The organism is Candidatus Mycolicibacterium alkanivorans (assembly GCF_022760805.1).
Lineage (GTDB): Bacteria > Actinomycetota > Actinomycetes > Mycobacteriales > Mycobacteriaceae > Mycobacterium > Mycobacterium alkanivorans.
Genome location: NZ_JAIVFL010000001.1, coordinates 1595614 through 1823672, shown reverse-complemented (window position 1 = coordinate 1823672; position 228059 = coordinate 1595614). Strand labels below are relative to the sequence as shown.

The window sequence follows — 228059 nt, the reverse complement described above, 5'->3', positions numbered from 1 at the left end:
CTGCGTGTTCAACTTCTCCGGCACCGAGCACACCCGCTACCGGCTCGGCCTGCCGCATGCCGGCACCTGGCGGGAGGTGCTCAACAGCGACGCGACGATCTACAACGGCGCAGGGGTGGGCAATTTCGGGGCCGTTGAGGCCACCGACGACCCGTGGCACGGCCGGCCTGCCTCGGCCGTGCTGGTCCTGCCGCCCACCTCGGCGATCTGGCTCGAGCCTGCCTGATTTTCCCTCGCGAGCAGACGCAAACGCCCCCAAAACCTCGGCGTGTCGGGCACCTTTGCGTCTGCTCGGCGGACTAGTACAGCGCGTTGGCCAGGTTGCGCCGGCCCTTGATCACGTCCGGATCGGCGGGGTCGAACAGCTCGAACAGCTCGATCAAACGGGTGCGCACCGCGGAGCGCTCGTCACCGGATATCCTGCGTACCAGGGCAATCAACCGGTCGAAAGCAGCGGTCACATCCTGATTGAGGATTTGGACGTCGGCCGCCGCGAACGCCGCCTCGATGTCATCGGGTTCGGCATCGGCGACGCCAACCGCGTCCGGGCGGTGCGCGGTGGCGCGCTCCAGGAAGGTGATCTGCGTCAGCGCGCCCCTGGCTTCCGCATTGCCGGGGTCGGCGTCGAGGACGGCCCGGTATGCCGCCGAGGCCGCCGCGAAATCGCCGGCCTCGAGATGCTCGCGCGCCTGGGCGAGCGCCGGGTCGACCTGCTCGACGTCGTCGGAATCCGGCCCGCCACCAAGCTTTCCGGCGGTCGCCGCGAGCAGCGAGTCCACCCAGCGCCGCAACTGCTCGGGCGGCTGCGGTCCCTGGAAGCTGGCCAGCGGCTGACCCCCCGCCAGCGCCACGACGGTGGGCACCGCCTCGATGCCGAACATCTGGGCGACCCGGGGCACCACATCGACGTTGACGGTGGCCAGCGACCATTTCCCGCCGTCGGCGGCCGCCAACCCGGCGAGCACGTCGGCCAGCTGGACGCAGACTTCGCTGCGCGGGGACCACAGCAGCACGACGACTGGAACCCGACTGGACCGGAGCAGTGCCTCGGCTTCGAAGTTGGCCTCGGTGATCTCGACACCGCCGGCGGGTGCCGAACCGCCCGCCGAGTCCTGGGCTCGCTGCTTGAGGACGGAGAGGTCGACGGCACCGGCCAACGCCGGCGAGATCGAAGGGCGTGGACGCGTCACGCCCTCAAGTCTGTCACGTCAGCGAGCGTGCCGAATCCACCGGCTCGGCAGAGCCGTCCGGGGCCTTCTGAGACCCGCGCGCGGGGCCCAATTTCGCGCCCCGATCGGCCCATATGAGGAAGATCACACTACCCAGCGGCACGATACTGCCCAGCAACGCCAGCAACCATGTCCCGGCGCTCCACGAGCAGGCGATGCCGGCCAGCACCGCGGTGACCACGAACGCGATGAAGACCAGGCCGTGCGCCATTCCGAAGACCTCGACCCCGATCTCGGTGCGCGGGCTGCCCAGGTACTTGAAGTACATCCCGATCAGCAGCCCGACCCAGCTCACTGCTTCGGCCAATGCCACCACCCGGAACCGTCCAGCGGTGCTGCGGATGTCGAAAGCGCTCGTCATGGCGCCATTGTGCCGGACCGCCGACCCAGCTACTACGTGCCGTAGTCGACTCGGCTAGGCCCGCAGGATCAGAGCGTCGCCCTGGCCGCCCGCGCCGCACAGCGCCGCCACCGCATACCCCGAACCGCGCCGAGCGAGCTCCAGGGCGGCGTGCAGCGTGATGCGCGCGCCGGACATGCCGATCGGGTGGCCCATCGCGATCGCGCCGCCGTTGCGGTTGACCCTTTCCGGGTCCACCCCCAGTTCACGGGTCGAGGCCATCGCCACGGCGGCGAAAGCCTCGTTGATCTCGATGACGTCGAGCTGGTCAGCGGAGATGCCCTCGCGGGCGAGCGCCTTCTTGATGGCGTTCGCCGGCTGCGACTGCAGGGTGGAGTCCGGGCCGGCGACGACGCCGTGGGCGCCGATTTCGCACAGCCACGTCAGGCCCAGTTCCTGGGCTTTGGCCTTGTTCATGACCACGACAGCGCAACCGCTGTCGGAGAGTTGGGACGCCGAGCCAGCGGTGATGGTGCCGTCCTTGCGGAAGGCGGGCTTGAGACCGGACAGCGACTCCGCCGTGGTGTTCGCCCGGATGCCTTCGTCCTCGAGAAACTCGATCGGGTCGCCCTTGCGCTGCGGGATGGCCACCGGGACGACCTCGTCGGCGAAGACGCCGTCCTTCCAGGCCGCGGCGGCCTTCTGGTGCGAGGCCGCGGCGAACTCGTCCTGCTCGGCCCGGGTGAATTTGTCCTCGTCGTTGCGCTGCTCGGTCAGCGCACCCATCGGCTGATCGGTGAAGACGTCGTGCAGGCCGTCGTAGGCGAGGTGGTCGAGCACGGTGACGTCGCCATACTTGTAGCCTTCGCGGCTGTTCATCAGCAGGTGGGGGGCCTTGGTCATCGACTCCTGGCCGCCGGCGACGACGACGTCGAACTCACCGGCCCGGATGAGCTGGTCGGCCAGGGCGATGGAGTCGATGCCGGACAGGCACATCTTGTTGATGGTCAATGCCGGCACGTCCCAGCCGATCCCGGCGGCCACCGCGGACTGGCGGGCGGGCATCTGGCCCGCACCGGCCGTCAGCACCTGACCCATGATCACGTACTCGACGAGCGAGGCCGGAACGCCTGCCTTCTCCAGGGCGCCCTTGATGGCGATCGCGCCCAGATCGCTGCCCGAGAGATCCTTCAGCGAACCCATCAGCTTGCCGATGGGAGTCCGCGCTCCAGCAACAATCACAGATGTCGTCATCACTACCTCCAAGGGTGTTTCGAGCCGCTCCGCTACGGCTATTCACAGATCCACCAGTGTTGGATCCCTTGTCTTAGGTTACCTTTGCGTTATGACTGCTGAGCAAATTGACGCCCCTCCAGTCCTGGCCAGCGCGCTCGTCACGGGTGTCGACCACGTCGGTATCGCCGTGCCGGATCTCGACGTGGCGATCCAGTGGTACCACGAGCATCTCGGCATGATTCTGGTGCACGAGGAGATCAACGAAGACCAGGGCATCCGTGAGGCCATGCTGTCTCTGCGCGGCGCGTCGTCCGACTGCGCCCAGATCCAGCTGATGGCCCCGCTCGACGAGAACTCGACCATCGCCAAGTTCATCGACAAGCGTGGCCCCGGCATCCAGCAGATGGCCTATCGGGTCAGCGACCTCGACGCACTCTCCGAGCAGCTGCGTAGCCAGGGTGTGCGGCTGATCTACGACGCACCGCGCCGCGGTACCGCCAGCTCGCGCATCAACTTCATCCACCCCAAGGACGCCGGCGGCGTGCTGGTGGAGCTCGTCGAGCACGCCGCTCACTAGAGCGCTACGACCACTTCCGGGTCGGACCGCGGTTCGAGCGGTTGGCCCAGCACGGCGAGTGCCAGTGCCGGCGGTCCTCCACACCGGCATCACCGGCCGCCCCCTCGTCGACCCGCCACACCACCACATGGGCTGCGCCGCTGCGGATCTCGTGATCGCATCCCGGGCAGCGGTAGTTCTTGACGGCACGCGCCGCCGCGATCGGACGCACCTCGTAGTCGTAGCCGTCGGTACCCGCTTCGATGCGGCGATGCCCAGGCAGCGGCGGCAGACCGGTCCCCTTCCGGCGTTCCGGTCTGCGGCCTGGCATCAGAACAGCCGGAACTCGTCGCTGTCCATACCGCGCATCTTGTCGTAATCCAATGCGACACAGCGGATTCCGCGGTCGGCGGCCAGGGTGCGCGCCTGCGGCTTGATCTGCTGGGCGGCGAACACGCCGGTGACCGGAGCCAGCAGGCTGTCGCGGTTGAGCAGCTCGAGGTAGCGCGTCAGCTGTTCGACACCGTCGATCTCGCCGCGGCGCTTGATCTCCACGGCCACCGAGCGGCCCTGCTCGTCGCGGGCCAGGATGTCCACCGGCCCGATGGCGGTCATGTACTCGCGGCGCACCAGGGTGTAGCCGTCACCGAGCAGCTCGATGTGCTCGGCCAGCAGCTCCTGCAGATGGGCTTCGACGCCGTCCTTCACCAGACCGGGATCGACGCCGAGTTCGTGGCTGGAGTCGTGCTCGATCGCCTCCAGCGTGATGCGCAGCCGCTCGCCGGCCTTGTTCTCCACCACCCACACCGCATCAGGGCCGTCGTCGGCCTCGTTCTCGGTGAGCCAACAGGGCGGGCTCATCCAGTTCAGCGGCTTGTAGGCACGGTCGTCAGCATGCACGCTGACCGAGCCGTCGGCCTTGACGAGCAGCAGTCGCCGCGCGGAGGGCAGATGAGCGGTGAGCCGGCCGACGTAGTCGACGGTGCACTGGGCTATCACGAGGCGCACTGCACAAGCTTAGGGTCCGCGGGTCCCGACAAATTAGGCTGACGCCACCATGAGTTCCCACCCGAGCGTTGCGCAGCGGTTGGGCCGTGTGCTGGAGCGCGTCACCAGGCAGAGCGGCCGGGTGGCCGGCACACCTGCGTACGGGTCGCTCCTGCTGGGTAAGGTCACCGAGAGCGGGGCCCGTCGGCGGGTGCGGATCCAGACCCTGCTCACGGTGTTCATGCTGACGGTGAACGTCATCGGGGTCGCGGTGGCCACCCTGCTGGTGACGGTGGCCTTCCCGGTGCCCAGCGTGTTCCGTGACGTGCCGCGCTGGCTGACCTTCATCGTGGCGCCCGCTTACGCGGCCGCGGCGCTGGCATTCGGCAGCTGGTGGATAACCCGTCGCACGGTCAACGATCTGCGCTGGGCGATCGAGGGCCGGCCGCCGATGCGTGCTGACCAGCGCAACGCCTTCTTCACACCGTGGCGCGTCGCGATCGCTCAGCTGCTGCTCTGGACGGTGGGCACGACGGTGTTCACCGTCCTCTACGGGGTGTACGACACCGACTTCATCCCCCGACTGGCGTTCGGAGTCGGGTTCTGTGGTGTGCTGGTGGCCACCAGCGCCTACCTGTTCACCGAATTCGCAATGCGGCCGGTTGCTGCCCAGGCACTGGCCGCCGGTCCGCCGCCGCACCGGCTGGCGCCCGGGATCATGGGCCGCACTATGACCGTGTGGATGCTCGGCTCGGGAGTTCCCCTGATCGGCATCGGACTCACGGCGCTGTTCTCGCTGATCCTGCAGAACCTCAGCAAGACCCAGCTTGAGGTCGGCATCCTGATCATCGCGACAGGCAGCCTGATCGCGGGTTTCATCCTGATGTGGATTCTGGCCTGGCTCATCGCGACTCCGGTCCGGGTGGTGCGCGACGCGCTCAAACGCGTGGAGGACGGCGACCTCGACGCCACCCTGGTGGTCTTCGACGGTACCGAACTCGGGGAACTGCAAAGAGGTTTCAACTCGATGGTCGACGGGCTGCGTGAGCGTGAGCGAGTGCGTGACCTGTTCGGCCGCCACGTCGGACGCGAGGTCGCCGCCGCCGCCGAACTGCGGCGACCGACGCTGGGCGGCGAAGAGCGCCATGTCGCAGTGATTTTCGTCGACATCGTCGGCTCCACACAGCTTGTCAGCACCCTGCCGCCCCAGCAGGTCGTCGCGCTTCTCAACCGGTTCTTCGCAGTGGTCGTCGAAGAGGTGAACAACCATCACGGGCTGGTCAACAAGTTCGAGGGCGATGCGACGCTGGCGATCTTCGGCGCTCCGGTGACCCTGGACAAGCCCGAGGACGACGCATTGGCCGCCGCCCGCGCGATCGTGGCGCGACTGGAACGCGAGGTGCCCGAGTGCCCCGCGGGGATCGGCGTGGCGGCCGGCCGGGTGGTCGCCGGGAACATCGGCGCCAACGAACGATTCGAGTACACCGTGATCGGTGAGCCGGTCAACGAGGCGGCGCGGCTTTCGGAGTTGGCAAAGTCCCGCCCCCACCGGGTGCTGGCCTCCGCCGCCGCGGTCAGCGCGGCCGACGACGAGCGCCGCTGCTGGGAGTTGGCCGAGATGGTGACGCTCCGGGGCTATGAACAGCCGACGCGGTTGGCTACTCTGGCTCACCTGAGCTAGCGAATCCGATTGCGCCCAACGATCTTCGGGCCTCGTCGCCCGGGCCGAACGCGACGATTCCGGCGCACGCCAGATCGACGGGCCTGATGCGAGTCGGAACCGGTCCACGATGTCGGTTTTCCGCTAGTGCTGTCGGTGCCGACGTGTAAGGGTCGAGGTATGCACAGCGATTTCGACCGCTGCTACCGGGCCGTCCAGTCCAGGGACTCCCGGTTCGACGGCTGGTTCGTCACCGCGGTGCTGACCACCGGCATCTACTGCCGGCCGAGTTGCCCCGTGCGCCTGCCACTGGCCCGCAATGTGCGCTTCTATCCGAGCGCCGCCGCCGCGCAGCGAGCCGGCTTCCGGGCCTGCAAGCGCTGCCGCCCCGACGCGTCACCCGGTTCTCCGGAATGGAACGTCCGCGGTGATGCGGTGGCCCGGGCGATGCGCCTCATCGGTGACGGTGTCGTCGACCGCGAGGGCGTCCTGGGCCTGGCGGCCCGCGTCGGATACACCACCCGCCAACTCGAGCGCATGCTGCAGGCCGAACTCGGCGCGGGGCCGCTGGCCCTGGCGCGAGCCCAGCGGGTCCAGACGGCGCGGATGCTTACCGAGACCACTGAGCTGCCGTTCAGCGACATCGCCTTCGCCGCTGGGTTCGCGAGTATCAGGCAGTTCAACGACACCATCCGCTCGGCCTGTGACACCACACCCACAGTGTTGCGGCACACGGCTTCTCAACGGCAGTGGCATGACCTCGCACCGGCGGGCCAGACACTGACGGTGCGCCTGACGGTGCGCACGCCGTTCGCCTACGAAGGGGTGTTCGGTCACTTGGCGGCCACTGCTGTGCCGGGGTGCGAAGAGGTTCGCGACGGCGCCTACCGGCGCACGTTGAGTCTGCCGTCGGGGTACGGGATCGTCAGCCTGACGCCGCAGCCCGATCACGTCAGTTGCACGTTGGCGCTGGAGAACGTGCGGGATCTGGCCACGGCGATCGCGCGCTGCCGACGGCTGCTGGACCTCGACGCCGACCCCGAGGCCGTGATCGACGCGCTGAGTTCGGATGGCGGTCTACGGGCAGTGGTGGCCAAGGCACCCGGGCAGCGGATTCCGCGTACCGTCGACGAGCAGGAACTCGCCGTGCGGACGGTACTCGGCCAGCAGGTGTCGACGAAGGCGGCCCGCACCCACGCCAGCCGGCTGGTCAGCGCATACGGCGCCGCCGTCAGCGATCCCGCCGGCGGGTTGACACACACCTTTCCCACCGTGGCCCAGCTCGCCGACATCGAGCCCGACCATCTGGCCGTGCCAGGCGCACGCCGACGCTCGCTGGTAGCGCTCGTCGCCGGCTTGGCCGGCGGCGAAGTGACCCTCGATCCGGGGTGTGATTGGCAACGGGCGCGCGCGCAGCTCCTGGCGGTACCCGGCGTCGGGCCGTGGACCGCCGAGATCGTCGCGATGCGCGGGCTGGGCGACCCGGATGCGTTCCCGGCCACCGATCTGGGTGTACGCATCGCCGCCGAACAGCTGGGCTTGCCTGGTGATCCACGCGCGCTGAGTGCACACAGCGGCCGATGGCGGCCGTGGCGGGCGTATGCAGTCCAGCACCTCTGGACCACCTTGGATCATTCCGTGAACAACTGGCCACCGAAGGAGACGACGAAATGACGACGCTGCGATACCGGATCGTGGACAGCCCCGTGGGTCCGCTGACCCTGGCCGGCGGTGGGTCCGCGGTGATGCACCTGCGAATGGTCGACCAAACCCACGAACCGGACCGATCGGCGTGGCTGACTGCCGACGACAGCGCATTCCCGCAGGCGGTCGAACAATTGGACGCCTATTTCGCCGGCGAACTTACCGAATTCGATATCGAACTCGACCTCGTGGGGACCGAATTCCAGAAGAAAGTCTGGGCCGCCCTGCAAACCATTCGTTATGGCGAAACGCGATCCTATGGGGAAATTGCCGAACAAATAGGATCGCCCGGAGCTTCCCGCGCTGTCGGATTGGCGAATGGACGCAATCCGATCGGCATCATCGTGCCGTGCCATCGAGTAATCGGTTCGACCGGCGGACTGACCGGATATGGCGGCGGAATCGAGCGAAAGCGCATGCTTCTCGCATTGGAGAAAAGCCGGAAGCCGGCAAATCTGACGCTTTTCGATTGACAACGAGAAACGCCCCCCGATTTCTCGGGGGGCGCTTCTGTAATGTGTGTTCGGCGGTGTCCTACTTTTCCACCCGGGTTGGGTAGTATCATCGGCGCTGGCAGGCTTAGCTTCCGGGTTCGGGATGGGTCCGGGCGTTTCCCTGCCGCTGTGGCCGCCGTAACTTTATTCACTCGTTTTTGAGTGTGAGCGTGGTGTTTTGGTGGTGGGGTGTGGTTGTGGTGATTGTGGGGTTGTGTGGTTGCGAGGTTACAACAGTTCCGGGTTTTGTTGGTTGTTGTAAGTTTTCGGCCGGTTAGTGCCAGTTCCCTGACGTATTGCTACGTGTGCAGGTCTGGTCTATCGATCCCGTGGTCTGCGGGGGGCCTTATCCCACTTGGATGGGTGAGAAGCCTGGTCTTGGAGAAGGTTTCCCGCTTAGATGCTTTCAGCGGTTATCCTGTCCGAACGTGGCTATCCAGCGGTGCCCCTGGTGGGACAACTGGTGGACCAGAGGTTCGTCCGTCCCGGTCCTCTCGTACTAGGGACAGGTTTCCTCAAGCTTCTGACGCGCGCGGCGGATAGAGACCGAACTGTCTCACGACGTTCTAAACCCAGCTCGCGTGCCGCTTTAATGGGCGAACAGCCCAACCCTTGGGACCTGCTCCAGCCCCAGGATGCGACGAGCCGACATCGAGGTGCCAAACCATCCCGTCGATATGGACTCTTGGGGAAGATCAGCCTGTTATCCCCGGGGTACCTTTTATCCGTTGAGCGACACCCCTTCCACTCGGGGGTGCCGGATCACTAGTCCCGACTTTCGTCCCTGCTTGACATGTTCGTCTCGCAGTCAAGCTCCCTTGTGCACTTGCACTCAACACCTGATTGCCGTCCAGGTTGAGGGAACCTTTGGGCGCCTCCGTTACATTTTGGGAGGCAACCGCCCCAGTTAAACTACCCACCAGGCACTGTCCCTGGACCGGATATACGGTCCGAAGTTAGAAGTCCAATACGATCAGAGTGGTATTTCAACAACGACTCCACCCACACTGGCGTGTGAGTTTCACAGTCTCCCACCTATCCTACACAAACCGTATCGAACGCCAATACCAAGCTATAGTGAAGGTCCCGGGGTCTTTTCGTCCTGCCGCGCGTAACGAGCATCTTTACTCGTAGTGCAATTTCGCCGAGTCTATGGTTGAGACAGTTGAGAAGTCGTTACGCCATTCGTGCAGGTCGGAACTTACCCGACAAGGAATTTCGCTACCTTAGGATGGTTATAGTTACCACCGCCGTTTACTGGGGCTTAAATTCTCCGCTTCACCCCGAAGGGTTGACGGGTCCTCTTAACCTTCCAGCACCGGGCAGGCGTCAGTCCGTATACCTCGTCTTGCGACTTCGCACGGACCTGTGTTTTTAGTAAACAGTCGCTTCTCACTGGTTTGTGCCACCCCCCACCGCTGCCGGCAGCTAATGCCATGACAGTAGGGGGTCCCCCTTCTCCCGAAGTTACGGGGGTATTTTGCCGAGTTCCTTAACCATAGTTCACTCGTACGCCTCGGTATTCTCTACCTGACCACCTGTGTCGGTTTGGGGTACGGGCCGTGTGTGTGCTCGCTAGAGGCTTTTCTCGGCAGCTGAGGATCACCGAATTCGCCTCACTCGGCTATGCATCACCTCTCACGCACATGACATCCGGATTTACCTCGATGTCGCGCTACCGGCTTGCCCCAGTATTACCACTGACTGGTACGGCTACCTTCCTGCGTCACCCCATCGCTTGACTACTACCCACCCGGGTCCCACGCAGCCAGCAACTGTCTTTCCCCGAAGGGATCGATCAGCCACCTTTTGGGTGGTTAGCAGAATGGATTCGTCAGGGGCGCCCACACACGGGTACGGGAATATCAACCCGTTGTCCATCGACTACGCCTGTCGGCCTCGCCTTAGGTCCCGACTCACCCTGGGCGGACTGGCCTGCCCCAGGAACCCTTGGTCTTTCGGCGGGCAAGGTTCTCACTTGCCTTATCGCTACTCATGCCTGCATTCTCACTCCCACACCCTCCACAGCTGAATCACTTCGCTGCTTCACCGGATGCAGGACGCTCCCCTACCCAGCCAACACGTTGGCTGCCGCGGCTTCGGCGGTGTGCTTGAGCCCCGCTACATTATCGGCGCACAATCACTTGACCAGTGAGCTATTACGCACTCTTTCAAGGGTGGCTGCTTCTAAGCCAACCTCCTGGTTGTCTATGCGACTGCACATCCTTTTCCACTTAGCACACGCTTAGGGGCCTTAGCCGGCGATCTGGGCTGTTTCCCTCTCGACGCACGGAGCTTATCCCCCGCCGTCTCACTGCTGCGCTCTTAGACTCACCGGCATTCGGAGTTTGGCTGACGTCAGTAACCCTGTGGGGCCCATCGGCCATCCAGTAGCTCTACCTCCGGCGAGAAACACGCAACGCTGCACCTAAATGCATTTCGGGGAGAACCAGCTATCACGGAGTTTGATTGGCCTTTCACCCCTACCCACAGCTCATCCCCTCAGTCTTCAACCTAAGTGGGTTCGGGCCTCCACGCGGTCTTACCCGCGCTTCACCCTGGCCATGGGTAGATCACTCCGCTTCGGGTCCAGAACACACCACTACACCACACACAGTTGTGTGGATACGCCCTATTCAGACTCGCTTTCGCTACGGCTACCCCACCCGGGTTAACCTCGCGACATGTCCCTGACTCGCAGGCTCATTCTTCAAAAGGCACGCCATCACCCCACCACAAACGTGGAAGGCTCTGACGGATTGTAGGCACACGGTTTCAGGTACTCTTTCACTCCCCTCCCGGGGTACTTTTCACCATTCCCTCACGGTACTAATCCGCTATCGGTCACTGGGAAGTATTCAGGCTTACCGGGTGGTCCCGGCAGATTCACAGCAGATTTCACGGGCCCGCTGCTACTCGGGAACCCATCACAGCAGAGAACATGTTTTCACCTACGGGGCTCTCACCCACTACGGCAGACCATCCCAGGCCACTTCGGTTAACACATTCTTTTCTCACTGCTGCCCAGACCGGCAGATCTGGGAATGACAGACCCCACAACACCGCACACACAACCCCTGCCGGGTATCACCATGTACACGGTTTAGCCATCCTCCGCTTTCGCTCGCCACTACTCACGGAATCACTTTTGTTTTCTCTTCCTACGGGTACTGAGATGTTTCACTTCCCCGCGTTCCCCCCCGCACCCTATACATTCAGATGCGGGTGACACGACATCACTCGTGCCGGGTTTCCCCATTCGGACATCCTCGGATCAACGCTCGGTTGACAGCTCCCCGAGGCTTATCGCAGCCTCCTACGTCCTTCATCGGCTCCCAGTGCCAAGGCATCCACCATGCGCCCTTAAACACTTACAACACAAAACACCAAAAATGAGATTAGGAAAAATTGCACATCAACACACACCAACCACCACCCACAGCCACACCAACTCCGAAAAGCCGGCACCACCATGCGCGTCTACGTTCGTGCGTGCTCGATGCTCGCAACCACTATCCACAAATCAAACACCACACCCCACCACCAAAAGCGGGGCAACAACAATCCTCTCCACCCGCAGGCGAAGAACAACGGGCTTGTTGTCTCAAAGCCCAATAGTGTGCCCGGCGGCCGGCCCCGAAAGACCACACGTTTGTTGTCGCACCAGAACCTGAAACCCACTACAGGCCAGGCCCATCCAACGAATCGCTCAGCTCACCGAACCCCCACACGATGTGGGCGGGGCATAAGTCTCGTGGTGCTCCTTAGAAAGGAGGTGATCCAGCCGCACCTTCCGGTACGGCTACCTTGTTACGACTTCGTCCCAATCGCCGATCCCACCTTCGACGGCTCCCTCCCTGACGGGTTAGGCCACCGGCTTCGGGTGTTACCGACTTTCATGACGTGACGGGCGGTGTGTACAAGGCCCGGGAACGTATTCACCGCAGCGTTGCTGATCTGCGATTACTAGCGACTCCGACTTCACGGGGTCGAGTTGCAGACCCCGATCCGAACTGAGACCGGCTTTAAAAGGATTCGCTCCACCTCACGGCATCGCAGCCCTTTGTACCGGCCATTGTAGCATGTGTGAAGCCCTGGACATAAGGGGCATGATGACTTGACGTCATCCCCACCTTCCTCCGAGTTGACCCCGGCAGTCTCTCACGAGTCCCCACCATGACGTGCTGGCAACATGAGACAAGGGTTGCGCTCGTTGCGGGACTTAACCCAACATCTCACGACACGAGCTGACGACAGCCATGCACCACCTGCACACAGGCCACAAGGGAACCGACATCTCTGCCGGCGTCCTGTGCATGTCAAACCCAGGTAAGGTTCTTCGCGTTGCATCGAATTAATCCACATGCTCCGCCGCTTGTGCGGGCCCCCGTCAATTTCTTTGAGTTTTAGCCTTGCGGCCGTACTCCCCAGGCGGGGTACTTAATGCGTTAGCTACGGCACGGATCCCAAGGAAGGAAACCCACACCTAGTACCCACCGTTTACGGCGTGGACTACCAGGGTATCTAATCCTGTTCGCTCCCCACGCTTTCGCTCCTCAGCGTCAGTTACTGCCCAGAGACCCGCCTTCGCCACCGGTGTTCCTCCTGATATCTGCGCATTCCACCGCTACACCAGGAATTCCAGTCTCCCCTGCAGTACTCAAGTCTGCCCGTATCGCCCGCACGCCCACAGTTAAGCTGTGAGTTTTCACGAACAACGCGACAAACCACCTACGAGCTCTTTACGCCCAGTAATTCCGGACAACGCTCGCACCCTACGTATTACCGCGGCTGCTGGCACGTAGTTGGCCGGTGCTTCTTCTATAGGTACCGTCAGTCACCCTTCGTCCCTATTGAAAGAGGTTTACAACCCGAAGGCCGTCATCCCTCACGCGGCGTCGCTGCATCAGGCTTGCGCCCATTGTGCAATATTCCCCACTGCTGCCTCCCGTAGGAGTCTGGGCCGTATCTCAGTCCCAGTGTGGCCGGACACCCTCTCAGGCCGGCTACCCGTCGTCGCCTTGGTAGGCCATCACCCCACCAACAAGCTGATAGGCCGCGGGCCCATCCCACACCGCAAAAGCTTTCCCCCACCAGGCCATGCGACCAGCAAGGAATATTCGGTATTAGACCCAGTTTCCCAGGCTTATCCCAAAGTGCAGGGCAGATCACCCACGTGTTACTCACCCGTTCGCCACTCGTGTACCCCGAAGGGCCTTACCGTTCGACTTGCATGTGTTAAGCACGCCGCCAGCGTTCGTCCTGAGCCAGAATCAAACTCTCCAAACAAAAACCCCGGGACACACCCGGCAGAATTCGAATCAGAAAAATCTGACCTAACAAAACGACACCAAAACTGGCATCAAAAACCACACCCCACAACAGGAAGACGGGAAATCCCCCCAGAGGCATGACAAAAAAACAACAAACAAAAACCACCAAACACACTATTGAGTTCTCAAACAACAACACCCGCGAGCAGGCAACCCTGCCAGCTTACTAAATGTCTGGCGCGGTTGTCAACTTGCCGCTCCGATTCCTCCTTGCGGGGGTCCGGCGCGACTGGCCGACCGTTGACTCTACTGTACTCGCTCGATCTCCGCACCCAGGCGCGCCAGGTTCTCCACGAACAGCGGATAGCCCCGGTCGATGTGGAAAACGTCGTGGACCTCAGTCTCTCCGTCCGCGACCAGACCGGCGAGCACCAGGCCGGCGCCTGCCCGGATGTCCGAGCACCACACCGGTGCGCTGGACAGCTGCGGAAGCCCACGAACAACCGCGTGGTGGCCGTCGGTCCGGGCGTCGGCGCCCAAGCGGATCATCTCCTCGACGAACCTGAACCGCGCCTCGAAGACGTTCTCGGTGATCATCGACGTCCCGTCGGCGATCGACGCCAGCGCGATCGCCATCGGCTGCAGATCGGTCGGGAAGCCCGGGAACGGCAACGTCGCCACGTTGCAGGCCTTGGGCCGGTCGTACTGGACGATGCGGAAACCGTCGTCGCTCTGGGTGACCGTAGCTCCGGTGTCGTGCAGCTTGTGCAGGACGAGTTGCAGGTGTGCGGGATCGACACCAGTGATCGAGATGTCACCGCGGGTCATGGCCGCAGCAATGCCCCACGTCGCGGCCACGATGCGGTCTCCGATGACCCGGTGTTCGGTGGGGTGCAGCTTGGGCACGCCGGTGATCGTCAGCGTCGGAGTTCCCGCGCCCCGGATCTGCGCCCCCATCTGGTTGAGCATCTCGCACAGGTCGACGACGTCCGGCTCACGCGCGGCGTTGTGAATGGTCGTCACACCCTCGGCCAGAACCGCGGCCATCAGGATGTTCTCGGTCGCACCGACCGAGGGAAACTCGAGCTGGATCTCAGCACCGCGCAGCTGGTCGGCCGTCGCGACCACGCAACCGTGCTCGATGTTGCACTCCGCACCCAGCAGCCGCAGGCCCGACTGGTGCATGTCCAGCGGTCGCGAGCCGATGGCGTCACCGCCGGGCAGCGCCACCCGGGCGCGCTTGCACCGCCCGACCAGCGGGCCCAGCACGCACACCGACGCGCGGAACTGTCGCACCGCGGCGAAATCGGCCTCGTACTTGGGCTCGTCGGGAGAGGTGATCCGCACGACCGAGCCGTCGAGCTCCACGTTGGCTCCCAGCCCGCGCAGCACCTCGGCCATCAACGGAACATCGAGAATGTCGGGGCAATTGGTGATCGTGGTGGCGCCCTCGGCGAGCAGGCTGGCGGCCATCAGCTTCAGAACACTGTTCTTGGCGCCGCCCACCGCCACCTCGCCGGACAACCGGCTACCACCGGTCACCAAGAAACGCTCGCCCACGGATCTTGAGTTTAGAGGAGGCAGCCCCCTAGCCCGGTCCACTCGGCCGGTACGGTTCAACCATGGGAGTGCACCTGACCCGCATCTATACCCGTACCGGTGACGATGGGACATCCGGGCTGAGTGATTTCTCACGTGTCGAGAAGAGCGATCCACGCCTGATCGCCTACGCCGACTGCGATGAAGCCAACGCCGCACTCGGGGTGGTGGTGGCCGTCGGCCAGCCCGCCGACGACCTGCGCAAGGTCCTGGTGCAGATTCAGAACGACCTGTTCGACGCAGGTGCGGACCTCTCGACTCCGGTCGTGGAGGACCCTGAGCACCCACCGCTGCGGATCACCGCGCCGTACATCGAGCGGCTCGAAGCATGGTGCGACCATTACAACGAGGACCTGCCGGCCCTGAACTCGTTCATCCTGCCGGGCGGCACCGCGCTGTCTGCGCTGCTGCACGTGGCGCGGAGCGTGACGCGGCGCGCCGAACGCTCGGCGTGGATCGCTGTGAAGGCTTACCCGGACACGGTCAGCCCGCTGCCGGCCCGCTATCTCAACCGGCTTTCGGACCTGCTGTTCATCTTGTCCCGGGTGGCCAACCCAGACGGTGATGTGCTCTGGCAGCCCGGCGGCGCCGACGCCGAACGGCCGCCGTCGCAATAGCTTTCAGACGGTTCGGCGCCGCGCCCGCGGCGAGGGCCGCGACTCCACCCACGACAGGAATGCCGTCAGGGTGCCACGGTCCAGCGCCATCTCGTACCCGCGCCGGCGTTCGGCAGACGTGTCGTGCAGTTCGAGCACGACGATCTCCTCGGTCATGATGTCGAACTCGTCGCCACGCGGGGCACGCCGGGAGATGATCTCCAGCCCGCGCCGGCTCAACCGCCGATCTGGCCACCACCGCAGACTCGAGAGCCGATAGAACCGGGCCTCGTCACCGCGATAGCGAATGACTCCGTGGCGCCAACCATGGCCGCCCACCGCGGGGATGTCCCGCAGGATCGCCGCCGTGCCGCCCTGACGCAGTTTCCACCATCGGTAACTGAGCGCCCCGACGGCAAGTAGCAGGACGCTGACCAGCGCGACCATGAAGATCATCGACGCGCTCATCAGGCGATTGGCTAATCGAGTTGGCCGAGGGCCCGCAGCCGGGCACGCCCGCGGGCCGCCGTCTGCGGATCGTCACTGCCTGCGTCGGTCTTGGCCGCATCCGCGTCGATCTCGAATTCGAACTCCGCGGACTCGGCGAGGATCGTCACGCCCGCTTCGGTCACCGACAGATAGCCACCGTCGACCGCGATGCGCAGATCGTCCTCACCCTCGCGCTCGACGCGCACCATCGCGTCGCCCACCAGCTGGGCGACCAGCGGGATGTGCTGCGGCAGGATACCGATTTCGCCAGAGGTGGTGCGGGTGAAGACGAATGTCGCCCTGCCCGACCAGATCTTGCGCTCGACGGCGACGATGTCGACGTCCAATTCGGCCATCTCACATCACCTTTCGCGATTCCGGTGCCGTCATCACAGCTTGGCGCCGAGACTTTCGGCCTTCTTCGCAAGGTCGTCGAGGCCACCGATCAAGAAGAACGCCTGCTCGGGCAGGTGGTCGAAGTCGCCCTTGCAGAGCTTGTCGAACGCCTCGACCGTCTCCTTGAGCGGCACCGTCGAGCCGGGCTGGCCGGTGAACTGCTCGGCGGCCATCATGTTCTGGCTCAGGAAGCGCTCGATGCGGCGGGCACGGTAGACCAACTGCTTGTCCTCCTCGGAGAGTTCGTCGATACCGAGGATGGCGATGATGTCCTGAAGGTCCTTGTAGCGCTGCAGGATTCGGATGACTTCCTGCGCCACGCGGTAGTGATCCTCACCAACCACGCTCGGGTGCAGGATCGTCGAGCTCGACGCCAGCGGGTCCACCGCCGGGAAGATGCCCTTGGAGAACACCGCACGGGACAGCTCGGTGGTGGCGTCGAGGTGCGCGAACGTGGTCGCCGGCGCCGGGTCGGTGTAGTCGTCGGCGGGCACGTACACGGCCTGCATCGACGTGATCGACCGGCCGCGAGTCGAGGTGATGCGCTCCTGCAGCTCGCCCATCTCGTCGGCCAGGGTCGGCTGGTAACCCACCGCCGAGGGCATGCGGCCCAGCAGGGTGGACACCTCGGAGCCGGCCTGGGTGAACCGGAAGATGTTGTCGATGAACAACAGCACGTCCTGCTGCTGCTCGTCGCGGAAGAACTCCGCCATCGTCAGAGCCGACAGCGCCACCCGCATACGGGTGCCCGGCGGCTCGTCCATCTGACCAAACACCAGCGCGGTGTCCTTGAGCACGTTGGCTTCGCGCAGCTCGACCCACAGGTCGTTGCCTTCACGGGTGCGCTCACCCACGCCGGCGAACACCGAGGTGCCACCGAAGTTGCGGGCGATGCGGTTGATCATCTCCTGGATGAGCACCGTCTTGCCCACGCCGGCGCCGCCGAACAGGGCGATCTTGCCACCACGCACGTACGGGGTCAGCAGGTCGACGACCTTGAGGCCGGTCTCCAGCATCTCGGTGCGGGGCTCGAGCTGGTCGAATGGCGGCGGCTTGCGGTGGATCGACCACTTCTCGAAGTCCTTGCCGTAGCCCGGGTCATCGAGGCAGTCGCCGAGCGCGTTGAAGACGTGTCCCTTGACGCCGTCCCCGACGGGCACCGAGATCGAGGCGCCGGTGTCGGTCACCTCGACGCCGCGGACCAGTCCGTCGGTCGGCTGCATGGAGATGCAGCGCACCAGGTTCTCGCCGAGGTGCTGGGCGACCTCGAGGGTCAGCGTCTTGGCCAGCGACTCGAACGCGATCTCGGCGTGCAACGCGTTGAACAGCTCGGGTACCGCGCCCCGGGGGAACTCCACGTCGACCACGGGGCCGGTGATACGTACGACGCGCCCAGCGGTATCGGTGCTGCTCTTCTTCTCAGCGGTGGCAGTCATTGTTCTCTCTTCGCTTCCTGAGCTTTTCTGGTGGGGCCTATTTCGCGTCGGCGAGAGCGTTTGCGCCGCCGACGATTTCGCTGATTTCCTGGGTGATCTGGGCCTGCCGCTCGCGGTTGGCCATCAGGGTGAGGACCTTGATGAGATCGTCGGCGTTGTCGGAGGCCGCCTTCATCGCCCGCCGGCGCGACGCCGACTCCGACGCCCCTGCTTCCAGAAGCGCGGCGAAGATGCGGGTCGCCACGTAGCGCGGCAACAGCGACTCGAACAGTGTGGTGGCATCGGGTTCGAACGAGAACAGGGTGTGCGGCCCGGTGTCCTCCTCGACGTACTCCACCACCATCGGCGCGATCCTGCGCGCTTCTGCCGTCTGGGACAGCATCGACTTGAACTCGGTGAACACGATGTGCAGTTCATCGACCCCGAGGGTGTTGTCCGGGCCCGGATCGTCACCGGAGTCATCGGCACCGGCCAGGAACGCCGCGACCAGGGTCTCGGCGATGTCCTGGGCATTTTCGTAGGTGGGCTGCTCAGAGAAGCCGGTCCACGACTCGGTGATCTTCCAGCTGCGGAAGCTGTAGTAGCTCAGCGCCTTGCGGCCGACCACATAGAGAATCGGCTCCTTGCCCTCCTCCCGCAACAGCGAGAAGAGCTCTTCCGAGCGCCGCAGCACGTTGGCGTTGTAGGCGCCGCACAGGCCACGGTCCGACGACACCACCAGCACGCCGGCCCGCCTGGGGTTCTTGCGTTCGACGAGCAGCGGATGATCAAGCGCCGACTCGGCCGCCAGATTCGTCAGCATGTTCGTGATCTCGGCGGCATAGGGGCGTGCCGCCTCGACCCGGGCCTGGGCCCGGGCGATGCGGGACGTGGCGATCAGCTCCTGGGCCTTGGTGATCTTCTTGATCGACCCGGCTGAGCGGATGCGTCCCCGCAGTTCGCGCAGTGTCGCTGCCATGCGTTGTCAGACCCTCCGGTCTTACTTCTTCTTCGGGGCGGGCTTGCGGACGTGGACGGCTTCCTTCTCCACGTCCTGCTCGTCCATGGCCTCGACGTGGGCGTCGGGAACCACCGAGCTGCCATCGGAGGTGGCGAAGCCCTTCTTGAAGTCGGCCACAAGCTCGGTCAGCTTGTCCTCGGTCTCCTGGGACAGCTTCTTGGAGTCGCGAATCTCGTTGAGGATGCCCTCATTCGAACCCTGCACGTGCTCCAGGAACTCGGCCTCGAAGCGGCCGACGTCAGCGACCGGCACGGAATCGAGGTGGCCCTTGGTGCCGAGGAAGATCGCCACGACCTCCTGCTCGACCGACAGCGGGCTGTACTGAGGCTGCTTGAGCAGCTCGACCAGACGCGCACCGCGCTCCAGCTGGGCCTTCGACGTCTCGTCGAGGTCGGAGGCGAACGCGGCGAAGGCCTCCAACTCGCGGTACTGAGAGAGATCCAGGCGCAGCGAGCCGGCCACTTCCTTCATCGCCTTGATCTGCGCGGCGCCGCCGACGCGGGATACCGACACACCGACGTTGATGGCCGGACGCACGCCCTGGTTGAACAGGTCGGTCTCCAGGAAGCACTGGCCGTCGGTGATCGAGATGACGTTGGTGGGGATGTAGGCCGAGATGTCATTGGCCTTGGTCTCGATGATCGGCAGGCCGGTCATCGAGCCGCCGCCGAGCTCGTCGGAGAGCTTCGCGCAGCGCTCCAACAGCCGCGAGTGCAGGTAGAACACGTCACCCGGGTAGGCCTCACGACCCGGCGGGCGGCGCAGCAGCAGCGAGATCGCGCGGTAGGCCTCGGCCTGCTTGGTCAGATCGTCGAAGACGATGAGGACGTGCTTACCGTCGTACATCCAGTGCTGCGCGATGGCCGAACCGGTGTAGGGCGCAAGCCATTTGAAGCCGGCCGCGTCCGAAGCAGGCGCGGCGACGATAGTGGTGTAGTCCATCGCGCCACCCTCCTCGAGGGCCCGGCGAACGCTGGCGATCGTGGTGCCCTTCTGGCCGATGGCGACGTACACGCAGCGCACCTGCTGCTTGGGATCACCGGTCTCCCAGTTCTTGCGCTGGTTGAGAATGGTGTCGACGCAGACCGCGGTCTTGCCGGTCTTGCGGTCGCCGATGATCAGCTGGCGCTGGCCGCGGCCGATCGGGGTCATGGCGTCGATGGCCTTGATGCCGGTCTGCAGCGGCTCGCTGACGCTCTGGCGCTGCACCACCGAGGGCGCCTGCAGTTCCAGGGCGCGGATCTCCCTCGACTCGATGTCGCCGCGTCCGTCGATCGGCCGGCCGAGCGGGTTGACGACCCGGCCCAGGAACCCGTCGCCGACCGGAACCGAGAGCACCTGGCCGGTGCGCTTGACCTGCTGACCCTGCTCGATCTTCTCGAAGTCACCGAGGATGACCGCGCCGACGCTGTGCTCGTCGAGGTTGAGGGCCACGCCGAGAACACCACCGGCGAACTCGAGCAGTTCCTGGGTCATCACCGAGGGCAGGCCCTCGACGTGGGCGATGCCGTCACCGGCGTCGATGACGGTGCCGATCTCCTCGCGCCCGGTATCCGCCTCGAAGCTAGAGACGTAATCCTGGATGGCGCCCTGGATGTCGTCAGCCGAGATTGTCAACTCTGCCATGGCTTTTCGTCTTCCTGCCTTTGTTGGGTCTTGGGTATTTCAGAGCTAGTCGGGCAGCTTGGTGACTGCTGCGGCCAGCCGTGAGGACAGCGTTCCGTCGATCACCTCGTCGCCGACGGCGACCGAGAGGCCGCCCAGCACGTCGGGATCGATGTTCAGCTGCACCGAAACAGGGTGGTTGTAGATCCGGGCCAGTAACTGGTCGAGCCGGCTGCGCTGGGCGTCGCTCAGATCGGTCGCCGCGTTCACCAGCGCCACGATCTCGCCACGGCGGGCCACGGCGAGCCGGGCCAGCGTCAGCACGGCCTCGTCGGCCCGCTCGCCGCGCAGCAGGTCGACGGTCTGAGCGAGCAGCGCGGTGGCCGTCGCGTTGGCCCCGTTGCTCTCACTCATCACCTTGCGCACCAGATCAACCCGCCCCTGCGCGGGCTTGGAGTAGTCGCCGAGCAGGGCGGTCAACTGTGGCTGCGCATCGAGGATGCGGCTGAATCGGAACAGCTGTTCTTCGGCCTCGTCGGCCTGACCCTCACGTTCGGCACGGGTCAGCAGGCTCAGCCGGGCGATGTGCTCGATGGCGTCGACGAGATCCGACGTCAGCGACCATCGCACCGAAGCCGCGGTGTTCAGCAGCTTCAGCGTGGTGTCACCGACCTTGCCGGCGAGCAGGCGCTGCAGCATCTGCTGCTTGGCCTCGGTCTCGCCGGAGGCCTCCGCCAGGTGTCGAGCCAGGATCGGCTCGTGAACAAGGAGTTTCGCGACTGAAGCCAGCTCGTCGGACAGCGTCGACAGCGCCTCACCGGACAAGCCCCGGGACACCGAGTCGAACTTCGCGACCAAAGCGGCCTGAGCGTCGCGGCTGGCCGAGCGCAGATCCGAGGAAACCTCGGGGGTGAACGCCGCGGGCGCCATCGAGTCCAGCTCGTCGAGAAACCGGTCGACGGTGCCCGACTGGGCCCGCGGATCCGAGACGTGCGCGCGAACCAGGTCCGCGGCGCGCCGCACCGACTCAATACCCAGCTCTCGACGTAACTGGCGGATCATCTGGGCGCGCAGCTGCGAAACCTGCTGTCCACCTTGAACTTTGATCCGCTCGACTTCGATATCGGCCTGAGCGCGAAGCTGCTCGGCGATGCGCTCGGCATCGACGCGAGCCTCTTCGGTGATGTGCTTGGCCTCGGCCTTGGCTTCTTCGACCCGCTGCGCGTGATGCTTGTCGGCGTCGGCGAGCCGCTGGGCGGCCTTCTTGCTCTCGTCCAGCTGGTTGCGCACCGTCTCCTGCTGAGAAGCCATCAGCCGGCGCACCGGCGGCACCACATACCGCCAGATGATCCAGATGACGACTAGGAAGCCGATGAGCTGTCCGATGAAGGTTGACATGCTCCTACCGTCCCGGCGCTGACGCCGACGTAGTGGACACCTCGACTCCGAGGACCCGGCCGGCCAGGTCGGCCGACAGTGTCTCGACCGACGACCTCAGGTCCGCCGCGATCGCGTCGCTCTGCTGCTTGAGCTGCTCGGCAGCCTGTTGCAGCGTCGCGGCCGCATCCTCGTTCGCGCGGCCCCGCAACCCGTCGAGGACCGCTCGACCTTCGGCACGGGCCTCGTCGCGGATGCCCGAGGCCTCCGTGCGGGCCGCGGCCATCTCCTTTTGGTAGTCGGAGTCGGCTGCGGCTTCCTGCGCAACGGCCTTGCGGGTGTCCTCGGTGGTCTTCGCGACCATCGCTTCGCGCTCACCGAGCACCTTCTGGACCGGCGGCACGACGAATTTGCCGATCACGCCGAGCACGATCAAGAAGATGGCCAGCACGAAGAAGAAGGTGCCGTTGGGGATGAGGAAGTTCGACGTGCCGCCGCCTTCCTCAGCCGCCAACAGGGTGGCGCTGTGCTCCCCCATGCCGACTAGGAAGCGCCGGGGGTGGCGAAGACGAACAACGCCATGAACGCCAGGTTGATGAAGTACGCCGCTTCCACCAGACCGACGGTGATGAAGAACGGAGTGAACAGCCGACCCTGGGCCTCGGGCTGCCGGGCGATGCCGGAGATCAGGGCGTTACCGGCGATGCCGTCGCCGATACCGGCGCCGATGGCGCCGCCGCCCAGAATCAGTCCGCCGCCGATCAGGGCGCCGGCAACGATGGTGGGGTCTGCCATTCCTTATCCTCCTTGATTGCTGGTAGGACACCTACCAGGCTGTGGGCGGTTCGGGGGTCGAACACGTCTTTTAGTGGTGCTCCTCATCCAGTTCCATGGACTGGCTGAAGTACAGGATTGTCAGCAGGGCGAAGATGAACGCCTGGATCAGGCCGACGAACAGGTCGAAGGTTTTCCAGATCGCGTTCGGCACCCACATGATGTACGGCGGGAACAGCGCGATGAGCGCGACCATGATGCCGCCCGCGAAGATGTTGCCGAAAAGTCGGAGAGACAGCGAGATCGGTTTGGCCAGCTCCTCGACGAGGTTGATCGGGGCGAGGAATGTGACGTGGCCCTTGAGCAGTTTGATCGGGTGGCCCAGCAGACCGCGTCGCCAGATACCGGCCGCGTGGTAACACAGGAACACGAAGAGCGCGAGCGCGAGAACGAAGTTGATGTCGGCCGCCGGCGGCTTGAGCAACTCTGCGGTCTTGCCGTCGGCGGTGCTGTATTGCACCGGTAGCACCGAGATCCAGTTCGCGATCAAGATGAAGACGAACAGCGTGACCGCCAGTGGCAGCACGAACGGGGCGATCTTCATGCCGATCGCCGACTCGATCTGGCCGCGCATCTGGGTGGTGATGGCCTCCCAGAACAGCTGGACACCGCTGGGCACGCCGGTCGAGGTGACCTTGGCGCGCAGGACGAAGGCCAGCACGATGACGATGACCGCGGCGATGCCGGTGGCCAGGATGGTGTCGACGTTGACCGTCATGCCGAGCCACTGGGCCGTCTCGTGGTGGCCGACCTCGATCGCGCCCTCTGCGAGGATTCGTTCACTCATCGTGCGTTCAGTCCTTCGGTGCTTCGTCTGCGGTGGTTGATGCGGAAGCACCGGGCCCCGCGGCTACCTGTTCACTGTTGTCGCCCGTGCGAATCTTCTTCCACACCGGCAGCGCCGTACTCAAAACGAGCAAAACTTGGAACAACGCAAGGCCGAACAACACGCCAAGGCCGCTCGGCCGGAAAACGAACGCGATGGTCAGGCCGATGACGCTGATGATCAGCAGGCGGGTGGCGGAGTTCAGCGCCATCTTGCGCTTCAGCGGATGGTCCCCGGCGGTGATCGACTCCACCGATCGCTGAACGAGCACCGCGTTGATCAGACCGAGCGCGAGCCCGACACCGAAGAAGGCACCGATCATGACGTGTCCCGCTACCGCGGCCAGCCCCACTGCCAACGCGGTCAACGCGCAGCAGATGGCAAGCAGCCGAACGGGCCGGAAGGCAACCGACGGAAACACCAACGGCGCATCTTGCGCTGGTGTCGTCACAGGTTCACCTCAATCTTGCGTTCTCGAGAGCTGTCCGGGTGATTCGGGGCGTGGCCCGCCGAGCGTATCGAACGGCGTGAGGCACGCTGGAATCACCCAATGGGCAGCTCCCTTTGTCGGTCGTTTTCGGCGCCGATCGGATGTGAGTCCGGTGGGCCGGGGGCCGGCAACCCGCGAGGTTCAGTCAGGTCTCGGCTGGGTTCTGCCAGCACCGTACCACATGGTAGGCGGCCTAAAATACGTCTACTACTCTCCGTCGTAAATCTCGTCGTAGTCGCGGTCTCCGCGACGCAACGACGGGATGAGGGTGACCACCACGGCGACCACGATCGCGGCCAGCATCACCGCGCCGGTGTAGCGCGGATCGAAGAAGATCGTGCTGGCCGCACCGAGTGCGACGATGCCGACCCAGAGGTAGATCAGCAGCACAACCCGGCGATGCGAGTGACCGATCTGCAGCAGCCGGTGGTGCAGGTGCATCTTGTCCGGGCTGAACGGGCTGAGGCCGGCCCTGGTGCGCCGCACGATCGCCAGCAGCATGTCCAGCGCCGGGACGAACATCACCGCGACCACCAGCAGGAACGGCGAGAGCAGCGCGAAGACGTCGCGGGCTCCGTAGGCACTCTGCGAGATCGGGCCCGCCGCCGTGGTCGAGGCGGCAGCGAGCATCAGACCGATCAGCATGGAGCCGGAGTCCCCCATGAAGATCTTGGCCCGGTACCAGTTGTGCGGCAGGAAGCCCAGACAGGCGCCCGCCAGCACCACGGAGATGACCGCCGGCGGGTAGAACAACACGTCGCCGCCATGATCGCGCAGCAGTCCGACGGAGAAGATGCAGATGGCCAGCGCGGTGATCAGCCCGAGCCCGGCAGCCAAGCCGTCGAGCCCGTCGACGAAGTTCATCGCGTTGACGATCGAGACCGTCAGCGCCAGCGTCAGCAGGATCGACGAGACCTGGTCGAGCACGATGGTGCCGGCCCCGCCGATCGGGACGTAGAGCACGCTCCAGGCCACCCCCATGGTGACCAGCACGCTGGCAGCGGTGATCTGCCCGGCGAACTTGGTCAACGCGTCCAGGCCCCACCGGTCGTCGATCAGGCCGACGACCAAGATCAATCCCCCGGCCGCCACCACGGCGGGCATGCCCGAGGAGTAGATGAAACCCCGGGCCAGCGCCGGCAGCTGGGAGGCGAGGAACACTGCGGTCACCACACCGAGGTACATCGCCAGCCCGCCCATGCGGGGGGTCGGGCGGGTGTGGACGTCGCGCTCGCGGGGGTAGGCCAACGCGCCCAGGCGGGTGGCCAGCACCCGCACCCAGCCGGTCGCGAAGTAGGTGATGATTGCGGCGGTCAGGCCGACGAGTGCCAACTCGCGCAGGGGAACTCCGGCACCCCGGTCGGACAGTGCGAGGAGCTCGACTTCAGATCCGCTGACCATTTCAAAAAGACCGTACTTCACCAACCTGTGAGCGCCGGCGCGGTGATCAGGCAGTCAGCGATGCGACGTCGACACCCAACACGTCGGCGATCGCCGCGGCGCTGACCGGTCCTTCGCGCAGCAGACGGGGTGCCGGACCGGTGAGGTCGACGATGGTCGAGGCGGCCTGTTCCTGCGACGGCCCGGCGTCGAGGTAGACCTCGGCCAGGTCGCCGAGCTGGCGATGCGCCTCGGCTGCCGTCGTGGCTGCTGGCCGCCCGGAGATGTTGGCGCTCGAGACGGCCATCGGGCCGACTTCGCGCAGGAGCTCGATGGCCACCGGATGCAGCGGCATCCGCAGCATGACGGTTCCGCGGGCGTCGCCGAGGTCCCACTGCAGCGACGGCGCCTGCTGCACAACAAGGCTCAGCGCACCAGGCCAGAAGGCCCGTATCAGTTCGCGGGCGCTCTGCGGAACCGAGAACACCAGTCCCTCGATGGTGTGCCAGGAGCCGACGAGCACCCCGACCGGCATATCCCGGCCACGGCCCTTGGCCGCGAGCAGACTGGCGACCGCCGCGCTGTCGAAGGCGTCGGCACCGATGCCGTACACGGTGTCGGTGGGCATCACGACCAGCCGGCCGGTTTTGACCGCGCCGGCGGCCGCTGCGATGGCCTCGGGGCGTCGAGCGGTGTCGGCGCAGCCGAACACCTGGGTCACGCTGACTCCTCCGTTCTGCGGGCCGTCACGAAGCGCGGGCGCCCCGCCAGATCGCGGTGCGCCGTGATGGCAGTGAAACGTCCTGTCCGGTCGATCGTTTCGACGGTCTGACGCGACGTGGTGTCATCGTGTTCGATCACCACCAGTCCGCCGGGCTTGAGCCATCCGCCCGCCAGGGCGGCGATCGGTCCGATCACCGCCATCCCGTCGGGGCCGCCGAACAGTGCGTGCGTCGGGTCGTGCTCGGCCACTTCGGGTTCCAGCTCTGCCCCGGCGGGGATGTAGGGCGGGTTGGACACCACGAGGTCGACCGTACCGGCCAGCTCCGCAAGCAGCCCGGGCACGGTGACGTCAGCCTGCATCACCTCCACGGCGGTGCCCTCGCTGTTGCGCCGGGCATACGCCAGTGCCGCGGCATCGTCGTCGACCGCGATGACGCGGGCGTTCGGCCAGCGGTCGGCCAGCGCGACGGCCAGCGCTCCGGAGCCGGTGCACAGGTCGACGATCACCGGATACCCTGTAAGATGTTGGGCCGCAGCCCATTCCAGCAACGCTTCGGTTTCCGGACGCGGGATGAACACCCCGGGACCGACGTGCAGCTCCAGCGGGCCGAAGGCAGCGGTGCCGGTGAGGTGCTGTAGCGGGATGCGCCGTGATCGTGCCGCGACCGCCTCGTCGTAGCGGCGGAAGAAGTCGGCCGCCGGCGGGTCCATGGTGGCCAGCCGCCCGCGTTCACTTCCGGTCAGGTGCGCCGCAAGCAGCTCGGCATCGGTTCGCGCTGAGTCGATCCCGGCCTCGGCAAGTGCAGCGGTGGCCACGTCGATGGCCCGCCGGAGCCGGTGGCGGGTCATGCCTGTTGCAACCGGGTCTGTTTGTCGGCGGCGGCCAGCGCATCGAGCAGCGCATCCATGTCGCCGTCGAGAACCTGGTCGAGGTTGTGCGCCTTGAAGTTGATCCGGTGATCGGCGATCCGATTCTCCGGGAAGTTGTAGGTGCGGATGCGCTCGCTGCGGTCGACGGTACGGATCTGGCTCGCTCGGCCTGCCGAGGCGTCGGCCTGGGCCTGCTCTTCGGCTAGCGCCTGCAGCCGCGCGGCCAGCACCTGCATGGCGCGGGCTTTGTTCTGCAGCTGGGATCGCTCGTTCTGGCAGGTGACGACGATGCCGGTGGGCAGGTGGGTGATACGCACCGCGGAGTCGGTGGTGTTGACGCCCTGACCACCCTTGCCCGACGAGCGGTAGACGTCGATACGCACGTCGGACTCGTCGATCTGGACCTGCTCGACCTCTTCTGGCTCCGGGTACACCAGAACCCCGGCCGCCGAGGTGTGCACCCGGCCCTGCGATTCGGTGACCGGCACGCGTTGCACGCGGTGAACGCCGCCCTCGAACTTCAGCCGCGACCAGACCCCGTCGGCCGAATCACCCTTGCTGCGAATGGACAGCGTGGCGTCCTTGTAGCCGCCGAGATCGGAGGTGGTCTCGTCGAGGACCGTCACGCTCCAGCCGTGGCGCTCGGCGTAGCGGATGTACATCCGGGCCAGGTCGGCGGCGAACAAGGCCGACTCCTCCCCGCCCTCACCGGATTTCACCTCGAGCACGATGTCGTCGGCGTCGTGCGGGTCGCGCGGGGCGAGCAGGTCGGTGAGGTGCTGGTCAAGCTCGGCGACCCGGGCTTCCAGCTCGGGAACCTCGGCGGCGAACGCCGCGTCCTCGGCGGCCAGCTCGCGGGCGGCCTCCAGGTCGCCGCGGGCCGCCTCGAGCTTGCGGTAGGTCGAGACGATCGGCGCCAGTTGCGCGAAGCGCCGCCCGACCCGGCGGGCATTGGCGGCGTCGCCATGCAGTTCGGGATCGGATAGCTGACGCTCGAGGTCGGCGTGTTCGGCCAGCACGGTGTCAATTGCCATCGCGGCCTGCTGAGCCATTCCCCTCCTCTCCTGTCGCCGGTGCCGAAACGCAGACCGACGCCCGGCCTCTCGCTGAAAATCCGCGACAGATCGGGCGTCGGTGAGGCAACTATTTGTCGGCCGACTCGTTCGTCTTGCGCTTGCCGTAGCGCTTCTCGAAGCGGGCCACGCGGCCGCCGCTGTCGAGGATCTTCTGCTTGCCGGTGTAGAAGGGGTGGCACTGCGAGCACACCTCGACCACGATGTGGCCGCCGTCCTTGGTGCTGCGGGTGGTGAAGCTGTTGCCACAGCCGCAGACCACGGTGGTCTCGCCGTAGGCAGGATGAATGCCTGTTTTCATGGTGTCCTCTTCATTCGTAGGTCGCCGGGTCGCCCTCGGGATTCTCCCTGGCTGGCGGGCGTGAACCGGTACCCAGGTGGTCGACGATCCAGTATGCCAGGTTGACCGTCACCTGCCCAAACGCGTCGGCGGTGAGGCCTATTCCGTGACTTGCCTGGTCGTGTAGACCCGGCCGCACGGCTCTCCGGTCCAGAGCTGACCGCCCGGCGGGTTGGCGCCGTGCCCGGTGACACGCTGGACCCCGACGATCACGACGCGGTGCTGCGCTACCTGCGGCGCCTCGTGCTGCCCGGGCTGCGGACCGCCCCGGCGCAGTGACGCTCAGGCGTTGCGGTGCGCCTCGACCTGATCGCTGATGCCGCTGCGACGGCCAGTGAGGAGCATCAAGATGTCGCGGATCGGCGCCTTGATCTCGTAGCCCTGCCCCTGCGCGAAGTCTGCGTCGGTGGCCACCAGCCTGACGCCCTTGACGCGGCCGGCTGGCTTCATCGGAAAAGTCATGTGCCACAGATGATCTGCGCATGCGACGGCAGCAGCCGCCGGCATCGGACGGTCGATGCCCAGCGGGACCGTGATGTCCTGGCCGTGCACCAGGACGTCGGTCAGCGGGTCGACGGGCCTGGTTCCAATGATGCGCTTGCGCGATCCGACCATGCCGCGCAGGGCCGCGACGATCTGCGCCTGTGACCGGGTGTCGCTGCTGGCGAGCCGGCTGATCATCGGGTCGAAGCGGAAGCCGGACCGCAGCGCTTCGACCACGACCCGCAGTGGGCCCATCTGCGAATGGGTCAGGTGGGCGGCGACGTCGCGAACCTTCCAGCCCTCACACAGCGACGGCGCTTCCCACTGCTCGGGTGAAAGGCTCTCCAGCAGGTCGGCCAGGCCGGTGCGCTGTTCGTCGATGATGTGCCAGATCTCGTCGGTGTTCATCGCAGTCCTTTGGTCAGGAAGTCTGACTAAAAATAGTCAGGTTCTCGGACTAAAGTCAACGGATGGCCGACGACGCGCCCAGCACCCCCACCCTGATGTTCATCGCCCATCGCGCCGCCGAGGCACAGGTGAAGGCGATACTGGGGGCCAGCGGAGCCGCAGACATCACGCTCGCGCAGTCGCGGCTGCTACAGCGCCTGGATCCCAACGGAATTCGCATCACCGAGCTGGCCGAGCGGGCCGTGGTGACCAAGCAGACCGCCGGGGCGCTGGTCGACCAACTCGAGAAGTCCGGCTATGTCCGTCGCGTCGCAGATCCCGCCGACGCGCGGGCCCGCCTCGTCGTGCTGACCGCCAATGGGCAGAAGGTGTGCCGTGCCGTGGCGGCGGAGGTCGCCGAGGTGGAGCGGCAGTGGCGGAAACGTCTGGGCGCCAAGCGCTATCGCGAGTTGCGGGCAGCCTTGGTGGAGCTGCGCGCGATCACCGACCCGCTCGGGTAAGCAGGCCTCCCCCGGCCGATTTGGGCGCGAATATCACCGCTGAGCGACGACAACCGCGCCGAAATCGTGAGTTAGTCGACGTCGGCCATGCCCGGCGCGGTCTTGGAGACCTGGACCAGGAACTCGTAGTTGTTCTTGGTCTTGCGCAGCTGGCTCATCAGCAAGTCGATGGCCTGGTGGCTGTCCAGGCCGGACAGCACGCGGCGCAGCTTGTGCACGACCGCGAACTCGTCGGCCGACAGCAGCAACTCGTCCTTGCGGGTGCCCGACGGGTTGACGTCGACGGCCGGGAACACCCGGCGCTCGGCGATCTTGCGGTCGAGCTTGAGCTCGGCGTTGCCGGTGCCCTTGAACTCCTCGAAGATCACCGTGTCACCGGTCGACCCGGTTTCCACCATAGCGGTGGCGATGATGGTCAGCGAGCCGCCGTGCTCGATGTTGCGCGCCGCGCCGAGGAACCGCTTGGGCGGGTAGAGCGCGGTGGAGTCCACACCACCGGACAGGATGCGCCCGGACGCCGGGGAGGCGTTGTTGTAGGCGCGGCCCAGGCGGGTGATCGAGTCGAGCAGCACGACGACGTCCTTGCCCTGCTCCACCAGCCGCTTTGCCCGCTCGATGGCGAGCTCGGCGGCCTGGGTGTGGTCTGACGGCGGCCGGTCGAAGGTCGAGGCGATGACCTCACCCTTGACCGAGCGCTGCATGTCGGTGACCTCTTCGGGCCGTTCGTCGACGAGCACGACCATCAGGTGGCACTCGGGGTTGTTCTTGGTGATCGCGTTGGCGATGTCCTGCATGATCGTGGTCTTGCCGGCCTTCGGCGGGGACACGATCAGGGCGCGCTGGCCCTTGCCGATCGGCATGATCAGGTCGATGACCCGGGTCGTGAGCTTCTCGGGCGTGGTCTCCAGGCGCAGGCGCTGGTTCGGGTACAGCGGCGTCAGCTTGCCGAACTCGGGGCGGTTCTTGGCCGCCTCGACCGGCCCGCCGTTGACGCTGTCGAGGCGCACCAACGGGTTGAACTTCTGCCGCTGGTTGTTCTGCTCGCCGTCCTTGGGCACGCGAACCGCACCGGTCACCGCGTCGCCGCGGCGCAGGCCGTTCTTGCGAACCATGTTCATCGACACGTACACGTCGTTCGGGCCGGCCAGGTAGCCGGAGGTCCGCACGAACGCGTAGTTGTCGAGGACGTCGAGGATGCCAGCCACCGGCTGGACGACGTCGTCCTCGCGCGGCTCGGATTCATTGCCTCCGCCGCCCTCGCCGCCGGTCCGCTCGCCGCGGCGCCTGCGGTCGCGGAAACGCCGGCCGCGCCGGCCTTGGCCACGCTCGCCGTCGTCGTCTTCCCGGTTCTGCTGGCCGCCGCCCTGCCTGTCACCAGCCTGGTCGTTGGACTCGCGGGCCGGCTGGCGGTTCTCGGACTTGTTCTGCGACCCGTCTGCGCCGCCGCGGGCGGCCTTCTGCTGATCAACACCTTCGGCGGGGGCTCCGGCGTCGCGGTTGGCGGCACGGCGCTCACGGCGCGGCGGCTCGGCGCCGTTGGTCTCGGTCTCGACGCGGGTCTCGGCGGCGGGCTGGCTGGCCGCCTCGGCTGCCGGCTGGCTGGCCGCCTCGGCGGCGGGCCCGCCATTGCGGGGGCCAGTGTTGCCACCGTTCTGGCTTTCCCGGATGGCGGCGATGAGCTCGCTCTTGCGCATCCCGGAAGTGCCCTTGACACCAACTTTGCTGGCCAGGGCCCGCAGCTCGGGCAGCACCATCGTCGACAGAGACCCAGTCGCCACGGTCGAGCCAGCGTCCGCACCCTCGGCGGCGCCGCGGGACTCAGCTGGCTGAGCTTCGGGGGCCGGCGGGGTTTGAGCGGTCACGGCGGGCGCATCCGGTTGAGTTGCGCTGCCTCCAGCCGTGATGAGGTCCGTATCAGTCACGGATTTCCTTTCTTCCCTCGTCGATCCATCACGCGAGGGGTTATGGCATTCAGGCGATTCGCTGAATGCGAAGTCTCACCGTCATCTGTGCATCAACGGCGACGGCCGGGATTCGCGGCTACCTGGCGAACCGTCAGTCCACGGGGGAACACGAGAAGAATTGGTGGTCGTCCTAGTCTCGGCGCAGGTGCAGACGCTGCGATTGCCTGGACGGCACCGAGGATAGCCCCCTTTTGCGCCGGAAAGCAAGCAACCTGGAACCTGCGTGTGGCCAACTCAGCCGTGGACCGCGACACCGGAGCTCCAGCGAACCCCTTCGCCGACGCTCATCGCGCTGACGGTGAATCCATTGGCGGTGCCGAATTCGACCGCCTCGGCCGGCAGTGCCGGGCTCGTGCTGAGCGCCAGGACCGACGGGCCGGCGCCGGACAGCACCGCCGGAACTCCACAACGCCGCAGGACCTGGAGATATTCCGCCGAGGCGGGCATTGCGGGCGCTCGCTGGGGCTGATGCAGCATGTCCTCGGTGGCCGCCATCAGCAGATCCGGACGCTCAGTGAGCGCCACGACCAGCAATGCCGCCCGGCTGAGGTTGAAACGGGCGGCCACATGGCTGACCTGCTCGGGCAACAGCACCCGGGTTTCCGCGGTTGAAGACCGCACTTCCGGGATACCCGGGAACAGGTGGATGTCCGGGTGCAGACGCAGCTGCGCGGCGGCGTAGGTCGGCGGGTCGGTGCGGGCATCAGCCCACGACACCACCGCGCCGCCGAGAACAGAGGCTGACGCGTTGTCCGGGTGACCTTCGAACTCTGAGGACAGCTGAATCAGCTGCGCCTCTGAGTGCGGCGCCAAATCCGCTTGCGCCAGAAGACCATTGGCTGCGGCGAGCCCGCCGACGACGGCCGCCGCCGACGAGCCGAGCCCGCGCGAGTGCGGGATGGCGTTGCGGCAGCGCACGAACAATCCCGCAGCGTCGACGCTGGCCGCCTGCAGGCCGCGACGGATGGCGCGGACGACCAGGTGCTCGTGACTGTGGGGCACCTGCCCGGCGCCCTCCCCCTCGACCTCGATTACCAGGCCGTCCTCGACGGTTTCCACCAGAATCTCGTCGTAGAGGCCCAGCGCCACGCCGAGGCTGTCGAAGCCGGGCCCGAGGTTGGCGCTGGAAGCCGCCACAGACGCACCGGCGCTCAGTCCGGCAGGCAGGCTCTGGGTCACCGGCATTCCTCAGCCCAGGCCGAGTTCGGCGACGACGGCCGAGGGGTCGACCGGCACGGGCGTGACAGTCGGCATGCCGCGCAGGGCGGTGTCGGGGTCCTTCAGGCCGTTCCCGGTGACGGTGCACACCACCGTGGACCCCGGCGTGACCCAACCGTCCTCGACCGACTTGAGCAGGCCGGCGATGCTGGCCGCCGAGGCCGGCTCAACGAACACGCCCTCGGCCTGCGCCACCAGGTGGTAGGCGGCCAAGATCTCGTCGTCGGTGGCGGCCAGGAAGCGCCCGCCGGACTCCTGCTGGGCGTTGACGGCTCCGTCCCAGGAAGCCGGCGAACCGATCCGGATCGCGGTGGCGATGGTCTCGGGGTGGCTGACCGGCTTACCGGAGACCAGTGGCGCCGCGCCGGCGGCCTGGGTGCCGAGCATGCGCGGCAGCTTGTCGCTGATCCCGTCGCGGTGGTACTCGGTGTACCCGCGCCAGTAGGCGGTGATGTTGCCGGCGTTGCCGACCGGCAGCGCGTGGATGTCGGGGGCGGTGCCCAGGGCGTCGACAATCTCGAACGCCGCGGTCTTCTGGCCCTCGATGCGCACCGGGTTGACGCTGTTGACCAGCGAGATCGTCGGGTAGTCGGCGGTGAGCTTGCGGGCCAGTTCCAGGCAGTCGTCGAAGTTCCCGTCGACCTGGATGATCCTGGCGCCGTGCATGACCGCCTGGGCGAGCTTGCCCATCGCGATCTTGCCCTGCGGAATCAGCACCGCACAGGTGATTCCGGCGCGCGCGGCGTAGGCGGCCGCCGACGCCGAGGTGTTGCCGGTCGAGGCGCACAACACGGCCTTCTGCCCGCGGGCGACGGCGTCGGTCACGGCCATCGTCATGCCGCGGTCCTTGAAGGAGCCCGTCGGGTTGAGGCCCTCGACCTTCAAATGCACTGTGCAGCCGGTCTTTTCCGACAGCCGCGGGGCGTACACCAGCGGGGTGCCGCCCTCGAGCAGGGTGACCGGTGTCCAATCCGCCGCGACCGGCAGCCGGTCACGGTAGGCCACGATCAGGCCCGGCCAGGGGGTGTGGACCTTGGTTGTGTTCATTCGCTGGTTCCCTCCAAACGCAGCACGCTGTTGACACTCTGCACGACATCGAGCCCGGACAGCGCGGCGACGGTCTCCGACAGCGCGGCGTCGGTGGCCCGGTGGGTCACCACGACGATGCGGGCACCGCAGAGCTGCCCGCCTTCGTCGACGATGCCCTCCTGGCGCACCTCGGCGATGCTGACTTCCCGCTTGCCGAATTCCGCTGCCACAGAGGCCAACACACCGGGCTGGTCCTTGACGGTCATGCTCACGTAGTACCGGGTCGGGATCACCCCCATCGGAGCGATCGGCAGCTGGGCGTACTTCGACTCGCGCGGGCCGCGGCCGCCCTGCACACGGTTGCGCGCGGCCATCACCACGTCACCCATCACCGAAGAGGCGGTCGGCGCACCGCCCGCGCCCTGGCCGTAGAACATCAGCCGCCCGGCTGCCTCGGCTTCGACCACCACGGCGTTGAACGCACCGTTGACCGTCGCCAGCGGGTGGGTCAACGGGACCAGCGCGGGATATACGCGGGCTGAAACCCGTTGCACGCCATCGGGTGTGGTGATTCGTTCGCAGATCGACAGCAGCTTGATGGTGCAGCCCAGCGCCTTGGCGGCCTCGAAGTCGGCCGGGGTGACCTTGGTGATGCCCTCGCGGTAGACGTCGTCGGCCGTGACGGGAGTATGGAAGGCGATCGAAGCCAGAATGGCCGCCTTGGCGGCGGCGTCGTAGCCCTCGACGTCGGCGGTGGGGTCGGCCTCGGCGTAGCCCAGCGCGCTGGCGTCGGCCAGGGCCGAGTCGTAATCGGCGCCGGTCGAAGCCATCTCGGACAGGATGTAGTTGGTGGTGCCGTTGACGATGCCGGCCACGCGCAGCACGGAGTCGCCGGCCAGTGACTGGGTGAGCGGACGGATCACCGGGATCGCACCGGCGACGGCCGCTTCGAAGTAGAGGTCGACGTGCGCGCGTTCGGCAGCCTGCGCCAGTTCGCCGGTGGACTGGGACAGCAGTGCCTTGTTGGCGGTCACCACCGACTTGCCGCGCTCCAAGGCGGTCAGGATCGCCTTGCGGGCCGGCTCGACGGGCCCCATCAGCTCGACGACGATGTCGACGTCCTCACGGGACACCAGCTCTTCGACGTTGTCGGTGAGCATGGCGACCGGCACGCCCCGGTCGTCGGAGACGCGGCGCACCGCCACGCCGCGCAGCTCGAGCGGCGCGCCGATGCGCGCCGCCAGGTCGGCCGCGCTGTCCTCGATGATGCGGACAACCTCGCTACCGACGTTGCCCAGTCCCAATACCGCTATGCCGATCGGCTTCTCGGGTGTACTCATTGGCTACCTCACTTCCAAACTCAGCAGGTCGTCGACGGTCTCCCGGCGCAGGATCAGACGGGCCCGTCCGTCGCGCACGGCCACCACGGCGGGGCGGCCGATCAGGTTGTACCGACTCGACATCGAATAGCAGTACGCGCCGGTGGCGGCCACGGCCAACAGATCTCCGGGGCTTACGTCGTCGGGCACCCAGGCGTCGCGGACCACGATGTCGCCGCTCTCGCAGTGCTTTCCGACGATGCGGGCCAATCTCGGCGGTGCGTCACTGCCCCGCGACACCAGCCGGACCTCGTACTCCGCCCCGTACAGCGAGGTGCGAATGTTGTCGCTCATCCCACCGTCGACGCTGATGTAACGCCGTGAGGCACCCGCGCTGATCGCCACGTCTTTGACGGTGCCCACCTCGTAGAGCGTCACGGTTCCGGGCCCGGCGATGGCACGGCCGGGTTCGACCACCAGTCGCGGAGCGGGCAGGCCCACGGCGGCGGACTCGTTGGCCACAATGGCACCGAGCTTGGCCGCGAGATCCTGCACCGGCGGCGGATCATCCTGGGGCACATAGGAAATACCCAAGCCACCGCCGAGGTCGACGGTGGCGATCTGAGCGGTCTTGTCCACACCGAACTCGGCAACCACATCGCGCAGCAGGCCGATCACCCGGTGGGCGGCCAGTTCGAAACCGTCGACGTCGAAGATCTGCGAGCCGATATGGCTGTGCAGCCCGACCAGGCGCAGATGGTCGGCGGCGAAGACCCGTCGCACCGCGGCCATGGCCGCACCGCTGGCCAGGGACAGACCGAACTTCTGGTCCTCGTGGGCAGTGGCGATGAACTCGTGGGTGTGCGCCTCGACCCCGACGGTGATGCGGATCAGCACGTCCTGCACCACGCCGGCATCGCCGGCGATGGTGTCGAGCCGTTCGATCTCGGTCATCGAGTCCAGCACCACGTGACCCACACCGGCCTTGACCGCCGCGGTCAGTTCGTCGACCGATTTGTTGTTGCCGTGGAACGCGATTCGCTCGGCGGGGAACCCAGCGTTCAGGGCGACTGCCAGCTCGCCGCCGCTGGCGACGTCCAGCGACAAGCCCTCTTCGTCGACCCAGCGAGCGATCTCGCTGCACAGGAACGCCTTGGCGGCGTAGTGCACGTTGCGCCCACCGCCGAATGCCGCGGCGACCTCGCGGCAGCGTCCGCGGAAGTCGTCCTCGTCGATGACGAACAGCGGGGTGCCGTACTGGGCGGCCAGGTCGGTCACCGCCACCCCGGCGATCTCCACCTCACCGTCGGAGCGGCGAATGATGTTGCGCGGCCAGATCTTCGGTGCAAGATCCAGCACGTCGGCAGCGGTCTGCGGGCGCGGCGGGCTGCCGCCGTGATGGATCTCCTCGGCGTGCCGCGGGCCGGCCGGGTGAGCGTTCACATGCGCTCCGGGGCGGACACACCGAGAATGCCCAGCCCGTTGGCGATCACCTGGCGGGTGGCCGCGCACAGCGCGAGCCGGGCACGGTGCAGATCGGAGGGGTCCTCGTCACCCTGGGGCAGCACGCGGCACGAGTCGTAGAACCGGTGGTAGTCGCCGGCCAGGTCCTCCAGGTAACGGCACACCCGGTGCGGTTCACGAAGCGAGGCCGCCGCTTCGAGCACCCGGGAAAACTCACCGAGGTTGCGGATCAGCGTGCCCTCTTTGTCGTGGGTGAGCAGGTCCAGGTGCGCGGTCTCTGGTGCGAGTCCGAGTTCGGCGGCGTTGCGCGCCAGTGCCGAGAGCCGGGCGTGCGCGTATTGCACGTAGTAGACCGGGTTCTCGCTGGACGCCGAGGACCACATCTGAAGGTCGATGTCGATCGGGGTGTCCACCGAGGAGCGGATCAGGGCGTAGCGCGCGGCGTCTACCCCGATGGCCTCGACCAGGTCGTCGAGGGTGATCACGGTACCGGCCCGCTTGCTCATCCGCACCGGCTGGCCGTCGCGGACCAGGTTGACCATCTGACCGATGAGCACCTCGACGGTGTCGGGATCGTCACCGAGTGCGGCGGCGGCCGCCTTCAGCCGGGCGATGTAGCCGTGGTGGTCGGCGCCGAGCATGTAGATGCACAGGTCGAACCCGCGCTGACGCTTATCCAGGTAGTAGGCGAGGTCACCGGCGATGTAGGCGGGCTGGCCGTCGCTCTTGATGACGACGCGGTCCTTGTCGTCACCGAATTCGGTTGTGCGAAGCCAGGTTGCGCCATCCTTGTCGTAGATCGAGCCGGCCTCGCGCAGCTTGGCGATGGCCTGGTCCACCCGCCCGCTGGTGTGCATCGAATCTTCGTGGGTGTAGACGTCGAAGTCGGTGCCGAAGTCGTGCAGAGAGTGCTTGATGTGGGTGAACATCAGGTCCACGCCGATGGAGCGGAAGGTCTCGCGCTGCTCCTCGCCGGTAAGACTCAGCGCATCGGGCGCATTGGCCAGAATCTGGTCGGCGATGTCGTTGATGTAGGCCCCGGCGTAGCCGTCCGCGGGGGCGGGCTGGCCGTTGGCCGCGGCGATCAGCGAGTTGGTGAAGCGGTCGATCTGGGCGCCGTGGTCGTTGAAGTAGTATTCGCGGACCACCTTGGCGCCCTGGGCGGACAGCAGCCGGCCCAGCGCGTCGCCGACGGCGGCCCACCGGGTGCCGCCGATGTGGATGGGTCCTGTGGGGTTGGCCGAGACGAACTCGAGGTTGATGTTCTGGCCGTCGAGCGCGCGTGAGTGGCCGTAGTTCAGGCCGGCCTCGAGTACGTTGCGGACGATGGCGCCCTGCGCGGAGGCCTCGATGCGCAGGTTCACGAATCCCGGGCCTGCGACGTCGGCCGAGGCGATGCCGTCGGCTGCGGCGAGCGCCGCGGCCAGCCAACCGGCCAGTTCGCGGGGGTCGGTGCCGACCTTCTTGCCCAGCTGAAGAGCCAGGTTGGTGGCGTAATCGCCGTGCTCGGGGTTACGCGGGCGCTCGACCGTCACCGTCGCGGGCAGGGCGGCGGGGTCGAGGTCATGCTCGGCCAGCACCGCGGCGGCGGTGTTCTTGAGCAACTCGGCGAGGTCAGCGGGGGTCACGGGGGTCCATCCTATGGTCTGACGTGGTCAGGGCCCGAATCCATATCCCCGGCTTTCGCGGGCGGACTCTTCGATGCGTTAGGCTGTCAACGCCCAACGGCGCAATTGCGTGCGCCCCCGTAGCTCAGGGGATAGAGCGTCTGCCTCCGGAGCAGAAGGTCGCAGGTTCGAATCCTGCCGGGGGCACCATCTGACCAGCACCGCCGAGCGGGCTGCGCTCCGGGAGGACCTCGACGTCGACGGGTCATGATTCGGGCGGGCGATCTGGTTCTGCTCGATCCGGGATCGGCCGACCACGAACCCGCCGCGTTCCCGGACCTGCCGCTGGCATCGGTCTCCTGCCGGCGCCCAGCCGGGCTGACGACGGCTGCGGCGCAGGCATGTACTTCAATTGGGAGACCAACCAGTGCGAGTACTACGACGACGTGACGGTCTCCGTCGATCCGTGTTGCTACGTCGGCCCCGTAGGGCCCGGGCCGATCGGTCCAGGTCCGGTTGGTCCCGGGCCGGTTGGTCCAGGACCCGTGGGCCCCGGTCCGATCGGGCCGTTCGGCCCCGGCCGGCGCTAGAGGTGAACAGGAAGAGCAGGCATGCCTGAACCCACCGACTCCCCCGAGGAGCCCCCCGCCGAACCGGATGCAACTCCCTCCCCGTATCTGCCTGAAGACGAGTCCTTCCCGGAGAGCTTCCGCAAGATCTGGCGCGTGCTGTTGGCCCCTTGGAACCGTCGCTGAGACAGAGCCGCCGACAGCACCCCGAGCGCCGTCAGCGAGTCGGGGTTGGCGAATGCGATGCGTTCACCCCGACACAGCGAGGAGAACGGGCCCACGTCGGCCATCCGGGTCCAGCGCTTCAAGACGTCGGCGTCGAGGTCCGCTCCATCACCGGCAGGGTCATGCCAATCTGCACGCCCGCGATTCTGGCACATCATCGAGTTCGACGTTTTGACGTGCCCCACTCGCAAGGCGGTTAGACGACGGGGTCCTTGCGGGCCCGTACCGGCCCGGCGCTCGGCGGGGGCCGCAGCAGGTTGCCGCGCATGCTGCCGCGGGTGGTGCGCACCGCGACGAGCAGCCACGTACACAGCAGGCCGACGTAGGCGATCACCGCGGCGACCCTGAACGCGGGCAGGTTGGTGTGCACCGCCAGCTGGGTGGTGCCGGTGACGAAGGTGCCGACCGGGAAGGTCCAGGCTCCACCAGGTCAGCGCAAACGGCATGCCGCGGCGCATGGTGCGCACAGTCAAGGCGGTGGCCAGTGCGATCCACAGCACCGCGAAACCCCACACCGGCACGCCGAAGAGCACCGCTAGGGCGTTCATGTTGTCGGCGAGGTCAGGGGCGACGGCCAGTCGTGCGTTGATGGCGAGAAGCCCTGCGGCGGTGATGGATTGGCCGAGCGGGCCGAGAACGATCCACAACGTCGGCACCCGCGCGGTGCCCGAGGTGCCGTAGAGGACGAGCCGGGTCCAGATCATCGAGATGATGATGAGCGCGGCCAGCAGCGACAGCCCGAACATGGCGTAGCAGCCGTAGAACATGCTGGCCCGCCCGTTGCCGGGCGCCATGTGCGGAATGAGCAGTGTGCCGGTGGCCGCGGACACCATCGGCGGCACGATCGGCATCAGCCAGCCGCCGAACGCGGCGTCGGGTTCCACGGTGTGCTGGGTGAACATCAGATACGGGATGCTGACCGCGGTGAACAGGCCACCGATTGTGCCCGCGGTCCACAGCACCCAGTCCAGGTCGACAGCCAGGCGTTGCCCGATGACGTCGCGGCCGACCAGAACCGCGCCGGCCCCGACGGTCAGCAAGGCCATCGGTGCGGCGCCGTAGAAGTGGGCCATCTGCGGGTTGCGGGCGTGACTGCGCGCCACCGTCGGGTGCCGTAACCAGTGGCCGCCCACCACGACGATGAGCACAGCCAGCAGGACCGCCGCGATCACCCACACCACCTGGGTGAAAGCCTGTAGGCCGGGGACGTGCACGGGAAGCGTCGCCCCGGCGGTGGACACGATGCCGGTGCCCATCACCGACGCGAACCAGTTCGGGCCGATATTGCCCAGCATCTCGACTCGGGTCTGCGGCGTCGCCATTTGACTCAACACCCTACGGCCCGGTCGGACTCTCGCAGCGCCGTTCCATACAGTGTGATGAGCCAGGTGTGGTCGACGCCGGCGTTGAACAGTCCGGTGATCACGCCGCGGTTTCCTCGACGGTGCGGTGCGGTGCGGGGGCCAGGACAGGTAGCGCGTCACCTCAGCTCACCCGCCCTGGTGCCCGCGGCGGTTCTCCTGGCTGAGGTAGTCGCGCGCCAGCGCCGCAACATGGTCGGGCAGGGTTCCGCTCGCGACGTCGGCAAGCGTGGTCTCCTCGAGGACCGCCCTCATGCTGGCGCGCAGCGCCCGCCACACATCGGTCAACGCCTTGGTAGGGCCGGTGTAAGGAAGATCGCCCAACCCAATGTCGCGCACGCTGGCCAACGGACCGTCGATGCAGCGCAATACGTCGGCGACGCTGATCTCGGTTGCCGGACGGGCTAGTTCGTAGCCGCCGTCGCGGCCGCGGTGACTGCGCACCAGCCGGTCGGTACGCAGAACGGACAGGATGTCGACCAGGAACTGCGCGGGAATCCCTTGGGACTTGGCGAGATCGTCAGATTTGACCAGTCCACCGTCGACCGCGGCGAGCTGAACCATGGCGCGAACGGCGTACTCTGCCTTCGCCGACATCCGCATTCCGCGAATTCTGCCATCACGTCAGGGCGAATAAGCCCAGCAACTCAGTTGTCGGCTGAGGCATCCGCACCGGTACGCGCCCGCGTTCCAACCACCGTGCGGGCGGCGCGGGCGGAATCGACGACCGCGGTGATCTTGTCCCGCGGCCACCCGGGCCCGGCAGCCGAGCCCGGCGCGGACTGCGCTGCAACGGCCTTCCCGCCGAACCCAGCAAAGTGCCCCTCCCCGGAAGGGAGAGGGGCACCTTGCTCGGAGAGAGTTACTCCGAGGACTTGCCCGCACCGGCCCTGGCGGCACGCTTGCTGCCGCCAGGGCCGGTGTGCTTGCTGCCGGCCTTCGCCGAGCCGTCGGACGAGCTCGGCGAGGATCCGGCATTGCCGTTGTCACCCGGCGCGGCGCTGTTGTCCGAACCGGTTGACGAGGCGTCAGAGGTCGCGGCGTCGTTGGCCTTGACCTCCGGCTTCGCAACGTCAGTCGTGACGTCACTGCCGGCACTGGAGCCATCCCCCGTGGTGGCTGCGGCCGGAGCACTGGATGTCGACACCGAGGCCTTCGCCGGTGCCACTACGCGGTCGCCGGCCGGAACGGGCCGGCGGCCATCGGCTGAGTGATCGGCGTGATGGCGATCGCCGTCGCCCTGAGAAGCGCCGCTCCGGCGGTCAGCTGCGAGCGCATCGAGACGTTCATGGGATCCTCCCCTTGCCGTTTGACGATCCCGTCACCAACAATCTACCTGAGACGAATCTGAGAGAAACCGCGGATTGGACCGGTTTTCTCAGGTTCGAACGCTCTACAGACGGCTTCCTCACAGGAAGCTGAAGGGTTGGACCCTTGCTTCAGGCAAGGATTCCAGCGGCGTCCGGCACCACGACTGCGAACAGATCCGCCAGCGCCGCGAGGCTTGCAGCCAGTCATGAATCCCGCAATGATCAGGTTCTCCGCTTTCAGCGCCTTCAGTCGATCGTCGAGGTCAGTGGCTACGAATGAATTCGGGTAGTTCTTCACCACCACATGCTCGCCATCCCGTGGGGCCACCGATTGCCCGATCGCCCCGCTGTCCCCGCCCACGTCATACAGCGAGCCCGGTCCGTCGTCGTGTTGAACGTGGATGATCGGAATACCGGCCGAGCGGGCGCGATCCAGCAGCACCGCGGCCTGATCGAGCGCGGCCTGCACACCCTCTAGTTCCATGACGCCAGATGTATAGGTGTTCTGGCAGTCGATCAGGATCAGCGTCGAGTCCGACAACGGCGCCGGCTCCAACGCAAGACCGGCCAACGTACGCAGGGTGTTCAGGTCACTCATCGCCGCAACGCTACTGCGTAACGGCCAGCACCGCCTCGGCATACTCCGGCCGGCACACCACCAGGTCAGGCAGTAGTGGATCGGGCCGGTTGTACTGCAGCGGCGAGCCGTCGATCCGCGAGGTGTGCAGCCCGGCGGCCCGCGCCACCGCGACCGGCGCCGCCGAATCCCACTCGTACTGCCCGCCGGCGTGGACGTAGACGTCGGCTCGCCCCTGCACCACCGCGGCCACCTTCGCGCCCGCCGAGCCCATCTCGACCAGCGTCCCGTTCAGTGCGTCACGCACCCGCCGGGCGATCGCCGGCGGTCGGGTGCGCGAAACCACAATGCGCGGCGCCACCGGCGCGGCCGGCGGTGCAGCCACAGTCGGCGTGGCGAAGGTGATGCCCTGTGCGGGCAGCGCCACCGCACCGGCGATCAGCTCGCCGGCCTGCCACAGCGCAACATGCACCGCCCAGTCGTCGCGGTCGAGCTCGGAGAACTCCCGCGTTCCGTCCAGCGGGTCCACGATCCACACCCGTTCACTGCGCAGCCGCACCGGATCGTCGGCGCCCTCCTCGGAGAGCACCGCGTCCTTCGGGCGCTGTTTTGCCAATGCCGCCATCAGGAAGTCGTGGGACCGCTTGTCGCCCACGGCTTTTCGCTCATCCGCGGGAGCCTCGGCCAACTCGGTCCGCACGTCGAGCAGCAGCCGGCCGGCCTCGGTGGCCAGCGCCGCGGCCAGCTCGTGATCGCTCACCGGGGCGCCTCGAGCAGCTCGACCACCTCATCAGCCAGTTCGTCAGGACCGCGTTCGGGCGTCAGCCGCAGATCCGGGTTCTTCGGCCGCTGATAGGGGCTGTCGATCCCGGTGAAGTGCGTGATCTCGCCGGCGCGGGCCTTGGCGTACAGGCCCTTGGGGTCGCGCCGCTCGCAGTCCTCCAGCGGGGTGTCGACGAAGATCTCGAAGAACTCCACCCCCTGGTCGGCGTGCACCTTGCGGGCCAGCTCCCGGTGTTCCTCCAGCGGGCTGATCGCCGGCACCAGGACCGTCAGGCCGGCGTCGGCCATCAGCGTGGCGATGTGGGCGAGCCGGCGCAGGTTCTCGGCGCGGTCGGCCATGGAGAACCCGAGGTCGGCGTTGAGCCTGTGGCGCAGGTTGTCACCGTCGAGAATGTATGCGGGACAACCGTGTTCGAGCAGCTTCTGCTCCACCAGCACCGCCACCGACGACTTGCCCGACCCGGACAGCCCGGTGAACCACAGCGTGCGGCCCTTGGTCAGCCGGTCGTCGGCGCTCACCAACGATTGGTTGCGCACGGTATTGGGCGATGCGCTTCGGGCCGATGCGGGCGCGGCGTCGCGCACCATGCCGGCGGCCACCGTCACATTGGTGTCGGGGTCGATCAGGATGAACGATCCGGTAGCGGAGTTGCGCGCGTACTCGTCGAGCAGCAGCGGCACCTGCGTGCGCAGCGTGATGCGGCCGAGTTCGTTGAGCTTCAACGCCGTTGCGCTCTTGTCGCGATGCAGCGAGTTGACGTCGAGCCGGTAGTCCAGCCCGACGACCCTGGCCCGCGTGGTGCGAGTGGTCTGCTTGATGATGTAGTCGCGGCCGGGCTCCAGCGACGCCTCGTCGGCCATCCAGCACACCGTCGCGTCGAACTCCTGGGTCGCCGTCGGCTGATTCTGCGGACGCGCCAGCATGTCGCCGCGGGAGATGTCGATGTCGTCGGCCAGGCTGATCGAGACCGCCATCGGCGGGAACGCCTCGTTGACCGGCCCGGTCGGACCGTCGATCACGGTGATACGGCTGGTTTTTCCGCTCGGCAGCACCACGACCTCGTCGCCAGGACGCAGCACACCGCTGGCGACGGTGCCGGCATAGCTGCGATGGTCGGCGTGCTCGACGGTCTGCGGGCGGATCACGTACTGAACCGGGAAGCGCACGTCGACAAGGTTGCGGTCACCGGCGATGTAAACGTCCTCGAGGTGGGACAGCAGCGGTGGTCCATCGTACCACGGCGCCCTGTCCGACTCGGTGACGACGTTGTCTCCGTTGAGCGCCGACATCGGAATGGTGGTGACGTCGTGAATGTCCAGCCGGGCAGCGAACGCGTGGAACTCGTCGCGAATCCAGTTGAAGCGCTCCTCATCCCAGCCGATCAGGTCCATCTTGTTGACGGCGAGCACCACATGCTGCACACCGAGCAGCGAAGCCAGGAACGCGTGCCGGCGCGACTGCTCGAGCAGCCCGTGGCGGGCGTCGACGAGCACGATCACCAGCTGAGCGGTCGAGGTACCGGTGACCATATTGCGGGTGTACTGGATATGGCCCGGGGTGTCGGCGATGATGAATTTCCGCTTGGGCGTGGCGAAGTAGCGGTAGGCGACGTCGATGGTGATGCCCTGCTCGCGCTCGGAGCGCAGGCCGTCAGTCACCAACGCCAGATCGGTGTAGTCGTTGCCGCGTTCGCGTGAGGTCCGCTCGACGGCCGCGAGCTGATCTTCCATCACGGCCTTGGAGTCGTAAAGCAGCCGGCCGATCAGAGTGGACTTGCCGTCATCGACGGAACCGGCGGTGGCGATTCTCAGCAGCGATCCGGACGGGAGCAGGGCGGCGACCCGGGAGTTGGATTCAGTCATCAGAAGTAGCCCTCCCGCTTGCGGTCTTCCATACCGGCCTCGGAGATTCGGTCATCAGCGCGGGTGGCGCCGCGTTCGGTCAGCCGCGACACCGCGGTCTCGGCGATGACCTCCTCGACGGTAGCCGCCGTCGATTCCACACACCCGGTGCACGTCACGTCGCCCACGGTCCGGAACCGCACCGCGGTCTCGAAGACCTCTTCCTCGGCGGTGGGCTGCATGAATTCGTGGACAGCCAAGAGCATTCCGTCGCGGCGGAACACCGGCCTGCGGTGCGCGTAGTAGATGACCGGCAGCGGGATGTCCTCGGCGCCGATATAGGCCCAGATGTCGTACTCGGTCCAGTTCGACAGCGGGAACACGCGGATGTGCTCGCCCTTGCGGTGCCGGCCGTTGTAGAGGTTCCACAGCTCGGGGCGCTGCGCCTTGGGGTCCCACTGACCCCATTCGTCGCGGAAGCTGAACACCCGCTCCTTGGCGCGGGCCTTCTCCTCGTCGCGCCGGGCACCACCGAACGCGGCGTCGAACTTGTTCTCCCGGATGGCCCGCAGCAGCGTGACGGTCTGCAGTGGATTGCGTGACGGGCCGTCATCGACCACCCGGCCGGCGTCGATGTCTTCCTGGACGCTGGCGACCACCAGACGCACGCCGTGGCGGGCGACCAGTTCGTCACGGGTGGAGATCACCTCGTCGAAGTTGTGGCCGGTGTCGACGTGCATCACCGGGAACGGCAACCGTCCGGGCGCGAAAGCCTTGATGGCCAGGTACAGCATCACGATCGAGTCCTTGCCGCCGGAGAACAGCAGCACCGGGCGTTCGAACTCTGCAGCGACCTCGCGGATGATGTGGATGGCCTCGGCCTCCAGCGACCTCAGATGGCTCAGCTCGTACTGCCCCGGTTTGGGCCGTTCGACCACCGGACGTGCCATTGTTTTCCTCGCAAAGTTGGTAGGTTTGACCAGAATTACAAAGCTGACCCGGAATTTAGCCAGCGATGGGCGATACGTCAAACGTCAAGGGTTCGGCGCATGCTCCGGCATCGTCGAGTCTGCGCACAGATCGTGACAGCGGCCCCGGATCGCGATCTGGGCGCAAACTCAACGGCCGGGCTGGAGTTAGAGGGTGACCTCGTTCAGCGTGCCCGTCGCGGCCGTTGTCGGCGCAACGCGACGCGCTGTTCACCGCGTCAGCGGCTGCGATCTCCTACCCTGTGCTGCATGCATCCAGCGTCGGTCGGTCGCCTATGACGCGGTTCCTGGCCCGTCGGCTGCTCAACTACCTGGTGCTGCTGGCGCTGGCGTCGTTCCTGACGTTCACCCTGACGTCCCTGACCTTCTCACCGCTGAACAGCCTGTTACAGCGCAACCCACGCCCGCCACAGGCCGTGATCGACGCCAAGGCCGCCGAGTTGGACCTGAACAAGCCCATACCCCTGCGCTACGGCCACTGGGTGGCCGGCGCGGTGCGCGGTGACTTCGGCACCACGGTCAACGGCCAGCCGGTTTCCGACGAACTATGGCGGCGCATCGGCGTCAGCCTGCGACTGCTGTTGATCGGCTCGGTGCTGGGCACGGTGATCGGCGTGGTGGTGGGTGCGTGGGGGGCGATCCGGCAGTACCGGTTGTCGGATCGGGTCATCACCCTGCTGTCGCTGCTGGTGATCAGCACACCGACGTTCGTGATCGCCAACCTCGCGATCCTGGCCGCGCTGCGGGTGAATTCGATTCTCGGTGTTCAGCTTTTCGAATACACCGGCGAGACGTCGCCCGATGCGGTCGGCGGTGCGTGGAACCAGTTCGTCGACCGCATGCAGCACCTGATCCTGCCGACGGTCACCCTGGCGCTGAGCGCGATCGCGGGATACAGCCGCTACCAACGCAATGCGATGCTCGACGTGCTGGGGCAGGATTTCATCCGCACCGCCAGGGCCAAAGGGCTGACCCGTCGGCAGGCCCTGTTCAAGCACGGACTGCGTACCGCGCTGATTCCGATGGCGACGTTGTTCGCCTACGGTGTGGCCGGTCTGGTCACCGGGGCGGTGTTCGTCGAGAAGATCTTCGGCTGGCACGGTATGGGCGAGTGGGTGGTTCAGGGCATCGCCACCCAGGACACCAACATCGTCGCCGCGATCACCGTCTTCACCGGCGCGGTGGTGTTGTTGGCGGGCCTGCTCTCCGATGTCATCTACGCCATCCTCGACCCCCGTGTGCGGGTGACATGACCGACATCGAAGTTGCCCGGCCCGAAGCCCGGCAGGCGTTCGCCAGCCGGCGCACGCTGGTGCTCCGCCGCTTTGCCCGCAACCGCCCGGCGATGGCCTCGCTGGCGATCCTGGCGCTGCTGTTCGTCGGCTGCTACGCGCTGCCGCCACTGCTGCCGTGGTCCTTCACCGAGCTGGACTTCTACGCGCTGCAGGCCCCGCCGAGCACCGAACACTGGTTCGGCACCAACGCGCTCGGACAGGACCTGCTGGCCCAGATCCTGCGCGGCATGCAGAAATCCATGCTCATCGGCGTGTGCGTGGCGGTGATCTCAACGGCCATCGCCGCCACCATCGGGTCGGTCGCCGGGTACTTCGGCGGCTGGCGCGACCGCGCGCTGATGTGGTTCGTCGACCTGCTGTTGGTGGTGCCCAGCTTCATCCTGATCGCGATCATCACACCGCGCACCAAGAACTCCGCCAACATCGCACTGCTGATCGTGCTCTTGGCAGGGTTTAGCTGGATGGTCAGCTCGCGCATGGTGCGCGGCCTGACGATGAGCCTTCGGGAGCGCGAATTCGTCCAAGCCGCAAGATATATGGGCGTGCCGAGCTGGCGGATCATCACCCGCCACATCGTGCCCAACGTCGCCTCGATCCTGATCATCGACACCGCGCTCAACGTCGGGGTCGCGATCCTGGCCGAAACCGGGCTGAGCTTCCTTGGTTTCGGTGTGCAGCCGCCCGATGTCTCGCTGGGCACGCTGATCGCCGACGGCACCAAGTCGGCCACCACCTTCCCCTGGGTGTTTCTGTTCCCGGCCGCGGTGCTGGTCCTGATTCTGGTGTGCGCCAACCTAACCGGTGACGGGCTGCGCGACGCGCTCGACCCGGCCAGCGCGACGCTGCGCCGAGGCCGGAAGAAGCGAAAGTGACCGAGCCGCTGCTGGAGGTCACCGCCCTCGCCGTCAGCTTCCCCACCGACACCGGCGACCTCCGGGCGGTACGTGGCCTGACCTACCACGTCGTCCCCCGCGAGGTGGTGGCGATGGTCGGCGAGTCCGGTTCGGGCAAGTCGGCCGCGGCGATGGCGGTCATCGGACTGCTTCCCGAATACGCCGGGGTGTCCGGCTCGGTGCGACTCGGCGGCCGGGAGCTGCTCGGACTGCCCGACGCGGAGATGTCGAAGATCCGCGGAAGACGGATCGGCACGGTGTTCCAGGACCCGATGTCGGCGCTGACCCCGGTCTACACCGTCGGCGACCAGATCGCCGAGGCCATCCGGGTACACCACCCCGAGGTGTCCAAGCAGGCCGCCCGCGCGCGGGCCGTCGACCTGCTCGACCTGGTCGGCATCGCCCAGCCCGACCGTCGGGCGGGTGCCTTCCCGCACGAGCTGTCCGGCGGTGAGCGCCAGCGCGTCGTCATCGCCATCGCGATCGCCAACGACCCCGACCTGCTGATCTGCGACGAGCCGACCACGGCACTGGACGTCACGGTGCAGGCGCAGATTCTCGAGGTTTTGCAGACCGCGCGGGACGTGACCGGCGCCAGCGTGCTGATCATCACCCACGACCTGGGTGTGGTCGCCGAGTTCGCCGACCGCGCCCTGGTGATGTACGCCGGGCGCGCGGTCGAGGTAGCCGGCGTCGACGAGCTGTATCGGGACCGCCGAATGCCCTACACTGCAGGGCTTTTGGGTTCAGCGCCGCGGCTGGACTCCCCGCAGGGCAGTCGGCTGGTGCCGATTCCGGGTGCACCGCCCTCGCTGGTCAACCTTCCCCCGGGGTGCCCGTTCGCCCCCCGCTGCCCGCTGGGCATCGACGACTGCCGCGTCCAGGAGCCGCCGCTGCTGCCGATGGGTGAGGGCCGCGCCGCGGCCTGTATCCGCACCGAACTGGTGCAGGGACGCACCGCGGCCGAGATCTACGGCGTGTCCACGCAGCCGGTGAGCGCCGAGGACGAGACCGATCCGGAGGTCGTGGTCAGAGTGCGCGAGCTGGTAAGGACGTTCCGGCTCACCAAGGGCGTGGTGTTTCGCCGCACGATCGGCGAGGTCCGCGCGATCGACGGCGTCAGCTTCGACCTGCCGCGCGGCCGCACCCTGGGCATCGTCGGCGAGTCGGGCTCCGGGAAGTCGACCACCCTGCACGAGATCCTCGAACTCACCGCGCCGCAGTCGGGCAGCATCGAGGTGCTCGGCAACGACGTCGCCACTTTGACCCCGGCGCGTCGGCGCGAGCTGCGCCGCGACCTGCAGGTGGTGTTCCAGGACCCCGTGGCCTCGCTTGACCCGCGGCTGCCCGTCTTCGAACTGCTCGCGGAACCGTTGAGCGCCAACGGTTTCGACAAGTCGGCCATCGACACCCGAGTGGCCGACCTGCTGGAGACCGTCGGGCTGGGCCGCGCCGACGCCAGCCGCTACCCCGGTGAGTTCTCCGGCGGCCAGAAGCAGCGCATCGGCATCGCGAGAGCCTTGGCCTTGCAGCCCAAGATTCTGGCCCTCGACGAGCCGGTCTCGGCGCTGGACGTCTCCATCCAGGCCGGCATCATCAACCTACTGCTGGATCTGCAGCGGCAGTTCGACCTGTCCTACCTGTTCGTCTCCCACGACCTGTCGGTGGTCAAACACCTGGCCCACCGGGTGGCGGTGATGTACGGCGGCACGATCGTGGAATACGGCGACGCCGACGAGATCTTCACCAACCCGCGCCACGCGTACACCCAGAAGTTGCTCGCCGCTATTCCGCGGCCGGATCCGACCCGCGGTTAGCATCAGTGCCGTGACCCTCGCGCGAACAGACACACAATCGCACTCAGCAGGCCTCCGGAACGCGATTGTGCGTCTGCTCGCGGCGGGAGCAGCGGTGGTACTGGTGGTGTCGGGATGTTCGAGTACCAAGCGTGAGGTGCCGTCGGCCGGCGGCAATGCCGAGGTGGGCTCCACCAGCGATATCAACCCGCAGGACCCGGCCACCCTGCAGAAGGGCGGCAACCTGCGGCTGGCGCTGTCAGCGTTCCCGTCGAACTTCAACACCCTCAACATCGACGGCAACCAGGCCGACGCCGGCTCGATGCTGCGGGCCACCATGCCGCGCGCATTCGTCATAGCCGCCGACGGCTCGATGAAGGTCAACACCGACTATTTCACCAACGTCGAGCTGACCCGCACCAGCCCGCAGGTGGTGACCTACACCATCAACCCCAAGGCGACGTGGTCCGACGGGGCGCCGATCACCTGGGAGGACATCGCCTCGCAGATCAACGCCACCAGCGGCAAGGACAAGGCGTACGCGATCGCGGCACCCAACGGCAGCGACCGCGTCGGCTCGGTGACTCGCGGCGTCGACGACCGCCAGGCCATCATCACCTTCGCCAAGCCCTACGCCGAATGGCGGGGCATGTTCGCCGGCAACACGATGCTGCTGCCCAAGAGCATGACCTCCAACCCCGAGGTGTTCAACAAAGGTCAGCTAAACGGACCCGGGCCCTCGGCAGGCCCGTTCATGGTCTCCACCCTGGACCGCACAGCGCAGCGCATTGTGTTGACCCGCAACCCCAAGTGGTGGGGCACGCCGCCGCTGCTGGACTCGATCACCTACCTCGTGCTCGACGACGCGGCACGCATCCCGGCGCTACAGAACAGCACCATCGACGCGACGGGGGTGGGATCGCTCGACGAGCTGACCATCGCGCGGCGCACCGCGGGCATCTCGATTCGCCGGGCGCCGGGGCTGAGTTGGTCTCACTTGACGTTCAACGGCGCGCCCGGTTCGATCCTGTCGGACAAGGCGCTGCGGTTGGCCATCGCCAAGGGCATCGACCGCCAAGCCATCGCCGACGTCACCCAGCGCGGCCTGGTCGACAAGCCAGTGCCGCTGAACAACCACATCTTCGTGGCGGGCCAGAAGGGCTATCAGGACAACAGCGCCGTCGTGGCCTACGACCCGGAGAAGGCCAAGGCCGAACTCGACGCGCTGGGCTGGAAGCTCACCGGTCAGTTCCGGGAGAAGGACGGCAAACAGCTGGTGATCCGCGACGTCCTCTATGACGCCCAGACCACCCGCCAGGTCGCGCTCGTCGCGCAGAACAGCCTGGCTCAGATCGGGGTGAAGCTCTCGATCGACGCCAAGCCGGGCAACGGATTCTTCACCAACTACGTCAACGTCGGCGACTTCGACATCGCCCAATTCTCCTGGGTGGGTGACGCTTTCGCGTTGTGCTGCCTCAACCAGATCTACACCACGGGGGCCGAAAGCAACTTCGGCAAGATCTCCAGCCCCGAATTGGACGCCAAGGTCGAGCAGGTCCTCGACGAACTGGACCCGGACAAGGCCCGCGCGCTGGCCAACGAGGCGGACAAGCTCATCTTCGGCGAGGTGTTCAGCCTGCCGCTGTTCCAGTCCCCCGGCAACGTCGCGGTCCGCAGCAACCTGGCGAACTTCGGCCCCACCGGGCTGGGCGACCTGAACTACAGCGCGATCGGCTTCATGAAGTAGCGCGCTGTACCAGGCGCGGGACCGCTTGCGGCAGCGCCGCCTCCAGTCGTGCCGCCGCCGCGATCGCCGACACCAACAGCCGCAGGGCTGTGCAGCAGCCGGCGTCATCACGCCGCGGTCGACGAGCCGACGCACCTTGTGCGCCAAAGTCTTTCGCCTCCGGAAGCTGGCCCATCCGCACCCGGCTCCCACGCCTCGATTCTGCACCGCCCGTCCCGGGAAGGGAATGCGTCACTTCTGCGAACCTCGTTCGGTTCCCCACCGGCCCCGCGGATATGGAAATCCGGCCGGCGAGTCTCAGCTGTGATCTCGACATCACTGCATCTACGAGGGTGCACGGGCGCCGTATATCCACCCCGATGAGTGCGTGGACTGCGGATCCTGCGAGCCGGTGTGCCCGGTGGAGGCGATCTACTACGAAGACGATCTGCCCGCCGACCAACAGCAGCATCTCGGCGACAACGCCGCGTTCTTCTTTGAAGCCCTGCCCGGGCAGGACCACCCGCTGGGGTCGCCGGGGGGTGCGGCCAAAGTGGGCGCAAGCGGAGTCGACACCCCGTTGGTGGCCGGCATGGCACCCCAGGAGCAGTGATGGCCAGCCGACGCCACGACGTGTTGGCGGTGCTGCGGTCGGCGGCCACGCCGCTCAGCATCACCGAGATCGCCGAGCGGTTGACGATTCACCCCAACACCGCGCGTTTCCACCTAGGAGGGCACTGAACAACGGGTGGGTCGGATCTTGGCCGGCGTGGCGGCGGTGGTCCGGGATTTCCCGAAATGCGTTGGTGGGAACTGGGGCCGACGTCACGGTGACTTGGTGGCTGGTGGTGAACTGGGTCGGTCCGGAGGCGCTGGCGGTCAGGTCAGGGCCCAGGCCCCGTCGCGGTGGGTGAGGCCGGCGTTGACCAGGGTGCGCAGGTTGATCGCGGCGGCCCGGTTGCGCAGCCAGGCGTGGTTCTTGGTGACACCGAGGTAGCGCAGCTTGACCCGGCGCCCACGCTGGGTGGCGACCCAGGCGATGATGCGTTCCACGCTGGACCGGGTCGGGTAGTCCCGTTCGAACTCAGGGGTGCGGGCCTGCGCGCGGGCCGCGCGCAGCAGGGCCTGGTGCTCGTGGATGCTCATCGACCGGCCGTCGGCGGCGGTGGTGCATTGGTCGCGCAGCGGGCAACCGGCACACAGCTTGCCGAAGGTGACGCTGCGTTTAGGGCTCATGACCCGGGTGTGCCCGCCCGGGCAGGTGACGGTGCGCGCCTGCTCGTCGATGGTGAAGTCGTCGAGGGTGAACCCGCCGGGCACGGCCGGGCACAGCGGCTTCGGTTTGATCACCGTGTCGTGCCCGCCGTCGCGGTACTTCGCGCGGGCTTCGCCGGTGCCGTACGCGGAGTCGCCGTACACTCGAGCCCCGACCGGCGCCCGTTCTCGGCGGTCCCGGCGGCCACCCCATCGACAACCGCACCAACCCAGGAGGATGAGGAGGAGTCCTCGCCCGTGTGTGCCGGCTTCGGGCCGGATCCGGTTGCGTCGCACCGTCATCGGTGCCGCCCGGTGTGTCGGCGATGGGCGGGGCCGCGTCCGGGCCCGCGTCGTCGGCGCCGGTGCCGTGGTAGCTGTCGCGGGCGATCATCTGCTCTCCGACCACAGCGTCGCTGCCCTCCTCGCCGGCGGCCCTGGTCAGCTCGGTGTCGGTGATCAACCCGGTCTCCGGTTCGGTCGCGACGTGCCCGCGGAATCCGTCCTTACGGTTTGACTTCGACTTGCGGGTGTGCCGGGCCTCGGTGTCCACCGTCGAGATCACCCGGTCGTGGGCGACTTTGCGGGCGATGCGCCACCGCCCGTCGGTGCCGTCGGAGCCGTCGGCGGGTTCCACGTCCTGCCCGGCGACCAACGCCAACAAACCCAACGCGTCCGCCGCGGTCGCCTCCCGCTGCGGCGCGTCCGGTCCGGTCAGCTCGGCCAGCACCGCCAACGCGTCACACACCAGCACCGACACCAGCTCCTGTTTGGCAGCAGGGTCGTCCCAATCGATGTCCGGCTTGCCGGGTTTCGCGTAGTCCAGCTTCGCGACCCGCGCTATCACCGCGGCCGCGCCGGGCACCAGCCGCGCCGCCTTCCGCATCGCCGCCACCAGCTGGGTCACCGTGTCCTGGGTGGCGACCGCGTCGTCGAACACCGTCGAATCCACGCACCGCTTACGCCGCCCGGTCAGTACCCCGGTGTCGGCGATCACCCGCGCGACCGCGTCGAACACCCGGTCCGGGCGATCCGACCTTGCGATCCGCTTGCGCCAGTACACCAGCGTCGACGGATCGAACGAGGTCTGGCTCAACGACCGTCCACACGCCACCTTCCACCGGATGTCGAACCGCAACGCCTCCGCGGTCTGCGGATCGGATAGGTCGTAGAGCTCCTTGAGCACCAGCACCGACCCGACCAGATCCGCCGGCAGCGACGGCCGCCCCGTCGCCGAGGGAACAGGTCGGCGATGAACTCATCCGGAAACAACCCGCCCGGTGCTCAGCCAGAAACGCGAACACGCTCCTCCGGCACCAGCTCCCGACCAGCGCCTGCGCGTCCAACAACTCCGCTCCGACCGCGTAATCCCTTGCACCACAACATCATCACACGACACACCACCCACGGCCGTCAGACACGCCACCCACCGGAGGGGTTATTCAGTGCCCTCCTAGCCTCGATTTTGCGTGCGAATTGGTCGGAGTGCGGTTCGGGGTCGGCTGGGGCTGTTCGGGCGCGGTTTCGGTGGGTGGGTGTGACGGTTTGGCCGGTGTCGCTCGGTGTGGCGGGCTTTCCAGGGCCGGTGGGTCTTTCGGGTCGTGGTGGACGGGTGGCGCGGTGGTCAACCGAAGGCGGTGCGCAGGCGCTGCCATGCGGTGGCGATGGCGTGGGCCCAGCGCCATGTGGCGTCGATGCGCAGGTGGGTGCGTCGGGCGGCGCGGGTGATGCGGGCGGCGACGTGCAGGACGCGGTAGCGGAAGGTGTCGATCTCGCAGCCGGCGATGTCGGGCTGGTCGGCGAAGCCGATGAGTTTGGTCCAGGCCACGAGATCGGTTGCGGTGAGGATGATTTCGAGCCAGGCAGCGTTGGCATCGAAGCCGTGGCAGGGCAGGTTGCGCAGCCCGGTGGTTTTGGCCTCGCGGATGCGGTCCTCGACGCGGGCGTGTTGGCGATGCCGCAGCTCCAGGCCGGCGAGTTGCCCGTCGACGACGCCGTTGGGTGTGTCGGTGATGAAGGCGGTGACCCGCATCCCGTCGGCGTCGGTGAACCGCAGCTGCGCGCCGGGGTGGGGGCGTTCCTGCGCAGGATCAGCCGGGTGCCCTCCCGGGCCAGCTGCTCATCTCGACCAGGCCGGTGGCCTCGGCGACCCAGGCGCCGTCGCGGATCGCGCCGCTGGAGTCGATCGCCGGATACCAGGCCTCGGCGAGGTTGAGGGTGTCGACCCGCGTCGCGCACGCGGGCGTCGACGGCGAACCCGAACGAGAACCCCACCCCTTGCCTGCGGCATTCGGCGGCGAACTTGTGCGTGGCACCGGCGGAATCCGACCGCACCAGGATCTTGTGGGCGGTGGGATCGTGCGGGTCGGGTCGGTAGGCGGCCGGCAGCGATTCCAGCGCCCAGCCCAACACGGTGATGTGATCGGCGGCGGTGTTGCTGCCGGCGTTGCCCGCTCGCAGCAGCCCGGCCAGCGCTTCGCCGCCGGCGACCTCGGGGCGGTCCAGGAACGCCAGCAGCGGGTGGTGACCGTAGGTCTTCTTCCAGGTCGCGGCCGCGTTCTCCTTGTTGTCGGAATGGTCGATGGTGATGGTGGCGTCGAGGTCGATGTGCAGCCACCTGCCAGCGGCCGGCGCAGCCCCGGCAGCCACGCCGCCGCCCGCGCATCGCAGCGCGCCGCCCGGATCGCCGGCAGGTGCGCGGCGTCGATCCGCTCGTCGACCAGCCGCCACATCGTGGTCGTCGAGGCGGCCGGACCGAACACGTGCTCACGGTCCCCGCACAACTGCCCGACCCCGTCGATGCAGGTCGCGCCGTCAGCGACCGCCGCGGCGAGATCGGCGAACACCGCCCCCGGCGGGTAGATCCACGGGCCCCGATAGGTGTCGGCCAACGCCGCGGTGACCCCCGCCGACAGCCCGGACAGATCCGCCAGTTCCCGCAGCATCCCCACCCCGGCGTGAGACACGACGCCATGACCATCCGCGGACACTTTCACTCGGGAAACCGCTGCGCTACTCTTCACCTGCGAAGCGCCTTCCAGCCAGGCTAATGGAACCGTTAAGAAGTCCTATTATTCCTTGCAGGACAGGCACTTTCGCGTATCAACACACTCCACCCGGGGCATTGCGCGAAAAATCGAGGCTAGACGCCCTGCTGAAAACCGGGCAGGTCGACGGTGTCGAGGCCGACCGCGCCAAGCCGGGCCGCCCACCGTTGATGTTCCGGGCGGTGCCGGGCATGGACCCGGCCGGCCCGCGTGACTACCGGATGCTGGCAGGGACCCTCGCCGACGCCATCTCGCGGGGGCGCGACCCAGCGGGACGGGCGTGCGCGAAACATCTCACCGAGCCCGCGAACACGCCGCGCCGAGGCCAGGCCATCGATCGGCTCACCGATCTGCTTACCGACCTGGGATTCGCCCCCGAGAAACACTCAGGCACAACCGATGTGGACAAGATCGGGTTGCGTAACTGTCCGTTCTTGGAGCTGGCCCGCACCCGCCGCGAGATGATATGTCCCGTGCATTTGGGACTGATGCAGGGAGCCCTGGCGGCCTGGGAGGCCCCGATCGCCGTCGATGCGTGATAGCGTCCCATGGTTTGGTGGACTTCGGATCTGGCGTGGTTCACGCGCAGTGATCAACGAGTCATGTTGAACGCTATGCGATTTGGTGTTGTTTGGCAAGTGCTGCTGCGGCCTGTTTCGTGGCGATGACGGCGCGCAGGTCGTCCATGGAGACATCGGAGAGGTAGCGGCGGGTGACCTGCCATTCGTCATGGGCTTCGATGACCACCGCGGTGGCCAGGCGCAGGAACGCCGCCGGGTTGGGGAAGATCTCCACGACGTCGGCCCGACGCTTGATCTCTTTATTTATTTAGTTCGGTACGGCGTGTCGTGGTTGCGGGTGGAGGGTGTAGTTCCATTCGCCGTGGAAGTCATGTCGGGTCAGGATCTGTTTGGTTTCAAGGTCTTTCATTTGTTGGTCGGGGATCTTGACACCGGTGGGATAGGTCGCGCGGTCAAGTTCGGCGTGGACGGTCAGTCCAGTGCTTGTGGTGGTCGCGGCGATGGTTTCGACGATGACTTCGTGACTGGTCAACGGTCTGCCGCGCCAGTTCATCGAGATGTGGCAGAATAAGCGATGTTCGATCTTGTTCCACTTGCTGGTGCCCGGCGGCAGGTGGCAGACGGTGATCGTCAGGCCGGTATCGGCGGCCAGTGTGGCGAGTTCGGTTTTCCACTGTCGGGTGCGATAGCCGTTGGAGCCGCCGCCATCAGCGCTTATCAACAGTCGGGAAGCGTTGGGGTGCAGGCTCTTTCCAGCGTTCTGCCACCATGCTCGGATGGTATTGACCGCGAACGCTGCGGTGTCGTGGTCGGTACCCACCGACACCCACCCGGTATTGGCGCCCACGTCGTACACCCCGTAGGGGTTGACCTTGCCCAGCTCCCGGTCGATGAAGTCATGGACCTTGACCTGCTCGGGATGCCCCGCGGGCTGCCACTCCCGGCCACCGTTTTTGTCGGCCCCGACCAGCTCCTTCTTCTTGGTGTCCACACTGATCACCGGATCCCCCGACGCCAAATGGGCGGTGGCCTGATCGTTGAGGTACGCGAACTGGGCCTCACGGTCGCCATGCTGGCCACCCTCGGCGGTCTTGGCGTTGGCCTGCAGGCTGTAGCCCCGCTCGCGCAGCAACCGGCGCACCACCATATCGCTGACCAGGTGCCCACCCCCGCGCAACGCCGCAGTCAAAGCGCGGATCGACTTCGAGGTCCACCGCAACGGCGACATCGGATCACCCCTGGTCACCGGAACGATCAGCGACTCGAACGCAGCCACCAACTCCCCGTCATGGGATTCGGCCCGCTTGCGGCCACCACCAGGCCGCCGCGACCGGCCCGCGCCAGGGACGATCCCCCCATCAGCCTCCTTGCGGCCCCGGCGCACTGTATCGGCAGCAACACCGGTCGCCTGCGCCACCACCGCCACACCACCAGGCCCCAACTCGGCAGCCTCCGCACCCAGCCACAACCGCCGCTGAAACTCCGACAAATGGGGCCGAACAATCGCATACCGCCGCGCCACCGAGTCGGCCAGATCCGCCATAGCACAACCGTAACGCCCAAACCCCTAAAACGATGTTAATTAATCACATGCCCTAAGCCACCGGGGATCGACGGTGAGCATTAACGGGTGTACGAAGTGTTCACCTTCTTTGCTGATGGCCGATACGAGCCAAGAAAGCTGACCGTGGAGTGCCCGCTCGTCACCTGGAGGGGCGGTCAGCTTTCTTGGCTCGTATCGGCCAGGCTAGCGGTTGTTACCAGCACGTTAACGTTCACTGCTTGCCGATGAGCCGGAGGTGGAGCGGGCGTCGAGCGGCCCGGAACGACGCGCGCGAGCGATTTTATGAAAGTTCGCCAAAAATGGCCGTTGAGGTAATGTTCTTGCGTACAGAAATAGTTTGCCTGCAGTTTGCTTTCCTACGCAAATACTTGGTGCGGTCCAGCCTCGCCGGTGCGAGCCGGCGAATTTTGAACCTGAGCGCAACCTGATAGACCGCCGAGTCTCAGTTGGCGTGCGACGTCTCGGCCGCGGCGCGACGCAGCATAAGAAACCGCTATATGGCTCCTGATCTGCATCGATAGGGCGCGTACCGGGACGTGTTCCGCTACTAAGCCAGGCTGATGGATTCTCAGTCTTTCTTTGAATCGGAAACAGTTGGCTACTTCACAACGCAACTATTTCCAACGAAACTATCGGAATTTGGTCTCCGATGATGTGCGCGGTGCTACGTTGCTACTTGCTTGGTGGTCAAGCACTAGTTGAAGGGAGACTTCCCAAATGTCCAACCGTAGCAACCGAGGTACCGGCGCTCATCGGCGGTCGCGGAACCCGAAACGCCCATTCGTGGCAACGGCGGCGGCAATCGGCGGGGCCGGTGTCGTACTGATCGCTCCGGCCGCGGCTCTGATGAATGCACCCGCAGCGCAGGCTCAGCCGGACCCGCTCAACTTAGTAACCAGCATCTTCGGACCCGCACTCGGCGGGATCCCCGGGCTCGGCGGCGGGAATCCGCTCGCAATCGCGGACCCGTTCCTCAGCGGCATCGGACAGATCGGCGGTGCGATCCCGTTCGTCAACATCTTCATCAGCAACGGCGCCAACGGTACTAACGCCAGCATCAACCCGGTCACGGGCTTCGTCACGCAGGCCACCCCCGGCGGCAATGCCGGCATCCTCTGCTGCAACGGCGGCAACGGCGGCAACGGCGCCAACGGCGTTAACAGTCTTGGCGGGCCCATCGAGGCTACTAGCGGCGCCAACGGCGGCAATGCCGGCTTATTCGGCAACGGCGGCAACGGCGGCGGCGGCGGTGGCGGCCGCGGCGGCCTCAACGGCGTGAACCCCACCGCCGTACCGAACAACGTCTTCGGGGCGAACGGCGCGTTGCCCAACCAGAGCGGCGGCAATGGGGCCCCAGGCACCGGGCAGACCGGTGGCAACGGCAACGCTACTGGTGGTAATGGCGGTGCCGGCGGCAGCGGGACACCACCACCGTTCGTCTCTGCCAACGGCGGCGCCGGCGGCGCCGGCGGTAACGCCCTCGGTGGTGGCGGCAACGGCGGCGCCGGCGGTGCCGGCGCGAACGGGACCAACGTCTTGTTCTCTGACGGCGGCGCCGGCGGCAAGGGCGGCAACGGCGCGGCCTCGACCGCCACCGGCGTCGACGGCGGCAAGGGCGGCAACGGCGGCGCCGGCGGCGCCGGCGGCATCGTCTTCGGCCGGGGCGGCAACGGCGGTAACGCCGGCGGCGGCGGCGGCGGGCGCTGGCGCGGCCGGCGGCAGCGGCGGCGGCGGCGGCAACGGCGGCAGCGCCGTATTCCCCGGCGAAAGTGGCGGCGGCGGCGGCGGCGGCGGCAACGGCGGCACCGGCGCCAACGGCGGCAAGGGCGGTGACGGCGGCAACGGCGGCGCACCCGGCGCAGCGGGCACGTTCGGCCTCCAACCCGGCCAGGCCGGCACCGGCGGCAGGGGCGGTGACGGCGGCACCGGCGGCAAGGGCGGTGACGGCGGCAGCGGCGGCAGCGGTGGCGTCAACGCCCTACTCGGCACCGGCCAAGCCGCAACCGGTAACGGCGGCAAGGGCGGTGACGGCGGCAAGGGCGGTGACGGCGGCAAGGGCGGCACCAGCGGCTCCGGCGTTGCTGGCGTTGCCGGCGGACCTGGCAAAGCCGGCGGTACGGGCGCCGCGGGCCAGACCGGCGCTGCGGGTGGCGCTGGCGGTGCTGGCGGCGCGGGTGGCGCCGGCGGTGTCGGCGGTGCCGGCGGCGGTACCACGTAACCGCTAGCCCAGTGCGGTTGGATCCCGGGGGTGTCGGCGACCCCGACGCCCCCGGGAATCCACGCCCTAGCAAGAGACGGCCTCGGTACGGGGCTGAACTGTGACTTTGTAGAGTGCGGGTGCGGTGGCGGGCTCTGCAAATTCAGCTTCCGCGACGCGCCGGTCGGCGGTCGTGGCAAAGAACTGGTCGACCTCGAGTGTGCAGTCGACAAGAGTTTCGAGGTCGCCGGAAGAGACTCCGAATGTGTTGTTGATCGACCGGATGCCTCGCCAAACCACGACGCGTTGTGCGAGCGGTGCGGCAAGGGATGCGAGATCGTCAGCAACGTTCACAAGGGCGCAGCCGTTGCCGATCAAAGTTGGTTGCGAGTCGAGGCCTGTGGTGGAGGCGGCAGTAGTGGGTTGGCCTTCAGCACCGGCAGAAGGAATTGATGGTCGGTTTCTGTCGCGTCGGGGGTGTCGTACAAGCCGACGCTGTATACGTCTGGAGACTGCACCACGAATGTTAGATGGCAGGCGAGGACCCAGTACTTGACGGGTATGCCCGGTTTGTCGGGCCAATGCCAAGTGCACTCTAAGACGCTGAGGCGTTCACCATCAGGTGACGTGGCGACAATCTACTGGCGCGGATCGTAGTCGCTGCCCCCCGGGTGTAGACGGCGAGGACCAGAGGGACAGTGATTTGTTCGGGGAATCTGTCAACGTAAGTACCGGTCATCGGGAAGCCGTCTGCTCTGACTCCACCTCCGTCTTGCAGGACTACACAGAATGATGCCGCGAACGCGACAACTTGCATGTTTCCCCTGAATCTTGAAAGTCCCAGTCCCGAAGACAACCTTAACCACAGTGCTCTTCGGGGCGCTTGGCATCGGGGATGGTAGCCCACGGGTAGCTGACGGCGGTGGTGTTTTGGATGCGTGTCAGATGACGAGCTGTCGCGCTATCCAAATGGCTCCGGTTGACGCCGCCGCCCACACTGCACCATTTCAGGGCTTTTACCCACTGCTGGTCGGAACCACGACGGCATCGCCTGTGAGTGCAAGCGGAGCCGTAGCCGATCACGGGAGCGCATGCCGCCGGCGCCGATCCGACTCCGGACGGAGTTGAGGGTCGTAATCAGTGTCACCACGTTGTCAGTTGTCACAACTCATCGAAAACTCGCCGCCCCGCACCCTCAGACCATTGTGGACTGTCGTGGACTGGTATGAACGATTCACCAAGGGCCACAAGAGAACTGCGGTCGTGTGACTGGACCGTGGCGGACGGTAGCGGACCCAGCAACCAGACCCCAAGCTGAGAACGCGGGTTCGATTTCCCGTCTCCACCCCGCCGTTTCTACCTCGCCGAGCCGGCCGACGAATCGGAGTCGGTGACGGCGTGAAGGTGGCCATAGCGAATAAGTGTGATCGAAAAACCGAGCCCCCGTTGCGGGTATCTGGCTACTGTTGCCAACGTGAAGTCCGGTCGCGCCGCGGCACTCGCCGTGCTACTGCGGGTCGTCAGCGCCGCCATCTTGCTGATGGCGGCCACCGGCTGTGGTGGTAACGCACCTGCGGTGCAGCAGCAGAATGAGCCCGCCGATGTGCCGATGGGACCGCCCACGGTCATCGCCGAAACTCCGCACGACCCGGCGGCGTTCACCCAGGGCCTTCAATTCGACGGCCCCGCCTTGTACGAGAGCACCGGTCAGGTGGGCCAGTCTCAGTTGCGTGAACTGGACCCGGCGACCGGCGCAGTGCTCCGCGCGGCCCCGCTTCCGCCGGATTTCTTCGGCGAGGGACTCGCCGTCGTCGGAGATCGGATCTGGCAACTCACGTGGAAGAACGGTGTCGCGATCGAGTGGGACAAGGCCAGCTTCACCCCGCTACGCCAGGTTCCCATGAGCGGCGAGGGCTGGGGCCTGTGCTACGACGGGAACCGGTTGGTACGCAGCGACGGTACAGACCGGCTGCGGTTCCACGACCCGACCTCCTTCGCCGAGATCGGATCGGTGCCCGTTACCTATCAAGGGAAGCCCTTTACCGGCCTGAACGAGCTGGAGTGCGTGGACGGTCAGGTGTGGGCGAACGTGTATCCGACTGACCTTATCGTCCGCATTGACCCCGCGGCAGGCAAGGTCACGGCGGTAGTGGACGCCGGCTGGCTGCTCGACGACGCGCGGCGAGCACAGGCCCAACTGCTCAACGGCATTGCGTACGCCGGGGCCAACGAATTCCTGTTGACAGGCAAGTACTGGCCGGCGACCTTCCGCGTCCGGTTCGACGTTGCCGGTGCGAAGTAGTGTCGACGACGAGACCGTGTGGTCAACCGATTACGCAATAGCCGCGACTTCAGGCCGCCCTAGTTAATCACTTCCGCCCACCCCGCCCGGGGCCTCCTACACCGGCAACAGCCACGCGAACACCGCCATGACCCGGCAAGCGCTTACTTGCACAAGTCGGTGATTTGCTTCCTGGTTAGATCGGCTTGAGTCATCCGCTCAGCTTGTTCGGGCTCGGTGTTCACCGCTCCAGCCAACGCGTGTATCCCGACGTCTTGCAGATCGTTCGCGAAGGAGCGAACAGGATCGGCCAGCTCCGGCGGAGTTGCCGCGTCGAGGCGGGACAGCAGATACTGGCCGCCACCGACCAGCGCCAAGCGTGCGTTACCTGCCACTGCCTCCAGCGCCACCGGGTCGGGGCCGAGGTCGAGGTTACTGTTCAACTGCACCGCTTGGGCGACCGTATTGAAGGCGGTGCAAACGCGCGTTTTCGGGTCGCCGGGCAGATTGGCAGTTGCAGACGAGTCAGACGATGCACTCGTCAGGGCCCAAATGGCAAGAGCGACAGCGACCACCGCGATCATCAGGGCCGCTGGCGCAACCCAGCGGGACACACCTTGTGGTGCTATTTGCACCGCCGACCGGGACACCTCTCGTCGTGGCGTCTCCTCGAGAGACGTTACGTCAGACTGGGCTGGAACATCTTCGTTTGAATCCGGCATGAGGCGATGATAACGGCGACCCAGTTGGACATCACCGTGAATGCCGTTATCCGGTTACCTGCGGTACTTCTCGGTAAAGCCGCGCGCCGCAGCGCCGTGTTGCCTATCGTTGGCAGGTGAAGCGCACGGCGACACGCCCGCGCACTTCAGCCACCGTCAGCTGATTGTCGCGAATGGGTGCCCAGCAGAAGCGGTCTCGGTCGCTAGAAGGGATCCGATGAATAATAGATGAATAATATGCGTCACAGACACGTCGATCCGACGCTGTTGCTGCGCGAAGCGATGGCCCGGCGGTTGTATCGCCGATCGGTGGCCACCGGGGAAATCTCGCTGCCCGCCGCTCCGGGCATGATCGACGAGTACGTGAGGATGTGTGACACCCTCTTCGCCGGTCTGGGCACACCGTTCACGGCCGAACAGCTCGGTCATCTCAGGACCGTGTTAGAGGGCCAACTCGCGGAGGCCTACGCGACTTCTCAGCGATCGAACATCGTCATCACGTACAACGCTCCCGTCGGGACGGTCCTGAACTACCACGTCAATACCCACTGGTGGACGGTCGAGGCCGCCTACGAGAACTGGATAAGCACCCGTGAGCCGCCACTGTTCGGTACCGAACCGGATGCGCGCGTGTGGGCGCTGGCGAATGAAGCAGCCGACCCCACGACGCATCGGGTGCTCGACATCGGCGCGGGAACCGGGCGCAATGCGCTGGCCTTGGCACGCCGCGGCCATCCGGTCGACGTGGTGGAGATGACCGCGAAGTTCGCCGACATGATCCGCTCGGACGCCGCACGGGAATCGCTCGACGTGCGCGTCATCCAGCGTGACGTCTTCTCGAGGAGCGATGATCTCCGGCACGATTATCGGCTGATTCTCCTCTCCGAGGTGGTGTCTGATTTCCGGACGACGCAGCAGCTGCGCGGTCTGTTCGAACTCGCCGCCCAGTGCCTGGCGCCCGGCGGTCGCTTGGTGTTCAACGCCTTCTTGCCGCGCGAAGGCTACACACCCGACAACGCCGCCATAGAACTCGGGCAGCAGATGTATACGAAAATCTTCACTCAACACGAGATGTCGAGCGCGGCAGCGCAATTGCCTCTCGAGCTGGTCGCCGACGACTCCGTATACGAGTACGAGAAAGCGCACCTGCCCGACGGCGCCTGGCCGCCCACGAGCTGGTACGCCGAGTGGGTTAGCGGCCTCGACGTGTTCGACGTCGAACGTGAGAACTGCCCGATCGAGATGCGCTGGCTCGTGTACCAGAAGACAGGTTGGCACGCTGGACCAGTGGTCGGTGTGTGAAGTTTGTTGATGGTCGACTTTGTTGAGGAAGTCGTCGGCGGTTTTGGTCCAGATGAAGCCCAAGTGTCAATGGACAGCTGAAACTGCCCGTGGGCGGACATGAGAAGTGCCCGTAGGTGGCCAATAAGAACTGCCCAGTGGCGGACACGAATCTGCCCGTGAGGGGTGTGTCCGCCACCGGTCGGTGAGGCCGTTGTCAGTTCAAGGGTTGGACTCCTTTCCCGTGTAGGGCTTGGGCCTGGCGCACGGAATCGCCGCTGGTTTGGCAGAGGTGCGCGTGGTGCAGCAGCCGGTCGATGGTCGCGGTGGCCAGCGTCTTGGGCATCAGCTCATCGAAGCCACTGGGATGAAGGTTCGATGAGATCGCCACCGATCGGCGTTCATAGGCTGCTTCGACGATGCGGTAGAGCCCCTCGGCGGCGTCGGCACCGACCGGTAAGAGCCCGACGTCGTCGATGACGACGAGCTCGGCGCGCACGATCTTGGCCACCGCCTTGCCCAGGGAGTCATCGGCGCGATGGGCCCGCACCAGCACCCCGATCTGTTCGAGGGTGAACCATGCCACCGGCATTCCGGCCTCGATGGCCTTCTGCCCGAGTGCTTCGAGGAAGAAGGTCTTGCCGGTGCCGGCCGGCCCGCAGACCACCAGATTCTCCCGGTGGCCCACCCATTGCAGGGTCTGCAGCGCCTGCTGGGTGGGCAGCGGGATCGACGACGCGCCCGGGTCCCACACGTCGAAGGTTTTGCCGGTCGGGAAGCCGGCGGCTTTGCGGCGGGCGGCCAGCATGGAGCGGGCCCGTCCGGCGGCTTCCTCGGTCAGCAACGCTGTGATGACCTCGGTGGGATCCCAGCGTTGCGCGCGGGCGGTGGCCAGCACGTCGGCGGCGATCGCCCGGGCGTGCGGCAACCGCAGCCCACGCATCAACGATTCCACCTCGGGTGGCAACTGTGCAGCAGACAGTGCGGCAGGAGTCACGGTGGTCATGCGATACCTTCCTCGGGATCGCCAATGCTGGTGCAGCCGAACAGGTTCCACCCGCTGGTTCCTTGCGCCAGCGACGTGTCCTCACCAGCGCCGCGACGCGTCAGATCCAAGCCTTTGGCCGCGAGGATGGAATCGGGATCGCCGGTGGCGAACCGGCCGTGCACGGCGGCGTGCCCGAGCGCCCAGTCGACGTCGGCGCGGCCGGCCAACGCGGACAGTTCCACGGCGTGGGCCATCTTCTGCCACGATCCGTTCGGTGCCCACGGCGGCGGCTTCTTTGAGCCACACCGCCGCACCCGGCCCCAGCGCCAGGAATGTCTGCTCACCCGCGGTGCGGGCCCGCACACGGTAGTCACCGGGAACCTTGTCGCGGTGCTCGGGGAAATGACTGTCATCGATCGCGGGGCTGCCGGGGGTGGCACGGTGATGCCGGGCCACCTCGATGGGGCCGCCGTCGTCGAGGGCGCAGATCACGACTTCGTCGGTCCCGCCATGATGGCGGATCCACACGGTCTGACCCAATAGTGTTGCCGGAAGCGAGTATTGGCAGTGTTCGAAGGTGACCATCGGGGTGTTGTCGGGAACCCGGCGGGTCACCCCCAACGCGGCGGTGTGGGGCAGCTCGGGGATCGCGTGCAGGGCTGGACGTTCCTGGTGCAGCATCTCGACCGGACGGCGACCCGTGGCGCGGTGCACGCGGGCGTTGATCTCGACGTTGAAGCCCGCACAGGCCGCTTCCACCTCGGCGAAACTGGCGTACTGGGGCAGCAGGTTGGTGTCGGTGGGCACGATGTCGGCCTTGGCGAGCTTGACCGCGTTCTCCACCCCACCTTCAGACGCCGGGTCGGCCGGCGCACAGGTCAACACGCAGATGCCGTAATAGCGGCCGAAGGTGACCGCGGCCCGGTTGCGGACCGGGACCCCGGCGATGTGTCCGGTCGTGACGGTCTTCTCGTTGTCGGTCAGCAGGTAGGTCGGGGCACCACCGACGAGGCGGAAAACGCGGTCCAGGCCGGCAAAAACGCTGGGTGCGGTGCGGTCCCGCAACGCGATCACCACCCGGTAGCGGCTCCACGCCAACCACGCCACCAACAGCACGATCTTACGCCCGGCCACCAGGGGGCCGTCGCCGAAGTCGTACTGCAGCCACAGTCCGGGCTCGGTGATCCAGGGCCGGTGCACCCGTGTATTGCCCAGTCGCCATTGCGATTTGATTTCCGCCACCGCACGCCGGGTGGTGCGGTCAGTGCCGCCATACCCGAGCGCCACCAGCTTGTCGTGGGCTTTGTCGCCGCGGATCTTGCCTTTCGAATCGGCGACCCAGGCCTCCAATAGGTCGCGCCAGTCGTCGATCATGCGGGCCCGCCGCGTCGCCGGAGGCAACCCAGCACTGCGGTCCTCGACCGCTTTCTTCACCGTGTGATGCGAGCACCCGCACAGGTCGGAGGCAGCGCGATACGACCCGGTCAGGTCGTAGGCATTGAGTATTTCCATGAGTTCTCCATCAGACTTCACGTAGGTCTCTCCTGCGGTTTCGATTCGAATTAGGCATCGACATCAAAACCACAGGAGAGGCCGCCACGGCGCTGACGCGCCGCACGGCATCAAACAGGTCCGGGCAGATTCATGTCCGCCAGCGGGCACTTCCGTGTCCGCCAGTGGGCAGTTCTTATTGGCCGCCAACGGGCACTTTCATGTCCGCCTGTGGGCAGTTTTTCACGTCCGCCGACAGATCGCAGCCTGCTCGCCGACCCACCGGGTGGCGGCCAGCTTGCTGCCCGGTTCCAGGGCGCGCTGGGCCACCAGTGCGAACAACACCCGCTCGACCGCACTGCCCTCGACACGCCGGCCGACCGCCACACGGCGCAGTGCTGCGCCGATGCCGAGCCGGTCCCACAACCGGTCCAGCACCCACGCCCCGCCGAAACGCCGCGAATCGAGCACCTCGATCTCGCCGGTGTGCGCGGCGGCGATCGCCTGCTGCGGGTCGAGGAACCGCGAGATCGACGCGACCAACCGGGCCAGCGCATCTCGGTCCACGGCATCGGCGCGACCGAAGCTGTGGATCACCTTCGCCGAGGGCACCCCGGTGACCGGGTGGCGTTCGCTGTGCGCCAGCTGCAGATACGACACCGTCGACCCGTCGCGGTTGCGCCGCTTCGTCTCCCGCAGGTACACACCCGATGTTGTCTGATCGACACGCCGATCTCTATCGCGAAGTCAGGCGCAAAACACCTGGCCTGGAACTGCGGCATCGCCAACACGCCCGCGTCGAGGACCGCATCCGCGAGGCCAAGACCACCGGGCTGCGCAACCTGCCCTGCCACGGCTTCGACGCCAACGCTGCCTGGCTCGAAATCATCCTCACCGCAACCGATCTCGTGGCCTGGACCAAACTCATCGGCTTCGCCGACCAGCCCGACATCGCCGGCTGCGAGATCGACACCTTCCGCTACCGCGTCCTGCACGTCGCCGCCCGCATCACCCGCGCCGCCCGACGCACCCACCTGCGCATCGACGCCACATGGCGCTGGGCCCACGCCATCGCCACCGCATGGCAGCGCCTGCGCACCGCCTTCGGTTGACCACCGCGCCACCCGTCCACCACGACCCGAAAGACCCACCGGCCCTGGAAAGCCCGCCACACCGAGCGACACCGGCCAAACCGTCACACCCACCCACCGAAACCGCGCCCGAACAGCCCCAGCCGACCCCGAACCGCACTCCGACCAATTCGCACGCAAAATCGAGGCTAACCAGTCCCCGACTTTGGCCTTCATGTCGAGCCCCATCATCGGTACGTTCGTCAACACACAGGCGGGGCAATAGGTCACCGTTGCATGGCCGAAAGTCCATGACTGTGCCACCTCGCTGCTTCTCTACCGGATTCGGTCACGTCAGAGGTAAGTTTGTCGCTGCCCGCGTGCCGCTGATTCGTCACCCGGCAGAGATGGCCGCAGCCCCGAACATGGGCGCATTACCGACGCCGACAGGGTAAAAGGACTCTAGAGCCGCGCCAATGCTGGCCGTAGGTTTCGGGCATCTCTACATCGACTCGGCGCGTTGGCGCACATCACAGGAGGACATCATGACCACCGCCCACGACATTATGCACACCGGAGCGACATGTGTCGGCATGCACGAAACCCTCACCGCCGCAGCCCAACACATGCGCGATCTCGGTGTCGGGGCCTTGCCGATCTGCGGCGACGATGACCGGCTGCACGGGATGATCACCGACCGCGACATCGTCATCAAATGCATCGCCGCCGGCCACGACCCGACCACCACGACCGCTGGCGAGCTGGCACAAGGCAGCACCTACCACATCGACGCCGATGCCAGCATCGAAGAAATGCTGAACCTGATGGAAGAACACCAGGTCCGCCGCCTGCCGGTCATTGAGAACCACCGGTTAGTCGGCATCGTCAGCGAGGCCGACATCGCGCGTCATCTCCCCGAACATGCCGTCGGCCAATTCATCAAGGCGATCTGCTCACCCCCAGCAATCACCAGCCACTGACCCGGGTCGATATAGCCCGAGACTGTCAAGTTAACGGTGTAACTGGTTGTCGTAGTGTTACTTTCGGCCTTGGGTCAGTCGTCCAGGGAACGCGATCTCGTACGCGTTGAGGGGTGCCTTCCATCGGTTCATCCAGCGTTGTCGGCCTTTGCCGGTGGGGTCGAGGCTCATGATTGCCAGATAGACGCACTTGAGGGCGGCCTGCTCGGTCGGGAAGTGACCGCGGGCGTTGACCGCCCTGCGGATGCGCGAGTTCAGGCTCTCGATGCTGTTGGTACCCGGTATGAAATGGGGTGGAGGCCCGCGTGGTGTTCTGTCTTGCCTGGTCAGGTGTGCTGGGCGTACGGTGCGACCGTCCGGAACAGGGGGCCTTTCGGGGAACACGTATGGGCAGGCCGTTCTTGCTCGATGGGCTGCGAGCCCGTGTTAGTAGTTGGCCGCCCCTGCGACTTGTCCGACTGCGCTGCGAGCGCGTATCCGTAGGTGTCGTTCCGTCCCAGCGGTTCCCCTCCAAGTGAAATCTAGGGAGAAGGGAGTCGAGGTGACTCGTTATATCGGGGTGGACGTCCATCGCGAGTTCGCGCAGTTGGCCGTCGGAAGACGGGATCGTCCGCGACGAAGGCAAGATCGGGATGACGCCAGAAGCGTTGCGCACGTGGGCGTCTGAATTGCGCCCGGATGATGAGGTGGCGTTGGAAACCACCGGAAACAGCGATGCGATCGCGACTCTGCTCACCCCGCTGGTGGGCCGTGTGGTGGTGTCGAACCCGTCCAAGACGCGGGCGATCGCCGAGGCGAAGGTGAAACCGACAAGGTCGATGCGCGGATCTTGGCGCAGTTGCTGGCGGCGGATTTTCTGCCGCCGGTGTGGCTGCCCGATGATCGGACCCGCAGTCTGCGCCGTCAGGTGATGCGTCGTGCTCACGTGGTGCGTCAACGGACTCGGCTGAAGAATCAGGTGCACGCGATCCTGGCCCGTAACCTCGCACCGACGCCGCCGGTGTCGGATTTGTTCGGCAAGACCGGCCAGCACTGGCTCTCACGTTAGCCGCTACCCGACGATGAACGCGCTAGTGTGCCGGCGTTGTTGCGGCAGTTGGACTTTCACGCCCATGAACTGGCCTTGGTCGACAAGGATCTGGTCGAAGAAGCGCTCACCGACCCGATGGTGGCCCGGTTAATGACCATTCCCGGCGTCGATGCCATCGCCGACATCTCGATCGTGGCCGCGGCCGGGGACTTCTCCCGTACACGCCATCATGACCATCGATCCATTCCCAGTCCCGCGATCATGTTTGACGTTTCGCACCGGTTGCCGCACTACGGTGAGGGACGAATTTCAGCACGTCGGCGAGGCGGGGAGTTACTCCTCGTCCAGCGCCCAGCCAAAGGAGCCGGGCTCGTAAGGCCCCCGGGCGTGCGAATGTCCCTCGTCGGGCACGTCGTCGATGGCGCGGTCGATGAGGGTGTCGGCTGACTGAAATTGGTCCTCCTCATCGCGCTGCATTCCTCCGCCGATCACACCGGGGCTGGCCGAGACTCTGGATCACGATTTATGGGCGGGTTCACGCGAAAGCGGTTGGGGATCCGGCATTCAGCCGTGATCACACGCCCGACAGCTGGCGCTGATCGATTCCATGAGGCCGTACTGCAGATGATGCGCCTGATTTCGGTTGTGGTCGAAGACCGAAGTGCATGACCTTCGATGAGGATGATGAGCCCGACGCCGATCAAGACGATGGGGAGCAGGATGCAGCCCCCGCGGGACAGGGCGCCAGCGACCAGGTGTCGTCTGGCGAAGACGTGGTGCGGCGGGATCACCGAGATCCCCCATCGACGACGGCACATTGTACCTAGCCGTCATGGACCGTGTCTTCGGCGAGCGCTACCCCTGGTGCGCTAGCCAGACGACGCCCAGTGGGGGAAGCGTGATCGAGGCCGAGTACTGCTGGTCGTTCCAGCCGATCGGCTCTGCGGTGAGGTCGCCGACGGTGACGCCGCTGCCGCCGAACTGGGTGCTGTCGGTATTGAGGATCTCCACCCACCGACCCGGGCGAGGGAGCCCGACCCGATGGCCGTGGCGGACCACTGGGGTGAGGTTGGCGATGCACGCCACGACGCCCTGGTCGCTCACCGGGAAGCGGAGGAACGACAGGACGCTATGGTCGGCGTCGTTGGGGTCGATCCAGCAGAACCCCGGCCAGTCGAAGTCCTGCTCCCACAGGGCCGGCTCGTGGCGGTACACCGCGTTGAGTTCTGCGACTAGGCGCTGGACCCCGGCGTGTTCGGGGTAGCCCAGCAGGTGCCAGTCCAGGCTGGCGTGGTGCCGCCATTCGTCGTTCTGGGCGATCTCGGCGCCCATGAACAGCAACTGCCGTCCGGGATGGGCCCACATCCACCCCAGAAGCGCCCGCAGGTTCGCGAACTTCTGCCAGCGGTCCCCGGGCATCTTGGCCAGCAGCGAACCCTTGCCGTGGGCGACCTCGTCGTGGCTCAGCGGCAGGATGAAGTTCTCGTGGAACGCGTACAGCAACGAGAACGTGAGATCGTGGTGATGGAACCGGCGATGGACCGGATCCTTGCTGAAGTACACCAGGGTGTCGTTCATCCACCCCATGTTCCACTTGAACCCGAACCCCAGACCACCCAACGAGGTGGGGCGGGAAACGGCCGGCCAGGACGTCGACTCCTCAGCGACCATCATCACCGACGGGTGGTGCCGGTAGAGCACCTCGTTGACTTCCTGGATGAAGCTGATCGCCTCGAGGTTCTCCCGGCCCCCGAACCGGTTGGTCACCCATTCCCCCTCGCAGCGCGAGTAGTCCAGGTAGAGCATCGAGGCGACCGCGTCCACCCGCAGGCCGTCGATGTGGAACTCCTCGATCCAGTACAAGGCGTTGGCCAGCAGGAAGTTGCGGACCTCGTGGCGGCCGTAGTTGAACACCAGCGTGCCCCAGTCCGGGTGCTCCCCCTGCCGGGGGTCGGCGTGCTCGTAGAGCGCCGTGCCGTCGAACCGGGCCAGGGCCCAGTCGTCCTTGGGGAAGTGGGCCGCCACCCAGTCGACGAGCACCCCGACCCCGGCCTGGTGCAGCCGATCCACCAGGTACCGCAAGTCGTCCGGGCTGCCGAACTGTGCGGCCGGCGCGTAGTACCCGGTCACCTGGTACCCCCAGGAGCCCGAGAACGGATACTGCGCCAGCGGAAGGAACTCCACGTGCGTAAACCCGAGATCGGCCACGTACCCCGGGAGGATCTCGGCGGCCTCCCGATAGGTCAGCGGGCGCCACGACCCGTCGTCGTTGCGGGTCTGCCGCCACGACCCCAGATGGCACTCATAGATCGAGACCGGGGCGCGCATCAGGTCCACGCTGGCACGATCGGCGATCCACTGCGCGTCCTGCCACTCATGCGTGCTGGCGGTGACGATGCTGGCGGTGGCGGGCGGCACCTCCGCAGCAAAGGCGAACGGGTCGGCCCGCAAGCCGAGGTGCCCGCCCTGGCTGACCACCTCGTACTTGTAGCAAGCCCCCGGCCCCACTCCCGGCAGGAAGATCTCCCAAACCCCGGAGCTGCCCAGCACCCGCATCGGGTGAACCCGCCCGTCCCAGCCGTTGAAGTCCCCGACAACACGCACACTTCTGGCGCTCGGAGCCCAGACAGCGAACGAGGTCCCGCGCAACCCTTGATGCACGCGCACAATGGCGCCCAAATGCCGCCACAACCCCTCATGCCGACCCTCGCCCAGCAGGTGCAGATCCATCTCCCCCAGCGTCGGCCAACATCCGTAGGGATCATCAAAGAATGTCGTCGTCCCGTTGCGGTCGGTCGACTCCAGGCGGTAAGCGGGCACGGCATCCGCCTCCAGCACGCCGGCGAACACACCGGCGGCGTGAATGCGGCGCATCTCGATGCGCGCCCCGCCGCTCAGCACCGCCATCCCCGCAGCATCCGGGCGCCAGCCGCGGATCACCACCCGCACCCGCCCGTCGCTGGCCTTCTCCAGGTGCGGGCCCAGGACCTGGTGCGGGTCGGGATGATCACCCGCCAGGAGCCGCTCAAGATCCGCTCGGCAGACCGAACCCCCGAGTTCGACCGGTGCACTCATAACCGTTCCCTCCCCGACCAAGCGCCGTCGATCGCGCGGCCCGTCACGCGGCACATCCACCATCCTGGCGGTCGACGTACAGCGCAGAAGCGACCGGACCAAATCGGACCAATCAACCACCGTGGCGGCGGCCACTCACTCCTTGCTTAGCGTCTGGCCCGCACTTCGAACGACGGCGCGCAAGAACTCGATTCGCGCCGTGACGAGCTCCTCGGTCAAGTCTAGGGCGGCGTCGACGACGGTCTTGCGCCGCGACTGGTCGGCGAGCACGGGAGTCACTGCATCAACGAACTTTCGCACAGCCTCGATCGCTGTCGTCCGACCGGCTTCGACCGATTCGAGCACGTCATCGGACATCTCAGCCCAGCCCGCCACGTTCTTCTGCGGAGTCTCCGTCATGATCACGCTCCTAACTAAACTAATGGCCTAATGACTCTGCTGTTGCCGCTGCTCGCGTACCAAGAACGAACCTGCGAAACTATCTACCCCGACCTCACCGACGCTATTTGCCTTCAACGCCCCCGCACTAGTGGCTAAATGCTCAACGGCAACTGAATTTTGACCCCTCGGCCCAACGTAGGTTCCACGCGGGGTATTCACTCGCCGTCGAGAACCGGCCTGGTCGGCTGTTTCGTCATCGGAGCAGCTCCTCCCCTTCCGCGCGCGTCAACGCATCCCACGCTGGGCGTTAACAATGTCTGTCAACAACTGGTCACGCAGGCTGGTCATGGAGGTCTTCGACTGGATCGGAGGGGCCGTCATGCTTGTCATCGGTTGGACTGATCGTTCTGCTCGTCGCGCTCATGGGCATGCTGGGCAACACGTTGAGCGGCACTCGGTATGGAGTCGGCCGCGTCATTCTGGATGCAGACGAGTGGACCGATCGTGTGCGCCGACATCATGACGATAACGGGGGCCAGCCCCAGGTGCGAGCAACTGCCCGGTGCCGGGTTCGTCGTCAAGGTGACGGTCCGGAGCCGGGTAGATCGGTTGGCGCAGAGCCGATTCCGAGCCCTCGACGCCAACACGAGGTGGCCCCTTCCGCGGTGACGCTGTAGTAGACCACCCTGGTGTCTCGTGTCTGCAGCACCGAGGTGATCGGGACCGCCCTGGTCCGCAAGGCTGCGGGCCTGGGGTATCGGCGGATCGCCACCGCGCTGGGCCGCTCCCCGTCGACCGTGCGCCGATGGCTGCGTCGCACCCACGGCTGAGATCATCTCGACCGGCTGTGCCAGCGCGGCGTGCAGGTGCTGGTCCGGGTCGACCCGGACGCGTTCAACGAGCTGGCCATCACCGGCAACCTGCTGCGTGACGCGCTCACCGTGCTCGCCGCAACGACCTGGTGGACGCGTCGGCGGCTGGGCTTGACCGAGCCGGTGTGGAATCTCGTCGGGCTGTACTCGGGTGGGCGGCTGCTCGCTCCGCCGGGCTGACGCCGTCGCGGGCGCGGACCGCCATGCCCGCCGATTTCGCATGCCCATCGTCGTCCGTCACCATAAACACGACCACTGCCAGTCACTCCGTCACCGTGCACACCACGGCGTCAGCATGCACACCAGCTCCGCGTGTTCGTCCTCACCGAAAGTGACGCCGTCATGCTCATCTTGAACGCCGGGCAACACGTGACCGGATCGGACGGCACGTTGTTCCTTTTCGGGACGTTAGGGGGCGCGCAGTAATAGGGTGGTTTCAGTTGGGCGTGTCGCGGTGTGATCGGCTGTGAGCGTGTAGTTCCAGTCGCCGTGGAACTCGTGACGGTTCAGCCGGGTGGCTTCGAGGGCGGCGATCTGCTTGTCGGTGATCTTGATGCCGCGCTCGTAGGTGGTGGTGTCAAGCACCGCGTTCACGGTCAGCCCGGTGGATGTGGTTGTCGCCCTCAGGGTTTCGATGACTACCTCGTGGGACTCCAGGGGGCGTCCGCGCCAGTTGCGGCTGATCGCGGAGAACAGCCGGTGTTCGATCTTGTTCCATTTGGAGGTGCCGGGCGGCAGGTGGCAGACCGTGATGTCGAGTCCGGCCTCGGTGGCGAAGGCGGCGAGTTCGGTTTTCCACAGCCGCAGCCGGGATCCGTTGGACCCGCCGGAGTCGGCGGTGATCAGCAGCTTGTCCGAGCCGGGATAGCTGATGGCGCCCATCGTGGTCCACCAGCGGCGGATCGATTCCACCGCGAACGCGCCGGTGTCGGCGTCGGTGCCGACGTTGACCCAGCCGGTGTCAGCGGCGATGTCGTAGACCCCGTAGGGGGCCACCTTGCCCTGGGCCTTGTCGGCGAAGTCGTGCACCTGCACCTGCCGGGGTGACCCGGCGGGCTCCCATTCGCGGCCGGCAGCTTTGTAGTTGCCGACGACGGCCGCCACGATATCCGGATGCACCGCAGCGGCCGCAGCGACCAGCTTGATCCCGCCCCGACCCAGCACCTTGGCCTCCGCGCCGAGCAACAATCGCCACGCCCGCTCATCCAGATGCGGGCGGATCAACAACAAACGGGCGGCGACCGGATCGGAGTCCACAGCAGGCAGCGTCACACCACAAGTGTGGACGACACAAAAGCCTAATCAATTACTGCGCTAGCCCATAGTTCAGGGCTTATGGTAAAGGTTCCACGTTTCGCTGCGCGGTTGCGAGCTCTACTTGTCTCGTCAACGCCGAGGCTGTTTGACAGGCGGCTGGAGCTGATTCGCACTGCGGTGTCGTTCGTGGAAACTCGTCACGGCGTGAAATCAAAGAGAGCCGCCCGCCGCTGCGGGCAGGAGCACGATCGAGGCTCCGATGCTGGGGTTGATGACGCAGTTTATGGCACGGGCCATTCATGCACTGGGGTGCCGGTGCGGGCGTTCTCGGCATATCGCCGAGTCATCTCGCGCAGCGCCGCGATGCGCTCCATGCCGTGCTCCTCGAGGTGGCCCACCGCTGCGATCTGCCAGGTAGCGCCGGTACGAGCGCCCCGAACCCTCGCCTCGATGACGCCGAGGTAGCGGTCGCGGTCGTCGGCATCCACCCCCCAGGCGTCGAGCCCGGCCGCGGCGGCCGGCAGTAGGACCTTGCGGGTGAGCTGGTCGACTGGGTGCTCGACGCCCTCCCACCACAGCCGCGCCGCCAGCCCGTCCCGCGCCGCGCGGTGCAGGTTCTGCTCGGCCGCCGCGAACGGTATCTGACTCCACGGGGCAGGCTCGCTGTCGATGATTGCGCGGACCAGTCCGTAGTAGAACGCGGCGTTGGCGACCATGTCGACGACGGTCGGTCCGCTGGGCAGTACCCGGTTCTCGATACGCAACTGCGGGCGCCCGTCCTGGACGTCGTAGACCGGCCGGTTCCACGGCCACACCGTGCCGTTGTGTAGCCGAAGCTCACGCAGGCCTGGAACACAGCCGGCCGCGATGGCGGTATCGGGATCCTCGGCCTCGAGCATCGGAAACAGCGGCGGATACAGCCGCACGATCTCGTCGAAAAGTTCCACGGGGCCGTTGACCCACCGGTCACCGAGCCGGACGCGCATCGGCGCACGGCCCTGGACCTCGCTGCGGCGCCGGGTGTCGAGCAGCTGCTCCAACAGCGGGATGCGGGTTTCCTGCCATGCCTGCCGCGCGAGCAGATACGGCGAGTTTGTGGCGACCGCGACCTGCGCCCCGGCGATCATTTGGGCGGCGTTGTAGTAGGCGGCGAACCTGTCCGGCGGCACCCTCAGATGCAGCTGCAGGCTGGTGGTGGCGGCATTGGGAGCGACCGAGTCGGTGGTGAACTCCACCGGCTCAGACCCGTCGGCGATACGTACCAGAAACGGCCTGCGACGAGCGGCGCGCATACGCTGGGACAGCAGCGTGTAGCGCGGGTTGGTGGAGATCCGCTCGGCGGTCAGCTGCCAGGCGCTGAGGGTGGGTAGCATGCCGACGGTGAGCAGCCGAGCACCGAGGCCCTCGATCCGCGCTCTGCAGCCGTCGAGCACGGCAACAAGGTCGCGTTCGCTGTCGCGGAGCACACGGCCTTGCAGCCGGCGCGGAGCCAAGTTCAGCTCGACATTGAACTTGCCGAGTTCCTGCTGCATATCCGCCCGTCCCAGGCGTGCCAGGACCGCGTCGTTGACCAGGCGCGGCCGGCCCAATGGGTCCACGAGATCGAGCTCCACCTCCATACCGATGGTGTCCTCATGGCCGATGAACCAGCCGCCGTCGACCATGCGCTGCATCGCGGCAACGCATCGCCGAAGCCTGTGCTGCACTTCGCGGTCGAAGCCGACGACGAGGGCGGACGCTTCGATGCGCTCACCCACGGCGCACCTCCTCGCGATGCTGCTCTATGTCGACTCCCGCCACAGCACAGCGTTCCCGCAAGCCACTCGTGCTGCATCCTGACGGGATAGAAGCACAGCCTTTGAGGACCAATGACCTTAGCGGCCGGTGACATCGGGATCTAGTCCTCGAATGTCTGTGAGGATGAACTGCATCGGTCACGCAGACCGGCATTTCCGACAAGTTCGGGCCAAATCGAGGATGAAGAACAGGCACCGCAGAGCCCGTTCACGTATACCAGACTCCACCGGCTGTGACCACGATTCTGCGGCGCATGACACGGTGCGGTCCGGCGGCAAGCTCGCTGGGCATGACTGGGTGTCCGCGGTCACGCAATTCCCCAGGGGTGGCCGTCACGTAATTCCCCATGGCGGGACGCTGCTGGGAGTGAGGGTAGCCGGGTTGGCGACCTGCACCGCATCATGACCAATACCCATATCGGCAGCTACCGCAAGGCTCAGCGGCAGCCTGCCCAGTGTTCGATCGAACAGGTAGGCGACGCGCGGCTAGCGGCCAGTACCCACCATCGCTTCACGCGGCAGTCGTCTGCCGAGGACCAAGCGCTGGAAAGGTGGCCGGACAGCATGATTCGAGACGCCGTGCTGGCCGTGCCCGAAAAGTTCCGGATCGTGGTCTATTACGCCGATGTCGAAGGCCTGCACTACAAAGAAATGGCCAAGATCTGTACGACGTGGGCGCCAACACCGGATGGGTGTCGGTGGGCACCGACCACGACACAGCCGCGTTCGCGGTCAACACCGTTCGCACCTGGTGGCGCGACGCCGGAATGATCCTGCACCCCGACGCAACTCGACTGATGATCAGCGCCGACGGCGGCGGCTCCAACGGGTACCGCACCCGGCAGTGGAAGACCGAGCTGGCCGCCCTCGCCGCCGACACCGGGCTGACGATCACCGTCTGCCACCTGCCGCCGGGCACCAGCAAGTGGAACAAAATCGAGCACCGCCTGTTCTCCCACATCTCGATGAACTGGCGCGGGCGACCTCTGACCAGCCACGAAGTGATCGTGGAAACTATCGCGGCCACCACCACCAGCACCGGGTTGACCGTTCACGCCGAACTCGACCAAGCGACCTATCCCACCGGGGTCACCATCCCCGACTAGCAGATGAAAGCCCTTGAAACCGAGGGCGTTCTGGCTCGCCACAAACTTCCATGGCGAATGGAACCACACACTCCACCCGAAGCCACGACACGCCGAAGCGCCATAGATTATTTCGGGCTCTCCAGCGGCCGCCATGAAGGGCTCAACACCAAGGTCCGGCTTCTCATCCGACGCGCCTATGGCTTCCACAGCGCCGAGGCCGCCCTCGCTCTCGTTCTCCCGGCCTGCGGACCCGTCACTCTCGAACTCCCATACCGCACGGGACATCATCCACATTCATGGCAGTAGGGCGTTATTTCTCTACGGGCCCTAAGTCGATGAATCGAGCATCAGTCAACACCGTTGGGGACTTGGCTGTCGCGGCGGTGACGTCGCCCCGTTCGTGGGTCGGCCCTGTCGCCGGGTATTGCGACCGGGCCAGCCGCCAGCCACACTTGTCCCACCGCTAGTGGTAATACGCTGCACCCGACGGCCAGCGCCGCACCTTCGACGCCGATCGCCCCGATCTGCAGCGCCGTAGCCAGCACGGGGACGGTGAGCGCCGCCACGATCAGCCCCACGCACAGCGCCAGCGCGTACCACACCAGCCGGTTGCGCGTAACGGCGTTGCGCAGCACCCCGCTGCCGCGTCCGCGCATGTCGAACACATGCCACAGCTGGGCCAGTGCGATGGTCAGGAACGACACTGTCGTCGTTGCCGCGGTGTCGAACCCCAGCCAGTATCTGGCAGCGACGAGCGCCAACAGGGCACTGGCGGCGATCACCAGTCCGTAGCCCGCCATCATGCGCCATTGGCCGGCCGAGATGATGGACTCCTGGGGCCGTCGTGGCGGCCGGTCGAGCACGTCGCCTTCGCCTTCCCCGGTTGCCAGGGCGAATGCCGGGAATATGTCGGTGACGAGGTTGAGGAACAAGATCTGCAGCGGCAGCAGTGGAAGCGGCAGGCCGGCGAACACGGCGAGCGCGACCACCAGCACCTCAGCGAAGTTGCAGGAGAGTAGATAGATCGCGAAGCGGCGGATGTTGTCGAAGATGACTCTGCCCTCTCGCGCCGCGGTCACGATTGTCGAGAAGCGGTCGTCGAGCAGCACCATGTCGGCCGCGTCGCGTGCCACTTCGGTGCCTCGCTTGCCCATGGCGACGCCGATGTCGGCTTTGGTCAGGGCCGGCGCGTCATTGACACCGTCGCCGATCATGGCCACGATCTGGCCTTCGCCTTGGAAGAGCTCGATCAGGTCGAGTTTCTGGCGCGGGCTAACCCGCGCGAATACCTGCCTGCGCGCCATCTCGCTGCGCACCGCCTCGGGCGCGTCCTCGAGGCCTGACAGTTCGTCTCCGGTCGTGGCGGTCGCGCCGGGCGCCGCGATGCCGACCTCGCGGGCGATGGCAAGCGCGGTGCTCGGATGGTCTCCTGTGGCCATAACGACGCCGATGCCGGCGCGGCAGAGCGAACTCACCGCGTCGGCGATGTCGGCCCGCGGCGGGTCACGCAGTGCCACCAACCCGACGAATGCGAGCCCACCGCCAACTGGTTGCTGCGGGTCCGCGCATGGGTGAGCGGCGAGCCCGAGCACGCGGAGCCCGTCGGCCGCCAGTTGCTCAGCGACGTCGAGCCACGCCGCCTTGGCGCGGTCGTCGAACGGCCCCGGCGCGATACCGGTGCGATCTGCCAGAGCCAGCACTACTTCGGGCGCTCCCTTGACCGCAGCAAAATACTGGTCGTGATCGCGGTGCGCGGTCGCCATCCATTTGGTGGCGGGGTCGAACGGGTACTCGGCGACCTCGGGGAACAGGGTCAGCTGTTCGCCGCGATACAACCCTGCCAGTGCACCGGCGCGCAGCAGCGCGACTTCCATGGGATCGCCGCTGCCGGAATCGGTCTCGGCGTCGTAGTCGGCGTTTCCACATAACACCCCAACTAGCAGCGCGCGCGTGAGTTCTGCATCGGCGGACGGGTCGATCGGCACACCGGCGGCGAGCACGGTGCGGGTCTGATAGTCGAACCAGAATGCACCGGTGGCGGTGACCACACGCTCGACGGCCATGCGATTCTCGGTCAGTGTGCCGGTCTTGTCGGTGAGCACCACGGTGGTTGAGCCGAGCGTCTCCACCGCCGAGAGGTTCTCGACGAGCGCGTTGTGTCGGGCCATGCGCAGCATGCCGCGGGCGAGCGCGAGCGTGGCCACGATCGGCAGGCCTTCCGGGATCGCTGCCACGGCGAGCGCGATGGCGGTCTCAATCATCAACGGCACCGGGCGGCCGGTGAGCAGCCCCGCCGCGGCGACGACCGACGCCAACCCCATGGTCAGCCAAATGAGCTGGCGGGACAGGCGGGCCAGGTGGTCCTCCAACGGCGAGCTGTCTTCCTGGGCCTCCTCGACCAACTCGGTGATGCGGCCAAGCTCGGTGGACAACCCGGTAGCCACCACAATGCCCTCGCCGCTGCCCCCGATCACATGGGTACCCTTGAACAGCATTGCGGCGCGCTCGTGCAATGCCGCCGCCTGCGGATTCGGCTCCGCGGTCTTCTCGACCGGCACCGACTCACCAGTAAGCGCGGACTCGTCGACACTCAATGCGGCGCCACCCACGCATCGCAGGTCGGCGGACACGACGTCACCGGCCTCTAAGAGCACGACGTCGCCCGGCACCAAGGCGTCGGCGCTGACCACCTCGGACCGGCCGTCCCGGCGTACCCGCGCGTTGCGACCGCCCAGCGTTCGCAACGCCTCCATCGAACGCACCGCCCTGCGCTCGGTGCCGTAGCCGATCGCCGTGTTGATCAACAGTACAACGGCGATCGCCGTCGCCTGCTGCCACTCACCGAACAAGAATGACACCGCCATCGCCGCTGCGAGCAAGGCCACCACGGGGCTCGCGAACTGGCGCACCAGCAGCTTGATGTCCGAGACTGGCCTGCGCGTCGCAAGCAGATTGCGCCCGAACAGCTTCTGACGCCGCTCGACCTCGACCTCGCTGAGGCCAACCGACGGGTCGACAGCCAACTCACCCACAACACCTGCGACCGGCGAGGCGTGCGGATGATGCGGTAACAACTCTGCTGAAACCACCGCGGAGCCCACCGCGTGGAGCCTGGCACGACGGGCGTCGTGCAGCCAAGAGTCGAAGGTCACACATCACACCGAACCTTGGCTCTGCGCGGTCTCGGGCGCGGATATCCCCGCCACCAGCAATGCGTCGACTCCCGCGGACTACGTTGGTGGCGCTTCAGCACAGCGGGCGGTCGTTCGTCGTGGTATTTCAGCTCATTCCGTTTGGGTCGCCCTTGGTGTCGGGCGCTGTCGCAGTGGCCGGGCACGGATCGGGTGCCGGCGACGGAAGGCTTTGCGCGCCTCGACGGCGACCAGGATCGTCGCCGCGACCAGGACTGCCCTTATCCAGGCGGCACCGCTGATGGGTTCGATGCCCAGCACATACTGGAACGGAGGCAGGTGCATCGCGGCGATGTGCAGGCTCAGGGCGCCCAGCGACGCCCAGAGTAGGAACGGGTTGGCCAACGGGTTCAGCGTGAACAGCGACCGGTTCTCGGAGCGGGCGTTGCCCGCCCGGAAGGCTTCGGACAACACCAGAGTTGTCAACGTGACCGATTGAGCGGCGACCAGCGAGCGGTCGCGATCAAATTGCCAGTTGAACATGAACAGTGCGCCGGCGGCCATCACCACACCGACGATGGCGGTGCGTTCCCACATCGTCGCCGAGAGGATGCCCTCGCGCCGGGGCCTGGGTGGTCGTTTGAGGACGTCTCGGCTGCCTGGCTCGAAGGCCAGGGCGAGGTCCTGCACGCCGTTGGTGACCAGGTTGAGCCAGAGGATCTGTGCCGGGGCAAGCAGCATGGGCCAGCGCAGCCACAGCGCTACCAGGATGGCTGCCACTTCGGCGAGCGCCGTGGAAATGAGAAAGAATGTCACCTTGCGGATGTTGGCGAAGGCGATCCGTCCCTCCTCGCTGGCGGCAACGATGCTCACAAGTTGTCGTCGGAGAGCACCATGTCCGATGCCTCACGGGCTACATCGGTGGCGCCCTGGCTCATCGATATACCGACCGACGCCGCCCGCAGCGCCGGGGCATCGCTGTCGCCGTCGCCGGTGACCGCGACGACATGGCCGCGGTCCTGCAGCGCCCGCACGATGCGCAGCTTGTCGTTGGGTGACACCCGGGCATAGACCGACACGTCCTCGACGAGGCGGCGCAGCGCCTCGTCATCGAGATGCGTCAGGTCGGTGCCGGTGAGCACCCGCTCGTGCGGGTCGTTGAGGATGCCGAGCTGGGCGGCGATCGCCCGCGCAGTGATCGAGTGGTCGCCGGTGATCATCGCGACGAGCACACCGGCCTGGTGGCATGCGGTAATAGCCGCGCGCACGCCCGCCCGCGGGGGATCCATCATCGCCTGAACTCCCAGCAGCACCAACTCATCTGGATCTGCCCGCTCGCCGGGTGCGGGTTCGGCACCATCGGCGTGCGCGTGGATGGCATGCGCAGACAGCCGCCGGTAGGCCATGGCAAGGACCCGAAGGCCACGGGCAGCCGGTTCACGGGCCGCGGCATGCGCCGCATCAGCGTCCAGCGGCACCGGGCCGCTGTCGGTGAGCATCGTCGCGCACATCGCGATGGCCTGCTCGGGCGCACCCTTGACAAACACCGCCCGAGCACCGTCGTAGTCGCGGATGGTTGCCGAATACCGCCGGTGCGACTCGAAGGGAGTCTCGACGACGAGCGGATACTCCTCCTGGAGCAACCTCGGTCGGGTCACCGGTTGACGTCGTCCCTTCCGGGGCGTGCACCAGGTCGGCCTCATTGGTCAGCGCGCCCGTGATCAGCGCCAGTCGTAATGAGGGGCTGTCGCCGCGCGAAGGTCATCGGGTGCGCGGTAGAACCGACCTCCTGCACCGTCATCCGGTTCTCGGTCCCATCGCGACCGCAACGCGGAACACGTGACCGGCTGACTCGCCCAACGCCAACCCGGACATGAACGCAATGACGGAAGCGGCCAGCACGGCGATGCCGATCACGCGGGCGAATCTGGCCATTCGGGCTTGCAGCGGCAGCTCGCCAACCGCTTCGGTGCGGATGAGTTCCGCGATCGATCCGAGCTCGGTGTCCTCACCGGTGGCCACCACATATCCGCGTCCCGCCCGTTCGCCACGATCGTGCCGGTGAACGCCGTACCGAAGCGATCGGCGGTGACGGCGTTTTCACTGACCGGAGCGGTGGTCTTGGTGACCGGCAGCGACTCGCCCGTGAGCAGTGACTCGTCAATCGTCAGCGTTCACCGCGGATAGCCGAAGATCGGCTGGCACCCGGCTGCCGGATTCCAGCAGCACGACATCCCCGGGACCAACTCGCGGCTGTCGATGTCCCATTCGTGACCGTCACGCACGACCCTGCAGCGCGGCACGACAAGACGCATGAGCGCCCGGACCGCATCGGCGGCGCGGCGCTCGTGGTAGACGCCGATCACCGCATTCAGCAGCAGCGCTACCGCGATCAGGAGCGTGTCGAGCAGCTCTCGCCCATGACCAGGGTCACCAGACCGGCCACCAACAACACCACGATGAATGTGCTGGAGAACTGTCGGAGGAAGATCACCAACACACTCGGCGGAAGCTCATAGCGCAGCTCGTTGAGACCGTGGTGGAGCCGGTTGACGGCCTCGTCGGCCGAAAGGCCATGCGGCACGTCGATAAGGATTCCTCGACAGCTTCAACGCGCCTGGCGTGCCAGGCTGCAACACCATTGACCCGCGTGAAAGTTGTCTCGTCATCACCGGAACCGCGGGGGTGTTTCGACCATCGACAGCAGTTTAGAGAGACGCACGCAGGGGAAAGGAGCGGAGCTCAAGGGCCACCCGAACTCTGGCCGACAGGACTCGCCGCGACGGTGACCAGTACACCGGAGTAGCGGATGCGGCGTGTGCCGTCGGCAACTTTACCGAGAATCACCACGTCACCGATCCGCAGTGTGTAAGGTCGAACGCACCCCGCAGCATCGCGTTCCTCCCGACACGCCGAGGATTACGGGCCATCCGGGTTGCCACCACGAACGGGAACCCTGCCACAATTGAAGCGACACGTTGCTCACCCATCCAGCGGCGCTAGCGTGGGACTGCTTCCGACTGCATCACGGAGGACAGTTGGCCATAGGTGAAGTCGTTGAGCAAGGTGACGCACGCTGCCCAAGTTGCGGTGCTCAAGCGCACTACATCGTCACCCGAGAAGTTGCCGGCATGGTTCGTGAATTGCGGTGCGCCAACTGTGGTGAATGCTATCGCGACGACGACTCGACGACAGGTCACGTCAACGACGGGTGAACCGAATCGGCGGCGGATGAGGGCAGGCCCTTCGAACCTGCGCAATAATCTCTTTGCGTTTTGCAGTCCCAAGCAGATCGCCTCGCCGTCGGGCACCCGTAGACCTGGGTCGGCGGTGAGGCGACGCCGCAGACCGGTCGGCGCTAGGCCTTAGCCACCGACAGCGCTTCGGCAGCCTGGATGATGCCGGCGGCCAACCAGTCGGCGTTGAGCAGGCCCGAATCGACCGCGACACCGATCCCCAGCTCGCCGGTCCAGCTCAGGGCGCCGACAGCCAGCGGGGCGCCGGGGGCCAGCGGGAGGATGGGCACCACCCGGTCCAGCGTGACGTCGCTGATGAACGTGGGGATCGGTGGACCGGCCATGTTCGACACGATCGCCTGAAGGAACGGTGCGCCATATACGGAGCGTGCGAACCACCGTTGCAGCGGAATCGGCAGGAGTTCGAGCAGGCGCGCCATCACGAATCGCGAAGCCAGCGCGCGGGTAGGGGTGCGCAGCCGCGCACTGCGCCCCCGGATGTCGGCCAACCGGGAGGCTGGGTCCAAGCCGCCCAGCGGGAGGTCGATCATCACCGCTCCGGTCACGTTGCCCGAGAGTGTGGAGCCTGGTTCGTCCAGCATGACGGGGACCGGGACCGCCACGCGCAGGCGTTGGCCAAGCGCCTCAGCGAATGCGGGGTGTGTCTGGTCCACTGCGGTGCCCACCAAGGTGAGCAGCACCTCTGTCACCGTGGCGCGGTGATCATGGGCAAGCGACCGAACGGCATCAAGATCGAGCACAGTAGTTGCGAACTGTCGGGCCGGTGAACCAACCCCCAGTTTCGCGGGCGCCGTGCCGTCGGTGGCCAATTGAGCCAACCCCTTAGCAGTGGCAAGAGCCGTTCGCACCGCACCCCGTGGCGGATTCCGGCCGGTCGGCACCTCTATGCGAGGGCGCACGATATGCAACGCGTGCGCGACGACGCCCATGCCGTCGGCCACACAATGGTGCACAAGCAACAACAGTCCGCAGCGTCTGGGCGAGATCTCGCGGACGAGCACGATCCGCCACATCGGCCTGTCGCGCGGCAGCGGTGCGGCGGCCAGCTCGGCGACGACCGAACTCAACACGGCCGACGCCACGTCGACGGTGTCGACACCGCCGTCCGGCACAACCACGCGCTCGCTGACATGCCAGTCCCAATCCATCTCGGCGGCATCGACGGGCACCCACCGCCACCGGCGCCACGTCGAACTCGCACTGAGGCGCTGGCAAAACCGCGGCATGTTCGGCACCTCGTCGCGAACGATAGCGCGGATCTGATCCAGCGTGGGGGTGCTCGGGCCCGAGGGGGCCAGCACCGCCATTCCGCCCACATGCTGTGGCGCAGCATCGGTTTCCACATGAAGGAAGAACGCGTCAGCAGCCGGTACCGGCTCCGAGTCGGCGGGGCCACGAAGCCGCACCGCCAGCACAACACTGAGCCAGACCAGCGGAACGGCCGGTATGGCGTCGGCCACGAAATGGGTGGCGGTCGCAGCGATCACCACGACCGTCACCGCGACATGGACCGCCGCCGCGACTTGCAGCGCGATCGCATGCCGGCCTCGGGCCAGAATCGCGCTGACCCACAACGCCCACGCCACGTGCAGCGACGGCATCGCAGCCAGCTCGTTGGCATGTGAGATCAGCGGTGACCCCCACGATCCGAACGTGGTGCCCACGACGACGGTATCGAGATATCCCAATTCGGGCAGCAACCGCGGCGGGGTCAGCGGAAACAGCGCAAAGCAGACGATGGCCAGCAGGTTGAGCACGATGAACGAATCGCGCGCAACTGGATACTCATTCGGGTGGCGAAAGTAGAGCCAGAACACAAGCCCGAAAGCGCTAATCACATACACGTAGGCGTACTCGTAATTAGCGACGACCACCAGTATCGGATGGGCCACCAGCCACGTATTGAGGGCCTTCTCGACATCGATGTGCAGCCATTGCTCGAAAGCCAGCAAAGTCAGCGCGTTTCGGTCGGCTATCGCGCGCCGTCCCGACTCAGGTAACGCGGCCACCAAAACGTAGACCCCAAAGACGCAAAGACCCGCCAACAGCTCACGCCACAGCGGTGGGCGAGTGCGCAGTCGAACCCGTTCGGCGGTCACATCCCCAGAGTTAACACGCTGCAGCGTGCCCTGGTATCCCACACGCCGGGCATCCAGAACCACAGCGCCAGCCTTGCCCGACCCCTTGAGGTCGAGCAACGCCACGCAGCAATATACATGTCGATCTGGCTCCCCACGTTGAGCGAATCACCGACCCACCACCGCGAGCGGGGGCCCCAGATTCACCACCAGGGACCGGGCAGAGGCTACTTCCAGAGGGGTCAGGTGGGCGCGAATCTCCTATGTTGCAGGCGGCCGGCCACGATTCGCTTGAGTGTCTCCCGTCCAAAGTCGCGCTGCATGTGGCGCAGGGGGTAATCCGGGTCGATGTCCTTGCCGTCCGCCAGCCGCTCGAACTGCGCCATGTACCAGATCAGTTCGTAGAGGAAGTCCTTCGACGGTGGCTCAGTCAGCGTGACCCGCTCGATGCGGCCGTCGAGCAGCCCGGCCGGTAGGTCGGGGCGTCCGCGACCGGATCGCGCGCACGATCTCAAGCAGGAACCGGGACCGCCGCTCTAAGTCGCCGCCCCACTGGTCGGTGCGGAGGTTGGTGGTCGGCGAGAGGAACTGCCCGACCAGGTAGCCGTGTGCGGCGTGGATCTCCACGCCGTCGAAGCCTGCGGCCTCCAGGATCGCGGACGCCTCGGCGAACCGCGCGACGAGGCCGGTGATCTCGTGTGCGGAGAGAGCACGAGAGCGTCCGAACAGACGGCTGCCCCGCACACGCGGCAACTCACTGGGCGCCACCGGATGGCGGGCCACGTAGAACGGCGTCTGACGCCCCGGGTGCACCAGCTGCGCCAGGATCCGTACGTCGTAGTCGTGCACCGCCGCCGCCCACCGCCGCAGGGACTCCCGGTCCGTGTACCGGTCCACCACGATGAACTGCGGTTCGTTGGAGCCGCGCTCGACGTTGCAGATCCCCGTCACCAAGGTGCCCGCTCCGCCCTGCGCCCACCGGCGGTACAGGCGCAGCATCCGTTCGGTCGGACCGGACGTGCGCAGATCGGCGAGGCTCTCGCCCATCGCGGCCTTCATGATCCGGTTCGGCAGCACCAGCCCGCACGGTAGTGTCAGCGGAGCGGCCAAGCTCGAGGTCGTGGGGTTCGTCATCGGGGCTCAAACTCCCAATCGCGTCATGGGTAGGGCTCCCGTCATCGACTGCGGCGTCGCCCGCCCTCGTCTTCGGAGAGGACGTCCGTGGGACCCCAATAGGGTCGTTTGACCCCGATTTGCGCGCCTCAGCGCCCCATTCGCGTTACGAGGATGGGAGGCGTCCGCTTAGCTGACAGGACATAGCCGGTCAGCGTCCGTCAGCCCGAGTCGAGCATGTGGGCCAGCAGCCGGATCGTATGCGCGGTGTCCCGGCCGTCGAGCACCTCGGCCAACGTCTCGGCCCACCGTCCGCAACTCCTTGGCCACCTCACGCGGCTGCGGCGGGTCGAGGGCGGCCGGGTCGTCGAGCAGCGTCGTGGGGGTCTTCTCGTGTCGATCATAGTTCCTCACTCGCTATTCGATGCGGATCAGACCACCTGCGGACCTTCCTTGGTGTGTCGTTGTGTCCGCTCCCATGGCCAGGTCATCAGGGCCCACACCATGAGGAGGAGCGTGGTCGCGGTGAGCAGGTACACCGGCCACGGGCCCAAAAGGTCCAGCAGACTCGCGGTGGTGGGTCTTATGTTGAGGAAGCCGTAGTTGGTTCCCGCGAAGCTGTTGAACGCGAAGGTAACTGCCGCCCACACCACTGTGACCATGACCGCGAAGCGGTAGCTGCGCCACTGGGGTCGCATCCTGCGGCCCCAGGCGAGGTAGATGGCGGCCCAGACGACGAGCAGGTGAATCGCCCAGAAGCCGGGGACTGGTGGTGGGGGAAATCCGGACCGTGTAGATCCGGCGAGATCAACGCCTGTGTGCACTGGACCGCATAGTGCGGCCCGGAATCCTGCCAAGGAGAAACAAATGACACAGGGAACTGTGAAGTGGTTCAACGCCGACAAGGGCTTCGGCTTCATCATGCGCACAGAAGGCCCAGACGTCGTCATGCACTACTCCGAAATCGACGGCAACGGCTACCGTAGCCTTGAGGAGAACCAGCAGGTGGAGTTCGAAGTCACCCAGGGCGCCAAAGGTCCGCAGGCCAGCCGCGTTCATCTCAAGCCGTTTCTGCGGCTGGGTTTTTTGGCACCGTCTCGTGGAAATACGTCGCTTCGCGGGAAGATGCTGGGCATCCCAGCGACGCTACGTCAGTGCAGCCGAAACTCTGCGCCTTCGCGGCCCCATCGCCCGAAGGGTGGGCGCTCGCCCCGGTCGATCGCGCGGATGCTGGGCCGGCCGATATGGGCAAAGACCAGCCGCCGTACACCGGCGCGGCGGGCCGCCTCGGCGACGTCTCGCACGCAGGCGTGTCCGCCGACTCTGCGGGCGAAGTGGATCGGCCGGTTCCATCCGGCCGCATCGGCGAACATCAGATCTGCCCCGGCCGCCCACTCGGGGAAGTCGCAGAACTCCGGCGCCCACACCGCCTTTTGCCGGGCTGTCTCGATCAGATATCCGACAGTCGGGTGCGAGGTGTGCCGTACCGGTAGCGGCCGCAACCGGACGTCATTTGCCTCGAAGGGACCGATGACCGCAGACACACCCAGTTCTGCGGCCCGTCGCCGGATCTGCGGCATCAACTCCGCGTGTTCATCGCTGACCAGCCAGGCATCCAGCGTCCCGCCGGGGTCGGCGGAACCCCCGCCGTCGAGCATCACTCGATGTCTGGCCCACGTCACCAGCAGCCCAGCCGGCCGGTAGCGGGGGGAGTTCATCGCCCCGACCCCGAGCAAAACCAGCTGTGGCACCTATTCGCTTCTGAAGTGGTGGCGCGTGATCGTCTGCTCGCGGCTTGCGGGTAGGCGTTGAGCACCGCCCCAACCGTTCGACTGCCAGTGGCGCAACCGTAGTGGCGAACGCGCACTCCTTGCCACCTGGATGAACCTCTCGCGGAAATCAGCGAACCGTGCCGAACCTTCAGCGCTGGTACAGGGCGCCAACCGGTTGTCGTCAACCGCAACCTTCGGGGCCAGCCTTCATGCCACACTACCGGCATGACATTCAAAGTGAAATTTCACGACGACCCCACCAACGACTACGGGGACGAAGACACTTACGAATTCTTGGTTGATGGCGTCCTCAAGGTTCGGGTTTCGTCTACCGGAAAGACATACTACTTCCCGGCGGGTGTTTGGAAGACGCTGATCGCAGGAGACGGGCACGAATCCGGCCTGAGGCTCGCGCCGTAGCGGCCACGCCGATTGGTCTGACTTCATGGATACCTCTGGGCGCGTGTAACGGATATTGCGCCTGACCAGAACGGCAGTCGGCTCCCGCAACCGCTGACTTCGGAGTCGCCTTCACGCCCTACTCCCGAGTATGGCGTTCACGGTGTGGCTCGTTAACGAAGGGGACCATGATCCCAGGGAGTACGAGGACGGCGATATATTCGAATTCCTCACCGGAGGTGTGCTCGCGGTGCACTACGGACGTCCGGGTCGCTGGTCTGACTACTACCAGCCCACCGTGTGGACACATGTCGCCGCCGCACCCAATCACAAACCCGGGGAACCTGCGAATCACGACATCGTTCCTGATTTCGACTAGACCCAATGCCGCTCAGTTAAGGTCATGGGCCGGTTGTCAACTGGCCGTTGATGGTGACGTCGACGGTGATCTTGTAGCTGTTGCGGTCGATGTCGCCTTTGGCGCGGTGTTTGGAGATGGCGCGTTTGACGACGCGGGGACTGGTTCTGCGGCGGTGGGCCGGGAGCAGGTGATCGAGCACGGCGTGGCCGATCTTGCCGATGAGGTCGATAGTGGTGTCGGCGATGACGCCGGCGGCCTGGATGACCTGGTCACGGGCGGTGTTGAGCGCGATGCTGAAGCCCGCGCGGTCAGTGGTGGCGGCGGCGGTGGCGGTGGCATCGGATATCGCGATGCGCAGCGCTTGGTAGGTGACCAGCAGGGCATAGATCTCCTGGGCGATCCCGTCGGGTGTGCGGGCGCGCAGCACCCGGCCGCCGAGGATGGTGGATTTCAGTTCCAGGTAGGAGGTTTCGATCTCCCACCGCTGGTGATAGAGGGCGACCAGTTCGGTGGCGGGGTATCGCCGGTGGTCGGTGAGGGTGGTGATCAGCAGGTAGCGCTCGCTGCGACGTGGGCCCCCGGCGAGTCGCACGGCGACCTGGGCGTCGATCACCCGCACGGTCGTCGTGTCAATCCGCGACAGCCACGAGCCGTCACCGCAGTGGCCGATCACGGGGAGTTTGCGGTTGGTCTTGGCGCGGAACAGCAGGTCAGCGCCCGTGGCGGCGACCTGCTCGATCAGGCCCGCGGCGGCGAAGTTACGGTCGGCGAGCAGCAGCATGCCCTGGCGGAGGCAGCCCAGAAGCTTTGGTGCATAGTTGGTTTCGCCCACGCTCAAGGTGCCGAAGACGGCACCCAGTACGGTGCGGGTGCCGCACGCGACCACGGTCAGCATCCGCAGCATCGGATACCCCGACGGGCCGTTGCCGCCGCCGACCCGGCCGAACGCGGCCAGATTCGACGCGGTGTCGGGGGTGAACATCGACGTGCCGTCGATCGCGCATACCAGCAGGCCCCGCCATCGCGCCGCACCGGCGGCCGGACCGCGGACCAGGTCGAACAGCTCCCGCAGCGGCTTGACACCGATGCGGCGACGGGCCTGCGCCAACGCCGAGGACACCGGATCGGCGACGTCGATCCCGTCCAGGCCCGCGGTCATCCGAGCCCACACCTGGCCGTAGCCGAGCTCGGCGAACAGCGCCGCCGCCAGCAGCAGGTACACCACCACCCGCGACGGCAACGCCCGCACCCTGGCCTGCACCGTCCGGGTCGATTCCAGCACCGCATCGACCATCTCGAACGGGACGATCTGGGTCAACCCACCGAGGTGACCGGGCGCGAACCGACCCGCACCAACCACCACCGAACCACGAATGACAGACTGAACAGACAGCGGAACTCCCAGGTGAGATGGTGTCTTTGGTCGGACAATCCATCCATACCGGGAGTTCCGCTGCCCCAACTCCCCGACACGCCGCACCCGTCACACTTGACCCAACAGTCACACCCTTAACTGAGCGGCATTGCGACTAGACCGGCACAAACCTCCCGAGGGTGTGATCGGGATCGCGGCTGCTCTGGCAACGGAGTTGTGCGGACGCTGGATCATGCACCAATCAGCACACGCCCCAGCGCCAACGGCATCCGCCCAGCGCAAAGCCTCTGTTGGAGGTTTGAGATTCTGGACAATGGCCTGTCAGGGGCCTATGTGCGACGATGAATGGCGTGCCCGACCACACCGACCAGCGAGAGCTACTTAAGAAGTTCATCGAGGAGGGCCGCCCAGCCACCCTTGAGGCCATCGCGGAGGTTATCGAGGGCGGCGCCAGCGACTACTTCCGCGCGACGTGTGGAGACCAAACGGGAGAGTCGTCGCTCGTCGAGGTCGTGCTCGGCTTCGGCAGCAGCCTGCCCACTGGACTGGAGCAGATGATGCGCGACGCGGGGCGTGTCCAACATCCCGATCAACCCTGACAGGACCTACCCGGCGTTGGGGAGTCACACGGCTGACCTCACACCTAAGCTCAGTACGTTCGCCGACTGGCGGCGACGCTTCAGGCCCTCGCGGCAAACCGGCGTCCGCCTTATTGCTTCCCTTGCGTCGGCTGGGCCACCCTCTCCGGGTGCGAGCCGAGAAAGCGGGTCCCTCAGGACTGGATGTGGGGGGCCGAAGGACCCTAGCTGCAGATCCAGCCGGGAGCGGAAACTGGTTAATGGTCGAGCCGCCCGCGCAACGCCGACAGCCATGCGTCGGAACAGGGGACAACCCGTGCGAAGACTGGTGGAGGTCGGAGTGACGGCTGACGTGATCGAGTCGAGCAGCGGGCCGGCGAGGTGGCACAGTGAGTGGACTGCCGGCCGTATCGACGGATGACCGACTGCCCTGCCCATGTGATGACGAACCCACCCATAATGGGTCCGTCGGAGACGAAGGAGTACACGATGAAGGCCAAAGTCGGTGACTGGTTGGTGATGAAGGGCACCACCACTGAGCGCCACGATCAGCGTGGGCTGATCACCGAGGTGCACTCTGATGACGGCTCGCCGCCCTACGTGGTGCGCTGGCTCGCCACTGACCACGAGGCGACGGTGTATCCCGGCTCCGATGCCATCGTGGTGACTGCCGAAGAACAAGAGGAAGCCGACGAACGGGCACGCGCCCGACTGGCGGCCGTGCCGCAGCCCGATCTCACCCGACGAGCAACATGAGGTGATCGCAGCGATGCTGAAAGTGACAGCGCGCTGTATCGGGATAGCTGCATGCTGAGTTTTTTCTCGCCACTGTGATGTCCCCGATGTCGGGGGTTGTCGACCGTGTCGAGGCTGCCGGTTGGAAGGAGCATGAAATGCCTGCCCCGGTAGCGCATCGTGGAATCGTCGTCGGTGTCGACGGGTCGTCGGCTTCGAAGGTCGCCGTTGACTGGGCGGTGCGCGATGCGGCCATGCGCAAGGTTCCCCTCGCTGTGGTCAGCGTGCTCGACCCGCCGATGGCGACGACGGTCCGCGGGTTCCCGATGCCGATGCCACCTGGCTACCTGCGGGCGCAGGAGGACGAGGGACGCACGATCCTCGAGGACGCGCTCGGCACCGTCGAGGACTGCTCGAAGCAGATCGGGCACGTCGACGTCAGCGGTGAGTTGGTCAATGGGCACCCGGCTTCGATCCTGGTCGATCTGTCCAAGGACGCTGCGATGGTCGTCGTCGGTAGTCACAGACGCGGCGCGGTGGCTCGGCGTCTGCTCGGGTCGGTCAGCACCGGGCTGGTCCATCACGGGCATTGCCCGGTTGCGGTCATCCATGACGACAGCCCGTTGATGCCCCGTCTGTCGCAGCCGCCGGTGCTGGTCGGCATCGACGGTTCCCCCGCGTCGGAGTTGGCCATCGCGATCGCGTTCGATGAAGCGTCCTGGCGTGGAGTGGAACTGGTCGCCGTCCATGCCTGGAGTGACACCGCGATGCTCGGGTTCCGCGTTCCCGACTGGTCGACGGTGCGTTCGGAGGCTGAAGAGCTCCTGGCGGAGAGGCTGGCCGGCTGGCAGGAACGCTATCCCGACGTCGATGTGGTCCGCGTCGTCGTGGGCGATCGGCCGGCGCGCCAGCTGGTCGAGCAGTCCGAGTCCGCGCAGCTGCTTGTCGTCGGCGGCCATGGCCGCGGTGGGTTCGCCGGGATGCTGTTGGGGTCGGTCAGCACCGCGGTGGTCCACACCGCCCGGACGCCGGTGATCGTCGCCCGGCAACGTTGATGTCCTGCTCGTCGTGTGCGCTTATTCGGCGGTGCAATCCGACCTCTCGGGTCGGCGAATTCGCCGGCTGGCGGAGGGTACGCAGACCACACACGAAACATTTCCGAGGACTGTGGAGAAGCGGTACCCCCGCTGCTACTTCGACCAAGGCCGTGTACCACGGATGGAGTTGAGGATGGAAGGAAGAAAGAGTGCCAAATCTTACGTGCGCAGTGTGTCACCGCACCGTTCCTGTCACTGAGGAGCACGGTCAAAAGGTGCCGAGTCATCTGGACAACAAGGGACAACCGTGCCGGGGAACCGGGCGAAAGCCGCTCTAGATCTAGACATCATGCATGAACTGACGGGCGCCCGTGTCACGCGCGTCCTGTACTCGCAGTAGCAGTTCGACCAGCTCCAGGGTCCCGATGCCCAGGTCGGCGACCGAGTTGTCGAGCGACACGGTGCGCCGTGAGGCGTGCGGGGGACCTCGGCGACCAGCCCCCACACCGGTTCAAGGACGGGGGGACCGCGGCGCTTGTCGGTTAGGAAGCGCTCTTCGAGTGCATGACCCGTTCCCGCAGGCGCAGCGCGAACGCCGCGGCACGACCGAGGTCGCGGTCGTTCGGCCGTCTTTTGTTGAGGCCGCCGATGAGCCGCAGCGAGCCGACGGTGTCCAGGCCGCGGCAGGAGAACGAATCGAGCACATCGAAGCCCGTCGACGCGAGCTGGCGACGGATCGATCGGCTGTAGCCCACAAGGGGGACCTCGGGACCGCCGCTGGTGAAGAAGGTGAACGCGCGGCCGCCATCAACGTGGGGCAGGCTGTGGATGAGCCGGCGCAACCTCGAATGCACCGCATTGAAGTAGATACCCGACCCGAAGCCGACGAGGTCGTACTCGCGAAGCGTCGCGAGGTCGACCGCCTCGGGCTCGACGACCTGGGCACCCAACACCTCTGCCATGCGATCGGCCACCCGGCGGGTGTTGCCGTTCGAGATCGAAACACACGATGAGCGACTTCACAGCCTTACCTCTCCTCTGTTGTGCGCCCCCCTGGCTTTGCAGCGGACTATCTGCCCCGGGCAGGTCTTAAGCGCTCGATGAATGTCATAGTCGTGGTTGACCCGCATCGCCCGCGCCGCGCCGGGGGCCAGGGTGGGGTGGCAGCGGCAGCGGGCCTGGATGGAGGTCTTCTCGTCGGCGGAAATCACGTAGTCGTTGGGCCCCAACGGTTTCCCGTCCCAGGTTCGGGCGTACAGGTCGAGCACCTGGGATGCCTTGGCCTCGAAGTCGGGGTCGGTGATGAAGATCCACGACCGGTACTGCCAGGGTTTGATCGCGTCCTCGGACAGCCACCGACGCACCGTTGTCGGCGAGATCGACGCGCACACCCCGTCGCTGACGGCGTGGCGGGCCAACTCCGGGCACGACCACCGCGCCAGCGGCAGCCCCGCCTCCCGGGGCGGGGTGCAGGCGATCGCCTTCACCCGCGCGACCTGCACTGCGGTGAACTTCGGCGGGCGGCCGGACCGTTTCGCGTCGCCCAGCGACGCCACCCCGGGTGCGGCGCGCCAGCGGCCACGCCACTTGCGCACGGTGTCCTCGCCTACTGCCAGTAACCGCGCGATCGCCGCGTTGGAGTGCCCGTCGGCGGCGGCGAGCACGATCTTGGCCCGGATCACCATGCGCTGCTCGGTGCGGCCGGCCCGGATCAGGCGTTTGAGTTCCCGTCGCTGCGAGCCGGTCAAGTTGATGCGGTCGGCGGGTGGCATGTCGTCTGCTCCACGAGGCGAAGATTCACAATTGCCACTTGAGCCTCATTCATCACGTGCGTTTCATTGCTCAGCGACACGCGATCGGGCACGATCGCTGACTATGGCCGCACCGCCCGCATCAACGAAAACGTCGCTGCAGCAACGGCTGACTGCGCACGCCCACCAACGGTGGCCCCAGCTCGACGGCGTCGACGTGCGCTTTCGCGGTGTCTTCGCCTACGTCAGCGCACGCCTGCCCGACGGCGACCGCCTACCGCTCATGCGGCTGCGCTACGGCGGATCAGCCGCCCGCTGGGGCTTCGCGATCTACCTCGCCAGCAAGGACGGCTACGAAGACTCGATTCTGCCGACCGGGTTCACCGCCGGCGCCCCCGAAGACGCACTCGACACAGCCTGCGGCCTCTACCTCGACGACCCGACCGCCTAAACCTGACCCCCGACGAACTTACGAGCGAGCCCACTAAGCTAAGTCCCCGTTCGGGGTGATCTAAGTCCCTGGCTGGATGACGTCCCTCTTGATTTGCGGTTTGGTGCCGCAGCGATCTGACGCGCGGAAATAGCCCGGCAGTGGTCTCAGATATGATGACATATCCTTAAGAGGCACAAGAGGATTCGGCTCTCTAATCCGGCTAGGACAACGAGATTAGAGATGGGCCGCCCAGCAGGGGCGACCCATCTCTAAACCGAAGTTGCGGTGGTGAGGTAGTGCGTATCCCGCGCTGAGCTGGGGGTTTGTTGTTTTGTCGGTGGGTGTCTGATCGTCGCGCACCGCTCACCGGGTCGACCGTTGCCGCACCCCCGCAGCGGCAAACCGGTCGAGTTCCTGCTCACCCACCAAGGGCGCCGGATCTCCGTCGACACCCTGCGCTATGGTCGGCTCCTCGACGAAACCGTCGGCGTCGAATACGAGCGCGCACTCACTCTCGCCAAGTCCCGTATCGGGCCGGTGCTGCCGCAGCGGACCCAACTGCCGATCAGCGACCTCAGCGGCGGCGGTGCCACCGACTGGAAAGACACCCCGACGATCAAGGCACGCCTGGCCGGCGGATACTGCCTGCGCACCCAGGCCCAAGGAACCTGCGCCTACGCCAACATCTGCGAGCACTGCCCGAACTTCCGCACCGAATCGACCTTCCTGCCCATCCTCGCCGCCCAACGCGCCGATGCAGCTGCTCTCGCTACCGACGCTGACCGCCGCGGCTGGGGCCAGTAAGCAAGCCGTCACCGCCGCGTCGTCGAACGCCTCGACAAGCTGATGAACCGAACGGACACGCCGTGACCGACGAACCCACCGGCCGCGTCGAACAGGCCTGCCGGCACCTGCTCACCACCGGCGACGACGTCACCTTCGACGCCGTAGCCGCCCACGCCGGTATCGGCCGCGCCACCCTCTACCGACGCCCCGAACTACGCGCCATCGTCGAAGAACACCGACAACACGGCCGCGACGCGCTCACCCTCACCGGACTACAAGTCCAAATCGAGCAACTGCGCCTCGCCCTGGAAGCCGTCGCCGCCAACACCCGCCGCCACGAAGAGCAACTCCGAAAACTAAACCGCTGCAGCCAAACCCGATAGCTGACCACGCCTGCGGCCACCCACCAAGATCGACACCGATGAGCCGGATAACCACAGGACCACAGATCGCTTGAGGACATCGCGCTCCATCCGCAGCTCAATGTTCTCGCTGCGCAGGCGTTTGAGTTCCTCGAGATCGTCGCGGGTCAACTCCCCACGGCCCTCCCGGGCCTCGCGGTCCTGGGCCACCCAATTGCCCAAAGTGTTTTGCGCCTGACTTCGCCAATTCCCTTCGTCCTTTCCGGCTCGGACCTTATTTGGTCCGCAGTCCGGAAAGTGGGAGGCACGCCACTGGAAAGCCCGCCGCACCGAGCGACACCGGCCAAACCGTCACACCCACGATGGTGGCATGAACCGTCTGTGAGTGTTTGTGGTGGCCGGCCCAGTGCTGGCTGACAGGATCGATGTCGACGGGCTAGGTGTGACTTATGAAGCGTCCGGCCCCGTTTGGGGGTGTTCTTCCCCGGGATCTCTCCGCTGGGTCGGAGGCGGCGACGCCGGCCCGGTCCTGTTTGGTGGCTTGATTTAGCCTCGATTTTGCGTGCGAATTGGTCGGAGTGCGGTTCGGGGTCGGCTGGGGCTGTTCGGGCGCGATTTCGGTGGGTCAGTCGTGTGAAGGGTGAAGACAGCCCCGGAGTTTCGCAGTGGAGACTCCGGGGCTGTCGGGTCGGGTCGTCTACTTGGGCCCCTCGACCTGAACCTGCACGCGCTTTTCGGCCGGTGCGGTTTCGGCCACCGGCACCGACACGGTGAGGATGCCCTTGTCGTAGGTGGCTTTGATGTCGTCTTCCTTGGCGCCGGCCGGCAGCGAGATCGACCGGACAAAGGAGCCGTAGCTGAACTCCGAGCGCCCGTTGGCCTCTTTCTTCTCGGTGCGCTCAGCCTTGATCGTCAACTGGCCGTCACGCACGGTGATGTCGACGTCCTTGGCCGGATCGATGCCGGGGATCTCGGCGCGCACCAGATAGTGGCCGTCTTCGATCTCGTCCTCCAGCCGGATCAGATGGCTGTCCACCATCGGACGTAACGCCGCCCAGGTGGGAAACCCGGTGAACAACTCAGAAATGTCGGGCAGCAGCGAGCGTGATCGGCGTTGCACGGGAAGGTTAGTCATGATGCCCCCAACGGAAAGTGATTGTTATCAAACCTGCTCCTCGATCCCAGCACCGGGCCGCGGCCGAAAGTAGGGTCCAAAGTCCCCTGCGCCGAAGGCTGTTCGCCGGGCCGGGTCGTCAACGGCGCCGATACCGACCAACCTGCGGTGTCGGGCCGGGTAAACGGTTCGTCCTGACGGGCCACGGCGCTGGCGTTAGTGACCAATGCCCTAGACCATGGCGCCTTTCGCCCTTCCCGACGCCGAGCCGCCGGTGCAGCATCGACGCATGCACACCGAAAACAATGTCGAGGTTGCAACATACTGGGAGTCCCGCTGATGAAATCGCTGCTCGTCTGTGTGTCGGTCTCGAACGGCAACACCCGCCGGGTGGCCGACCGGATGGCCGGAGTGCTCGGCGCCGAGGTCGTCGAGCCCGAGGTGGTCGACGTCGAGTCACTCGCTGACTACGATCTGGTCGGCTTCGGGTCGGGCATCTATTTCATGGCGGTGCATCCGAGATTGTGGCGGTTTGTGCGTCGGTTGCCGCGCGGCAACGGCATCCGAGTGTTCACGTTTTTCACCAGTGGCGCCCGCGAACTCCCGCTGCTGGGCTACAGCCGACGGATCCGTCACCAGCTCGCCTCAAAGGGTTTCGCTGTGCTCGATTCGTTCTCGTGCCGCGGCCTGGACACGGTCGGGCCGCTGCGGCTGTTCGGCGGTGTCAACAAGGGACGCCCCAACGACAGCGATCTTGATCGGGCAGCGGCGTTCGCGACGCGGCTGTGCGAGCGAGTGGTGCGCGCCCAGAGCGCTTCCTGACTCGATGGCAGGCGGCGAGCGCGACGCCCTCGTCGTCGAGGTTGTCCGGGGAGTCATCGCCGAGGTCCATCCCCACGGCTCGCGGCCGACGGTGACCCTGGACAGCCGGTTCGACGAGCTGGGTATCGGGAGCCCGGAACTCGTCGAGTTGCTGCAGCGGGTTCAGAACACGTTCGGAGTGACACTGCCCTCGGAACTCCTGGGACGTGCAGAGACACCGCGTGACCTGCTGCAGGCCATCGCGGCAAGCCATGCTCCCGCCCAGCAGGACCACGGCGTCGTCTCACCACCGAACGCTGTGGCAGGCAGCCCGGCGCCCGCGACCGCGTCAACTCTGATTGACGCCCTAGACTGGCATGTGAGCGCGACCCCTGAGCGCACGCACGTCCCCATCCTCGACGAGTCCGGAAGCCCCGATGACATGACCTATGCGGCGTTGCACCGAAAGGCGACTGCCGTGGCAGCGGGTTTGTTGGCGCGCGACGTCATGCCCGGGGACACCGTCGCCATCATGTTGCCCACCAGCCCGGCGTACTTCACCACCTTCGCCGGCGTGGTCCTCGCCGGCGCTGTACCCGTGCCCCTTTACCCGCCGGCCGCCATCCCAGCTGCCCGATCACCTGTGTCGGCACACCGGCATCCTCGCTAACGCCCGCCCGGGCGGCGTTGCTCATCACCGTGCCCGAGGCCGTCCCAGTGGGCCGCCTGGTGCGCGCCAACGTCGAGGGCCTGACCGGTGACATCAGGACCTAATGCCGGTTGCGCCATGTACGGGTCTGCGAGGAGGTCTTGTGATGACCGAGGTTCTGCGCATCGTCTCCGGCAGTGCGAATCCCAGTCTGGCAGCTGCAGTCGCTGACCACCTCGGCGTCGAATCCGACGGCTGTGACGTGGCGCGATTTCCCGACGGGGAACTGCGCCCGATAGTCGAAAGCGTCTGCGGAGCAGATGTTTATGTCCTTCAACCGACGGCACCACCGGTCAACGAGCACATCATCGAATTGCTGCTGCTGCTCGACGCCTGCCGCCGCTCGCGTGCCGCGCGGGTGACCGCGGTCGTACCGTACTTCGGTTACGCCCGCCAAGATCGCCGTACTGCCGCAGGTCAGGCCCTCGGATCGACGGTGATTGCCAACGCGATCGCCGCAGGGGCCGACCGGCTCGTCGTCGTCGACCCGCACACGCCCGCCCTGGAGGCCCAGTGCCGAATACCGGTCGAAACTCTCACCGCCGTTCCCACCCTGGCTGCGCAACTCGCTGCGGAACTACCGCAAGGCTCCGTGGTGGTCGCCCCCGACTTGGGTGCAGTCAAACTGGCCGAACGGTACGCAGCAATCTTGCACGCTCCGGTTGCGGTGGTGCGCAAGCAACGCGAAAGCGCCGCAACGGTGAGCGCACTGGACCTCGCCGGCGATGTCCGCGGCCGCTGCGCGGTGATCGTCGATGACATGATCACCACCGGGGCGACCATTGAAGCCGCGGTCGGACTGCTGGGCCAGCGTGGCGCCGCACCGGACATCGTCGTAGCCGTGACCCACGGGCTGTTTGTCCACGCCGCCGTAAACCGGATGCGTGACCTTGATTTGGGGCGCGTTCTCGTCACCGACACCGTGGCACCCAAGCAGGCGCCCACCGTAATCGAGGTGTGCTCCATTGCACCGACGCTGGCTGCGGCCATTGCCTGTCTGCACAACGACCAGCCGCTGCACCAATCACCGGCGCCCGCCCCATAAACGGGCCACCTCGGCGCTCCGCCCGCACGTCAGTAGGCCCCCGCGCGATCGTGTAGCTGGCCCACGCCGACCTGTGCCCGGAGGTGAACGTTGCGGCGGGGGCGTTCGGGCACGGGCGGTCCTCAGCGGCCAGATTGTTGGGTAGGAGTTGCGGCTTGCCCTTGGCGCGCGCTGGTGAGGGCTACAGTGGCTGGTCATGGAGGTGCGATTTCTTGGATTCGGGGCGATCGAGGTCGAGGGACGGAAGTATGAGCACGACCTCGTCATTGACCGAGGTGCGGTGCGCAAGCGGAGTAAGAAACCCTCGAAGCCCTACCGCGACAAGTTCGGCCACACTCCGCTCTCAGCCGCCGAGGAGATCCCCTGGGGCGGAACACGCTTGATCGTCGGCACCGGGGCCCACGGCGCGTTGCCGATCATGCCGGAGGTGGTGGAGGAGGGTGCGCGCCGAAACATTGACCTTGTCGTTGTCCCGACAGAACAGGCCTGCCGACTGATCTCGGGCCTGAAACCACGGGAGGTCCGCGCGGTCCTTCACGTCACCTGCTGATCCGACGATCTGGAACGGGAGCCGCTAGATCCGAGCAAGGCGCACGCCGACCCAGCCTCGGCCATGCCATCGACTCGGCCCTCGCTATTCGGCAGAGTATTGCGTTCCCGTAGATGTGGACGCTTTCGCCCGAGCACGCCGAGCCGTTGTGCAGGAGGCGATCAGCAATGCCGTGTGGCACTCGGGCGCGACCAGTCTCACCATCGAGATCAGCGTCGCCGATCATTTTGTTGTCGACGTCATCGACAACGGCAGAGGTATCCCCGCCGAGGATCTACTGACGTTGTAGTGGGTCATTTTCGTCCTGGTAGTGCTGGGCAGAGGCCGCCTCGGGTGAGCATGGCCATGCCGATCAGGGCGTCGGGGCTGTGGAATCCGTAGGCGCGTTTGGTCAATGCCCGCAGGTGGGTGTTGGTGGCCTCGGAGCGGGCGTTGGACAGTCCGTGATCGAGGGTGTTCCAGATCAGGTCGCGGTAGCGGCGGATGCTGCGGGCCAGCGCAACGAATTCGGGGATGCGCGAGTGCGAGGCCCACGACAACCACCCGGCCAGTAGCTGCCGCCCGTGGGTGCCTTTGACCCGAAAGACCTCGCGTAGCTGCTCTTTGAGCAGATACCCCCGGTACAGGGTGGCGTTGGTGTCGGCGATCTCCGCGAGGCTGGTGCGCTGCTCGCCGGTCAACTCGGCCGGGTTCTTGCGGGTCGCCCACATCGCGTGCCGATCGGTGATCCCGGCGCTGGTCATGGTGCGTACCCGCACCTTGTCCAGTGCCTTCATGGCCCAGGCCACGACATGGAAGGCGTCCAGGCAAATCAGCGCCTGCGGCGCGCGTGCACGCACCAGGGCGTGGATCCATTCCGCGCCGTCGCAGCTCACATGCGTCAATGCTGCGGCCCGCTCGGCGCCCAGCTCGTCGAAGAACCGGCCCAGCGTGTCCTGGTTGCGGCCCTCGCCGGCCCACACCAGCCGGCCTGTCGTGTGGTCAACCACGCACGTCAAGTAGCGGTGCCCCTTGCGGTAGGCGATCTCGTCGATGCCGATCCGCGACAGTCCCGCGAGCAGATCGTTGGTGTCGCGGCCATCGGCCACCACCCTGGTCACGATCGCCGCCACGGTGCGCCAGGCGATCCGCAGCAGCACCGTGAGCACACTCAATGCGGTGTGGGCGGCCAGCCACGCGCAGGTGTCCTCGAATGCCCAGGTGTGTTTGGCACCCGGGCGCGCCCACGGCACATGCGCCACCACCACCCCGTGCTCGCCGCATGCCACCCGCGGTGCCGCGGCCTGCAGATACGCCTTCGTGGTTCCCACATCCAGGGTCCGCCACCGCCTGACCCCGTCCCCGTCCCGGCCGCCGGCGTCATAGCCCGGGCACCGCTTCCGACACCGTGAGCAACGGCCTGCCTGCGACGCCTTGGGCCGCACCGAGACCACCAGCACCTCGCTGGTCTTCGGCTGCTTGCGGCCCGCGGTCTCGGTCTCGATCATCACGTCCTCGATCACCATGTTCTGGTCACCCAGACCGGTCGCGAATACCCTGGACATGCGCAACGCCGTACACCCTTCTCACGGATTGAACCTTTAGCAGTCCAAAACGTAAGCAGGACACGGCGTTGCGCCCAAATTCCCAGGTCAACGAACCCACTACAACGTCACAAGAGCCCCCGCCGATAACCAGCGTCGAAGCGGCCTCTCTCTCACACGAAAATTCACGTGACCACAGCTGGTGAGGCGTGCGTGGGTGACTCGCCAGCTGTGGCGGGTGGGGTGATCGAGGTTGGCGCGTTGTTGTTATGCGGTGTGTTGGAGGCTGACTCGGTAGCCGAGGGATTCGAGCTGGCTGATCGCGTGTGCCTTGGTTTTGGCGGGGATACGGCGGGTGAAGTATTCGGCGCCGGGATCACGGTAGAACTCGCCGTTGGTGAGCATGTTCCACACCGCCACGAGGATGGAATGTTCGAGTGCAACAAGTGCTTTCATCGGACCCCGACGGGTGGCGATACGCCGGTATTTGGCTGACAGATAGGTTCCCTTCGAGCGGGACGCGGCTAGCGCCGCAGTCCCGAGGGCCCCTTTCAGATACCGGTTTCCGTGCCGGGTTTTGGTCGACTTCACCTTGCCCGCGGACTCGTTGGATCCGGGTGCGGTGCCCGCCCACGACGCCAGATGCCCGGCGGTGGCAAATACGCTCACGTCGGCGCCGGTCTCGGCGAGCAGCACCTCAGCGACGATCCTTGAGACGCCCGGGATACTCGTCAGCAGTTCCCGGGCCGCCGCTAAAGGTGTCACCGCCACGCCGATCCTGTCATCGAGGTCGGCTAACGCCTGCCCGTACTGGTCGATCAGATTCAGGTGCATCCTGATCAAGTATCCGTGGTGGGGGGTGAACCGGCCGGTCAGCGCCTCGGTCAGGGCCGCGATCTTCGAGCGCATCCGGCGTTGGGCCAGATCTGCCATCGCCGCCGGCCCCGACTGGCCCGCGATGAGGGCCTCCAGCATCGCCCTGCCCGAGACTCCCATGATGTCGGTGGCCACCGAGGACAGTTTGATCGGCGTCCTCGAGGACCTTCTCGATGCGCTGCACCTGCCGTGCGCGGTCGCGGGTCAGCGCGGTGCGGGCGCGGGTGAGATCGCGCAGTTCCCGGATTGGTTGGGGCGGCACCAGCGATCCGCGTAGCAACCCGTGCGCACCCAAATCGGCCAGCCAGGCAGCATCGGAGACATCGGTCTTGCGGCCCGGCATGTTGCGGGCGTCGTGGGGGGGCGTTGACCAGCATCACCGTCAGGGTGTCTTCGAGGAGGTAGAAGTACGGCTTCCAATAATCGCCCGTCGCTTCCATCACCACACAGCTGACCCTTTGGTCGAGCAGGTGCTCACGCAACGCCAGGATCTGACCCGACATCGCACCCCACGTCGTCACCGTGGCCGATGTCGGTGTGCTCCCAGAGCCTTGGACCCGGACGCAGACTTTGGCGTCCCTCTTTGAGATATCTATTCCCGCGCACCGCGGATGTATCACTTCCATCGCCGATCACCTCAGCATTCCCATTGCAGTTTCATTGCAGGCGTGTGGGTTACGGGGAGGGCGGGGGTAAAACAGAAATCTCTCACTCGTGCTCGAAGGCAACACTCCACGGTCCCCGCGGATGACGATCATGCCCTCCACCACCATGCTGACACGCAGGCTCACCGGCACCACAGGCTGATCGGGGTTGGCCGCAACACACACCTGGAAAGCCTGCACCCTTCACGCGGTATCACGCCAGAGTCGGCGTCGACCATCGGCACAGGTGAGGTCGCCACCATTTTCCGTCCCCACGGAGGGGCCAGCGCAGCGCCCCTGAATTGCTGACCCGCGATTTCGGCGCGGTTGACGCCGCCAGCCGACGTCAACCGCGCCAGAATCGCAACGATGAGGTGGCCGCGGCATCCGACCCCACTGTTAGAGGACAAAGTCCCGAGTTGCCCGCGTGACCTTCTGTCGTCTGTCACCACCGACGTACGTTTGTGGCGGAGAACACGATGACTGAATTCATGCGCAATACCGACGCATTCACTTGGTCGATGGAGTCCGACCCTCGGCTTCGCTCCACCGTGGTGACCGTGATTCTTCTCGACCGCTCACCGGACTGGGACCTGATCCGGGAGCGGTTCGACATCGTCAGCCGCAGGCTGCCGATGTTCCGCCAGCGGGTGGTGGAGACACTTCCTCCGGCCCCGCCGCGCTGGGAGTACGCACCGGATTTCGACCTGGACTTCCATATGCGCCGGGTGTCCGCACCCGAGCCGGGCACCGTCGACGGTGTGCTGGAGATGGCCCGGCTGGCGGCGATGGACGACTTCGACCGCGCGCGGCCGATGTGGAAAGCGACGCTGATCGAGGGGCTCGACGACGGCGGCGCCGCGGTGATGTGTAAGTTCCACCACGCCCTGACCGACGGCGTGGGCGGCGTGCATATCGCCATGACGTTGTTCGACCTCACCGAGGATCCGCGCACCATCGACGAGTTGCCCGACGAGCCGCTGGTCACCACGCCGCAGCCGCTCGACGGCTTCCGCGAAGCGGTCCGCTATGACGCCGGCCTGATCGGCAAAGCTGTGGTGGAGACGGTGAAGACCGCCCCGAAGCTGTTGTTCAACACGATCCGTCGTCCGCTTCGGACCGCGGCGGCCGCCGGCGAACTGGCCGCCTCGGTGTATCGGACGGTGCGCCCAGTCACCGAGACCGGCTCGACGTTGATGAAAGATCGCACGCTGGTGCGCACACTCGGGGTGCACGAGGTGTCACTGCCGAAGCTGCGCGAGGCCGCCCACCGCAGCGGCGGTTCGCTCAACGACGCGTTCGTCGCCGGCGTGGCCGGCGGCCTGCGCCGCTACCACGACAAGCACGGCGTCCCGGTCGGAGACCTGCACCTGACCATGCCGATCAATCTGCGCACCGAGGACGATGGCATGGGCGGCAACCGAATCGGGTTGATGCGCTTCGACATTCCTGTCGGCGTGGCCGACCCGGCGCGCCGGATCAGTGAAATCCACGAGCGCACAGCCAAAGTGCGCACCGAGAAGTCGTTGCCCTACATCCAGCTGATCGCCGGTGCGCTGAACATGATGCCGCGCTGGTACATCGGGTCGGTGCTGCGCCACGTCGACTTCCTGTGCAGCGACGTGCCCGGCGTGCCGGTGCCGGTCTACCTCGGTGGCGCGAAGGTGCGGAAGCTGTACGCGTTCGGCCCGACCATCGGCTCGGCCGTCAACGTGACGCTGCTGACCTACGTCGACACCTGCTCGCTCGGCATCGACGTGGACACCGGCGCGATTCCGGACTTCGAGGAGTTCCACGACTGCCTGGTGGCGGGCTTCGACGAGGTGCTGGCGCTCGCGGACTGACGACTAGTCATGCCTGGCACCGGGGAACGGCTCAAGCGGTCAGCTCGATGACGTGGGCGTTCTCGACACCGACATACCTGGTCGGCATGCATGTCAGCACGATGACCTGTCCGTGGCTGCCGACGTTGTCGAACACGGCGCCCATCTTCGTCAGCCGCTCGGGGTCGGTGAAGCCGAGTGCGTCGTCGATGACGACCGGGACGGTGTCCTCCTTGGACACCAGCGCAGCCCCGGCCAGCCGGGCCAGGATGCCCAGCTGCTCCTTGGCCCCGCCCGACAGCGACTCGTAGGGCACGGTGCACCCGTCGAGCGTGCGGTTGCAGATCCTCAGATCGCTGTCCACCTCTACTTCGAAGGTCGGCCCGAAGACCCGCCGGCCGAGTCGCTCGATCTCCGCGCGGAACGGCTCGACGTAGCGCTGCCGGGTGTTGTCGCGATGCCGGGCCATCACCGACCGCAGCAACTCGGCGGCGCGGGCCCGCCGCGACACCCGCTCATACTCGGCCTCGGCGTGCCGCAGCGCCGTCTGGGCAGCATCGAGGCTGCTCTGCCGGCCTTCGCTGCCGATGACGCCGAGTTCCACGGTGAGATCGTTGAGGGCACGCTCCACCTCGCTGATCTCGCGGTGCAGCGCCGCAGCCGCGGCCATGGCCGCGGTCTGCTCGGCCTCGACGGCGGCCGGGTCGGCTGCCGCGTAGCGCGTGGTCAGCTCCGCGACGGCGGCGTCGGCCAGCCGCGCGGCCTCGGCATCGGCGGCGGCCCGCGCGGCCACCTCGTCGTCGCCGGCCTCTGCCCGCAAGGCCGCCAGGCGGTCTTGCAGCGTGACGAGCTCCGCCCTGGCGTCTGCCGCCTTCTCCGTGAGAACTGTTGTGTGCGTGGACTTCTTGGCCAGTTGGGCGTCGGCTTCGACGGCGACCCGCGCATCGGTGCCCGCCTGTGCCTTCACCGTCGCAACAGCTTGCTGGGCCGCGGCGAGCCCGGCATGCGCGGTGTCGTGGTCGACGCCGGCGGCCGCCAACTCCGGGTCGATCGCCTCCCGCAGGGTGGCCAGCCGGACCCGCAGTTGCTCGACATCGTCCCCGCCCAGCAGGGCCGTCGCGGTGGCTGAGGCCTGGTCGCGACTGCTGATGAGCTCCCGGCGACGCCGATCGAGGTCACGGGCGTTATCCAGATCGGTGGCGCCGCCCTGCCGCAGGGCCTCAGTGACAACGCCTTGCGCGGCAATGAGTTTGTCCTGGATTCCAGCGGTGGCGGCACCGGGGTCGACGTGGATGCTGACGAGGCCGGGCAGCTCGACGGTGGTCGCGGCGGAGACCGGCGGCGTCCACCGCTCCCCTGCTGCGAGCCGCACGACCTCACCGCCGACCGTCAACTCGAGGTCTGCGGTCGCGGTGAATTCGACTGTGGTGGCCGTCGATGCAAGCTGGGTCTCGAACCGCTCCACCAGAGCGGCAGCCGACTCGATGTCGGCCATCACCTCTGATGTCAGGGCGATGCCGGCGACCTGGGCCTCAATCTCGCCGAGTTGTTCTTGCGCAGCATCGATCCGGGCAAGCTGGGCGGCCAGCCGATCGGCCTGCTCCCGGCCGGCTAATCCGGCTACCACCCGTTGCGCCGTCGCCAGCGCGTCCTCGGCCTCGACGAGACCGGCGGTGGACCCCGCCGCTGTGGCAGAGGCGATCTCGGCGACTTCGCGCGCGGTCGTCTCAGCGTCGAGGGCAGCGGCGACCTCGGTGTCCAGCTCGGCGATCCGCGCACGGCGGGCCTCGACGTCGGCACACAACCGCGAACGTTCAGCCTGGGCGGCAGCCGACGCGGAACTGGTGCCGGTAGCCGCCGTGGCGACCAGTATGGCGTTGTCGAGTTGTTTGCGTAGTTCGGCCAGCGCGGCAGCGGAGCACTCCGCGGCCTGGCAACGCTGGGTCACCGCGTGGCGTTGATCGGACAGGCCGGTGAGCCGCTCGGCCAGCTCGGCATGCCGCGCCACCCGCTCGTCGACCTCGGCCACCGCCGCTGTGCAGCGGGCCACCTCATCGGTAGCTGCCTTCAATTGGTTGATGGCAGTGGACCATCCACCGGTCGGCCTGCCTGTCGCGGTGAAGTAGCGGCCATATTCGCCGTCGATCCGATCGATCAGCAGCGAGTCGGTGCCCGACCCATCCGGAGTATCAGCCGCGTCGCCGGCAACCTTGTCCAGAGCGCGTGACAACGCGTCGCAGCCGGACAGGCTGACCGCGGCGGTCGAACCCGCCTGCAGCACCCGCTGGGCCTGCCACAGTTCGGTGTCCATGGTCTCGTCGAGCATGGCCCGCACCCGGTCGTGCGCCTCGTCGCCGGTAAGTTGCTCGCGACGTGGCTCGAGAATGGTGAGCTCGGTCTTGAACTTCTTGTGGAAGCACTTGCTGTACACGAAACGATATGGGCCCGTGCTGATTTCGGCCGTTACCTCCGAGCCGACATCAGCGTGGGTGGGCTTGACCTGCTTGACATCCTTCTTCGTCGACCGGTCCTTGGATTCCAGCAGCAGATCCAGCGCCTCGATCATCGACGTCTTGCCGATCTCGTTCGCGCCACAGACCACGACCACGCCGTGGTCGGGGAATTCGATCTCGCGGTGGGTGATTCCGCGGTAGTTGGTCAGGACCAGCCGGTGCAGTTTCATGCCGCACTCCCCCCGGCCAGCCGCAGCAGCAGCCCGAGCGCTCCCTGGGCGTCCCGCGCCGCCTCCCCTGTGCCGCCGCGTGCAGTGTCGACGAGTTCGTCGAGAGCCGCCGCGGCGAACCCGCCGATACCCAGATCGTCGAATTCACCGTCGGCCGGCATCACCGCGATGTCGGTGTGCCGGTCCCAGGTCCCCAGATAGGCGAACAACCGGGCGTACTTGTCCAGGCAGGAGTCCAGTGCGGCCCGGTCGGTGACCGTGAGAGTGCCGGTGAGACCCAACTGGACGACCGTTCGGTCCTTGTCGGTCAACAAATCCAGGTTCAGGTCCAGATCGGCGATGTCGCGACTGTCGTTGACCGGCCGATGCAAGGTGAGAAAACGCCAGCGGCCGATGTGACGGGTCTCAACCGTCACCGGGTGCGCCGGATCGCTCTCATCGACATCGACTACCAGCACGTGGCCGGGGTCGGACTCGACGTGGTCGTAGTTGGTCACTTCCGGTGACCCGGCGTACCACACCCGCCCGCTGTCCCCGACACAGGTGCGGGAGTGCTTGTCCCCCAATGCCACATAGTGCACGACACCACGGTCGAGCGCCTCGGACAGGCCGGCCATCCGGATGAGCGACGGCTTGGTAGGATCCGGGTCGAGGATGTCGACACCACCGTGGGCGACCACGACCCGGGAGGTCCCGTCCGCCGGCAGATCGGCCAGCACCGCGGCGACCAGATCGGTGGTCGGCGCCTTCGAGCGCCACGGGGCGACGACGAGTTGCACACCCGGCCGCACGTCCCAGATGCCGTCACGGTCGAGGACGATGACATTCTCGGGGCATTCGCCTTTGAAAAGTGCGCTGGTGTAGATCGACGAGGCGTCCAGCGGGTCGTGGTTGCCGGGCAGCAGGTACACCGGAACGCCAATGGCGCGCATGGCTTCCAAGGACTGGCTGATGACCTTGGGGGCCAGCTGGTTGCTCTCGAAGACGTCACCGGCGACGACCACGAACTCCGCACCGGTCTGGTCGGCCAGCGCTCCCAGGCCGGCGACCGCATCCCGCCGGGCAGCCGAAAAGCGCGGCTGCGCCTCACCCTCCAGAAAGTGGCGGGTCATGCCGAGTTGCCAGTCGGCGGTGTGCAGGAATCGCATGACGGCGAGTGTATGGCCGAGCGCCGACAACTCTGGGGACCTCGACCGGCATGTGCACCGCTAGCCTGATCGGGTGACTGCTGGACAACGCACGCTGGTGGTCATGCGGCACGCCAAGTCGGACTATCCCGACGGCGTCATCGACCACGAGCGCCCCCTGGCCCCGCGCGGCATTCGGGAGGCCGGGCTGGCCGGTGACTGGCTACGTGACAACGTCCCGCCGATCGAGCACGTGCTGTGCTCCTCGGCGACCCGGACGCGCCAGACCCTGGACCGCACCGGAGTCAGCGCGCCGGTCAGCTATTCCGACCGGCTCTACGGCGGCGCCCCCGGCACCATGATCGACGAGATCAACCAGGTCGTCGACGGGGTGTCCACGTTGCTCGTCGTCGGCCACGAGCCCACCGTCAGCCAGGTTGTGCTCGGGCTGGCCGACCCGGAGAACTCCGACCCCGCTGCCGCCGCGCAGATTTCGATGAAGTTCCCCACCTCCGGCATCGCGGTGTTGCGGGTCCCGGTCAGCTGGTCAGCGCTGAAACTCGGCAGCGCCGGGCTGATTCGGTTCCACGTGCCCCGATGAGAGCCGTTGCCGAGACGTGAGGTGATGTACACGTTTGGCGAGTAGACGCGTCAACACGTGCAGTCTCGGCGAACTAGGAGTTCGTGGCGAGCGTGAGCTCCATCAGCTTGATCGCCTGACCGCACGCGTCGATACCCGGTGCCTGCGGGTTGACCCACCACCCGACCACGCCGGCGGCGTCGCTGGCCACGCCGCAGCCGCCGTTGGGCTCGCTGGTCCGCATGACAATGGACGGCACCCCGGCGATCGAACGGTTCTCGATCCGGTACTTCAGGAAGTCGGCGACCTTGCGCTCGTTGTCCAGGCTGCCCTGCTCGAACCAGAACCGGGTGATGTCGACCAGGCCCGCCGGGTTGGCGGCCTGCCAGCGGCATACCGCACCGACGAACGTGCTCTGGATGTCGAGCGGATCGGCACCCACCGTCTTGGCCAGGATGTCGGTGGTCAGGACGTCACATTCCTTGAGCAGGTTGGGGTACTGCTGCGCGGAGTTGTCGTTGCGCGGCGTAGGACCCGAACCGGACTTGGCCGCCGTCCCGTCGACCGTGCGGGCACAGCCGGTGATCACCGCCAGCGCCGAGGCCACCACGACCGCGCCCGCGACCGGACGCCGCCACCGTGCCCGGCTCATTTCGCGTTCACAATCGCCTGCCGGGTGAGCTCCTTGGCCACGTCGCATGCCGGGGGGAACGGCTTCTCGGCGAAGCTGACCGACCACTCGATGAAATCGTCGTTGAACTGAATGGCGACCTCGCACAGGTTGTCCCCCAGAGTGGGATCGGTACCGACCGCGATGAACCCGCCGTGGCCCTCGATGTTGATGTCCTCGACACTCGTGCGCGAGAGCTCCTCGGTCTTGCGTTCCCGCCCGATCGGGCTGCCGCGGTACCAGGTGAAGGAGAAGTGCGGCCCCAGGATGCCGCCGCCGGCCAGCCACTGACACCCGACCGAGTTCGCGGCGGTCTTGACCAGTCCGGTCACCCGCGTCTGCTCGGTCACCGTCTGGTCGCTGACGCCGCCACACTCGGGGAACATCGGTCCGTGCTTGGCGTTGGCCGTCTGCGGTGCGGACGGCTGCGACGATTGCGGCGAGGGGCCGCTCGAATTCGAGCATGCGCTCATCACCAGGGGCGCCGCGGCCAACACCGCCACGGCCAGTTTGCGCGCCGCTGTCATGCGCGCCTGCTGCGTGTCACAGCATGCACTGTAGCGGCCAGCACCGGGGCCAACCACCTGCATGCTGTTTGACCAGCCACTATGTCGGCCGCCGGCCGACATGGCGCTGCAGTCGTCCCGCGCTGGTGTGCGACAGTAACGAAATGCTCCTGGCGCTGCTGAGACAGTATGTCCGGCCGTACCGGTGGCTGGTCGCGGCCGTCATGGTGCTGCAGATCATCAGCACCCTGGCGTCGCTGTATCTTCCGACCGTCAACGCCGCGATCATCGACGAGGGCGTGGCCAAGGGCGACACCGGGCTGATCACCCGGCTGGGCCTGGTGATGCTGGCGGTGACCGCTCTGCAGGGCGTGTGCGCGGTCGGGGCGGTCTACTTCGGCTCCCGCACCGGCATGGGCTTCGGCCGCGACCTGCGCTCGTCGATGTTCCGTCACGTCACCACGTTCTCCGAACGGGAGACCGCCCGGTTCGGGGCGCCGTCGCTGCTGACCCGGACCACCAATGACGTCCAGCAGATCCAGGTGCTCGTGCAGATGACGGCCACCGTGCTGGTGACCGCGCCGATCATGTGCGTCGGCGGCATCTTCATGGCGATCCACCAGGACGCCGGTCTGTCCTGGCTGCTGCTGGTCAGCGTTCCAGTCCTCGCGCTGTCGAACTACTTGGTGGTCGCACACATGCTGCCGATCTTCCGCAGCATGCAGCGGCTCATCGATGGGATCAACCGGGTGATGCGCGAGCAACTGTCGGGCATCCGAGTGATCCGCGCATTCGCCCGCGAACCGTTCGAGCGGGAACGCTTCGCCCAGGCCAACGCCGCGGTGTCCAACACCGCGCTGGCCGCCGGGCGGTGGCAGGCCCTGATGCTGCCGCTGACCACGCTGACCATCAACATCTCCAGCGTCGCGCTGATCTGGTTCGGCGGACAGCGCATCGACGCCGGCAAGATGCAGGTCGGCTCCCTGATCGCGTTCCTGTCCTATTTCATGCAGATCCTGATGGCCGTGCTGATGGCCACGCTGCTGCTGCTCATCTTGCCGCGCGCCTCGGTGTGTGCCGAGCGGATCACCGAGGTGCTCGACACTCACACGGCGATCACCAGTCCGGCCACGCCGCAGCGTCCCACCGGCGGCATCCGGGGCGAGGTGACCCTGCACACCGCGACGTTCTGTTACCCGGGCGCCGAACGTCCGGTGCTCGAGGGTGTGTCGCTGACCGCCCGGCCCGGGACGACGACGGCCATCGTCGGCTGCACAGGTTCGGGCAAGTCGACACTGATCTCGCTGATCTGCCGGCTCTACGACGTGACCGGCGGGGCGGTGCGCGTCGACGGGATCGACGTGCGCGACTACGACACCGAAGAACTGTGGTCGGCGCTGGGCCTGGTGCCCCAGCGCGGCTATCTGTTCTCGGGAACCGTCGCGGAGAACCTGCACTACGGCAAGGCTGACGCGACCGAGGACGAGATGTGGGCGGCGCTGCGGGTCGCGGCGGCCGACGACTTCGTCAGCGCCGATCCGGACGGTCTGGGGATGCGGGTGGCCCAGGGCGGCATCAACTTCTCCGGCGGCCAACGGCAGCGCCTGGCGATCGCCCGCGCGGTGATCCGACGCCCCGCGATCTACCTGTTCGACGACGCGTTTTCCGCCCTGGACGTGCACACCGACGCCCGGGTCCGCGCCGCACTGCGGGAAGCGTCGGCCGGTGCCACGGTCATCATTGTCTCGCAACGCATTTCGACGGTGACGGCCGCCGACCACATCGTCGTCATCGACGGTGGCCGGGTGGTCGGCGCGGGCACCCACGACACACTGCTGGCCGCCTGCCCGGCCTACGCCGAGTTCGCCGACTCCCAGTCGCTGGGCGCCGGCGTGGGGGGCGGATCGTGACGGGGCCCGCGGTGCGTGGCGGCGGCATGCGCGTGATGAATCAGGACCCGCGCCAGGCCAGGTCCCGGGACTTCAAGGGCTCGGCGCTGCGGCTACTGGCCCGGCTGACCCCCCAGCGCTGGCCCGCCGCGGGGGTGTTGGTGCTGACCATCGGCGGGATCTCGCTCGGCGTAGTGGGCCCGCGAATCCTTGGGCATGCCACGGATTTGCTGTTCAACGGCGTGATCGGGCGCCAACTGCCGGCGGGCATCACCAAGGAGCAGGCGATCGAAGCCGCCCGGGCGCGCGGGGACAACACGTTCGCCGACCTGCTCTCGGGCATGAATGTGGTGCCCGGCCGCGGGGTGGACTTCGGCGCGGTGGGCCGCACCCTGCTGCTCGCGCTGGCGCTGTATCTGCTTGCCGCGCTCTTCATCTGGGTACAGGCCCGGCTGCTGAACGTGATCGTGCAGCGCACGGTCATGGCGCTGCGGGCCGACGTGGAAGCCAAGGTGCACCGGCTGCCGTTGTGCTACTTCGACTCCCGGCAGCGCGGCGAGCTGCTGAGCCGGGTGACCAACGACGTGGACAACATCCAGTCCTCGGTGTCGATGACGATCAGCCAGCTGCTCACCTCGGTGCTCACCGTCGTGGCGGTGCTGGCGATGATGCTGACCATCTCACCGCTGCTGACGCTGATCACCGTGGTGACGGTTCCGTTGTCGCTGTGGGTGACTCGAGCGATTGCGCGGCGCTCGCAGCGGATGTTCATTGCCCAGTGGACCAACACCGGCCGGCTCAACGCCCACATCGAGGAGACCTACAGCGGCTTTACCGTGGTCAAGACGTTCGGGCACCGGGCGGCGGCCCAGGAGAAGTTCCGCGATTACAACGACGACGTCTACCGGGCCAGTTTCGGAGCGCAGTTCTTCTCCGGCCTGGTGTCGCCGGCGACGATGTTCGTCGGCAACCTGAGCTACGTCGCCGTCGCCGTGGTGGGCGGCTATCAGGTGGCGACGGGTCAGATCACCCTGGGCAGCATCCAGGCCTTCATCCAGTACGTGCGCCAGTTCAACCAGCCGCTGACCCAGGTCGCAGGCATGTACAACACGCTGCAGTCCGGGGTGGCCAGCGCCGAGCGGGTGTTCGACTTCCTCGACGCGCCGGAGGAAACACCGGACGCCACAACGACATTGCCGCGCAACGGCGAAGCGGCCCGCGGCCGGGTCGAGTTCCGCGACGTGTCGTTCAGCTACCGGGAGGGCACCCCGGTGATCGAGGACCTGTCGTTCGTGGCCGAACCGGGCAGCACGGTCGCCATCGTCGGACCCACCGGAGCCGGCAAGACGACGCTGGTGAACCTGCTGATGCGGTTCTACGATGTGGACTCCGGGCGCATCCTCGTCGACGGCGTCGACATCACCGCGGTCAGCCGCGACTCGCTGCGCTCGCGCATCGGCATGGTGCTGCAGGACACCTGGCTGTTCGGCGGAACGATCGCCGAGAACATCGCCTACGGCCGGCCCGATGCCACCGAGGACGAGGTGATCGAGGCGGCGCGGGCGGCCTATGTCGACCGGTTCGTGCGCACGCTGCCCGACGGCTACGCGACCTGGGTGAGCGACGACGGCGGCAACATCAGCGCCGGGGAGAAGCAGCTGATCACCATTGCGCGGGCGTTCCTGGCGCGCCCGCAGCTGCTGATCCTCGACGAGGCGACCAGCTCGGTCGACACTCGCACCGAGCTGCTGGTGCAGCATGCGATGGCCGCATTGCGCAGGGAGCGGACCAGTTTCATCGTCGCCCACCGGTTGTCGACGATCCGCGAGGCAGACGTCATTCTGGTGGTGGAGGCCGGACGGATCGTCGAGAAGGGCGCCCACGCCGAGCTGCTGGCCCGACGCGGGCCGTACTACGCGATGACGCAGGCGTAGCTGCTCCGGCCTCGTCCGGCCGGGTGGCGGGCCGCCCCGAGTCGACGACGTTCACAATCGGCCGGCGCGCCACTTGTCCAGAATCCGGCGCTCGCGTTTGGTCGGCCGCCCGGCGCCGCGCTCGCGAGCCGCCACTGCCACAGCGGCAGTCACCGGCGGCTGCGGTGTGCGGTCGAGATAGCAGGTGACGGCATCGGCGGCACCGACCCGTTTCTGGATCACCCGCACGACCTCGACGATCCGCGTGGTGTCACCCACCCGGGCGCGCACCTCGTCACCGGGGCAAACCGTCGTAGCCGGTTTGGCCACCCGGTCGTTGATCCGCACATGCCCCCCGCGGCAGGCTGATGCGGCATCCGGTCGGGTCTTGGTCAGCCGGACCGCCCACAGCCACCGGTCCACGCGGATCGAGTCCATCCATTCATCTTGGACTGCCGACCGCCGCGCCGCCCGGGCCTTTAGAGGCCCGGGCCCTCGGCGCGCAGCTCGTCGACCTCGGCCATGGCCGAGCGCAGCTTGGACAGCCACTCCTCGGCGTGCTCGCCGACCAACCGCACCGACCACGCCAGCGCATCCGAGCGCGACCGCGCCACCCCGGCGTCGACCAGCGTGTCGAGCACCTGGCGCTCGGGCTGCTTGAGCCGGGTCATCACCGGAACGGCGATGTGCGTGAACAGGATTCGCTCAGGCGCTTCAGGGGTGCCGACATCGACGCCCCAGGACACCTTGCGGCCGTACTTGGCTTGTGCCTCCTCGGCGACGCGCATGCGTTCCGAGCGGGTCTCCTCGCGGAATCTCGACGCCCGGCCCGCTGCCCGCGCCTCGGATTCGGCTCCCTCCGCGGATTCGGCCAGCCGGCCGACGACGGTGATCTCCTCGCGGTCGACGGTCACGGTCGGGTCGCCGGCGAACCAGGCCTCGGGCAGCCGCCCGGCGAACCATTCGCCGGCGTCGGTGGTGTCGGGCTGGTCGGCCTGCTGCCAACCGCCGGGGCGGCCGGGCCGCCGGTGCGTGTGCTGATGTTTCATGAATTACATGATTACATCGTTGCACTCCGATGGCGAGCATTTCACTGTGGGCGAACGCCAGTCCCGTCAGGGGCCATCAGTGTGGGGCTTACGCAGGCACATCGGGCCGGATCGCGGCATGAGTCCCACACTCGGCGACACAACGGCCGGATAATGGCTCCATGGCAGGAAAAGAGCTCGACCCGCAGCGTGCGCGTGCCGCCCGGGACGTCGTCCGGCAGCACCCGGCGATGGTGTTGTTCGTCGCCTCACCGGCGATCGTCGCCGCAGGCCTGGTGTGGTGGCTGGCCGGAGCCGGCTGGGCGATCGTGCTGCTGATCGCCGCGGCGGTGATCGGCGGCGTGGCCGTACTACGCAAGCGCTAGACGCCTCGGGTCTCAACCTTTTCGGCGCGGCTGACCGCCGGACCGTACGCCAGCCCCACCCCCGGCTGGGGAAGGTCCTCGTCGGCGGCGATGCCCTGCTCGTCGGTCACCGACCCAACGTATACCGTCACAACCGATGTCACGATCCCCGCTGCTGGAGGGGCTACCGCCGATAGCCGACGCCGCCGCGCGCGTCCTGATCCTCGGCAACATGCCCAGCGTCATGTCGCTGGCCGCGCGTGAATACTTCGGAACATTCCTCGCCGAGCACCCGTCGATCTAGCGGGTCTACTTCAACGGCGCCGCAGCCGAACGCAATTTCACCCGGTTGGTCCGCATCGAGGCGCCGCTGCGCTACGCACGGCTGCCGTCGACCAGCCCGGCGCAAACCATGCGTTGCGCTGACAAGCTCGCCGCCCGGCGGGTGCTCAGCGGGTCATGAGACCGGCGGCCGGCGACCCGCCCACGGCCGGGCCGTCTCGATCTGATGACTGAGCGAGAGCAGCGTCGCCTCATCCGAGGGCCGGCCGACGAGTTGCACCGACACCGGCACACCCTCGTCGTCGAGTCCCCACGGAACGACGGCCGCGGGTTGACCGGTGGCGTTGAAGATGGCGTTGAACGGAACCCGGGACGCGACCAGCGCCAGCGTGCTGACCCCGCCGCGGTGCTGGTACTGCCCGACGCGGGACGGCCCGGTCGCAGTGCCCGGGGTGATCAGCACGTCAACGTCATCGAAGATCGACCCGACCCGGGTGGCCAACGTCGCCTCCGCGGCGCGGATCTTGTCGAGCTGACGATCCGAGATCACACTGCCCAGCCTGGCCAGCGCCCTGGTGCGCGGCTCGAGCCGCTCCGGGTGCGGCAGGTGCTGCACGTCGTCGTAAATCCCGCGCCACATCCGGGGCAGCACATGGCCGTATACCGCCCACGCCGGATAGTCCGGGTCACGCCAGAGCACCTCGTGGCCCAGGTCGCGCAACAACAACTCCGCGCCGTCGAGCGCCTTCTGCTGCGCCCGGCCGACCCGACCCACCATCGTCGTAGGGATCTTGGCGCTCAACGCAATTCGCAACCGCTTGGGCTTGCGGGCGGCCGCCGCGACGAACCCGCCGCGGGGTGCCTTCTGAGTGTTGGTCACGTCCAGGAACAGCGCGGCGTCCTCGACCGTGCGGGTGATCGGGCCGTAGACGCTCAACCCGCACCGCGCGTCCTCGTGTGGATCCATCGGCACGCGGTCGCGCTGCGGCTTGAGCCCGAAGACCCCGCACCACGTCGAGGGGATGCGGATCGAGCCGACGCCGTCGGAGCCCAGTGCCATCGGCGCGAGCCCGGCGGCCACCGCCGCCGCGCTGCCACCGCTGCTGCCGCCCGGTGTGCGGTCCAGGTCCCAGGGGTTGTGGGTGGCGCCGAACGCGATCGTCTCGGTGAACGGCCACAGCATCATCTCCGGCACCGAAGTCTTGCCGAGGATCACCGCGCCGGCCTCCCGCAGCCGTCGCACCACCTCGGCGTCGGCCGTCGGCGGCAGGCCGTGCGCACTGCTGCCATAGCAGGTGAACTCGTCGGCGACGTCGACGTCGTCCTTGATGGCGATCGGCACACCGAGCAGCGGCAGCCGCTCACCGGCGGCCAACCGCTCCTGCGCCGCCTTGGCTTCCGCCCGGGCGCGCTCGGTCAGCACCACCCGGTAGGCGCGCACCTCGCGGTCGACGCGGGCGATCCGCTCGTGATAGAGATCGAGCAGCGCGGGCGCCGTGATGGTCCCGGCCACCAGCATCCGGGCCTGCTCGGCCGCGCCGGCGAATGCGATGTCGGTGGAGTCCACTCCCGGGAGCGTAACGCTGTAACGGATCACGGCTTGATCCACACTGTCCCTTTCACGATGACCAAGCGGCAGACGATGACCTGCTCCCACCTGGTGGAGCTGCTCAGCGACTACCACTCGGGCGCACTGGACACCAAGACCGCGGCCCGGGTGCGCTGGCATCTGTTGATGTGCCGGGGCTGCCGCGGCTACCTGGCCCAGCTGCGCTCGACGGTGGCGACGGTCGGCCGGATCCGCGGTGACGAACTCGACCCGATGTTCCGGGACCGCCTGCTGGCGGCGTTCCGCGACTGGCGGTGAGGCGGGCCCCCGCTACGGTGGCGGGATGGCATGTGTGTTCTGCGAAGTCGTCGCCGGCACCGCTCCGGCCATCCGTGTCTACGAGGACGACGACCACCTCGGGATCCTCGACATCCGTCCGTTCACCCGGGGCCACACCCTGGTGGTGCCCAAGCGGCACAGCGTGGACATGACCGACACACCGGCCGAGACGCTGGCCGGGATGCTCGCTATCGGACAGCGCATCGCCCGGGCGACGCGCGCCTCCGGATTCGGAGCGACCGGCAACAACCTGGCGATCAACGACGGCAAGTCCGCGATGCAGACGGTGTTCCACATCCATCTGCACGTGATTCCCCGGCGCGACGGCGACAAGCTGTCGTTCGCCAAGGGGATGCTGTCGCGCCGCGACCCGGACCTGGAGGCCACCGGCCGGATCCTGCGCGAGGCGCTGGCGCAACTGGACGCCACGGGGTAGGGCTGGTGACATGACATCGCCGACCGACCGGGCCAGGCTGGCCTTCCTCAAACTGCACGACACGCTGTATCAGCGCAGCAACGGCTGGATCGGGCACCGGCTGCCGTTCGCCCCGCCGATGCTGCTGTTGCACAGCGTGGGCGCGAAAACCGGTCAGCTGCGCACACATTCGCTGGCCTACTACCGTGACGGCAACGACTACCTGATCGTCGGCTCCAACGGCGGAACTCCGCGCAACCCGGCGTGGTATCACAATCTGCGGGCGCACCCCAACGTGGAGATCAATCTCGGCCCGAAGCGCATCCCCGTCACCGCCCGCGTGGTGCTGCCGGACGACCCGGACTACGCGCGGCTGTGGAAGATCTGCGACGACGAGAACGCCGGGCGCTACAGCGCATATCAGAAGCTGACGACCCGCCCGATCCCGATCGTGCGCCTGGTGCACGTGATCGCGCCGCGGCTGCGCTAGAAGAGCTCCCTCGCCAACAAGCTCGCGCGTCGCCTCGCGGGCCGGGCGGTGGACGCATCACGGCCTCAACACCGCCCTTCGCGGGATGCTTCCCTCACTGGATACCCGCCCTGCTGCGGGCATCGCCGAAGACGGCGTCAAGCATCGCCGGTGTGAGCCGACCGGTGAACATGTTCTGCTGGCTGGGGTGATAGCAGCCCAGCAGCTGCAGACCGGAGGGCAGCTCGGCGACCACCCCGTGGCCGAACTTCGGTTTGGCCAGCCCGGGCAGCTCGTCGGCGAGCAGCCGCAGTGCAGCCTGCCAGGCGAAGCCGCCGAGGGCGACGATCACCCGCACCTGCGGCGAGATCAGTCGCCACTCGGCATCCAGCCACGGCGCGCACGTCGACCGTTCCTCGGGGGTCGGCGCGTTGCCGGGCGGGGCGCACCGCACCGCGGCCGCTATTCGAATCTCGTTGGCGCTCAACCCATCCGCGGCATCGACACTGAGCGGCGAGTTCACCAGGCCAGCGCGATGCAGCGCGGCAAACAACTGATCGCCCGAGCGGTCGCCGGTGAACACTCGGCCGGTGCGGTTGCCGCCGTGTGCGGCCGGCGCCAGCCCGAGCACCAGGATCCGCGGCCGCGGCGAACCCCACCCGGTGATAGGCCGTCCCCAGTACGGCTCCTCGGCGAACGAGCGCCGCTTGGCCACGGCCACCTCTTCGCGCCAGGCCACCAGCCGCGGACACGCCCGGCACACGCTGACCAGGGCGTCGAGCTCGTCGACGTCACCGACCGTCTTGGCAAGGGCGGCCGCCCGCCGGGCGGTGGTGGCCACCGGGGTACCGGACGTGGCCGGGTCGCCCGGCCAGCCCGACCCGGGCGGCACCGGGGACTCGAACGGCACTCCGGTGCGTGGATGCGCGTGCACAGTCACCAGTCCACTGTGCACGCTTAAGCTTCGCCGGTGAGCATCACGCGCGTGCCGGCGCTGCTGATCCTCTCGTCGGCCTTCCTGGCCGCGGGCGCCAACGGGATCTCCATGGTCGCCTTCCCGTGGCTGGTGCTGCAACGCACCGGCAGCGCGGTGGACGCCTCGATCGTCGCGGGTGCGGCGACCTTGCCGCTGTTGGTGGCCACCCTCATCGCCGGCACGGCGGTGGACTTCGTGGGCCGCCGACGGGTGGCGATGTTGGCCGACGCGCTCTCGGCCGCCTCGGTCGCCGCGATCCCGGTGCTGGCGCTCACCCTGGGCACGGGATCGCTGACCACCGTCGTGCTGGCCGCCTTCGCCGCGCTGGGTTCGTTCTTCGACCCCGCCGGCATGACCGCACGGCAGTCGATGCTGCCCGAGGCCGCGGCGCGGGCCGGCTGGACGCTCGACCACACCAACAGCCTCTACGAGGCGGTGTTCAATCTGGCCTACATCACCGGCCCGGGCGTCGGCGGCCTGCTGATCGCCACGCTCGGCGGAGTCGACACGATGTGGGCGACCGCTGGGGTGTTCGTGTTGTCGATCCTGACGATGGCGGTGCTGCGGCTCGTGGGCGCCGGCCGGCCGGCCCGCGAGACCCGTCCCGACGGTGTGCTCTCCGGGGTTGTCGAGGGCCTGAAGTTCGTGTGGCACAACCGCGTTCTGCGCACGCTCGGGCTGATCGACCTGGCCGTCACCGGGATGTACCTGCCGATGGAGAGTGTGCTGTTCCCGAAGTACTTCGCCGATCGCGACCAGCCCGCCGAGCTGGGCTGGGTGCTGATGGCGCTGTCGATCGGCGGCCTGCTCGGCGCGCTGAGTTGGACCGTGCTCTCGAAGGTGGCCAGCAAGCGGACCACTGTACTGGTCGCGGTGCTGACGTTCGGGCTGGCCGTGCTGGTGATCGCGTTTCTGCCGCCGCTTCCGGTGATCCTGTCGGCCGCCGCGCTGGTCGGCCTGGTGTACGGGCCGATCGGGCCGATCTACAACTCGGTGATGCAGACCCGCACACCCGAGCACCTCCGCGGACGCGTGGTCGGGGTGATGACCTCGATGGCGTATGCCGCCGGCCCGGTCGGCTTCATGCTCGCCGGCCCGCTCGTCGACGCATTCGGTCTGAAGGTGACCTTCCTCGTGTTGTCGGTGCCGATCCTGGTGATCGGCGTGCTGTGTCCCTGGCTGCCCGCACTGCGCGAACTCGACGATGCACCCGAAGCGCCGACGACCCACGCCTAGGATGGCGCAATGGCCGTGAGCGCCCTGGCCGACCTGGCCGCCGAACTGCCCGACGGGGTGGTCGTCACCGACCCCGACATCCTGGCCTCCTACCGGCAGGACCGGGCCGCCGACCCGTCGGCCGGCACTCCGCTGGCCGTGGTCCGGCCCACCCGCACCGAAGAAGTCCAGACGGTGTTGCGCTGGGCGAGCAAGCACCGCATCGCCGTGGTTCCGCGTGGAGCGGGCACCGGGCTGTCCGGCGGGGCGACCGCGCTGGACGGTGGGATCGTCTTGTCGACGGAGAAGATGCGCGATATCACCATCGACCCGGTCACCCGCACCGCGGTGGTGCAGCCGGGTCTGCTAAACGCCGAGGTGAAGAAGGCGGTCGCGGAGTACGGGCTGTGGTATCCCCCGGACCCGTCGTCGTACGAGATCTGCAGCATCGGCGGTAACATCGCCACCAACGCCGGTGGCCTGTGCTGCGTAAAGTACGGCGTGACAACCGATTACGTGCTCGGCCTGCAGGTGGTGCTGGCGGACGGGACCGCGGTGCGCCTGGGTGGGCCACGACTCAAGGACGTCGCCGGACTGTCGCTGACCAAGCTGTTCGTCGGCAGTGAGGGCACCCTGGGGGTGATCACCGAGGTGACGTTGCGACTGCTGCCGCCGCAGCCGGCGGCGTGCACGGTGGTGGCGACCTTCGACTCGGTGGAGGCGGCCGCCGGTGCCGTGGTGACGATCACCGGACGCATCCGGCCCTCGATGCTGGAATTCATGGACGCGGTGGCGATCAACGCCGTCGAGGACAAGCTGCGCATGGGGCTGGACCGTTCGGCGGCGGCGATGATGGTCGCCGCCTCCGACGATCGCGGCCTGGCCGGCGCCGAAGACGCCGAATACATGGCCCGGGTGTTCACCGAAGCCGGTGCCACCGAATGTTTTTCGACCGCAGACCCGGACGAAGGTGAGGCCTTCGTCGCGGCCCGGCGGTTCGCCATCCCCGCGGTGGAGGCCAAGGGTTCACTGCTGCTCGAGGACGTCGGCGTGCCGCTGCCCGCGCTCGCTGAACTGGTCGGCGGGGTGGCCAAGATCGCGGCCGACCGCGACCTGACGATCTCGGTGATCGCGCATGCCGGCGACGGCAACACCCACCCACTGATCGTCTACGACCCCACCGACGCCGCGATGTCCGAGCGCGCCTTCAAAGCGTTCGGCGAGATCATGGACCTGGCGGTGTCGCTGGGCGGGACGATCACCGGCGAACACGGCGTCGGCCGGCTCAAGAAGCCCTGGCTGGCCGACCAGTTAGGCCCGGAGGCCATGGAACTCAACCGCAAGATCAAGGCCGCACTGGACCCCGACGGGATCCTCAACCCCGGTGCGGTGATCTAGCGGTTCGCGGCGCCAGCACGCTCAATGCGCTGTCGAGGTTGCGTTCGGCGGCTCGGGTCAGCCCTTGCCGAAGTTCCCATTGATAGCCGCGAAGCGCGAGCAGGTAGGCCTCCGGTACGCGCTCGAAGCATTGCCGAGCGGTTGCCAGGATCGTCGGCACCGACATCGCGTGCGAGGTGAAACTGAAGTCCAGCATCGGTTCGGGACGGCTCACGGCGAACGATTCCACCGCCGGGTCCTTGGTCGCATCGACGAACAATACCTGGGCGTATCGGCTGATCAGATCGGCATCTTCGAGGTTGAGTTGGTAGGTCCGGCGCAGACATGCGCCGGGTTTGTGCGGCCACCCCTCGAGCCGATCGATGAACGCCCAACCCAGTCCGTCGTCTTCACGGCCGGCGTTGCCGATGCCGTAGACCAGACAGCCTGGGCTGTCCAGGACCTCACCGAGTCTGTTCAATTATCACCCGCCCGTTCGCATCCACCACACTGACGGTCAGCGGCATCTGCCCCAATGCGTGTGTGGCACAACTCAAGCAGGGATCGTAGGCACGGATACCCACCTCAATCGCGTTCATCATGCCCTCGGTGATCTCGGTCTTGCCGCCGAGGTAATCCTCGGCGACGCTGCGCACCGTCCGGTTGAGGACCTGGTTGTTCTGGGTGGTGGCGACGATCAAGTTGGCGAAGGTGACGTTTCCCTCCCGATCGGCACGGTAGTGGTGCAGCAGCGAACCCCGCGGGGCTTCCACCACACCGATCCCCTCACCGACCCACGCGTCCGCGCCGGGTGCCACCAGGAGGTCGTCGTTGCAGATGTCGGGATCGTTGAGGAGCTCCCTGACCACCTCGGCGGCGTGAATGATCTCGATCGTCCGAGCCCAATTGGTGTGCAGCGTCATGGTGTTGGCGCGTCCGCCGGTGTAGGCATGGAATCTCTCCAGCGCTTCGGCAGCGAGCGGGGTCGACAGGGTTTTCGTGACGTTGAGCCGCGCCAGCGGTCCTACCCGGACCGATCCCGCTTCGCGGCCGAGGTCAGTGAGGTAGGGGAACTTCATGAAGCTCCACTTCTCGACGGCTTCGGAGAAGTGGTCGAGATAGTCGCGGTAGTCGAACTCCCGCACGACGTTCTTATCGTTATCGGTGATCCTGAGCCGGCCGTCGTAATAGTCGACATTGCCGTCGTCGTCGACCAGGGCCATGTTGAGCGCAGGCACGTTGGCGAAAGCGTCGACCTCACCACGATGCTGTTCATGGAAGTCGTAGAACATCTGCAACCCGAGCTGGGCATCCTCGATGACCTGATCGACCGACGGCAATCCGTCCCCACCGCGCAGGAACCGGTCCACATCGGCGGGGGTGAGGCTCTTGTTCACCCCGCCAGGGACCGACGAGATTCCGTGCATGCGTTTTCCGAAGACCGCCTCGATGACCTCTTGGCCCCATTTACGCAGCCGGACAACGCGTTTGACGAGGTCAGGATTGGCCTCGATCAGGCCGATGAAGTTGCGCTTCCCCGGAGCGGCGTCGATTCCGAACAGCATCTCCGGAACCACGAGATAGAAGTAGGCCGTGACGTGTGATTGCAGCATCTGGGCGTAGTGGCCCAGTCGGCGCATCTTGACCGCGGTCGGGGTGAGCCGAGTACCCGAGCCCGGCCCCACCCCGACCATGTCGTCGAGGGCTTTGGCTCCGGCCAGGTGGTGGCTGACAAAGCAGATCCCACAGATCCGCTGCATCAGAACCGGCGCCTCCCAATACGGATGACCCTGGATGAACTTCTCGTAGCCTCGGAACTCGACCACGTGCAGCCTGGCGTCGGTCACGTTGTGGTCGTCGTCGATTTCGATGACGACCTTTCCGTGTCCCTCGATGCGCGTGATCGGATCGATGACGAGTGTCGTTGCCATGGCGAGGAGTTCCCCTAGTCGAAGTGAAGGAGCGACGTCGGCAGGGCCACCGGTCGCCCCTCGACCAGATCCTCGAGGACGTCGAGGATCGCGTCGGGTTTCGGCGGGCAGCCCGGGATGAAGTAGTCCATCTGGACGACCTCGTGGCACGGATAGACGTTGTTGGTCAAGATCGGAAGGTGCTTGTCGTAGGGCACCACCGGTTCCGCTCCCGGCACCGCTGTCGACGAATGGGCATACGCCTCGGCCAGACAGTCGTTGAGCCCGACCAGGTTTCGCAGCGACGGGACACCGCCCCAGATAGCGCAGGCGCCGACCGAGATCAGAACGTCGCAGTTGTCCCGGAAGTGGCGCAGCGTCTCGATGTTCTCGTCGTTGGCCACACCGCCCTCGATGAATCCGATCGCACACCGTTCGGGAATGCGTTTGATGTCGGTGAACGACGACCGCAGGATGGTTATCTTGTCCAGCAGCCCGATCATCCGCTCGTCGATGTCGAGCAGGGACAAGCTGCACCCCCAGCAGCCACACAGGCTGATCATCGAGACCTTGATCTTCTCGGCACGGCGGGCAGCCAGCACCGGATCGAGCGGGGTGGCCGGAAGCTCATGCGACGCAATCTCGTTGGCACCGTGCGTCGTCACTGGACCTGCCTCCGCGATGGTTCGAGTGCCCGCTCTCGCACCGATTCGACTTCGAAGCGGCGCTCGCCGATGGGCTCGTCAAAGCCAACCCGCTTCTGCAGGATCGCCCCGACCGGACAGATGTCGACCGCCTCGCGGACCTGGTCCGGCGGCATCTTGTCGGCCAGCTCCACGTCGATGTCGATGCGGGCATGGGTGCCGCGACCGTTGATGCTGAAGATCTTCTTGCCGGTCTCGCGATCCCGGATGAACTCGACGCATCGCTGGCAGAAAATGCAGCGGTCACGCTCGAGCCAAATGGCTTCCGGCGCATGGTCGGTCACCCGCTGCGGGAACTGGTAGGGGAAGCGCGACACCTCCATGTCCACCTCGTAGGCGACGGCCTGCAAGGTGCACCGGCCGGACTTCTCACAGCTCGGGCAGTTGTGGTTGCCTTCGGAGAACAGCATCTCGACGAGCGCCTTACGGGCATCGGCGGCGTCGGGAACCTCGACCTCGACTCGCATTCCGGCACTGACCCTGACCGTGCACCCGGCCACGATGGAGCCGTTGACCTTGACCGCACAGGCTCGGCAGGTACCCAGGGCCGGATGCTGCGGCAGGTAACACAGTGTCGGGATGTAGACACCGGCCTGCGCGGCGACATCGACGAGCGCCGCACCTTCCTCGGCCGTGACGGTGGCACCGTCGATCTCGATCCGGATTGTCACAACGCCTCCCGTGGAGCGAGTTCGGCGACGGCCCGGGCGTGGGCGGTCAGTTCCGCAGCTTCGTCGAAAGACGGCAGCAGCGCGCCGGCGGGCTCCCGAAGCCGGGCCGCGTAGATCTCCGGGAATTTCTTCAGCGTGGTCAGGATGGGATTCGGGGAGGTGGCGCCCAGCCCGCATCTGCTGGTGTGGGCGACGATCCCGCCCCACGCGACCATGTCGTCGAGATCGGACCGGGCGGCCCGCCCGGCAGCCACCAGACCGACCTTCTGGCGCAGCGCCACGTTGCCCGCCCGACACGGCACGCAGATGCCGCAGGATTCGTCGACGAAGAACTGCATGAAGTCCCCGACGATCTCGAGCAGGTCCCGTTCGTGGTTGAAAACCATGAACGAGCCGTTGCAGGACAGATCGTCGTAGGCCAGCCGGCGGCCGGCGTCGGCGGCCACCGACAGCATTTCCCCTGAGGGGCCACTGATCTGCACGGCCCGCGGGTTGTCGGCGCCGATCACGTCCAACACCTGCGCCAGCGTGATGCCCCACTCGACTTCGTAGATCCCGGGCGCCGCACAGTCGCCGGCGACGCTGAGCAGCCGGGTGCCGGTCGACCCAGGTACACCCATGGCCGCGAACCAGGCCGCGCCGTCGGTCATGATGCGGCTGGCTGCGGCGAAGGTTTCGACGTTGTTGACCACGGTGGGCTTTCCGAGGAAACCGTGCTCGACCGGGAAGGGCGGCTTGAGGCGCGGCGTCCCCCGCTTGCCCTCGCAGGACTCGATGAGGGCCGATTCGTCGCCGCAGATGTAAGCGCCGGCACCCAACTGGATCCGGATGTCGAACCCCTCACCGAGGGCGCCGTCGACACGCAGCTGCGCGAGTTGGCGTTCGAGGTAGTTCTGCAGATATGCGTATTCCGCCCGCAAGTAGAGGATGCCCTCGCGCGCGCCGACGGCGCGGGCGGCGATCGCCATGCCCGCGAACACCTCTCGTGGCGAGTAGGTCAGCAGCACCCGGTCCTTGAACGTCCCCGGCTCGCCTTCGTCGGCGTTGCAGATGATGTACTTCTCATCCCCTGCCGCCGCCCGGCAGAACTTCCACTTGTTGCCGGTGGGGAAACCTGCGCCGCCACGGCCGCGCAGGCCCGACTGGGTGATCGCGGCGATCACGTCCTCAGGAGCCATCGCCCGGCAGCCCCGAAGCAGCCCGCCGTGGTCGCCGTCCCCGCCGAAGAACACCGGCCCGGAGGTGTGCACCACCGTCCCCGTCAGGCGTTCGACATAGGCCAGGTCGTCGTCCGGGATGCCGGAGGGATTGGCGATCTGGGCCGGCGATCGGCCGCTCTTGAGGCCCCCGATGATCTCGGCGACCGACCCTGGCGTCAGGTCGGCGAAGACGATGCCGTCGATCAGCATGGCCGGCTCGTGGTCGCTCATACCGACACAGGCCGTCTCGAACAGTCCGAAGTCCGTCGAGCCGGGTCCGCCGAACCGCGTGCCGGTCTCGCGTTCCAGCGCCTCACGCACCCGGTCATAGCAGCGCGTCTTCGCGATGACGTTGTCGCTCAGATAGATTCGGTAACGGCCCGACGGTTCGGTGTGGAAGAAGTGATAGAACGTCGCGGTCTCCAGAACGTCCTCGACCGACAACCCGAGCCACTCGGCCACCTGGCCGGCCGCATCGGCGGAGATGTGGCCCGCGCGACGCTGGATATCCCACAGGATGTCGAGGAGGCCAACGCGGTCGCGGGTGCGTCCATCGAGGACCGTCACCATGTCGAGAGTCGTCGTCACCTCACCACCCATTCAGCCAGTCCGTCGAGTTCCCACCTCGGGAGGACAGCGAATCCGCGGCAGCAACGGCGCTTCATCAGGGGTCGTCCCACCCGCCCTTTGTGGGCCCGTGTGCGGCGACGCTACCACGCACGACTTGCTCCCGTATCGCCGAAAAGGCGAGTTCACCGGCAAGACCACAGCTCGTCACCTCGTGCGTCGAGAGGCCTGCCGGCCGGAGGGCGCGGCCCCATCGGCGCTGAGACGGCTGAGCAGTCCGAAGTCGTCCAGGCCACCGCGGCGAGGCCGGCTAGCTACGCACCCGGGTGAACCGGTGCAACACCCACGCCACCGGGATGGTCATCACCAGGGTGACGACGGACAGTGCCGGCGCCGACCCGGTATACACCGGCCAGTGCAGCACGTTGACCATGGCGATCTCCATGACGACCAGGTGCACCAGGAAGATCTCGTAGGAGATCTCACCGAGCCACACCATCGGCCGGGTGGCCAGCAGCCCCGCGTACCAACCCCGGTTGCCCAGAGCCAGTGGCGCCACCACCAACGTCGCGATCACCGCATAGAAGCCGGTCTTGACCAGGGCCTGACCCAGACCGGTCGGTGAGGTGGTCGGTTCGCCGGCGATCGGCGTCGAGGCGATGGCGTAACAAATCAGCGCCAGTGGCACGGCAATGAAACCGAACATCTGAATGCCCATGGCCTGCAACACCGTCAGCATCATGCCGCCGATGAACCAGGCCAGATATCCGGGCAGCCACAACCGGGCGCCGTCAGGCAGGAAATGGGTGGTGTGCACCAGGATCATCCAGGCCGGGCTGATCAGCGCCAGGCCCGCCAATCCGGCGAGCAGCAGCCGCGGCCGCCACTGCCCGCGGCACAGCACCACCAGCAGCATGTAGGCGAGGACGGGCAGCGCGACGTAGAACGCCGCCTCGACCGCCAGGCTCCACATCTGCGTAAGTCCTTGGTGCAGATAGGAGAACAGGTAGTTGTCGGTGTAGATCTGGGTCAGCGTCAGATTGCGCAACAGGCCGATCCAGCGGTGGCCGGGATTGGGTCCGGCGGTGCGGAAGTGGTAGATCAGGTACGCCACCAGGACGGTGACCGCGTAGGCCGGCATGATGCGGCGCACCCGATGCCAGGCGTAGCGGGTCAGCGACGGCGACTGCCGCCCGCTCGCGGCCGCCCGAACCCACGGTCCGAACAACAGGTAGCCCGACAGGACGAAGAAGATCGGTACGCCGATCTCCATCCGCGAATACACCAGGCCGACAAAGCCGTGGGTGTACTTGCCGGTGGTGTAGGCGGCGTGGGTGCCCAGCACCAGCAGGGCGGCCACCGCCCGCACGCCGGTCAGCGACGCGACCCGGTCGACGGTGGAGACTTGTTCGAGACCGCCCTGGTCGACCTCGGCCGACGCGGTCATCGGCTCGGGCGCCGGGGCTTCCCGCCGGAGGGACGCGAGTCGTACGACTGGCTGCCGCGATCCGGCTTGAGGTCGATCAGCACACCAGAGATCCGGGTCTTCTCAAGGGCTTTCAGCGTCGCCGGGGACAGTTTGGCGGGCAGTTCGACCAGCGAAAAGTCGCTCTTGATGGTGATGTGGCCGAAGTCGCTGCGGTGCAGGCCGCCTTCGTTGGCGATCGCTCCGACGATGGAGCCGGGGCCCACCTTGTGCCTCTTGCCGACCGCGATGCGATAGGTTGCCAGGTCGTCGCGGGTCTTGCGCGGGGCCCGTTCGCGCTCTTCACGTTCCGGGCGTTCGCGGCGCTTCTCCGGGGGCGGCTCGGTCATCAGGAATTCCGCACCGTCGCGACTCTGTAGCGCCAGGGCGGCGGCGATGTCGGCCATCGGCACATCGTTGTCGCGCTCGTAATCCTCGATCAACCGGCGGAACATGTCGAAGCCGGGTGCGTTGAGCGCCTCGGTGATCGAATCCTGGAACTTGGCCACCCGCTGGGCATTGACGTCGTCCACACTGGGTAGCTGGTCTTCGGTGACCGGCTGGCGGGTGACCTTCTCGATCGACTTCAGCAGATGGCGTTCCCGCGGCGAGACGAACAGCAGCGCGGTCCCGGATCGCCCGGCCCGCCCGGTACGCCCGATGCGGTGCACATAGGACTCCGGATCCTGCGGGATGTCGTAGTTCACCACATGGGAGATGCGTTCGACGTCCAGGCCGCGGGCGGCGACGTCGGTGGCCACCAGGATATCGATCGATCCGCCCTTGAGCGCTGCGATGGTCCGCTCGCGAAGCGCCTGCGGGATATCGCCGTTGATGGCCGAGGCGGCGAACCCGCGTGCCCGCAACTTCTCGGCGACCTCCTCGGTGGCCTGCTTGGTCCGGACGAACACGATCATCGCCTCGAACGGTTCGACCTCGAGCAGCCGGGTCAGCGCATCCATCTTCCGCGGCCCGGCGACCTGGATATAGCGCTGGGTGATGTTCTCGGCGGTGGCGGTCTTCGACTTGACCGCCACCTCGACGGCGTCGTGCAGGTACTTCGAGGTGATCTTGCGGATCGCCGGCGGCATGGTCGCCGAGAACAACGCGACCTGCTTGTACTCCGGGGTGTCGGCCAGGATGCGCTCGACGTCCTCGGCGAAGCCCATCTGCAGCATCTCGTCGGCCTCGTCGAGCACCAGATAGTCCAGGTGCGACAGGTCCAGGCTGCCCTTCTCCAGATGGTCGATGACGCGCCCCGGCGTCCCGACGACGACCTGCGCGCCGCGCTTGAGACCGGCCAGCTGCGGGACGTAGGAGGAGCCGCCGTAGATCGGCAGCACATTGATGTTTCGGTGCGCGCCGTAGCGGCTGAACGCCTCGGCGACCTGCAGGGCCAGCTCACGCGTCGGGGCCAGCACCAGCGCCTGGGTGACGCGGCTGGTGGGGTCGATCTTGGACAGGATCGGGATGGCGAAGGCCGCCGTCTTACCGGTACCGGTCTGGGCCAGACCGACGACGTCGGAGCCGGCCAGCAGCGCCGGAATGGTGGCCGCCTGGATGGCCGAGGGCGTCTCGTAGCCGACGTCGGAGACGGCCTGCAGCACGGCGGGGTGAATCTGCAGGTCGGCGAAAGTCTGAGGGGAGGTGGCGTCGGCGTCGGGTCCGGCGTTTTCCGGGGGTGTCATTGGACCTGCAGTCTAGTGCCCGAGCGTGCCGTAATCCCACATCGACGGACCCGGACGGTACCGTCAGCCGGTGTGTGGCATCGCCTGACAATCGTTGCGGCGGGTGCGGCTCTGGCCGCGGCGCTGGCCGGCTGCGGATCGGGTGACTCGACGGTGGCCAAGACCCCGCAGCCCACGACCAGCGTGACCTCCTCGGCTGCCCCGGCCAGCTCGACACCCCCGCCACCGCCGCCGCCCTCGTCGACCACACCCCCGCCTCCGACCTCTGTGCGGTGAATCTGGCCGCACCCGCCATCGCACGGGCGGTGTCCGAGCTCCCGAAAGACCCGCGTAGCGGTCAGGGGTGGTACCCCGTGCCGCTGGCCGGGAACTACAACGAGTGCACGCAACTGTCCGCCGTGATCATCAAAGCCAACACCAACAGCGCGAACCCCAACACCCGCGCCGTGATGTTTCACCTGGGCAAATACATCCCGACCGGGGTGCCGGACACTTTCGGTTTCAACGGTGTCGACGCCTCGCAGAGCACCGGGGACACCGTCGCCCTGGTCTACGTCAACGGCTTGGGCCTGCAGAGCGTCGTGAAGTTTCGGTGGAACGGCAACGGCGTGGAGCTGATCGGCAACACCGGCTAGCCTCCAGCACTCTTTCAAAATCGAGGCTTTGCCGTCACTTCCTGCAATTTCTTCGTCGGCGAAACATTTGGGCAAACACCCGTCCGTGCCCGACCACCGGTCCGAGTTCTGCGTGATCTTTATCGACCTGGACGGCTTCAAACCGGTCAACGACAGCCTCGGCCATGCCGCCGGCGACGCCCTGATCACCCAGGTGGGGCCGCGGCTGAGGGCCTCGATCCGGCAGGACGATCTCACCGGGCACCCCGACGTGCTGCTCGCGCGGATGAGCGGCGACGAGTTCGCCATCCTCGTGCGCGACGTGCGCCACCAGGACGACGCGATGGCGATCGCCACCCGGATCCACCGCGTACTGAGCCACCCGTTCCGGGTGGAGGGCCACGAGGTGCTGGCCAGCGCCAGCATCGGGGTCGCGATGAGCTCGGCCGGGCACAACTCGGCCGACGAGCTGGTGCGCCACGCCGACATGGCGATGGACGCGGCCAAGGCGCGCGGCAAAGCACGTACCGAGTTCTACGACGCGCGCATGCAGGATTTCGCGACCCGACGCCTGGACCTGCGAAGCGAACTGCAGGCCGCCGCCCGCGACCAGGCGTTCGAAGTGCACTACCAGCCGGTGGTATCGACGGCCGACGACGAAATCGTCGGAGCCGAAGCTCTTTTGCGGTGGCGGACCTCCCCGACCACCCTTCGCTATCCCGACGAGTTCATCCCGACCGCCGAGGAGACCGGACTCATCGTGCCGATCGGCCTGTGGGTGTTGCGCGAGGCCTGCCGGGCGGCCGTCGGATGGAACGCGGCGCGGCAGGGCCGTGCGCCGCTGACGGTCGCTGTGAACCTCTCCCCGCGCCAATTCGCCGAACCCGACCTCGTCGAGCAGGCCCGGCAGGTGATCGCCGAAACCGGCATCGAGCCGGGATGGTTGCGGCTCGAGGTTGTCGGTGGCCGCGCCTACTGTGGGGCTGTGTTCGTCGCCGACGATCGAGTCATCTACAGCGCATCCGACCTCGCCGCGGCCGCCCGCTGCGAGTATGCGCTGCTGCGCTCGTTCGACGCGCGGCTGGGCCGGGGACCTGCCGTCGCGGCCGCCGACGACCTGTTGGCCCGCACCGCCGAACTCGGTGGCGAACACGAGCAGCGTCATCTCGACGAGCTGCGCTCGCGCAGTGACGTCGCGATCATCGGCCGGCCCGCCTACTCGCTGGCGGGGCTCTCCGCCGCGGCCGATGCCACGCGGCGCGCGGTCGAACGGCGCGCGCCGGTCATCTACCAGGCCGCGATGTTCGACGGCCGCTTCGTGGGATTCGCCGACTTCCTGGTGCTCGACGGGGATCGGTATCGGTTGCGCGACACCAAGCTCGCCCGCTCGGTCAAGGTGGAGGCGCTGCTGCAGTTGGCCGCGTACGCCGAGACTCTTGCCGAAGGAGGGGCAGCCGTCCACCACGAGGTGGAACTGGTGCTGGGCAACGGCACCATGATGACCTACCGGGTAGACGAACTGCTGCCGGTGTACCGGTCCCGGCGTGCCGAACTGCAGACCCTGCTGGACCGCCATTTCGACAGCGGGGTCGCGGTCAGCTGGGCTGACGAGACGGTCCGCGCGTGCATGCGCTGCCCCGAGTGTGAGATCCAGGTGCGCGCCCAGGACGACCTGCTTCTGGTGGCGGGCATGCGGGTCAGTCAGCGCGCCAGGCTGATCGACGCCGGTATCACCACGATGACCGACCTTGCCCAGCACGAGGGGCCGGTGCCCGACCTGCCGGCGCGCGCCGTCACCGCGCTGGGCAGCCAGGCCCGCCTGCAGATCGCTCCGCGGGTGGACGGTAGACCGCCGTTCGAGGTCGTCGACGCGCAGCCGTTGATGCTGTTGCCCGACCACGACAAGGGCGACCTGTTCTTCGACTTCGAGGGCGACCCGCTGTGGACGGCCGACGGGCGCGACTGGGGCCTGGAGTACATGTTCGGTGTGCTCGGCGCCGACGAGGAGTTCACACCGCTGTGGGCGCACGACCGCGCCGCGGAGCGCAAGGCACTGCGTGACTTCCTGACGACGGTGCGCAAGCGGCGCAGGCGCTACCCGAAGATGCACATCTACCACTACGCACCGTACGAGAAGACGGCGCTGCTACGACTGGCGGGGCGCTACGGCGAAGGCGAGGACGAGGTCGACGACCTGCTGCGCAACGGCGTGCTGGTGGACCTGTATCCCTTGGTGCGCAAGAGCATTCTGGTGGGCACCGCGAACTACAGCCTGAAGTCGCTCGAGCCGCTGTACATGGGTTCGGAGCTGCGCACCGGTGACGTCACCACGGCCACCGACTCGATCACGATGTACGCCCGCTACTGCGAGCTGCGCGCCGAGGGCCGCGACGACGAGGCCGCCAACGTACTCAAGGAGATCGAGGACTACAACCGCTACGACTGCCGCTCCACCCGTAAACTGCGGGACTGGTTGCTGCAGCGTGCGTTCGAGGCCGGGGTGCCGCCGCTGGGGCCGCAGCCGGTGCGCGAGGGCGGCCAGGTCGAGGTCGACGACGAGATGGCCCAGACGCTGGCGCGGTTCGCCGGCGACGACGTGAGCGCGCGCAGCGCCGAGCAGCGGGCTGTGGCGATGATGGCCGCCGCCCGCGGGTATCACCGCCGGGAGGACAAGCCGTTCTGGTGGGGACATTTCGACCGGCTCAACAGTCCGGTCGACGAATGGTACGACACACCAGGTGTTTTCATCGCCGAGACAGCGGTCCTCGACGCCGACTGGCACATCCCGCCGCGGGCACGCAAACAGCAGCGCAGGATCCTGCTGACCGGTGCGATGGCCGCCGGTGAGCTGACCCAGGAGATGTACGCGCTGTACGACCCGCCGACTCCGGCCGGCCTGTCCGAGGATCCCGAGCGACGGGCATGCGGCAAGGTGACGGTCCTCGAATGCGACGACACCTCGGCACCCACCCAGGTGCTGGTGATGGAGCGCGAGCCCAAAGACGGCGGTCCGTTCACCCAGACCCCGTTCGCGCTCACTCCCGGCGCACCGTTCGGGACCAAGCCATTGCGGAAGGCCATCGACGCGGCCGCATCCGATATCGCGGCCGGGCTGCCCGCACTGCCGTCATCGGCCGTCGTCGACATCCTGCTGCGCCACCCGCCCCGGACCGGCGGCCCACTGCCACGTACCTGTCACTGCGTCGGCGACATCACCGCCACACTACTTGCTTTGGACTGCTCGTACGTGGCGGTGCACGGCCCGCCCGGAACCGGCAAGACCTACGCCGCCGCGCGGGTCATCGCCGATCTGGTCAACACCCATCAATGGCGCGTCGGGGTGGTCGCCCAGGCACATGCGGTGGTGGAGAACCTGTTTCGCGACATCATCAGCGCCGGCGTCCATGCGGAGCGGGTGGCCAAGAAACCGAACGGCAGCGGGCCCTGGACCGATATCGACGAAAAGGCCTATCCGGTGTTCATCGCCGAGCATGATGGCTGCGTAATCGGCGGCACCGCATGGGATTTCGCCAACCCCGACCGGGTACCGCCGGGCAGCCTGGATCTTTTGGTGATCGAGGAAGCCGGCCAGTTCTGCCTGGCCAACACCATCGCCGTCGCGGCGGCCGCCACCAACCTGCTGCTGCTCGGCGACCCTCAGCAACTGCCCCAGGTCAGTCAAGGCACGCACCCCGAACCGGTCGACTCATCCGCGCTGGGATGGCTGGTCGACGGACGGCACACCTTGCCCGAGGAACTCGGCTACTTCCTGGACCGCTCGTACCGGATGCACCCCGCGGTCTGCGCCGCGGTGTCGCGGCTGAGCTACGACGGCCGGTTGCGCTCTGTCGAGGAGACCACCGGGGCGCGCCGACTCGACGGGTTCGAACCCGGGGTGCACGTGCTGACGCTCGACCACGACGGCAACTCCACCGACAGCCGCGAGGAGGCCGAGGCGATCGTCACGCAGATCTCCCGTCTGCTCGGCTCGCCGTGGACCGACGAGCACGGCACCCGGCCGCTGGCGCCATCCGATGTGCTGGTGGTCACGCCCTACAACGCCCAGGTCGTGCTCCTGCGCCACCTTCTCGACCGGGCCGGGCTGGCTGAAGTGCAGGCCGGCACAGTGGACAAGTTCCAGGGCAGGCAGGCCCCGGTGGTGTTCATATCCATGGTGGCGTCCTCGATCGCTGAGGTGCCGCGCGGAATCTCGTTCCTGCTGAACCGGAATCGGCTCAACGTTGCGGTGAGCCGGGCCAAGTACGCCGCGGTGATCGTGCGCTCGGCGACACTCACCGAGTACCTGCCCTCGACGCCGGCGGGGTTGGTGGAGTTGGGGGCATTCCTGGCGATGACAAGCGAGGGGTGTGATAAACCCGCGCCATGAGCACAACGCTGACCGAAGGGCTGCAGAGCATCGTCGGCAGCGCACACGTTGTCACCGACCCTGGCGTGCTCGACGGCCGCAGCGTGGACTACACGGGTCGCTACCGTGGCCGGGCCAGCGCGCTGGTGCGGCCCGGCACGCCCGACGAGGTCGCCGCGGTGCTGCGCGAATGCCGCGCGGCCGGGGTGTGCGTGACGATCCAGGGTGGGCGCACCTCGCTGGTGGCCGGCACCGTGCCCGAGCGTGACGACGTGCTGCTGTCCACCGAACGCCTGACGGAGGTCGGCGAGGTCGACGTGAGCGAGCGGCGGGTGCGGGTGGGGTCCGGTGTGACGCTGGCCGACCTGCAGCGCGCGGCCGCGGCGGCGGGTCTGCTGTTCGGGGTGGACCTGACCGCGCGCGACTCGGCCACCGTGGGCGGGATGGCGTCGACCAATGCCGGCGGCCTGCGCACCGTGCGCTACGGCAACATGGGTGAACAGGTCATCGGCCTCGACGTCGCGCTGCCCGACGGCTCGGTGGTACACCGCCACAGTCAGGTGCGCGCCGACAACACAGGTTACGACCTGGCGTCGCTGTTCATCGGCGCCGAGGGCACCCTCGGGGTGATCACCGGGCTCGACGTGCGGCTGCATCCGATTCCGAAGCACCGGGTGACCGCGGTGTGCGGGTTCACCACGCTGGACGACCTGGTGGGCGCCGGGCGGGCGTTGCGCGACACCGACGCCATCGCCGCACTCGAGATGATCGACGGTCGGGCCGCCGCACTGGCCGCCAAGCACCTCAGCGTGCCAGTGCCGGTCGAGGGCGACTGGCTACTGTTGATCGAACTGGCCGGCGACTCCGATCTCACCGAGCGGCTGGCCGACGCGCTGGACGGCACGGAACTGGCCGATGAGCCCGCCGTGGGAATCGACGCGAACGCCCAGCAGCGGCTGTGGCAGGTCCGCGAATCCACCGCCGACGTGGTCGGATTGTTCGGACCGCCACTGAAATTCGATGTCTCACTTCCGCTTTCGGCGATCCCGTCGTTCGCCGCCGACTCCGCCGCGCTGGTCGCCGAGCACGCCCCCGAGGCGGTACCCGTCCTGTTCGGCCACATCGGCGAGGGCAACCTGCACCTGAACGTGCTGCGCTGCGGCACCGAGCAGGAGCGTCACCTGTATGCCGCGATGATGAAACTGATTGCCGCCCACGGCGGTAACGTCAGCTCCGAGCACGGTATCGGCAGTCGCAAGCGCGCCTACCTCGGCATGTCGCGCGAGCCCGCCGACATTGCGGCGATGCGTGCCATCAAGGCCGCCTTCGACCCGACCGGCTATGTGAATCCGGCCGTGCTGTTCGACTGAGGCCGAGATCGACACTGGCTGGGGGCCGCACTACGGTCGGCGCGCACCGACACCCCGACCTGCTGCCGGTCGACTGATCCTCGCCGAACGTCACTCTGGTGTGACGCTCGGCGGGAAGAGTCAGCGGTCGTCAGTCGCGACGGGGCATCGAATGCCGGCCATAGCTTTCGCCGTCGTCGGCGTCGCCGCGGTAGTGGCGCGCCAGGCGCAGCTCGTCACCGTCGCTCAACCGGTGTCGCGAGCGCGGCTCGGCCTCGCCGGCGTGGACATCGGCGAACAGGTCAGCGAACCTACTGCCGCCCCAGTCGACGTGAAAGCCGTTGTGGGCGAATCCGATCGGCTCGGGCTCGGGCTCGGGCTCGCGGCACCAGACGATCTGCTCGGTCTCCTTCTCGAGCTCGCAGGGCGCCGGCTGATAGCTCGGCTGGTAGTAGCCGGGCTCCCGGGACACCTGGTATGCGAGGTAGTCGTCATCGTCATAGCCGTCGTCGTAGATCGGGATCTCGTCGGTCACGTCGTAGTCATCCGACAGTCCCGGACCCCGAATCCGCCGGGGTGACCCACCCACCAGGAACAGTGCGCCGACGATGCCGAACAGCGCGACGAAGGCGGGCAGCAGCATCGACTGCGACAGCGCTGTCGCGAACGGCTCGTGCAGGAACGCCGGCAGCTTGAGCACCGCGAGCTCACCGGGCGCGGCGTTGGCGGGGGCGGCGGGCAGCTCGTCACCGATCCGTGCCGCCATGAACGCCGCCATCCCGGCGCTGCCGAGCACCGACCCGACCTGCCGGGTGGTGTTGTAGACGCCGGAGCCCGCCCCGGCCAGTCGCGGGGGCAGGTTACGGGTGGCGGTGGTGGCCAGCGGCGCCCAGATGAATGCCATCCCCACCCCCATCGCCGTCAGTGGCAACACCAGCCGCCAGATCGCGGTGGTCGGGGTCATCTCGATCGACAGCCACGTCAACGCGATCGCCAGCACCGAGAAGCCGAACCCGACGATCGGGCGCGGATGTGTGCTGTCGACGATCCGGCCGACGAACGGCGCCAGCACACCGCTGGCCACCGCCATCGGCGCGATCAGCAGCGCCGAGCGCGTCGGTGTCAGACCGCACACCACCTGCGCGTAGAACATCACCGGCAGCACCATCGCGGTGACCACGAAACCGATGATGGCGACGCCGAGGTTGGACAGGCCGAAGTCGCGGTCGGCGAAGATCTCCAGCGGAATCAGCGGCTCGTCACGGTTGATCGACTGCCAGTAGGCGAAGGCGGCGAAGAACCCGATGCCGGCAACGATCACCGCCCAGATCCACGCCTGCCAGTGGTGGCTCTGGCCTTCCTGCAGCCCGAACACCACCAGGAACGTGCCGACCCCGGACAGCGCGACACCGAGCACGTCGAAGCGATGCTTCTGGGTGGGCAGCGTCGGAACCAGCCTGACCGCCAACCCCAGACCGAAGACACCAATCGGAACATTGACGAAGAAGATCCACTCCCAGCCCAGGCGGTCGACCAACACGCCGCCGACCAGCGGACCGACCAGCGTCGCCACCCCGGCCGTCGCACCCCACAGGCTCATGGCCACCCCGCGCCGCTCGGCCGGGAAGATGCGCGTGATCGTCGACAGCGTCTGCGGGGTCAGCAGGGCCGCGCCCAGGCCCTGCACCGCGCGCGCGATGATCAGCATGTCCACCGAGCCGGCCAGGCCGCACCACAGCGAGGACACCGTGAAGATCGCCAGCCCGGCCAGATACAGGTTCTTGGGTCCGTAGCGGTCCCCCAGCCGTCCGGCGACCAGCAACGGCACGGCGAAGGCCAGCAGGTAGGAGCTGGTCACCCAGATCACGGTGTCGTAATCGGTGATCTCCAGCGCGTCCATGATGCTGGGGTTGGCGACCGCGACGATGGTCGAGTCCACCAGGATCATGAAGAAGCCGACCATCAAGGCCCACAGCGCGTTCCACGGATTCGCCGGAGCGTTCGGCGGGTCGGCCAAGTCCACGTCCGGCGCCGGGCCGGCCATGTTCCTGGTCATCTGCGCACCTCGTCTCGGCTTCCTGCGATGAGATTCGGCTTGCCGCACGTGACGCCATCGCCTGCGGAGCGGCGGCCGGCTGTCTTCCGGCTGCAACCGCGGTGCCTGATCGAGACTATCGACCGGCGGGCGCCGGGCGCCATGGCGGTGGCCCACAGCCGGGTCTGCATCACGCCGGGCGTAGGTTGAGAACGGACAGCTGTCGGGGGAACTGATCCCCGTGGAGAACCGACACCGGACCGACATCTCTGCTGAGGGAGGAACCATGCACTCGGAACGCTTTCGCCCGTTGGTGGACGCGAAAGGCCCGTTCGTGTCGATCTACTTCGACGACTCGCACGACACCCAAGATGCCGCGGCACAGCTCGACGCCCGGCTGCGCGACGTGCGCAAGCATCTGGAGGAGCAGTCCGTCGACGCATCGGTGATCGAGGCCATCGAGAGCGCCGTGCGCGGCGCCCGTCCGCCGGTGGGCCGCAGCGGCCGCGCGCTGATCGCCGCCGGCGGCGCCGTCGTCGCCGACGAGCATCTGATCCGTCCGCCGGCCACGACCCAATTGCGGGTCTCCGAGCTGCCCTACCTGATTCCGATCGTCGAGCACGGCCTGCTGCACACCACCTATCTGGTGGTCGCGGTCGACCACACCGGCGCCGACATCACGGTGCACCGCCCGGGCAAGGTGAGCCACGAGACCCTAGACGGCGAGGGCCGCCCGGTGCACAAGGCCAAGACCGCCGAGGGTCACGAGTACGGCACCGCGCAGGGCAAGGTCGACGAGGCCGTCCGCAAGAACATCCGCGCGGTCGCCGACCGGGTCACCCACCTGGTCGACGACGTGGGCGCCGAGCTGGTGTTCATCGAGGGTGAAGCGGGAGCGCGCACCGAGCTGGCCTCGGCGCTGCCCGAGCGGGCCGCTGACAAGGTCGTGCAGCTGCAGGGCGGCGGGCGCGCCGCAGGCACCGACGAGGCCGAGGTGCGCCACGAGATCGGCCAGGAGTTCCTCAAGCGGCGGTTGGCCACCATCGACGACGCCGCGCAGCGGTTCGCGGCCGGCCGCGGCACCGGGCTGGCGGTCGAGGGTCTGGCCGACGTGACCGCCGCTCTGCGCGACGGGGCGGTCGACACGCTGATCATCGGTGAGCTCGGCGACGCGACCGTGGTCGCCGACGCCGACCTGGCGACGGTTGCCCCGGACGCCGACACGCTGTCCGCGCTGGGCGGGGCGCCGGAGCGGACGCTGCGCGCCGACGAGGCGCTTCCGCTGCTGGCCGCAGCCACCGGCGCCGCGCTGGTGCGCACCGACGAGCGGCTCAGCCCGGCCGACGGTGTGGGCGCGGTGCTGCGTTACGCCGAGAACAGCTCCGCGGGCTGAGCCGCTGGCTCGCGTCGTCGGCGTCCGGCACGCCGACGACCACCAGCGCGAGCAGGGCGACCGCCACACCGGTGGTCATCACCACCGACAGCGCGATCTCATCGTTGCCGAGCAGACCCACCACCGGGGCGATCAGGGCGCCGATGCCGAACTGGGCGGCACCCAGCACGGCCGCGGCGGTGCCGGCCGCATCGGGGTGACGCGACAGTGCGACCGCGGGCGCGTTGGGGATGACGAAGCCAAGCATCGCCAGGATGGTCCACGCCGGGAGCACGAAGCCCAGCACGCCGCCGGCGTGGGTCGCCGACACGGCGATGAATACCACGCCGGCCAGCGTGGCTGCCACCAGCGCGCCGACCATGATGCGCTGCGGCGCGAACCGGCGCAGCAACACGACGTTGAACTGGGTGGCCGCGATGAGCGCGACTGCGCCGGCGCCGAACACCAGCGCGAAACTCTGCTGGTCCAGGCCGTGGCGGCCCTGCAGCACGAACGACGCCCCGGAGATGTAGGCGAACAGGCCCGACATGCCGAGCGCCCCGACCAGCACCAGGATCACAAACCGGAGGTCTCCGAGCAGCTCGACGTAGGTCGCCAGGATCGACCGCAGCCGCAGGGGCCGCCGGTGGGATTGCGGCAACGTCTCGGGCAGCGCCAGCGCCGCCGTCAGCAGCAGCGCACCGGCCAGCACGATCAGCACCGCGAAGACCCAGTGCCAGCTGGCATGCAGCAGCACCGCGGCACCCAAGGACGGTGCCAGCACGGGCGCGACCCCGAGTACGAGCATCAACCGCGACATGACGGTGGCCGCCACCGAGTCGGTGAACAGGTCGCCGACGACAGCGATCGCCACCACCATCGCGGCGGCGGCGCCCATGCCCTGCAGCGCGCGGGCCGCGGCCAGCATGGTCAGGTCGGGGGCCAGCAGGCACAGCAGCGAGGCCACCATGTGCAGCGCGATCCCGGCCATCAGCGGACGACGGCGACCCAGCGAATCCGACAGCGGGCCCACCACGAGCTGGCCGACGGCCAGCCCCGCCAGGGTGCCGGTCAGCGTCAGCTGCGCCACCGAGGACGACACCCCGAGCTCATCAGCGATGCGCGGCAGCGCGGGCAGATACATGTCGATGGTCAGCGGGCCGAGCGCCACCAGCGCGCCGAGCACGACGATCATCCGCACCCGGCCGGGCGCGGCGGTGAGCGCGGTGGTGGTCGTGTCGTCGGTGGCGGTCACAGGCGGCGATGTTGCCATGCTCAGCCGCAGCGCCGCTGTCCGATTATTTGTTCCTCCAGGGCCGATCCGACCCGCGGTGACGGGGATCACGGCGGGCACGTTTCGCACTCGGTCGTTCGTTAGCCTGATGGTCACGCCGCAGAGACAGGAAGGCACCCGCATGAAACTCCGTCGACGGGGAACCTCACCGGAGCAGTTGCCTGCCCCGGTCGAGGAGAACCCGACCATGTCGGCGCGGGTGCTCTCCCAGGTAATCGAGCGCAGCACCCGGGCTCAGGCGCCCGCGGTCGCGGCCTACGTCGCGCGGCTGCGCCGCCTGCATCCCGACGCCACGCCCGCCGAGATCGTCACCAAGCTCGAGAAGCGCTACCTGGCCGCGGTGATGGCCAGCGGTGCCGCAGTCGGTTCTGCCGCCGCGTTCCCCGGTATCGGAACTCTGGCGGCACTGTCGGCGGTGGCCGGCGAGACGCTGGTGTTCCTGGAGGCGACGGCGGTGTTCGTGTTGGCGGTCGCCGAGGTGCACGGCATCCCGCTGGAGCACCGGGAGCGCCGCCGGGCCCTGGTGCTGGCCGTCCTGGTGGGTGACGAGAGCAAGGGCGCGATCGCCGACCTCGTCGGCCCGGGCCGCACCAACGGCGCCTGGCTGGCCGAGGGCGCCGAGATGCTGCCGTTGCCGCTGGTGTCCCAGCTGAACACGCGGCTGATGCGCTACTTCGTCAAGCGCTACACCATCAAGCGCAGCGCGATGGCCCTGGGCAAGATGCTGCCCGTCGGCATCGGCGCCGCGGTCGGCGGCGGCGGCAACCGCGTGATGGGCAAGAAGATCGCGAAGAACGCCCGCACGGCATTCGGGCCGGCGCCCGCGCGCTGGCCGGTGCTGCTGCATCTGCTCCCCGCGATCGCGGACGCGAGGGTGAGCGAACGGTAGCCGTCCGTCGACCCTCGTCGACCGGTTGTCGCACCGCGCCGGGGGCATGACCCTGACGTGCTTCGGGAACACCGAAGAAGGGATAGCCTTTAGACGGCGGCCGTGTGTCGGGGCTGAAGAATGGGGCAAACCGTCGGAGCACGGACCGCCCGGACGAGAGGAATCGAGGCGAGCAACTGCCGTGAGCACTACGAGTTCACCATTCGGACAGAACGAGTGGCTGGTCGAGGAGATGTACCGCAAGTTCCGCGACGACCCCTCCTCGGTTGACGAGAGTTGGCACGAGTTCCTCGTCGACTACAACCCGGAGCCGGCCACCGAGACCGCCAGTGCCGGTAACGGGCAGCCCCGCGCCGCCGCTGCGCCGGCCGCGCCCTCGGAGCCCGCCCCGACTGCTCCCGCTCCGACTCCCGAGGCCGCGCCCGCTCCCAAGCCCGAGGCACCCAAGTCCGCGCCGCCGGCCGTGGCGTCCGGCGACGAGTCCCAGGTGCTGCGCGGCGCTGCGGCGGCCGTCGTCAAGAACATGAACAGCTCGCTGGAGATCCCGACCGCGACCAGCGTCCGGGCCATCCCCGCGAAGTTGATGATCGACAACCGCATCGTCGTCAACAACCACCTCAAGCGCACTCGCGGCGGCAAGGTCTCGTTCACCCACCTGCTGGGCCACGCCATCGTGCAGGCGGTCAAGAAGTTCCCCAACATGAACCGGCACTACGCCGAGATCGACGGCAAGCCCAACGCCATCACCCCGGCGCACACCAACCTGGGTCTGGCCATCGACCTGCAGGGCAAAGACGGCAAGCGCTCGCTGGTCGTCGCGGCGATCAAGAACTGCGAGACCATGCGGTTCGGCCAGTTCATCGCCGCCTACGAGGACATCGTGCGGCGCGCCCGCGACGGCAAGCTCACTGCCGAGGACTTCGCCGGTGTGACGATCTCGCTGACCAACCCGGGCACCATCGGCACGGTGCACTCAGTGCCGCGGCTGATGTCCGGGCAGGGTGCGATCATCGGCGCCGGCGCGATGGAGTACCCGGCCGAGTTCCAGGGCGCCAGCGAGGAGCGCATCGCCGAACTGGGTATCGGCAAGCTGATCACGCTGACGTCGACCTACGACCACCGGATCATCCAGGGCGCCGAATCCGGTGACTTCCTGCGCACCATCCACGAGCTGCTGCTCTCCGACGAATTCTACGACGAAATCTTCTTCGAGCTGGGCATCCCCTACGAGCCGGTGCGCTGGCGCACCGACAACCCGGACCCGATCGTCGACAAGAACGCCCGGGTCATCGAGCTGATCGCGGCGTACCGCAACCGCGGTCACCTGATGGCCGACATCGACCCGCTGCGGCTGGACAAGACCCGCTTCCGCAGCCACCCCGACCTCGACGTGAACACCCACGGCCTGACGCTGTGGGACCTCGACCGGGTGTTCAAGGTTGAGGGCTTCGCCGGCAAGGAGACCAAGAAGCTGCGCGACGTGCTCGGCCTGCTGCGCGACGCCTACTGCCGGCACATCGGGGTGGAGTACACCCACATCCTCGAGCCCGAGCAGCAGAAGTGGCTGCAGGAGCGGATCGAGGTCAAGCACGACAAGCCGACCGTCGCTCAGCAGAAGTACATCCTGAGCAAGCTCAACGCCGCCGAGGCGTTCGAGACGTTCCTGCAGACGAAATACGTTGGGCAGAAACGGTTCTCGTTGGAGGGCGCGGAGACCGTCATCCCGATGATGGACGCGGTGATCGATCAGGCCGCCGAGCACTCCCTCGACGAGGTCGTCATCGGCATGCCACACCGCGGCCGGCTCAACGTGCTGGCCAACATCGTCGGCAAGCCCTACTCGCAGATCTTCAGCGAGTTCGAGGGCAACCTCAACCCGTCGCAGGCCCACGGCTCCGGTGACGTCAAGTACCACCTGGGCGCCACCGGCAACTACATCCAGATGTTCGGCGACAACGACATTCAGGTGTCGCTGACCGCCAACCCGTCACACCTGGAGGCTGTCGACCCGGTGCTCGAAGGTCTGGTCCGCGCCAAGCAGGACCTGCTGGAGGAAGAGGCGTCCGGTGACGCCGAGGTTTCCCGGGCCTTCACCGTGATGCCGCTGATGCTGCACGGCGACGCGGCGTTCGCCGGCCAGGGTGTGGTGGCCGAGACGCTGAACCTGGCACTGCTGCGCGGCTACCGCACCGGCGGCACGATCCACATCATCGTCAACAACCAGATCGGCTTCACCACCTCACCGCACGACTCACGGTCCTCGGAGTACTGCACCGACGTCGCGAAAATGATTGGCGCGCCGATCTTCCACGTCAACGGCGACGACCCGGAGGCGTGCGTCTGGGTGTCCCGGCTGGCGGTGGACTTCCGGCAGAAGTTCAAGAAGGACGTCGTCATCGACATGCTGTGCTACCGCCGCCGCGGACACAACGAGGGTGACGACCCGTCAATGACCCAGCCGTACATGTACGACGTGATCGACACCAAACGCGGTGTGCGCAAGAGCTACACCGAAGCCCTGATCGGGCGCGGCGACATCTCGATGAAAGAGGCCGAGGACGCGTTGCGCGACTACCAGGGCCAGCTCGAGCGGGTGTTCAACGAAGTCCGTGAGCTGGAGAAGGTCGAAGTCGAGCCCAGCGAGTCGGTCGAAGAAGACCAGATGATCCCCCGCGGGATGACCACCGCGGTGGACAAGACGCTGCTGGCCCGCATCGGTGACGCGCATCTTGCCTTCCCCGAGAACTTCTCGGTGCACCCACGGGTCAGGCCGGTGCTGGAGAAGCGCCGCGAGATGGCCTACGAGGGCAAGGTTGACTGGGCCTTCGCCGAGCTGCTGGCGCTGGGCACCTTCCTGGCCGAGGGCAAGCTGATCCGGATGTCCGGACAGGATACCCGCCGCGGCACGTTCACCCAGCGGCATGCCGTGATCATCGACCGCAAGACCGGCGAGGAGTTCACCCCGCTGGATCTGCTGACGATCAATCCCGATGGCACGCCGACCGGTGGCAGGTTCCTGGTGTACGACTCGGCGCTGTCCGAGTACGCGGCGGTCGGTTTCGAGTACGGCTACTCCGTGGGCAATCCGCACGCACTGGTGCTCTGGGAGGCGCAGTTCGGCGACTTCGTCAACGGCGCGCAGTCGATCATCGACGAGTTCATCAGCTCCGGTGAGGCCAAGTGGGGCCAGCTCTCCGACGTGGTGCTGCTGCTGCCGCACGGCCACGAGGGCCAGGGTCCCGACCACACCTCAGGGCGCATCGAGCGCTTCCTGCAGCTGTGGGCCGAGGGCTCGATGACCATCGCGACGCCCTCGACACCGGCGAACTACTTCCACCTGCTGCGCCGCCACGGCCTCGACGGGATCCACCGGCCGCTGATCGTGTTCACGCCGAAGTCGATGCTGCGCAACAAGGCCGCCGTCAGCGACATCCGCGATTTCACCGAGCAGAAGTTCCGGTCCATCCTCGAGGAGCCGACCTACACCGACGGTGACGGCGACCGCAGCAAGGTGACCCGAATCCTATTGACTAGCGGCAAGATCTACTACGAGCTGGAAGCCCGTAAGGCCAAGGACAAGCGTGAGGACGTCGCGATCGTCCGGATCGAACAGCTGGCGCCGCTGCCCAGGCGCCGGCTGGCCAACACCCTGGACAGCTACCCCAATGCCCAGCAGTACTTCTGGGTCCAGGAGGAGCCGGCCAACCAGGGCGCCTGGCCGAACCTGGGCCTGTACCTGCCGGAGTTGTTGCCGGAGAAGCTGACCGGGATCAAACGGATCTCACGGCGGGCGATGTCGGCACCGTCGTCGGGCTCCTCGAAGGTGCATGCGGTGGAGCAGCAGGAGATCATCGACGAGGCGTTCGGGTGAACAAGGCGGCCGCCTCGCCGCCACCGACGCCCCGCGCTCGGCGTATGGGGGACGCACGCCCGCGGCGGGTTTGGCCTAGAAGCCGAGGTTGTTCAGGATCGGCAGCGGGATAGGCGACTGTCCGTTGGCCAGGTCCTGGACCGCGCGCGGGCAGAAGAACGCGACCGCGATGCCGGTGAACATGGTGGCCGGCCCCAGCGGACGGCCCAGCTGATCTGCGACCGTCGACGCGATGTCGGCGGTGTTCTGGCTGCGCTCTGCCAGCAGCGGGCAGATCGACTGCCCCAACTCGACAGCCTGCCCCGGATCGAGGCCGTCGAGCCCGGCGGCGCTGAGCGCACCGAGGAAGTCGTTGGCGGTGGTGTCGGCGTGCGCGGGCGCGGCGGACGCCGCTGCTGCGGCGATCAGGCCGGTGGCCGCTGCGGCGGTCGTCATACGGCGGAACATCATGCTGTGAGCATCGCTGCCGGGTATCCCACCGTTACCGCCGGTCGGCGCGAACGCTAGCCTAAGCTCGTTGCACACACGTCGAACAACAGGAGCGCGCGTGCAGGGGTTCGCCGGGAAGGTCGCAGTGCTGACGGGAGCCGGTTCGGGCATCGGCCAGGCCCTGGCCGTCGAACTGGGCCGATCGGGTGCCAGCGTGGCGATCAGCGATGTCGACACCGAGGGCCTCGCGCTCACCGAGGAGCGGCTGAAAGCCATCGGCGCCCCGGTGAAGGCGAACCGCCTCGACGTCACCGAACGCGAGGCCTTCCAGGCCTACGCCGACGCTGTCAAGGAGCACTTCGGCAAGGTCAACCAGGTCTACAACAACGCCGGCATTGCGTACTCCGGCGACGTCGAGGTCACCCAGTTCAAGGACATCGAGCGGGTGATGGACGTCGACTTCTGGGGTGTGGTCAACGGCACCAAGGTCTTCCTGCCCCACCTCATCGAGTCCGGCGACGGTCATGTGGTCAACATCTCCAGCGTGTTCGGCCTGTTCTCGGTGCCCGGCCAGGCCGCCTACAACTCGGCCAAGTTCGCGGTGCGCGGGTTCACCGAGGCGCTGCGCCAGGAGATGATCAGGGCCAAGCATCCGGTGAAGGTCACCACGGTGCACCCGGGCGGCATCCAGACCGCGATCGCCCGCAACGCCACCGTCGCCGAGGGCCTCGATCAGGCCGCGCTGGCACAGTCATTCGACACGCTCGCCATGACGCCACCGGAGAAGGCGGCCCGGATCATCCTCGACGGGGTGCGCCGGAACCGGGCCCGCGTCCTGGTGGGTCCCGACGCCAAGATCCTGGACCTCATCGTGCGCATCACCGGGTCGGGCTATCAGCGGTTGCTGCGGCCTATCATGGGTCGGCTGTAGCGGACCTCAGCGCCCCAATGGGTGTGCGGAGAGCCAGTTTTCGGCCACCGTGCGCGGTTCGCCGCCCTCGGCAACCTGGCGCCGCATGTCGACCAGCGAGCCGGTGTCCAGCACGCCGGCAAGTTCGTTGACCGCGCGCACCTGCTGCTGGTCGAGTTCGTTGCGCCGGTAGAGTGGCACGATGTTCTCCGCCTGCACCAGCGTGGGCTTGCGGTCGGCGAGGACGACGAGATCGCTGGGCACGCCGCTGTCCGCCGTACCGGTCCAGCCCGCAAGGATCTCGCCGCGGCGCAGCGCTTCGAACATCGCCTTCTCGTCCGGGAATTCGCGCACCGACGGCAGTGTGCACGTCCCGATCGCCGTCGGCACCCACTGCGCCGCACCGACCGCGCCGACGGACAGCCCGGCGCAATGACGCACCAGGGCGGTCAGATCCCGGCTCCCCCACGCCTTGGCGGTGGCATAGGTGACGGCCAACGCGGGCTTGTCATCGGCTGAGGTGGTGTAATCGCCAGCAGCCACCCCCTCCGGCAACGCACCGACCATGGCTCGATACACCTGCACATCCGAGCGCGCCGCCGATCCGGGTGCGAAGGTCTGCAGGAACCGCCCAGTGAACCCCGGCACCACACTGACCGAACCGGAATCCAAGGCCGCCAACGGTTCTGGCAGAGTCTCGACGTGCGCGGCGGTGCCGTAGGACCGCAACGCGGCGGCGTACAGTTGTGCCAGCAGCGTGGTCTCGGGATCGGCGGTGGTGCCCACTGCCATGGACGGGCCTGGGGCTGGGGCTGGAGTGCCGCAGGCGACCAGCAGGAGCGCCAGCAGCCCCAGAACCAGCTGCCGAATCACTCGTCAGTCGGTTTCGGAGGCGGCCGCCACCGCGGCGGCCACCGCCGGACCGACCCGCGGATCCAGCGGGCTCGGCACGATGTGGTCGGACGCCAGATCATCGCCGACGACCGAGAAGATCGCTTGGGCGGCAGCAACTTTCATCTTCTCGGTGATTCGGCGGGCCCCCGCGTCCAGCGCACCGCGGAACACGCCCGGGAACGCCAGCACGTTGTTGATCTGGTTCGGGAAGTCGCTGCGCCCGGTCGCCACGATCGCGGCGTACTTCTTGGCCACCTCCGGATGGATCTCCGGGTCCGGGTTCGACATCGCGAACACGATGCCGCCAGGGGCCATCGTCGCGATGAGTTCCTCGGGCACCACTCCGGCGGAGACACCCAAGAACACGTCGGCCCCCGCAAGTGCCTCGGCCATGCCACCGCTGTGCTGGTCAGGATTGGTTCGCTGGGCCAACTCGGCCTTGAACGGGTTGAGATCGTCACGCCCGGTGTGGATGACGCCCTTCGAATCGAGCACCGTGATGTGGCTGATGCCGCTGGCCAGCAGGATGTTCGCACACGCCACACCGGCGGCTCCCGCTCCCGAGATCACCACCTTCAGCCCGGTCATATCCCGATCGAGCACCTTGACCGCGCCCAGCAGCGCCGCGAGCACCACGATCGCCGTGCCGTGCTGGTCGTCATGCATGACCGGGCAGTCCAGCGCCTCGATCAGGCGGCGTTCGATCTCGAAGCAGCGCGGCGCCGAGATGTCCTCGAGGTTGACGGCGCCGAATGTCGGGCGCAGCCGGATCAGCGTCTCGACGATCTCGTCGGGGTCCTTGGTGTCGAGCACGATCGGAATGGAGTCCAGCCCGCCGAAGGTCTTGAACAGCGCGCTCTTGCCCTCCATGACCGGCAGCGAGGCTGCGGGGCCGATATCGCCGAGGCCCAGCACGGCGGTGCCGTCGCTGACCACGACCACCAGGCGATTGGCCCAGGTATAGCGGGCGGCCAGGGTGTGGTCGGCCGCGATTGCACGGCTCACCTGGGCCACACCGGGCGTGTAGGCGATCGACAACGCACGCTGGGTGTCCAGCGGCGACTTCAGCTCGACGGAGAGCTTGCCGCCGTGGTGGGCGGCGAAGATTTCCTCGTCATCGATGACAAGGCGGGGGGTAGGCACCGTTTCGGTCACTGCGTCAGGGTACTCGACCCCTGCCGCCGTGGAGAGCGGGGTTCTTTCCCACCGAAGAGCACCCGCGCAACTATCGGCGCGTAGCATTTCCGGTCGGGCCCCCGGGGCCTCACCACCCATGAGGGGAGGCCGGATCTTGCCGTCGTTTCGCGCCCTGCCGCCGTCACTGCTCGGTGCGAACCGCACCCGTCCCGATGAGGTCGAGGTCGACGCCAAGCGCATCCACGTGCCCGTAGCCCGGGCCACCGTGGACTGCGCCATCTACGTCGAAGGCGCACGACTGCCCGGCAAATACACCCACGCCGCGGCTCTGGCCAAGGTGCACGAACTCGAGGTCGAGGGGCAGAAGGCCTTCGTCTGGATCGGTTTGCACGAGCCCGACGAGTTCCAGATGCAGGCGGTGGCCGAGGTCTTCGGGCTGCACCCGCTCGCGGTCGAAGATGCCGTACAGGCCCACCAGCGGCCGAAGGTGGAACGCTACGACGACACGCTGTTCCTGGTCCTCAAGACGGTCATCTACGTACCGCACGAGTCGGTGGCCCTGGCCCACGAGATCGTGGAGACCGGCGAGATCATGGTCTTCGTCGGCCGGGACTTCGTCGTCACCGTTCGGCATGGCGACCACACCGGTCTGGCTGGACTGCGCAGACACCTGGAGAGCGAACACCAGCAGCTGGCACTGGGTCCGTATGCGGTGATGCACGCCATCGCCGACCACGTGGTGGACACCTATCGCGAAGTCAGTGAGCTGATGGAGGGCGATATCGACGCCATCGAATCCGAAACGTTCTCGCCACTGTCCCAGACCGACATCGAGCCGATCTACATGCTCAAGCGTGAGGTCGTCGAATTGCGAAGGGCGGTATCACCTCTGACCGTCGCGCTGGCGAGGTTCAACACCGACTACAAGGATCTGCTGACCAAGGAACTGCTGCGCTACATGCGCGACGTCCTCGATCACCAGACCCAGGCCGCCGACCGGATCGCCAGCTACGACGAGATGTTGTCCTCACTGGTGCAGGCCGCGCTGGCCAAGGTCGGCATGCAGCAGAGCACCGACATGCGCAAGATCACCGCGTGGGCGGCCATGGCCGCGGTGCCGACGATGATCGCCGGCATCTACGGCATGAACTTCGAGAACATGCCCGAGTTGCAGTGGGAGTGGGGCTACCCGTTGGCGCTCCTGGGGATGGCGAGCATCTGCGGATTCCTCTACCGCACCTTCCGGCGCAATCACTGGCTGTAGGCCCGTTCTCCCCGCGCCGACAGAGTGTGCGACGCCGTCGGCGTCCGGCCCGAACCTCGGCACGTCGACGCGACTTGTCGGCGCACATGGTCGCGGACGGCGGTCAGCGGCTCGCTCACCTCACGCCACGGGCGGGACGGTGAGGTTCACCCCGCTGTCGGCATCGAAGATGTGCAGTTTGGTTGTGTCGAGCGCCAACTCGATGGCCTGCCCCTTGGCCGCCTTCGACTCCGCGGAAAGCCTTGCGACGAACTCGTTTTCACCGGCCCCCGACCCCGCGGCGAGTTCGGACAGCTGAGCCGACCGCGCGCCCGCGCCCGAGGTGGCGAAGTAGACGTACTTGTCGGCACCCAGCGATTCCACGAGGTCGATCTTGATCTCGAACGTCAGTGCGCGGATGCGCTCGTAGGCGTCGATGAGCGAGGCATCCTCGATGTGCTCGGGGCGCACCCCGGCAATGATGTTGGCAGGTGCCGGATGCCGGTGTACCAGGTCGAAGACGTCCGGCGGAAGGGTCACCTCGCCGAACGGCAGGGTCAGGCCGACGTCGGTGAGCGTCGCCGGGAAGAAGTTCATCGCCGGTGAGCCGATGAACCCGGCCACGAACAGGTTGGCCGGCTTCCCGTAGAGCTCTTCGGGAGTGCCGATCTGCTGGGCCTCCCCCGCGCGCAGCACGACGACGCGGTCGCCGAGCGTCATGGCCTCGGTCTGGTCGTGGGTGACATAGACGGTGGTGGTGCCCAGCCGGTTCTGCAGCCGGGCGATCTCGCCGCGCATCTGCACCCGCAGCTTGGCGTCGAGGTTGGACAGCGGCTCGTCCATCAGGAAGGCCTTGGGATTGCGGACGATCGCACGTCCCATCGCCACCCGCTGGCGCTGCCCACCGGAGAGCTGTGAGGGCTTGCGGTCCAGAAAGTCGCTCAAGTCAAGGATTTTCGCGGTCTCCTCGACCTTCCGCGCGATCTCGGCCTTCTTCATCTTGGTCAGCGTCAGCGGGAAGGCGATGTTCTGGCGCACCGTCATGTGCGGGTAGAGCGCGTAGGACTGGAACACCATCGCGATGTCGCGGTCGCGGGGCGCCTTCTCATTGACCCGCTCACCGCCGATGCGCAACTCCCCGGAGGTGATGTCCTCCAGCCCGGCAATCATGTTGAGCGTGGTGGATTTTCCGCATCCGGACGGGCCGACCAGGATAACGAACTCACCGTCGGCGATCGTCAGGCTCAGGTCCTTCACGGCGACTGAACCGTCGGGGTAACTCTTGGTCACGTGCTCCAAGACGATCTCGGCCATTGACCTAACCCTTCACCGCACCGGAGGTCAGCCCGGCGACGATCCGTCGTTGGAAGACGAGAACAAACACGATGATCGGGATGGTGATCACCATCGCGCCGGCCGCGATCGAGCCGGTCGGCTCCTCGAACTGCGAACTGCCGGTGAAGTTCGCGATGGCCACCGGTGCGGTGATCGCCGCCTTGGTGGCGGTCAGCGACAGCGCAAGCAGCAAGTCGTTCCAGGCGAAGATGAACACCAGGATGGCGGCGGTGACGATGCCCGGGGTGGCCAGCGGCGCGATCACCCGGCGGAACGCCTGCGCCGGTGTGGCGCCGTCCATCTTGGCGGCCTTCTCCAGATCCCAGGGGATCTCCCGGAAGAACGCCGACAGCGTGTAGATGGCCAGCGGTAGCGCGAAGGTGATGTACGGGATGATCAGGCCCGGCCAGGTGTCGAACAGCCCGAGCCGGCGTTCGATGTTGAACAGCGGTGTCACCAAAGAGATCTGGGGGAACATCGCAATCAACAGTGCGGCGCCGATGAGCGCCTTCTTGCCGGCGAATTCCAGCCGGGCCACCGCGTAGGCGGCCATCCCGCCGATCACGACCGCGATGACGGTGGTGATCAGCCCGATCCCGATGGAGTTGATCAGCGCCGAGCTGAACACGTCACCGGTGAAGACCCCCTGGTAGTTGTCGAAGGTGATCTGGGCGGGAATCAGCTTGCCGTCTTTGACCGTTGAGGTGGGTTTGAGCGACAGGCTCAGGATCCACAGCACAGGAAACAGGGCGTAGATGACTACCAGGAAGTCGATGACGACCCACGTGGTGGCCCGCCGCGGGCTGATCATCTCGCTCATCCTCAGCGCACCTCGTTGTCCGAGCCGGGCGCCGAGGTGCCGAACAGCTTGATGTAGATGAACGCGATGACGGCCACCGATAGGAACACCAGCACGCTGATCGCCGAGCCCAGACCGATGTTGAACGCCTTGAACAGGTTGTCGTAGCCCAGGATCGACACCGAAGCCGTATCGTTGGCTCCGCCGGTGAGCACGTAGATGTTGTCGAAGATCCGGAACGCGTCGAGTGTGCGGAACAGCAGGGCCACCAGGATCGCCGGCTTGATCAGTGGCAGCGTCACCTTGATCAGCCGCTTCCACGGCCCGGCTCCGTCGACCTGGGCGGCGCGCAGCAGGTCCTCGGGCACCAGCGCCAGACCGGCCAGCAACAGCAGCGCCATGAATGGAGTGGTCTTCCAGACCTCGGCCAGGATGATGATCGCCAGCGACGGGATCTGCTGGGTCAGCGGCGCACTGCCCTCGGGTAGCAGATTGGCCAGGTAGCCCGTGCCCGGCGTCCAGGCGTAGTACCAGCTGTAGGACGCGGCGACGGTGACGATGCCGTACGGGATGAGGATCGCGGTGCGGACGACACCCTTGCCGAAGATGGTGCGGTGCATGACAAGTGCGAGCGTCATCCCGAGCACGAACTCGATGGCCACCGAGATCACCGTGATCACCAGCGTGATGACGAACGCCGTCCACCAGTACCGGTCGGTGAGGATCGTGGCGTAGTTCTCGAACCAGATGAACTCGGTGTCGGCCGAGCTGGCCAGGTTGTAGCGCTGCAGGCTGAGCCAGAACGCGTAGACGATCGGGTATGCCGTGACGGCGAGCATCAGGATCACCGCCGGGGCGATCAACAGATAGGCCAGCCGGCGTTGGGACCGCCGGTCGTCACTGCGCTGCGCGGCGGCGGTCACGGGATCAAACCCTTTCCGTCGACGGCCCTCTGCACCTGCACGGTCAACTCGTCGGCCGTCTTCTCCGGGTCGATCTGGGTGACCGGCGCCAGCGTCGCCGAGATCCGCGTCGACACCGCCTGATAGTTCGGCGTCGCCGGGCGCACCGCCGCGGTGGTGAGCTGATCGCGGATGATCGCGTACTGCGGGTACTTCTTCTGAAAGTCCGGGTCGGAGTACAGCGAGGTGCGCACCGCCGGCAGGCCACCCTCGATGGAGGTGTACTTCTGGTTCTCCAGGTTCCGGATGCAGCGGATCGCGTCGAACGCCTCGGCCGGGTGCCGGGTGGTCTTGGCCACCGCCAGGTTCAGCCCGCCCAGGGTCACCCGGGTGGGCTGTCCGGGTATGACGCCGGGATAGGGCGCGAATCCGAACACTTCCTTGGACGCGTCGAAGGCGATGGTGAACTGGTCGTCGGTGGGCGAGAAGGTGCCGGCGTCATTGATGCTGCCCGCCAGCCCCGGCTTGTTGTTGAGCGGAAGGAAAGGGACACCACCCTTGACGGAGTTCTCGAGCATCGAGGCGAACACGAAGGGCCAGTTGACCTCCAGCGCCGCCTTGCCCTGCTCGAGCGCCAGTCGCGCGGTGCCCTCGTCGGTCTGGGTCACCGACGGATCGGCACCCGGTGCGGTGGCCACTGCCTTGATGATCTGCAGCGCCTTGACCGTCGCGGTGCGGTGTTCGGGCGTGTCAGTCAGGGTGACGTGCTTGCCGTCGTCGGAAAGCACTCGCCCGCCAGCGCTTTCCAGCAACGTGTTGAACCAGACCACCAGGCCCTCGTACTGCTTGGCCTGAACGGCGATCCAGCTGGGCTTACCCTCGGCGTGCAAACGCGTCGCCTCGGCCACCATCCCGTCCCAGGTGCCTGGAGGCGGGGCTACCAAATCGGCTCGGTACCAAAGCAATTGGGTGTTGGTGGTGACCGGCGCGGCATACAGCTTGCCCTGCCACTTCGCGGTCTCCAGCGGACCCGGCAGCGTGTTGTCCACCGCGTCGGCCTCAGCCTGGCCGGCCGGGTCGTCGGACAGCGGAAGCACCCAGCCGGCCTCGGCGAACTCCGCGGTCCACACTACGTCGAGGGCCATCAAGTCCAGGGTGCGGTCGTTGCCGGTCAGCCTGCGAGCCAGCTGCAACCGCTGGTCGTCGGCGGCCTTGGGCAAGCTGCGCTGTTCGATGCGGAACCTGCCGGCGAGTTCGCCGTTGCACCGGTTGGCCACCGCGGTGAACGTCGCGGTCTCGCTGGCCGGAGTGTAGAGGCTGACGACGAGGCCGTTGTCACCGGAGGAGCATGCCGACACCACCGAAGCGGTGGTCAGCGCGGCCAGCGCGGCGGCGCCCACCCGCCGAGCGCGTCCGCCGGGGCTTGCCACGACAACCGCCTCCCGTCCGTCCACGGCGGGGATTGCCCCGCGGGCAAACCGTAGAACCCCGGGCGCGCGATGTGCAACACTCCCACGCAGCGTGCGGCGCGATCGTGACCCGTGCCGGGGGCCGGACGGACCCGGGTCAGATCGTCAAGCGCGCCAGCAGGTCCCGCGCCTGCTCGGCGTTCTGCGGATCGCACAGCACGTCGTAGCGCCCCGCCACCAGCTGCATCGTCGAGCTGAAATCCCTTGTGCCGCGTGCCATGGCGTAGGGAACGGCCGAGGTGATCAACCCGAAGATCACACCGGCGACCACGCCGGTGATCAGCGAGGCCCACGGATTGGGGCTGAAGAAGCCCAGCACCAAGCCGATGAAGATACCCAGCCAGGCACCGGTGATGACGCCGCCGCCCAGAACCTTCGGCCAGGTCAGCCGGCCGGTCACCCTCTCGACCTGCATGAGGTCAACACCAACGATGGTCACCTGCTGCACCGGGAACTGCTGGTCGGACAAAAAATCGACGGCCTTCTGCGCTTCGGCGTAGGTGGGATAAGAGCCGATCGGCCAGCCTTTCGGCGGTGTCGGCAAACCCACCGGACCTCGGCGGGACGCCGCGGCCGCGCCGCGCGGGTTCGCACCGGGGTTCTGTCCGGGTTGGAAAGGGCTGGTCATGTCTGCTCATTCTCCTGTCATCGGCGTCGCCTGTCGCATCGGGCTCGCCTGTCGCATCGGGCGGTCCGGCGCCGAACCCGTCTGTTACCTGCTCAACGAAGTGCTGCCGACGTTGGTGCCCAGGAAGGGTCACCCGGGCGAGCCACCCGCGCGCCACCAGCACATACGCTAGGTTGAACAGCATGACAGCTTCCGGCGGCGACTCCGGCGAAACACCGCAGAACGAGGGCGAGCCGGGTCCTTCGGAGGGCACCTACGAGGCCCCGCCCATCGAACAATCCCAGGCTCCTTCCGGTTACGACGCGCCGCCTCAGCCGCCGTCGGCACCGGCCTACACCGGCTACGAGGCGCCGAGCGGGTATCCGCCGCCGAGCTACCCGCCGCCCGGCTATTCCCCGCAACCGGGCTACCAACCTCCCGCACCGCCCCAGGGCGGCTACCCTCCGCCGGGTTATCCGCCCCCGCCGCCTCCGCAGCAGTACGGCGGCCAGCAGTATCCGGGCGGATACAACTACGGCACCCCCCAGGCGGGCACCAACACCATGGCCATCGGCTCGCTGGTGGCCTCGGTCGTCGGCCTGTTGTGCGGAATCGGCTCGGTCATCGGCATCGTGCTCGGCGTGGTGGCCCTCAACCAGATCAAGCAGACCCGCCAGGACGGCTACGGGCTGGCGGTCGCTGGGATCGTCGTCGGCGTCGCGACCCTGATCATCAGCATGATCTGGACGATCTACGCCCTGCGCTAACCCATGACCAATCCCCCACCGCCGGACGGCGCGCCGCCGCCCCTCGATCCGTACGCGCCGGTCGACTACCCGGCGAACTACCCGCCGCTGCCGCCGCCGGTGTACCCGCCGCCGTACCCGCCGCCCGCCGGCTACCCGTACCCGCCGCCGTACGCGGGCGACCCCTACGACCCGTACCGGCCACTCAAGCCGCCCGGCACCAACGGCAAGGCCATCGCTGCGCTGGCGTGCTCACTGGGCGGCCTGGTGTTCTGCGGGTTTCCGTCGATCGCCGGCATCATCCTGGGCATCGTCGCGATGCGGGAGACCAAGCGCACCGGCCAGGACGGTTTCGGCCTGGCCGTGGCGGGCGTGGCGATCGGCGCGGTGATCGTGGCGTTGATGCTGCTCTACATCGTGTTCATGATCTTCATCGTCTCCAGCAGCACCTCGTACAACAACTACTGAGCGGGCGGCTCGAACCGCTCGCCGGTGCGCTGCATCCCGGCGGCACGGCCCTTGCCGGCGATCACCAGCGCCATCTTGCGGCTGGCCTCGTCGATCATCGCGTCGCCGAGCATCACCGCGCCACGGGCACCGCCGGCCCGCGAGGTGTGCCACGCATAAGCCTCCAGGATGAGCTCGGCGTGGTCATACTCCCGCTGGCGCGGGCTGAAGATCTCGTTGCCCGCCGCGATCTGGTCGGGGTGCAGCACCCACTTGCCGTCATAGCCCAGTGCCGCCGAGCGCCGCGGCCACCTGGGTGCGGGCCCGCGGCTTGGCATCTGGGGCCACCGCGTCCTCGAGGTCGAGGAACACCTCGTCGGCGGGCAACGTCTTGGCCTTCTCGATCATCTTGGGGCTGCTGCCCGGAACCGACAGACAGGTTCTCCGGGGCCGATAAGCGTTCTCCACGCCTACACTCCTACTCTTTGAGCCATGGCGTCGGTGAACAGGGTCTATGCGGCGCGGCTCGCGGGAATGGCCGTCCTTGGGCCCGACGGCGAATCCCTCGGTCGCGTCCGCGATGTCGTGATCAGCATGAGCATCGTCCGCCAGCAGCCTCGGGTACTCGGACTTGTCGTCGAATTGCTCACGCGCAGAAGGATATTCGTCCCCATTCTGCGGGTGATTTCGATCGAACCCAACGCAGTGACGCTCAGCACCGGCAACGTGTCGCTGCGGCGGTTCGCCCAGCGCCCCGGCGAGGTGCTGGTGCTCGGCCAGGTGCTCGACACCCGCGTCCGCATCGACGACCCGGAGCTGCCGCAACTGGATGCCGTCGACGTGGTGGTGGTCGACCTGGCCATCGAACAGACCCGGTCCCGTGACTGGCTGGTGACGCGGGTGGCGGTGCGCAGCCATCGCCGGCTGGGCCGGCGCTCGACGGTTCACGTGGTGGACTGGCAGAACGTGCAGGGGCTGACCCCGTCGGCGCTGGCCATGCCCGGCCAGGGTGTGGCCCAGCTGCTGCACCAGTTCGAGGACCAGCGCCCCATCGTGGTGGCCGACGCGCTACGCGACCTTCCGGCCAAGCGCCGCACCGAGGTGATCAACGCCCTCGACGACGATCGGCTGGCCGACATCCTGCAGGAGCTGCCCGAAGACGACCAGACCGTCCTGCTGATGCAGCTGGACACCGAGCGGGCCGCCGACGTCCTGGAGGCGATGGACCCCGACGACGCCGCCGATCTGCTGGGCGTGCTCAACCCCACCGAGGCCGAGGTCCTGCTGCGCCGGATGGACCCGGAGGAGTCCGAGCCGGTGCGACGGCTGCTGAGCCACTCACCCGACACCGCGGGCGGTCTGATGACCTCCGAGCCGGTGGTCCTCGCGCCGGACACCACCGTCGCCGAGGCGCTGGCCCGGGTCCGTGACCCCGACCTGACCCCGGCGCTGGCGTCGCTGGTGTTCGTGGTCCGCCCGCCGACCGCCACCCCCACCGGCCGCTACCTGGGCTGCGTACACCTGCAGGCGCTGCTGCGCGAACCACCCGCGAACCTGGTCAGCGGCATCGTCGACACCGACCTGCCGAGCCTGACGCCCGACACCTCGCTGGGGGCACTGACCCGCTACTTCGCCGCCTACAATCTGGTCTGCGGTCCGGTGGTCGACGACCAGAATCACCTGCTCGGCGCCGTCACCGTCGACGACGTCCTCGATCACCTGCTGCCCCACGACTGGCGCGACGACTACGAGGAGCCGCAGTTGTCCAGCCGCGTGACCGAGGGGGCGACGTGAGCGATCTGTCGGCGCGCCAGCGGCTCGACACCCCCCGCACCTCGCGGCGGTTCCAGATCAACGTCGACCCCGAGGCCGTCGGCCGGTTCAGCGAGTCGATCGCCCGGTTCCTGGGCACCGGGCGCTACCTGTTGTGGCAGACCATCATCGTCATCGTGTGGATCTCGCTGAACCTGTTCGCGGTGCGCTGGCGCTGGGATCCCTACCCGTTCATCCTGCTCAACCTGGCGTTTTCCACTCAGGCCGCCTATGCCGCGCCGCTGATCCTGCTGGCCCAGAACCGCCAGGAGAACCGCGACAAGGTGGCGCTGGAGGAAGACCGCCGACGCGCCCAGCAGACCAAGGCCGACACCGAGTTCCTGGCCCGCGAGCTGGCCGCCCTGCGGCTGGCGATCGGCGAGGTCGCAACGCGGGACTACTTGCGCCGCGAACTCGAAGAGGTGCGCGAGTTGCTCGAAGCCCTGCAGCGGGAGAAGCCGGCGACGGGCAAGCACGACGCATCCGAGCGGCGCTCGAAGAAATCTGGTTCGTGACCGAGGTGACCATTGGATACCACCGAGGTCTCGGATCTAGGTATGGTGACTTGGTTCACAAGCACAAGCTCGAGCTGTTGAGGACGAACGAGTGGGCAGAGGTAACCGCGTCGGCAGGGTGGTGCGGAGTCCTGTCTTCGGTCTGGCGGTGCTCACCCCGATCGTCCTCGCCGGTGCGGTGGGAGCCGCACCGAGCCGGCTGGGCGCACCGGTGTACGACACGGACGTGACGCCCTTGGCCGCGGTGTCGCCGTCGCATACCGATTCCTCGGGTGTCACGGTGGTCGCCCCGACCAAGCAGCCGACCAACTTCCGCGTCGCGGCCGCCACGCTGTCCGCGCCGCCGCCGCCGATCGTGCTGAATTCCCCTGGCGCCATGCGAATTCCGGCCGTAGCGCTGGCGGCCTACCGTAACGCCGAGCAGATGATGGCCTCGGCAGCACCCGGCTGCGGCGTGAGCTGGAACCTGTTGGCCGGCGTCGGCCGCATCGAGTCGCAGCACGCCAACGGCGGCGCCACCGACGCCCGCGGCACCGCGGTCACCCCGATCTACGGACCGGCACTCGACGGCACCCTGCCGGGTAACGAAGTCATCGTCCAGACCGTGACGGCCGGGCGCCCGATGTACGCGCGGGCGATCGGGCCGATGCAGTTCCTGCCCGGCACCTGGTCGCGTTATGCCTCTGACGGCGACGGCGACGGCAAGGCCGACCCGCAGAACGTCTACGACGCCGCTCTGGCCGCCGCCCGCTACCTGTGCAGCGGTGGCCTCAACCTGCGCAACCAGTCACACGTGCTCGCCGCCATCCTGCGCTACAACAACTCGATGGCCTACGCGCAGAACGTGATGGGCTGGGCGGCGGCGTATGCCACCGGTGTCGCCCCGGTGGCGCTGCCGCCGATCGTCGGGCCGGCACCGGCCATCGGTGACGCCCACCTCGAGCACCCCGAGGGCCTGGGCCCCGGTATGCCGTTCACGGCGGCCGGCCTGCTGCCCGGCCAGGCGCCGTGTGAGGTGATCTGCATGGGCTCGCAAGTCGCATTGCCGGCCGCCACTCCGGCGCCCGACGCCGTCCCCGCCGAGGCCCCGCAGCCGTGGCAGCCGCCGTGGATGCTGCCGGCCCCTGCCGCCGAGCCGGCGCCCGCTCCTGAGACCGCGGCTCCGCTGCCCGCGACGCACGGTGCGCTGCCCGGACCGGCCAACTGACCCTCCGCGCCGCTGCCCCTGCGTCACACCAGAGTGACGCCGGATGGCGACTGCTGCGCTGCGGTGACGCTCGGCGAAAGGGGCTCAGTCGGCCCGCATCGTCAGGCGACCTAGACTCGGCGGTGATGTCCCCACAACTCGAGAGCGCGATCCGCGCTGCCCTGGGCAAGGTGATCGATCCGGAACTGCGCCGCCCGATCACCGAGCTCAACATGGTCAAGAGCATCACGGTCGCCGACGACGGCGCGGTGCACGTCGAGATCTACCTGACCACCTCCGCGTGCCCGAAGAAGACCGAGATCAGCGAACGCGTCGCCGAGGCCGTCGCCGATGTGCCCGGCACCGGAGCAGTCACGGTCACCCTCGACGTGATGAGCGACGAGCAGCGCACTGAACTGCGCAGGATGCTGCGCGGCGACGCCGCCGAGCCGGTGATCCCGTTCGCCCAGCCCGGCTCGCTGACCCGGGTGTACGCGGTGGCCTCCGGCAAGGGCGGGGTCGGGAAGTCCAGCGTCACGGTCAACCTCGCCGCGGCGATGGCTGCGCGCGGGCTGTCCGTGGGGCTGCTCGACGCCGACATCTACGGCCACTCCGTGCCCCGCATGATGGGCACCGACGACCGTCCAACCCAGGTGGAGTCGATGATCGTGCCGCCTATCGCCCACGAGGTGAAGGTCATCTCGATCGCCCAGTTCACCCAGGGCAACGCCCCGGTGGTGTGGCGCGGACCGATGCTGCACCGGGCGCTGCAGCAGTTCCTCGCCGACGTCTACTGGGGTGATCTGGACGTTCTGCTGCTCGACCTGCCGCCCGGCACCGGCGACGTCGCGATCTCGGTCGCGCAGCTGATCCCGGGCGCGGAGATCATCGTCGTGACCACCCCGCAGGTCGCCGCGGCCGAGGTGGCCGAACGAGCCGGTGTGATCGCGCTGCAGACCCGCCAACGCGTCGCCGGCGTGGTGGAGAACATGTCCGGGCTTCTGATGCCCGACGGCACCACGATGCAGATCTTCGGCGAGGGCGGCGGCCGGCAGGTGGCCGAACGGCTCTCCCGGGCGGTCGGCGCGGACGTGCCACTGCTGGGCCAGGTTCCGCTGGACCCCGCACTGGTGACTGCCGGCGACTCCGGGATACCTCTGGTGCTGTCGGCACCCGACTCGGTGGCGGGCAAGCAACTGCGGGGCATCGCCGACAAGCTGTCTGAGCGCAAGCGCGGCCTGGCCGGCATGTCCCTGGGCCTGGACACCACCCGCCGCCACTAGCCGTCGAGTGTGCGTCCAGGGCTTGAGTCAGCCAGCCCCTCAGCGCACACTCAACCGCCGACTAGGTGGCGTCAATGTCGAACGGCGCGGGCGTTCCGGGCGGCAACGGCTCGAACGCCTTGGGCTGCGCCGCCGGCGGCGGCGCACTATGCGGCTTCTCCGGCGACTGGAACGCCTCGGTGAGCCAGGAGTCGTCGCCGTCGAGCAGGTGCTTGGTCAGCGCCGCGCGCGGCGTCATCCCGCGCAGCTTCTGCAACTCGCTCAGCGGCTGTCGCAGGTCGTCGAATTCGGGGCCTAGATCCTCACGCAGTTGGTTGGTGGCGCCGCTGATGTAGTCCCGCGCCTGCCGCAGCGCACCCGAGGTCCACCGGATGGCGCCCGGCAGCCGCTCGGGGCCGAGGATCACCAAACCCACCACCACCAGCAGGAGCATCTCGCCCCATCCGACGTTGGCGAACATCGCGTCAGTTGTCCGGCGCCGGATTCACCGTCAGCACGACCTTGCGGCCGTCACGCATGACCTCGATCGGCGCGTCCTGGCCGATCTCGAGCTGGCGCACCGCGACCACGAACTCGTCGGCGTCGGCGACCTTCCGGTTACCCACCTTGACCACGACGTCGTTCTCCAGGATGCCTGCCTTCTCGGCAGGCCCGCCAGCCTTGACGTTGGCCACCTGCGCGCCCTGGGCGAGGTCGTTGCTCACCGAGCGTGCTGACAGTCCCAGCGTCGGGTGCGCGATCTTGCCGTCCTTGATCAGGGTCTCGACGGTCTCCTTGACCTCGTTGACGGGGATGGCGAAACCGAGGCCACTTGCGCTGTCGGACAACGACTTTCCGGCCGTGTTGATTCCGATCACGTCGGAGTTCATGTTGATCAGCGGGCCGCCGGAGTTGCCGTGGTTGATCGAGGCGTCGGTCTGGATGGCGTCGATGACGGTGTCGGTGTCCGAACCCTCACCCGACAGCGGGATCGGACGGTGCAGCGCGCTGATGATGCCGTGGGTGACGGTGCTGCGCAGGCCCAGCGGGGCGCCGGCCGCGATCACCTCGTCGCCGACGTGCACCTTGTCGGAGTCGCCGAACTTGGCGACGGTGAGGTTGTCGACGTTGTCGACTTTCAGTACCGCCAGGTCGGTTTTCGGGTCACGGCCGACGAGGTTGGCCGGCACCACCTTGCCGTCGTTGAACACCACCGTCGTCTTGAACTTGCTCGGGTTGGAGGCGGCATCGGAGATGACGTGGTTGTTGGTGACGATGTAGCCGCGGCCGTCGACGATGACGCCCGAGCCCTGGGCGCCTTCGTCGTCGCTGAGCGACTCGATGGTGACGACGGAGTCGGCGACCGAGGCTGCGACCTTGGCGAACCGCCCGGCCGGCACCTCGCTGGTGGCGTCGGTGGACAAGGTGACCTTGGAGGTGGTGAACGCCTCGACAACCTCAGCGGTCTTGCGCCCGACCCATCCGCCCACCAGGCCGATCAGCAGCGCGGTGATGCCGAGGACGGCCAGCGCCACATAGGACACCCGCCCGCCGAAGAGGACGTCGCGCACACCGAGCTTGCCGGTCGGGCCGGCGACGGCGACCGGTATCGGCTTCTCCACGGCCGGCGTGCCCAACGCGGCGGCCGCACCCGGATCGCGCCACGGATCATCAGGTTCCTCTTCGACGTCCTCGTCAGAGTCGAGGGCTCCCGCGTCGGCGGGATGACGCTGCAGCGAGTCGCCCCCCGAATAGGGCCGGCCGAACGCCTCTTCCAGCACCGGGTCGGCCGGCTTGTCCTTGGGCTGGAACTCGACCTCGCCCCGGAATTTGGCGGGACGCAATTCCTCGGCGACGAATGATCCGTCGACACCCTTCGGGCGGCCGAACGCGCGGCTCGCCTGCTGGTCGACAGCGGGACGCGCGATCGGACGCGGGGCCAGGCGGGGGCTGCCGCTGTCCTGAGTGGGGCTCAAGTTCAACCTCTATCCAAGCGCTCAGACGTGATTGCGCGCTGCGGGACCGAGCACGGCGCGGCTCGCTGTCTCATCCACCCTACCGGCGCTTTCGCCGGCCGCGGGGTGCGCCGTCAGCTAACTGGTCGGCGAGTCCGGGCTCGATGTCGCCGCCGGGGCGGCTCCGGCGCGGCGGCGTGACCGGTTCGTCGGGCGTGGAGTGCGGGATCTTCGACAACAGGCCCAACAAACTGCTCGGAGTGCTGATCGGATTGGAGTCGCGCAGCGCCTCCCGGGCCTGGGACTGCCCCTCAACCTCGGCCGCGCACTGTGGACACAGCGACAGATGGTGCGCCGCCCGCAGGTAGGACTTCATCCGCAGCTCACCATCGACATAGGCGGCGATGGCCTCCGTGGACAGGTGCTCGGTCGAGCCGAACTGGCGGGGGGCGCCGACCGGCGCATCGCTTTGCGAGGCGAAATGGGAGGGAAGCCAGGAGAACGCCCGACGGAACACATGTCCGGGGTCGGCCATCTCCAATTCCTCTCCTCTGGTCGCGCGAACTAGCGCGACGCTAGGTCGAATGTAGCGCGCGAACCTGTATATGACATGGCATGACGGCCGAAGAGCCGCCGGGTACGGCCGCAAACGGGGCTAGGGCGATCGCCCAGCTCGCTGCCTGGTCGCCGGGCTAGGCCGACTCGGCGGTGAAGTCGTCGATCCCGTGCCGGCCCGAGTGCGCGGCAAGGTGCTCCCGCAATGCCTGGCGGCCGCGGTGGATGCGGCTGCGCACGGTGCCCAGCTTGACGCCCAGCGTGGCGCCGATCTCCTCGTAGGACAGACCTTCGATGTCGCAGAGGACCACGGCGGCGCGAAACTCCGGCGGCAGCGAATCCAGTGCGGCCTGCAGGTCCGGACCCAGGTGCGAGTCGTGGAAGATCTGCTCGGGGTTCGGCTCGTCGGCCGGCACCCGGTCGTAGTCCTCGGGCAGCGCCTCCATGCGGACGCGGCCCCGACGGCGGACCATGTCGAGGAACAGGTTCGTGGTGATGCGGTGCAGCCAGCCCTCGAAGGTGCCGGGCTGGTAGTTCTGAACCGAGCGGAACACTCGGATGAATGTATCCTGCGTGAGGTCCTCGGCGTCCTGCTGGTTGCCGGACAGGCGGTAGGCCAGCCGGTACACGCGGTCGGCGTGCTGACGCACCAGGTCGTCCCAGGACGGCATGGCCGCCCGGTCGCCCGTGGCGTCGAACACCGCGGTGCCCTGTGGCTCCTCGGACGACTCGACCCATTCGGCCTCGCTGAACTGCTCGAGGTGCGCCATGGTCGTCGGGGCCATCAGTGTAGTGGTCGTCGGATCCTCCTGGTTGTTCTGCAGCGACGGCTCGATGCCGCCGTTCGCATCAAGCGGCACAACACGAGCGCACTCGGGTCTATTCCCCGACCAGCGTTCCCGGTGTTCCATGCCCGTTACCGTTCCCCATGCCGGTGTGGAACTGATGTGAGCAAACTGAGCTAGCTCTGAGAAATGCTTTCGTTACGCATCCTGCGCTGGGCTGATGCAGTACGTTACACCGACGATCGAGCCTCGCCAGCATCGGCGTGTCGCAGATCCCGGGCGCGCCTGCCCACGCGAGAATCGAGTTGGCTCTACGCTGCTGAGAATGGCCACTACAGACGACCAATCCGGCCAGCCGGAGCGCAGCCGGGCAGAGCGGATCCTGGCCCACGCGGAGGGATCGATCTCCGAGGACGCCATCGTCGCCGCGGCGCGGGAGAGGGCCGTCGATGCCGGCGCAGGCGCGGTGACACCGGCTGTCGGCGCGCTGCTCAGTGTGCTGACCCGGCTGTCCGGCGGCAAAGCCGTCGTGGAGGTGGGAACCGGGGCTGGGGTCAGCGGGCTGTGGCTGGTGTCGGGCATGCGCGAAGACGGTGTTCTGACCACCATCGACATCGAGCCCGAGCACCAGCGCATCGCCAAACGGGCCTTCACCGAGGCCGGGATCGGCCCGTCCCGGACCCGGCTCATCGCCGGTCGGGCCCAAGATGTGCTCACCCGCCTCGCCGACGGGTCCTACGATCTGGTCTTCATCGACGCCATGCCCACCGACCAGCCGGAGTTCGTCGTCGAAGGCATCCGGCTGCTGCGCCCCGGCGGCGTCATCGTCGTGCACCGTGCCGCACTCGGTGGCCGGGCGGGCGACCCGTCGGCCAACGACGCCGAGGTTGCGGCGGTGCGAGAAGCCGCTCGGCTGATCGCCGAGGACGAGCGGCTGACCCCGGTGCTGGTGCCGCTGGGTGACGGAATCCTGGTCGCCGCACGCGACTGACATTGCTTCTGCACCACCTTCCGGGATCGCCCTTGACCTTCGATAGAACACGTGTTTAGCATTCTAAACATGCGTTCAGCCGACCTGACGACGGTAGCTCGCATCCGCGATGCCGCGATCGAGCTGTTCGGGTCGCGCGGCTTCGACGTCGGAGTCCGCGCGATCGCCGAGGCGGCGGGAGTCAGCCCAGGCCTGGTGATCCACCACTTCGGATCCAAGGACGGCCTGCGCAAGGCCTGTGACGACTACATCGCCGAGGAGATCCGCAGCGAGAAGTCGCAGGCCATCCGGTCCACCGACCCCGCGACCTGGCTGGCGCAGGTCGCCGAGATCGAGTCCTACGCGCCGATGATGGCCTACCTGGTGCGCAGCATGCAGACCGGCGGCGAGCTGGCCAGACACCTGTGGCAGACCATGATCGGCAACGTCGAGAGCTATCTCGATGACGGGGTGAAGGCAGGCACCGTCAAGCCCAGCCGCGACTCGGCGGCACGCGCGCAGTACCTGGCGATGGCCAGTGGTGGTGCGTTCCTGCTCTACCTGCAGTTGCATGACAACCCGACAGATCTGCGCGCCGTGCTTCGCGACTACAGCAACGACATGACGATGCCCGCCCTCGAAGTGTTCACCGAAGGGGTGCTCACCGACTCCACGATGTTGGAAACCTTTGCAGCACGCGGTATCCCGAAGGCGGACGGCCAAGGAGAGAGCAATGACGACAACATCGGCGGCCCGACGCGCTGACACCGCTGCGGTCGAGATCCACGGTCTGGTCAAGACCTTCGGGAAGACCAGGGCTCTTGACGGTCTGGATCTGATCGTCCGGCCCGGTTCGGTCGCCGGCTTCCTCGGCCCCAACGGCGCCGGCAAGTCGACCACCATCCGGGTGCTGCTGGGGTTGTTGCGAGCCGAGGGCGGCACCGTGCGTCTACTCGGCCGAGATCCCTGGCACCAAGCCGTCGAACTGCACCGCCGGATCGCCTACGTGCCGGGGGACGTGACGTTGTGGCCCAACATCACCGGGGCGCAGGCCATCGACTTCCTTTGCAGTCTGCGCGGCGGCGCCGACGAACGCCGCCGCGACGCCCTGATCGAGCGTTTCGAACTCGACCCGCACAAGAAGGCGCGCACCTACTCCAAGGGCAACCGGCAGAAGGTCGCATTGGTCGCTGCGTTCACCACCGACGCCGACATCTACATTCTCGACGAGCCCACCTCGGGTTTGGACCCGTTGATGGAGAAGGCTTTTCGGCAGTGTGTCGCCGAGGTGGCCCATCGCGGGGCGGCGGTCCTGCTGTCGAGTCACATCCTGGCCGAAGTCGAAAAGCTATGCGACACCGTGACGATCATCCGCGCGGGACGCACCGTTCAGGCCGGCTCGCTGGACCAGCTGCGCCACCTGATGCGGACCGCCGTCACGGCCCGAACCAGAGGAGAGGCCGCCGAAGTGCGGAACTGGCCGGGGGTGCACGACACGGCCTTCCGCGACGGGCAGGTCCGGTTTTCAGTCGAGCGCGACCAACTCGAGTCGACGATGAGCCGGTTGACCCGACTGGGTATCGTCGACCTGACGGTCACCCCCGCCTCGCTGGAGGATCTGTTCCTGCGCGAGTACGAGGGTGCGCGGCCATGACCGCCCTGGTCGGCGCACGGCAGCACGCCGCTCCTGCGACGTCCTCGTTCACCGGGCTGGGTGCCCTCGTCCGTTTCGCGATCCGCCGTGACCGGCTGCGGCTGTCGGTGTGGATCTCGGCGCCGACGCTGATGATGGTGTACGCCCCCAACGGGATCAGGTTCGCCTACCCCGGGGAGGCGCAACGTCAGGCGCGCGTCAACCTCCTGAAGACTCCGGCCGGAATCATGCTCGGCGGACCGATGTTCGGCGGCAACGAAACCGACCTTGGCGCCATGGTGGCCAACGAGCTGATGCTGACCGTCATCGTCGCGGCGTCGATCCTGGCGATCCTGACGGTGATTCGCCACTCTCGAGCCGAAGAGGAAAGCGGCGCAGCCGAACTCGTACTGTCCTCGGTGGTCGGCCGCCACGCCCGCACCGCCGCGGCAGTCAGCGTGATGGCGGCGGTCAACGCGACCCTGGCCCTCACCATGATGGTGGCAATGGCAGCAACGGGTTTCGCCGTCCTCGACACCGCGGCGATGTGCTTGGGCGTCACCGCGGTGGCAACGGTGTTCGGGGCACTCGCGGCGGTGACCGCCCAGATGTGGCGGCAGGCCCGCACCGCGACGGCCGCGGCGATGGCCGCACTGGCCGCCGCGGTTCTGATCCGCGGCGCCGGCGATGTGATCGCTGACTCCGGCAGTGCGCTGAGCTGGTTTTCGCCGATCGCCTGGGCCCAGCAGATGCGCGCGTTCGTCGCATTGCGCTGGTGGCCGCTGGCCCTGCTGCTCGTGTTGGCCGCGGCATTGATCGGCGTGGCGGCGGTGCTGGAGGGCCGACGGCAGTACGACGACGCGGTGCTGGCCTCCTCGGGCGAGCATCCCGGGGCACGGCAGGTCGGCGGTGTCTTCGGGCTGCAGCTGGTCGTTCACCGCGGATTGACGATCGGCTGGGCGGTCGGCCTGCTGGTGGCGGGAGCGGCCTTCGGCTCGATGACCACGTCACTACTCGACGCCGCCCGCGGCAACGAGCTGATCGCACGGGTGCTCTCGGCGCAGGGCACCGACGGTGTGTACACCACGATGACGCAGTTCCTTGCCGCGGCGACCACCGCCTACGTGGTGACGGTGATCGTCCGCCTGAGCCGTGACGAGGAATCGGGGCTCGGTGAGGCGGTGCTGGCGGGGTCGGTGTCGCGGTGGGGTTGGCTGCTGTCCGCGCAAGGCGCGGCATTGACCGGTGCGGCGGTGTTGTTGGCCTGCGCCGGTTTCGGCAACGGCCTGGGCGCCGGCCTGACCCTCGGTGAGCCACACACGATCATCCGGCTCACGCTGGCGGCACTGGCGTTCCTGCCGGCGATGGCGGTGGCGGCTGCGGTGGCCGCGCTCGGCGTGGCGCTGCGCCATCCCGGCCTGGGCTGGCTGGCGGTGACATTCGTGATCGCCGCGCTCTACCTCGGCGGCCTGCTCCGCCTGCCGCGCTGGCTGATCGACGCCTCGCCGGTGGGCCGCACCACCGCGCCGTCGTCGGTTTCCGTTGTGGCACTGAGCGTGATGACGTTCATCGCAATAGCAATCACAGCGGCCGCGGGTTGGCTCTACCGCCGCCGCGATGTCATTTAGGGGGTTACAAGTGCCGAACACACTTCGCGTGGCACTCTCATCGCTCGCGAGCCTCGTCGGCTTCATGGTGCTGCTGTTCCTGCCCGCGGGCACGCTGAACTATTGGCAGGGCTGGGCGTTCCTCGGCACGTTCGCCGCGGTGTCGCTAGTGCCGACCATCTTCCTGGGCCGGCTCGATCCGGCCACTGTCGAGCGCCGTATGCACGCCGGGCCGACGGCCGAGAAGCGGCCGGTCCAGAAGGCCGTGGTGGTCGGCATCATCGGGTGCTTCTTCGGGATGCTGGTGGTCGCCGGGTTCGACCGCCGGTTCGGCTGGTCGACCGTGCCCGCCGCCGTCTCGGTGCTCGGCGATGCGATGGTGGCTGTCGGTCTGGGCATGGCCATGCTGGTGGTCTTCCAGAACCGGTACGCCGCGGCCAACATCGTCGTCGAGGAGGGCCAGCCGTTGGTCACCACGGGGTTGTACGGCATCGTGCGGCATCCGATGTACTCCGGCAGCATGGTCATGATCATCGGGATGCCGCTCGCGTTGGGGTCCTACTGGGGCTTCCTGGTCGCGTTCGCCGCCCTGGTTCTGCTCGTGATCCGCATTGTTGACGAAGAGAAGATGCTTTCCGCCGAGCTGACCGGATACCGCGACTACATGACGAAGGTGCGTTACCGATTGGTGCCGCGGGCCTGGTGATCGGCGCTAGTGTCACGTGCGTGGCACTAGCTCTGGACACACCGTGGCGACGGCCCGGCCGGCTGCGCTACGCACTGGCGCGATTGCGCAGTGCCGCGGCACCGCCGGTGACGGTGACCGACCCGCCCGGCGACATCGTCGTCGAACACGACCTCCCGGTGACCACGCGAGACCGAACCGTGTTGCGCGTCAACGTGTTCCGGCCACGGGGCGAGACGCCCCGATCGGTGCTGCTGTGCGCCCACCCGTACGGCAAGGACAACCTACCCGAGCGCCGCCGCGGGAAATGGACGTTCTCACCGCAGTATCGCGCACTGCGCCAGCCCAGCCCGGTCAGCTTCTCGGCACTGACCTCGTGGGAAGCGCCCGACCCGGCGTGGTGGGTGGCGCAGGGCTTCGCGGTGGTCAACGCCGACCTGCGGGGCTGCGGAACCTCGGACGGCACTGGGGCGTTGTTGTCGCGCCAGGAGGCCGGGGACACCTACGACATCGTGCAGTGGGCCGCTGTGGCTGCTCGACCACAGCACCCACTCCACCGCCGCGATCGCGACGATGATCGCAGTGGTCGCCCCGGTCGCCAGCCACGTCAACCGGACACTGGATCGGGCGGCAGGCACTTCGACGTAGGACGGCAGCATCTGCCCGCCGACAGGGTCGGTCGACTGCGCCCCGCCGTTGCGCACCCGGTTGGTCGGGCGCCCGGTGACGTAATAGCGCCCTTCGTACCGGGCCGTCGGGTCCGGGCGCCACCCGGTCGGCGGCGGGGCCGTTCGCTGCCCTCCGCAGCGTACGCACGTGCCGCCGGCGTCGAGTTCGCCGTGGCAGTACGGACAGGTCGCCGGTACATCGCCCGCAACTCGGCGACGGCGCCACTGGATCATCGTCTACCGCCGCGGAAACGAACTAGATCCAGACGCCCTTGCCGACGGCGACCACGCCGCCCGAGCTCACCGCGAAGCGCTCGCGATCCTTCTCCAGGTCCACGCCCACCATCTCGCCTGGACCCACCACCACGTTCTTGTCGAGGATCGCGTGGCGAACCACCGCGCCGCTGCCCACCCGGACACCGGGCATCAGAACGCTGCCCTCGACGATGGCGCCGTCCTCGACCACCACATTGCTCGACAGCACCGAGTTGCGGACCGAGGCCGCCGAGACGATGCTGCCCGCGCCGACCACCGACTCCTGTGCCGAGCCGCCGTTGACGAACTTGGCCGGCGCGAGGTTCTCCGACTCGCCACGGATCGGCCAGCGCTTGTTGTACAAGTTGAACACCGGGTGCACCGACACCAGATCCATGTGCGCGTCGTAGAACGCGTCCAGCGTCCCGACGTCGCGCCAGTAGCCGTGGTCACGTTCGGTAGCGCCGGGCACCTCGTTGTTATTGAAGTCGTAGACCCCGGCCATGCCGTCGGCCACCAGACGCGGGATGATGTCGCCGCCCATGTCGTGGTCGGAGCGGTCGTCGTCGGCGTCGGCGCGGATGGCGTCGATGAGCACCTTGGTGGTGAAGATGTAGTTGCCCATCGAGACGAACGTCTGCTCCGGATCGTCCGGCGTGCCCGGCGGGTCGGCCGGCTTCTCGATGAACTCCCGGATGCGCCCGGATTCGTCGGCGTCGATGCAGCCGAACGCGTGAGCCTCGGCCCGCGGCGCCCGGATGCCGGCCACCGTGGCGCCCGCGCCGCTGTCGATGTGGAACTTCACCATCTGCTCGGGATCCATCCGGTACACGTGGTCGGCACCGAAAACCACGATGTAGTCCGGATCCTCGTCGTAGATGAGGTTCATCGACTGGTAGATCGCGTCGGCTGAACCGGTGTACCAGCGCGGACCGAGGCGCTGCTGGGCCGGCACCGGGGTGATGTACTCGCCGGCCAGACCCGACAGCCGCCAGTTCTGCGAGATGTGACGGTCCAGTGAGTGCGACTTGTACTGGGTGAGCACGCAGATGCGCAGGTACCGGGCGTTGACCAGATTCGACAGCACGAAGTCGATGAGGCGGTAGGCGCCGCCGAAGGGAACCGCTGGCTTGGCTCGGTCGGCGGTCAGCGGATACAGGCGCTTGCCTTCCCCGCCGGCCAGGACGATGCCCAGCACGTTTGGCAATTCCCTCATGCTGCAAACCTAATGGCAGCTGCCGAAGACGGCTAGGCCATTGGCCCGATTATCGACCGGTGTCGCGCCACAGTGAGATTTTTTGCTCAGGCGCAAGCACGTTGGACCACAAAGCTGCGCTGGCGCGCGGGGACTACTACGGTCGGTGCCATGCGGGTGGCGATGATGACTCGGGAGTACCCACCCGAGGTTTACGGCGGGGCCGGCGTTCACGTGACCGAACTCGTCGCCCAGTTGCGCCGCCTCTGCGAAGTCGACGTGCACTGCATGGGCGCCCCCCGCACGGGCGCCTTTGTCCACCAGCCCGACCCGGCGCTGAAGGGAGCCAACCCGGCGCTGTCGACACTGTCGGCGGATCTGGTGATGGCCAACGCCGCATCCGCCGCCACAGTGGCGCACTCCCACACCTGGTACACGGGAATGGCGGGTCACCTCGCCGCGCTGCTCTACGGCATTCCGCATGTGCTGACTGCGCATTCGCTGGAACCGCTGCGGCCGTGGAAGGCCGAGCAGCTCGGCGGCGGCTACCGGCTTTCACTTTGGGTGGAGCGAACCGCCGTCGAGTCCGCCGATGCGGTGATCGCGGTCAGCTCGGGAATGCGTGAGGACGTGCTGTCGGTGTACCCGGGGCTGGATCCCAACCGCGTTCACGTGGTGAAGAACGGCATCGACACCGACGTGTGGTACCCGGCACCGCCGGAACGCGGCCAGTCGGTGCTGGCCGAGCTCGGCGTGGACCCGAACAGGCCAATGGTGGCGTTCGTCGGGCGCATCACCCGGCAGAAGGGTGTGCCGCACCTGATCGCGGCCGCCCACCGATTCGATCCCGAGATTCAGCTGGTGTTGTGCGCGGGTGCGCCGGACACCCCCGAGATCGCGGCCGAAGTCGGTGGCGCGGTGCAGGAGTTGGCCGGCCGGCGCAGCGGCGTGTTCTGGGTGCAGGAATTCCTGCCGATCGGCAAGATCCGTGAAATCCTCTCGGCGGCAACCGCTTTCGTGTGTCCTTCGGTGTACGAGCCGCTGGGGATCGTCAACCTCGAGGCGATGGCCTGTGGGACAGCGGTGGTGGCCTCCGATGTGGGCGGTATCCCCGAGGTGGTCGACGACGGCGCGACGGGCAGGTTGGTGCACTACGACGCTGCCGATCCGGCTGGTTTCGAGGTCGGTCTGGCTGAGGCGGTCAACGCGGTCGTGAGCGACCCGGAGCAGGCCCGCCGCTACGGGCAGGCGGGGCGGCAGCGCTGCATCGAGGAGTTCTCCTGGGCGCACATCGCCGAGCAGACGTTGGAGATCTATCGCAAGGTGTCGGCGTAGGCAGCACGAAACCCCGCGCGGTGGCGCGGGGTTTCGAGGTCGATCAGTTAGCTGGTGACGCCTTTGAGTTCGTCGCCGAGGGCAGCGGCTTCTTCGGGGGTGAGCTCGACGACGAGCCTGCCACCGCCCTCCAGTGGTACCCGCATCACGATGCCGCGCCCCTCCTTGGTTGCTTCCAGCGGACCGTCTCCAGTCCGGGGCTTCATCGCCGCCATCGAGCACTCCCTCCAGATTCGAGCCGGCCCGAAGTCACGGACCCGGATCGGTGCCGGAGAGCATGGCTGCTGCATCTCCGGCACTGAACTGCCTGTTTTCAGATTCTATTGTTCCTCATCGGAGCGCATGCGTGTGAAAGACCCGGCTCAGCGGCTGTGATCAACGTTTCTTCGCGGCCGCGACAGGGGCACCCAGCAGGACTCGATGTGGTCGTCGACCATGCCCGTTGCCTGCATCAATGCGTAGGCGGTGGTGGGTCCGACAAAGCGGAATCCCCGCTTCTTGAGGTCTTTGGCCATCGCCTGGGACTCCGGGCTCAGTGACGGCACGTCCGACAGCGTCCTGGGGCGGGGCCGCGGTGACGGTGCGTACGACCACAGCAGGTCGGAGAGGTCGGCCTCCAGGTCGGCGGCCGCGCGGGCGTTGGCGATGGTGGCCTCGATCTTGGCGCGATTGCGCACGATGCCGACGTCGGCCATCAGCCGGGCGACGTCCCGGTCGGTGTAGCGGGCCACGGTTTCGATGTCGAACCCGTCGAATGCCTGCCGGAAGTTGTCCCGCTTGCGCAGGATGATCAGCCACGACAGACCGCTCTGGAAGGCCTCCAGGCTCATCCGCTCGAATAGGGCGACGCTGCCGCGCAACTCTTTGCCCCACTCGTGATCGTGATAGTCGCGGTAGAGGGTGGGCTGGGCTCCGGCCAGGGACCGGGCCCAGTCGCAGCGAACCTTTCCATCGTCGACGACGTCGGTCACACCGGCTCCGCATCCGGGGCGGGGGCGGCGTGATGGGTGACGGCGGGCTCGTCGAGTCCGGCGGCGGCGCGCACGGCGGCGAGCTCACCGCGCAGCTGGTCGAGTTCGGCGCCGAGGCGGTCCAGGACCCAGTCCACCTCGCTGGTCTTGTAACCGCGCGGCACCTGCGTGAACTTCACCGCCTCGATATCGGCGCCGGTGACTCCAGAGGCCGGCAGCACGGTCGCGGTGGTGCCCCGCGGCAGCGGCGGCAGCTCTTCCCCTCGTCCGAAGACCAGGCTGGCCACCCCGAACAGCACGACGCCGATGAGGATCAGCACCACCAGGTAGAGCAGGATCAACGTCACGACACGAGACTACTTCGCGCCGAGTGTGGGACTTGAGACCCGCGGACCGGCCGAAAGCTTGGGGGTAACACCACGTTCGCGCCGGAAAAGGGTCAGCGCAGGGTGTTCATCGGTGGGCGGTCGGCCAGCGAGACCGCCGTGGTCCGCAGCTCGTAGCCGTCACCGTCGGGCAGGAACTGGGTGAGCCCGACGCCGGAGTCGGCGATCCCGCAGCGCGACAGCAGGGTGGCGATCACCTGCCGGCTCATCGCGCCCAGGTCGGTCAGCGGCCGGTTGCGATGCGCCCGCACACCCAGATTGACCTGGGCGATCGCGTCCAGACCGAGCCGGTCGTAGGTGTCGATCAGCACACCGATCTCCACGCCGTAGCCCGGCGCGAACGGCAGTGAGGTGAGCAGCTCGCGGGTGCCGGCGTACTCGCCGCTCAGCGGCTGGATCACGCAGCCGAGCTCGGGCCGCAACGCTGCCAGCAGCGGGCGCGCAACCAGTTCGGTCACCCGTCCGCCGCCGTGCGCGTCCTGGCCGCTGCCGACCTTCAGCGGCCGGCGGTAGAAGCCTTTGACCAGGTGGATCCCGTCGCCCGTGAGCAGCGGGCCGACCAGCCGGGGCACAAACATCGGGTCGGGGTCAATCAGGTCGGAGTCGACGAACACGACGATGTCGCCGGTGGTTGCGGCCAGCGAGCGCCAAAGCACCTCGCCCTTGCCGGGCAGCGGTTCGACCTCGGGCAGCGCCTGCTCCCGGCTGACCACGCAGGCTCCGGCGGCGATGGCGCGGATCTCGGTGTCGTCGGTGGACCCGGAGTCCAGCACGATCAGCTCGTCGACCAGGCCGCCCAGCAACGGGCTGATGGTTTCGACGACGGAACCGACCGTCTCCTCCTCGTTGAGCGCGGGCAGGACCACCGAGATGCTTCTGCTCTGCTTGGCGGCGACTAGGTCGGCCACGGTCCAGGTGGGATGGGTCCAACTGTTGTCCGACAGCCAGATGTCACCGGGCAGGGTGTAGGTGGCGGCGAGGTCGGTCACGCCAGTCCCCTCACCGTCCGCGTCGGTCGCCGATCCCCCCGAATCGACGCGACCATCTCCAGCACCCGCCGCGTCGGCCCCACCTCGTGCACCCGGAACATGCGGGCTCCGTCGGCGGCGGCCAGCGCGGTGGCGGCCAGGGTCCCCTCCAGGCGTTCGGTCAGTTCCACACCCAAAGTCTCCCCGACGAAATCCTTGTTACTCAGCGCCATCAGGACGGGCCATCCGGTCTTAACAAGATCTTTTACATGGCGCAACAAAGTAAGGCCGTGGTAAGTGTTCTTGCCGAAATCGTGGGTGGGATCGATCAGGATCGCGTCGCGGGCCACCCCGACCGCAACCGCGTGCTCCGCGGCGGCGGTGGCCTCGGCGATGACGTCGTCGACCACGCCGGCCACGGTGGTCCCGTAGCTGACCCGGAACGGCCGCGTCCGCGGCGCCGCCCCGCCGGTGTGCGAGCACACCAGCCCGGCCCCGAACTCGGCCGCGACCTCGGGCAACGCGGGGTCGGCGCCGGCCCACGTGTCGTTGATCAGGTCCGCGCCCGCCGCACAGGCCTGCTTGGCCACCGAGGCGCGCCAGGTGTCGACACTGATCAGCTGGTCGGGGTATTCGGCGCGCAGCCACTCGATGAACGGCACGACACGGGCGATCTCCTCCTCGGCGTCGACCACCGCACCCGGGCCCGCCTTGACGCCGCCGACGTCGACGACGTCGGCTCCTTCGGAGATGACGCGGTGGACCGCGGCCTTGGCGGCCTCGTCGGTGAACGTCGCACCACGATCATAGAACGAGTCGGGGGTGCGGTTGACGATCGCCATGATCAAGGCGCGATCACCGGCCACCGGCCGTCCGCAGAACGTCGACGTCACTCCACCATGGTGCCTGGTCACGCCGAGATCGACGAAATGGTGTGGCCCGCTCGACCAGCTCAGCCCTTCGGGCGTCTGCCCGCCGCGACTTCGCCCGGGTACTCGTCGTAGAACGGCACGTAGCCTTCGTCGCGGCCCTTCAGCACATACAGCGGGTCCTTCACCTCGTCGCCGTAGCCCTGCTTGCGCAGGTCGACCTTGCGGCTCTTGAACGTCGAGGTGGTCTCCAGCGACTCCACTACCCTCACGAACAGCGGCGCGGCGTAGCTGGGCAGGTTAGCGTAGACGGTCTCGGCCAGCTCCTTGCCGTCGAACTCCACACCCTCTCGCAGCGTGACCGCCGCCATCCCGGCGCGGCCACCGGTGTCGGGCACCTCGACCCCGAACACTGTGGACTCCTCGATGTTCTCGTCCTGGGCCAGCGCGGCCTCGACCTGGGTGGTGGCGACGTTCTCGCCCTTCCACCGGAAGGTGTCGCCAAGCCGGTCGGAGAAGGCGGCATGCCCCATGCCCTGCGGGCTCATCACGTCACCGGTGTTGAACCAGACGTCGCCCTCTTTGAAGGCGTTACGCACCAGCTTCTTCTCGCTGGCTTCCTTGTCGGTGTAGCCGTCGAACGGCGAGAGCTTGTTCACCGGGCTGATCAGCAGGCCGGGCTTCCCGGCCGGCACCTTGCGCACCCGGCCGTTCTCGTCGCGCACCGGCTCGCCGGTCTCCGGGTCGTACTCGACGTAGGCCAGCGGCAGCGGGCTGATGCCGGTGGTCTTCGGGATGTTGAAGACGTTGATGAACGCGGTGTTGCCCTCGCTGGCGGCATAGAACTCGGCGACCCGACCGATACCGAAGCGTTTGGTGAACTCGTCCCAGATCTCCGGGCGCAGCCCATTTCCGGCGATCACCCGGATCTTGTGGGCGCGGTCGGTGTCCTTGGGCGGCTGGTTGAGCAGATAGCGGCACACCTCGCCGACGTAGATGAAGGCGGTGGCCTCCATGCCGATCACCTCGTCCCAGAACTTCGACGCCGAGAACGACTTGCCCAGCGCCAGGGTGCCGCCGGCGTTGATGACCGACGACACCGCGACCGTCAGCGCGTTGTTATGGTAGAGCGGCAGCGGGCAGTACAGGGTGTCGTCGCTCTTGAGGCGCAGGCCCAGGCCACCGAACGCCCCCAGCGCACGCAGCCAGCGGTGGTGGGTCATCACACTGGCCTTGGGATGGCCGGTGGTGCCCGAGGTGAAGATGTAGAACGCGGTGTCGCGGGCCTGGATCTCCGAGGCCGAGCGCGGATTGTCGGTGGGCTTGTCGGCGGCCGCCTTCTGGAAATCCTCGATGGTGGTCAGCTCGGCGACCTTCGCCCCGCTCTCGGTGATGGGCTCGACCAGATCGGACTCGGCGATGACGACCTTGGCGTCGAGCAGACCGATGCTGTGCGACAACACATCTCCGCGCTGGTGGTAGTTGAGCATGCCGGCAACCGCACCGCACTTGACGGCGGCGAGCATCGTCAGCACCGCGTTGGGCGAGTTGCGCAGCATGATGCCCACCACGTCGCCGCGCCCAACGCCCTTGTCCGCCAACGCCACCGCGTAGCGGTTGGCCGTCTCGTTGGCCTGCCGGTAGGTCACCTTCTCGTCGCCGAACCGGATGAACACCCGGTCGCCGTAGCGCGCGGCGCGGTCCTGGAACACCTTGCCGATCGAGGTCCTCGACGTCGGCAGCGCCAGGAATCCGGTCAGCGCGCCGCGCAGGATCACCGGGGCGTCCATCACCACCGAGGGCAGCCGGGTCGCCAGGTCGAGCAGACCGACCGAAAGTCGGGAGCCCTGCGAACCGGACTCGTCACTGGCCATGGCCGCCACCTCTCGTCTTCCGCGTGGGACAGACCAGCCTAACCGCGGGCCGCGCAGAGCTCGATCGCCGTTTCGACATCGTCGACCACCAGCAGGCGGTCCAGGGCAGTCGATGCGACGTAGCCGGAGTCGACCAACGATGCCAGCCAGGTCCGCAGGGCGTCATAGTGGCCGGCGGGGTCGAGAAGGACCACCGGCTTGTCATGCAAACCCAGGTACCCCGCGGTCCACGTTTCGAAAAGTTCCTCCAGCGTGCCGATTCCGCCGGGCAGCGTCAGGAACGCGTCACTGCGGTCCTCCATCACCTGCTTGCGCTGGCGCATGGTGTCGGTGACGATCAGCTCGTCGGCGTCGACGTCGGCCAGCTCGCGGTGCACTAGTGCCTTGGGGATGACGCCGACGGTCCGGCCGCCGCGGGACCGCGCCCCGTCGGCCACCGCGCCCATCGCCGAGACGTTGCCGCCGCCGTAGACCAGCGTCCACCCGCGCTCGGCGATCGCCTCGCCTACCCGGCGGGCCAGGCCGAGCAGTTCAGGATGGCGGGGGCTGGATGCGCAGTACACGCACACCGCCCACTGGTCGGGGGATTCCGGTTGAGGCTGCACTCACAGAAACTTAGCGCAGCCGATTTACCGCTGTTGCCCTGCCGGGCCGACGCGGCAAATAAAGTCCGGCTATGCCGATTCGGTGGCCAACGGTTCGGTGCCGTTCGGGGCCTTCGGGCCGCTGGTGCAGATCGCCGAGGCGCCAAAGACGTTGAGCCGCGCGGAATCTCGGCACGGAACCAGGTCGGCGCTGTTCATTCCCGAGTTGGGGGTGGTGCGGGCGTGGACTGCGCGTTCATCCGTTCGGCGGTTGAGGACGCTCAGGCCGCCAGGTAGCGGCGCAGCGTCTGCGTGACAGTGGTGATCTGGCCGACCGACACCCGCTCGTCGCGGCGGTGGGCCAGGTTCGGATCACCGGGCCCGTAGTTCACCGCGGGGATGCCGAGCGCGGCGAACCGCGCCGCGTCGGTCCAGCCGTACTTGGCGCGGACCATCCCGTCGGCGGCCTCGACCAGGGCCGCGGCGGCCGGGTGGTGCAGGCCGGGTAGCGCGCCGGCGGCCACGTCGGTCTGCTGCAGCGTCACGTCGAGCCCGTCGAACACCTCACGCACGTGGGCCAGTGCCGCCTCCGGGGAGCGGTCGGGCGCGAACCGGAAGTTCACGGTGAGCGACGCCGCGTCCGGGATGACGTTGCCGGCCACTCCCCCGTCGATCCGCACCGCCGAGAGGCCTTCGCGGTAGATGCAGCCGTCGATGTCGACCATCCGGGCCTCGTAGCCGGCCAGCCGGTCCAGGACGGCGCCGAGCTTGTGAATCGCGTTGTCGCCCAACCAGGATCGGGCCGAGTGCGCGCGGGTCCCAGCGGCGGAGATGAGCACCCGCATGGTGCCCTGGCAGCCGGCCTCGATGTAGCCGCCGGACGGCTCGCCGAGGATCGCCACGTCGGCGGCCAGCCAGTCCGGCAGCTCACGCTCGATGCGGCCCAGCCCGTTGGCCGACGCCTCGATCTCCTCGCAGTCGTACATCACCAGGGTGACGTCGTGGACCGGTTCGGCGACCGTGGCCGCCAGGTGCAGGAAGACGGCGTCGCCGGATTTCATGTCCGAGCTGCCACAGCCGAACAGGTGGTCGCCGTCGCGTCGGGAGGGCACGTTGTCCGCGATCGGCACGGTGTCGAGGTGGCCGGCCAGCAGCACCCGCGACGGGCGGCCGAAGTGGGTGCGGGCCAGCACCGCGTCACCGTTGCGGACTATCTCGAAGCCCGAGGTCTGCTCGCGCAGCGCCGCCTCGACCTCGTCGGCGATGCGGGCCTCGTCGCGCGACTCGCTGGGGATGTCGACGAGGGCAGCGGTCAGCGCGATCGGATCCGCGCGCAAGTCCAGCACAGCTGACCAGGCTAGCTTCTCAGGGGCGCACTGCCGCCTTCCCCCGCGAGCAGACGCAAAGTTCCCGAATAGCCGGCGTGTCGGGGGGACTTTGCGTCTGCTCGTCGCGGAAAAGTAGCCTCTAGCACCGTGACTTCTGCTGCAGGCTTCGGCTTGGCCACCGTTACCGACGACGGCACCGTCCTGGACACCTGGTTCCCCGACCCGGACCTGGGCGCCTACAGCCCGTCGGGAACCACTCGGCTCTCCGCCGCGGAGGCGCCCGACGAGTTCGAAGCGCTGGCCGGCCCGGATGCCGACCGCGGTGTCGAGGTCGTGCCCGTGCGCACCGTGATCGCCGACCTCAACGACAAGCCCGCCGACACCTACGACGCCTACTTGCGGCTGCACCTGATCTCGCACCGGCTGGTCGAGCCGCACGGCCTGAACCTCGACGGTGTCTTCGGCGCGCTGACCAACGTGGTGTGGACCAACTACGGCCCGTGCCGCATCGAGGGCTTCGAGGAGACCCGGCTGCGCTTGCGCCGCCGCGGACCGGTGACGGTCTACGGCGTGGACAAGTTCCCCCGGCTGGTCGACTACGTGGTGCCCACCGGCGTGCGCATCGCCGACGCCGACCGGGTCCGCCTGGGCGCGCACCTGGCGCCGGGCACCACGGTCATGCACGAGGGGTTCGTGAACTTCAACGCCGGCACGCTGGGCGCCTCGATGGTGGAAGGCCGGATCTCGGCCGGGGTGGTGGTCGGCGACGGCTCCGACATTGGCGGCGGTGCCTCGATCATGGGCACGCTGTCCGGCGGCGGCACCGAGGTGATCTCGGTGGGCAAGCGCTGCCTGCTGGGGGCGAATTCGGGTCTGGGCATCTCACTGGGCGACGACTGCATCGTCGAAGCGGGCCTGTACGTGACGGCGGGCACCAAGGTCACCACCTCCGACGGCACGACGATCAAGGCGCGAGAGCTGTCCGGGGCGAACAACCTTCTGTTCCGGCGCAATTCGGTGACCGGGGCGGTGGAGGTGGTGGCCCGTGACGGCAAGGGCATCGCGCTCAACGAGGCGTTGCACACCAATTAGCGCGGTGCCTCGTCGCCGAGCGTCGGTTTCATCCCCGGCACGCCGCGGCCGGCGCCATTGGTACACACAGTCCCGCTCAAGCGCTGCTATCTGGCGACGGGCCAGTCCCACACCGACATGTCACCGGCGGGATAGTTCATGCAGACGTCGGTCGCCTTGGCCACCACGCCCTTGTTGTTGAAGAACAGCTTGGCCCAGTTACCCCAGTGGGTGGCCACCTGCTCGTAGTAGACGTTGGTGGCGGTGTCCTCGGAGTACTGACGCCGCGCGGCGGCATCGAGGGAGAAGAACCAGTGGATTCGGTCCTCGGCCATCTGCTGGATGTCGGCCGGCCGGTTGCTGCGGTCGATCATGTAGCGCTCGAAGTAGATGGGGCTGGTGTCGCGGGCCGCCGCCATGTACTGCTCGGTGTCACACTGCGTGATGATCATCCGGTGCGGGATCGGGTAGTCGTCGCTGGCGTCGGCGGCGGCGGGGCCGGCCGCGCTCAGGCCCGCGATAGCCGCCGCGACGAGGGTGAGAGCCGCTCGCGTCGCGCGATCCGGAAGTCCAGTCATGATCTCTCCTACCTCATCGGTTCGGGGCACCTGAACGATTAGCCTTGCTCACTATATCCCCCGGTTGCGACCTGCCCCCGCCTCAGCCGCCGTTGGTGACCGGGTTCGACGTCAGTCCACCACCCAGGTCTGCTCGCCCAGTCCGGCCCGGGCCCCGGCCGGTGCGCGCAAGATCACATCGCCGTCGTCGGTCGGCTCGGCGGGCCAGCCGAGCACGCACGACCACCAGGCCGCCGGCACGTCGATGTCGTGCGCGTCGATGCAGATCTCGCTGAACCTCAGCCCCACGTCATCAACTCCTTCTTGACCACTTTGCCCATCGCGTTGCGCGGCAGGGCGTCGACCAGCCGCACCTCACGCGGTCGTTTGTGCACCGAAAGCTGTTCGGCTACAAAGGAAATAAGCTCATCGGGCGCCGCGTCACCGACCACGAAGGCGACGATGCGCTGTCCGAGGTCCTCGTCGGGCAGTCCCACCACGGCAACCTCGGCCACCCCGGGATGACCCAGCAGCACCGTCTCCACCTCGCCGGCGCCGATCCGGTAGCCACCGGACTTGATCAGGTCCACCGACTCCCTGCCGACGATGCGGTGCGTACCGCCCTCGTCGATGACGGCTGCGTCCCCGGTGCGATACCAGCCGTCCGCCTCGAACGCCTCCGCGGTGGCCTCGGGCCGGTTGAGGTATCCGTCGAACAGCGTCGGCGTGCGAACCTGCAGGCTGCCGATGGTCTCTCCGTCATGCGGGGCCACCGAACCGTCCTCGCGACGCAGCCGGGTCTGCACACCGGCCAGCGGCAGGCCGACCCAACCGGGGCGGCGATCCCCGTCGGCCCTGGTGCTGATGGTGATCAGCGACTCGGTGCTGCCGTACCGCTCGACCGGTGCATGCCCGGTCAGTTCGGCCAACCGGTCGAAGACCGGGACGGGCAACGGCGCACTGCCGGAGACCAGCAGCCGCGCTGAGGACAGCGCCGCCGCGGCGTCGGCGTCGGCCACCACCCGCGACCACACCGTCGGCACGCCGAAGTACAACGTTCCCCCGGCGGCGGCATACGTCTCGGCTGTCGGTTTCCCGGTGTGCACGAAGCGGTTTCCCACTCGCAGCGACCCGAGCAGACCGAGCACCAGGCCGTGGACGTGGAACAGCGGCAGCCCGTGCACCAGGGTGTCCTCGGCGGTCCATTGCCATGCCGCGGCCAGGGCGTCGATGTCGGCGGCGATCGCCCGTCGGCTGATCAGCACGCCCTTGGGCAGCCCGGTGGTGCCCGAGGTGTACATCACCATTGCGGTGCTCTGCGGTGACGGCTCGGGGTGGCGGTGCCACGAGCGGGCATGCAGACGCACCGGCACATGCGGCAGGCCGCCCGGCTCGGCGGGCTTCTCCCCCAGCCAGGCCTGCGCCCCGGAGTCGGTGAGTATGTGCGCCCGCTCGGCTGCCCCGACGTCGGCGGGCACCGGCACAAAGGGCACCCCGGCGATCAGACAGCCGGTGACGGCCAGCACGGTCGTCGCGGTGGGCGTGGCCAGAATTGCGATCCGGTACGCCCCGCCGACCCGCTCGGCCACCGAGGTCGCCGCACCCACCAGGTCGCTGCGCGAGAGCACCGCGCCGTCGATGCGCACCGCGTCGACGATGTCGGCCCGGGCCGCGACGGCGGCCGGATTCAGCGAGGCCAGCAGCACGTCAGCGAGGCTACCCCGATACTGAAGCTGTGCAGCCCATCACCCGCATCTCGTCCCGCGAGGTCTACCGCAACGCCTGGATGACCGTCCGTGAGGACGATATTCGCCGCCCGGACGGCTCCGCCGGCATCTACGGGGTCATCGACAAGCCGGCCTACGCGCTGGTCATCGCCATCGACGGCGACCGGATGGCTCTGGTGGAACAGTTCCGCTACCCGCTGGGTGCGCGGCGCTGGGAGTTCCCGCAGGGCACCGCCCCCGGCCGGGCCGAGCTCGAGCCCACCGAGCTTGCGGCCCGCGAGCTCAGGGAGGAGACCGGACTGCGCGCGGGGTCGATGGTGGTGCTCGGGCGCCTCGACGTGGCCCCGGGCATGAGTAGTCAGCGCGGCTGGGTGTTCCTGGCCACCGACATCTGTGAGGGCGAGCCGGATCGCGAGCACGAGGAGCGGGACATGCATTGCCAGTGGTTCGACCGGTCCAGGGTGGAGCAGATGATCGTCTCCGGCGAGATCACCGACGCCCAGTCGATCGCCGCCTACGCTCAGTTGCTGCTCACCGAACGCAACGGGTGAGGCGATAACGGTGCGGTCAGGGTTGCATCACGATCGGACCGGACACCCCTTGGTGCAGACGCTGTTCGGAGACAACTGACGCCTAGGCTGATTGTTCGCAGAACCGCGACGTTTAGAGGGGATATGAGGGCCGGCAGGCGCAGCTTGGGTGTCATGTTGACGGCCGTGGCGACGATCTGCGCTGCAGGGGTGGTCAGCCCGGCCTCGGCGCAGGCCGCGCCGCAGGCCTGGAACGGGCGCTACCAGATGGTGACCTACGCCTCGCAGAAGGCGGGCACCAGCCCGGCGAGCCGGCAGAAGGAGAACGACTTCGGAGCCACCTTCACCCTGTCGACCGGTTGCTCGACGGCCGCCTGCGTGGCCACAGTGGTCGACGGGCCAGCGCCGAGCAACCCGACCATCCCCCAGCCCACCCGCTACACTTGGAACGGCTCGGAGTGGGCCACCACCTACGACTGGGCGTGGGACTGTTTCCTGGGTGACGGCAATCAGAAGAAATGGAGCCCCGCGACGTCGTGGGCGTTCTATGCGCCTCAGCCCGACGGCTCGCTGCGCGGCACCTGGCACACCGACATCGCACAGGGCCCGTGCCGAGGCAGCGTCGTGATGCCTGTCGCGGCGTTCCCGGCCTGACGAATGCCCGGCAACCGTAATCATGCGATGGATCTCTACCGTGTGATCGCGCTGGTGCTCATCGTCGTGGGCCACTGGGTGATGGCCTGCCTGACGTTCAGCGACGGGGCGTTCTGGCGGGAGAACCCGCTGGTCGACATGCCGTGGACGCGATGGTTGACGTGGATCTTCCAGGTGGTCCCGGTGTTCTTCGTGGTGGCTGGGTACGCCAGTGCGGTCTCGTGGGGACATCGGTTGTCCGAGGAGTCCCGACAGGCATGGCTGCGCCGCCGCCTGGCCCGCCCCGTCGGACCGACGGCGGTGTATGTCGTGGTCGTCCTTCTGGTCGTGGCGGTGCTCGCGGCCTTGGGGGTTGCGGGTGCGGAGTTGGACTTCGGCGCGTGGGCGGTGGCCATGCACCTGTGGTTCCTGGGCGTCTTCGTGTTGGTGGTGGCGTTGACTCCGGTCGCGGTGGCCGGGCACCGGCGCTGGGGTCTGTGGGTGCCGGCGGTGATGGTCGTGGTGGTGGCCGCGCTCGACGCGGCGACCCTGGGTGCGCACGTGCCCTATCTCGGCTGGCTGAACTATCTGCTGCCGTGGACGGTGCTCTACCAATTGGGGATCGCCTGGCAGGACGGCATGTTGCGCGGGCGCGCCGCGGTGGCCGTGGCAATCGTCTCGGCGGTCGCCCTCGGCCTGCTGGTCGGCCTGGGACCATACCCGGTGAGCATGATCGGCGTTCCCGGCGCGGCGGTCAACAACACCTCACCACCGAACCTGGCGCTGCTGGCGCTCGGCTGCACCGAGGCCGGGCTGGTGCTGGCAGCCGCGCCCGCCGTCAACCGTGCGCTGCATTCCGTTCGCGCGCAACGGCTGCTGGCGGTGGCCAACGACAACGTGATGGCGCTCTACCTGTGGCACATGGTTCCAGTGGTCGTCGTGGCGCTGGCGGGCTACCCGACGGGCCTGCTGCCGCAGCCCGCGCTCGGGTCGAGCGAGTGGTGGCTGTTCCGGCTGGAATGGGTGGCGATACTCGCCGTCGTCGCGTCGGTGGAGATGATGTTCCTGTATTGGGGGCGAAGGCTTTTCGCCGCGCCGCTGCCGACCGTGACGACCCCGATCCCCGCGGCGTTGACCGGCGTCATGTTGATCGCCGGCACGGTGGCGGTGGCCGCCGCGCTCACCGAGATCGCCATCCTCGGTTTCGCGCCCGGCGGCAGATTCCCGGTCGCGACGGCAGGGTGGTTCGTGGTGGGCGCCGCATTGATCGCGGCGGCGCCCCCATTCACCTCAGTGCCGGTGCGAAAGTGCTCGTAGGAAGAACATCAGGTTGGCCGGGCGTTCGGCAAGTCGGCGCACGAAGTAGCCGTACCACTGGGTCCCGAACGGTACGTAGACCCGGACGTGGTTTCCCTCGGCGGCAAGCCGCCGCTGCTCGCCGTCGCGGATGCCGTACAGCATCTGGTATTCGAATCGGTCTGCGCCACGCCCGAATTCGCGTGCCAGACCGGGAACCTCGGCGATGATCGCCGGGTCGTGCGAGGCGACCATTGGATAGCCGTTGCCGCCCATCAGGATTCGCAGGCAGCGCAGATAGGACTCGGTGACCTCGGCGGGATCGCGATAGGCCACCGCGGCGGGCTCGTCGTAGGCGCCCTTGCACAGCCGGATCCGGGCGCCGGCGGCGGCGAACTCGGCGCAGTCGGCCTCGGTGCGCTTGAGGTAGGCCTGCAGAACCGTCCCCAGCCAGTCGAACTCGGTGCGCAGATCCCGCACGATCGACAGCGTCGAGTCGGTGGTGGTGTGGTCCTCGGCGTCGACGGTCACCCAGGCGCCCACCTGCTGTGCGCGTTGGCAGATGGTGTGCGCGTTGTCCAGGGCGATCTTGTCGCCGTCCTTGGGCAGCGCCTGGCCCAAGGCCGAGAGCTTCAACGAGACCTCCAGCGGCCGTACCGCCCCGCTGCCGTCGGAACCGGCGCCGAGTGCGTCGAGCAGTTGCAGGTAGGCCGTGGCGGTGGCTTCGGCGGTGTCGGTGTCGGTGACGTCCTCGCCGAGGTAGTCGATGCTGACCAGCCGGTCGGTGTCGCGCAGCACGGTGACAGCGCCCAGCGCGTCCTCGATGGTCTCGCCGGGAACGAAGCGGCGCACCACGTCACGGGCGACGGGCGTCCGTTCGGCGGTGTGCCGCAGACGCTCTGAGCGGCTGGCCGCCAGGATCGCCGGGCGGGCAGCCCGCGTGAAGAGGGCACTCATCACTCCACTTCCATGTGCGGGTAAGTGTGGTTGGTCGGCGGGACGAACGTCTCCTTGATGGAACGCGCGGACGTCCAGCGCAGCAGGTTCATCGGGGAACCGGCCTTGTCGTTGGTGCCCGAGGCCCGCGAGCCGCCGAACGGCTGCTGGCCCACCACCGCGCCGGTCGGCTTGTCATTGACGTAGAAGTTGCCCGCGGCGAAGCGAAGCCGCTCGGCGGCGGTCTGCACCGCGGCGCGGTCGTCGGCGATCACCGCACCGGTCAACGCGTACTTCGAGCCGGCGTCGACTACGCCGAGGATGTCGTCGAACTTGTCGTCGGGGTAGACGTGCACGGCCAGGATCGGCCCGAAGTACTCGGTGGAGAACGCTTCGTCGCTCGGGTCGTCGGACAGCAACACGGTGGGGCGGACGAAATAGCCTTCGCTGTCGTCACATTCGCCGCCGACCGCCACGGTGACCCCGGGCGCGCTCTTGGCCCGCTCGATGGCCTGGGAGTTCTTGGCGAACGAGCGCGCGTCGATGACCGCACCGCCGTAGTTGGACAGGTCGGTCACGTCGCCGTAGCTCAGCGCCTCGGTGGCGGCCAGGAAGTCGTCGCCCATCGTCTGCCACACCGACCGCGGGACGAATGCCCGCGAGGCGGCCGAGCACTTCTGGCCCTGATAGTCGAAGGCGCCGCGAATCAGGGCGGTGCGCAACACATCCGGGTTGGCCGAGGTGTGCGCGACGACGAAGTCCTTGCCGCCGGTCTCGCCGACCAGGCGCGGGTAGCTGTCGTAGTCGGCGATGCGGGTGCCGACCTCGCGCCACAGATGCTGGAAGGTCGCAGTCGAGCCGGTGAAGTGGATCCCGGAGAGCCGCCGGTCGGTCAGCGCGACGTCGGACACGGCATACCCGTCGCCGGTGACCAGGTTGATGACGCCCGGCGGCAGGCCGGCCGCCTCGAGCAGCTGCATGGTCAGGTAGGCCGCGAAGGTCTGGGTGACCGAGGGCTTCCACACCACGGTGTTGCCCATCAGCGCGGGCGCGGTGGGCAGGTTGGCGGCGATGGCGGTGAAGTTGAACGGGGTGACGGCGTAGACGAAGCCGTCCAGCGGGCGGTAGTCGCTGCGGTTCCACACACCCGGGGAGCTGACCGGCTGCTGGGCCAGGATGTCGCGGGCGAAGGCGACGTTGAACCGCCAGAAGTCGACAAGCTCGCAGGTGGCGTCGATCTCGGCCTGATAGGCGGTCTTGGACTGGCCCAGCATGGTCGCGGCGACGATCGTCTCGCGCCACGGCCCGGCCAATAGGTCGGCGGCGCGCAGGAACACCGCGGCGCGCTCGTCGAAGGGGGTGGCCGCCCAGTCGCGTTTTGCGGCCACGGCCGCCTCGACCGCGGCCGCGGCATCGGCGGCCGTCGCGTTGGACAAGGTGCCCAGCCGCGCACGGTAGCGATGCGGCTGCACCACGTCCATGCGTTCGCCCTCGCCCATGGCATGGCGGCCGGCGATGACGTGTGGCAGGTCGATGGGGTTTGCGGACAGGTCGCGCAGGGCGGTGGTCAGGCGGGTGCGCTCGGCGGAGCGGGGTGCGTAGTCGTGGACCGGTTCGTTGGCCGGGGCGGGAACATCGGTGCGGGCGTCCATGCACAACAGGATCGCCTGGGCTCGACCACATACTGTTGGCCGATGCGACAGTAGTTACCGATCTTGCTAGTAGGATCGGACAACATGCGCGGGACGGGCGTTGGCCTGGGGCAGCTGGTGTTGGCCCTGGATGCGACGCTGGTCCGACTCGTGGAGGCGCCGCGGGGCTTGGACCTGCCGGTGCGGTCGGCGGCGCTGATCGATTCCGACGATGTGCGGTTGGGCCTGTCGGTGAGCGCGGGGTCGGCCGACGTGTTCTTCCTGCTCGGCGTCGGCGAGGCCGATGCCACCCGCTGGATCGACCGGCAGACGGCCGCCCACGGCGCACCGGCGGCGATCTTCGTCAAGGAACCCTCTGATGCCGTGGTGGCCCGGGCCGGTGCTGTTGGCACCGCCGTCGTCGCTGTCGATCCCAAGGCCCGCTGGGAACGGCTCTACCGGCTGGTCAACCACGTTTTCGAGAACCGCCGCGCCGATCCGCTGTCGGAGTCCGGCACCGACCTGTTCGCGTTGGCTCAATCGGTCGCCGACCGCACGCACGGCATGGTCAGCATCGAGGACGCGCAGTCGCATGTGCTCGCCTATTCGCCCTCCAACGACGAGGCCGACGAACTGCGCCGGCTGTCGATTCTGGGCCGCGCCGGGCCGCCCGAGCACCTGCAGTGGATCGCGCAGTGGGGCATCTTCGACATCCTGCGGGCCGGCAGCGAGGTGGTGCGCGTCGACGAGCGGCCTGCGTTGGGTCTGCGGCCACGACTGGCCGTCGGCATCCACCGCCAGGACACTCAGCCCTCGTACCTGGGCACCATCTGGGTGCAGCAGGGTTCCCGGCCGCTGGCCGACGACGCCGAGGAGGTGCTTCGCGGCGCGGCGGTACTGGCCGCGCGCATTATGGCTCGGCAGGCCGCGCGGCCATCGGCCCATCTGCTGGCCGTCCAGCAGGTGCTGGGGCTGGCCGACACCGACGATGCGGACGTTGCCGCGCTGGCCCGCGAACTGGCCGTGGCCGTCGACGGCCGGGCCGCGGTGATCGGGTTCGACAGCCGCACCGCCCACCCCCGGCTCGCCGACGTTCTGGCGTTGAGCGCCAGCGCATTTCGGCCCGATGCCCAGGTCGCCTCGAACGGCTCACGGGTCTACGTGCTGTTACCGGACTCCGGGCGGTCAGCGCCGGTGGTGTCCTGGATCCGCGGGACGATCGGCAAGCTCAACAACGAGCTGGCCCTGCAGTTGCGGGCGGTGATCGCCGCACCGGTGGCCGGCTTGGCCGCCGCGGCGGGCGCGCGCCGGGAGATCGACCGGGTGCTCGACAGCGCCGAGCGCCATCCAGTCGCCATCGGGCAGGTGACCACGCTGGCCGAGGCACGCACCACGGTGTTGCTCGACGAGATCGTCACCCTCGTCGGGGCCAATGACCGACTCGTCGATCCGCGGGTGCGCCGGCTGCGCGAGCAGGAGCCGGTGTTGGCCCAGACCCTCGAGGCCTACCTCGACAGCTTCGGTGACGTCGCGGCGGCCGCTGCCGCCCTGCACGTCCACCCCAACACCGTGCGCTATCGGGTGCGCCGGATCGAACAGGTGATGGCCACGTCGTTAGGCGACCCGGACGTCCGGCTGCTGCTGTCGGTGAGCCTCCGAGCGACCGCCTGACACGGTCCCGCGAAAAATTTCTGCGCGAACCGGTAACGATGTGGCTTCTGGTGCCGATGAGGCATCTGTCATGATTGGTTGTGAGTCCCATCATTGTGGATGTCCATCCACGGTCGGGTCAGCACGCCAGTCCGGGCATGCACCAGAAACCTCGGTGAATGCGGGACCCCCCGGACTCACCGTCAATGCACTAAGGGGGTCAGCATGAAAAACGTGGGTCGAGTGCTGGTGGCGTTGGTCGCCGCCGTGGCGGCGTTGTTCGCCGGGGCAGGTACCTCGCATGCAGGTTTGGACAATCAGCTGAGTCTGGTCGACGGCGGTGGCCGCACCATGACGATCCAGCAGTGGGACACCTTCCTCGACGGTGTGTTCCCGCTGGACCGCAACCGGCTGACCCGCGAGTGGTTCCACTCCGGCAAGGCCGTCTACAGCGTGGTCGGCCCGGGTGCCGACGACTTCGCGGGGACCTTGGAGCTGGGCTACCAGGTCGGCTTCCCGTGGTCGCTGGGTGTGGGCATCAACTTCAGCTACACCACCCCCAACATCCTGCTCGACGACGCCAGCATCTCCCCGGGCAACTTCAATCCGCTGGGCTCGGTCATCACCCCGAACCTGTTCCCGGGTGTGTCGATCAGCGCGGATCTGGGCAACGGCCCAGGTATCCAGGAGGTCGCCACCTTCTCCGTCGACGTCTCGGGCCCCAACGGCTCGGTGGCGGTGGCCAACGCCCACGGCACCGTCACCGGTGCGGCCGGCGGTGTGCTGCTGCGCCCCTTCGCCCGGCTGATCTCCAAGGCCGGTGACTCCGTCACCACCTACGGCGAACCCTGGAACATGAACTGACACAAGACAACTGACCCGCTTCGGTGGAGCGGTTGGGCCGGGACGACTACTGGCTCAACCGCTCTGCTGCGGCAGCGACGCGTTCGTCGGTGGCCGTCAGCGCCACCCGGACATGCTGTGAACCCCGCGGGCCGTAGAACTCGCCGGGGGCGACCAGGATTCCGCGCTCGGCCAGCCAAGCCAGCGTGTCGCGGCAGGGCTCACCTCGGGTGGCCCACAGATACAGACCCGCCTCGGAGTGGTCGACGGTGAAGTCGGCCGACCGCAGCGCGGCCAACAGAACGTCGCGGCGCCGGGCATAGCGCCCGCGCTGCTCCTGCTCATGCGCGTCGTCGCCGAGCGCGGCCACCATCGCCGCCTGCACGGGTGTGGGCACCATCATCCCGGCGTGCTTGCGCACCGCCAGCAGTTCGGCCACCACAGCGGCGTCACCGGTGACGAACCCGGCCCGGTACCCCGCCAGCGACGAACTCTTCGACAGTGAGTGCACCGCCAGCAGCCCGGTGTGCTCGCCGTCGCAGACCGAGGGGTGCAGCACCGAGATCGGCTGCTCCTCCCAGCCCAGTCCCAGGTAGCACTCGTCGGACACCACCAGGGTGCCGCGCTCGCGCGCCCAGCCGACCACCTTGCGCAGGTGCTCGACACCCAGCACCCGTCCGGTCGGGTTGCTCGGCGAGTTGATGAACACCACGGCCGGGGACTGCGGCCCGAGCTGGGTCAGCGAATCGGCCGCGAGCACCGGCGATCCGGCGAGCCGCGCGCCGACCTCATAGGTCGGGTAGGCCAACTCCGGGACGACCACCAGATCCTCGGCAGCCAGGCCCAGCAGCGTCGGCAGCCATGCGATGAGTTCCTTGGTGCCGATGACCGGGAGGACAGCGTGCTCGGCCAGCCCGGTGATGCCGTAGCGGCGGCCCAGGGCGGCGACCGCCGCGGCGCGCAGCACCGGGGTTCCGGCCGTCGTCGGGTAGCCGGGTGACCCGCTCGCGGCGGCCAGCGCCTCACGGATGACCGGCGCGACAGGATCGACCGGAGTGCCCACCGACAGGTCGACGATGCCCCCCGGATGCGCCCGGGCGGTGGCCGTCGCGTCGGCCAGGGTGTCCCATGGGAACACCGGCAACGACGCCGAGAGCGGCGCCAAGCGACGATGCCGGGCGACGCCCGGAGGAGGAGTGAGGCTATCCGGCATCAGCCGGTGCGCACGCAGCGGGGTGTGGGCCGTCAGTCCTCTTCCTTGGGCGGCAGGTCCTTGACCGCCTGCGGGTCGTTGTCGGTCTGACCGACCTTCGACGCACCGCCCGGCGAGCCCAGCTCAGCAAAGAAGTCAGCGTTGATCTGGGTGTACTGAGACCACTGATCCGGGACGTCGTCCTCGTAGTAGATCGCCTCGACCGGGCAGACCGGCTCGCACGCACCGCAGTCCACGCATTCGTCGGGGTGGATGTACAGCATGCGTGCACCCTCGTAGATGCAGTCGACGGGGCACTCCTCGATACATGCCTTGTCTTTGATGTCGACGCAGGGTTCGGCAATCGTGTATGTCACGAAGGTTCTCCTCGATCTGCTGCTGGCTGCGCAGCTCGCGTGGTCTGGGGGCCCATCATCCGATGGCGGCACCGGTATTGCGGAATCAGTGTGCCCCAACTACTGCGGTTACTGATACTAGACGTTCCGTATATCAGCCATCCGCCGAGGCAAAGGTGCTCGCGCAACCCGCTCAGGCCGCGCGTTTCGCATACGTCGTGGTGCGCTGGCGCGCCGGGCGGCCGATGCCCTCTGCGATCGCGACCAGTTCGGTCACCGTCTTGGCCGAGCCGTGCTCAGAGCCGGCCATCCGCGAGATGGTCTCCTCCATCAGCGTGCCGCCGAGGTCGTTGGCGCCGCCGTTGAGCATCATCTGGGTGCGTTCGACCCCGAGCTTGACCCAGCTGGTCTGAATCTGTGAGATGCGGCCGTGCAGCATGATCCGGGCCAGGGCGTGAACCGCGCGGTTGTCGCGGTGGGTTGGGCCGGGCCGGGATGCGCCGGCGAGGTACAGCGGTGAGGACTGGTGCACGAACGGCAGCGGGACGAACTCGGTGAACCCGCCGGTGCGGTCCTGGATCTCCCGCAGCACGTTGAGGTGGCCTACCCAGTGCCGCGGGGTGTCGACGTGGCCGTACATCATCGTCGAGCTCGACCGCAGCCCCACCTCGTGGGCGGTGCTCACGATCTCGACCCACAGCGAGGTGGGCAGCTTGCCCTTGGTCAGCACCCAGCGGACTTCGTCGTCGAGGATCTCCGCCGCGGTGCCGGGGATGGTGTCCAGTCCCGCCTCCCGCAGGCTGATCAGCCACTCCCGAACACTCAAGCCGCTCTTGGTGACTCCGTTGGCGATCTCCATCGGCGAGAACGCGTGCACGTGCATCGACGGCACCCGTTCCTTTACCGCGCGAACCAGATCGGCGTAACCGGTGACAGGCAGTTCGGGGTCGATACCGCCCTGCATGCAGACCTCGGTGGCACCGGCGACGTGGGCCTCCCAGGCGCGCTCGGCCACTTCCAGGGTGGACAGCGAGAACGCGTCGGCGTCGCCCTTGCGCTGCGCGAAGGCGCAGAACCGGCAACCGGTGTAGCAGATGTTGGTGAAGTTGATGTTGCGGTTCACCACGAACGTGACGTCCTCGCCGACGACGTCGCGGCGCAGCGAATCTGCCAGTGCCGCAACGGCATCCAGGGCAGGGCCGGCGGCGGTGGCCAGCGCCAGGTAGTCGTCGTCGCTGCAGCCGCCCGGGTTGCGTTCGGCGGCGCGCAGGGCGGCGACCACGTCGGTGTCGATTCGGTCGGGTGCCCGCGCGGCCAGCTCCCCCACCCGGGCGCGGATGGACTCCCAGTCGCCGAACGCGGTACCGAGATCGCTGCGGGTTTCCGTGCGACGGCCCTCGGTGTCGACGGCGGCGTGCAGGTCGGTGCGGCCCAGCGACTCGCCAGCCTCGTCGGGCTCCTGCCACGGCCGCCCGACCGGGTTGACGTCGAGCGCGAAACCGGTCTGCGGGTCGGCCAGCGCGGCGACGTGACCGGCCACCCGCGGGTCGATCCAGGCGGTGCCGCCCTGGACGTAGCGAGGCTGGGCGGTCAGCCGCTGAACCAGATCGAATCCGCCCTCGGCGGTCACGGCGGCAAGCTCGTCGAGCGCCGGCCACGGCCGTTCCGGGTTGACGTGGTCTGGGGTCAGCGGCGAGACCCCGCCCCAGTCGTCGACCCCGGCGCCCAGCAGGGCCAGGCACTCCGAGCGCGACACCAGGTTCGGCGGCGCCTGCACCCGCATGCCGGGGCCGAGCACCAGGCGGGTGACCGCCACCGTGGCGACGAAGTCGTCGAAGTCGGCGTCCGGCGCGCCCGCCATCGCGGTGTGGTCCTTGGCGCGGAAGTTCTGCACGATCACTTCCTGGATGTGGCCGAACTCCTTGTGCAGACGCCGGATCGCGTGCAGGGTGTCGGCGCGCTCGGCCCGTGTCTCGCCGATACCGACCAGCAGGCCGGTGGTGAACGGGATCGACAGCCGTCCCGCGTCGGCCAGCGTGCGCAACCGGATTTCAGGAGCCTTGTCGGGGCTGCCGTAGTGCGCCAGGCCCTTGGCCTCGAACAGCCGTCGCGAGGTGGTCTCGAGCATCATGCCCATCGACGGTGCCACCGGCTTGAGGCGCGACAGCTCCACCCAGCTCATCGCGCCCGGGTTCAGATGCGGCAGCAGGCCGGTGTCCTCCAGGACCCGGATCGCCATCGCGCGCACGTAGTCCAGCGTCGAGTCGTAGCCGCGTTCGTCGAGCCACTGCCGGGCTTCGGGCCACCGTGTTTCGGGGCGGTCGCCAAGGGTGAACAATGCTTCCTTGCAACCCAATTCGGCACCGCGGCGGGCGATGTCGAGGATCTCGTCGGGCTCCAGGTACATGCCCCTGCCCTCGGCGCGCAACTTGCCGGGCACGGTGACGAACGTGCAGTAGTGGCAGGTGTCGCGGCACAGGTGAGTCACCGGGATGAAGACCTTGCGCGAGTACGTCACCGGCAGCCGGCCACCGGGGCCCACGCGGCCCGCGGACTGCAGGCCGGCGTCGCGCACCCGGGCGCCGCTGGCGCACAGATCCGCCAGATCCGCTCCGCGGGCGGTCATCGCGACGGCGGCTTCCCCGGCGTTGAGTGCGACGCCGTCACGGGCGCGGCGCAGGACGCGCCGCAGCGCGGCCGGTGACGGTGTGTCAGTCCGCGGCGGGACCACGGGTGCGGGCAGCGGAGTGGGGTGCTGCGGGTTCAGGGCCACTCCCCGGTAACCGTCGACGGCTGGGAAATCATCCGCACGTCCCACAATCTGAAACGGAGACCGACATGGTCCTCACAGTAATACCGATGGTCCCCGGTGTGACTGGGCGGACGGGACCTTGGTCACCAATGCGTCGGCGGCCAAATCTGTAACAACCGGGCCGACGGAAACGTAAGTTGTCAGTGTCAGCTGTTGTAGATCCGGGGAGTAGCGCCATGGCCGTGTCCGTTCGCTCGTACCTGACCGCCGGGATGGCGGCATTGGCAGCCAGTGCCGTCGTCGTCGCCCCGGTCCACCCTCCGCTTCCCTCCTCGATCAGCGCCGATGCGGTTCGGCTCAGCACCGCGGTGCAGCCGCTGCTGCAGCCGGCCAACGCCGCCGCGGCGGTATTGGGGCTGGTCAGCCCGCCGGCACCGGCGAAACCAGCAGCCGCTGCCGCCACCACCACCCCGCAGGCAGCCGCGACCGCCAACGCCACCGGCGACTTGGTGATCAATGCCTGGAACTTCGCCGACTACTGGATCAACTACGCCGCCGACCTGACGCAGTACGTGTTGAGCTGGCTGTGGCCGCTCAACTACATCGGCGACCAGGCGCCGATCCTCTGGGACAACCTCGGATCACCGATCGGCGACGCCACCGTGTACGGCCTGATCGTCCCGGTGCTCAACCACCCACTTGACCTGTCGGTGTGGGTGGCCGGTCTGACCTACGTGGCGCAGGCGTCATGGACCGCCTTGGTCAACACGGCCGTGGCCGAGGTCAACTACTTCCTCGGCTGGCTCCTCCCGCCACTGCCCCCACTGCCGATCCCGCCGTTCCCCTTCGCGGCGGTTCCGACGGTGCCCACCGCCCTGGCCGCAGCGGCGCCCACGTCCGGCACGACAGCACAGGCGTCGCAGACGGTGGCCCCCAGCGACCGTGCCGCCTCGGGCACCGGCCACACCCGGCGCGACGGGGTCGTCGCACAGGTCAAGAGCGCGGTGGCCGCGGCCGCCGACGCCGTCGACAGCACCGCGAAGACCATCGCCGCGCCGCCGAAGATCGACACCACGGACCAGGGCGCCGGTGCGGGATCACACAGCGACACGCCCAAAGCCGCCTCGACGGTCAGCGACGCGCCCGACGCGGGCTCGGGTGCGACCGACGCGGGCGCGAGCACCGGAAAGTCGGGGCCGGACAACGCTAAGAAGACCCACGCGACCGGCGGCTCCGCGCGCGATCGCAAGGCGCGCGCGGGCAGCTAGGACGCTGGACGCGCTCGTCGCCAGAGCAGCCAACCCGGCGGTGACGCGCCGAGGGCCAGGAACAGCAGCACCGAGTACTCCATCACGCCCGGACCGCCGAAGACGACGTCACCGCCCGGACCGCCCAGCGTCATGATGGCCACGGTCGCCAGCCAGGTCAGCAGCGGCAGTGCCGCAAGGCGATTGGAGGCGGTCCAGTACATGGCCGCCCAGACCAGGACGGCGTTGACCAAGCCGGTGACCAGTGCGCTGATCGGAAACGGCACGGCGCCAAGATAGGACGGCAGCAGCAGCGCGCCGACCACGGCTGTGATCACACCGTCGACAGCGAGCAGGGCGAGGATGACGGCGCGGATGGCGGAACCTGCCGCACCGGGGTCCGCGGAGACCTCGGTGCGACGCTGGACGGCGGTCAGGTGGGGATGCTGTCGAGCAGCGAGACCAACGAACCGACCACCCGGTGGAAGTTGTCGAGCCGGTCCTGCCTGTGCTGCAAATTCGGGTCGAGGTCGGGGTCCATGGCCGTCCCTTCGTCGCTGCGTGATCCGCAGCCTACCCCGCCGGGCGCTACTGCAACCCCGCCAGAAGGTCAGTCTCCCAGCCGCGCTCGTCGGTAGCCCCGGACTCGCCCTGGACGAGCACGTAATGCTCGGCGCCGAGTACCGGCAACGCCATCTTGTTCGACAGCGTGAACGCGCGACGGGTGGGTCCGGGCAGAACCTGGGTGGCGTGCGCCGCGATCGCAGCCACCTTGGCCGGCACGAACTCAGGGGCCTCGACGGCCGCGGTGATGCGGTCATCGCTGAAGCCGAACGCCATCTCGCCGGTGGGCCGGATCCAATCGGGCAAGACGTCGTCGTCACCGAGAGCGTCGATCCCGTCGCGAAACGCGTTGGTGCTCATGACCGTCCAGTAGAACTTGGGCACCTGCCAGGTGGGCGCCGAGGCGGCGACGGCGGCGGTGGTGACGCGATGGGTCTGGATGTGGTCGGGGTGGCCGTAGCCCCCGTTGGGGTCGTAGGTCACCACCACGTGCGGACGCAGCTCGGCGATGACCGCCACCAGTTCGGCCACGACCTCGTCGAAGTCGGCGTCGACGAAACGCGTATGATGCCGCGGGGTGCCTTCCATTCCGGAGTCGCGCCAGCGGCCGGCACCGCCGAGGAACCTCGGCTCTTCCAGCCCGAGGTTGCGCAGCGCCGCCGTGAGTTCCCCGACGCGGTAGCCGCCGAGTTGGTCGGCCTGGTCGACGGCCAGCCGGATCCAGCGGTCGTCGATGATCTCGCCCTCTTCGCCCAGTGTGCAGGTGACGACGGTGACCTCGGCGCCCTGGGCGGCGTACCGGGCGATCGTGACGCCGTTGTTGATGGTCTCGTCGTCCGGATGCGCGTGGACGAACAACAGCCGAGGAGTTTCCTGCATGGGCACCACGGCGCCACCCTACCGACCGAGTGCGTGACATACATTCAGCGCGTGAACCGGCGCAACCTCGAGTTCAGCTGCGGGGTGCTGCTGGTCGGCCTCCTAGCCGGGGTTGCCGGTGCGGCGACGACGTTTCTGCTGCACTTCGTCGAGCACCTGACCTATCACTACAGTTTAGGGACATTGCTGGACGGCGTGACCGGGGCGAGTCGTGTCCGGCGTGCCGTCGGCCCGATGATCGGCGGGGCCTTGGCCGGCCTCGGCTGGTGGCTGCTGCGCCGACGGGCCAGAGTGCCTTCGCTGTCCACCGCGATCACCCATCACGAGCCGATTCCCCGGCTGGTGATGTCGCTCGACGCGGGTCTGCAGGTTCTGTTGGTGGGCGCTGGTGCCTCACTGGGCAGGGAAGGTGCGCCACGGCAATTCGCCGCCGCACTCGGCGATCTCGGCACGTCGCGGTGGGCGCTGAGTGCCGAAGACCGCGAGATCCTGCTCGGCTGCGCGGCCGGGGCCGGGTTGGCGGCTGTCTACAGCGTTCCGATGGGCGGAGCTCTGTTCGCTCTTCAGATCGTGCTGCGCACGTGGAAGCTACGTGCCGTCGGCACCGCGCTGATCACCTCGGCGCTGGCGACGGCGGTGGCCGCACCGATCACGCATTTGGAGCATGTGCTGCAGTGGCCCGACGCGAATCTGTCCTACCTGCTGACCGCGTTCGCGATCCTGCTCTCGCCGCTGGCGCTGGGTGTGGGCCTGGCCTTCAACTGGATGATGGACTTCGCCCGCGCCCACAAGGTCCGCGACTCCTGGTTGCTGATCCCGGCGATCGCCATGGCAGGACTGGCCGTCGGTCTGCTGTCGCACTGGTGGCCGGAGTTGCCCGGCAACGGCCGCAGTGTCCTGGCGGTAAGCATCAGCAGCGGCCTGACGCTGGCCTCGGCCGTCGTCATCTGTGTCCTCAAGCCGCTACTGACCGCGCTGTTCCTGCGCGCAGGCGCCGTCGGCGGCATGCTCACCCCGGCCCTGGCCACCGGCGCCGCCGCCGGATCGGTGCTCGCGCTGTCGATCAACACCTGGACGCCGCTGCACGTCAGCCTTCCCGCGGTGTCACTGGCCTGCGCGGCGGGCGTCCTGGCTGTCACTCAGGGCGCGCCGCTGTGGGCGGCACTGTTCGTGACGGAACTGGCGCGGCCGCCGCTGTGGCTGCTGATCGTGTTCCTGGCGGCCGCGATGGCGACCCACTACTTGGCGCTTGCATGCAGAGGTCGGCGACCTGCTTGCGGGCCGAGTCGCCTTCGGCGAGCCGAGCAGCCTGGGCCGGAGCAGCGTTCGCCCCACCGACAAGCCCGTTGACACCAATGTCCTGCAGGTCGCGCGCAAACGCCGCCACCGCATCGGCACGCTCTCAGGTTCAGTCTGCGGACTTATCAGCTTGTTCTCAGGTAGAGTCCTGCAAGAGCCGAGCCGCCAACGGCGGGAGGAGACGGCGTGAGAAAGGCGATGGGGCCAATCCTGACCACAGGAGTGGCACTGGTGGCGGCAGCAGTTATCGTCGCCAATCCTGTCGCGCCTCCGGTCAGGGACCTGCAGATCTCCACGACCCAGCTGTCGACGAGCCCCGAGGCCCTCATCCCGTTCGACAAGAACCTGCTGAAGTCCATTCGCCAGCCATCGGCTGTCGGCGGCTTCGACACAGCACTGGCGCAGATCCTTGGCGCACTGGCGGCCGAAGCCGATCGCATCAGCAGTGGGGTCACCTCCGGAGCAAGCATCACACCGGTGCCAGCAGCCGCCGGCACCGGAGCGCAATCGTTCTCCACACCGGCGGCCAACGAGATTCCGCCCGTCCGGACACCGGACGGCGCACCGTCTACCTCCTCGACGCTGTCGCCGGTTCTGTCGGCCGCCAGCACACCCGGCATCCAGCAGATCGTGTCCGACCTCGCGGCCGCCGACACCACCTACCTGGGCAACAAGGTGTCCGAGGCTGCGTACGCCGCGGTGGACGCCATCGTCAACACGCCCAACCTGGTGGTCAAGGTGGTGCAGAAGTTCTTCAACGGTGATCTGCCGGCGGCAGTCGAGGCTGTTGTCGAGGCCATCAAGGCATTCTTCAACCCTGGACTCATCCTGGTCGGCGGCATCAACAACATCTTCGGACAGCTTGCGAGACAACCGAATACGCCCGAGTCGGCAACGAGTGCGGTGGCCACCGGCAGCGTTGAGACCTCCCCGCAGTCCGGCATCGCCTCGGCTGGCACCGCGAGTTCAGCGTCCGATCCCCAGCCCGCCGCGGTCTCAGCGCCAGGCCGCAACAAGCCAGGGGACATGAAGAGCACCAGCGGCAGCAGGCGCGCCGCCACACCGGCACGCCTGACACCCGCGCCACTGTCGGCTGCCGCCTCGGCCGCAGACCAACCGCGGACTCGGAGCAGTTCCTCGGCCGGCACGCCCGGGACCGGGAACGCCTCGCACTCGGCGGGGCAGGCCACAAGCGAGCGGACTGAGCCGCATACGCCGGGCCCCGACCAGCCCAGACCAGGATCGGGCCGGGCTCAAAGCGCCGGCGGCCGGGGCGCATCAGCGTCCGGCTAGGGGCTACTGCGCGGTCTTCACCCAACGGCCGGCGTCACCGACGATGCCGACCGGTACCGCCCCGGTGAGGCTGACGTTCTGCACGCTGGGACCCGCGGCGACGATCGTGGTGTCCTGCAGGATCGGCAGCACGGTCGACATGTTCCACAACCGCGGTTCGACCGCGTTGATGACGTCGTTGATGTTGGCTGAACCATCAAGGGCCGCACTGATACTCGGCTGAATGGACCGGTCGCAGATGCCGGTCAAGTTCGACGGCGCCTGCACCAGCGCACCGCTCTCTGGTGCCGGAAGTGGCGGGGCCGTCGTCGAGGTGGCAGTCGGACTCGGACCCGCGGTGGGCGGATCCGCAGACGGTGACGCCGACGGCGTCGCGCTGCCACTCGGGGCCGTCGACACCGCGGTGGCCTCGAGCGCCGGACAGCCGTAGCGCGAGGCGAGCAGTGTTGCCAGGTCGCCACCGGCGGCGTGCCAGCCGACGATCGCGTCAACGCGGTTGTTCACCAACGCATCTCCGTAGAGCACCGGCGGATCAAGCGCCAGCACCGTCGCCGCGATGCCGACGCTGCGCAGCTGGTCGGCGGCGGTGTTGGTCACCGCGACGGAGGTCGGGTCGTTGGCCGCCACCCCGATCACAATCGACAGCGTCTCGCCGTCCTTGCTGATGCGCCCGCGGGTGATCTCCGGCGGTCCCGGCGACTGCGCAGTGGTGCGCGATCCCACCGGCAGCGGCGCGACCGGCGACTCGGTCGGCGTGCGGTCCACCTGAAAACCGGCCTGCTCCAACAACTCCAGCGAGCGCACCTTGCCCAGCGCGGGCGGCGCGGTCGGCACGTAGCCGGGATCACTCGGGGCACGCACCTGCGCCTGGGCCAGCGTGACGGTGTTGTCGCTGCCCGCACCGACCGCGGCGAGCAGGTTCACGTCGACCAGACCCAGAATCGCCTTGCGCACACGGGGATTGGCGAGCTTGTCCTCCTGGGCGCGCAGCGTCAGCTGCATCACCCGTGGGGTGTTGATCCGGTTGGTTCGCACATCCGGGATCGCCGACAGCTGCGCGAAAGCCGCTGCGCCACCGTGTACTTGGGCCACCTGCGTGTCACCGTTGCGAATCGAGTCCGCCAGCGCGGCCGGTGCGCCCGCTCGCCGGAATAAGATCTGATCGGGATGGGCTGGCGGACCCCAGAACCGGTCGTTGCGCGCCAGCAGGATCTCGTCACGCTGCGGATCGATGTTGTCCACCCGGAACTGGCCGCCGGTCACCGGCATGGCTCGCGACAGCCCGGCCGGGAAGCCGCCCGGAACGTCCTTGACGATGTGGGCGGGAAGCAGATCGCTGAACAGCTCCCGCCAGGCCGGATACGGCTGGGAGAACGTCACCACCGCCGTCTTGCCGCCGTCGATCGACTGCACCCCGGTGATCAGGTCATAGCCTGCCGGGTCGACCACCCCGGGCCGGCTGACCATCTGGCGCCACAGATACCAGAAGTCGTCGGCGGCGATCGGCGCGTTGTCGGTCCACGACGCTTCGGGCCGGATCTTGTAGGTGACGGTGAACGGGCTCTCGTTCGTCACCTCCGCCGAGACCAGCAACGTGGTGTCGATCTCCCACCGCGAGCCCGTCGGCGTCGACGGATCCGGCACCGGCCGAAACGAACTGGGCAGCACCAACGCGGCAATGGCGGCGTTGACTGGCGACTGGTCCGACAGCAGGTGCGGATTGAAGCCCGCGCCGATCGAGTCGATGCCCATGACGATCTGGGTCGCCTTCGGCGGCGGCGGGCTCAGCGTCTGCGAGGTCTCGGTGCTCTGCGGGGCGGGCGGCGGACTGACCGTGCACGCGGCTGTGACCAGCACGGACAGCAGCACTGCAGCGGTTTGCAGTCTGCTCGGTCCGGTCCGCACGCCCTTCAGCGTATCGAGCCGGTCAGCCGCGGGCCTTAGCCTTGGATCGGCTGCGGGCCCGGGTGGTGGCGTCGAGCTCGACTTTGCGGACCCGGACGATCTCCGGCGTCACCTCGACGCACTCGTCGGACGCGCAGAACTCCATCGCCTGCTCGAGGTCGAGCTCCAGCGGCCGGGCCAGGGTCTCGATCACGTCGGCGGTCGAGGACCGCATGTTGGTCAGCTTCTTCTCGCGGGTGATGTTGATGTCGAGGTCCTCGGCGCGCGGATTGATCCCCACCACCTGGCCTTCGTAGGTGTCCTGGCCGGGTTCGACGAAGAACTGGCCGCGGTCGGCGAGCTGGATCATCGCGAACGGGGTGACGGTGCCGCTGCGGTCGGACACCAGCGAGCCGGTGTGCCGGGCGCGGATCTCCCCCGCCCACGGCCGGTACCCGTCGAACACCGCGTTGGCGATCCCCGTGCCGCGGGTCAGGGTCAGGAAGTCGGTGCGGAACCCGATCAGCCCGCGGCTGGGGACGATGAAGTCCATCCGCACCCAGCCGGCGGCATGGTTGGTCATCTCCTCCATGCGGCCTTTGCGGGCGGCCATCAGCTGGGTGATGGCGCCGACGAACTCGTCGGGACAGTCGATCGTCATCGCCTCGAAGGGCTCGTGCAGCTTGCCGCCGACGGTCCTGGTGACCACCTGCGGCTTGCCCACGGTCAGCTCGAAACCTTCGCGGCGCATCTGCTCGACCAGCACGGCCAGTGCGAGTTCGCCGCGGCCCTGGACCTCCCAGGCATCCGGGCGGCCGATGTCGACGACCTTGACGGACACGTTGCCGACCAGTTCGGAATCCAAGCGGGACTTGACCATTCGCGCGGTCAGTTTGTGGCCGGACACCTTGCCCGCCAGCGGTGAGGTGTTGGTGCCGATGGTGACCGAAATCGCAGGCTCGTCGACGGTGATCCGCGGCAGGGCATGCGCATGGTCGGGGTCGGCGAGCGTGTCGCCGATCATGATCTCCGGGATACCGGCGACGGCGACGATGTCACCGGCGACGGCCTCGTCGGTCGGGGTGCGTTCGACGCCCTCGGTGACGAGAAGCTCGGTGATCTTGGCGTTCGTGATGACGGGATGCCCGTCCACGTCCCGCATCCAGGCCACCTGCTGGCCCTTGCGGATGCGGCCCTTGTATATCCGGATCAGCGCGAGCCGGCCCAGGAAGGCCGACGCGTCCAGGTTGGTCACCAGCGCTTGCAGTGGCGCCTCGGGATCGCCCTGCGGCGGCGGAATGTGCTCGAGCAGGACGTCGAACAGCGGGTCGAGGTTCTCACCGTCGGGGTTCTCGCCGTTGGCGGGTTCCGTGGTGCTGGCGATGCCGGCGCGGCCCGATGCGTACAGCGTGGGCAGGTCGAGCGCCTTCTCGGCCGCTGCCTGCGCTTCCTCGTCGAGATCAGACGCGACGTCGAGCAGCAGGTCGTGGCTCTCCTCGACGACCTCGGCGATGCGGGCGTCGGGCCGGTCAGTCTTGTTGACCACCAGGATCACCGGCAGGTGCGCGGCCAGCGCCTTGCGCAGCACGAACCGGGTCTGCGGCAGCGGCCCCTCTGAGGCGTCGACCAGCAGCAGCACCCCGTCGACCATGGACAGGCCGCGTTCGACCTCGCCACCGAAGTCGGCGTGGCCGGGGGTGTCTATGACGTTGATCACCGTCATGGAACCGTCGGGGTGACGGCGGTGCACGGCGGTGTTCTTGGCCAGGATGGTGATGCCTTTTTCCTTCTCCAGATCACCGGAGTCCATCAGCCGCTCGACGGTGTCGTCGCCGCGGTGCGTCAGCGCTCCGGACTGCCGCAGCATGGCGTCAACCAGGGTCGTCTTGCCGTGATCGACGTGCGCGACGATGGCCACATTGCGGAAGTCTTGGTTGTTCACGGCCCTGATTCTCGCAGCGCAGGTGCCCTTTTGCGAAAACGAGGAAGAACCAGCAGGGCCGCACCAAGAAAACACAGCGCCCCGAGGAAGGTGCCGAGGTTCGCCAACAGCGCGTCTTCGGTGATCCCGGTGCGCCGCACGAACGCACCCACCGCGGAGACACCGAAGGCGATCGATCCGATCATGTTGATCCACTCCGCCTGCCAGTCCCGCGAGCCCAGCGCGATCAGGCCTATCGCGATCGTAGTGGCGGCCACCCCCAGTGCCGCGCTCACCAGGAAGGCAACTGACCCCAACGCGTCGGGCGCCCACACGTAGTGGCGGCGCACCCCGGTCGCATGCGCCCACACCGCGGTTCCGGTGCTGACGTTGAACAGTATGGTTCCGGCGAATTGGATTGCCGCCGAGAGCCATTCCAGTTTCAGGGGCGGCCCGGAGAGCCGTAATTGCGTCCACGCCGCGGCGGTGAAGAACCAGGAGCCGACGAAGCACAGCCAGTTGGCGGCGCCCGCCCCGGCAACGGCCGAGAAGCCGGGCAGGGTCGCGAGCGCGAAGAAGGACGAACCCACGGCGAATAGCCAGCACTGCCGCGACAGCGTCGCCAGGGTCCCCACCCTCGGCATTTCAGCAGCCTTTCCGCACCGGATGCAAACCCCCGCGGAGTTAGCCTGAATTACCACCGTCAGATGGAGGTGCGACAGGACGGTCTGGGAAGTACTCACCATCGCGCTCATCGTTGTCTTGGGGACCGCCTCGACCGCGGGGACCGTAGTACTCACGTTGGTCGCCGGTGACCCCGCCCAAGGCGTTTCGAGAGCTCCGGCAGCCAGGCCCGATCCGCCGGGACCCAGTCCAGCGAGTCCAGGTCGTCAGAATTCACCCATCGCAGCGCGCGGTGGTCGTGGGGATGTAGCTCGCCGTCGGTATGAGTGACGAGATAGGCGCGCAGGATCAACGACCCGCCGATAGGGACGTCGACGCCGAGCCGATCACCGACGACGACGTCGACCCCGAGTTCCTCGCGCAGCTCCCGCACGAGCGCGTCGGCGTCGGTCTCCCCCGGCGCGACCTTCCCGCCCGGCAGCTCCCACAACCCGGCGAGTTCCGGCGGACGCTGCCGCTGTGCGACCAGGAGCATCGCACCGGAGATCAGGGCTCCGGCGACGACGACCTGGTGAGGCACGCGAGTGACGGTATACCGTCGAAGTATGGCCGTGTTAACCGATGAAGAAATTGATTCTGCCATCAAGGATCTCGGCGGCTGGGAGCGCACCGGCGGTGCCCTGCGCCGCTCGGTGAAGTTCCTGACGTTCCTCGACGGCATCGACGCCGTGCACCGCGTCGCCGAACACGCCGAGAGTAAGGACCATCACCCCGACATCGATATTCGCTGGCGGACAGTCACTTTCGCCCTCGTGACACATTCCGAGGGCGGAATCACCGACAAGGACGTGCAGATGGCATCCGCCATCAACGGGATTGTCGGCGACCGCTAGCCACGATCCAGGCCAGCGTTGCCAGCGTTGCCACGAGGTAGATCAGGCCCGGCCAGGCCAGATACCAGGGCCGGCTGATCTGCCAGATCGTCGGCTGGGCGAAACTGAGCAGCCATGGCACGCCGATCAGTGTCAGCACCAGCCAGCCCCAGCCCAGCAACCGCGCGCCCGCGCGGGTTCGCCACGGCCCGTGGATGAGCCAGATCATCAACGGCACCAACCACACCCAGTGATGAGTCCATGAGATCGGCGAGATCAGCAGGCCGAAAAGCTGCACCACCAACAGCGATCCGAGGCGGTCGCCGTCCAGCGCGCACCAGGCCAGCACCGCCAGCACCGCCGTCACCGCAATCCCGGCCAGCACGACAGGCCCGTAGCCGGCATCGTGACCGAGGATGCGCGAGATGGCGCCGCGCCAGGACTGATTGAACGAGGTTCCGATCGGGCCGACGCGGCCGGCGTCACCGAGCAGGTCGGTGAAATAGAAGCGGGCCTGCTGGCCGATCACCGCGACCGACAGCCCGACGGTGGCGAAGAAGACGACCGCCGAGAAGGCCGCTGCACCCCAGCGGCGCATGCCCAGGAAGTACGCCCCGGTGATGGCCGGGGTCAGCTTGATCCCGGCCGCCACACCGACCAGCAGGCCCGACAGCCACCACCGGCTGCTGTAGGCGGCGTACAGGACAGCCAGCACCAGGATGACGTTGATCTGCCCGTAGTCGAAGTTGCTCCGCAGCGGTTCGACCCAGATCCCCACGGCGGTCCACTGCATCGCGACTCGGTGGCCTTGCCAGGCCGGCGCGCCAAGGAGCCGCTGGCTGACCCGGACCACGCCGTAGAGGGCGGCGACGATGCCGAGCTGCCAGCAGAACGCGACCAGCCCGAACGGCAGCAGATGCAGCGGGTAGAACACCAGCGCCGCGAACGACGGGTAGGTGAACGGCAGCGGGAAGTCGGGCGTCTGGTCGGCGTAGACGTAGGAGTACAGCGTGCCAGGGTGATCCAGCGCGCCCGCGCCGCCGAGATAGACGTGCAGGTCGACAAAGTTCGCACCGCTGGGCACGAGGTAGGTCCACGCCAGCCTGGCCGCCACGCTGATGGCCAGCAACACCGGACCCAGCCAGGCTGGCCGCGCCGCCGAGGCCGTCGTGTCCACCGTGCGACTGTAGCCACGCAACCGGATCACCGAAGGCAATCACGTCCGTAACGGTTGAATAACCACCACACGTGTCACTTGAGTAACTCTAGTATCGGACTACCTTCGGGTTCAGACCTGCACTCGAGGGATTGGGATGACCATGTCACGTTTCAGAAAACTGTTCGCCGCCAACGCGATTGCAGCTGCCGGGCTCTGCTCGGCTGCGGTCGCACTCAGCGCGTCCGCCGCCGCCGACCCGGCTGCACCGCCCGTCACGCCCGGCCTGCCTGCGCTCAACGTGCTGCAGCAGTTCGCCACCAACCCGGCCAGCGCCGCGGCACTGCTGCAGACGGCGGCCACCGCGCTCACCGGCGCGTCGTCCATTGCCGGCGCACCGGCGCAGACCGTGCCGGTCTCGCCGATCGCGGGCGCACCTGCCCCCGCACCGCTGCCCGGCGCCCCGGTCACCGCACCCGCCGCGCCGGCGGCCGCACCGACCGCTCCAGCCGCTGGTGGCGTGGCCGGGCCGATCATCCCGCTGCTCAACCAGCTCGGTGTGCCGGCCAGCCTGGCCAACCTCACCCCGGACGCGATGCCGTTCCCGGTCGCGGTGGGCAACAACCCCGGCATCAGCAACCCGCCGGTGAACACCCCGGGCCAGGTGCCGCCCGCGGCCAGCCAGCCGCTCGCACCGGCCGGGGCCGGGCTCGGCCAGCTGCTGCCGCTGTCCGCCCTGCCCTGACCGCCACCGACCCGATGAGGGAGCGCACTGTGTCGCAGATCGCCAAGCTGGCCGCAAGCCTGACCACCGCCGCAGTCCTCGCGGCGATCATGAGTCCGGTGGCGTCCGCTGACCCGACCATCCCGCTGGATCCGGGGCAACTGCCCGGCCTCGAGGCCGTGCAGAACCTCAGCCCGGTGATCCAGCAGGCGGCGGCGACTCCCTCGTCGGCGCAGCAGCTTCTGCTGGCTGCTGCGTCCCAGTTGGCCGGCAACGCCACCACACCCGCCGGCTCGGCGGCGCTGGCGCAGCAGGTCACCAAGTTCGTGCAGGAGGGCGGGGCCGCCGGCCTCCTGGCCCGGCGCCTGCGGCGGCCTCCCCGCCACCCAGGCCCTGAGTGGCGTCGCGCACGGCACCGCGCCGCTGTTGACGCCCGGCCCCGGCAACGGCCCCGTCCCCCTGCCTGAGCACATCCCGGCTCCCGGCGCCCTGCCCGGTGCCGAGGCCCATCTTCCCGAGGGCATCGATCCGACGCACGCGGTCGGCCCGGCGCCCGACGCGTTGCCCGAGGTGCCGACGCCTGTCACGCCGGTGACCCCGGCTGCCCCTGCCGCGGTGCCGACCGGCAACTCGATCACAGCGCCCGGGCCGACTCCGGCGCCCGCGCCCGCGCCGAACTACGACCCGGCCGCCCCGCCGACCCAGGACTTCATGTACCCGTCGATCAGCAACGGGTGCCTGGCTGACGGCGGCAACGTCATCGCGACCGCGATCTCGGTTGCTGGGCCCGCGAAGATCCCCAGCCCCGGGCCGGGCCGGGGCCAGACCGCCTACGTGTTCACCGCTGTGGGCACGCCGGCGCCGGCCGCCGAGCAGAAGCTGCCGCTGAATGTCACGTGGGTCAACCTCACCACCGGGCGGTCCGGTAGCGCGACGCTCAAGCCCAACCCGGCGATCAACCCGCAGGGGCCCACGACGCTGACCGCCATCGCCGACACCGGCTCGGGCAGCATCATGTCGACGATCTTCGGCCAGGTGACCACCGTCGAAAAGCAGTGCACCTTCATGCCGACGATCGGCTCGACCGTAGTCCCCTGAGGCGGCGAATTCGCGCGCTAGGCTTGAGGAATCCCGGCCCGACGATGGATCGGCCCGTGCTGTGGGCCATGCTCCGCGACCACGCCGCCTACCAACCCGCCACTACAGCCGCGGCGGCTTGGCGACGTCGTTGAGAATCTCCTCAGCCTTCGCTTTAGCCTTCGTCTTCTTCTCTCTCTCTCCCCGATCCAGCGACCCCTTGTCGACCACATCGGCGATCGACATGTGGGTGCCGGCCCTGCCGTAATCACCGGCGGCCGACCGCCACCCGCTGGGGGTCACCCCGTACTGCTTACCCAGCAGCGCCAGGAAGATCTTGGCCTTCTGCTCACCGAAGCCGGGCAGAGCCTTGAGCCGGCGCAGCACCTCGGCCCCGTCGGGGTTGCCGTCGAGCCACAGCCGTGCCGCCTCGCCGTCGTAGCGGTCGACGATCTCACGGGCCAGGTCCTGCACACGCTTGGCCATGGAACTCGGAAAACGATGCACCGCAGGGGTTTTCGCGAACGCCTCGGCGAACTCGGCCGGGTCGTAGTCGGCGATCAGCCGCGGGTCGATGCCGCCGATGCGCTCGACGATCTTGCGCGGGCCGGTGAACGCGGTCTCCATCGGAACCTGCTGGTCGAGAAGCATCCCGGTCAGCAAGGCGAACGGATCCTCGGACAACAGGTCGTCGGACGCGGGATCCTGGGTGAGCTGCAGTCTCGCCATGGGCGACAGTCTAGGACGACCCGGTGCCGAAAGATCAGCCACTTCGAGCCGCTCGGGCATGGACGATCAGGTCGGTTCGGGGGTCGGTGTCGCTCGATTGTGCGATCGTGGAGGCGATTCCCGGTGGATACGCCCCCTAGGAGACGGTCATGAGAAGAGTAATTGCACCTATTGTTGCGGCGGTCATCACCGCTCTTGCCTCGGCCGGCACGGCTCAAGCGATACCAGACCAGGGCACGCCGGAATTCGACCTTTATATGCAGGGCCTGCAACGCAATGGCTACAACCTGAATCCAGACACTGCATGGCGCGTTGCCCATCAGGCGTGTATCGGCGGCATACCGGGATACATCGGTCTGGAACTGGCCGCTCAAGGAGTTATCGGCCCCGGTGCACAGGAGCGAGTTTTCGACGTGGCCCGAAAGTACGCCTGCCCCGTTCAATAAGTGGGACCACCGCGCGCTGCAAGCCCCGAGCTCGGATTCGCCCACCGGCCGCGTAGGTCCAGGCACGCGCAGCAGGACAGGAGAGGAAGATGTCGGGTGCGGTCGCGCTCGCGCTGGCGGTCACACTCGCGGCGGTGGCGTTGATCGTGGGCGCCATCGCCGTCCTGACCCGCAACGTGGTCAGCACGCCGGCCGAGCGCACGGTGCATGCCGCACTGCACACCGCCTCGCTGGCGGCCCGCTCGCTGCGCAGGGGCCTGGACGTGGATTCCGCGGCCGGCGCCGCCCCGCACTTGCGCGCCCTGACCGGCTCCGATGGCGTCGCCATCTACGACGGCGACGCGGCGCTGCTGGCGTTCGACCCGCCGGGCGATCCGTTGTGGACGCCGTCCACCCTGGACCTCTGTCACCAAACCGCACGTGAGGCGATCACCGGCCAGCGTCGGGTGCTGGCCCGCGAACAGTCCCCCGCCGTGGTGGCCCAGCCGATGCTCGACGACGACGGCGTGGTGATCGGTGTGCTGGTCGCGGTCAACACCGCCGAACCGGCCCCCGGCATGCTCGGCGCCATCGGCGAGGTCGCCCGCTACGCCGCCAGCCAGCTCGAGCTCGCCGAGCTCGCCGCCTCCCGCGCCCGCCTGGATCGCGCCGAGGTGCTGGCCCTGCGCGCCCAGATCAGCCCGCACTTCATCTACAACGCGCTGAACACCATCGCCTCGTTCGTCCGCACCGACCCCGCCCGCGCCCGTGACCTGATCCTGGAATTCGCCGACTTCACCCGCTACTCGTTCCGCTCGGCGGGGCCATACACGGCGCTGGCCGACGAGCTGCGCAACATCGACCGGTACCTGACGCTGGAGCGGGCCCGCTTCGGCACGGCCCTGTCGGTCACGCTGCAGGTGGCCCCCGAGGTGCTCACCGTCGTGGTGCCCTTCCTGGCGCTGCAGCCCCTCGTCGAGAACGCGGTGCGCCACGGTCTGGCCGGGCGACAGGGCGGGTCGATCGAAATCGTCGCGCGCAACGAAGGATCCGACTGCGTGATCAGCGTCGAGGACGACGGCGTCGGCATGGATCCGGAGATCTTGCGGTCCGGGCACGGTGACGTTCTGGGCGATGGCGAACAGGCCGCACATGTCGGATTGACCAATGTCGACCATCGGCTGCGCGCGGCGTTCGGCAACGATTACGGTCTGGTGGTCGAGACAGCCCCGGGCGCCGGGACCAAGGTCATCATGCGGGTGCCCAAGTTCCGGTCGGGTGTCCGGGCTTAGAGCGACGGGAGGTAGGGTGCAGCTTTCGGTGCTGGCCGTCGAAGACGAGGCGCCCGCCCTCGACGAGCTCGCCTACCTGCTGGGCGAGCACCCCGAGGTCGGCGAGGTGGTCGGCGTCGGGGACGCGACCTCGGCCCTGCGCATCCTCAACGAGCGCGGTGTCGACGCGATCTTCCTCGACATCAACATGCCCGGACTGTCCGGCCTCGAATTGGCCAGTGTCCTCGGCAACTTCGCCCATCCGCCCGCGGTCGTGTTCGTCACCGCCCACGACGACAAGGCCGTCGCTGCCTTCGAGATCGGTGCACTCGACTATCTGCTCAAACCGATCCGCAAGGAGCGCCTCGACGATGCGGTGCGCCGGGTCTGCGCGGCCCGCAGCGCCGAACCGGTCCCGCAGCCCGAGGAGCCGGTCAACGACGAGGTCATCCCGGTCGAACTCGGCGGGGTCACCCAACTGGTCCGCTGCGACACCATCGGCTGGGTGGAGGCCGAAGGCGACTACGCCCGGCTGCACGCCGCGTCGGGATCCCATCTGGTGCGAATCCCGTTGAGCACCTTGGAGGAGCGCTGGCGCAACCGCGGCTTCCAACGCGTGCACCGCTCGTATCTGGTGGCGCTGAACATGGTCACCGGGCTGCGCACCTCCGGGGCGTCCACCATGGTGCGGTTGCGGGCCAACGGCACCTCCCCCGCCGCCGAGTTGCCGGTCAGTCGCAGGCAGGCCCGCGAGCTTCGCGACCGTCTCATCCGTGACCCGATGCGCGCATTCCGGCCCGGCGGCAATGACTAGACCGGGTCGGCCCCAACGCGAGCGCATCGTGCTGGCCCACCGCCGCGGCACCCGCGTGGTGCACACCCGCGTAGAGGTGCAGGAGCAGACCGAAGTCGGCGACGCGCTGGTGCGTGGCCTGGTGCGCGCCCAGTTGGGGCTGGCTCTGCGGCTGGCCGCCGTGGTGGCCGGCGGGATGGCCGCACTTCCGTTGCTCAACGCCGCGTCTCCCGAGCTGGCTGCGATCACCGTGTTCGGGATGCGGCTGAACTGGCTGATCCTGGCGGTACTCGCCTATCCGGCGATGTACGGGGTGGGCCGGCTGTTCATCCGGCTCGCCGAGCAGGGTGAGCGCGACTTCATGGGTGTGGTCGACGAGGACGGGCCCGACCGGTGAGTTCCTCGGCGGCAACGGCGTTGACGGCGGGCGGCCTGCTGGCCGCGGCGGTGGCGACGGTGGCCGTGGGCGCCTACGGCGTGCGGCTCGCCCGCACCACGTCGGACTTCCTGGTCGCCTCCCGCACTGTCGGCGCCCGGTGGAACGCCGCCGCCATATCGGGCGAATACCTCTCGGCGGCTTCGTTTCTCGGCGTCGCCGGGCTGATCGCCAAGTACGGCGCCGACGCCCTGTGGTATCCGGTCGGGTTCACCGCGGGTTACCTCGGGCTGCTGCTGTTCGTCTCCGCACCGCTGCGCCGCTCCGGTGCCTACACCGTTCCCGACTTCGCCGAGTTCCGGCTGGGCTCCGCGCGGCTGCGCCAGGTGGCGATGCTGGTGGTGGTGACGGTGTGCGTGCTCTACCTCGTCCCGCAGTACCAGGGTGCCGGGCTGACCTTGAAAACGCTTCTCGGCGTACCGGTTTGGATAGGGCCGCTGCTGGTCGGCGCGATCGTGATCGTCAACGTGGTCGGCGGCGGGATGCGCTCGATCACGTTCGTCCAGGCCTTCCAGTACTGGCTGAAGCTGACCGCGATCGCGGTGCCCGCACTGGTCCTGCTCGTTCACTTCGGCACCGAGCACCCCCCGCTCGGCGGGCCGCTGCCGCCCACGGTCGACCAGCAGACCACCGTCACCGTCGAAGCCGACGTGGTCGTCACGATCGTCGACCCGGCCGGCGTCACCGCGAGCGGTCCGACACTCAACGGCCACCTGCCCGGGCCCGGCCAGTACACGCTGCCGAAGGGGACGACCCTGAGCGTGGCCGCCGGCGCGCAGACCCCGGTGATCGCCGGGGTACCCCCGACGGGCGCGCAATGGATCGGCAGCGGCGGTGGCCTGGGCGGCAAACACCCGCTGTACCAAGTGTTTTCGATCATCGTCGCGACGTTCCTGGGCGCCATGGGCCTGCCGCACGTGCTGGTGCGCTTCTACACCAACCCCGACGGCCGCGCGGCGCGGCGGACGGCCCTAGCGGTGATCGCGCTGCTGTCGCTGTTCTATCTGTTCCCCACTCTGCTGGGGGTGTTCGCCCGGCTCTACGTTCCCCAGTTGCTCATCACCGGCAAGTCCGACGCGGCGGTGCTGCTGCTGCCGTCGGCCGCCATCGGCGGGCTGCCCGGTGAGCTGATCGGGGCGCTGGTCGCGGCGGGCGCCATCGCGGCCTTCCTGGCAACCTCGTCAGGTCTGCTGGTCAGCGTCGCCGGCGCGCTGGCCACCGACGTGCTGCGCGGCAGGGTGCGCGACTTCCGGCTGGCTGCCGTGATCGGCGGACTGATTCCGATTCCGCTGTCGCTCATCGCCTCGACCCTGGAGCTGTCGCGCGGTGTCGGTCTGGTCTTCGCCGTCGCGGCCTCCACCCTGTGCCCGCTGCTCGTGCTGGGCATCTGGTGGCGCGGACTGACCGCAAAAGGCGCGGCGGCCGGGCTGATCGTCGGCGCGTTGTCCTCCGGGCTTGCAGCGCTGTTGGCCGTGACCGGCTGGGTCGACCACGACGCGCTGCGCGGCTGGCCGGCCACGCTGATCGGGTATCCCGCCACGATCACGGTGCCGCTGGCCTTCACGACGATGGTGATCGTCAGCCGTCTCACCCACGCCGAAGTCCCGGCCGAGGTCGCCCGCGTATTTGCCCGGATGCACGTCCCGGAACGCCTGGGCATGGGCGTGGAGCGCGTCCCGCGCGGTTGACCCTCCTACCGCTCGTCGCCTCCGGACAACCGTCCAGCGCAGGCTCCGACAGTTCATCTCATGAGCCTAGGACTGTGACCCACCTCTCAATAGCCTGTGAACATCATCGAGTTCACAACCATAGGAGCGTGCGGTGCCCTCAACTGACATTCCGCCGCGGGAGACCCAACCCAGCGGCGCTCAATACCTGGCCGTACAGGCCAGCCCGGAGTTCCAGGAGCTGCGCCGCACCTTGCGCCGCTTCGTGTTCCCCACCACGGCGTTCTTCCTCATCTGGTACGCCAGCTACGTCCTGCTCGGCGCCTTCGCCCACGACTTCATGGCCATCAAGGTGTGGGGCAACATCAACGTCGGCCTGCTGCTGGGCCTGGGCCAGTTCGTCACCACCTTCCTCATCACCGGCCTCTACGTCCGGTTCGCCAACCGTGAGCTCGACCCGCGCGCGGAGAAGATCCGCAACGAAATGCGTTGGAGCGCGCAGTGAATCATCTGAGCGTGCTCGCCGAGAGCAGCAAGATCGGCAACCCGGCCGTCAACATCGGCATCTTCGTCGCCTTCGTCATCATCACGCTTGCCATCGTCATCCGCGTCGGCCGCCGCAACACCAACGCCGCGGAGTTCTTCACCGGTGGTCACGCGTTCTCCGGTCCGCAGAATGGCATTGCGATCGCCGGCGACTACCTGTCGGCGGCCAGCTTCCTGGGCATCGCCGGGGCGATCGCGGTATACGGCTACGACGGGTTCCTGTACTCGGTCGGCTTCCTGGTCGCGTGGCTGGTGGCACTGCTGCTGGTGGCCGAATTGCTGCGTAACACAGGCAAATACACGATGGCTGACGTGTTGAGCTTCCGGCTCAAGCAGAAGCCGGTCCGGCTGGCCGCGGCTACCTCGACCCTGACGGTTTCGCTGTTCTACCTGCTGGCCCAGATGGCCGGGGCCGGCGGCCTGGTGGCACTGCTGCTCGACATCCACGGCCGCACCGCGCAGTCGTTCGTGATCGCGATCGTCGGCGTGCTGATGATCGTCTACGTCCTGATCGGCGGCATGACCGGCACCACCTGGGTGCAGATCATCAAGGCCATGCTGCTCATAGCCGGGGCGGCGGTGATGACGATCCTGGTGCTGGCCAAGTTCGGCCTGAATTTCTCCCAAATCCTGGGCTCCGCACAGAGCATGGTGCACGAGGCCACCACCAAGGGCGTGTCCAGTCGCGACGTGCTGGCCCCGGGCGCCCAGTACGGCGGCTCGACCACCTCGAAGATCAACCTGCTGTCGCTGGGTTTGGCTCTCGTTTTGGGCACCGCCGGTCTGCCGCATGTACTGATGCGCTTCTACACGGTGCCGACCGCCAAGGAAGCGCGCCGTTCAGTGGTGTGGGCGATTGGCCTGATCGGTGCGTTCTATCTGTTCACCCTGATCCTGGGCTATGGCGCTGCGGCACTGGTCGGCCCCGACAAGATTCTCAAAGCGCCCGGCGGGCAGAACTCCGCAGCACCGCTGCTGGCCTTCCAACTCGGTGGCACGATCCTGCTCGGCGTCATCTCGGCGGTGGCCTTCGCGACGATCCTCGCGGTGGTGGCCGGCCTGACGATCACCGCGTCGGCCTCCTTCGCCCACGACGTCTACGCCAGCGTGATGAAGAACCACAAGGTCACCGAGGACGAGCAGGTTCGGGTCTCGCGCATCACCGCGGTGGTGCTGGGCATCGCCGCGATCGGGCTCGGCATCCTGGCCAACGGGCAAAACGTCGCATTCCTGGTGGCGCTGGCATTCGCGGTGGCGGCCTCGGCCAACCTGCCGACGATCGTCTACTCGCTGTACTGGAAGCGGTTCAACACCCGCGGTGCGCTGTGGAGCATGTACGGCGGGCTGATCAGCTGCATCGTGCTGATCGTCTTCTCGCCGGCGGTGTCCGGGACGAAGACGTCGATGATCCCCGGCGCGCACTTCGACTGGTTCCCGCTGGCCAACCCGGGCATCGTGTCGATCCCGTTGGCGTTCATCCTCGGCGTCATCGGCACGCTGACGTCCTCGGACACCGGCGACCCGGAACTCAACGCCGAGATGGAGGTGCGTTCCCTGACCGGCGTCGGCGCCGAGAAGGCCACGCACCACTAGTGCGGCCCCGCCGGGAGTTCGTTGGGTCAAGAGGTTGTCGCAGACCGCCCGATCGTCGAGGGCGACAGGCCGCTGGGTTTGGTGATCAGCGTTCGGCGCCAACGCTTTCCGCGACGAAAAGCGACTAACCGCTCTTGCGGCGGAACTCCCGGCGGCTCTCCACCGGTCCGTGCGCCCTGGGCTGCTTGGCGCCGCCGTCGGCGTGCCCGGCACCGCCGGCACCCTTCGCCTTCTTGCGCTCCAGCGCCTCACGGAACTTGCGCCTGGTGTCGTCCTGCGGATCGGACTCTGAGTCGGCCATGCTGGCAGCCTAACCGGTTCAGCGGATACCCGGCGGCATCCCGTAGACGTGGGAGATCGGCAGTTTCAGCAGCACCCGCCGGTCGGCGACCATCGCCCGGCGGTAGTCGTCCCAGTCCGGGTGCTCACCAGCGATGTTGCGGTAGAGCGCAATCAGCGCCTCAACGGTGTCATCGTCCGGCGCGGCGGCGGGCGGGGTGAGGATCGCATCTCCCTCGGCGACGGCGTAGGCCCAACCGTCGTCGGAGGCGACCAGAAGCGAGGCTCGCGGATCGCGGCGCAGATTGCGGGTCTTGGCCCTGGGCTCGGCGATGGACACCTCCACCGCCAGGTCGCGCGGGTCGAAGTGATAGGTCACGTTGGACAGCTGGGGACGGCCGTCGCGCTTGATCGTGGCCAGTACACCCAACGAGTTGCCGGCGATCACCGCCAGCAGCTTGTCGTCGAATACATAGCGAGCCATGTCGTCGAGCCTACGTGGGTAGGCTCAGCTGCATGACGCGCTACGCGGCCTTCCTGCGCGGCGTCAACGTCGGTGGCGTCAACCTGAAGATGGCCGACGTGGCCACGGGGTTGCGCGAGGCGGGATTCGACAACGTGCGCACCATCCTCGTCAGCGGCAACACAAGTCCTCGACCACCACCCGCAACCTGCGCACGCTGGGGAAAGTCCTGCGCTGAACCCACGCCGCTCGCTCGCCAAGCGTGCGTTCCGTGCGAGGTCCGGGCCCAGCTCAACGGCCGCGCACTCCTGGCCGGGCTGCCCGGAGCGATTCTGTACGACCCGATGGCGATCCAACTGCGCGACTTCATCGGATCGACTACGGCAAGTTCGGACGCAAGCGCCAGGAGATGGCCCTGCGCTCGCTGCCCGTCGACCGCTGCGCCCTGAACTACCTGCGCACGCACCCGAAGGCCACCGTCGTCGCGCTGGCCGAAGGGTTCTAGGAGGGCACTGAATAACCCCTCCGGTGGGTGGCGTGTCTGACGGCCGTGGGTGGTGTGTCGTGTGATGATGTTGTGGTGCAAGGGATTACGCGGTCGGAGCGGGAGTTGTTGGACGCGCAGGCGCTGGTCGGGGAGCTGGTGCCGGAGGGGAGCGTGTTCGCGTTTCTGGCTGAGCACCGGGCGGAGTTGTTTCCGGATGAGTTCATCGCCGACCTGTTCCCCTCGGCGACGGGGCGGCCGTCGCTGCCGGCGGATCTGGTCGGGTCGGTGCTGGTGCTCAAGGAGCTCTACGACCTATCCGATCCGCAGACCGCGGAGGCGTTGCGGTTCGACATCCGGTGGAAGGTGGCGTGTGGACGGTCGTTGAGCCAGACCTCGTTCGATCCGTCGACGCTGGTGTACTGGCGCAAGCGGATCGCAAGGTCGGATCGCCCGGACCGGGTGTTCGACGCGGTCGCGCGGGTGATCGCCGACACCGGGGTACTGACCGGGCGGCGTAAGCGGTGCGTGGATTCGACGGTGTTCGACGACGCGGTCGCCACCCAGGACACGGTGACCCAGCTGGTGGCGGCGATGCGGAAGGCGGCGCGGCTGGTGCCCGGCGCGGCCGCGGTGATAGCGCGGGTCGCGAAGCTGGACTACGCGAAACCCGGCAAGCCGGACATCGATTGGGACGACCCTGCTGCCAAACAGGAGCTGGTGTCGGTGCTGGTGTGTGACGCGTTGGCGGTGCTGGCCGAGCTGACCGGACCGGACGCGCCGCAGCGGGAGGCGACCGCGGCGGACGCGTTGGGTTTGTTGGCGTTGGTCGCCGGGCAGGACGTGGAACCCGCCGACGGCTCCGACGGCACCGACGGGCGGTGGCGTATCGCCCGCAAAGTCGCCCACGACCGGGTGATCTCGACGGTGGACACCGAGGCCCGGCACACCCGCAAGTCGAAGTCAAACCGTAAGGACGGATTCCGCGGGCACGTCGCGACCGAACCGGAGACCGGGTTGATCACCGACACCGAGCTGACCAGGGCCGCCGGCGAGGAGGGCAGCGACGCTGTGGTCGGAGAGCAGATGATCGCCCGCGACAGCTACCACGGCACCGGCGCCGACGACGCGGGCCCGGACGCGGCCCCGCCCATCGCCGACACACCGGGCGGCACCGATGACGGTGCGACGCAACCGGATCCGGCCCGAAGCCGGCACACGGGCGAGGACTCCTCCTCATCCTCCTGGGTTGGTGCGGTTGTCGATGGGGTGGCCGCCGGGACCGCCGAGAACGGGCGCCGGTCGGGGCTCGAGGTGTACGGCGACTCCGCGTACGGCACCGGCGAAGCCCGCGCGAAGTACCGCGACGGCGGGCACGACACGGTGATCAAACCGAAGCCGCTGTGCCCGGCCGTGCCCGGCGGGTTCACCCTCGACGACTTCACCATCGACGAGCAGGCGCGCACCGTCACCTGCCCGGGCGGGCACACCCGGGTCATGAGCCCTAAACGCAGCGTCACCTTCGGCAAGCTGTGTGCCGGTTGCCCGCTGCGCGACCAATGCACCACCGCCGCCGACGGCCGGTCGATGAGCATCCACGAGCACCAGGCCCTGCTGCGCGCGGCCCGCGCGCAGGCCCGCACCCCTGAGTTCGAACGGGACTACCCGACCCGGTCCAGCGTGGAACGCATCATCGCCTGGGTCGCCACCCAGCGTGGGCGCCGGGTCAAGCTGCGCTACCTCGGTGTCACCAAGAACCACGCCTGGCTGCGCAACCGGGCCGCCGCGATCAACCTGCGCACCCTGGTCAACGCCGGCCTCACCCACCGCGACGGGGCCTGGGCCCTGACCTGACCGCCAGCGCCTCCGGACCGACCCAGTTCACCACCAGCCACCAAGTCACCGTGACGTCGGCCCCAGTTCCCACCAACGCATTTCGGGAAATCCCGGACCACCGCCGCCACGCCGGCCAAGATCCGACCCACCCGTTGTTCAGTGCCCTCCTAGACCAGCTTCTGGCGTCTCGAGGAGGCACTGCCCGACCCCCCGTTCACCTGGGTGTCGGTGGACCTGCCGCCGGTGATCGGACTTCGGCAGCGGCTGCTGCCATCTCCCCGCGCATCACCAACCTCGCACAGTCCGCGCTCGACGTCGGCTGGCCGGACTGGTCGACACCATGCCCGGGGGTGTCAACTGTTGCGTTCCACGACATCCCGATGCCGAAGGGCCGCGGGCTGTTCTTCGAGAAGATCTGCCCCACGCTGAGATCTCACCCGAAGGCCGCGTCGAGATACCGCAGCGCCTCCGGTTTGCCCAGACCCAGCGCCCGCGCGGTCTCGGCGTAGGCGATGGCCGCCGCGGCCATCGCCGCGTCGGCCGGGTCGGCCCTGGCTACGAAAGTGCCGAAGCGTCCTCGGGTCTCGACGATGCCGGCCGCCTCAAGCTCCCGGTAAGCACGAGCCACCGTGTTCACCGCCAGACCCAGCTGGCCGGCCAGCTCGCGCACCGTGGGCAGCCGCGTGCCCGGCGGCAACCGCCCGTCCCGCACACCGTCGATGATCTGAGTTCTCAACTGTTCAAACAGTGGGCGCGCTGCGACTGCGTCCACGCGCAACCAAACGCCCAACTCCGACACATGCTCAGTATCGCTGAGACCGGCTATTTTGGTGGATGTGCGCATAACGGTGCTCAGCGGGGCGGGGATCTCCGCCGAAAGCGGTGTACCGACGTTTCGGGACGACGCGACCGGATTGTGGGCCAAATACGATCCCTACGAACTCTCCAGCACCGACGGCTGGCAAACGCATCCGGAGCGGGTCTGGGCCTGGTATCTGTGGCGCCACCACCTGGTCGCCACGGTGGAACCCAACAACGGCCACCGCGCAGTCGCGGCCTGGCAGGACTACGCCGACGTCGCCGTCATCACCCAGAACGTCGACGACCTGCACGAGCGGGCCGGCAGCAAGCCGGTGCATCACCTGCACGGCAGCCTCTCGGAGTTCTGGTGCGACACCTGCGGGGCCCGCTATCATGCGCCGCTGCCCGACATGCCCGAACCCGAGCTGGAGAAAATGCCGCCGAGCTGTGAGTGCGGCGGACTGATCCGCCCCGGCATCGTCTGGTTCGGCGAACAGCTTCCCGACGGGCCGTGGCGGGCCGCGGTCGAGGCAGTCGCCACCGCCGACGTCCTGGTGGTGGTGGGCACCTCGGGAATCGTCTATCCGGCGGCCGGGCTGCCCGAAGTGGCGCTGGCGCGCGGAACGATCGTGGTGGAGGTCAACCCGCAGCCCACCCCGTTATCGGAGAACGCGACGCTCACCATCCGGGAGTCCGCAACCACGGCACTGCCTACCCTGCTGTTGCAGCTGCCCGCGCTGCTGGAAAACTAAGCGCCTTTCAGCGCCCGCCCCAGCGCGACTTCCTGAACCGGAAGCGGCACCCAGGCCGGGAAGGTCGCCTCGTGACGCGCGGTCTGGATGGAGAAGCCGGCACCGGCGATCGCCCGCTCGGTCTCGCGGTGGGTGTGGCAGTTGCCGGCCAGTCGCGGCCAGATCGTCGCGTCGGCCACCTTCTGCAGTTGGCCGCGCCAGCCCGGCTGCGCGATGTGCTCGAAGTAGCGCAGTTCACCACCGGGCATGAGCACTGAATTGAGTTGGCGCAGAACGCCATCCGGGTCGGCGACCGAACACAACACCAGTGAGCACACCACGGCGTCGAACGGTTCGACGGCCGGCATGGTCTCGATGGTGGACTCGATCACCGTCACCGGGACCGGTGCGGACGCCGTGGCCTGCGCGGCATGCGGTGCCAGCCGGGTCTCGGGTTCGAGCGCGACGACCTCGGTCACGGTGTCGGGATAGAACGCGAAGTTGGTCCCGGTGCCCGCGCCGACCTCGAGCACCCGGCCGGTCAGACCCGCGAGGTTCTCCTTGCGCATCTTCTTCATCGCACCGGATTCGTGGGCGGACAGCACCGTCCAGAACCGTGCGAAGAAGGGGTGGTCGAAGGTCTGTGTGCTCACACCTTCAACGTTAACCGCCGGCGGACAGGCTCTTGGCAACCGAGAAGCCGAGGATCGCGGTGATCCGCCCGGGGTGCGCGCAGAGCGAGGTGCGCGAGGTTTCGCCAGCACCACCCCATCATTGCTGCTGGTTACCGGGGGGAAATGCCGGTTAGCGATGACGCAACGGAGACTTATCCGCCGGAATGACCTAACTCAGGAGTAAGGAGCGACCTGACTCCGGAGTAAGAATTGCCACCATTTTCCGAATCGTGACTCAAAGATTCCTTAATGGTGACCCATACGCTCAGTCCCATGTGGATCGACGACACCAGTGCCGATGTCATCAAAGTCGACTTCGACGCGCTCTACCATGGCGATGTCTTGGTGGAGGGCGACACCTCGGAGCAGTTCGAGGAACGCCCCCCGCTCGCTACCGCCAGCTGACTCGGCGCCGATCGGCGCGTCACCGCACGCATGCGGCGAGGCGCCGATCGGAGTTGAGACGTTGACCGGGACGACCGGCAAATTCTGCGCGCGTAGCAAGCCCGTGCCTGCCTGAGATCAGGCGGGCGCTTTGGCGTCCTGGCCCGGTTTGCTCATCCCGGCGAACGGCTTGGCGGTCTGCTCCCGCGTCTCGGCGATCTCGCGGGCCAGATCCGCCGGCGTCGGCTGCGTCAGCGCAATGATGAACCCCAGCGCACCGGCGCTGACCACCGCGGCGCGCCCGACCCACTGCGTACCGCCCTGAGCGATCGGCCGCTCGACACCGAAGACCTCGGTGAACTCTTCGTCGACTCACTCAATCAGGCGCCCGCTACTACCGCGGAGCCATGCGGATCGCGCCATCGAGGCGGATGACCTCGCCGTTGAGCATCGGGTTCTCGACGATGTGCACCGCCAGAGCGCCGTACTCCTCGGGCTTGCCCAGCCGGGCGGGATGCGGCACCTGCTGACCCAGCGACTGCCGGGCCGGCTCGGGCAGACCCGCCAGCAGCGGGGTGTCGAACAGGCCGGGAGCGATGGTCACCACGCGAATCTGCTTGTCCGCCAGGTCACGTGCGATCGGTAAGGTCATGCCGACCACGCCGCCCTTGGACGCCGAGTAGGCGGCCTGACCGATCTGGCCGTCGAATGCGGCCACCGAGGCGGTGTTGATGATGACGCCGCGCTCCTCACCGACCAGGTCGGTCTTGGCGATGCGCTCGGCACCCAGGCGCAGCACGTTAAAGGTGCCGACCAGATTGATGTTCACCACGCGGGAGAACAGGTTCAGCGGGTAGACGCCCTTCTTGGACAGCACGCGGATGGCGTCACCGGTTCCCGCGCAGTTGACCACGATGCGCAGCGGGCCAAGGGATTCGGCGACGTCCAGCGCCTTGGTGACGGTCTCCTCGTCGGTGACGTCGCCGGGAGCGAACTTCACCCGATCGCCGAGTTCCTTGGCGACCTCTTCACCCTTGGAGGTCGGCAGGTCCAGGATGACGACCTTGGCGCCCTCGTCGAGCAGGGCCTTGGTGGTGGCCAGGCCCAGACCGGAGGCGCCTCCGGTAACCACCGCCACCGCGTCCTTGATCAGCACAGATGTGCTCCTTTCACTATGTCGACCTACTGGTCGGTTGGTGACCGTACCCAATCGTGCAGGACGGCCTCGGTGTCGGCTCCGGGTGCGCCCGGCTCGCGGGGTTTGTCGGGCACCGTGCGCGAGAACCGCGGTGCCGGAGCGGGGAACAGCGAGCCGTTCTCGCTGTAGAAGGTGTCGCGCTCGGTGTTGTGCGCCTCGGTCTCGACCTCGCCGAAGGACAGCACCGGGGTGACGCACGCGTCGCTGCCGGCGAACACCTTCGCCCAGTGATCGCGATCCTCCGAGGCGAACTTGTCGGTGAGGATCGCGCGCAGCTCCGGCCAGCGGGCGACGTCGTTCTGGTCGGGCAGGTCCTTGGGATCCAGGCCCAGCTTGTCGAGCAGTTCAGCGTAGAACTGCGGCTCGATCGAGCCGACCGCGACATGGCGGCCGTCGGTGCATTCGTAGGTGTCGTAGTACGGCGCTCCGGTGTCGAGCATATTGGTGCCGCGGGTGTCGCTCCACATGCCGATGTGCCGGAGGGCCCACATCATGGTGGCCAGCACGCTGGAGCCGTCGACCATCGCGGCGTCGACCACCTGACCCTTGCCGGAACGCTCGCGCTCCCACAGCGCGGCCAGGATGCCGACGAGCAGGAACATCGACCCGCCTCCGAAGTCACCGACGAGGTTGATCGGCGGGACCGGGCGTTCGTTGACCCGGCCGACAGCGTGCAGCACACCGTTGAGTGAGATGTAGTTGATGTCGTGGCCGGCTTGCTGGCTGCGCGGACCGGTTTGGCCCCAGCCGGTCATGCGGGCGTAGATCAGCCGGTCGTTGACCTTGGCGCAGTCTTCGGGGCCCAGCCCGAGGCGCTCGGTGACACCCGGCCGGTAGCCCTCGATGAGCACGTCGGCCTTGGCGACGAGTCTGAGGACCAGGTCGCGGTCCTCCTCGCTCTTGAGGTTGGCGGCCACCGAACGGCGGTTGCGCAGTAGGTAGTCGCTGCCCTTCACCGGGATGCCGGGGTTCTTGCCGGGCCGTTCGACGCGGACCACATCGGCGCCCAGGTCGCCGAGGATCATCGCGGCGTGCGGGCCGGGACCGATGCCCGCCAGTTCGACGACTCGCAAACCCTGAAGTGGTCCCGCCATTGCCCTACCTTTCAGTTGGTAGACCGCCCGGATAACGTACCTGAATAACCAGCCCGAACCGCCGCTCGGGCTCTCACCCTGCGACGTTAGGATGCCGCCATCACCACGATCGACTCGCCCCACACCTACGCCGGCCACGCGCAGCTGACCGTATCGCTGGATGACGGCGTGCTGTCGCTGACGCTCAACCGGCCAGAAAGCCTCAACGCGCTCAACGCGCCGATGCTCGATACGCTCGCCGAGAGCCTGGAGGCCGCCGCCGAGGACCCCTGGGTGAAGGTCGTGCGTCTCGGCGGAGCCGGGCGCGGGTTCTGCTCCGGTGCGGGCATCAGCGCCGAGGATCAGGCCAACCGCTCCGGGATGACCCCGGGCGAGGTTCTCGAGGCGACGAACCGCGTGGTGCGTGCGCTCGTGGCGCTGCCCAAGCCGGCGGTCGCCGTGGTTCACGGCCCGGCGGCGGGTGTCGGGGTGTCGCTGGCGCTGGCCTGCGATGTCATATTGGCTTCGGAGAAGGCCTTTTTCCTGTTGGCATTCACCAGGATCGGGCTGATGCCGGACGGTGGCGCCACGGCGCTGGTGGCTGCGGCGATCGGCCGGATCCGCGCGATGCGGATGGCCCTGCTGGCCGAACGTATCTTTGCCGCAGAGGCTTTCGAGTTCGGTCTGGTGAGTTCGGTGCATCCGGCAGACGAGCTCGACGCGGCAGTGGCCAAGGTGATCGACACGCTGGTTTCAGGTCCGGCAGTGTCGCTGCGCAAGACCAAGCAGGCGGTCAACGCCGCCACACTGACCGAACTCGAGGACGCGATCGGCCGGGAGGTCGAGGGGCAGAAGGTTCTTCTGGCCGCGCCCGACTTCGTCGAGGGCACCGAAGCTTTCCAGGAGCATCGCAAGCCGACGTTCACCGACGACTAGGGACTTCTCGGGCTTGGGCTCTCCGGAGGACCAACCGAGGCCACCGAGCAAGCCGTGTCGATGACCAGTGGGTGGCCTACGAGCTCACCGGCCGGCGCCTTCCCACTCTAGACGACCTCGTCTGAGCCGAATATCGCTGGACCAGACCCCCTTCAGTCAGCCACCATCGGTTCCATGAGCACGCCCTGCGACCTTCAGCCGGTGAAGACACCCGGCGGCTGGCGCGTGCTCCGGCTCTTCAGGTTCCGCGAGTTCCGCCTGCTCATCGCGGCGATGTCGATCTCGCTGTTCGCCGAAGGCGTGTAGACCGTCGT

General features: G+C 67.5%; 203 protein-coding genes, 1 tRNA gene, 3 rRNA genes and 29 pseudogenes (1 of these 236 running past the window's edge). 101 read left to right on the top strand and 135 right to left on the bottom strand.

Annotation, left to right across the window (positions count from 1 at the left end):
* Positions 1-226 carry the final stretch of a 1,4-alpha-glucan branching protein GlgB gene (gene glgB / locus K9U37_RS09195; protein ID WP_243071422.1) on the top strand. It extends 1982 nt beyond the left edge of the window, so only the last 226 of its 2208 coding nucleotides appear in the window; its start codon lies beyond the left edge, outside the window; its stop codon occupies positions 224-226.
* 73 nt (positions 227-299) lie between these two features.
* Here the strand turns inward: glgB (K9U37_RS09195) and K9U37_RS09190 are convergent, their stop codons facing one another.
* Genes K9U37_RS09190 through K9U37_RS09180 form a run of 3 tightly spaced genes read right to left on the bottom strand, consistent with a single transcriptional unit; the run spans position 300 to position 2823 of the window.
* On the bottom strand, positions 300-1190 hold the full coding sequence (locus tag K9U37_RS09190) for a tetratricopeptide repeat protein (protein ID WP_243071421.1): 891 nt from the start codon (positions 1188-1190) through the stop codon (positions 300-302).
* Positions 1191-1203: 13 nt separating this feature from the next.
* Positions 1204-1590 (bottom strand): DUF3817 domain-containing protein, encoded by a 387-nt coding sequence (locus K9U37_RS09185; protein WP_243071420.1) that lies wholly within the window; start codon positions 1588-1590, stop codon positions 1204-1206.
* A gap of 54 nt (positions 1591-1644) precedes the next feature.
* Complete coding sequence (locus K9U37_RS09180; RefSeq protein WP_243071419.1) at positions 1645-2823, bottom strand: acetyl-CoA C-acetyltransferase; 1179 nt, start codon at positions 2821-2823, stop codon at positions 1645-1647.
* 91 nt (positions 2824-2914) lie between these two features.
* Here K9U37_RS09180 and mce point away from each other — a divergent pair, with 91 nt between their 5' ends.
* Positions 2915-3382, top strand: coding sequence for a methylmalonyl-CoA epimerase (gene mce / locus K9U37_RS09175; protein ID WP_243071418.1), 468 nt, complete (start codon positions 2915-2917; stop codon positions 3380-3382).
* Positions 3383-3386: 4 nt separating this feature from the next.
* Here the strand turns inward: mce and K9U37_RS09170 are convergent, their stop codons facing one another.
* Positions 3387-3692: an Rv1322 family protein gene (locus tag K9U37_RS09170; protein ID WP_243071417.1), complete on the bottom strand. Its 306-nt coding sequence runs from the start codon at positions 3690-3692 to the stop codon at positions 3387-3389.
* The gene (gene nucS, locus K9U37_RS09165) at positions 3692-4369 is read right to left on the bottom strand and encodes an endonuclease NucS (protein WP_243071416.1); all 678 of its coding nucleotides are present in this window, start codon (positions 4367-4369) and stop codon (positions 3692-3694) included. Before nucS ends, K9U37_RS09170 begins: the two co-directional genes overlap by 1 nt.
* A gap of 49 nt (positions 4370-4418) precedes the next feature.
* Here nucS and K9U37_RS09160 point away from each other — a divergent pair, with 49 nt between their 5' ends.
* The 3 genes from K9U37_RS09160 (at position 4419) to K9U37_RS09150 (ending at position 8185) form a co-directional block, all read left to right on the top strand.
* Positions 4419-6029 carry an adenylate/guanylate cyclase domain-containing protein gene (locus K9U37_RS09160; RefSeq protein WP_243071415.1) on the top strand — a complete coding sequence of 537 codons (1611 nt, stop codon included), beginning with the start codon at positions 4419-4421 and terminating at the stop codon, positions 6027-6029.
* A gap of 159 nt (positions 6030-6188) precedes the next feature.
* The gene (locus K9U37_RS09155) at positions 6189-7682 is read left to right on the top strand and encodes a DNA-3-methyladenine glycosylase 2 family protein (RefSeq protein ID WP_243071414.1); all 1494 of its coding nucleotides are present in this window, start codon (positions 6189-6191) and stop codon (positions 7680-7682) included.
* Positions 7679-8185, top strand: a complete 507-nt coding sequence (locus K9U37_RS09150) for a methylated-DNA--[protein]-cysteine S-methyltransferase (RefSeq protein WP_243071413.1) — start codon at positions 7679-7681, stop codon at positions 8183-8185. The genes K9U37_RS09155 and K9U37_RS09150 overlap by 4 nt, the downstream gene beginning before the upstream one ends.
* Positions 8186-8233: 48 nt before the next feature.
* On the opposite strand, the gene rrf is transcribed toward K9U37_RS09150, so the two are convergent.
* From rrf to murA, 4 genes are all read right to left on the bottom strand, one after another.
* A 5S ribosomal RNA gene (gene rrf / locus K9U37_RS09145) occupies positions 8234-8347 on the bottom strand.
* 113 nt (positions 8348-8460) lie between these two features.
* Positions 8461-11583 (bottom strand): 23S ribosomal RNA (locus K9U37_RS09140).
* A 391-nt stretch (positions 11584-11974) separates the two neighbouring features.
* A 16S ribosomal RNA gene (locus K9U37_RS09135) occupies positions 11975-13495 on the bottom strand.
* Together the 16S, 23S and 5S rRNA genes form the textbook arrangement of a ribosomal RNA operon.
* A 290-nt stretch (positions 13496-13785) precedes the next feature.
* Positions 13786-15039: a UDP-N-acetylglucosamine 1-carboxyvinyltransferase gene (murA, locus tag K9U37_RS09130; RefSeq protein ID WP_243071412.1), complete on the bottom strand. Its 1254-nt coding sequence runs from the start codon at positions 15037-15039 to the stop codon at positions 13786-13788.
* Between the two features lie 62 nt (positions 15040-15101).
* On the opposite strand from murA, the gene K9U37_RS09125 reads away from it, so the two are divergent.
* Complete coding sequence (locus K9U37_RS09125; protein WP_243071411.1) at positions 15102-15695, top strand: cob(I)yrinic acid a,c-diamide adenosyltransferase; 594 nt, start codon at positions 15102-15104, stop codon at positions 15693-15695.
* 3 nt (positions 15696-15698) lie between these two features.
* Here K9U37_RS09125 and K9U37_RS09120 read toward each other — a convergent pair whose 3' ends face one another.
* From K9U37_RS09120 to K9U37_RS09040, 16 genes are all read right to left on the bottom strand, one after another.
* Positions 15699-16142 carry a DUF2550 domain-containing protein gene (locus K9U37_RS09120; protein ID WP_243071410.1) on the bottom strand — a complete coding sequence of 148 codons (444 nt, stop codon included), beginning with the start codon at positions 16140-16142 and terminating at the stop codon, positions 15699-15701.
* An 11-nt stretch (positions 16143-16153) separates the two neighbouring features.
* The gene (locus K9U37_RS09115) at positions 16154-16519 is read right to left on the bottom strand and encodes a F0F1 ATP synthase subunit epsilon (RefSeq protein ID WP_243071409.1); all 366 of its coding nucleotides are present in this window, start codon (positions 16517-16519) and stop codon (positions 16154-16156) included.
* A 33-nt stretch (positions 16520-16552) separates the two neighbouring features.
* Positions 16553-17995, bottom strand: a complete 1443-nt coding sequence (gene atpD / locus K9U37_RS09110; RefSeq protein WP_243071408.1) for a F0F1 ATP synthase subunit beta — start codon at positions 17993-17995, stop codon at positions 16553-16555.
* Between the two features lie 37 nt (positions 17996-18032).
* The gene (locus K9U37_RS09105) at positions 18033-18953 is read right to left on the bottom strand and encodes a F0F1 ATP synthase subunit gamma (protein ID WP_243071407.1); all 921 of its coding nucleotides are present in this window, start codon (positions 18951-18953) and stop codon (positions 18033-18035) included.
* A 21-nt stretch (positions 18954-18974) separates the two neighbouring features.
* On the bottom strand, positions 18975-20621 hold the full coding sequence (gene atpA / locus K9U37_RS09100; protein WP_243071406.1) for a F0F1 ATP synthase subunit alpha: 1647 nt from the start codon (positions 20619-20621) through the stop codon (positions 18975-18977).
* A gap of 45 nt (positions 20622-20666) precedes the next feature.
* The gene (locus K9U37_RS09095) at positions 20667-21998 is read right to left on the bottom strand and encodes a F0F1 ATP synthase subunit B/delta (protein ID WP_243071405.1); all 1332 of its coding nucleotides are present in this window, start codon (positions 21996-21998) and stop codon (positions 20667-20669) included.
* Between the two features lie 4 nt (positions 21999-22002).
* Positions 22003-22515: a F0F1 ATP synthase subunit B gene (locus tag K9U37_RS09090; protein ID WP_243071404.1), complete on the bottom strand. Its 513-nt coding sequence runs from the start codon at positions 22513-22515 to the stop codon at positions 22003-22005.
* Between the two features lie 5 nt (positions 22516-22520).
* Positions 22521-22772, bottom strand: a complete 252-nt coding sequence (locus K9U37_RS09085) for a F0F1 ATP synthase subunit C (protein ID WP_005148260.1) — start codon at positions 22770-22772, stop codon at positions 22521-22523.
* A 70-nt stretch (positions 22773-22842) separates the two neighbouring features.
* The gene (atpB, locus tag K9U37_RS09080) at positions 22843-23598 is read right to left on the bottom strand and encodes a F0F1 ATP synthase subunit A (RefSeq protein WP_243071403.1); all 756 of its coding nucleotides are present in this window, start codon (positions 23596-23598) and stop codon (positions 22843-22845) included.
* 7 nt (positions 23599-23605) lie between these two features.
* Positions 23606-24088, bottom strand: a complete 483-nt coding sequence (locus K9U37_RS09075; protein ID WP_243071402.1) for an ATP synthase subunit I — start codon at positions 24086-24088, stop codon at positions 23606-23608.
* Between the two features lie 246 nt (positions 24089-24334).
* Positions 24335-25528 carry a glycosyltransferase family 4 protein gene (locus tag K9U37_RS09070; protein WP_243071401.1) on the bottom strand — a complete coding sequence of 398 codons (1194 nt, stop codon included), beginning with the start codon at positions 25526-25528 and terminating at the stop codon, positions 24335-24337.
* A gap of 46 nt (positions 25529-25574) precedes the next feature.
* Complete coding sequence (locus tag K9U37_RS09065) at positions 25575-26228, bottom strand: L-threonylcarbamoyladenylate synthase (protein WP_243071400.1); 654 nt, start codon at positions 26226-26228, stop codon at positions 25575-25577.
* The gene (gene prmC, locus K9U37_RS09060; protein WP_243071399.1) at positions 26225-27079 is read right to left on the bottom strand and encodes a peptide chain release factor N(5)-glutamine methyltransferase; all 855 of its coding nucleotides are present in this window, start codon (positions 27077-27079) and stop codon (positions 26225-26227) included. Before prmC ends, K9U37_RS09065 begins: the two co-directional genes overlap by 4 nt.
* A complete protein-coding gene (gene prfA, locus K9U37_RS09055) occupies positions 27076-28134 on the bottom strand; it encodes a peptide chain release factor 1 (protein WP_243071398.1) in 1059 nt (352 codons plus the stop codon). Before prfA ends, prmC begins: the two co-directional genes overlap by 4 nt.
* Positions 28135-28243: 109 nt before the next feature.
* On the bottom strand, positions 28244-28474 hold the full coding sequence (gene rpmE / locus K9U37_RS09050; protein ID WP_243071397.1) for a 50S ribosomal protein L31: 231 nt from the start codon (positions 28472-28474) through the stop codon (positions 28244-28246).
* Positions 28475-28795: 321 nt separating this feature from the next.
* Positions 28796-29404 carry a maleylpyruvate isomerase family mycothiol-dependent enzyme gene (locus tag K9U37_RS09040; protein WP_243071396.1) on the bottom strand — a complete coding sequence of 203 codons (609 nt, stop codon included), beginning with the start codon at positions 29402-29404 and terminating at the stop codon, positions 28796-28798.
* Positions 29405-29466: 62 nt separating this feature from the next.
* Here K9U37_RS09040 and K9U37_RS09035 point away from each other — a divergent pair, with 62 nt between their 5' ends.
* Complete coding sequence (locus K9U37_RS09035; RefSeq protein ID WP_243071395.1) at positions 29467-29904, top strand: MarR family winged helix-turn-helix transcriptional regulator; 438 nt, start codon at positions 29467-29469, stop codon at positions 29902-29904.
* A gap of 71 nt (positions 29905-29975) precedes the next feature.
* On the opposite strand, the gene rho is transcribed toward K9U37_RS09035, so the two are convergent.
* From rho to argS, 6 genes are all read right to left on the bottom strand, one after another.
* Positions 29976-31826 carry a transcription termination factor Rho gene (gene rho / locus K9U37_RS09030; RefSeq protein WP_308197360.1) on the bottom strand — a complete coding sequence of 617 codons (1851 nt, stop codon included), beginning with the start codon at positions 31824-31826 and terminating at the stop codon, positions 29976-29978.
* Positions 31827-32102: 276 nt separating this feature from the next.
* Complete coding sequence (gene thrB / locus K9U37_RS09025) at positions 32103-33047, bottom strand: homoserine kinase (protein ID WP_243071394.1); 945 nt, start codon at positions 33045-33047, stop codon at positions 32103-32105.
* 9 nt (positions 33048-33056) lie between these two features.
* Positions 33057-34133, bottom strand: coding sequence for a threonine synthase (gene thrC / locus K9U37_RS09020; RefSeq protein ID WP_243071393.1), 1077 nt, complete (start codon positions 34131-34133; stop codon positions 33057-33059).
* The gene (locus K9U37_RS09015) at positions 34130-35455 is read right to left on the bottom strand and encodes a homoserine dehydrogenase (RefSeq protein ID WP_243071392.1); all 1326 of its coding nucleotides are present in this window, start codon (positions 35453-35455) and stop codon (positions 34130-34132) included. The genes thrC and K9U37_RS09015 overlap by 4 nt, the downstream gene beginning before the upstream one ends.
* Before the next feature lie 3 nt (positions 35456-35458).
* On the bottom strand, positions 35459-36877 hold the full coding sequence (gene lysA / locus K9U37_RS09010; RefSeq protein ID WP_243071391.1) for a diaminopimelate decarboxylase: 1419 nt from the start codon (positions 36875-36877) through the stop codon (positions 35459-35461).
* On the bottom strand, positions 36874-38526 hold the full coding sequence (gene argS, locus K9U37_RS09005) for an arginine--tRNA ligase (RefSeq protein ID WP_243071390.1): 1653 nt from the start codon (positions 38524-38526) through the stop codon (positions 36874-36876). Before argS ends, lysA begins: the two co-directional genes overlap by 4 nt.
* A gap of 113 nt (positions 38527-38639) precedes the next feature.
* Here argS and K9U37_RS09000 point away from each other — a divergent pair.
* Positions 38640-38715, top strand: a tRNA-Arg gene (locus tag K9U37_RS09000).
* A 780-nt stretch (positions 38716-39495) separates the two neighbouring features.
* Here the strand turns inward: K9U37_RS09000 and K9U37_RS08995 are convergent.
* The 8 genes and pseudogenes from K9U37_RS08995 to cysD all read right to left on the bottom strand — a co-directional run bounded on the left by K9U37_RS08995 (position 39496) and on the right by cysD (position 46122).
* Positions 39496-40621, bottom strand: a pseudogene (locus K9U37_RS08995) (TDT family transporter).
* 168 nt (positions 40622-40789) lie between these two features.
* Positions 40790-41263 carry an Rrf2 family transcriptional regulator gene (locus K9U37_RS08990; protein WP_243071389.1) on the bottom strand — a complete coding sequence of 158 codons (474 nt, stop codon included), beginning with the start codon at positions 41261-41263 and terminating at the stop codon, positions 40790-40792.
* Positions 41264-41522: 259 nt separating this feature from the next.
* Entirely contained in the window at positions 41523-41807 is a 285-nt protein-coding gene (locus K9U37_RS08985) for a hypothetical protein (protein WP_243071388.1), read from the bottom strand.
* Between the two features lie 20 nt (positions 41808-41827).
* Positions 41828-41950, bottom strand: a complete 123-nt coding sequence (locus tag K9U37_RS20000) for a hypothetical protein (protein ID WP_272888022.1) — start codon at positions 41948-41950, stop codon at positions 41828-41830.
* Between the two features lie 42 nt (positions 41951-41992).
* The gene (locus K9U37_RS08980; RefSeq protein WP_372489461.1) at positions 41993-42568 is read right to left on the bottom strand and encodes an isochorismatase family protein; all 576 of its coding nucleotides are present in this window, start codon (positions 42566-42568) and stop codon (positions 41993-41995) included.
* Between the two features lie 10 nt (positions 42569-42578).
* Positions 42579-43307, bottom strand: coding sequence for a 3'(2'),5'-bisphosphate nucleotidase CysQ (locus K9U37_RS08975; RefSeq protein WP_243071387.1), 729 nt, complete (start codon positions 43305-43307; stop codon positions 42579-42581).
* A complete protein-coding gene (gene cysC / locus K9U37_RS08970) occupies positions 43304-45193 on the bottom strand; it encodes a sulfate adenylyltransferase subunit CysN (RefSeq protein WP_243071386.1) in 1890 nt (629 codons plus the stop codon). Before cysC ends, K9U37_RS08975 begins: the two co-directional genes overlap by 4 nt.
* The gene (gene cysD, locus K9U37_RS08965; RefSeq protein ID WP_243071385.1) at positions 45193-46122 is read right to left on the bottom strand and encodes a sulfate adenylyltransferase subunit CysD; all 930 of its coding nucleotides are present in this window, start codon (positions 46120-46122) and stop codon (positions 45193-45195) included. Before cysD ends, cysC begins: the two co-directional genes overlap by 1 nt.
* A gap of 314 nt (positions 46123-46436) precedes the next feature.
* Between cysD and K9U37_RS08960 the strand changes: the two genes are divergently transcribed.
* From K9U37_RS08960 to K9U37_RS08935, 6 genes and pseudogenes are all read left to right on the top strand, one after another.
* Positions 46437-47414, top strand: coding sequence for an oligopeptide ABC transporter permease OppB (locus K9U37_RS08960; RefSeq protein ID WP_243071384.1), 978 nt, complete (start codon positions 46437-46439; stop codon positions 47412-47414).
* Entirely contained in the window at positions 47411-48328 is a 918-nt protein-coding gene (locus tag K9U37_RS08955) for an oligopeptide ABC transporter permease OppC (RefSeq protein ID WP_243071383.1), read from the top strand. Before K9U37_RS08960 ends, K9U37_RS08955 begins: the two co-directional genes overlap by 4 nt.
* Positions 48325-50166: an oligopeptide ABC transporter ATP-binding protein OppD gene (locus K9U37_RS08950; protein WP_243071382.1), complete on the top strand. Its 1842-nt coding sequence runs from the start codon at positions 48325-48327 to the stop codon at positions 50164-50166. Before K9U37_RS08955 ends, K9U37_RS08950 begins: the two co-directional genes overlap by 4 nt.
* Positions 50167-50239: 73 nt before the next feature.
* The gene (locus K9U37_RS08945) at positions 50240-51892 is read left to right on the top strand and encodes an oligopeptide ABC transporter substrate-binding protein OppA (protein WP_252394414.1); all 1653 of its coding nucleotides are present in this window, start codon (positions 50240-50242) and stop codon (positions 51890-51892) included.
* Between the two features lie 319 nt (positions 51893-52211).
* A pseudogene (locus K9U37_RS08940) lies at positions 52212-52484 on the top strand (ferredoxin family protein); the annotation flags it as partial.
* Positions 52484-52612 (top strand): helix-turn-helix domain-containing protein, encoded by a 129-nt coding sequence (locus K9U37_RS08935; RefSeq protein WP_372489458.1) that lies wholly within the window; start codon positions 52484-52486, stop codon positions 52610-52612. The pseudogene K9U37_RS08940 and the gene K9U37_RS08935, both read left to right, overlap by 1 nt.
* 138 nt (positions 52613-52750) lie before the next feature.
* On the opposite strand, the pseudogene K9U37_RS08930 reads toward K9U37_RS08935, so the two are convergent.
* The 3 pseudogenes from K9U37_RS08930 to K9U37_RS08920 form a co-directional block, all read right to left on the bottom strand.
* Positions 52751-53296: pseudogene (locus K9U37_RS08930) on the bottom strand (transposase); the annotation flags it as partial.
* An 886-nt stretch (positions 53297-54182) separates the two neighbouring features.
* A pseudogene (locus tag K9U37_RS20460) lies at positions 54183-54347 on the bottom strand (transposase family protein); the annotation flags it as partial.
* 402 nt (positions 54348-54749) lie between these two features.
* Positions 54750-56148 (bottom strand): annotated as a pseudogene (locus K9U37_RS08920) (IS1380 family transposase).
* A 101-nt stretch (positions 56149-56249) separates the two neighbouring features.
* Between K9U37_RS08920 and K9U37_RS08915 the strand changes: the two are divergent.
* On the top strand, positions 56250-56711 hold the full coding sequence (locus K9U37_RS08915) for a helix-turn-helix domain-containing protein (protein WP_243071379.1): 462 nt from the start codon (positions 56250-56252) through the stop codon (positions 56709-56711).
* 73 nt (positions 56712-56784) lie between these two features.
* Here K9U37_RS08915 and K9U37_RS08910 read toward each other — a convergent pair.
* Together K9U37_RS08910 and K9U37_RS08905 are read right to left on the bottom strand one after the other, a co-directional pair.
* Positions 56785-57000: pseudogene (locus K9U37_RS08910) on the bottom strand (transposase); the annotation flags it as partial.
* A gap of 21 nt (positions 57001-57021) precedes the next feature.
* Positions 57022-58236 (bottom strand): annotated as a pseudogene (locus K9U37_RS08905) (ISAzo13 family transposase); the annotation flags it as partial.
* 804 nt (positions 58237-59040) lie between these two features.
* Between K9U37_RS08905 and K9U37_RS08900 the strand changes: the two are divergent.
* Both K9U37_RS08900 and K9U37_RS08895 read left to right on the top strand, forming a co-directional pair.
* Entirely contained in the window at positions 59041-60090 is a 1050-nt protein-coding gene (locus tag K9U37_RS08900) for a hypothetical protein (RefSeq protein WP_243073494.1), read from the top strand.
* A complete protein-coding gene (locus K9U37_RS08895) occupies positions 60087-60482 on the top strand; it encodes a hypothetical protein (RefSeq protein WP_243073493.1) in 396 nt (131 codons plus the stop codon). The genes K9U37_RS08900 and K9U37_RS08895 overlap by 4 nt, the downstream gene beginning before the upstream one ends.
* 59 nt (positions 60483-60541) lie before the next feature.
* Here the strand turns inward: K9U37_RS08895 and K9U37_RS08890 are convergent, their stop codons facing one another.
* Positions 60542-60832 (bottom strand): hypothetical protein, encoded by a 291-nt coding sequence (locus K9U37_RS08890; RefSeq protein ID WP_243071378.1) that lies wholly within the window; start codon positions 60830-60832, stop codon positions 60542-60544.
* Between the two features lie 1162 nt (positions 60833-61994).
* On the opposite strand from K9U37_RS08890, the gene K9U37_RS08885 reads away from it, so the two are divergent.
* Positions 61995-62756, top strand: coding sequence for a glutaminyl-peptide cyclotransferase (locus K9U37_RS08885; protein WP_243073293.1), 762 nt, complete (start codon positions 61995-61997; stop codon positions 62754-62756).
* A 143-nt stretch (positions 62757-62899) separates the two neighbouring features.
* On the opposite strand, the gene K9U37_RS08880 is transcribed toward K9U37_RS08885, so the two are convergent.
* Positions 62900-63319 carry a hypothetical protein gene (locus K9U37_RS08880; protein WP_243071377.1) on the bottom strand — a complete coding sequence of 140 codons (420 nt, stop codon included), beginning with the start codon at positions 63317-63319 and terminating at the stop codon, positions 62900-62902.
* A 366-nt stretch (positions 63320-63685) separates the two neighbouring features.
* Between K9U37_RS08880 and K9U37_RS08875 the strand changes: the two genes are divergently transcribed.
* Positions 63686-64759, top strand: coding sequence for a class I SAM-dependent methyltransferase (locus tag K9U37_RS08875; protein ID WP_243071376.1), 1074 nt, complete (start codon positions 63686-63688; stop codon positions 64757-64759).
* A 196-nt stretch (positions 64760-64955) separates the two neighbouring features.
* On the opposite strand, the gene K9U37_RS08870 is transcribed toward K9U37_RS08875, so the two are convergent.
* The 3 genes and pseudogenes from K9U37_RS08870 to K9U37_RS08860 form a co-directional block, all read right to left on the bottom strand.
* On the bottom strand, positions 64956-65744 hold the full coding sequence (locus K9U37_RS08870) for an ATP-binding protein (protein WP_243071375.1): 789 nt from the start codon (positions 65742-65744) through the stop codon (positions 64956-64958).
* Positions 65741-67259 (bottom strand): annotated as a pseudogene (istA, locus tag K9U37_RS08865) (IS21 family transposase). Before istA ends, K9U37_RS08870 begins: the two are co-directional and overlap by 4 nt.
* Positions 67260-67475: 216 nt before the next feature.
* Positions 67476-67922, bottom strand: a pseudogene (locus K9U37_RS08860) (IS1634 family transposase N-terminal domain-related protein); the annotation flags it as partial.
* Between the two features lie 59 nt (positions 67923-67981).
* On the opposite strand from K9U37_RS08860, the pseudogene K9U37_RS08855 reads away from it, so the two are divergent.
* Positions 67982-68329, top strand: a pseudogene (locus tag K9U37_RS08855) (transposase); the annotation flags it as partial.
* A gap of 503 nt (positions 68330-68832) precedes the next feature.
* On the top strand, positions 68833-69267 hold the full coding sequence (locus K9U37_RS08850) for a CBS domain-containing protein (RefSeq protein WP_243071373.1): 435 nt from the start codon (positions 68833-68835) through the stop codon (positions 69265-69267).
* Positions 69268-69324: 57 nt separating this feature from the next.
* Here the strand turns inward: K9U37_RS08850 and K9U37_RS08845 are convergent.
* Positions 69325-69552: pseudogene (locus K9U37_RS08845) on the bottom strand (transposase); the annotation flags it as partial.
* Positions 69553-70066: 514 nt separating this feature from the next.
* Here K9U37_RS08845 and K9U37_RS08840 point away from each other — a divergent pair.
* Both K9U37_RS08840 and K9U37_RS08835 read left to right on the top strand, forming a co-directional pair.
* Positions 70067-70315 (top strand): annotated as a pseudogene (locus tag K9U37_RS08840) (IS110 family transposase); the annotation flags it as partial.
* Between the two features lie 75 nt (positions 70316-70390).
* Complete coding sequence (locus tag K9U37_RS08835; protein ID WP_243071371.1) at positions 70391-70744, top strand: hypothetical protein; 354 nt, start codon at positions 70391-70393, stop codon at positions 70742-70744.
* 408 nt (positions 70745-71152) lie between these two features.
* Here K9U37_RS08835 and glgB (K9U37_RS08830) read toward each other — a convergent pair whose 3' ends face one another.
* Both glgB (K9U37_RS08830) and K9U37_RS08825 read right to left on the bottom strand, forming a co-directional pair.
* Positions 71153-73372 carry a 1,4-alpha-glucan branching protein GlgB gene (gene glgB, locus K9U37_RS08830; protein WP_243071370.1) on the bottom strand — a complete coding sequence of 740 codons (2220 nt, stop codon included), beginning with the start codon at positions 73370-73372 and terminating at the stop codon, positions 71153-71155.
* A 135-nt stretch (positions 73373-73507) separates the two neighbouring features.
* Positions 73508-73771, bottom strand: coding sequence for a hypothetical protein (locus K9U37_RS08825; protein WP_243071369.1), 264 nt, complete (start codon positions 73769-73771; stop codon positions 73508-73510).
* A gap of 671 nt (positions 73772-74442) precedes the next feature.
* On the opposite strand from K9U37_RS08825, the gene K9U37_RS19855 reads away from it, so the two are divergent.
* Complete coding sequence (locus K9U37_RS19855) at positions 74443-74583, top strand: helix-turn-helix domain-containing protein (protein WP_243071368.1); 141 nt, start codon at positions 74443-74445, stop codon at positions 74581-74583.
* A gap of 30 nt (positions 74584-74613) precedes the next feature.
* A complete protein-coding gene (locus K9U37_RS08815; protein ID WP_243071367.1) occupies positions 74614-74805 on the top strand; it encodes a hypothetical protein in 192 nt (63 codons plus the stop codon).
* Positions 74806-75033: 228 nt separating this feature from the next.
* Here the strand turns inward: K9U37_RS08815 and K9U37_RS08810 are convergent.
* Together K9U37_RS08810 and K9U37_RS08805 are read right to left on the bottom strand one after the other, a co-directional pair.
* Positions 75034-75720, bottom strand: a pseudogene (locus K9U37_RS08810) (ISAzo13 family transposase); the annotation flags it as partial.
* A 443-nt stretch (positions 75721-76163) separates the two neighbouring features.
* The gene (locus K9U37_RS08805) at positions 76164-77639 is read right to left on the bottom strand and encodes a glutamate--cysteine ligase family protein (protein WP_243071366.1); all 1476 of its coding nucleotides are present in this window, start codon (positions 77637-77639) and stop codon (positions 76164-76166) included.
* 701 nt (positions 77640-78340) lie between these two features.
* Here K9U37_RS08805 and K9U37_RS08800 point away from each other — a divergent pair.
* Positions 78341-78869 (top strand): annotated as a pseudogene (locus K9U37_RS08800) (ISAzo13 family transposase); the annotation flags it as partial.
* Positions 78842-79072, top strand: a complete 231-nt coding sequence (locus K9U37_RS20455; protein WP_372489455.1) for a transposase — start codon at positions 78842-78844, stop codon at positions 79070-79072. The pseudogene K9U37_RS08800 and the gene K9U37_RS20455, both read left to right, overlap by 28 nt.
* 41 nt (positions 79073-79113) lie before the next feature.
* Here the strand turns inward: K9U37_RS20455 and K9U37_RS08795 are convergent, their stop codons facing one another.
* From K9U37_RS08795 to K9U37_RS08750, 11 genes are all read right to left on the bottom strand, one after another.
* A complete protein-coding gene (locus K9U37_RS08795) occupies positions 79114-81918 on the bottom strand; it encodes a cation-translocating P-type ATPase (protein ID WP_243071365.1) in 2805 nt (934 codons plus the stop codon).
* Between the two features lie 132 nt (positions 81919-82050).
* The gene (locus K9U37_RS08790) at positions 82051-82770 is read right to left on the bottom strand and encodes a cation transporting ATPase C-terminal domain-containing protein (protein ID WP_243071364.1); all 720 of its coding nucleotides are present in this window, start codon (positions 82768-82770) and stop codon (positions 82051-82053) included.
* A complete protein-coding gene (locus tag K9U37_RS08785; RefSeq protein WP_243071363.1) occupies positions 82767-83555 on the bottom strand; it encodes an HAD-IC family P-type ATPase in 789 nt (262 codons plus the stop codon). Before K9U37_RS08785 ends, K9U37_RS08790 begins: the two co-directional genes overlap by 4 nt.
* Positions 83556-83694: 139 nt before the next feature.
* Entirely contained in the window at positions 83695-83919 is a 225-nt protein-coding gene (locus K9U37_RS08780; RefSeq protein WP_243071362.1) for a P-type ATPase actuator domain-containing protein, read from the bottom strand.
* Complete coding sequence (locus K9U37_RS20720; RefSeq protein WP_504871052.1) at positions 83811-84050, bottom strand: hypothetical protein; 240 nt, start codon at positions 84048-84050, stop codon at positions 83811-83813. The genes K9U37_RS08780 and K9U37_RS20720 overlap by 109 nt, the downstream gene beginning before the upstream one ends.
* Before the next feature lie 21 nt (positions 84051-84071).
* Complete coding sequence (locus K9U37_RS08775) at positions 84072-84263, bottom strand: hypothetical protein (protein ID WP_243071361.1); 192 nt, start codon at positions 84261-84263, stop codon at positions 84072-84074.
* Positions 84264-84289: 26 nt separating this feature from the next.
* On the bottom strand, positions 84290-84481 hold the full coding sequence (locus tag K9U37_RS08770; RefSeq protein WP_243071360.1) for a cation-transporting P-type ATPase: 192 nt from the start codon (positions 84479-84481) through the stop codon (positions 84290-84292).
* A gap of 774 nt (positions 84482-85255) precedes the next feature.
* Entirely contained in the window at positions 85256-87358 is a 2103-nt protein-coding gene (locus tag K9U37_RS08765) for a bifunctional phosphatase PAP2/O-acyltransferase family protein (RefSeq protein ID WP_243071359.1), read from the bottom strand.
* A 116-nt stretch (positions 87359-87474) separates the two neighbouring features.
* Positions 87475-87618, bottom strand: coding sequence for a hypothetical protein (locus tag K9U37_RS08760; RefSeq protein WP_243071358.1), 144 nt, complete (start codon positions 87616-87618; stop codon positions 87475-87477).
* A 40-nt stretch (positions 87619-87658) separates the two neighbouring features.
* Positions 87659-88366, bottom strand: coding sequence for an oxidoreductase (locus K9U37_RS08755; protein WP_243071357.1), 708 nt, complete (start codon positions 88364-88366; stop codon positions 87659-87661).
* Positions 88367-88776: 410 nt separating this feature from the next.
* Entirely contained in the window at positions 88777-89169 is a 393-nt protein-coding gene (locus tag K9U37_RS08750; protein ID WP_243071356.1) for a TMEM164-related integral membrane acyltransferase, read from the bottom strand.
* A gap of 43 nt (positions 89170-89212) precedes the next feature.
* On the opposite strand from K9U37_RS08750, the pseudogene K9U37_RS08745 reads away from it, so the two are divergent.
* Positions 89213-89401: pseudogene (locus K9U37_RS08745) on the top strand (cold-shock protein); the annotation flags it as partial.
* 95 nt (positions 89402-89496) lie between these two features.
* Here K9U37_RS08745 and K9U37_RS08740 read toward each other — a convergent pair.
* Complete coding sequence (locus K9U37_RS08740; RefSeq protein ID WP_243071355.1) at positions 89497-90096, bottom strand: MBL fold metallo-hydrolase; 600 nt, start codon at positions 90094-90096, stop codon at positions 89497-89499.
* A gap of 246 nt (positions 90097-90342) precedes the next feature.
* On the opposite strand from K9U37_RS08740, the gene K9U37_RS08735 reads away from it, so the two are divergent.
* Positions 90343-90537 (top strand): hypothetical protein, encoded by a 195-nt coding sequence (locus K9U37_RS08735; RefSeq protein ID WP_243071354.1) that lies wholly within the window; start codon positions 90343-90345, stop codon positions 90535-90537.
* Positions 90538-90917: 380 nt separating this feature from the next.
* Here K9U37_RS08735 and K9U37_RS08730 read toward each other — a convergent pair whose 3' ends face one another.
* On the bottom strand, positions 90918-92237 hold the full coding sequence (locus tag K9U37_RS08730; protein ID WP_243070403.1) for an IS4 family transposase: 1320 nt from the start codon (positions 92235-92237) through the stop codon (positions 90918-90920).
* 365 nt (positions 92238-92602) lie between these two features.
* Between K9U37_RS08730 and K9U37_RS08725 the strand changes: the two genes are divergently transcribed.
* The 3 genes from K9U37_RS08725 (at position 92603) to K9U37_RS08715 (ending at position 94620) form a co-directional block, all read left to right on the top strand.
* Positions 92603-92851, top strand: coding sequence for a hypothetical protein (locus K9U37_RS08725; protein WP_243071353.1), 249 nt, complete (start codon positions 92603-92605; stop codon positions 92849-92851).
* Positions 92852-93319: 468 nt separating this feature from the next.
* A complete protein-coding gene (locus tag K9U37_RS08720; protein ID WP_243071352.1) occupies positions 93320-93586 on the top strand; it encodes a DUF1918 domain-containing protein in 267 nt (88 codons plus the stop codon).
* A 137-nt stretch (positions 93587-93723) separates the two neighbouring features.
* Entirely contained in the window at positions 93724-94620 is an 897-nt protein-coding gene (locus K9U37_RS08715; protein ID WP_243071351.1) for a universal stress protein, read from the top strand.
* 524 nt (positions 94621-95144) lie between these two features.
* Here the strand turns inward: K9U37_RS08715 and K9U37_RS08710 are convergent.
* Positions 95145-95576: an NADPH-dependent FMN reductase family protein gene (locus K9U37_RS08710; RefSeq protein WP_243071350.1), complete on the bottom strand. Its 432-nt coding sequence runs from the start codon at positions 95574-95576 to the stop codon at positions 95145-95147.
* Between the two features lie 45 nt (positions 95577-95621).
* Positions 95622-96374, bottom strand: coding sequence for a helix-turn-helix domain-containing protein (locus K9U37_RS08705; RefSeq protein ID WP_243071349.1), 753 nt, complete (start codon positions 96372-96374; stop codon positions 95622-95624).
* Positions 96375-96477: 103 nt separating this feature from the next.
* Here K9U37_RS08705 and K9U37_RS08700 point away from each other — a divergent pair, with 103 nt between their 5' ends.
* The 3 genes from K9U37_RS08700 to K9U37_RS08690 all read left to right on the top strand — a co-directional run bounded on the left by K9U37_RS08700 (position 96478) and on the right by K9U37_RS08690 (position 97955).
* Positions 96478-96804, top strand: coding sequence for a hypothetical protein (locus tag K9U37_RS08700; protein ID WP_243071348.1), 327 nt, complete (start codon positions 96478-96480; stop codon positions 96802-96804).
* A 360-nt stretch (positions 96805-97164) separates the two neighbouring features.
* Positions 97165-97590, top strand: a complete 426-nt coding sequence (locus tag K9U37_RS08695; protein WP_243071347.1) for a hypothetical protein — start codon at positions 97165-97167, stop codon at positions 97588-97590.
* Positions 97591-97652: 62 nt separating this feature from the next.
* Positions 97653-97955 (top strand): hypothetical protein, encoded by a 303-nt coding sequence (locus K9U37_RS08690; protein WP_243071346.1) that lies wholly within the window; start codon positions 97653-97655, stop codon positions 97953-97955.
* Here K9U37_RS08690 and K9U37_RS08685 read toward each other — a convergent pair.
* Positions 97929-98144, bottom strand: a complete 216-nt coding sequence (locus K9U37_RS08685; RefSeq protein ID WP_243071345.1) for a hypothetical protein — start codon at positions 98142-98144, stop codon at positions 97929-97931. The two genes, K9U37_RS08690 and K9U37_RS08685, sit on opposite strands and share 27 nt — an antisense overlap.
* 487 nt (positions 98145-98631) lie before the next feature.
* The gene (locus tag K9U37_RS08680) at positions 98632-99072 is read right to left on the bottom strand and encodes an Hsp20/alpha crystallin family protein (protein ID WP_243073292.1); all 441 of its coding nucleotides are present in this window, start codon (positions 99070-99072) and stop codon (positions 98632-98634) included.
* 315 nt (positions 99073-99387) lie between these two features.
* Between K9U37_RS08680 and K9U37_RS08675 the strand changes: the two genes are divergently transcribed.
* The 5 genes from K9U37_RS08675 (at position 99388) to K9U37_RS08655 (ending at position 102442) form a co-directional block, all read left to right on the top strand.
* Complete coding sequence (locus tag K9U37_RS08675; protein ID WP_243071344.1) at positions 99388-99870, top strand: flavodoxin family protein; 483 nt, start codon at positions 99388-99390, stop codon at positions 99868-99870.
* A 4-nt stretch (positions 99871-99874) separates the two neighbouring features.
* Entirely contained in the window at positions 99875-100519 is a 645-nt protein-coding gene (locus K9U37_RS08670) for an acyl carrier protein (RefSeq protein WP_243071343.1), read from the top strand.
* A gap of 145 nt (positions 100520-100664) precedes the next feature.
* On the top strand, positions 100665-101603 hold the full coding sequence (locus K9U37_RS08665; protein WP_243071342.1) for a ribose-phosphate diphosphokinase: 939 nt from the start codon (positions 100665-100667) through the stop codon (positions 101601-101603).
* 196 nt (positions 101604-101799) lie between these two features.
* Positions 101800-102153 carry an MTH938/NDUFAF3 family protein gene (locus K9U37_RS08660; protein WP_243071341.1) on the top strand — a complete coding sequence of 118 codons (354 nt, stop codon included), beginning with the start codon at positions 101800-101802 and terminating at the stop codon, positions 102151-102153.
* 148 nt (positions 102154-102301) lie between these two features.
* Complete coding sequence (locus tag K9U37_RS08655; protein ID WP_372489450.1) at positions 102302-102442, top strand: ATP-binding protein; 141 nt, start codon at positions 102302-102304, stop codon at positions 102440-102442.
* A gap of 4 nt (positions 102443-102446) precedes the next feature.
* On the opposite strand, the gene K9U37_RS08650 is transcribed toward K9U37_RS08655, so the two are convergent.
* Positions 102447-103697 carry an ISL3 family transposase gene (locus tag K9U37_RS08650; RefSeq protein WP_243071340.1) on the bottom strand — a complete coding sequence of 417 codons (1251 nt, stop codon included), beginning with the start codon at positions 103695-103697 and terminating at the stop codon, positions 102447-102449.
* A gap of 246 nt (positions 103698-103943) precedes the next feature.
* A pseudogene (locus K9U37_RS08645) lies at positions 103944-105178 on the bottom strand (IS110 family RNA-guided transposase).
* A gap of 497 nt (positions 105179-105675) precedes the next feature.
* Here K9U37_RS08645 and K9U37_RS08640 point away from each other — a divergent pair.
* Complete coding sequence (locus K9U37_RS08640; protein ID WP_243071339.1) at positions 105676-107040, top strand: wax ester/triacylglycerol synthase domain-containing protein; 1365 nt, start codon at positions 105676-105678, stop codon at positions 107038-107040.
* A 31-nt stretch (positions 107041-107071) separates the two neighbouring features.
* On the opposite strand, the gene K9U37_RS08635 is transcribed toward K9U37_RS08640, so the two are convergent.
* Together K9U37_RS08635 and K9U37_RS08630 are read right to left on the bottom strand one after the other, a co-directional pair.
* Positions 107072-109702, bottom strand: a complete 2631-nt coding sequence (locus K9U37_RS08635) for an AAA family ATPase (protein WP_243071338.1) — start codon at positions 109700-109702, stop codon at positions 107072-107074.
* Positions 109699-110850, bottom strand: a complete 1152-nt coding sequence (locus tag K9U37_RS08630; RefSeq protein ID WP_243071337.1) for a metallophosphoesterase family protein — start codon at positions 110848-110850, stop codon at positions 109699-109701. The genes K9U37_RS08635 and K9U37_RS08630 overlap by 4 nt, the downstream gene beginning before the upstream one ends.
* 73 nt (positions 110851-110923) lie before the next feature.
* Here K9U37_RS08630 and K9U37_RS08625 point away from each other — a divergent pair, with 73 nt between their 5' ends.
* Positions 110924-111430 carry a SixA phosphatase family protein gene (locus tag K9U37_RS08625; RefSeq protein ID WP_372489448.1) on the top strand — a complete coding sequence of 169 codons (507 nt, stop codon included), beginning with the start codon at positions 110924-110926 and terminating at the stop codon, positions 111428-111430.
* A gap of 73 nt (positions 111431-111503) precedes the next feature.
* Here the strand turns inward: K9U37_RS08625 and K9U37_RS08620 are convergent, their stop codons facing one another.
* Complete coding sequence (locus tag K9U37_RS08620) at positions 111504-112061, bottom strand: DUF3558 domain-containing protein (RefSeq protein WP_243071336.1); 558 nt, start codon at positions 112059-112061, stop codon at positions 111504-111506.
* Complete coding sequence (locus tag K9U37_RS08615; protein ID WP_243071335.1) at positions 112058-112606, bottom strand: DUF3558 domain-containing protein; 549 nt, start codon at positions 112604-112606, stop codon at positions 112058-112060. The genes K9U37_RS08620 and K9U37_RS08615 overlap by 4 nt, the downstream gene beginning before the upstream one ends.
* Before the next feature lie 143 nt (positions 112607-112749).
* Here K9U37_RS08615 and K9U37_RS08610 point away from each other — a divergent pair, with 143 nt between their 5' ends.
* On the top strand, positions 112750-114495 hold the full coding sequence (locus tag K9U37_RS08610; protein ID WP_243071334.1) for an ABC transporter ATP-binding protein: 1746 nt from the start codon (positions 112750-112752) through the stop codon (positions 114493-114495).
* Between the two features lie 26 nt (positions 114496-114521).
* Positions 114522-116408, top strand: coding sequence for an ABC transporter ATP-binding protein (locus tag K9U37_RS08605; RefSeq protein WP_243073290.1), 1887 nt, complete (start codon positions 114522-114524; stop codon positions 116406-116408).
* 51 nt (positions 116409-116459) lie between these two features.
* Here the strand turns inward: K9U37_RS08605 and K9U37_RS08600 are convergent, their stop codons facing one another.
* Both K9U37_RS08600 and abmR read right to left on the bottom strand, forming a co-directional pair.
* Positions 116460-116825: an Hsp15 family ribosome-associated heat shock protein gene (locus tag K9U37_RS08600; protein ID WP_243071333.1), complete on the bottom strand. Its 366-nt coding sequence runs from the start codon at positions 116823-116825 to the stop codon at positions 116460-116462.
* A gap of 41 nt (positions 116826-116866) precedes the next feature.
* Positions 116867-117436, bottom strand: coding sequence for an ATP-binding transcription factor AbmR (abmR, locus tag K9U37_RS08595; protein WP_243071332.1), 570 nt, complete (start codon positions 117434-117436; stop codon positions 116867-116869).
* Positions 117437-117597: 161 nt separating this feature from the next.
* Between abmR and K9U37_RS08590 the strand changes: the two genes are divergently transcribed.
* Together K9U37_RS08590 and K9U37_RS08585 are read left to right on the top strand one after the other, a co-directional pair.
* Positions 117598-117801 carry a hypothetical protein gene (locus tag K9U37_RS08590; RefSeq protein ID WP_243071331.1) on the top strand — a complete coding sequence of 68 codons (204 nt, stop codon included), beginning with the start codon at positions 117598-117600 and terminating at the stop codon, positions 117799-117801.
* 136 nt (positions 117802-117937) lie between these two features.
* A pseudogene (locus K9U37_RS08585) lies at positions 117938-118243 on the top strand (uracil-DNA glycosylase family protein).
* Here K9U37_RS08585 and K9U37_RS08580 read toward each other — a convergent pair.
* A complete protein-coding gene (locus tag K9U37_RS08580) occupies positions 118238-119629 on the bottom strand; it encodes an amidase (protein ID WP_243071330.1) in 1392 nt (463 codons plus the stop codon). The pseudogene K9U37_RS08585 and the gene K9U37_RS08580 overlap by 6 nt on opposite strands.
* Positions 119630-119686: 57 nt before the next feature.
* Here K9U37_RS08580 and K9U37_RS08575 point away from each other — a divergent pair, with 57 nt between their 5' ends.
* Genes K9U37_RS08575 through K9U37_RS08565 form a run of 3 tightly spaced genes read left to right on the top strand, consistent with a single transcriptional unit; the run spans position 119687 to position 120855 of the window.
* Positions 119687-119929, top strand: coding sequence for an anti-sigma factor family protein (locus K9U37_RS08575; RefSeq protein ID WP_243071329.1), 243 nt, complete (start codon positions 119687-119689; stop codon positions 119927-119929).
* Positions 119930-119954: 25 nt separating this feature from the next.
* Positions 119955-120386, top strand: coding sequence for an HIT family protein (locus K9U37_RS08570; RefSeq protein WP_243071328.1), 432 nt, complete (start codon positions 119955-119957; stop codon positions 120384-120386).
* Positions 120387-120396: 10 nt separating this feature from the next.
* A complete protein-coding gene (locus tag K9U37_RS08565; RefSeq protein WP_243071327.1) occupies positions 120397-120855 on the top strand; it encodes a nitroreductase family deazaflavin-dependent oxidoreductase in 459 nt (152 codons plus the stop codon).
* A 94-nt stretch (positions 120856-120949) separates the two neighbouring features.
* Here the strand turns inward: K9U37_RS08565 and K9U37_RS08560 are convergent, their stop codons facing one another.
* Positions 120950-121768, bottom strand: coding sequence for a uracil-DNA glycosylase (locus tag K9U37_RS08560; RefSeq protein ID WP_243073289.1), 819 nt, complete (start codon positions 121766-121768; stop codon positions 120950-120952).
* 36 nt (positions 121769-121804) lie between these two features.
* On the opposite strand from K9U37_RS08560, the gene tap reads away from it, so the two are divergent.
* Entirely contained in the window at positions 121805-123046 is a 1242-nt protein-coding gene (tap, locus tag K9U37_RS08555) for a multidrug efflux MFS transporter Tap (RefSeq protein WP_243071326.1), read from the top strand.
* Positions 123047-123055: 9 nt separating this feature from the next.
* On the top strand, positions 123056-124423 hold the full coding sequence (locus K9U37_RS08550) for an FAD-binding oxidoreductase (protein WP_243071325.1): 1368 nt from the start codon (positions 123056-123058) through the stop codon (positions 124421-124423).
* Here the strand turns inward: K9U37_RS08550 and K9U37_RS08545 are convergent.
* The 7 genes from K9U37_RS08545 to K9U37_RS08515 all read right to left on the bottom strand — a co-directional run bounded on the left by K9U37_RS08545 (position 124401) and on the right by K9U37_RS08515 (position 132606).
* Positions 124401-124883, bottom strand: coding sequence for a hydrogenase maturation protease (locus tag K9U37_RS08545; protein WP_243071324.1), 483 nt, complete (start codon positions 124881-124883; stop codon positions 124401-124403). The genes K9U37_RS08550 and K9U37_RS08545 overlap by 23 nt on opposite strands.
* Positions 124867-126333 carry a Ni/Fe hydrogenase subunit alpha gene (locus K9U37_RS08540; protein WP_243071323.1) on the bottom strand — a complete coding sequence of 489 codons (1467 nt, stop codon included), beginning with the start codon at positions 126331-126333 and terminating at the stop codon, positions 124867-124869. The genes K9U37_RS08545 and K9U37_RS08540 overlap by 17 nt, the downstream gene beginning before the upstream one ends.
* Before the next feature lie 14 nt (positions 126334-126347).
* A complete protein-coding gene (locus K9U37_RS08535; protein ID WP_243071322.1) occupies positions 126348-126977 on the bottom strand; it encodes an NADH-quinone oxidoreductase subunit B family protein in 630 nt (209 codons plus the stop codon).
* Positions 126974-127687, bottom strand: a complete 714-nt coding sequence (locus tag K9U37_RS20175) for a 2Fe-2S iron-sulfur cluster-binding protein (protein WP_243071321.1) — start codon at positions 127685-127687, stop codon at positions 126974-126976. Before K9U37_RS20175 ends, K9U37_RS08535 begins: the two co-directional genes overlap by 4 nt.
* Entirely contained in the window at positions 127684-129474 is a 1791-nt protein-coding gene (locus K9U37_RS08525) for an NAD(P)H-dependent oxidoreductase subunit E (RefSeq protein WP_308197358.1), read from the bottom strand. Before K9U37_RS08525 ends, K9U37_RS20175 begins: the two co-directional genes overlap by 4 nt.
* A 289-nt stretch (positions 129475-129763) precedes the next feature.
* Complete coding sequence (locus tag K9U37_RS08520) at positions 129764-130900, bottom strand: acyltransferase family protein (RefSeq protein ID WP_243071319.1); 1137 nt, start codon at positions 130898-130900, stop codon at positions 129764-129766.
* Positions 130897-132606 (bottom strand): DEAD/DEAH box helicase, encoded by a 1710-nt coding sequence (locus tag K9U37_RS08515; protein WP_243071318.1) that lies wholly within the window; start codon positions 132604-132606, stop codon positions 130897-130899. Before K9U37_RS08515 ends, K9U37_RS08520 begins: the two co-directional genes overlap by 4 nt.
* Before the next feature lie 72 nt (positions 132607-132678).
* On the opposite strand from K9U37_RS08515, the pseudogene K9U37_RS08510 reads away from it, so the two are divergent.
* From K9U37_RS08510 to K9U37_RS08495, 4 genes and pseudogenes are all read left to right on the top strand, one after another.
* Positions 132679-133241, top strand: a pseudogene (locus K9U37_RS08510) (LppP/LprE family lipoprotein).
* 85 nt (positions 133242-133326) lie between these two features.
* Positions 133327-134172 (top strand): annotated as a pseudogene (locus tag K9U37_RS08505) (putative bifunctional diguanylate cyclase/phosphodiesterase); the annotation flags it as partial.
* Between the two features lie 33 nt (positions 134173-134205).
* Positions 134206-137607 carry a TM0106 family RecB-like putative nuclease gene (locus K9U37_RS08500; protein WP_243073288.1) on the top strand — a complete coding sequence of 1134 codons (3402 nt, stop codon included), beginning with the start codon at positions 134206-134208 and terminating at the stop codon, positions 137605-137607.
* Positions 137604-138956 carry an FAD-binding oxidoreductase gene (locus K9U37_RS08495; protein ID WP_243071317.1) on the top strand — a complete coding sequence of 451 codons (1353 nt, stop codon included), beginning with the start codon at positions 137604-137606 and terminating at the stop codon, positions 138954-138956. The genes K9U37_RS08500 and K9U37_RS08495 overlap by 4 nt, the downstream gene beginning before the upstream one ends.
* A 130-nt stretch (positions 138957-139086) precedes the next feature.
* Here the strand turns inward: K9U37_RS08495 and K9U37_RS08490 are convergent, their stop codons facing one another.
* Positions 139087-140979, bottom strand: a complete 1893-nt coding sequence (locus tag K9U37_RS08490; protein WP_243073287.1) for an MFS transporter — start codon at positions 140977-140979, stop codon at positions 139087-139089.
* 277 nt (positions 140980-141256) lie between these two features.
* Between K9U37_RS08490 and K9U37_RS08485 the strand changes: the two genes are divergently transcribed.
* On the top strand, positions 141257-142363 hold the full coding sequence (locus K9U37_RS08485) for an Rv2629 family ribosome hibernation factor (RefSeq protein ID WP_243071316.1): 1107 nt from the start codon (positions 141257-141259) through the stop codon (positions 142361-142363).
* On the opposite strand, the gene K9U37_RS08480 is transcribed toward K9U37_RS08485, so the two are convergent.
* Complete coding sequence (locus K9U37_RS08480) at positions 142302-143615, bottom strand: multidrug effflux MFS transporter (RefSeq protein ID WP_243071315.1); 1314 nt, start codon at positions 143613-143615, stop codon at positions 142302-142304. The two genes, K9U37_RS08485 and K9U37_RS08480, sit on opposite strands and share 62 nt — an antisense overlap.
* 142 nt (positions 143616-143757) lie before the next feature.
* Here K9U37_RS08480 and K9U37_RS08475 point away from each other — a divergent pair, with 142 nt between their 5' ends.
* Positions 143758-144525, top strand: coding sequence for a hypothetical protein (locus K9U37_RS08475; protein ID WP_243071314.1), 768 nt, complete (start codon positions 143758-143760; stop codon positions 144523-144525).
* A gap of 181 nt (positions 144526-144706) precedes the next feature.
* Positions 144707-148396, top strand: coding sequence for a multifunctional oxoglutarate decarboxylase/oxoglutarate dehydrogenase thiamine pyrophosphate-binding subunit/dihydrolipoyllysine-residue succinyltransferase subunit (locus tag K9U37_RS08470; protein ID WP_243071313.1), 3690 nt, complete (start codon positions 144707-144709; stop codon positions 148394-148396).
* Between the two features lie 75 nt (positions 148397-148471).
* On the opposite strand, the gene K9U37_RS08465 is transcribed toward K9U37_RS08470, so the two are convergent.
* Positions 148472-148831: a DUF732 domain-containing protein gene (locus K9U37_RS08465; RefSeq protein WP_243071312.1), complete on the bottom strand. Its 360-nt coding sequence runs from the start codon at positions 148829-148831 to the stop codon at positions 148472-148474.
* A 112-nt stretch (positions 148832-148943) separates the two neighbouring features.
* Between K9U37_RS08465 and K9U37_RS08460 the strand changes: the two genes are divergently transcribed.
* Positions 148944-149756 carry an SDR family NAD(P)-dependent oxidoreductase gene (locus K9U37_RS08460; protein WP_243071311.1) on the top strand — a complete coding sequence of 271 codons (813 nt, stop codon included), beginning with the start codon at positions 148944-148946 and terminating at the stop codon, positions 149754-149756.
* 6 nt (positions 149757-149762) lie between these two features.
* Here the strand turns inward: K9U37_RS08460 and K9U37_RS08455 are convergent, their stop codons facing one another.
* Positions 149763-150608: a glycine betaine ABC transporter substrate-binding protein gene (locus K9U37_RS08455; RefSeq protein ID WP_372489445.1), complete on the bottom strand. Its 846-nt coding sequence runs from the start codon at positions 150606-150608 to the stop codon at positions 149763-149765.
* Between the two features lie 3 nt (positions 150609-150611).
* Positions 150612-151784: an NAD(P)-dependent malic enzyme gene (locus tag K9U37_RS08450; RefSeq protein ID WP_243071310.1), complete on the bottom strand. Its 1173-nt coding sequence runs from the start codon at positions 151782-151784 to the stop codon at positions 150612-150614.
* 136 nt (positions 151785-151920) lie between these two features.
* Here K9U37_RS08450 and corA point away from each other — a divergent pair, with 136 nt between their 5' ends.
* Positions 151921-153030, top strand: coding sequence for a magnesium/cobalt transporter CorA (gene corA / locus K9U37_RS08445; RefSeq protein WP_243071309.1), 1110 nt, complete (start codon positions 151921-151923; stop codon positions 153028-153030).
* A 120-nt stretch (positions 153031-153150) separates the two neighbouring features.
* Here corA and K9U37_RS08440 read toward each other — a convergent pair whose 3' ends face one another.
* The 5 genes from K9U37_RS08440 to K9U37_RS08420 all read right to left on the bottom strand — a co-directional run bounded on the left by K9U37_RS08440 (position 153151) and on the right by K9U37_RS08420 (position 158142).
* Positions 153151-154323: an ABC transporter ATP-binding protein gene (locus tag K9U37_RS08440; protein ID WP_243071308.1), complete on the bottom strand. Its 1173-nt coding sequence runs from the start codon at positions 154321-154323 to the stop codon at positions 153151-153153.
* Positions 154324-154327: 4 nt separating this feature from the next.
* Positions 154328-155152, bottom strand: a complete 825-nt coding sequence (locus K9U37_RS08435; RefSeq protein WP_243073285.1) for a carbohydrate ABC transporter permease — start codon at positions 155150-155152, stop codon at positions 154328-154330.
* Positions 155153-155166: 14 nt separating this feature from the next.
* A complete protein-coding gene (locus K9U37_RS08430) occupies positions 155167-156066 on the bottom strand; it encodes a carbohydrate ABC transporter permease (RefSeq protein ID WP_243071307.1) in 900 nt (299 codons plus the stop codon).
* Positions 156063-157475, bottom strand: a complete 1413-nt coding sequence (locus K9U37_RS08425; RefSeq protein ID WP_243071306.1) for an ABC transporter substrate-binding protein — start codon at positions 157473-157475, stop codon at positions 156063-156065. The genes K9U37_RS08430 and K9U37_RS08425 overlap by 4 nt, the downstream gene beginning before the upstream one ends.
* 136 nt (positions 157476-157611) lie before the next feature.
* Entirely contained in the window at positions 157612-158142 is a 531-nt protein-coding gene (locus tag K9U37_RS08420) for a general stress protein (RefSeq protein WP_243071305.1), read from the bottom strand.
* Between the two features lie 182 nt (positions 158143-158324).
* Here K9U37_RS08420 and K9U37_RS08415 point away from each other — a divergent pair, with 182 nt between their 5' ends.
* Together K9U37_RS08415 and K9U37_RS08410 are read left to right on the top strand one after the other, a co-directional pair.
* Positions 158325-158888, top strand: coding sequence for a DUF4190 domain-containing protein (locus tag K9U37_RS08415; protein WP_243071304.1), 564 nt, complete (start codon positions 158325-158327; stop codon positions 158886-158888).
* A gap of 3 nt (positions 158889-158891) precedes the next feature.
* Entirely contained in the window at positions 158892-159335 is a 444-nt protein-coding gene (locus K9U37_RS08410; RefSeq protein ID WP_243071303.1) for a DUF4190 domain-containing protein, read from the top strand.
* On the opposite strand, the pseudogene K9U37_RS08405 reads toward K9U37_RS08410, so the two are convergent.
* Positions 159329-159782: pseudogene (locus K9U37_RS08405) on the bottom strand (aldolase/citrate lyase family protein). The gene K9U37_RS08410 and the pseudogene K9U37_RS08405 overlap by 7 nt on opposite strands.
* Before the next feature lie 24 nt (positions 159783-159806).
* Here K9U37_RS08405 and K9U37_RS08400 point away from each other — a divergent pair.
* From K9U37_RS08400 to K9U37_RS08385, 4 genes are all read left to right on the top strand, one after another.
* Complete coding sequence (locus K9U37_RS08400; protein WP_243071302.1) at positions 159807-161108, top strand: magnesium transporter MgtE N-terminal domain-containing protein; 1302 nt, start codon at positions 159807-159809, stop codon at positions 161106-161108.
* On the top strand, positions 161105-161641 hold the full coding sequence (locus tag K9U37_RS08395) for a DUF1003 domain-containing protein (protein ID WP_243071301.1): 537 nt from the start codon (positions 161105-161107) through the stop codon (positions 161639-161641). The genes K9U37_RS08400 and K9U37_RS08395 overlap by 4 nt, the downstream gene beginning before the upstream one ends.
* A 91-nt stretch (positions 161642-161732) precedes the next feature.
* Entirely contained in the window at positions 161733-162848 is a 1116-nt protein-coding gene (locus K9U37_RS08390) for a lytic transglycosylase domain-containing protein (protein WP_243071300.1), read from the top strand.
* Between the two features lie 125 nt (positions 162849-162973).
* Positions 162974-164110 carry an Mrp/NBP35 family ATP-binding protein gene (locus K9U37_RS08385; RefSeq protein ID WP_243071299.1) on the top strand — a complete coding sequence of 379 codons (1137 nt, stop codon included), beginning with the start codon at positions 162974-162976 and terminating at the stop codon, positions 164108-164110.
* A 61-nt stretch (positions 164111-164171) separates the two neighbouring features.
* On the opposite strand, the gene tatB is transcribed toward K9U37_RS08385, so the two are convergent.
* The 4 genes from tatB to sigE all read right to left on the bottom strand — a co-directional run bounded on the left by tatB (position 164172) and on the right by sigE (position 167510).
* Positions 164172-164570, bottom strand: coding sequence for a Sec-independent protein translocase protein TatB (gene tatB / locus K9U37_RS08380; RefSeq protein ID WP_243071298.1), 399 nt, complete (start codon positions 164568-164570; stop codon positions 164172-164174).
* Between the two features lie 4 nt (positions 164571-164574).
* Positions 164575-166065, bottom strand: coding sequence for a serine protease HtrA (gene htrA / locus K9U37_RS08375; protein ID WP_243071297.1), 1491 nt, complete (start codon positions 166063-166065; stop codon positions 164575-164577).
* A gap of 79 nt (positions 166066-166144) precedes the next feature.
* Positions 166145-166579, bottom strand: a complete 435-nt coding sequence (gene rseA / locus K9U37_RS08370; protein WP_243071296.1) for an anti-sigma E factor RseA — start codon at positions 166577-166579, stop codon at positions 166145-166147.
* Positions 166580-166736: 157 nt separating this feature from the next.
* Entirely contained in the window at positions 166737-167510 is a 774-nt protein-coding gene (gene sigE / locus K9U37_RS08365) for an RNA polymerase sigma factor SigE (protein ID WP_243071295.1), read from the bottom strand.
* Positions 167511-167709: 199 nt separating this feature from the next.
* On the opposite strand from sigE, the gene K9U37_RS08360 reads away from it, so the two are divergent.
* The 6 genes and pseudogenes from K9U37_RS08360 to K9U37_RS08335 form a co-directional block, all read left to right on the top strand.
* Entirely contained in the window at positions 167710-168375 is a 666-nt protein-coding gene (locus K9U37_RS08360) for an O-methyltransferase (protein ID WP_243071294.1), read from the top strand.
* Positions 168376-168444: 69 nt separating this feature from the next.
* Positions 168445-169119, top strand: a complete 675-nt coding sequence (locus tag K9U37_RS08355; protein ID WP_243071293.1) for a TetR/AcrR family transcriptional regulator — start codon at positions 168445-168447, stop codon at positions 169117-169119.
* Entirely contained in the window at positions 169088-170008 is a 921-nt protein-coding gene (locus K9U37_RS08350) for an ABC transporter ATP-binding protein (protein ID WP_243071292.1), read from the top strand. The genes K9U37_RS08355 and K9U37_RS08350 overlap by 32 nt, the downstream gene beginning before the upstream one ends.
* Complete coding sequence (locus tag K9U37_RS08345) at positions 170005-171615, top strand: ABC transporter permease (protein ID WP_243071291.1); 1611 nt, start codon at positions 170005-170007, stop codon at positions 171613-171615. The genes K9U37_RS08350 and K9U37_RS08345 overlap by 4 nt, the downstream gene beginning before the upstream one ends.
* Complete coding sequence (locus tag K9U37_RS08340; RefSeq protein WP_252393960.1) at positions 171605-172300, top strand: methyltransferase family protein; 696 nt, start codon at positions 171605-171607, stop codon at positions 172298-172300. The genes K9U37_RS08345 and K9U37_RS08340 overlap by 11 nt, the downstream gene beginning before the upstream one ends.
* A gap of 32 nt (positions 172301-172332) precedes the next feature.
* Positions 172333-172806 (top strand): annotated as a pseudogene (locus tag K9U37_RS08335) (CocE/NonD family hydrolase); the annotation flags it as partial.
* 397 nt (positions 172807-173203) lie between these two features.
* Here K9U37_RS08335 and glgC read toward each other — a convergent pair.
* The gene (gene glgC / locus K9U37_RS08325) at positions 173204-174418 is read right to left on the bottom strand and encodes a glucose-1-phosphate adenylyltransferase (protein WP_243071289.1); all 1215 of its coding nucleotides are present in this window, start codon (positions 174416-174418) and stop codon (positions 173204-173206) included.
* A gap of 150 nt (positions 174419-174568) precedes the next feature.
* Here glgC and glgA point away from each other — a divergent pair, with 150 nt between their 5' ends.
* A complete protein-coding gene (gene glgA / locus K9U37_RS08320; protein ID WP_243071288.1) occupies positions 174569-175732 on the top strand; it encodes a glycogen synthase in 1164 nt (387 codons plus the stop codon).
* Positions 175733-175779: 47 nt separating this feature from the next.
* On the opposite strand, the gene K9U37_RS08315 is transcribed toward glgA, so the two are convergent.
* The 8 genes from K9U37_RS08315 to dapE form a co-directional block, all read right to left on the bottom strand.
* Positions 175780-175947, bottom strand: coding sequence for a DUF3117 domain-containing protein (locus tag K9U37_RS08315; protein WP_003931055.1), 168 nt, complete (start codon positions 175945-175947; stop codon positions 175780-175782).
* A gap of 147 nt (positions 175948-176094) precedes the next feature.
* Positions 176095-176703, bottom strand: coding sequence for a DNA-3-methyladenine glycosylase I (locus tag K9U37_RS08310; protein ID WP_308197357.1), 609 nt, complete (start codon positions 176701-176703; stop codon positions 176095-176097).
* Positions 176700-177050, bottom strand: a complete 351-nt coding sequence (locus K9U37_RS08305; protein WP_243071287.1) for a DivIVA domain-containing protein — start codon at positions 177048-177050, stop codon at positions 176700-176702. Before K9U37_RS08305 ends, K9U37_RS08310 begins: the two co-directional genes overlap by 4 nt.
* 92 nt (positions 177051-177142) lie before the next feature.
* A complete protein-coding gene (locus tag K9U37_RS08300; RefSeq protein WP_243071286.1) occupies positions 177143-178078 on the bottom strand; it encodes a glucosyl-3-phosphoglycerate synthase in 936 nt (311 codons plus the stop codon).
* Entirely contained in the window at positions 178075-178899 is an 825-nt protein-coding gene (gene folP / locus K9U37_RS08295) for a dihydropteroate synthase (RefSeq protein WP_243073283.1), read from the bottom strand. Before folP ends, K9U37_RS08300 begins: the two co-directional genes overlap by 4 nt.
* A 110-nt stretch (positions 178900-179009) precedes the next feature.
* Positions 179010-180800, bottom strand: coding sequence for a long-chain-acyl-CoA synthetase FadD6 (fadD6, locus tag K9U37_RS08290; protein ID WP_243071285.1), 1791 nt, complete (start codon positions 180798-180800; stop codon positions 179010-179012).
* A 38-nt stretch (positions 180801-180838) separates the two neighbouring features.
* Positions 180839-181405, bottom strand: coding sequence for a cytokinin riboside 5'-monophosphate phosphoribohydrolase (log, locus tag K9U37_RS08285; RefSeq protein ID WP_243071284.1), 567 nt, complete (start codon positions 181403-181405; stop codon positions 180839-180841).
* A 260-nt stretch (positions 181406-181665) separates the two neighbouring features.
* Positions 181666-182730, bottom strand: coding sequence for a succinyl-diaminopimelate desuccinylase (dapE, locus tag K9U37_RS08280; protein WP_243071283.1), 1065 nt, complete (start codon positions 182728-182730; stop codon positions 181666-181668).
* Between the two features lie 129 nt (positions 182731-182859).
* Here dapE and dapD point away from each other — a divergent pair, with 129 nt between their 5' ends.
* The gene (dapD, locus tag K9U37_RS08275) at positions 182860-183804 is read left to right on the top strand and encodes a 2,3,4,5-tetrahydropyridine-2,6-dicarboxylate N-succinyltransferase (RefSeq protein WP_243071282.1); all 945 of its coding nucleotides are present in this window, start codon (positions 182860-182862) and stop codon (positions 183802-183804) included.
* Positions 183805-183890: 86 nt separating this feature from the next.
* Here the strand turns inward: dapD and K9U37_RS08270 are convergent, their stop codons facing one another.
* The 3 genes and pseudogenes from K9U37_RS08270 to K9U37_RS08260 all read right to left on the bottom strand — a co-directional run bounded on the left by K9U37_RS08270 (position 183891) and on the right by K9U37_RS08260 (position 186046).
* Positions 183891-184361: a DUF5078 domain-containing protein gene (locus tag K9U37_RS08270; protein WP_243071281.1), complete on the bottom strand. Its 471-nt coding sequence runs from the start codon at positions 184359-184361 to the stop codon at positions 183891-183893.
* A gap of 137 nt (positions 184362-184498) precedes the next feature.
* Positions 184499-184649: pseudogene (locus tag K9U37_RS08265) on the bottom strand (VOC family protein); the annotation flags it as partial.
* Positions 184640-186046 (bottom strand): acyl-CoA synthetase, encoded by a 1407-nt coding sequence (locus K9U37_RS08260; RefSeq protein WP_243071280.1) that lies wholly within the window; start codon positions 186044-186046, stop codon positions 184640-184642. The gene K9U37_RS08260 and the pseudogene K9U37_RS08265, both read right to left, overlap by 10 nt.
* Before the next feature lie 80 nt (positions 186047-186126).
* Between K9U37_RS08260 and K9U37_RS08255 the strand changes: the two genes are divergently transcribed.
* From K9U37_RS08255 to K9U37_RS08245, 3 genes are all read left to right on the top strand, one after another.
* A complete protein-coding gene (locus tag K9U37_RS08255; RefSeq protein WP_252394388.1) occupies positions 186127-186618 on the top strand; it encodes an NUDIX domain-containing protein in 492 nt (163 codons plus the stop codon).
* A gap of 153 nt (positions 186619-186771) precedes the next feature.
* Complete coding sequence (locus K9U37_RS08250; protein WP_243071278.1) at positions 186772-187251, top strand: Rv2253 family sensor-like surface protein; 480 nt, start codon at positions 186772-186774, stop codon at positions 187249-187251.
* 27 nt (positions 187252-187278) lie between these two features.
* Positions 187279-188547: an acyltransferase family protein gene (locus K9U37_RS08245; protein WP_243071277.1), complete on the top strand. Its 1269-nt coding sequence runs from the start codon at positions 187279-187281 to the stop codon at positions 188545-188547.
* On the opposite strand, the gene K9U37_RS08240 is transcribed toward K9U37_RS08245, so the two are convergent.
* Together K9U37_RS08240 and pruA are read right to left on the bottom strand one after the other, a co-directional pair.
* Complete coding sequence (locus K9U37_RS08240) at positions 188521-189483, bottom strand: proline dehydrogenase family protein (protein WP_243071276.1); 963 nt, start codon at positions 189481-189483, stop codon at positions 188521-188523. The genes K9U37_RS08245 and K9U37_RS08240 overlap by 27 nt on opposite strands.
* Positions 189483-191114 carry an L-glutamate gamma-semialdehyde dehydrogenase gene (gene pruA / locus K9U37_RS08235; protein ID WP_243071275.1) on the bottom strand — a complete coding sequence of 544 codons (1632 nt, stop codon included), beginning with the start codon at positions 191112-191114 and terminating at the stop codon, positions 189483-189485. Before pruA ends, K9U37_RS08240 begins: the two co-directional genes overlap by 1 nt.
* Positions 191115-191198: 84 nt before the next feature.
* Between pruA and K9U37_RS08230 the strand changes: the two genes are divergently transcribed.
* Both K9U37_RS08230 and mspA read left to right on the top strand, forming a co-directional pair.
* Entirely contained in the window at positions 191199-192764 is a 1566-nt protein-coding gene (locus tag K9U37_RS08230) for a PucR family transcriptional regulator (protein WP_243071274.1), read from the top strand.
* A gap of 204 nt (positions 192765-192968) precedes the next feature.
* Positions 192969-193607, top strand: coding sequence for a porin MspA (gene mspA / locus K9U37_RS08225; RefSeq protein WP_243071273.1), 639 nt, complete (start codon positions 192969-192971; stop codon positions 193605-193607).
* A 46-nt stretch (positions 193608-193653) separates the two neighbouring features.
* Here mspA and dapC read toward each other — a convergent pair whose 3' ends face one another.
* The 3 genes from dapC to K9U37_RS08210 all read right to left on the bottom strand — a co-directional run bounded on the left by dapC (position 193654) and on the right by K9U37_RS08210 (position 197907).
* Complete coding sequence (dapC, locus tag K9U37_RS08220) at positions 193654-194751, bottom strand: succinyldiaminopimelate transaminase (RefSeq protein WP_243071272.1); 1098 nt, start codon at positions 194749-194751, stop codon at positions 193654-193656.
* A gap of 80 nt (positions 194752-194831) precedes the next feature.
* Positions 194832-195155, bottom strand: a complete 324-nt coding sequence (fdxA, locus tag K9U37_RS08215; protein WP_243071271.1) for a ferredoxin — start codon at positions 195153-195155, stop codon at positions 194832-194834.
* Positions 195156-195327: 172 nt separating this feature from the next.
* Positions 195328-197907: a bifunctional FO biosynthesis protein CofGH gene (locus K9U37_RS08210; RefSeq protein ID WP_243071270.1), complete on the bottom strand. Its 2580-nt coding sequence runs from the start codon at positions 197905-197907 to the stop codon at positions 195328-195330.
* A gap of 215 nt (positions 197908-198122) precedes the next feature.
* Here K9U37_RS08210 and K9U37_RS08205 point away from each other — a divergent pair, with 215 nt between their 5' ends.
* Positions 198123-199154, top strand: coding sequence for a hypothetical protein (locus K9U37_RS08205; protein WP_243071269.1), 1032 nt, complete (start codon positions 198123-198125; stop codon positions 199152-199154).
* Here K9U37_RS08205 and K9U37_RS08200 read toward each other — a convergent pair.
* Both K9U37_RS08200 and mshB read right to left on the bottom strand, forming a co-directional pair.
* The gene (locus K9U37_RS08200; protein WP_243073282.1) at positions 199151-199570 is read right to left on the bottom strand and encodes a hypothetical protein; all 420 of its coding nucleotides are present in this window, start codon (positions 199568-199570) and stop codon (positions 199151-199153) included. The genes K9U37_RS08205 and K9U37_RS08200 overlap by 4 nt on opposite strands.
* A 151-nt stretch (positions 199571-199721) precedes the next feature.
* The gene (mshB, locus tag K9U37_RS08195) at positions 199722-200576 is read right to left on the bottom strand and encodes an N-acetyl-1-D-myo-inositol-2-amino-2-deoxy-alpha-D-glucopyranoside deacetylase (RefSeq protein ID WP_243073281.1); all 855 of its coding nucleotides are present in this window, start codon (positions 200574-200576) and stop codon (positions 199722-199724) included.
* Between the two features lie 51 nt (positions 200577-200627).
* Between mshB and K9U37_RS08190 the strand changes: the two genes are divergently transcribed.
* Both K9U37_RS08190 and K9U37_RS08185 read left to right on the top strand, forming a co-directional pair.
* Positions 200628-201926: a chloride channel protein gene (locus tag K9U37_RS08190; protein WP_243071268.1), complete on the top strand. Its 1299-nt coding sequence runs from the start codon at positions 200628-200630 to the stop codon at positions 201924-201926.
* Between the two features lie 135 nt (positions 201927-202061).
* Positions 202062-203168: a hypothetical protein gene (locus K9U37_RS08185; protein WP_243071267.1), complete on the top strand. Its 1107-nt coding sequence runs from the start codon at positions 202062-202064 to the stop codon at positions 203166-203168.
* Between the two features lie 3 nt (positions 203169-203171).
* Here the strand turns inward: K9U37_RS08185 and K9U37_RS08180 are convergent, their stop codons facing one another.
* The 4 genes from K9U37_RS08180 to K9U37_RS08165 all read right to left on the bottom strand — a co-directional run bounded on the left by K9U37_RS08180 (position 203172) and on the right by K9U37_RS08165 (position 208177).
* A complete protein-coding gene (locus K9U37_RS08180) occupies positions 203172-205073 on the bottom strand; it encodes an ABC transporter family substrate-binding protein (RefSeq protein ID WP_372489438.1) in 1902 nt (633 codons plus the stop codon).
* 22 nt (positions 205074-205095) lie between these two features.
* Positions 205096-206994 (bottom strand): translational GTPase TypA, encoded by a 1899-nt coding sequence (typA, locus tag K9U37_RS08175; RefSeq protein ID WP_243071266.1) that lies wholly within the window; start codon positions 206992-206994, stop codon positions 205096-205098.
* Positions 206991-207617 carry a hypothetical protein gene (locus K9U37_RS08170; RefSeq protein WP_243073279.1) on the bottom strand — a complete coding sequence of 209 codons (627 nt, stop codon included), beginning with the start codon at positions 207615-207617 and terminating at the stop codon, positions 206991-206993. Before K9U37_RS08170 ends, typA begins: the two co-directional genes overlap by 4 nt.
* Positions 207618-207769: 152 nt before the next feature.
* Positions 207770-208177 carry a (deoxy)nucleoside triphosphate pyrophosphohydrolase gene (locus K9U37_RS08165; RefSeq protein WP_243071265.1) on the bottom strand — a complete coding sequence of 136 codons (408 nt, stop codon included), beginning with the start codon at positions 208175-208177 and terminating at the stop codon, positions 207770-207772.
* 25 nt (positions 208178-208202) lie between these two features.
* On the opposite strand from K9U37_RS08165, the gene K9U37_RS08160 reads away from it, so the two are divergent.
* Complete coding sequence (locus K9U37_RS08160) at positions 208203-208490, top strand: 4a-hydroxytetrahydrobiopterin dehydratase (protein ID WP_243071264.1); 288 nt, start codon at positions 208203-208205, stop codon at positions 208488-208490.
* Here the strand turns inward: K9U37_RS08160 and K9U37_RS08155 are convergent.
* Positions 208465-209646, bottom strand: coding sequence for a mannosyltransferase (locus K9U37_RS08155; protein WP_243071263.1), 1182 nt, complete (start codon positions 209644-209646; stop codon positions 208465-208467). The genes K9U37_RS08160 and K9U37_RS08155 overlap by 26 nt on opposite strands.
* A 142-nt stretch (positions 209647-209788) precedes the next feature.
* Here K9U37_RS08155 and K9U37_RS08150 point away from each other — a divergent pair, with 142 nt between their 5' ends.
* Both K9U37_RS08150 and K9U37_RS08145 read left to right on the top strand, forming a co-directional pair.
* On the top strand, positions 209789-210370 hold the full coding sequence (locus tag K9U37_RS08150) for a hypothetical protein (RefSeq protein WP_243071262.1): 582 nt from the start codon (positions 209789-209791) through the stop codon (positions 210368-210370).
* Between the two features lie 14 nt (positions 210371-210384).
* Positions 210385-211447: pseudogene (locus tag K9U37_RS08145) on the top strand (Rv1157c family protein).
* A 102-nt stretch (positions 211448-211549) separates the two neighbouring features.
* Here the strand turns inward: K9U37_RS08145 and K9U37_RS08140 are convergent.
* Positions 211550-212155 (bottom strand): HhH-GPD-type base excision DNA repair protein, encoded by a 606-nt coding sequence (locus K9U37_RS08140; protein ID WP_243071261.1) that lies wholly within the window; start codon positions 212153-212155, stop codon positions 211550-211552.
* Between the two features lie 149 nt (positions 212156-212304).
* Between K9U37_RS08140 and K9U37_RS08135 the strand changes: the two genes are divergently transcribed.
* The 7 genes from K9U37_RS08135 (at position 212305) to K9U37_RS08105 (ending at position 218886) form a co-directional block, all read left to right on the top strand.
* Positions 212305-212601: a DUF732 domain-containing protein gene (locus tag K9U37_RS08135; RefSeq protein ID WP_243071260.1), complete on the top strand. Its 297-nt coding sequence runs from the start codon at positions 212305-212307 to the stop codon at positions 212599-212601.
* 89 nt (positions 212602-212690) lie between these two features.
* On the top strand, positions 212691-213872 hold the full coding sequence (locus K9U37_RS08130; protein ID WP_243071259.1) for a sensor histidine kinase: 1182 nt from the start codon (positions 212691-212693) through the stop codon (positions 213870-213872).
* Between the two features lie 16 nt (positions 213873-213888).
* Positions 213889-214665 carry a LytR/AlgR family response regulator transcription factor gene (locus K9U37_RS08125; protein ID WP_243071258.1) on the top strand — a complete coding sequence of 259 codons (777 nt, stop codon included), beginning with the start codon at positions 213889-213891 and terminating at the stop codon, positions 214663-214665.
* Positions 214658-215041: a hypothetical protein gene (locus K9U37_RS08120; RefSeq protein ID WP_243071257.1), complete on the top strand. Its 384-nt coding sequence runs from the start codon at positions 214658-214660 to the stop codon at positions 215039-215041. The genes K9U37_RS08125 and K9U37_RS08120 overlap by 8 nt, the downstream gene beginning before the upstream one ends.
* Positions 215038-216768 (top strand): sodium/solute symporter, encoded by a 1731-nt coding sequence (locus K9U37_RS08115; RefSeq protein WP_243071256.1) that lies wholly within the window; start codon positions 215038-215040, stop codon positions 216766-216768. Before K9U37_RS08120 ends, K9U37_RS08115 begins: the two co-directional genes overlap by 4 nt.
* A 133-nt stretch (positions 216769-216901) precedes the next feature.
* Positions 216902-217252, top strand: a complete 351-nt coding sequence (locus tag K9U37_RS08110) for a DUF485 domain-containing protein (RefSeq protein ID WP_243071255.1) — start codon at positions 216902-216904, stop codon at positions 217250-217252.
* Positions 217249-218886 carry a monocarboxylic acid transporter gene (locus tag K9U37_RS08105; protein WP_372489435.1) on the top strand — a complete coding sequence of 546 codons (1638 nt, stop codon included), beginning with the start codon at positions 217249-217251 and terminating at the stop codon, positions 218884-218886. The genes K9U37_RS08110 and K9U37_RS08105 overlap by 4 nt, the downstream gene beginning before the upstream one ends.
* A gap of 124 nt (positions 218887-219010) precedes the next feature.
* Here K9U37_RS08105 and K9U37_RS08100 read toward each other — a convergent pair whose 3' ends face one another.
* Both K9U37_RS08100 and K9U37_RS08095 read right to left on the bottom strand, forming a co-directional pair.
* Positions 219011-219187: a DUF5302 domain-containing protein gene (locus K9U37_RS08100; protein WP_243071254.1), complete on the bottom strand. Its 177-nt coding sequence runs from the start codon at positions 219185-219187 to the stop codon at positions 219011-219013.
* Between the two features lie 18 nt (positions 219188-219205).
* The gene (locus K9U37_RS08095; RefSeq protein WP_243071253.1) at positions 219206-219649 is read right to left on the bottom strand and encodes a PPOX class F420-dependent oxidoreductase; all 444 of its coding nucleotides are present in this window, start codon (positions 219647-219649) and stop codon (positions 219206-219208) included.
* Positions 219650-219681: 32 nt separating this feature from the next.
* Here K9U37_RS08095 and K9U37_RS08090 point away from each other — a divergent pair.
* From K9U37_RS08090 to K9U37_RS20440, 5 genes and pseudogenes are all read left to right on the top strand, one after another.
* Positions 219682-219810, top strand: a pseudogene (locus K9U37_RS08090) (DUF1697 domain-containing protein); the annotation flags it as partial.
* 108 nt (positions 219811-219918) lie between these two features.
* Positions 219919-220130 (top strand): annotated as a pseudogene (locus K9U37_RS08085) (class I SAM-dependent methyltransferase); the annotation flags it as partial.
* Between the two features lie 30 nt (positions 220131-220160).
* Positions 220161-220535: pseudogene (locus K9U37_RS20450) on the top strand (transposase); the annotation flags it as partial.
* 891 nt (positions 220536-221426) lie between these two features.
* Positions 221427-221600: pseudogene (locus tag K9U37_RS20445) on the top strand (IS5/IS1182 family transposase); the annotation flags it as partial.
* Between the two features lie 9 nt (positions 221601-221609).
* Entirely contained in the window at positions 221610-221966 is a 357-nt protein-coding gene (locus K9U37_RS20440) for a transposase (protein WP_243071381.1), read from the top strand.
* 415 nt (positions 221967-222381) lie between these two features.
* Here the strand turns inward: K9U37_RS20440 and K9U37_RS08070 are convergent, their stop codons facing one another.
* Positions 222382-222747, bottom strand: a complete 366-nt coding sequence (locus tag K9U37_RS08070; protein WP_243071251.1) for an Rv1152 family transcriptional regulator — start codon at positions 222745-222747, stop codon at positions 222382-222384.
* Positions 222748-222784: 37 nt separating this feature from the next.
* Between K9U37_RS08070 and K9U37_RS08065 the strand changes: the two genes are divergently transcribed.
* Positions 222785-223501 carry an NAD-dependent deacylase gene (locus tag K9U37_RS08065; protein ID WP_243071250.1) on the top strand — a complete coding sequence of 239 codons (717 nt, stop codon included), beginning with the start codon at positions 222785-222787 and terminating at the stop codon, positions 223499-223501.
* Here K9U37_RS08065 and K9U37_RS08060 read toward each other — a convergent pair.
* Positions 223498-224133: a class I SAM-dependent methyltransferase gene (locus K9U37_RS08060; protein WP_243071249.1), complete on the bottom strand. Its 636-nt coding sequence runs from the start codon at positions 224131-224133 to the stop codon at positions 223498-223500. The two genes, K9U37_RS08065 and K9U37_RS08060, sit on opposite strands and share 4 nt — an antisense overlap.
* 294 nt (positions 224134-224427) lie before the next feature.
* Between K9U37_RS08060 and K9U37_RS19985 the strand changes: the two genes are divergently transcribed.
* Positions 224428-224559 carry a hypothetical protein gene (locus K9U37_RS19985; RefSeq protein WP_272888021.1) on the top strand — a complete coding sequence of 44 codons (132 nt, stop codon included), beginning with the start codon at positions 224428-224430 and terminating at the stop codon, positions 224557-224559.
* A gap of 162 nt (positions 224560-224721) precedes the next feature.
* Here the strand turns inward: K9U37_RS19985 and K9U37_RS08055 are convergent.
* The 3 genes and pseudogenes from K9U37_RS08055 to K9U37_RS08045 all read right to left on the bottom strand — a co-directional run.
* Positions 224722-224868: pseudogene (locus K9U37_RS08055) on the bottom strand (nitronate monooxygenase); the annotation flags it as partial.
* A gap of 64 nt (positions 224869-224932) precedes the next feature.
* Entirely contained in the window at positions 224933-225694 is a 762-nt protein-coding gene (locus K9U37_RS08050; RefSeq protein ID WP_243071248.1) for a 3-hydroxyacyl-CoA dehydrogenase, read from the bottom strand.
* Positions 225695-225720: 26 nt separating this feature from the next.
* Positions 225721-226830: a CaiB/BaiF CoA transferase family protein gene (locus K9U37_RS08045; protein WP_243071247.1), complete on the bottom strand. Its 1110-nt coding sequence runs from the start codon at positions 226828-226830 to the stop codon at positions 225721-225723.
* Between the two features lie 99 nt (positions 226831-226929).
* Between K9U37_RS08045 and K9U37_RS08040 the strand changes: the two genes are divergently transcribed.
* Both K9U37_RS08040 and K9U37_RS08035 read left to right on the top strand, forming a co-directional pair.
* Positions 226930-227745 carry an enoyl-CoA hydratase gene (locus K9U37_RS08040; RefSeq protein WP_243073277.1) on the top strand — a complete coding sequence of 272 codons (816 nt, stop codon included), beginning with the start codon at positions 226930-226932 and terminating at the stop codon, positions 227743-227745.
* Between the two features lie 174 nt (positions 227746-227919).
* Positions 227920-228048: pseudogene (locus tag K9U37_RS08035) on the top strand (MFS transporter); the annotation flags it as partial.
* Positions 228049-228059 lie beyond the last annotated feature (11 nt).

Bases quoted from the DNA above. Each gene is read 5' to 3' on its own strand.
- glgC (WP_243071289.1), bottom strand. From the start codon at position 174,418: ATGAGGGAATTGCCAAACGTGCTGGGCATCGTCCTGGCCGGCGGGGAA.
- K9U37_RS08150 (WP_243071262.1), top strand. From the start codon at position 209,789: ATGTCACGTTTCAGAAAACTGTTCGCCGCCAACGCGATTGCAGCTGCC.
- K9U37_RS08670 (WP_243071343.1), top strand. From the start codon at position 99,875: ATGGCAGGCGGCGAGCGCGACGCCCTCGTCGTCGAGGTTGTCCGGGGA.
- K9U37_RS08650 (WP_243071340.1), bottom strand. From the start codon at position 103,697: ATGTCCAGGGTATTCGCGACCGGTCTGGGTGACCAGAACATGGTGATC.
- K9U37_RS08635 (WP_243071338.1), bottom strand. From the start codon at position 109,702: ATGAAACTGCACCGGCTGGTCCTGACCAACTACCGCGGAATCACCCAC.
- K9U37_RS08735 (WP_243071354.1), top strand. From the start codon at position 90,343: ATGACATTCAAAGTGAAATTTCACGACGACCCCACCAACGACTACGGG.
- K9U37_RS08630 (WP_243071337.1), bottom strand. From the start codon at position 110,850: ATGCGATTCCTGCACACCGCCGACTGGCAACTCGGCATGACCCGCCAC.
- K9U37_RS08880 (WP_243071377.1), bottom strand. From the start codon at position 63,319: ATGATCGCGGTGGTCGCTGTCGCTCTTGCCATTTGGGCCCTGACGAGT.
- fadD6 (WP_243071285.1), bottom strand. From the start codon at position 180,800: ATGGCCAGTGACGAGTCCGGTTCGCAGGGCTCCCGACTTTCGGTCGGT.
- K9U37_RS08475 (WP_243071314.1), top strand. From the start codon at position 143,758: ATGAAACTCCGTCGACGGGGAACCTCACCGGAGCAGTTGCCTGCCCCG.
- K9U37_RS08885 (WP_243073293.1), top strand. From the start codon at position 61,995: ATGGCGGCCACCGGCTGTGGTGGTAACGCACCTGCGGTGCAGCAGCAG.
- K9U37_RS09085 (WP_005148260.1), bottom strand. From the start codon at position 22,772: ATGGCAGACCCCACCATCGTTGCCGGCGCCCTGATCGGCGGCGGACTG.
- K9U37_RS08315 (WP_003931055.1), bottom strand. From the start codon at position 175,947: ATGGCGGCGATGAAGCCCCGGACTGGAGACGGTCCGCTGGAAGCAACC.
- tatB (WP_243071298.1), bottom strand. From the start codon at position 164,570: ATGTTCGCCAACGTCGGATGGGGCGAGATGCTCCTGCTGGTGGTGGTG.
- K9U37_RS08700 (WP_243071348.1), top strand. From the start codon at position 96,478: ATGGCCGCACCGCCCGCATCAACGAAAACGTCGCTGCAGCAACGGCTG.
- K9U37_RS08170 (WP_243073279.1), bottom strand. From the start codon at position 207,617: ATGCCGAGGGTGGGGACCCTGGCGACGCTGTCGCGGCAGTGCTGGCTA.
- K9U37_RS08570 (WP_243071328.1), top strand. From the start codon at position 119,955: ATGGCATGTGTGTTCTGCGAAGTCGTCGCCGGCACCGCTCCGGCCATC.
- K9U37_RS08410 (WP_243071303.1), top strand. From the start codon at position 158,892: ATGACCAATCCCCCACCGCCGGACGGCGCGCCGCCGCCCCTCGATCCG.
- K9U37_RS08120 (WP_243071257.1), top strand. From the start codon at position 214,658: ATGACTAGACCGGGTCGGCCCCAACGCGAGCGCATCGTGCTGGCCCAC.
- K9U37_RS08245 (WP_243071277.1), top strand. From the start codon at position 187,279: ATGGATCTCTACCGTGTGATCGCGCTGGTGCTCATCGTCGTGGGCCAC.
- K9U37_RS08760 (WP_243071358.1), bottom strand. From the start codon at position 87,618: ATGGCGCAGTTCGAGCGGCTGGCGGACGGCAAGGACATCGACCCGGAT.
- thrC (WP_243071393.1), bottom strand. From the start codon at position 34,133: ATGAACACAACCAAGGTCCACACCCCCTGGCCGGGCCTGATCGTGGCC.
- K9U37_RS08345 (WP_243071291.1), top strand. From the start codon at position 170,005: ATGACCGCCCTGGTCGGCGCACGGCAGCACGCCGCTCCTGCGACGTCC.
- K9U37_RS08990 (WP_243071389.1), bottom strand. From the start codon at position 41,263: ATGCGGATGTCGGCGAAGGCAGAGTACGCCGTTCGCGCCATGGTTCAG.
- K9U37_RS08485 (WP_243071316.1), top strand. From the start codon at position 141,257: ATGCACTCGGAACGCTTTCGCCCGTTGGTGGACGCGAAAGGCCCGTTC.
- K9U37_RS08575 (WP_243071329.1), top strand. From the start codon at position 119,687: ATGACCAAGCGGCAGACGATGACCTGCTCCCACCTGGTGGAGCTGCTC.
- K9U37_RS20440 (WP_243071381.1), top strand. From the start codon at position 221,610: ATGAGCCCTAAACGCAGCGTCACCTTCGGCAAGCTGTGTGCCGGTTGC.
- K9U37_RS08640 (WP_243071339.1), top strand. From the start codon at position 105,676: ATGACTGAATTCATGCGCAATACCGACGCATTCACTTGGTCGATGGAG.
- folP (WP_243073283.1), bottom strand. From the start codon at position 178,899: ATGGCGATCGTCAACCGCACCCCCGACTCGTTCTATGATCGTGGTGCG.
- K9U37_RS08350 (WP_243071292.1), top strand. From the start codon at position 169,088: ATGACGACAACATCGGCGGCCCGACGCGCTGACACCGCTGCGGTCGAG.
- K9U37_RS08130 (WP_243071259.1), top strand. From the start codon at position 212,691: ATGTCGGGTGCGGTCGCGCTCGCGCTGGCGGTCACACTCGCGGCGGTG.
- K9U37_RS08340 (WP_252393960.1), top strand. From the start codon at position 171,605: ATGTCATTTAGGGGGTTACAAGTGCCGAACACACTTCGCGTGGCACTC.
- K9U37_RS08385 (WP_243071299.1), top strand. From the start codon at position 162,974: ATGTCCCCACAACTCGAGAGCGCGATCCGCGCTGCCCTGGGCAAGGTG.
- glgB (WP_243071370.1), bottom strand. From the start codon at position 73,372: ATGAGTGCACCGGTCGAACTCGGGGGTTCGGTCTGCCGAGCGGATCTT.
- K9U37_RS08540 (WP_243071323.1), bottom strand. From the start codon at position 126,333: ATGGCAACGACACTCGTCATCGATCCGATCACGCGCATCGAGGGACAC.
- K9U37_RS08610 (WP_243071334.1), top strand. From the start codon at position 112,750: ATGCTCCTGGCGCTGCTGAGACAGTATGTCCGGCCGTACCGGTGGCTG.
- K9U37_RS09185 (WP_243071420.1), bottom strand. From the start codon at position 1,590: ATGACGAGCGCTTTCGACATCCGCAGCACCGCTGGACGGTTCCGGGTG.
- K9U37_RS08205 (WP_243071269.1), top strand. From the start codon at position 198,123: ATGGCCGTGTCCGTTCGCTCGTACCTGACCGCCGGGATGGCGGCATTG.
- K9U37_RS08660 (WP_243071341.1), top strand. From the start codon at position 101,800: ATGGAGGTGCGATTTCTTGGATTCGGGGCGATCGAGGTCGAGGGACGG.
- K9U37_RS09155 (WP_243071414.1), top strand. From the start codon at position 6,189: ATGCACAGCGATTTCGACCGCTGCTACCGGGCCGTCCAGTCCAGGGAC.
- K9U37_RS08240 (WP_243071276.1), bottom strand. From the start codon at position 189,483: ATGAGTGCCCTCTTCACGCGGGCTGCCCGCCCGGCGATCCTGGCGGCC.
- glgA (WP_243071288.1), top strand. From the start codon at position 174,569: ATGCGGGTGGCGATGATGACTCGGGAGTACCCACCCGAGGTTTACGGC.
- K9U37_RS08955 (WP_243071383.1), top strand. From the start codon at position 47,411: ATGACCGACATCGAAGTTGCCCGGCCCGAAGCCCGGCAGGCGTTCGCC.
- K9U37_RS09105 (WP_243071407.1), bottom strand. From the start codon at position 18,953: ATGGCAGCGACACTGCGCGAACTGCGGGGACGCATCCGCTCAGCCGGG.
- K9U37_RS08160 (WP_243071264.1), top strand. From the start codon at position 208,203: ATGGCCGTGTTAACCGATGAAGAAATTGATTCTGCCATCAAGGATCTC.
- K9U37_RS08825 (WP_243071369.1), bottom strand. From the start codon at position 73,771: ATGACGGAGACTCCGCAGAAGAACGTGGCGGGCTGGGCTGAGATGTCC.
- K9U37_RS09150 (WP_243071413.1), top strand. From the start codon at position 7,679: ATGACGACGCTGCGATACCGGATCGTGGACAGCCCCGTGGGTCCGCTG.
- K9U37_RS08720 (WP_243071352.1), top strand. From the start codon at position 93,320: ATGAAGGCCAAAGTCGGTGACTGGTTGGTGATGAAGGGCACCACCACT.
- K9U37_RS09170 (WP_243071417.1), bottom strand. From the start codon at position 3,692: ATGCCAGGCCGCAGACCGGAACGCCGGAAGGGGACCGGTCTGCCGCCG.
- sigE (WP_243071295.1), bottom strand. From the start codon at position 167,510: ATGGAACACCGGGAACGCTGGTCGGGGAATAGACCCGAGTGCGCTCGT.
- K9U37_RS08600 (WP_243071333.1), bottom strand. From the start codon at position 116,825: ATGGACTCGATCCGCGTGGACCGGTGGCTGTGGGCGGTCCGGCTGACC.
- K9U37_RS08705 (WP_243071349.1), bottom strand. From the start codon at position 96,374: ATGCCACCCGCCGACCGCATCAACTTGACCGGCTCGCAGCGACGGGAA.
- prmC (WP_243071399.1), bottom strand. From the start codon at position 27,079: ATGACCCGCCACCGGCTCCGGCGGGCCATCGACGTGGCCACCGCTGCA.
- K9U37_RS09015 (WP_243071392.1), bottom strand. From the start codon at position 35,455: ATGAGTACACCCGAGAAGCCGATCGGCATAGCGGTATTGGGACTGGGC.
- K9U37_RS08665 (WP_243071342.1), top strand. From the start codon at position 100,665: ATGACCGAGGTTCTGCGCATCGTCTCCGGCAGTGCGAATCCCAGTCTG.
- K9U37_RS08270 (WP_243071281.1), bottom strand. From the start codon at position 184,361: ATGACTGGACTTCCGGATCGCGCGACGCGAGCGGCTCTCACCCTCGTC.
- K9U37_RS08490 (WP_243073287.1), bottom strand. From the start codon at position 140,979: ATGGCCGGCCCGGCGCCGGACGTGGACTTGGCCGACCCGCCGAACGCT.
- pruA (WP_243071275.1), bottom strand. From the start codon at position 191,114: ATGGACGCCCGCACCGATGTTCCCGCCCCGGCCAACGAACCGGTCCAC.
- K9U37_RS09160 (WP_243071415.1), top strand. From the start codon at position 4,419: ATGAGTTCCCACCCGAGCGTTGCGCAGCGGTTGGGCCGTGTGCTGGAG.
- K9U37_RS09040 (WP_243071396.1), bottom strand. From the start codon at position 29,404: ATGAACACCGACGAGATCTGGCACATCATCGACGAACAGCGCACCGGC.
- K9U37_RS08980 (WP_372489461.1), bottom strand. From the start codon at position 42,568: ATGAGTGACCTGAACACCCTGCGTACGTTGGCCGGTCTTGCGTTGGAG.
- K9U37_RS08550 (WP_243071325.1), top strand. From the start codon at position 123,056: ATGGCCGTGAGCGCCCTGGCCGACCTGGCCGCCGAACTGCCCGACGGG.
- K9U37_RS08095 (WP_243071253.1), bottom strand. From the start codon at position 219,649: ATGGCTCGCTATGTATTCGACGACAAGCTGCTGGCGGTGATCGCCGGC.
- atpA (WP_243071406.1), bottom strand. From the start codon at position 20,621: ATGGCAGAGTTGACAATCTCGGCTGACGACATCCAGGGCGCCATCCAG.
- K9U37_RS08250 (WP_243071278.1), top strand. From the start codon at position 186,772: ATGTTGACGGCCGTGGCGACGATCTGCGCTGCAGGGGTGGTCAGCCCG.
- K9U37_RS08420 (WP_243071305.1), bottom strand. From the start codon at position 158,142: ATGACCAGCCCTTTCCAACCCGGACAGAACCCCGGTGCGAACCCGCGC.
- K9U37_RS08140 (WP_243071261.1), bottom strand. From the start codon at position 212,155: ATGGCGAGACTGCAGCTCACCCAGGATCCCGCGTCCGACGACCTGTTG.
- rpmE (WP_243071397.1), bottom strand. From the start codon at position 28,474: ATGAAAACAGGCATTCATCCTGCCTACGGCGAGACCACCGTGGTCTGC.
- K9U37_RS08615 (WP_243071335.1), bottom strand. From the start codon at position 112,606: ATGACAGCGGCGCGCAAACTGGCCGTGGCGGTGTTGGCCGCGGCGCCC.
- mshB (WP_243073281.1), bottom strand. From the start codon at position 200,576: ATGCAGGAAACTCCTCGGCTGTTGTTCGTCCACGCGCATCCGGACGAC.
- K9U37_RS08465 (WP_243071312.1), bottom strand. From the start codon at position 148,831: ATGACGACCGCCGCAGCGGCCACCGGCCTGATCGCCGCAGCAGCGGCG.
- K9U37_RS20000 (WP_272888022.1), bottom strand. From the start codon at position 41,950: ATGAACGTCTCGATGCGCTCGCAGCTGACCGCCGGAGCGGCGCTTCTC.
- atpD (WP_243071408.1), bottom strand. From the start codon at position 17,995: ATGACTGCCACCGCTGAGAAGAAGAGCAGCACCGATACCGCTGGGCGC.
- cysC (WP_243071386.1), bottom strand. From the start codon at position 45,193: ATGACTGAATCCAACTCCCGGGTCGCCGCCCTGCTCCCGTCCGGATCG.
- K9U37_RS08480 (WP_243071315.1), bottom strand. From the start codon at position 143,615: ATGGCAACATCGCCGCCTGTGACCGCCACCGACGACACGACCACCACC.
- K9U37_RS08870 (WP_243071375.1), bottom strand. From the start codon at position 65,744: ATGACCACCGTGACTCCTGCCGCACTGTCTGCTGCACAGTTGCCACCC.
- atpB (WP_243071403.1), bottom strand. From the start codon at position 23,598: ATGAGTGAACGAATCCTCGCAGAGGGCGCGATCGAGGTCGGCCACCAC.
- K9U37_RS09095 (WP_243071405.1), bottom strand. From the start codon at position 21,998: ATGTCAACCTTCATCGGACAGCTCATCGGCTTCCTAGTCGTCATCTGG.
- K9U37_RS08935 (WP_372489458.1), top strand. From the start codon at position 52,484: ATGGCCAGCCGACGCCACGACGTGTTGGCGGTGCTGCGGTCGGCGGCC.
- K9U37_RS20455 (WP_372489455.1), top strand. From the start codon at position 78,842: ATGGAACCACACACTCCACCCGAAGCCACGACACGCCGAAGCGCCATA.
- K9U37_RS09115 (WP_243071409.1), bottom strand. From the start codon at position 16,519: ATGGCCGAATTGGACGTCGACATCGTCGCCGTCGAGCGCAAGATCTGG.
- K9U37_RS08355 (WP_243071293.1), top strand. From the start codon at position 168,445: ATGCGTTCAGCCGACCTGACGACGGTAGCTCGCATCCGCGATGCCGCG.
- K9U37_RS08590 (WP_243071331.1), top strand. From the start codon at position 117,598: ATGGCAGGAAAAGAGCTCGACCCGCAGCGTGCGCGTGCCGCCCGGGAC.
- K9U37_RS08255 (WP_252394388.1), top strand. From the start codon at position 186,127: ATGACCGTCCGTGAGGACGATATTCGCCGCCCGGACGGCTCCGCCGGC.
- K9U37_RS08675 (WP_243071344.1), top strand. From the start codon at position 99,388: ATGAAATCGCTGCTCGTCTGTGTGTCGGTCTCGAACGGCAACACCCGC.
- mce (WP_243071418.1), top strand. From the start codon at position 2,915: ATGACTGCTGAGCAAATTGACGCCCCTCCAGTCCTGGCCAGCGCGCTC.
- K9U37_RS08850 (WP_243071373.1), top strand. From the start codon at position 68,833: ATGACCACCGCCCACGACATTATGCACACCGGAGCGACATGTGTCGGC.
- K9U37_RS09180 (WP_243071419.1), bottom strand. From the start codon at position 2,823: ATGACGACATCTGTGATTGTTGCTGGAGCGCGGACTCCCATCGGCAAG.
- K9U37_RS08520 (WP_243071319.1), bottom strand. From the start codon at position 130,900: ATGACCGCGTCGGCCGAGGTCGACCAGGGCGGTCTCGAACAAGTCTCC.
- K9U37_RS09090 (WP_243071404.1), bottom strand. From the start codon at position 22,515: ATGGGGGAGCACAGCGCCACCCTGTTGGCGGCTGAGGAAGGCGGCGGC.
- K9U37_RS08605 (WP_243073290.1), top strand. From the start codon at position 114,522: ATGCGCGTGATGAATCAGGACCCGCGCCAGGCCAGGTCCCGGGACTTC.
- K9U37_RS08960 (WP_243071384.1), top strand. From the start codon at position 46,437: ATGACGCGGTTCCTGGCCCGTCGGCTGCTCAACTACCTGGTGCTGCTG.
- K9U37_RS08360 (WP_243071294.1), top strand. From the start codon at position 167,710: ATGGCCACTACAGACGACCAATCCGGCCAGCCGGAGCGCAGCCGGGCA.
- K9U37_RS09125 (WP_243071411.1), top strand. From the start codon at position 15,102: ATGGGAGTGCACCTGACCCGCATCTATACCCGTACCGGTGACGATGGG.
- K9U37_RS08565 (WP_243071327.1), top strand. From the start codon at position 120,397: ATGACATCGCCGACCGACCGGGCCAGGCTGGCCTTCCTCAAACTGCAC.
- K9U37_RS08715 (WP_243071351.1), top strand. From the start codon at position 93,724: ATGCCTGCCCCGGTAGCGCATCGTGGAATCGTCGTCGGTGTCGACGGG.
- K9U37_RS08135 (WP_243071260.1), top strand. From the start codon at position 212,305: ATGAGAAGAGTAATTGCACCTATTGTTGCGGCGGTCATCACCGCTCTT.
- rseA (WP_243071296.1), bottom strand. From the start codon at position 166,579: ATGGCCGACCCCGGACATGTGTTCCGTCGGGCGTTCTCCTGGCTTCCC.
- K9U37_RS08230 (WP_243071274.1), top strand. From the start codon at position 191,199: ATGCGCGGGACGGGCGTTGGCCTGGGGCAGCTGGTGTTGGCCCTGGAT.
- K9U37_RS08440 (WP_243071308.1), bottom strand. From the start codon at position 154,323: ATGGCCGAGATCGTCTTGGAGCACGTGACCAAGAGTTACCCCGACGGT.
- K9U37_RS08875 (WP_243071376.1), top strand. From the start codon at position 63,686: ATGAATAATATGCGTCACAGACACGTCGATCCGACGCTGTTGCTGCGC.
- K9U37_RS08100 (WP_243071254.1), bottom strand. From the start codon at position 219,187: ATGGCCGACTCAGAGTCCGATCCGCAGGACGACACCAGGCGCAAGTTC.
- K9U37_RS09035 (WP_243071395.1), top strand. From the start codon at position 29,467: ATGGCCGACGACGCGCCCAGCACCCCCACCCTGATGTTCATCGCCCAT.
- K9U37_RS09070 (WP_243071401.1), bottom strand. From the start codon at position 25,528: ATGGTCAGCGGATCTGAAGTCGAGCTCCTCGCACTGTCCGACCGGGGT.
- prfA (WP_243071398.1), bottom strand. From the start codon at position 28,134: ATGGCAATTGACACCGTGCTGGCCGAACACGCCGACCTCGAGCGTCAG.
- abmR (WP_243071332.1), bottom strand. From the start codon at position 117,436: ATGAAACATCAGCACACGCACCGGCGGCCCGGCCGCCCCGGCGGTTGG.
- cysD (WP_243071385.1), bottom strand. From the start codon at position 46,122: ATGGCACGTCCGGTGGTCGAACGGCCCAAACCGGGGCAGTACGAGCTG.
- K9U37_RS08620 (WP_243071336.1), bottom strand. From the start codon at position 112,061: ATGAGCCGGGCACGGTGGCGGCGTCCGGTCGCGGGCGCGGTCGTGGTG.
- mspA (WP_243071273.1), top strand. From the start codon at position 192,969: ATGAAAAACGTGGGTCGAGTGCTGGTGGCGTTGGTCGCCGCCGTGGCG.
- K9U37_RS08515 (WP_243071318.1), bottom strand. From the start codon at position 132,606: ATGACACCCCCGGAAAACGCCGGACCCGACGCCGACGCCACCTCCCCT.
- K9U37_RS09120 (WP_243071410.1), bottom strand. From the start codon at position 16,142: ATGAGCGCGTCGATGATCTTCATGGTCGCGCTGGTCAGCGTCCTGCTA.
- K9U37_RS19985 (WP_272888021.1), top strand. From the start codon at position 224,428: ATGTGGATCGACGACACCAGTGCCGATGTCATCAAAGTCGACTTCGAC.
- K9U37_RS08755 (WP_243071357.1), bottom strand. From the start codon at position 88,366: ATGACGAACCCCACGACCTCGAGCTTGGCCGCTCCGCTGACACTACCG.
- K9U37_RS08045 (WP_243071247.1), bottom strand. From the start codon at position 226,830: ATGGCGGGACCACTTCAGGGTTTGCGAGTCGTCGAACTGGCGGGCATC.
- K9U37_RS08415 (WP_243071304.1), top strand. From the start codon at position 158,325: ATGACAGCTTCCGGCGGCGACTCCGGCGAAACACCGCAGAACGAGGGC.
- K9U37_RS08400 (WP_243071302.1), top strand. From the start codon at position 159,807: ATGGCGTCGGTGAACAGGGTCTATGCGGCGCGGCTCGCGGGAATGGCC.
- K9U37_RS08495 (WP_243071317.1), top strand. From the start codon at position 137,604: ATGAGCACAACGCTGACCGAAGGGCTGCAGAGCATCGTCGGCAGCGCA.